218 protein-coding genes, 2 tRNA genes, 2 pseudogenes and 1 riboswitch (2 of these 223 cut by a window edge) are annotated in these 222,087 nt (G+C 68.1%); of the genes and pseudogenes, 84 read left to right on the plus strand and 138 right to left on the minus strand.

All coding sequences use genetic code 11. The annotated features are described in order from the left end of the window. Positions 1-81, minus strand: partial view of a GAF domain-containing protein gene (locus QTI51_RS10870; RefSeq protein WP_116907360.1) — the beginning only. The gene continues 651 nt to the left of window position 1, outside the view; only the first 81 of its 732 coding nucleotides appear in the window; the start codon lies at positions 79-81; its stop codon lies off the left edge, out of view. Between the two features lie 21 nt (positions 82-102). Between QTI51_RS10870 and QTI51_RS10875 the strand changes: the two genes are divergently transcribed. After that, a tRNA-Arg gene (locus tag QTI51_RS10875) sits at positions 103-179 on the plus strand. 343 nt (positions 180-522) lie between these two features. Then, positions 523-861 (plus strand): hypothetical protein, encoded by a 339-nt coding sequence (locus QTI51_RS10880; RefSeq protein WP_286515857.1) that lies wholly within the window; start codon positions 523-525, stop codon positions 859-861. 55 nt (positions 862-916) lie between these two features. Here QTI51_RS10880 and QTI51_RS10885 read toward each other — a convergent pair whose 3' ends face one another. The 18 genes from QTI51_RS10885 to QTI51_RS10970 all read right to left on the minus strand — a co-directional run bounded on the left by QTI51_RS10885 (position 917) and on the right by QTI51_RS10970 (position 14,879). Beyond that, positions 917-1,171, minus strand: coding sequence for a hypothetical protein (locus QTI51_RS10885; protein WP_132748718.1), 255 nt, complete (start codon positions 1,169-1,171; stop codon positions 917-919). A gap of 155 nt (positions 1,172-1,326) precedes the next feature. After that, positions 1,327-1,692: a hypothetical protein gene (locus QTI51_RS10890; protein ID WP_503011500.1), complete on the minus strand. Its 366-nt coding sequence runs from the start codon at positions 1,690-1,692 to the stop codon at positions 1,327-1,329. A gap of 371 nt (positions 1,693-2,063) precedes the next feature. Further along, positions 2,064-2,264, minus strand: coding sequence for a hypothetical protein (locus QTI51_RS10895; protein ID WP_132748715.1), 201 nt, complete (start codon positions 2,262-2,264; stop codon positions 2,064-2,066). Between the two features lie 69 nt (positions 2,265-2,333). Continuing rightward, on the minus strand, positions 2,334-2,687 hold the full coding sequence (locus QTI51_RS10900) for a hypothetical protein (RefSeq protein ID WP_116907357.1): 354 nt from the start codon (positions 2,685-2,687) through the stop codon (positions 2,334-2,336). Positions 2,688-2,751: 64 nt separating this feature from the next. Beyond that, positions 2,752-3,012: a hypothetical protein gene (locus tag QTI51_RS10905; RefSeq protein WP_116907356.1), complete on the minus strand. Its 261-nt coding sequence runs from the start codon at positions 3,010-3,012 to the stop codon at positions 2,752-2,754. 256 nt (positions 3,013-3,268) lie between these two features. Continuing rightward, complete coding sequence (locus tag QTI51_RS10910; protein ID WP_286515855.1) at positions 3,269-3,562, minus strand: hypothetical protein; 294 nt, start codon at positions 3,560-3,562, stop codon at positions 3,269-3,271. A gap of 88 nt (positions 3,563-3,650) precedes the next feature. Beyond that, positions 3,651-4,598, minus strand: coding sequence for a cupin domain-containing protein (locus QTI51_RS10915; RefSeq protein WP_116907355.1), 948 nt, complete (start codon positions 4,596-4,598; stop codon positions 3,651-3,653). Further along, positions 4,595-5,944: a Zn-dependent hydrolase gene (locus QTI51_RS10920; protein WP_286515854.1), complete on the minus strand. Its 1,350-nt coding sequence runs from the start codon at positions 5,942-5,944 to the stop codon at positions 4,595-4,597. Before QTI51_RS10920 ends, QTI51_RS10915 begins: the two co-directional genes overlap by 4 nt. Continuing rightward, positions 5,944-6,825, minus strand: coding sequence for an alpha/beta fold hydrolase (locus tag QTI51_RS10925; RefSeq protein WP_116907353.1), 882 nt, complete (start codon positions 6,823-6,825; stop codon positions 5,944-5,946). Before QTI51_RS10925 ends, QTI51_RS10920 begins: the two co-directional genes overlap by 1 nt. Before the next feature lie 13 nt (positions 6,826-6,838). Next, positions 6,839-8,023 (minus strand): pyridoxal phosphate-dependent aminotransferase, encoded by a 1,185-nt coding sequence (locus tag QTI51_RS10930; RefSeq protein WP_116907352.1) that lies wholly within the window; start codon positions 8,021-8,023, stop codon positions 6,839-6,841. Continuing rightward, entirely contained in the window at positions 8,020-8,853 is an 834-nt protein-coding gene (locus QTI51_RS10935) for an SDR family oxidoreductase (RefSeq protein WP_116907351.1), read from the minus strand. Before QTI51_RS10935 ends, QTI51_RS10930 begins: the two co-directional genes overlap by 4 nt. A gap of 78 nt (positions 8,854-8,931) precedes the next feature. Beyond that, complete coding sequence (locus tag QTI51_RS10940) at positions 8,932-9,669, minus strand: GntR family transcriptional regulator (protein WP_116907843.1); 738 nt, start codon at positions 9,667-9,669, stop codon at positions 8,932-8,934. Positions 9,670-9,764: 95 nt separating this feature from the next. Then, entirely contained in the window at positions 9,765-10,604 is an 840-nt protein-coding gene (locus QTI51_RS10945; protein WP_286515853.1) for a TauD/TfdA dioxygenase family protein, read from the minus strand. 70 nt (positions 10,605-10,674) lie between these two features. Further along, positions 10,675-11,445 (minus strand): class II aldolase/adducin family protein, encoded by a 771-nt coding sequence (locus QTI51_RS10950; protein WP_116907842.1) that lies wholly within the window; start codon positions 11,443-11,445, stop codon positions 10,675-10,677. Beyond that, complete coding sequence (locus QTI51_RS10955) at positions 11,445-12,206, minus strand: ABC transporter permease (protein ID WP_116907841.1); 762 nt, start codon at positions 12,204-12,206, stop codon at positions 11,445-11,447. The genes QTI51_RS10950 and QTI51_RS10955 overlap by 1 nt, the downstream gene beginning before the upstream one ends. A gap of 23 nt (positions 12,207-12,229) precedes the next feature. Then, positions 12,230-12,988 carry an ABC transporter permease gene (locus QTI51_RS10960; protein WP_116907349.1) on the minus strand — a complete coding sequence of 253 codons (759 nt, stop codon included), beginning with the start codon at positions 12,986-12,988 and terminating at the stop codon, positions 12,230-12,232. Continuing rightward, a complete protein-coding gene (locus QTI51_RS10965) occupies positions 12,985-13,836 on the minus strand; it encodes an ABC transporter ATP-binding protein (RefSeq protein WP_116907348.1) in 852 nt (283 codons plus the stop codon). Before QTI51_RS10965 ends, QTI51_RS10960 begins: the two co-directional genes overlap by 4 nt. A gap of 35 nt (positions 13,837-13,871) precedes the next feature. Continuing rightward, positions 13,872-14,879: an ABC transporter substrate-binding protein gene (locus tag QTI51_RS10970; protein WP_116907347.1), complete on the minus strand. Its 1,008-nt coding sequence runs from the start codon at positions 14,877-14,879 to the stop codon at positions 13,872-13,874. A gap of 150 nt (positions 14,880-15,029) precedes the next feature. Between QTI51_RS10970 and QTI51_RS10975 the strand changes: the two genes are divergently transcribed. Together QTI51_RS10975 and QTI51_RS10980 are read left to right on the plus strand one after the other, a co-directional pair. After that, complete coding sequence (locus tag QTI51_RS10975) at positions 15,030-16,508, plus strand: amidase family protein (protein ID WP_116907346.1); 1,479 nt, start codon at positions 15,030-15,032, stop codon at positions 16,506-16,508. 79 nt (positions 16,509-16,587) lie between these two features. Next, positions 16,588-16,902: a hypothetical protein gene (locus tag QTI51_RS10980; RefSeq protein WP_116907345.1), complete on the plus strand. Its 315-nt coding sequence runs from the start codon at positions 16,588-16,590 to the stop codon at positions 16,900-16,902. Here the strand turns inward: QTI51_RS10980 and QTI51_RS10985 are convergent. Genes QTI51_RS10985 through QTI51_RS11010 form a run of 6 tightly spaced genes read right to left on the minus strand, consistent with a single transcriptional unit; the run spans position 16,823 to position 23,480 of the window. Beyond that, on the minus strand, positions 16,823-17,665 hold the full coding sequence (locus tag QTI51_RS10985; RefSeq protein ID WP_116907344.1) for an ABC transporter ATP-binding protein: 843 nt from the start codon (positions 17,663-17,665) through the stop codon (positions 16,823-16,825). The two genes, QTI51_RS10980 and QTI51_RS10985, sit on opposite strands and share 80 nt — an antisense overlap. Further along, positions 17,658-19,472, minus strand: a complete 1,815-nt coding sequence (locus tag QTI51_RS10990) for a branched-chain amino acid ABC transporter ATP-binding protein/permease (protein WP_116907343.1) — start codon at positions 19,470-19,472, stop codon at positions 17,658-17,660. Before QTI51_RS10990 ends, QTI51_RS10985 begins: the two co-directional genes overlap by 8 nt. After that, complete coding sequence (locus tag QTI51_RS10995; protein WP_165840259.1) at positions 19,469-20,329, minus strand: branched-chain amino acid ABC transporter permease; 861 nt, start codon at positions 20,327-20,329, stop codon at positions 19,469-19,471. The genes QTI51_RS10990 and QTI51_RS10995 overlap by 4 nt, the downstream gene beginning before the upstream one ends. Further along, on the minus strand, positions 20,329-21,552 hold the full coding sequence (locus QTI51_RS11000) for an amino acid ABC transporter substrate-binding protein (protein WP_116907342.1): 1,224 nt from the start codon (positions 21,550-21,552) through the stop codon (positions 20,329-20,331). Before QTI51_RS11000 ends, QTI51_RS10995 begins: the two co-directional genes overlap by 1 nt. 51 nt (positions 21,553-21,603) lie before the next feature. Beyond that, positions 21,604-22,458 (minus strand): fumarylacetoacetate hydrolase family protein, encoded by an 855-nt coding sequence (locus tag QTI51_RS11005; RefSeq protein WP_116907341.1) that lies wholly within the window; start codon positions 22,456-22,458, stop codon positions 21,604-21,606. A gap of 47 nt (positions 22,459-22,505) precedes the next feature. Beyond that, the gene (locus tag QTI51_RS11010; RefSeq protein ID WP_286515852.1) at positions 22,506-23,480 is read right to left on the minus strand and encodes a VOC family protein; all 975 of its coding nucleotides are present in this window, start codon (positions 23,478-23,480) and stop codon (positions 22,506-22,508) included. 136 nt (positions 23,481-23,616) lie between these two features. Between QTI51_RS11010 and QTI51_RS11015 the strand changes: the two genes are divergently transcribed. The 3 genes from QTI51_RS11015 to QTI51_RS11025 all read left to right on the plus strand — a co-directional run bounded on the left by QTI51_RS11015 (position 23,617) and on the right by QTI51_RS11025 (position 25,195). After that, positions 23,617-24,306, plus strand: a complete 690-nt coding sequence (locus QTI51_RS11015; protein WP_116907339.1) for a GntR family transcriptional regulator — start codon at positions 23,617-23,619, stop codon at positions 24,304-24,306. A gap of 149 nt (positions 24,307-24,455) precedes the next feature. After that, complete coding sequence (locus tag QTI51_RS11020) at positions 24,456-25,073, plus strand: DUF4865 family protein (RefSeq protein WP_116907338.1); 618 nt, start codon at positions 24,456-24,458, stop codon at positions 25,071-25,073. After that, complete coding sequence (locus tag QTI51_RS11025) at positions 25,070-25,195, plus strand: hypothetical protein (RefSeq protein ID WP_286515851.1); 126 nt, start codon at positions 25,070-25,072, stop codon at positions 25,193-25,195. The genes QTI51_RS11020 and QTI51_RS11025 overlap by 4 nt, the downstream gene beginning before the upstream one ends. 16 nt (positions 25,196-25,211) lie before the next feature. Here the strand turns inward: QTI51_RS11025 and QTI51_RS11030 are convergent, their stop codons facing one another. After that, the gene (locus tag QTI51_RS11030; protein ID WP_286515850.1) at positions 25,212-26,066 is read right to left on the minus strand and encodes a LysR family transcriptional regulator; all 855 of its coding nucleotides are present in this window, start codon (positions 26,064-26,066) and stop codon (positions 25,212-25,214) included. Between the two features lie 159 nt (positions 26,067-26,225). Here QTI51_RS11030 and QTI51_RS11035 point away from each other — a divergent pair, with 159 nt between their 5' ends. The 3 genes from QTI51_RS11035 to QTI51_RS11045 all read left to right on the plus strand — a co-directional run bounded on the left by QTI51_RS11035 (position 26,226) and on the right by QTI51_RS11045 (position 29,235). Continuing rightward, on the plus strand, positions 26,226-27,380 hold the full coding sequence (locus QTI51_RS11035) for a DSD1 family PLP-dependent enzyme (protein WP_116907336.1): 1,155 nt from the start codon (positions 26,226-26,228) through the stop codon (positions 27,378-27,380). 190 nt (positions 27,381-27,570) lie between these two features. Beyond that, on the plus strand, positions 27,571-28,896 hold the full coding sequence (locus QTI51_RS11040) for an acyl-CoA dehydrogenase family protein (RefSeq protein WP_286515849.1): 1,326 nt from the start codon (positions 27,571-27,573) through the stop codon (positions 28,894-28,896). Positions 28,897-29,004: 108 nt separating this feature from the next. Next, a complete protein-coding gene (locus tag QTI51_RS11045) occupies positions 29,005-29,235 on the plus strand; it encodes a hypothetical protein (RefSeq protein ID WP_116907335.1) in 231 nt (76 codons plus the stop codon). A gap of 57 nt (positions 29,236-29,292) precedes the next feature. Here the strand turns inward: QTI51_RS11045 and QTI51_RS11050 are convergent, their stop codons facing one another. Both QTI51_RS11050 and QTI51_RS11055 read right to left on the minus strand, forming a co-directional pair. Next, a complete protein-coding gene (locus QTI51_RS11050) occupies positions 29,293-29,607 on the minus strand; it encodes a hypothetical protein (protein ID WP_116907334.1) in 315 nt (104 codons plus the stop codon). A 427-nt stretch (positions 29,608-30,034) separates the two neighbouring features. After that, positions 30,035-30,889 (minus strand): crotonase/enoyl-CoA hydratase family protein, encoded by an 855-nt coding sequence (locus QTI51_RS11055; protein ID WP_116907333.1) that lies wholly within the window; start codon positions 30,887-30,889, stop codon positions 30,035-30,037. Positions 30,890-30,994: 105 nt separating this feature from the next. Here QTI51_RS11055 and QTI51_RS11060 point away from each other — a divergent pair, with 105 nt between their 5' ends. Next, complete coding sequence (locus QTI51_RS11060) at positions 30,995-32,899, plus strand: PhoX family protein (protein ID WP_116907332.1); 1,905 nt, start codon at positions 30,995-30,997, stop codon at positions 32,897-32,899. A gap of 32 nt (positions 32,900-32,931) precedes the next feature. Further along, positions 32,932-33,330, plus strand: a complete 399-nt coding sequence (locus tag QTI51_RS11065; RefSeq protein WP_116907331.1) for a DUF488 domain-containing protein — start codon at positions 32,932-32,934, stop codon at positions 33,328-33,330. A 23-nt stretch (positions 33,331-33,353) separates the two neighbouring features. Here the strand turns inward: QTI51_RS11065 and QTI51_RS11070 are convergent, their stop codons facing one another. After that, entirely contained in the window at positions 33,354-33,962 is a 609-nt protein-coding gene (locus QTI51_RS11070) for a glutathione S-transferase (RefSeq protein ID WP_116907330.1), read from the minus strand. 125 nt (positions 33,963-34,087) lie between these two features. Between QTI51_RS11070 and QTI51_RS11075 the strand changes: the two genes are divergently transcribed. Continuing rightward, positions 34,088-34,546 (plus strand): Lrp/AsnC family transcriptional regulator, encoded by a 459-nt coding sequence (locus QTI51_RS11075; protein ID WP_116907329.1) that lies wholly within the window; start codon positions 34,088-34,090, stop codon positions 34,544-34,546. A gap of 27 nt (positions 34,547-34,573) precedes the next feature. Here the strand turns inward: QTI51_RS11075 and QTI51_RS11080 are convergent, their stop codons facing one another. Next, positions 34,574-35,476, minus strand: coding sequence for an SDR family oxidoreductase (locus QTI51_RS11080; RefSeq protein WP_286515848.1), 903 nt, complete (start codon positions 35,474-35,476; stop codon positions 34,574-34,576). 150 nt (positions 35,477-35,626) lie between these two features. On the opposite strand from QTI51_RS11080, the gene QTI51_RS11085 reads away from it, so the two are divergent. Continuing rightward, entirely contained in the window at positions 35,627-36,535 is a 909-nt protein-coding gene (locus tag QTI51_RS11085) for a CoA transferase (RefSeq protein WP_116907327.1), read from the plus strand. A 22-nt stretch (positions 36,536-36,557) separates the two neighbouring features. On the opposite strand, the gene QTI51_RS11090 is transcribed toward QTI51_RS11085, so the two are convergent. Beyond that, complete coding sequence (locus tag QTI51_RS11090) at positions 36,558-37,490, minus strand: hypothetical protein (RefSeq protein ID WP_116907326.1); 933 nt, start codon at positions 37,488-37,490, stop codon at positions 36,558-36,560. Between the two features lie 119 nt (positions 37,491-37,609). Between QTI51_RS11090 and QTI51_RS11095 the strand changes: the two genes are divergently transcribed. Continuing rightward, on the plus strand, positions 37,610-38,341 hold the full coding sequence (locus QTI51_RS11095; RefSeq protein ID WP_116907838.1) for a DUF1294 domain-containing protein: 732 nt from the start codon (positions 37,610-37,612) through the stop codon (positions 38,339-38,341). Positions 38,342-38,344: 3 nt separating this feature from the next. Here QTI51_RS11095 and QTI51_RS11100 read toward each other — a convergent pair whose 3' ends face one another. Next, positions 38,345-40,795, minus strand: a complete 2,451-nt coding sequence (locus QTI51_RS11100; protein WP_116907325.1) for a YgiQ family radical SAM protein — start codon at positions 40,793-40,795, stop codon at positions 38,345-38,347. 141 nt (positions 40,796-40,936) lie between these two features. Between QTI51_RS11100 and QTI51_RS11105 the strand changes: the two genes are divergently transcribed. Then, positions 40,937-41,893, plus strand: coding sequence for a helix-turn-helix domain-containing GNAT family N-acetyltransferase (locus QTI51_RS11105; protein WP_116907324.1), 957 nt, complete (start codon positions 40,937-40,939; stop codon positions 41,891-41,893). Between the two features lie 167 nt (positions 41,894-42,060). On the opposite strand, the gene QTI51_RS11110 is transcribed toward QTI51_RS11105, so the two are convergent. The 4 genes from QTI51_RS11110 to QTI51_RS11125 form a co-directional block, all read right to left on the minus strand. Next, complete coding sequence (locus QTI51_RS11110; RefSeq protein WP_116907322.1) at positions 42,061-42,843, minus strand: 3-hydroxybutyrate dehydrogenase; 783 nt, start codon at positions 42,841-42,843, stop codon at positions 42,061-42,063. Between the two features lie 71 nt (positions 42,844-42,914). Next, positions 42,915-43,664 carry an acetoacetate decarboxylase gene (locus QTI51_RS11115; protein WP_116907837.1) on the minus strand — a complete coding sequence of 250 codons (750 nt, stop codon included), beginning with the start codon at positions 43,662-43,664 and terminating at the stop codon, positions 42,915-42,917. An 80-nt stretch (positions 43,665-43,744) separates the two neighbouring features. Then, on the minus strand, positions 43,745-44,875 hold the full coding sequence (locus QTI51_RS11120; protein WP_503011501.1) for a patatin-like phospholipase family protein: 1,131 nt from the start codon (positions 44,873-44,875) through the stop codon (positions 43,745-43,747). 179 nt (positions 44,876-45,054) lie between these two features. Beyond that, on the minus strand, positions 45,055-45,504 hold the full coding sequence (locus QTI51_RS11125; RefSeq protein WP_286515846.1) for a CHRD domain-containing protein: 450 nt from the start codon (positions 45,502-45,504) through the stop codon (positions 45,055-45,057). A gap of 142 nt (positions 45,505-45,646) precedes the next feature. On the opposite strand from QTI51_RS11125, the gene QTI51_RS11130 reads away from it, so the two are divergent. Continuing rightward, positions 45,647-46,198: a DUF924 family protein gene (locus tag QTI51_RS11130; RefSeq protein ID WP_116907319.1), complete on the plus strand. Its 552-nt coding sequence runs from the start codon at positions 45,647-45,649 to the stop codon at positions 46,196-46,198. Between the two features lie 39 nt (positions 46,199-46,237). Here QTI51_RS11130 and QTI51_RS11135 read toward each other — a convergent pair whose 3' ends face one another. Beyond that, positions 46,238-47,164 carry a YihY/virulence factor BrkB family protein gene (locus tag QTI51_RS11135; RefSeq protein WP_116907318.1) on the minus strand — a complete coding sequence of 309 codons (927 nt, stop codon included), beginning with the start codon at positions 47,162-47,164 and terminating at the stop codon, positions 46,238-46,240. A gap of 85 nt (positions 47,165-47,249) precedes the next feature. Here QTI51_RS11135 and QTI51_RS11140 point away from each other — a divergent pair. The 4 genes and pseudogenes from QTI51_RS11140 (at position 47,250) to QTI51_RS11155 (ending at position 50,023) form a co-directional block, all read left to right on the plus strand. Further along, positions 47,250-47,846: pseudogene (locus QTI51_RS11140) on the plus strand (chromate transporter). A 58-nt stretch (positions 47,847-47,904) separates the two neighbouring features. After that, on the plus strand, positions 47,905-48,504 hold the full coding sequence (locus QTI51_RS11145; RefSeq protein WP_116907316.1) for a chromate transporter: 600 nt from the start codon (positions 47,905-47,907) through the stop codon (positions 48,502-48,504). A gap of 59 nt (positions 48,505-48,563) precedes the next feature. Continuing rightward, the gene (locus tag QTI51_RS11150) at positions 48,564-49,532 is read left to right on the plus strand and encodes an aldo/keto reductase (protein WP_116907315.1); all 969 of its coding nucleotides are present in this window, start codon (positions 48,564-48,566) and stop codon (positions 49,530-49,532) included. Positions 49,533-49,546: 14 nt separating this feature from the next. Then, positions 49,547-50,023: a DUF3237 domain-containing protein gene (locus QTI51_RS11155; protein ID WP_116907314.1), complete on the plus strand. Its 477-nt coding sequence runs from the start codon at positions 49,547-49,549 to the stop codon at positions 50,021-50,023. A gap of 19 nt (positions 50,024-50,042) precedes the next feature. Here QTI51_RS11155 and QTI51_RS11160 read toward each other — a convergent pair whose 3' ends face one another. After that, a complete protein-coding gene (locus QTI51_RS11160) occupies positions 50,043-50,564 on the minus strand; it encodes a GNAT family N-acetyltransferase (RefSeq protein ID WP_116907313.1) in 522 nt (173 codons plus the stop codon). Positions 50,565-50,612: 48 nt separating this feature from the next. Here QTI51_RS11160 and QTI51_RS11165 point away from each other — a divergent pair, with 48 nt between their 5' ends. The 3 genes from QTI51_RS11165 (at position 50,613) to QTI51_RS11175 (ending at position 52,858) form a co-directional block, all read left to right on the plus strand. Beyond that, a complete protein-coding gene (locus tag QTI51_RS11165; RefSeq protein WP_116907312.1) occupies positions 50,613-51,239 on the plus strand; it encodes a helix-turn-helix domain-containing protein in 627 nt (208 codons plus the stop codon). A gap of 135 nt (positions 51,240-51,374) precedes the next feature. Then, positions 51,375-51,545 (plus strand): hypothetical protein, encoded by a 171-nt coding sequence (locus QTI51_RS11170; RefSeq protein ID WP_165840258.1) that lies wholly within the window; start codon positions 51,375-51,377, stop codon positions 51,543-51,545. Between the two features lie 104 nt (positions 51,546-51,649). Beyond that, a complete protein-coding gene (locus QTI51_RS11175; protein ID WP_116907311.1) occupies positions 51,650-52,858 on the plus strand; it encodes an NAD(P)/FAD-dependent oxidoreductase in 1,209 nt (402 codons plus the stop codon). Positions 52,859-52,870: 12 nt separating this feature from the next. On the opposite strand, the gene rlmB is transcribed toward QTI51_RS11175, so the two are convergent. The 4 genes from rlmB to QTI51_RS11195 all read right to left on the minus strand — a co-directional run bounded on the left by rlmB (position 52,871) and on the right by QTI51_RS11195 (position 55,987). Then, the gene (rlmB, locus tag QTI51_RS11180; protein ID WP_116907310.1) at positions 52,871-53,617 is read right to left on the minus strand and encodes a 23S rRNA (guanosine(2251)-2'-O)-methyltransferase RlmB; all 747 of its coding nucleotides are present in this window, start codon (positions 53,615-53,617) and stop codon (positions 52,871-52,873) included. A 113-nt stretch (positions 53,618-53,730) separates the two neighbouring features. Then, entirely contained in the window at positions 53,731-54,711 is a 981-nt protein-coding gene (locus QTI51_RS11185; protein ID WP_116907309.1) for a hypothetical protein, read from the minus strand. 4 nt (positions 54,712-54,715) lie between these two features. Then, a complete protein-coding gene (locus QTI51_RS11190; protein WP_116907308.1) occupies positions 54,716-55,213 on the minus strand; it encodes a hypothetical protein in 498 nt (165 codons plus the stop codon). A gap of 63 nt (positions 55,214-55,276) precedes the next feature. Next, positions 55,277-55,987 carry an ABC transporter ATP-binding protein gene (locus QTI51_RS11195; RefSeq protein WP_116907307.1) on the minus strand — a complete coding sequence of 237 codons (711 nt, stop codon included), beginning with the start codon at positions 55,985-55,987 and terminating at the stop codon, positions 55,277-55,279. Between the two features lie 36 nt (positions 55,988-56,023). On the opposite strand from QTI51_RS11195, the gene QTI51_RS11200 reads away from it, so the two are divergent. Next, complete coding sequence (locus tag QTI51_RS11200) at positions 56,024-56,680, plus strand: arylesterase (protein ID WP_207786606.1); 657 nt, start codon at positions 56,024-56,026, stop codon at positions 56,678-56,680. A gap of 57 nt (positions 56,681-56,737) precedes the next feature. Here QTI51_RS11200 and QTI51_RS11205 read toward each other — a convergent pair whose 3' ends face one another. Both QTI51_RS11205 and QTI51_RS11210 read right to left on the minus strand, forming a co-directional pair. Then, positions 56,738-56,941 (minus strand): hypothetical protein, encoded by a 204-nt coding sequence (locus QTI51_RS11205; RefSeq protein WP_116907305.1) that lies wholly within the window; start codon positions 56,939-56,941, stop codon positions 56,738-56,740. 114 nt (positions 56,942-57,055) lie between these two features. Next, positions 57,056-58,249, minus strand: a complete 1,194-nt coding sequence (locus QTI51_RS11210) for a PLP-dependent transferase (RefSeq protein ID WP_116907304.1) — start codon at positions 58,247-58,249, stop codon at positions 57,056-57,058. A 153-nt stretch (positions 58,250-58,402) separates the two neighbouring features. Between QTI51_RS11210 and QTI51_RS11215 the strand changes: the two genes are divergently transcribed. Together QTI51_RS11215 and QTI51_RS11220 are read left to right on the plus strand one after the other, a co-directional pair. Next, positions 58,403-59,140: a M48 family metallopeptidase gene (locus QTI51_RS11215; RefSeq protein ID WP_503011495.1), complete on the plus strand. Its 738-nt coding sequence runs from the start codon at positions 58,403-58,405 to the stop codon at positions 59,138-59,140. A 117-nt stretch (positions 59,141-59,257) separates the two neighbouring features. Further along, a complete protein-coding gene (locus QTI51_RS11220) occupies positions 59,258-59,710 on the plus strand; it encodes a VOC family protein (protein ID WP_116907302.1) in 453 nt (150 codons plus the stop codon). Between the two features lie 18 nt (positions 59,711-59,728). On the opposite strand, the gene QTI51_RS11225 is transcribed toward QTI51_RS11220, so the two are convergent. The 20 genes from QTI51_RS11225 to QTI51_RS11320 all read right to left on the minus strand — a co-directional run bounded on the left by QTI51_RS11225 (position 59,729) and on the right by QTI51_RS11320 (position 80,363). Then, on the minus strand, positions 59,729-60,253 hold the full coding sequence (locus QTI51_RS11225; protein WP_081269111.1) for a phosphoribosyltransferase: 525 nt from the start codon (positions 60,251-60,253) through the stop codon (positions 59,729-59,731). A 17-nt stretch (positions 60,254-60,270) separates the two neighbouring features. Then, entirely contained in the window at positions 60,271-61,602 is a 1,332-nt protein-coding gene (locus QTI51_RS11230) for an adenylosuccinate synthase (protein WP_116907301.1), read from the minus strand. A gap of 23 nt (positions 61,603-61,625) precedes the next feature. Next, positions 61,626-62,795, minus strand: a complete 1,170-nt coding sequence (locus tag QTI51_RS11235) for an ATP phosphoribosyltransferase regulatory subunit (RefSeq protein ID WP_116907300.1) — start codon at positions 62,793-62,795, stop codon at positions 61,626-61,628. Between the two features lie 44 nt (positions 62,796-62,839). Further along, the gene (locus tag QTI51_RS11240; protein ID WP_093237567.1) at positions 62,840-63,028 is read right to left on the minus strand and encodes a DUF2065 domain-containing protein; all 189 of its coding nucleotides are present in this window, start codon (positions 63,026-63,028) and stop codon (positions 62,840-62,842) included. Positions 63,029-63,041: 13 nt separating this feature from the next. Further along, positions 63,042-63,941: a protease modulator HflC gene (hflC, locus tag QTI51_RS11245; RefSeq protein WP_116907299.1), complete on the minus strand. Its 900-nt coding sequence runs from the start codon at positions 63,939-63,941 to the stop codon at positions 63,042-63,044. Positions 63,942-63,961: 20 nt separating this feature from the next. Beyond that, positions 63,962-65,329 carry an FtsH protease activity modulator HflK gene (hflK, locus tag QTI51_RS11250; protein ID WP_116907298.1) on the minus strand — a complete coding sequence of 456 codons (1,368 nt, stop codon included), beginning with the start codon at positions 65,327-65,329 and terminating at the stop codon, positions 63,962-63,964. A 74-nt stretch (positions 65,330-65,403) separates the two neighbouring features. Beyond that, positions 65,404-66,573, minus strand: a complete 1,170-nt coding sequence (gene hflX / locus QTI51_RS11255; protein ID WP_116907297.1) for a GTPase HflX — start codon at positions 66,571-66,573, stop codon at positions 65,404-65,406. Between the two features lie 55 nt (positions 66,574-66,628). Further along, positions 66,629-66,874 carry an RNA chaperone Hfq gene (hfq, locus tag QTI51_RS11260; protein ID WP_056582504.1) on the minus strand — a complete coding sequence of 82 codons (246 nt, stop codon included), beginning with the start codon at positions 66,872-66,874 and terminating at the stop codon, positions 66,629-66,631. 172 nt (positions 66,875-67,046) lie between these two features. Beyond that, positions 67,047-68,390 (minus strand): ribosome biogenesis GTPase Der, encoded by a 1,344-nt coding sequence (gene der, locus QTI51_RS11265; RefSeq protein WP_116907296.1) that lies wholly within the window; start codon positions 68,388-68,390, stop codon positions 67,047-67,049. 54 nt (positions 68,391-68,444) lie between these two features. Then, complete coding sequence (bamB, locus tag QTI51_RS11270) at positions 68,445-69,587, minus strand: outer membrane protein assembly factor BamB (RefSeq protein WP_286515837.1); 1,143 nt, start codon at positions 69,585-69,587, stop codon at positions 68,445-68,447. A gap of 7 nt (positions 69,588-69,594) precedes the next feature. Continuing rightward, the gene (locus QTI51_RS11275; RefSeq protein WP_116907294.1) at positions 69,595-70,287 is read right to left on the minus strand and encodes a YfgM family protein; all 693 of its coding nucleotides are present in this window, start codon (positions 70,285-70,287) and stop codon (positions 69,595-69,597) included. Between the two features lie 6 nt (positions 70,288-70,293). Further along, on the minus strand, positions 70,294-71,604 hold the full coding sequence (gene hisS / locus QTI51_RS11280) for a histidine--tRNA ligase (protein ID WP_116907293.1): 1,311 nt from the start codon (positions 71,602-71,604) through the stop codon (positions 70,294-70,296). Positions 71,605-71,620: 16 nt separating this feature from the next. Next, on the minus strand, positions 71,621-72,901 hold the full coding sequence (ispG, locus tag QTI51_RS11285) for a flavodoxin-dependent (E)-4-hydroxy-3-methylbut-2-enyl-diphosphate synthase (RefSeq protein WP_116907292.1): 1,281 nt from the start codon (positions 72,899-72,901) through the stop codon (positions 71,621-71,623). Beyond that, positions 72,898-73,848: a RodZ domain-containing protein gene (locus tag QTI51_RS11290; protein WP_116907291.1), complete on the minus strand. Its 951-nt coding sequence runs from the start codon at positions 73,846-73,848 to the stop codon at positions 72,898-72,900. Before QTI51_RS11290 ends, ispG begins: the two co-directional genes overlap by 4 nt. Continuing rightward, positions 73,841-74,695, minus strand: a complete 855-nt coding sequence (gene pilW, locus QTI51_RS11295) for a type IV pilus biogenesis/stability protein PilW (RefSeq protein ID WP_116907290.1) — start codon at positions 74,693-74,695, stop codon at positions 73,841-73,843. The genes QTI51_RS11290 and pilW overlap by 8 nt, the downstream gene beginning before the upstream one ends. 4 nt (positions 74,696-74,699) lie before the next feature. Next, a complete protein-coding gene (gene rlmN, locus QTI51_RS11300; protein ID WP_116907289.1) occupies positions 74,700-75,848 on the minus strand; it encodes a dual-specificity RNA methyltransferase RlmN in 1,149 nt (382 codons plus the stop codon). Between the two features lie 22 nt (positions 75,849-75,870). Further along, positions 75,871-76,296, minus strand: a complete 426-nt coding sequence (gene ndk, locus QTI51_RS11305) for a nucleoside-diphosphate kinase (RefSeq protein WP_116907288.1) — start codon at positions 76,294-76,296, stop codon at positions 75,871-75,873. A gap of 153 nt (positions 76,297-76,449) precedes the next feature. Further along, positions 76,450-78,342 carry a pseudouridine synthase gene (locus QTI51_RS11310; protein ID WP_116907287.1) on the minus strand — a complete coding sequence of 631 codons (1,893 nt, stop codon included), beginning with the start codon at positions 78,340-78,342 and terminating at the stop codon, positions 76,450-76,452. Continuing rightward, positions 78,339-79,208, minus strand: coding sequence for an SMC-Scp complex subunit ScpB (gene scpB, locus QTI51_RS11315; RefSeq protein WP_116907286.1), 870 nt, complete (start codon positions 79,206-79,208; stop codon positions 78,339-78,341). The genes QTI51_RS11310 and scpB overlap by 4 nt, the downstream gene beginning before the upstream one ends. 129 nt (positions 79,209-79,337) lie before the next feature. After that, positions 79,338-80,363 (minus strand): RluA family pseudouridine synthase, encoded by a 1,026-nt coding sequence (locus tag QTI51_RS11320; protein WP_116907836.1) that lies wholly within the window; start codon positions 80,361-80,363, stop codon positions 79,338-79,340. A gap of 32 nt (positions 80,364-80,395) precedes the next feature. Between QTI51_RS11320 and QTI51_RS11325 the strand changes: the two genes are divergently transcribed. Continuing rightward, positions 80,396-81,202 (plus strand): outer membrane protein assembly factor BamD, encoded by an 807-nt coding sequence (locus QTI51_RS11325; protein ID WP_116907285.1) that lies wholly within the window; start codon positions 80,396-80,398, stop codon positions 81,200-81,202. Between the two features lie 30 nt (positions 81,203-81,232). On the opposite strand, the gene QTI51_RS11330 is transcribed toward QTI51_RS11325, so the two are convergent. Together QTI51_RS11330 and QTI51_RS11335 are read right to left on the minus strand one after the other, a co-directional pair. Next, the gene (locus QTI51_RS11330) at positions 81,233-83,353 is read right to left on the minus strand and encodes an ATP-dependent DNA helicase (RefSeq protein ID WP_116907284.1); all 2,121 of its coding nucleotides are present in this window, start codon (positions 83,351-83,353) and stop codon (positions 81,233-81,235) included. Next, positions 83,350-83,553, minus strand: coding sequence for a YdcH family protein (locus QTI51_RS11335; RefSeq protein ID WP_116907835.1), 204 nt, complete (start codon positions 83,551-83,553; stop codon positions 83,350-83,352). Before QTI51_RS11335 ends, QTI51_RS11330 begins: the two co-directional genes overlap by 4 nt. 108 nt (positions 83,554-83,661) lie before the next feature. Between QTI51_RS11335 and QTI51_RS11340 the strand changes: the two genes are divergently transcribed. Next, a complete protein-coding gene (locus tag QTI51_RS11340) occupies positions 83,662-84,432 on the plus strand; it encodes a PP2C family protein-serine/threonine phosphatase (RefSeq protein WP_116907283.1) in 771 nt (256 codons plus the stop codon). A gap of 31 nt (positions 84,433-84,463) precedes the next feature. Here the strand turns inward: QTI51_RS11340 and QTI51_RS11345 are convergent, their stop codons facing one another. The 7 genes from QTI51_RS11345 to QTI51_RS11375 form a co-directional block, all read right to left on the minus strand. Next, complete coding sequence (locus tag QTI51_RS11345) at positions 84,464-85,138, minus strand: hypothetical protein (protein ID WP_116907282.1); 675 nt, start codon at positions 85,136-85,138, stop codon at positions 84,464-84,466. Next, positions 85,135-86,235, minus strand: a complete 1,101-nt coding sequence (zapE, locus tag QTI51_RS11350) for a cell division protein ZapE (RefSeq protein WP_116907281.1) — start codon at positions 86,233-86,235, stop codon at positions 85,135-85,137. The genes QTI51_RS11345 and zapE overlap by 4 nt, the downstream gene beginning before the upstream one ends. A gap of 12 nt (positions 86,236-86,247) precedes the next feature. After that, positions 86,248-87,675, minus strand: a complete 1,428-nt coding sequence (lpdA, locus tag QTI51_RS11355; protein ID WP_116907280.1) for a dihydrolipoyl dehydrogenase — start codon at positions 87,673-87,675, stop codon at positions 86,248-86,250. 153 nt (positions 87,676-87,828) lie between these two features. Then, positions 87,829-89,091 (minus strand): 2-oxoglutarate dehydrogenase complex dihydrolipoyllysine-residue succinyltransferase, encoded by a 1,263-nt coding sequence (gene odhB, locus QTI51_RS11360; protein WP_116907279.1) that lies wholly within the window; start codon positions 89,089-89,091, stop codon positions 87,829-87,831. Positions 89,092-89,145: 54 nt separating this feature from the next. Then, entirely contained in the window at positions 89,146-92,022 is a 2,877-nt protein-coding gene (locus QTI51_RS11365; protein ID WP_116907278.1) for a 2-oxoglutarate dehydrogenase E1 component, read from the minus strand. A gap of 178 nt (positions 92,023-92,200) precedes the next feature. Beyond that, complete coding sequence (locus QTI51_RS11370; RefSeq protein ID WP_116907277.1) at positions 92,201-94,141, minus strand: propionate--CoA ligase; 1,941 nt, start codon at positions 94,139-94,141, stop codon at positions 92,201-92,203. A 157-nt stretch (positions 94,142-94,298) separates the two neighbouring features. Further along, on the minus strand, positions 94,299-94,904 hold the full coding sequence (locus QTI51_RS11375; RefSeq protein WP_116907276.1) for an isochorismatase family protein: 606 nt from the start codon (positions 94,902-94,904) through the stop codon (positions 94,299-94,301). A gap of 176 nt (positions 94,905-95,080) precedes the next feature. On the opposite strand from QTI51_RS11375, the gene QTI51_RS11380 reads away from it, so the two are divergent. Beyond that, positions 95,081-96,712 (plus strand): 4-hydroxyphenylacetate 3-hydroxylase family protein, encoded by a 1,632-nt coding sequence (locus QTI51_RS11380; protein WP_116907275.1) that lies wholly within the window; start codon positions 95,081-95,083, stop codon positions 96,710-96,712. 10 nt (positions 96,713-96,722) lie between these two features. Next, positions 96,723-97,517, plus strand: coding sequence for an alpha/beta fold hydrolase (locus tag QTI51_RS11385; RefSeq protein WP_116907274.1), 795 nt, complete (start codon positions 96,723-96,725; stop codon positions 97,515-97,517). Positions 97,518-97,531: 14 nt separating this feature from the next. Here the strand turns inward: QTI51_RS11385 and QTI51_RS11390 are convergent, their stop codons facing one another. Further along, entirely contained in the window at positions 97,532-98,617 is a 1,086-nt protein-coding gene (locus QTI51_RS11390; RefSeq protein WP_116907273.1) for a PQQ-dependent sugar dehydrogenase, read from the minus strand. Between the two features lie 286 nt (positions 98,618-98,903). Here QTI51_RS11390 and QTI51_RS11395 point away from each other — a divergent pair, with 286 nt between their 5' ends. Then, positions 98,904-99,482 carry a C40 family peptidase gene (locus tag QTI51_RS11395; RefSeq protein WP_116907272.1) on the plus strand — a complete coding sequence of 193 codons (579 nt, stop codon included), beginning with the start codon at positions 98,904-98,906 and terminating at the stop codon, positions 99,480-99,482. A 107-nt stretch (positions 99,483-99,589) separates the two neighbouring features. Here the strand turns inward: QTI51_RS11395 and lpdA (QTI51_RS11400) are convergent, their stop codons facing one another. The 4 genes from lpdA (QTI51_RS11400) to aceE are packed head-to-tail and all read right to left on the minus strand — an operon-like array spanning position 99,590 to position 106,491. Further along, entirely contained in the window at positions 99,590-101,452 is a 1,863-nt protein-coding gene (gene lpdA / locus QTI51_RS11400; protein ID WP_116907271.1) for a dihydrolipoyl dehydrogenase, read from the minus strand. Next, on the minus strand, positions 101,449-102,042 hold the full coding sequence (locus QTI51_RS11405; protein WP_116907270.1) for an MFS transporter: 594 nt from the start codon (positions 102,040-102,042) through the stop codon (positions 101,449-101,451). The genes lpdA (QTI51_RS11400) and QTI51_RS11405 overlap by 4 nt, the downstream gene beginning before the upstream one ends. Continuing rightward, a complete protein-coding gene (gene aceF, locus QTI51_RS11410; protein WP_116907269.1) occupies positions 102,039-103,712 on the minus strand; it encodes a dihydrolipoyllysine-residue acetyltransferase in 1,674 nt (557 codons plus the stop codon). Before aceF ends, QTI51_RS11405 begins: the two co-directional genes overlap by 4 nt. A 49-nt stretch (positions 103,713-103,761) precedes the next feature. Further along, positions 103,762-106,491 carry a pyruvate dehydrogenase (acetyl-transferring), homodimeric type gene (gene aceE / locus QTI51_RS11415; protein WP_116907268.1) on the minus strand — a complete coding sequence of 910 codons (2,730 nt, stop codon included), beginning with the start codon at positions 106,489-106,491 and terminating at the stop codon, positions 103,762-103,764. 217 nt (positions 106,492-106,708) lie between these two features. Here aceE and QTI51_RS11420 point away from each other — a divergent pair, with 217 nt between their 5' ends. The 5 genes from QTI51_RS11420 to QTI51_RS11440 all read left to right on the plus strand — a co-directional run bounded on the left by QTI51_RS11420 (position 106,709) and on the right by QTI51_RS11440 (position 113,562). Further along, the gene (locus QTI51_RS11420) at positions 106,709-109,249 is read left to right on the plus strand and encodes a PAS domain-containing sensor histidine kinase (RefSeq protein ID WP_116907267.1); all 2,541 of its coding nucleotides are present in this window, start codon (positions 106,709-106,711) and stop codon (positions 109,247-109,249) included. Continuing rightward, positions 109,246-109,878, plus strand: a complete 633-nt coding sequence (locus QTI51_RS11425; RefSeq protein ID WP_012747279.1) for a response regulator transcription factor — start codon at positions 109,246-109,248, stop codon at positions 109,876-109,878. Before QTI51_RS11420 ends, QTI51_RS11425 begins: the two co-directional genes overlap by 4 nt. A gap of 76 nt (positions 109,879-109,954) precedes the next feature. Next, positions 109,955-110,806: a bifunctional methylenetetrahydrofolate dehydrogenase/methenyltetrahydrofolate cyclohydrolase FolD gene (gene folD, locus QTI51_RS11430; RefSeq protein ID WP_116907266.1), complete on the plus strand. Its 852-nt coding sequence runs from the start codon at positions 109,955-109,957 to the stop codon at positions 110,804-110,806. Between the two features lie 5 nt (positions 110,807-110,811). Further along, the gene (locus tag QTI51_RS11435) at positions 110,812-112,881 is read left to right on the plus strand and encodes a M3 family metallopeptidase (protein ID WP_116907265.1); all 2,070 of its coding nucleotides are present in this window, start codon (positions 110,812-110,814) and stop codon (positions 112,879-112,881) included. Positions 112,882-112,971: 90 nt separating this feature from the next. Next, positions 112,972-113,562 (plus strand): glutaredoxin family protein, encoded by a 591-nt coding sequence (locus tag QTI51_RS11440; RefSeq protein ID WP_286515827.1) that lies wholly within the window; start codon positions 112,972-112,974, stop codon positions 113,560-113,562. Between the two features lie 40 nt (positions 113,563-113,602). On the opposite strand, the gene rpiA is transcribed toward QTI51_RS11440, so the two are convergent. Then, on the minus strand, positions 113,603-114,322 hold the full coding sequence (gene rpiA / locus QTI51_RS11445; protein WP_116907263.1) for a ribose-5-phosphate isomerase RpiA: 720 nt from the start codon (positions 114,320-114,322) through the stop codon (positions 113,603-113,605). A gap of 40 nt (positions 114,323-114,362) precedes the next feature. On the opposite strand from rpiA, the gene QTI51_RS11450 reads away from it, so the two are divergent. Then, complete coding sequence (locus QTI51_RS11450; RefSeq protein ID WP_116907262.1) at positions 114,363-115,442, plus strand: quinone-dependent dihydroorotate dehydrogenase; 1,080 nt, start codon at positions 114,363-114,365, stop codon at positions 115,440-115,442. A gap of 19 nt (positions 115,443-115,461) precedes the next feature. Here QTI51_RS11450 and QTI51_RS11455 read toward each other — a convergent pair whose 3' ends face one another. From QTI51_RS11455 to uvrB, 13 genes are all read right to left on the minus strand, one after another. Beyond that, positions 115,462-116,196 (minus strand): phage holin family protein, encoded by a 735-nt coding sequence (locus QTI51_RS11455; protein WP_116907261.1) that lies wholly within the window; start codon positions 116,194-116,196, stop codon positions 115,462-115,464. Between the two features lie 51 nt (positions 116,197-116,247). Next, positions 116,248-116,544: a glycine zipper domain-containing protein gene (locus QTI51_RS11460; protein ID WP_007828200.1), complete on the minus strand. Its 297-nt coding sequence runs from the start codon at positions 116,542-116,544 to the stop codon at positions 116,248-116,250. A 129-nt stretch (positions 116,545-116,673) separates the two neighbouring features. Further along, the gene (locus QTI51_RS11465; RefSeq protein WP_116907260.1) at positions 116,674-117,777 is read right to left on the minus strand and encodes an NAD(P)/FAD-dependent oxidoreductase; all 1,104 of its coding nucleotides are present in this window, start codon (positions 117,775-117,777) and stop codon (positions 116,674-116,676) included. 333 nt (positions 117,778-118,110) lie between these two features. Further along, a tRNA-Val gene (locus QTI51_RS11470) sits at positions 118,111-118,185 on the minus strand. Between the two features lie 60 nt (positions 118,186-118,245). Continuing rightward, positions 118,246-118,968: a DNA polymerase III subunit epsilon gene (gene dnaQ, locus QTI51_RS11475; RefSeq protein ID WP_116907258.1), complete on the minus strand. Its 723-nt coding sequence runs from the start codon at positions 118,966-118,968 to the stop codon at positions 118,246-118,248. Further along, positions 118,968-119,306 carry an ISC system 2Fe-2S type ferredoxin gene (gene fdx, locus QTI51_RS11480; protein ID WP_013542153.1) on the minus strand — a complete coding sequence of 113 codons (339 nt, stop codon included), beginning with the start codon at positions 119,304-119,306 and terminating at the stop codon, positions 118,968-118,970. Before fdx ends, dnaQ begins: the two co-directional genes overlap by 1 nt. 9 nt (positions 119,307-119,315) lie before the next feature. Further along, positions 119,316-121,181 (minus strand): Fe-S protein assembly chaperone HscA, encoded by a 1,866-nt coding sequence (gene hscA, locus QTI51_RS11485; RefSeq protein ID WP_116907257.1) that lies wholly within the window; start codon positions 121,179-121,181, stop codon positions 119,316-119,318. Between the two features lie 4 nt (positions 121,182-121,185). Beyond that, on the minus strand, positions 121,186-121,704 hold the full coding sequence (gene hscB / locus QTI51_RS11490) for a Fe-S protein assembly co-chaperone HscB (protein WP_116907256.1): 519 nt from the start codon (positions 121,702-121,704) through the stop codon (positions 121,186-121,188). A 63-nt stretch (positions 121,705-121,767) separates the two neighbouring features. After that, on the minus strand, positions 121,768-122,091 hold the full coding sequence (gene iscA / locus QTI51_RS11495) for an iron-sulfur cluster assembly protein IscA (protein ID WP_007828190.1): 324 nt from the start codon (positions 122,089-122,091) through the stop codon (positions 121,768-121,770). A 1-nt stretch (position 122,092) separates the two neighbouring features. After that, a complete protein-coding gene (gene iscU, locus QTI51_RS11500; protein WP_116907255.1) occupies positions 122,093-122,509 on the minus strand; it encodes a Fe-S cluster assembly scaffold IscU in 417 nt (138 codons plus the stop codon). Positions 122,510-122,559: 50 nt separating this feature from the next. Continuing rightward, the gene (locus QTI51_RS11505) at positions 122,560-123,780 is read right to left on the minus strand and encodes an IscS subfamily cysteine desulfurase (protein WP_116907254.1); all 1,221 of its coding nucleotides are present in this window, start codon (positions 123,778-123,780) and stop codon (positions 122,560-122,562) included. A gap of 85 nt (positions 123,781-123,865) precedes the next feature. Further along, positions 123,866-124,402 (minus strand): Fe-S cluster assembly transcriptional regulator IscR, encoded by a 537-nt coding sequence (iscR, locus tag QTI51_RS11510; protein WP_007828186.1) that lies wholly within the window; start codon positions 124,400-124,402, stop codon positions 123,866-123,868. A gap of 247 nt (positions 124,403-124,649) precedes the next feature. Continuing rightward, complete coding sequence (uvrB, locus tag QTI51_RS11515) at positions 124,650-126,764, minus strand: excinuclease ABC subunit UvrB (RefSeq protein ID WP_116907253.1); 2,115 nt, start codon at positions 126,762-126,764, stop codon at positions 124,650-124,652. Positions 126,765-126,869: 105 nt separating this feature from the next. Here uvrB and QTI51_RS11520 point away from each other — a divergent pair, with 105 nt between their 5' ends. The 4 genes from QTI51_RS11520 to QTI51_RS11535 all read left to right on the plus strand — a co-directional run bounded on the left by QTI51_RS11520 (position 126,870) and on the right by QTI51_RS11535 (position 131,010). After that, a complete protein-coding gene (locus QTI51_RS11520; RefSeq protein ID WP_116907252.1) occupies positions 126,870-128,066 on the plus strand; it encodes an amino acid aminotransferase in 1,197 nt (398 codons plus the stop codon). A gap of 157 nt (positions 128,067-128,223) precedes the next feature. Then, complete coding sequence (locus QTI51_RS11525; RefSeq protein ID WP_116907251.1) at positions 128,224-129,690, plus strand: polyhydroxyalkanoate depolymerase; 1,467 nt, start codon at positions 128,224-128,226, stop codon at positions 129,688-129,690. A 19-nt stretch (positions 129,691-129,709) separates the two neighbouring features. Further along, positions 129,710-130,339: an RnfABCDGE type electron transport complex subunit B gene (locus QTI51_RS11530; protein WP_116907250.1), complete on the plus strand. Its 630-nt coding sequence runs from the start codon at positions 129,710-129,712 to the stop codon at positions 130,337-130,339. A gap of 32 nt (positions 130,340-130,371) precedes the next feature. Then, complete coding sequence (locus QTI51_RS11535) at positions 130,372-131,010, plus strand: LysE family translocator (protein ID WP_116907249.1); 639 nt, start codon at positions 130,372-130,374, stop codon at positions 131,008-131,010. Between the two features lie 16 nt (positions 131,011-131,026). On the opposite strand, the gene yedA is transcribed toward QTI51_RS11535, so the two are convergent. Next, on the minus strand, positions 131,027-131,935 hold the full coding sequence (gene yedA, locus QTI51_RS11540) for a drug/metabolite exporter YedA (protein WP_116907248.1): 909 nt from the start codon (positions 131,933-131,935) through the stop codon (positions 131,027-131,029). A gap of 87 nt (positions 131,936-132,022) precedes the next feature. Here yedA and QTI51_RS11545 point away from each other — a divergent pair, with 87 nt between their 5' ends. Beyond that, positions 132,023-132,520 carry an Lrp/AsnC family transcriptional regulator gene (locus QTI51_RS11545; protein ID WP_116907247.1) on the plus strand — a complete coding sequence of 166 codons (498 nt, stop codon included), beginning with the start codon at positions 132,023-132,025 and terminating at the stop codon, positions 132,518-132,520. Here the strand turns inward: QTI51_RS11545 and QTI51_RS11550 are convergent. The 7 genes from QTI51_RS11550 to scpA form a co-directional block, all read right to left on the minus strand. Further along, positions 132,510-133,043 (minus strand): VOC family protein, encoded by a 534-nt coding sequence (locus QTI51_RS11550; protein WP_116907246.1) that lies wholly within the window; start codon positions 133,041-133,043, stop codon positions 132,510-132,512. The two genes, QTI51_RS11545 and QTI51_RS11550, sit on opposite strands and share 11 nt — an antisense overlap. After that, positions 133,040-134,086, minus strand: coding sequence for a biotin synthase BioB (gene bioB, locus QTI51_RS11555; protein WP_286515821.1), 1,047 nt, complete (start codon positions 134,084-134,086; stop codon positions 133,040-133,042). Before bioB ends, QTI51_RS11550 begins: the two co-directional genes overlap by 4 nt. Further along, positions 134,086-136,134 carry an acetyl-CoA carboxylase biotin carboxylase subunit gene (gene accC / locus QTI51_RS11560; protein ID WP_116907244.1) on the minus strand — a complete coding sequence of 683 codons (2,049 nt, stop codon included), beginning with the start codon at positions 136,132-136,134 and terminating at the stop codon, positions 134,086-134,088. The genes bioB and accC overlap by 1 nt, the downstream gene beginning before the upstream one ends. A gap of 20 nt (positions 136,135-136,154) precedes the next feature. Then, the gene (locus tag QTI51_RS11565; protein WP_116907243.1) at positions 136,155-137,699 is read right to left on the minus strand and encodes an acyl-CoA carboxylase subunit beta; all 1,545 of its coding nucleotides are present in this window, start codon (positions 137,697-137,699) and stop codon (positions 136,155-136,157) included. Positions 137,700-137,774: 75 nt separating this feature from the next. Next, entirely contained in the window at positions 137,775-138,773 is a 999-nt protein-coding gene (gene meaB / locus QTI51_RS11570) for a methylmalonyl Co-A mutase-associated GTPase MeaB (protein ID WP_116907834.1), read from the minus strand. Between the two features lie 44 nt (positions 138,774-138,817). After that, the gene (locus tag QTI51_RS11575) at positions 138,818-139,291 is read right to left on the minus strand and encodes a GNAT family N-acetyltransferase (RefSeq protein WP_116907242.1); all 474 of its coding nucleotides are present in this window, start codon (positions 139,289-139,291) and stop codon (positions 138,818-138,820) included. 14 nt (positions 139,292-139,305) lie between these two features. Continuing rightward, a complete protein-coding gene (gene scpA, locus QTI51_RS11580; RefSeq protein WP_116907241.1) occupies positions 139,306-141,468 on the minus strand; it encodes a methylmalonyl-CoA mutase in 2,163 nt (720 codons plus the stop codon). A gap of 129 nt (positions 141,469-141,597) precedes the next feature. Here scpA and QTI51_RS11585 point away from each other — a divergent pair, with 129 nt between their 5' ends. Continuing rightward, entirely contained in the window at positions 141,598-142,239 is a 642-nt protein-coding gene (locus QTI51_RS11585; RefSeq protein ID WP_116907240.1) for a GntR family transcriptional regulator, read from the plus strand. A gap of 117 nt (positions 142,240-142,356) precedes the next feature. On the opposite strand, the gene QTI51_RS11590 is transcribed toward QTI51_RS11585, so the two are convergent. From QTI51_RS11590 to QTI51_RS11610, 5 genes are all read right to left on the minus strand, one after another. Further along, entirely contained in the window at positions 142,357-143,142 is a 786-nt protein-coding gene (locus QTI51_RS11590) for an IclR family transcriptional regulator (protein WP_116907239.1), read from the minus strand. Between the two features lie 227 nt (positions 143,143-143,369). Further along, positions 143,370-144,371: a tRNA dihydrouridine(20/20a) synthase DusA gene (dusA, locus tag QTI51_RS11595; RefSeq protein WP_116907833.1), complete on the minus strand. Its 1,002-nt coding sequence runs from the start codon at positions 144,369-144,371 to the stop codon at positions 143,370-143,372. Positions 144,372-144,407: 36 nt separating this feature from the next. Continuing rightward, positions 144,408-145,220: a helix-turn-helix transcriptional regulator gene (locus tag QTI51_RS11600; protein ID WP_116907238.1), complete on the minus strand. Its 813-nt coding sequence runs from the start codon at positions 145,218-145,220 to the stop codon at positions 144,408-144,410. A 22-nt stretch (positions 145,221-145,242) separates the two neighbouring features. Beyond that, positions 145,243-146,040, minus strand: a complete 798-nt coding sequence (locus QTI51_RS11605) for an acetoacetate decarboxylase family protein (RefSeq protein ID WP_116907237.1) — start codon at positions 146,038-146,040, stop codon at positions 145,243-145,245. 122 nt (positions 146,041-146,162) lie between these two features. Beyond that, complete coding sequence (locus tag QTI51_RS11610) at positions 146,163-146,504, minus strand: response regulator (RefSeq protein WP_165840257.1); 342 nt, start codon at positions 146,502-146,504, stop codon at positions 146,163-146,165. 243 nt (positions 146,505-146,747) lie between these two features. On the opposite strand from QTI51_RS11610, the gene QTI51_RS11615 reads away from it, so the two are divergent. Continuing rightward, positions 146,748-147,131 carry a response regulator gene (locus QTI51_RS11615; RefSeq protein ID WP_116907235.1) on the plus strand — a complete coding sequence of 128 codons (384 nt, stop codon included), beginning with the start codon at positions 146,748-146,750 and terminating at the stop codon, positions 147,129-147,131. A 31-nt stretch (positions 147,132-147,162) separates the two neighbouring features. Then, positions 147,163-147,564 (plus strand): hypothetical protein, encoded by a 402-nt coding sequence (locus QTI51_RS11620; protein ID WP_116907234.1) that lies wholly within the window; start codon positions 147,163-147,165, stop codon positions 147,562-147,564. Here QTI51_RS11620 and QTI51_RS11625 read toward each other — a convergent pair whose 3' ends face one another. Together QTI51_RS11625 and QTI51_RS11630 are read right to left on the minus strand one after the other, a co-directional pair. Then, the gene (locus tag QTI51_RS11625; protein WP_116907233.1) at positions 147,565-148,833 is read right to left on the minus strand and encodes a serine hydrolase domain-containing protein; all 1,269 of its coding nucleotides are present in this window, start codon (positions 148,831-148,833) and stop codon (positions 147,565-147,567) included. A gap of 19 nt (positions 148,834-148,852) precedes the next feature. Continuing rightward, positions 148,853-149,779, minus strand: a complete 927-nt coding sequence (locus QTI51_RS11630) for a GntR family transcriptional regulator (protein ID WP_165840256.1) — start codon at positions 149,777-149,779, stop codon at positions 148,853-148,855. A gap of 183 nt (positions 149,780-149,962) precedes the next feature. Here QTI51_RS11630 and aptA point away from each other — a divergent pair, with 183 nt between their 5' ends. From aptA to QTI51_RS11680, 10 genes are all read left to right on the plus strand, one after another. Beyond that, entirely contained in the window at positions 149,963-151,336 is a 1,374-nt protein-coding gene (gene aptA, locus QTI51_RS11635; protein WP_503011502.1) for an omega-aminotransferase AptA, read from the plus strand. 20 nt (positions 151,337-151,356) lie between these two features. Beyond that, positions 151,357-152,460, plus strand: coding sequence for a C45 family autoproteolytic acyltransferase/hydrolase (locus QTI51_RS11640; RefSeq protein ID WP_116907230.1), 1,104 nt, complete (start codon positions 151,357-151,359; stop codon positions 152,458-152,460). 54 nt (positions 152,461-152,514) lie between these two features. Further along, entirely contained in the window at positions 152,515-154,146 is a 1,632-nt protein-coding gene (locus QTI51_RS11645; RefSeq protein WP_286515819.1) for an ABC transporter substrate-binding protein, read from the plus strand. Between the two features lie 18 nt (positions 154,147-154,164). Continuing rightward, a complete protein-coding gene (locus tag QTI51_RS11650) occupies positions 154,165-155,109 on the plus strand; it encodes an ABC transporter permease (protein WP_116907229.1) in 945 nt (314 codons plus the stop codon). Further along, complete coding sequence (locus QTI51_RS11655) at positions 155,106-155,921, plus strand: ABC transporter permease (protein ID WP_165840255.1); 816 nt, start codon at positions 155,106-155,108, stop codon at positions 155,919-155,921. Before QTI51_RS11650 ends, QTI51_RS11655 begins: the two co-directional genes overlap by 4 nt. Continuing rightward, positions 155,918-157,600, plus strand: a complete 1,683-nt coding sequence (locus tag QTI51_RS11660; protein WP_116907228.1) for an ABC transporter ATP-binding protein — start codon at positions 155,918-155,920, stop codon at positions 157,598-157,600. The genes QTI51_RS11655 and QTI51_RS11660 overlap by 4 nt, the downstream gene beginning before the upstream one ends. Continuing rightward, a complete protein-coding gene (locus QTI51_RS11665; protein WP_286515818.1) occupies positions 157,597-158,592 on the plus strand; it encodes an alpha/beta hydrolase fold domain-containing protein in 996 nt (331 codons plus the stop codon). Before QTI51_RS11660 ends, QTI51_RS11665 begins: the two co-directional genes overlap by 4 nt. Before the next feature lie 17 nt (positions 158,593-158,609). Further along, complete coding sequence (locus tag QTI51_RS11670) at positions 158,610-159,317, plus strand: FMN-binding negative transcriptional regulator (RefSeq protein ID WP_116907829.1); 708 nt, start codon at positions 158,610-158,612, stop codon at positions 159,315-159,317. Between the two features lie 23 nt (positions 159,318-159,340). Continuing rightward, positions 159,341-161,065, plus strand: a complete 1,725-nt coding sequence (locus QTI51_RS11675) for a hypothetical protein (protein ID WP_286515817.1) — start codon at positions 159,341-159,343, stop codon at positions 161,063-161,065. Between the two features lie 330 nt (positions 161,066-161,395). Next, positions 161,396-162,784, plus strand: coding sequence for an NHL repeat-containing protein (locus QTI51_RS11680; protein ID WP_286515816.1), 1,389 nt, complete (start codon positions 161,396-161,398; stop codon positions 162,782-162,784). A 184-nt stretch (positions 162,785-162,968) separates the two neighbouring features. Here the strand turns inward: QTI51_RS11680 and QTI51_RS11685 are convergent, their stop codons facing one another. Then, a complete protein-coding gene (locus QTI51_RS11685; protein ID WP_116907226.1) occupies positions 162,969-164,273 on the minus strand; it encodes an MFS transporter in 1,305 nt (434 codons plus the stop codon). Further along, positions 164,270-165,061, minus strand: a complete 792-nt coding sequence (locus QTI51_RS11690) for an aldolase (protein ID WP_286515815.1) — start codon at positions 165,059-165,061, stop codon at positions 164,270-164,272. Before QTI51_RS11690 ends, QTI51_RS11685 begins: the two co-directional genes overlap by 4 nt. Before the next feature lie 202 nt (positions 165,062-165,263). Between QTI51_RS11690 and QTI51_RS11695 the strand changes: the two genes are divergently transcribed. Continuing rightward, a complete protein-coding gene (locus tag QTI51_RS11695; protein WP_165840254.1) occupies positions 165,264-166,238 on the plus strand; it encodes an AraC family transcriptional regulator in 975 nt (324 codons plus the stop codon). Between the two features lie 366 nt (positions 166,239-166,604). On the opposite strand, the gene ilvB is transcribed toward QTI51_RS11695, so the two are convergent. Then, a complete protein-coding gene (gene ilvB / locus QTI51_RS11700) occupies positions 166,605-168,404 on the minus strand; it encodes a biosynthetic-type acetolactate synthase large subunit (RefSeq protein WP_116907224.1) in 1,800 nt (599 codons plus the stop codon). A 65-nt stretch (positions 168,405-168,469) separates the two neighbouring features. Here ilvB and QTI51_RS11705 point away from each other — a divergent pair, with 65 nt between their 5' ends. Together QTI51_RS11705 and QTI51_RS11710 are read left to right on the plus strand one after the other, a co-directional pair. Beyond that, positions 168,470-168,964 (plus strand): Lrp/AsnC family transcriptional regulator, encoded by a 495-nt coding sequence (locus tag QTI51_RS11705; RefSeq protein WP_207786605.1) that lies wholly within the window; start codon positions 168,470-168,472, stop codon positions 168,962-168,964. Between the two features lie 67 nt (positions 168,965-169,031). After that, the gene (locus tag QTI51_RS11710; protein WP_132748709.1) at positions 169,032-169,733 is read left to right on the plus strand and encodes a hypothetical protein; all 702 of its coding nucleotides are present in this window, start codon (positions 169,032-169,034) and stop codon (positions 169,731-169,733) included. A gap of 30 nt (positions 169,734-169,763) precedes the next feature. On the opposite strand, the gene QTI51_RS11715 is transcribed toward QTI51_RS11710, so the two are convergent. Continuing rightward, positions 169,764-170,744, minus strand: a complete 981-nt coding sequence (locus QTI51_RS11715) for an OmpA family protein (RefSeq protein ID WP_116907222.1) — start codon at positions 170,742-170,744, stop codon at positions 169,764-169,766. Positions 170,745-171,215: 471 nt separating this feature from the next. Here QTI51_RS11715 and QTI51_RS11720 point away from each other — a divergent pair, with 471 nt between their 5' ends. Next, positions 171,216-171,551 carry a hypothetical protein gene (locus QTI51_RS11720; protein ID WP_116907221.1) on the plus strand — a complete coding sequence of 112 codons (336 nt, stop codon included), beginning with the start codon at positions 171,216-171,218 and terminating at the stop codon, positions 171,549-171,551. A 106-nt stretch (positions 171,552-171,657) separates the two neighbouring features. On the opposite strand, the gene QTI51_RS11725 is transcribed toward QTI51_RS11720, so the two are convergent. The 3 genes from QTI51_RS11725 to QTI51_RS11735 form a co-directional block, all read right to left on the minus strand. Then, positions 171,658-171,906 (minus strand): hypothetical protein, encoded by a 249-nt coding sequence (locus QTI51_RS11725; protein WP_132748706.1) that lies wholly within the window; start codon positions 171,904-171,906, stop codon positions 171,658-171,660. A gap of 12 nt (positions 171,907-171,918) precedes the next feature. Beyond that, entirely contained in the window at positions 171,919-172,239 is a 321-nt protein-coding gene (locus QTI51_RS11730) for a hypothetical protein (RefSeq protein WP_132748702.1), read from the minus strand. 273 nt (positions 172,240-172,512) lie between these two features. Continuing rightward, the gene (locus QTI51_RS11735; RefSeq protein ID WP_116907218.1) at positions 172,513-173,406 is read right to left on the minus strand and encodes a LysR family transcriptional regulator; all 894 of its coding nucleotides are present in this window, start codon (positions 173,404-173,406) and stop codon (positions 172,513-172,515) included. 89 nt (positions 173,407-173,495) lie between these two features. Here QTI51_RS11735 and QTI51_RS11740 point away from each other — a divergent pair, with 89 nt between their 5' ends. Next, positions 173,496-174,302, plus strand: coding sequence for an NAD(P)H-dependent oxidoreductase (locus QTI51_RS11740; protein WP_116907217.1), 807 nt, complete (start codon positions 173,496-173,498; stop codon positions 174,300-174,302). A 6-nt stretch (positions 174,303-174,308) separates the two neighbouring features. Here the strand turns inward: QTI51_RS11740 and QTI51_RS11745 are convergent, their stop codons facing one another. The 4 genes from QTI51_RS11745 to QTI51_RS11760 all read right to left on the minus strand — a co-directional run bounded on the left by QTI51_RS11745 (position 174,309) and on the right by QTI51_RS11760 (position 179,262). Next, positions 174,309-176,405 (minus strand): alpha/beta hydrolase domain-containing protein, encoded by a 2,097-nt coding sequence (locus QTI51_RS11745; protein WP_116907216.1) that lies wholly within the window; start codon positions 176,403-176,405, stop codon positions 174,309-174,311. A 79-nt stretch (positions 176,406-176,484) separates the two neighbouring features. After that, positions 176,485-177,450 (minus strand): Bug family tripartite tricarboxylate transporter substrate binding protein, encoded by a 966-nt coding sequence (locus QTI51_RS11750; RefSeq protein WP_116907215.1) that lies wholly within the window; start codon positions 177,448-177,450, stop codon positions 176,485-176,487. A 52-nt stretch (positions 177,451-177,502) separates the two neighbouring features. Then, a complete protein-coding gene (locus QTI51_RS11755) occupies positions 177,503-177,874 on the minus strand; it encodes an AtuA-related protein (protein ID WP_116907214.1) in 372 nt (123 codons plus the stop codon). Continuing rightward, positions 177,871-179,262 (minus strand): acyclic terpene utilization AtuA family protein, encoded by a 1,392-nt coding sequence (locus QTI51_RS11760; protein WP_116907213.1) that lies wholly within the window; start codon positions 179,260-179,262, stop codon positions 177,871-177,873. The genes QTI51_RS11755 and QTI51_RS11760 overlap by 4 nt, the downstream gene beginning before the upstream one ends. Positions 179,263-179,376: 114 nt before the next feature. On the opposite strand from QTI51_RS11760, the gene QTI51_RS11765 reads away from it, so the two are divergent. Beyond that, the gene (locus tag QTI51_RS11765) at positions 179,377-180,294 is read left to right on the plus strand and encodes a LysR family transcriptional regulator (RefSeq protein ID WP_116907212.1); all 918 of its coding nucleotides are present in this window, start codon (positions 179,377-179,379) and stop codon (positions 180,292-180,294) included. A gap of 175 nt (positions 180,295-180,469) precedes the next feature. Here the strand turns inward: QTI51_RS11765 and QTI51_RS11770 are convergent. Both QTI51_RS11770 and QTI51_RS11775 read right to left on the minus strand, forming a co-directional pair. Continuing rightward, positions 180,470-181,102, minus strand: a pseudogene (locus tag QTI51_RS11770) (FABP family protein); the annotation flags it as partial. Positions 181,103-181,224: 122 nt separating this feature from the next. Further along, positions 181,225-182,193, minus strand: a complete 969-nt coding sequence (locus QTI51_RS11775; protein ID WP_116907210.1) for a Bug family tripartite tricarboxylate transporter substrate binding protein — start codon at positions 182,191-182,193, stop codon at positions 181,225-181,227. A gap of 148 nt (positions 182,194-182,341) precedes the next feature. Here QTI51_RS11775 and QTI51_RS11780 point away from each other — a divergent pair, with 148 nt between their 5' ends. Together QTI51_RS11780 and QTI51_RS11785 are read left to right on the plus strand one after the other, a co-directional pair. After that, positions 182,342-183,283 (plus strand): class I SAM-dependent methyltransferase, encoded by a 942-nt coding sequence (locus tag QTI51_RS11780; protein ID WP_116907209.1) that lies wholly within the window; start codon positions 182,342-182,344, stop codon positions 183,281-183,283. A 226-nt stretch (positions 183,284-183,509) separates the two neighbouring features. Further along, positions 183,510-183,899 (plus strand): DUF427 domain-containing protein, encoded by a 390-nt coding sequence (locus QTI51_RS11785; protein WP_116907208.1) that lies wholly within the window; start codon positions 183,510-183,512, stop codon positions 183,897-183,899. A 112-nt stretch (positions 183,900-184,011) separates the two neighbouring features. Here QTI51_RS11785 and QTI51_RS11790 read toward each other — a convergent pair whose 3' ends face one another. From QTI51_RS11790 to QTI51_RS11820, 7 genes are all read right to left on the minus strand, one after another. Beyond that, positions 184,012-184,389: a helicase SNF2 gene (locus tag QTI51_RS11790; protein WP_116907825.1), complete on the minus strand. Its 378-nt coding sequence runs from the start codon at positions 184,387-184,389 to the stop codon at positions 184,012-184,014. A gap of 159 nt (positions 184,390-184,548) precedes the next feature. Further along, the gene (locus QTI51_RS11795; protein ID WP_286515811.1) at positions 184,549-185,604 is read right to left on the minus strand and encodes an LLM class flavin-dependent oxidoreductase; all 1,056 of its coding nucleotides are present in this window, start codon (positions 185,602-185,604) and stop codon (positions 184,549-184,551) included. Then, a complete protein-coding gene (locus QTI51_RS11800; protein WP_286515810.1) occupies positions 185,601-186,344 on the minus strand; it encodes an ABC transporter ATP-binding protein in 744 nt (247 codons plus the stop codon). The genes QTI51_RS11795 and QTI51_RS11800 overlap by 4 nt, the downstream gene beginning before the upstream one ends. Next, positions 186,341-187,333 (minus strand): FecCD family ABC transporter permease, encoded by a 993-nt coding sequence (locus QTI51_RS11805; protein WP_286515809.1) that lies wholly within the window; start codon positions 187,331-187,333, stop codon positions 186,341-186,343. The genes QTI51_RS11800 and QTI51_RS11805 overlap by 4 nt, the downstream gene beginning before the upstream one ends. Beyond that, a complete protein-coding gene (locus QTI51_RS11810; protein WP_503011496.1) occupies positions 187,330-188,217 on the minus strand; it encodes an ABC transporter substrate-binding protein in 888 nt (295 codons plus the stop codon). The genes QTI51_RS11805 and QTI51_RS11810 overlap by 4 nt, the downstream gene beginning before the upstream one ends. 32 nt (positions 188,218-188,249) lie before the next feature. After that, a complete protein-coding gene (locus QTI51_RS11815; RefSeq protein ID WP_286515807.1) occupies positions 188,250-190,382 on the minus strand; it encodes a TonB-dependent receptor in 2,133 nt (710 codons plus the stop codon). Between the two features lie 151 nt (positions 190,383-190,533). Next, positions 190,534-190,834: riboswitch (cobalamin riboswitch) on the minus strand. Positions 190,835-190,903: 69 nt separating this feature from the next. Beyond that, positions 190,904-191,557 carry a TetR/AcrR family transcriptional regulator gene (locus QTI51_RS11820; RefSeq protein ID WP_116907205.1) on the minus strand — a complete coding sequence of 218 codons (654 nt, stop codon included), beginning with the start codon at positions 191,555-191,557 and terminating at the stop codon, positions 190,904-190,906. A 154-nt stretch (positions 191,558-191,711) separates the two neighbouring features. Here QTI51_RS11820 and QTI51_RS11825 point away from each other — a divergent pair, with 154 nt between their 5' ends. The 8 genes from QTI51_RS11825 (at position 191,712) to QTI51_RS11860 (ending at position 200,802) form a co-directional block, all read left to right on the plus strand. Beyond that, positions 191,712-192,563, plus strand: a complete 852-nt coding sequence (locus QTI51_RS11825; RefSeq protein WP_207786603.1) for a uracil-DNA glycosylase family protein — start codon at positions 191,712-191,714, stop codon at positions 192,561-192,563. Positions 192,564-192,584: 21 nt separating this feature from the next. Next, complete coding sequence (locus QTI51_RS11830; protein ID WP_116907204.1) at positions 192,585-194,228, plus strand: GMC family oxidoreductase; 1,644 nt, start codon at positions 192,585-192,587, stop codon at positions 194,226-194,228. 28 nt (positions 194,229-194,256) lie between these two features. Further along, on the plus strand, positions 194,257-194,589 hold the full coding sequence (locus QTI51_RS11835; RefSeq protein WP_116907203.1) for an NIPSNAP family protein: 333 nt from the start codon (positions 194,257-194,259) through the stop codon (positions 194,587-194,589). Positions 194,590-194,667: 78 nt separating this feature from the next. After that, positions 194,668-195,720, plus strand: a complete 1,053-nt coding sequence (locus tag QTI51_RS11840; protein WP_286515806.1) for a BMP family ABC transporter substrate-binding protein — start codon at positions 194,668-194,670, stop codon at positions 195,718-195,720. 38 nt (positions 195,721-195,758) lie between these two features. Continuing rightward, positions 195,759-197,339 (plus strand): ABC transporter ATP-binding protein, encoded by a 1,581-nt coding sequence (locus tag QTI51_RS11845; RefSeq protein ID WP_286515805.1) that lies wholly within the window; start codon positions 195,759-195,761, stop codon positions 197,337-197,339. Beyond that, positions 197,336-198,394 (plus strand): ABC transporter permease, encoded by a 1,059-nt coding sequence (locus QTI51_RS11850; RefSeq protein ID WP_207786602.1) that lies wholly within the window; start codon positions 197,336-197,338, stop codon positions 198,392-198,394. Before QTI51_RS11845 ends, QTI51_RS11850 begins: the two co-directional genes overlap by 4 nt. Beyond that, complete coding sequence (locus QTI51_RS11855; protein ID WP_116907200.1) at positions 198,391-199,293, plus strand: ABC transporter permease; 903 nt, start codon at positions 198,391-198,393, stop codon at positions 199,291-199,293. The genes QTI51_RS11850 and QTI51_RS11855 overlap by 4 nt, the downstream gene beginning before the upstream one ends. Before the next feature lie 3 nt (positions 199,294-199,296). Then, a complete protein-coding gene (locus QTI51_RS11860) occupies positions 199,297-200,802 on the plus strand; it encodes an amidohydrolase family protein (protein WP_207786601.1) in 1,506 nt (501 codons plus the stop codon). A 32-nt stretch (positions 200,803-200,834) separates the two neighbouring features. Here QTI51_RS11860 and QTI51_RS11865 read toward each other — a convergent pair whose 3' ends face one another. After that, the gene (locus QTI51_RS11865) at positions 200,835-201,665 is read right to left on the minus strand and encodes an APH(3'') family aminoglycoside O-phosphotransferase (protein WP_286515802.1); all 831 of its coding nucleotides are present in this window, start codon (positions 201,663-201,665) and stop codon (positions 200,835-200,837) included. 69 nt (positions 201,666-201,734) lie between these two features. On the opposite strand from QTI51_RS11865, the gene QTI51_RS11870 reads away from it, so the two are divergent. Further along, on the plus strand, positions 201,735-202,127 hold the full coding sequence (locus QTI51_RS11870) for a VOC family protein (protein ID WP_116907198.1): 393 nt from the start codon (positions 201,735-201,737) through the stop codon (positions 202,125-202,127). 135 nt (positions 202,128-202,262) lie between these two features. Further along, a complete protein-coding gene (locus tag QTI51_RS11875) occupies positions 202,263-202,895 on the plus strand; it encodes a hypothetical protein (protein ID WP_116907197.1) in 633 nt (210 codons plus the stop codon). A 29-nt stretch (positions 202,896-202,924) separates the two neighbouring features. Here QTI51_RS11875 and QTI51_RS11880 read toward each other — a convergent pair whose 3' ends face one another. Together QTI51_RS11880 and QTI51_RS11885 are read right to left on the minus strand one after the other, a co-directional pair. After that, the gene (locus QTI51_RS11880; protein ID WP_116907196.1) at positions 202,925-203,155 is read right to left on the minus strand and encodes a hypothetical protein; all 231 of its coding nucleotides are present in this window, start codon (positions 203,153-203,155) and stop codon (positions 202,925-202,927) included. Between the two features lie 48 nt (positions 203,156-203,203). Beyond that, positions 203,204-203,542: a hypothetical protein gene (locus QTI51_RS11885; protein WP_116907195.1), complete on the minus strand. Its 339-nt coding sequence runs from the start codon at positions 203,540-203,542 to the stop codon at positions 203,204-203,206. A gap of 658 nt (positions 203,543-204,200) precedes the next feature. On the opposite strand from QTI51_RS11885, the gene QTI51_RS11890 reads away from it, so the two are divergent. Beyond that, a complete protein-coding gene (locus QTI51_RS11890) occupies positions 204,201-204,479 on the plus strand; it encodes a hypothetical protein (RefSeq protein ID WP_116907194.1) in 279 nt (92 codons plus the stop codon). A gap of 290 nt (positions 204,480-204,769) precedes the next feature. On the opposite strand, the gene QTI51_RS11895 is transcribed toward QTI51_RS11890, so the two are convergent. Continuing rightward, positions 204,770-205,135, minus strand: a complete 366-nt coding sequence (locus QTI51_RS11895) for a hypothetical protein (protein WP_165840252.1) — start codon at positions 205,133-205,135, stop codon at positions 204,770-204,772. Positions 205,136-205,434: 299 nt separating this feature from the next. On the opposite strand from QTI51_RS11895, the gene QTI51_RS11900 reads away from it, so the two are divergent. Together QTI51_RS11900 and QTI51_RS11905 are read left to right on the plus strand one after the other, a co-directional pair. Continuing rightward, positions 205,435-206,487, plus strand: coding sequence for a sensor histidine kinase (locus QTI51_RS11900; protein WP_165840251.1), 1,053 nt, complete (start codon positions 205,435-205,437; stop codon positions 206,485-206,487). Between the two features lie 16 nt (positions 206,488-206,503). After that, complete coding sequence (locus QTI51_RS11905; RefSeq protein ID WP_116907192.1) at positions 206,504-207,136, plus strand: response regulator; 633 nt, start codon at positions 206,504-206,506, stop codon at positions 207,134-207,136. A 40-nt stretch (positions 207,137-207,176) separates the two neighbouring features. Here QTI51_RS11905 and QTI51_RS11910 read toward each other — a convergent pair whose 3' ends face one another. Next, positions 207,177-208,967 (minus strand): carboxylesterase/lipase family protein, encoded by a 1,791-nt coding sequence (locus QTI51_RS11910; RefSeq protein ID WP_116907191.1) that lies wholly within the window; start codon positions 208,965-208,967, stop codon positions 207,177-207,179. 291 nt (positions 208,968-209,258) lie between these two features. On the opposite strand from QTI51_RS11910, the gene QTI51_RS11915 reads away from it, so the two are divergent. Together QTI51_RS11915 and QTI51_RS11920 are read left to right on the plus strand one after the other, a co-directional pair. Beyond that, positions 209,259-209,564: a DUF2845 domain-containing protein gene (locus tag QTI51_RS11915; protein WP_286515978.1), complete on the plus strand. Its 306-nt coding sequence runs from the start codon at positions 209,259-209,261 to the stop codon at positions 209,562-209,564. 81 nt (positions 209,565-209,645) lie between these two features. After that, a complete protein-coding gene (locus tag QTI51_RS11920; protein ID WP_286515797.1) occupies positions 209,646-210,383 on the plus strand; it encodes a DUF6882 domain-containing protein in 738 nt (245 codons plus the stop codon). Between the two features lie 53 nt (positions 210,384-210,436). Here QTI51_RS11920 and QTI51_RS11925 read toward each other — a convergent pair whose 3' ends face one another. Both QTI51_RS11925 and QTI51_RS11930 read right to left on the minus strand, forming a co-directional pair. Next, the gene (locus QTI51_RS11925; RefSeq protein ID WP_116907188.1) at positions 210,437-211,174 is read right to left on the minus strand and encodes an NAD-dependent epimerase/dehydratase family protein; all 738 of its coding nucleotides are present in this window, start codon (positions 211,172-211,174) and stop codon (positions 210,437-210,439) included. A gap of 118 nt (positions 211,175-211,292) precedes the next feature. Continuing rightward, the gene (locus tag QTI51_RS11930) at positions 211,293-212,384 is read right to left on the minus strand and encodes a DNA ligase (RefSeq protein ID WP_132748696.1); all 1,092 of its coding nucleotides are present in this window, start codon (positions 212,382-212,384) and stop codon (positions 211,293-211,295) included. A gap of 399 nt (positions 212,385-212,783) precedes the next feature. Between QTI51_RS11930 and QTI51_RS11935 the strand changes: the two genes are divergently transcribed. From QTI51_RS11935 to QTI51_RS11955, 5 genes are all read left to right on the plus strand, one after another. Beyond that, on the plus strand, positions 212,784-213,899 hold the full coding sequence (locus QTI51_RS11935) for a GNAT family N-acetyltransferase (RefSeq protein WP_116907186.1): 1,116 nt from the start codon (positions 212,784-212,786) through the stop codon (positions 213,897-213,899). Continuing rightward, the gene (locus QTI51_RS11940) at positions 213,896-214,747 is read left to right on the plus strand and encodes a PA4780 family RIO1-like protein kinase (protein ID WP_116907185.1); all 852 of its coding nucleotides are present in this window, start codon (positions 213,896-213,898) and stop codon (positions 214,745-214,747) included. The genes QTI51_RS11935 and QTI51_RS11940 overlap by 4 nt, the downstream gene beginning before the upstream one ends. A 73-nt stretch (positions 214,748-214,820) precedes the next feature. Continuing rightward, positions 214,821-215,780: an ABC transporter substrate-binding protein gene (locus QTI51_RS11945; RefSeq protein ID WP_116907184.1), complete on the plus strand. Its 960-nt coding sequence runs from the start codon at positions 214,821-214,823 to the stop codon at positions 215,778-215,780. 143 nt (positions 215,781-215,923) lie between these two features. Beyond that, positions 215,924-217,153 (plus strand): GAF domain-containing sensor histidine kinase, encoded by a 1,230-nt coding sequence (locus QTI51_RS11950; RefSeq protein ID WP_286515794.1) that lies wholly within the window; start codon positions 215,924-215,926, stop codon positions 217,151-217,153. A 75-nt stretch (positions 217,154-217,228) separates the two neighbouring features. Continuing rightward, entirely contained in the window at positions 217,229-217,774 is a 546-nt protein-coding gene (locus QTI51_RS11955) for an SET domain-containing protein (RefSeq protein ID WP_116907182.1), read from the plus strand. A 16-nt stretch (positions 217,775-217,790) separates the two neighbouring features. Here the strand turns inward: QTI51_RS11955 and QTI51_RS11960 are convergent, their stop codons facing one another. From QTI51_RS11960 to cobN, 4 genes are all read right to left on the minus strand, one after another. Beyond that, positions 217,791-218,096, minus strand: coding sequence for a DUF1090 family protein (locus QTI51_RS11960; protein ID WP_286515793.1), 306 nt, complete (start codon positions 218,094-218,096; stop codon positions 217,791-217,793). Positions 218,097-218,201: 105 nt separating this feature from the next. Next, positions 218,202-218,699 (minus strand): vWA domain-containing protein, encoded by a 498-nt coding sequence (locus QTI51_RS11965; protein WP_286515792.1) that lies wholly within the window; start codon positions 218,697-218,699, stop codon positions 218,202-218,204. Between the two features lie 140 nt (positions 218,700-218,839). Further along, positions 218,840-219,934: a magnesium chelatase ATPase subunit I gene (locus QTI51_RS11970; protein WP_116907180.1), complete on the minus strand. Its 1,095-nt coding sequence runs from the start codon at positions 219,932-219,934 to the stop codon at positions 218,840-218,842. Continuing rightward, positions 219,931-222,087, minus strand: the 3' portion of a protein-coding gene (cobN, locus tag QTI51_RS11975) for a cobaltochelatase subunit CobN (protein ID WP_116907179.1). The gene runs 1,722 nt beyond the window's last position; only the last 2,157 of its 3,879 coding nucleotides appear in the window; its start codon lies off the right edge, out of view — the gene reads right to left on this strand; the stop codon is at positions 219,931-219,933. Before cobN ends, QTI51_RS11970 begins: the two co-directional genes overlap by 4 nt.

A 222,087-nucleotide genomic window follows, 5' to 3' on the forward strand; every position in this document is an offset into this window, starting at 1 on the left:
GCCCGGGAGAAAGTATGGAACTGGGTAGAATCCGCCGCTGCCGGCGCTGAACGAAAAGCGCGCCAAGCCATCGATCTGCATGGCTTCTTTCCGGCCTCATATCTGCCCGTAGCTCAGTTGGATAGAGCACCTGCCTTCTAAGCAGGTTGTCGGGGGTTCGATCCCCTCCGGGCAGGCCATTTCGGTCTCCAACCGATCTCGATTCCTCTAACCTTCAGCTGCTCGGCCCAACACCGAACGCCTCGACGGTCCAGACCACCTGCATCGTCCCCCGCATCCCCGCAGTACATTGCACCGATGCCCTCTTCCCCCGACCGCCGCATCACCGCCACGCTCTGCGCCGCAGCCCTGCTCGCAGCCTGCGCAACGCCCTCCCCCAACGATACGCCCCCGTCGCAAAGCGCCGCACCCGCCGCACTCGCCGCGAGCCGCGAAGCCAATCGACCTGGCCGCACACCGAAAGGCCCGGCCGCCAATATCTCCCCCGCCCAAGCCCTGACACCCCAAGCCCAAGGCCAGCGCGTGAAATGGACCGGCGGCATCAACGCCATCGACACCCGCGAGCCCGGCCGTCAGTGCTTCACGCTGCTGCATGCCACCTCCGACGCGCAAGGCGTGCTGCAGTGGCCGCGCGACGAGCAGCAGTTCGTCGCCTGCGGCGCGGGGTACTACGACAGCAAGCTCGTCGCCCAGTTCACCTTGGCGAGCTTCGAAGGCCGCGTGGCCGGGCAACAGACGGTGCTGAACAAGCCGGTTCCCGTCATCGAGATCGAGGCGCTGTACCTCTTCTCCGACTGCACGCAGGGCAGCGAGAACAGCCCCGAGTGCTACTCGGGCTACCTGCAACCTCAAAAGCCCTGACGCCTCGTCGCGCAATGCGATCGCGCGCGGCAAACCGGCATCCGGGCGCTCGCCCTCAGTGCACGCCCTCTTCGACCGCGAAGAACCTGCAAAGCCCGTTGCCCGTGTCGAAGTGCCCGGCGCGCGTGCGGTTCACCAGTTGACCGTCGAGCAGGCGGTACGAGACATCCGCGACCTTCGGGCTGTAGGACTTGTGAAGGCTGAGGCGCAGGAAGTAGGTCGTGTACTCGACGACCGTGCCCTCGCGGTCGTCGGCATCCACCACGTGGAACCGGCCGGTTTCGCGGATCACTTTCTCGTAGGTCGCCATGGCTTTCTCCAGCATCGGGGGAGTACAGAAACGGCCATGCGGTGACGCGGGCGTCTTGCAAGCAAACGCACCGCCTAGCAACCGGGCCTTCCAGACTGCTTTACGCAGCCCCGCCCGAAACGGATTCGTTGCCCGGTCGAACGCGCGGCTGCCGGTCAGACCGGCCGCACGTCGAAGAAGGCCTCGTCGGTGTCCCCCAGGTCGCGAAAGCCCGCGGTGCGCGCCGCGTCGTAGGCCTTGGCCCAGCGCTTGGCCATGGCGATCTCGGCCTTCGACAGGTCGCTCTCGCTCGACTCGCTGGCGTTCTGGAACGCGCGCAGCGCTGGCACCACGTCGTCGCCCAGTTGCCGGTCGATCTCGCGCCGGAAGCGCTGTTCGGCGACCTTCGAGGCGTCGGCTGCGGGGTGCGCGTAGTCGGCGAGCCGCACGGTGTACGTGACACGCGGCTCGACTTCGATGTCTTCGAAGCGGAACGGCGCTTCACGCGCTGCCCTCGAAGGCGGCGAAGGCGGCGACGACATGGATGCGGGTGGCTCGGCCACTGCGGCCATCGCTGTCACCGTTGCCACCGTTGCCATCGGACGAGCCGCCACAGGCACGTGACGCGTCACGGCAGGTGCATGACGCGGCATGGCCGCAGGCATCGCCGTCGCGGCGACAGCCCGTGGAAAGAAAAGCTCAAACTGGTTCATGGTTCATCGCCTCCAGCGCGTGGCGCACCCGTGAAAGGCCTGTTGCCAAAAAAGACTGTATGAATATACAGTTTTTGACCACAGTAAACCAGCCCGTGCAAATGCCGTGTCAATGGGATGTCCCGCGGAGGCTGCGAGCCAGACAGTGCAAGCCGCCCCCGCGGCCCGCGCGAGGCCGCTCAAGCCCGAAGCGCCCGCTCTCAGCGCCGACCGTCGTAGATCATTCGCCAGACATTGCAGCCGCTCGGGCATGCAGGGCCTGTCTGGGTCGAATTCAGCTCGGCGGAGGCGACGGGCGAGGCCGAAAGCGCAGCGCCGCCGCGGTCGCTGGCCGGTGCGGGCGTGCCGCCCATCACGAGGGCGGTCGCGCCGACCGCCACTACCTTTGCAACCATCAACATGTTTGTCTCCAACAGTGGGTCACAAATGCAACTTAGACCTCCGGGAGACAAAAATCGCGGGGATTTACCCTAGTCAGCCGAAGGTGCTCCGCCGGTTTTCCTCTCGACGGCTTCTGACTCTGTGCCTTTCGCCTCGACCTTCGCGCCAGGCCCGGCGGGCAAGTCGCCTTCCCGCAGCTTGCGGCCCACCCACATGGTTCCGGCCGCGTAGTCGGCCGCCCCGACCTGGATGCCGCCCACGGTGCGCAGCGCACCGGTGCCGTCGTCGGTGGCGGGGCCCTCGCCCGTGTACTCGCCGGGCACCAGCACCCTGCCGTCCTTGAGGAAATCGGCGATGACGAGTTCGCGCATGGCACGGCCCCAATGCCATTGCTTCTTGATGTCGTAGGGAGCCGGCTTGGCCGGGGCTTTGGATTTCTTCATGGAGGTTCGCGTCGCGCAAAAAAACTGGCACGAGCATAAGCCCGCATGCAGGCACGCCCTCCTGCTACTCGGCACACGGCCGCGCACCGTCCGCCGGCAACGCGGGCGGCGGCTCGGTGGCCTCGCCCGACTCCACGTAGTTCGGCTCCACCGGATGCACGATGACCGCGCTGGGCTCGCCATCGAACTTCACCAGCAGGTACTCGCCGCTGGCACCTGTGATCACGCCGAACTTGCCATGCAACTCGATGCGCCCGCCGCGTCGCGCGGGCACCTTGAAACGCACACGGATGTAGGGCAGGCCTACCCGGAAATACTCAACCATCTGGGCTCCCCGATTCTTGTCGGATCGGCCGACGTACGCATTCACCGGCCTGCAATGGATGCCGAAGGCGGCACCTGAATCTGCAAGCCATGAATTTCCCGCCCGGCCATGGCGAAGCATGTCGGCCAGAGCCTACGCTTGCTGAAAGCCTTTGGACATCCGCCGGGTGGCCGGGATGCGCTGCAAGGAGGTTCTGCCGATTGGCCTACGGGCGGCAAGCTCGTCGACCCGACCGCCCCCTGCATGACGGGCACCGCTACTCGAGCTCGCGAACCGCGCTGTCTTCGCGGTGCCCCGGCACATCGGCATCGTCCGCGCCTTCGCCCCCATCGGCGTCTTCACGCGGCCCCACGTTCAGGTCTTCAGACAACCCGCGCAGCACCGCATAGCCCGCCTGCAACGCCTCGGCGTAGGTGTGGAAGCCCTTGGCGGCCTCCATCAGCGGCTCGAACTCCATCGAATTGTCGAAGGACTCGAGCAGCACCCAGAAATAGTCGCCGCCGTCGTGCTGGTCGACGGTCAGTGCGATGGAGATGAGTTGGCCTGCCATGCGCGCATGGTGGCCTGCGCAAATTACAAATCGACGAAAGCCCCGTGACGCCTTCCTTCAACACGCTGTTTCGCGTGCTGTTCGACGCCTACGCCACGCCTTCCAGGAACTCGAACCCCATCGTGCGCGCGTGGTAGTGCAACCCGCCGTCCTGCACGATCAGAAAGCGCGCGCCCTGCGAACCCGCGTTGTGATGCGAGTGCGGCGCCCCCGGCGGCGTGACCAGCGTGGCCCATGGTGCCCACGGGCACTGCGCGTCGCCGACCACCGAATGGCAGTCTTCGCCCTGCACCACCAGCGTGACCGCGGCGGAGTTGTGGCGGTGGGTGCGCTGGTGCGTGCGCGGCTGCAGCGTGTTGAAGCTCAGGGTGAGCGTGGGCGTGAGGTTGCGTGCCGCGGCCTGCCGGTCCGACGAGAAGATCAGCGCGCGGCCCGAGGTGTCGTCGCGCGTGCCGCTGGCGAAGATGAGCGCGAACTGCCGCTCGATTTCCTCTGCCGTGTAGTGCACCGCATCGATGGTCGCCTGCGCCAGGGGCGCGGGCTGCGCGCGCTCGAAGGCCAGCTGCGGCTCGTTGCCCACGGTCCACAGCAGCAGGTCTTGCGCGCCGGCCTCGAGCCGGTAGCCGCGCGCGCCGGGCAGCAGAAACACGTCGCCCGTGTCGAAGGCAAAGCCGTCCGCGCCGCCCGACAGGCGCCCGCTGCCGGCAATCACGTACCAGACGGAGCCGGTGGCGCCCACGTCCAGCGGCAGCAGCGCGTCGCGTGCGGCAATGCGCACATAGCGCGCCAGCATCAGCGGCGTGGTGGCCGCAAAGCCGCACCCCAGGGCGCGCGACTGGTCGCAGTCGAACACGCCGAAGCGGTGTTCCGGCGGCGCGGAGAACAGGCGCGCGGGCACCTCGGGCAGCTTCACGTTGAAGGCGTTGCCCGAGTTGAAGAATCGCGCCCGCGCCTGCGCCGCGCTGGCCGGCGCGCGCGGATGCTGCATGGGCAGGTCGGCCATGTCGACAGGGGCATTCAAGACACTGGCATTCATGGCGCATCGCCCTCCTCTGTGGCTGTGGCTGTGCCCGTGCCTGCACCGGGCAAGGCATACGGCAGCAGCACCCGCAGCAGCACGTTCGCACCCGCGGTCACGTGCGCGGGCTCGGCCCACTCGTGCTCCGCATGGCTCACGCCGTCGCGGCAGGGAATGAAGATCATCGCGCTCGGGCACAGCGGCGCCATGTGGCGCGCGTCATGGCCGGCAGCCGAAAGAATGGGCATGTGCGGCTCGCCGATGCGCTCGGCCGCCTGCGCGATGGCGCGTTGCAGCGCGGGGTCGAAGTCGTTCGACGGCGCATCGACCAGCGGCGTGACCGTCACCCGGCACGGCATGGCGAACAGCTCGCACGACGCCGCCAGGCGTTCGCCCAGCAGCTCGAGCACCGCGTTGTCGGGGTGCCTCAGGTCGATGCGCAGCGACACGCGCTCCGGCACCACCGAAGGCGCATTGGGCTCGACCAGCACCCGCCCGATGGTGAACTTCACCGCCTCGTCGTAGCCGCCGATCTGCGCGTACAGCACCATCGCCATGCGCGAGAACGCCTCCAGCGCATCGCGCCGGTCGGCCATGGCCAGCGTGCCGGCATGGCCGCGCTCGCCCTCGATGACGATGTCGAAGGTCTTCTTGCCCTGGATGCCGGTGACCACGCCGATCACGCGCTGCTCGGCCTCCAGGATCGGGCCCTGCTCGATGTGCGCCTCGACATACGCCGCCAGCGCAAACCCGAGCGGCCGCCGGCGCAGCGCCGGAAACGCCGCGTGCAGCGCGTCGAGCGCATCGGCCACCGAGACGCCCTTGGCATCGCGCACCGCGCGCACGGCCTCCAGGCTGCGCACGCCGGCGAAGGCTTCGGAGCCCATCATGCCGGGCGCGAAGCGCGAGCCCTCTTCGTTCATCCACGCCACGCACACGATGTCCACGGGCGGGCGCACGCCGCGCTGCGACAGCGTGGTCAGCACCTCCAGCGCGGCGGCCACGCCATACACGCCGTCGAAGCGCCCGCCGCCGGGCTGGCTGTCGAGGTGGCTGCCGGCCAGCACGGGCGGTGCGTCACGGTCAGCCCCGGGCAGCGCGATGAAGAGGTTGCCGGCCGCGTCGGTCGAAGGCTCCAGCCCAGCCGACAGCGCCCAGTCGATCATCGTGTGCCAGGAGGCGATTTCTTCCGCGCTCAGCGCCTGCCGGTCCACGCCGCCGCCGGGCGTGGCGCCGATGCGGGCCAGCGTCATCAGGCGGTCCCAGAGGCGGTCGGCATCGATGCGCCAGATGCCAGTGTGCTCACCGGTGTGCTCACCGGCCTGGTCGGTCACCTGCGCCACCGTGGCTGCTTCGGCGTTCATCAGTCGGTCTTCATGATCTGGCTGGGCAGCGCGCGCGGGTCGCGCGGCTTCCACTGGCCGGCCTCGACCTGCGCGAAGAACTCCGCCAGCAAGGCGTTGAACGCGGCGGGCTCCTCCAGGTTCAGCGTGTGGCCGGTCTTGGGCATCACCGCCAGGCCGCAGGCCGGCACGGTCTTCTTCAGGAAGATGCCAGGCTGCAGGCAATGGTCGTCCTCGTCACCGACCACCACCAGCGAGGGCACGGCCATCGCGCGCAGCTCGCCTTCCAGGTCGTAGATGGACGGACGCCGCGCCTGCACGCCGCGCATGGTGTTGGCGGCGCCCACGGCGTCGTGCTCGCCCAGCCAGGTCGCGAACTCCTGCCAGCCGCGCGGGTCCTTGTTCTGGAACTGCACGCGGCTCGCGCCCAGCGAATAGGTGCGCGCGAATTTCTCGGAGCCCTGCGCCTCGAACTGCTTCGCGACCTCGAGCGAGACGCCCTTGAAGTAGTCCTCGTGTTCCTTCTCCGCGCCGTAGCCCGCGCCGGCAATCACCAGCGAGGCCGCGCGCTTCGCGTGGCGCAGGCCGAAGTGCAGCGTGGCGAAGCCGCCCATCGACAGGCCCACGATGTGCGCGCGCTCCAGCTTCAGCGCGTCCATCACGGCCACGATGTCGTCGGCCGCGGTGGCCTGCGAATAGCGCTCCACGTCGGCCGGCACGTCCGACGGCGGATAGCCGCGCGCGCCGAAGGTCACGCACTGGTGGCGCCGCGCGAAGTAGCGCATCTGCGGCTCCCAGCTGCGGTGGTCGCCGCCGAACTCGTGCACGAACACGATGGGCGTGCCGCTGCCGGCGGTCTCGTAGTACAGGCGGGTGCCGTCGGGGGTGGTGGCGAAGCTCATGCTGCGTGCCTCCTCAGAACAGCGCCGCCGTGGCCGGCAGGCCGCGCGCGCGCTCCACGGCTTGCGGCAGCACGTCGCACAGCGCCTGCGCCCATGCCCTGGGCACGGTGGTCGATATCTTGATGAAGCGGTGGCCGAAGCGCGGCGTGTGGTAAGTGCCCTGGCGCACCATGATGTCGTGCTCGCCCAGCGCGCTCACCAGCGCCTCGGGCGTCACGCCCGCCTTGCTGCACTCGACCACGATGAAGTTGGCCTGCGACGGAAACACCGGCACCTCGAAGCCGGGAATCTTGGCGAAGGCATCGACGATCATTTGCTGGTTCTCGCGCTGCTGCGTGATCACCTCGGCCATCCATTCGTCCTTGACGGCCAGGCCCGCGATGGCCGCGCGCTGCGCCAGCACGCTGGCGCCCAGCGGCGCCTGCGAGTGCGGCAGGATGCGCGCGAGCAACTCGGGCGAGGCCACCAGCGCGCCCAGCCGCAGGCCGGCCAGGCCCAGCCATTTCGAGAAGCTCACGATGGTCACCGTGCCTTCCGGGTAGAAGCGCGAGGCCAGCGTGTGGCTGTCGGCAAAGTCGCGGTAGGTGCAGTCGTGGATCAGCACGGCGCCGATCTCCCTCGCGCGGTCTGCAAAAGCGCGGATCTCGTCCTCGGTGTACGTGGTGCCCAGCGGGTTATTGGGGTCGACCAGGTAGATGACGGCGGTGTTCGCGTCGGTGGACGCGGCCAGCGCCTCGGCCGACAGCTTGAAGCCGTACTCGGGCCCGTAGATCGGAATCTCGGTGATCACCGAGCCGGCCTTGGCCGCGAACTGCAGCGGCCACTTCCAGCCCGGGTCGGTGGTGACAAAGCCCTTGCCCGCCACGCAGAAGGCACGGCAGGCCAGCGCCAGCGCCGACACGGCGCCGTCGGTCACCACCGCCGACTGGTTCGGCACGCCCAGGTCGCTCACGATGGCCGCGCGCAATGCTTCCATGCCCAGCGGCGGCGCATAGGCGTGAAAGCTCTCGTCGTCGATGGCGTCGTGCAGCGCCTTCTTCACGGCCGGGTGCAGCGGAAAGTGGTTGGTGTTCTGGCCCAGCCACATCAGCTCGGGGTTGGTGAACAGGCGGTCGAAATACTGATTGCGGGTTTCGGCGTCGCTGGTCACGGTGGGCACTGCGGGCGCCACGGCTGCGGGGTTCAGCGCCGCGTTCATGCCGCGAGCCTCCGGGCCTGTTCGGCCTCGACCACCTTCTTGCTGGTCTTGATGATGGAGCCGCGTGCCGCGATGCCGCCGTCGATGGTCACCACCGTGCCCGTGATGTAGCCCGCGCGCGGCGAGGCCAGGAACACCATCAGCTCGGCCACCTCTTCGGGCGTGGCCGGGCGACCGCCGGGGTAGTTGTCGAACAGCTCTTCCCAGCGGCCTTCGTCGCCGTGCGTGTCGAAGGCGCGGCGCTTCATGAGCTTGACCATGCGGTCGGTGGCCACCGGGCCGGGGTTCACGCCCACCACGCGGATGCCGTCGTCCAGGCTCACGCCGCCCAGCGCGCGCGTGAAGGCCATCACGGCCGCGTTGCCGGTGGAGCCGGCGATGTAGTTGGCGTCCCAGTTTTCGCCGGAGTTGCCGATGTCGTTCACGATCACGCCGCCGCCCGCGGCCTTCATGCGCGCGTAGTAGATCTGCGTGAGCTCCATGTAGCCCAGCACCTTCAGCTGGAAGCCGCGGCGCACCACGGCGAAGTCCAGCGACTCGATGGGGCCGGCCGGAATGTCGCCCGCGTTGTTCACCAGGATGTCGACATGCCCCGCCGCCTCGGCCAGCTGCTGCATGGCGCCGGGGGCGGCCAGGTCCATCGGGTGGATGCGCACGTTGATCGGGTAGATCTTCTCGATCTCTTCCTTGGCCGCGGCCAGCGCCACGCCGTCGCGCGCGGCCAGTTGCAGGTGGCAGCCTTCGGCCGCGAACGAATGGGCGGCCGCGAGGCCGATGCCTTTGGAGGCGCCGGTGATGAGTACGGTCTTGCCTTCGAGTTCGAGTTTCATGATGAAGTGATGTCCTGGAATGCGTTCAGGGATGCGTGCTGAAAAGGGGGCGTTGAAAAAGAGAAACCGGAGAAGGGCTCAGGGCGCGCCGCCGTCCTGCTCGGACAGCGCCGCGATCAGGTCGACGATGTCGTCCTCGAGCAGGCTCACGTGGTCGATGGCCGACGAAAACGCGGCGCCCGGGTCGTTGCGCCGGATGGCGTCCAGGATGGCGCCGTGCTCGCCGATGGTCGCGGTCATGCGCCCGGGCTGGAAGGTGACGTAGCGGCGGTACACGCGCACCCGCTTGCGCAGTGAGCGCGTCTGCTCGGCCAGGTAGTGGGTGTTGGAGGCCTCGTACAGCGCGTCGTGAAAGTCCTGGTTCACGTCGTAGAAGCGCGAGTGGTCGCCCGAGGCCAGGATGCTGGTCAGCTCGTCGTGCAGCGCGCCCATGCGGGCCTTCTGCGCCTCGGTGGCGCGGCGCGCGGCGAACTTGGCGCACAGCCCTTCCATCACCGCCATCATCTGGAACATCTCGATGAGCATGGGCAGCGAGATGCGCGCCACGCACACGCCACCCTGGCGGCTGCGCAGGTCGACCAGGCCGGTGGCGGCCAGCGCCTTCAGCGCCTCGCGCACCGGCGTGCGCGACACCTTGAAGCGCTCGGCCAGCTCGGCCTCGTCCAGCCGCGCGCCGGGCTTCATCACGCCGCTGACGATCAGGTCTTCCAGCGTGTCCTTCAGTTCGTCGGACAGCGTGGCGCCCTTGCCGCGCTGGCGCTCGCGTCCGCGCAGTGCCGCGGGTTCGGCCGTCGTTTCGGGTTCGTTCGGTTCCATGGTGTTGCCTTCCTTGTTGTGCTTGTCTTTGTCGGTCTTCAAACGCGGGGCCTGTGCGGCGCGGGTGCGCGGGTGTGTGCGGTGACGCGGAAAAATCAGAACGGCCGGTCGCCGGCCACCGTGGCGCGGTGCATCACGCGGCGGTACACGTTGTCGTCGTACGGCGTGGCGCGGTGCATGGTGCAGCGGTTGTCCCACACCAGCAGGTCGCCCGCGAGCCACTTGTGGCGGTAGCTGAACGCGGGCGAGATGGCGTGCGCGTTCAGCTCGGCCAGCAGCGCGGCGCTTTCTTCGGCGGGCAGGCCGTCGATCTGCTTGACCACGTCTTCGCCCACGTAGAGCGAGAGGCGGCCCGTTTCGGGGTGCGTGCGCACCAGCGGGTGCACCACGTCGGGCGTGGCGGCCAGCTGCTCGGGCGTGAGCGGGTTGCGGTCGGCGAAGGCCTTGCCGTAGTAGTTGGCGTAGCTGTGCGTGGCCGTCATGGGCCGAATGCGCGCCTTGGTGTCGTCGTCGAGCGCGTCGTAGGCGGCGTGCATCGAGGCGAAGAAGGTGTCGCCTTCAACCGGCGGCACTTCCAGCGCGTAGAGCAAAGCGCCCATCGAGGGCTCGGCCTTGTACGACAGGTCGGAGTGCCAGTTCCAGCCCTCCTTGTGGTTGCCGATGGGCTTGCCGTTTTCCGACACGTTCGACAGCACGTAGACCTCGGGGTGCTCCTTCTTCAGGAACTGCGTGAGCACGTGGCCCAGCAGCGGGCCGAAGCGGCGCGAGAAGGCCACGTGCTGCGACTCGTTGATGCCCTGGCCGCGAAACAGCAGCACCGAGCGCTGGTTGAGCGTGTCGCGCAGCACGGCGAAGTCGGCATCGCTCACGGGCTCGCGCAGGTCGATGCCTTTGACTTCGGTGCCGATGAAGGAGGTGAGGTTCTCGAGTTGCATGGTCGAAACGGGTCTCTTGAAAAGAATGAAGAGGAATGAGAGAGCAAGGGGGACGTGAAAAGAACGGCTCTCAGAGCCTGTAGTCGGGCTGCGTGCGCTCCAGCATGCGCAGGAACGCAGGCCACTCGCGCGTGCCGGGCGGAAGGATGTCGCCGGCGAATTCGGTGAACTGGCGCGCTGCCAGCGCGCTCACCTCGGGCTGCGGGTACACCAGCGATTGGCCAGGCGCCACGCCGCCCTGCGCGAGCAGCTGCACCTTGGCCGCCTTCTCGAAGTAGTACATGAGGATGAAGGCCTCGGGAATGGTGCGACCCACCGTCAGGATGCCGTGGTTGCGCAGCACCAGGGTGTTGTGCGGGCCCAGGTCGCGCACCAGCCGCTCGCGCTCGCCCGTTTCCAGCGCCACGCCTTCGTAGTCGTGGAAGGCGGTGTGGCCCTGGTAGCGCATCGCGAACTGGCTCAGCGGCGAGAGGCCGTCGGGCATCGCGGCAATGGCGGTGCCCGCGTCGGAATGCGTGTGCAGCACGCACAGCGCGTCGGGCCGGCCCGCATGAATGGCGCTGTGGATCACGAAGCCGGCCTGGTTCACCTCGGCATCGGTGTCGTCGACCTTGCGGCCGTCCAGGTCGATCTTCACCAGCGAAGACGCCGTCACTTCGGAAAACAGCAGCCCGTACGGGTTGATGAGAAAGTGATGTTCCGGCCCCGGCACGCGCGCCGAGATGTGGTTGTAGATGAGGTCGTCCATGCCGAAGTGCGCCACCAGCCGGTAGCACGCGGCGAGCTGCACGCGCAGCGCGGCTTCGGTTTGCGGGTACGCCGCGGGATTGGTTTTTTCCATCAGCGCCACCACACCAGTTTCTGATCGATCCACACCAGCAGGCCGTAGAAGACCATGCTCGCCACCGACGCGACCAGCACCGCCGACCACACACTCAGCAGGTCGACCTGCTGGGTCGATTCATAGATCATTCGCCCGAGCCCCGCGTAGGCGCCCAGCATCTCGCCGACGATCGCGACGATCATGCTGCGCGGCACGCCGATGCGCAGGGCCGTCACCACCGAGGGCATGGCCACCGGCAGGCGCAGGCGCCACACGATCTTCATCTGCCCCGCGCCGAAGCTGCGCATCAGGTTCACCGCGGCCTGGTCGGCCTGCTTGAGCCCGTGCAGCGCGTTCACCAGCATGGTGAAGCCCACCGCCAGCGCCACCAGCGCGATCTTCGAAGCCGCACCGAGCCCGAACCAGATGAGAAACAGCGGCGCATAGGCCACCGTGGGCACCGCGTTCACGGCCACGGCCAGCGGCATCACGATGCGCTCCAGCGGCGGCGCCAGCAGCAGCACCACGGCCAGCAGCAGCCCGAGCACGCTGCCCAGCGCATAGCCGCCGAGCGCCTCTCCCAGCGTGGCCAGCAGCGCGGCCATGAGACGGCCGGTGTCGGTGAAGGCGTGCTGCACGATGGAGCCCAGGCTGGGCAGCACGAACGGCGGAATCTTGAACAGCCAGATCGCGCCCTGCCACACCACCAGCAGCACGGCGACGCCGAGCACCACCGGAACGACCGGCGAGGCCATCAACTTCCCCTTCGCGGAAACCATCGACTTCCCCTCTGCGGAAGGCATCAACTTTCGCTGCGCCACCATACGAGCCTCCTTTCCACGAAGGTGAGCAGCCCGTACAGCAGCGCACCCATCAGCCCGCAGGCAAACATCACCACCCACAGGCGCACCACCAGGTCGGCGTTCATCGCCTCCATCAGCATCACGCCCAGGCCCACGGTTTCGCCGAACCACTCGCCCACCACCGAGCCGATGAGGCTCAGGCCGATGGCCACGCGCAGCCCCACCATCACCTGCGGCAGCGCCGAGGGCACGGCGAGCTTGAAGAACATCGTGAAGCGGTTGGCGCCGAAGCTCTTCATCAGCGCCATGCGCTGCGGGTCGCACGACTTCAGCCCGCGCAGCGTGTTCACCGTCACGGGAAAGAAGGTCAGGAAGAAGGCGGTCATCACCTTCGCCAGCAGCGAGTTGCCGAACCAGATGACGATGAGCGCCCCGAAGGCCACCACCGGCACCGTCTGCGACACCACGAACAGCGGGAACACCGAGCGCTCCATCCAGCGCGAATAGGTGAACACCGTGCCGCACAGGCAGCCGAACACCGCGCCCATGGCAAAGCCCAGCACCGTTTCGAGCAGCGTGCGGCCAAAGCCGCGCATCAGTTGCGGCCACACCGACCAGGCGTCCTGCGCAATGGCGCTCAGCGCCGGCAGGTAGCGCGGCGACGGCGCGAAGGCGTGCACGCACAGCTCCCACACCAGCGCCAGGCCCACGAAGGCCAATGCGGGCGAGCGCAAGGCGCGCTGCAGCTGTGCGTTCACGAGGCAGTGCCCTCCTGCGCGAAGGTCTTCTGGCTCTCTTCCTCGATCTCGGCGAGCAGGCGCTGCTTGAGCCCGATGAACTCGGGCGTGAGCACCACCGACGGGTCGCGCGGGCGCGGCAGGTCGATCACGGTCTCGCTCTTCACCGTGCCGGGGCGCGCCGTCATCACCAGCACCTTGTCGCCGAGCAGGATGGCCTCGTCGATGTCGTGCGTGATGAACAGCACCGTGCGCCGGTGCTTCGCCCACAGCTCCAGCAGCCAGTGCTGCATGCGCGTGCGGGTGAGCGCGTCGAGCGCGCCGAAGGGTTCGTCGAGCAGCATCAGGTCGCGCTCGAACAAGAAGGTGCGCATCAGCGCCACGCGCTGGCGCATGCCGCCGGAGAGCTGGTGCGGGTAGTGGTTGGCGAAGCCGGCCAGGCCGAACTCGGGCAGCATGGCGCGGGCGCGTTCGCGCGCCTCCTTGCGCGGCGTGCCTTCCACCTCGAGCGCGAGGATGGCGTTGTCCAGCACGGTGCGCCACGGAAACAGCAGGTCGCGCTGCGGCATGAACGACACCTTGCCCAGCAGTTGCCCGTCGCGCTGCGGCGCGCCGCCGAACAGCAGCGAGCCGTCGTCGTCGGGCGGCAGCAGCCCCGCGATCATGTTGAACAGCGTCGACTTGCCGCAACCCGAGGGGCCCACGAGCGTGACGAACTCGCTCTTCGCGATGCGCAGGTTGACGCCCGACACCGCCACGGTCTGGGCCTGCGCTTCACCGAAGCGCTTCCACACGTTGACCAGTTCGAGCATGGGCGGCGCCGTGTCGGGCACTGCCGGCGGCATCACTTCGTGAGGCATGAATTTCATGGCGTGTGAGGTGCGGATGCTGTTGCGGATGCGGCTCAGAACTTCTTGTCGGCCGCGGGCACCTGCGTCCAGAAGCTGGCGTCGTACGCCTTCGACAGGTCGGCCGGCGCCTTCAGCGCCTTGTAGCCCACGAGCTGGGTCTGCATCTTCTCGACGGTGGGCAGGTCGATGGCCAGGATGCCGTCGGTGCCGCCCTTGCCGGCCTTCACCAGCTTCTCGAACTCGTCGAGCATGGCTTCCTGGTGCGCGCGGTTCAGGCTGGGCGATGCGGCCATGACGATGTCGATGGCTTCCTTCTTGTTCTGCAGCGCGTACTTCCAGCCCTTGATGGTGGCGTTCATGAAGGCCTGCACCTGCTGCGGCTTCTCGTTGCGGTACTTCTCCGACACCAGCACCGTGTCTTGCTGCACCACCACGCCGTAGTCGTCGGGCTTGATGAGCGTGAGCTTGTCGCCCAGGCCCTGCTCTTTCAGCGTGTTGAGCTCGTTGTAGTAGGTGGCGGCGGCCACGTCGAACTGCTTCTCCACGAACGGAGCCATGGAGCCCGACTGCGGAACGATGGTGAGGTCGCTCTGCTTCACGCCGCCGGCGGCCAGCATGGAGTACAGCGTGTACTGCGTGCCGGTGAACCAGGTGGCGACCTTCTTGCCCGCGAAGTCCTGCACCTTGGTGATGCCCGAGTCCTTGTAGGTGACGTAGGTGAACGGTGTCTTCTGCACGGTCACGCCGATGCACACCAGCGGCAGGCCCTTCTCGCGGGCGAGCAGCACGGTTTCCGTGCCGCCGGCCAGGCCGAAGGTGTCGTTGCCCGAGGCCACCAGCGTCTCGACGTTGAGGTTGGGGCCGCCGGGGTTGATCGTCAGGTCGAGGCCGGACTGGTCATAGAAGCCCTTGGCCTTGGCCACGTAGAAGCCGGCGAACTGCGCTTGCGCCAGCCACTTCAGGCGCAATGACACCTTCTCGGCGGCGGATGCGGGCAATGCCGACAGGAGAGCCATCGACGCGGCGACGGCAGCCAGGAGACGCAAGGACTTGAAAGACATGTTGAAAGCCTCTTGAATACAAAAAACTCTTTAAGCAGTATCCATGCCAGGCAATTTCAATGTGTTTTGGGCGCTCCGGCCGGCGCAAACGCCGCTGATTGGCCCGAAACATGCACCCGAGTGCAGCTCCTGCCCCAATTTCGAACCCTCATGAACCGAATCCATGCGCTGACCGATCTTTCCGCGCGCCAGGCCGCCGAGCAGATGGCCAGCGGCGAGCTGCGCGCCGTCGACTACGCCCAGGCGCTGCTGGACCGCGCCGAGGCCACCGTGTCTTTCGGTGCCCTGCTTCACGTCGAGCCCGACGCGCTGCTGGCCTCGGCCGCCGCGCTCGACGCAGCGCCGCGCCCCTTGGCAGACACGCCGCTAGGCACACCGCTCGGCACGCCACTCGACACGCGGCCCCTGCACGGCGTGCCGCTGGCCTTCAAGGACAACATCGACGTCGCTGGCATGCCCACCACCGCCGGCAGCCCGTGGATGGCCGACCACCGCCCGCGCCTTCATGCGGGCGTGACGCAGCGCCTGCTGGACGCGGGCGCGCTCGTGCTCGGCAAGACCAACCTGCACGAATGGTCCCAGGGCGTGACCGGGCACAACCATGCCTTCGGCCCCTCGCGAAACCCTTTCGACCCGGCGCGCATCACGGGCGGCTCCAGCGGCGGCAATGCGGCGCTGCTCGGGCTGCGCGGCGTGGCGGCCGCCATCGGCACCGACACCGGCGGCTCGGTGCGCGTGCCGGCGGCGCACTGCGGGCTGGTCGGCTTTCGTCCGAGCGTGCACCGCTGGCCCGACGAAGGGCTGGTGCCCATATCGCCCACCTTCGACACCGCCGGCGTGATGGCGCGCAGCGTGGACGACTGCGTGCTCGTCGACCACGCGGTGGCCGGCGGACCGCTGCGCATCGCGCCCTTGTCTTTGGCTGGCGTGCGGCTCGGCGTGCCGGAGGCGTATTTTTGGGAAGACGTCGACCCGCCCGTGGCCGAGCTGGCGCGCGCAAGCCTGCAGCGGCTGCGCGAGGCGGGCGCGGTGCTGGCGCCTTGCGAACTGGGCGAGGTGGGTGCGTTGTTCCAGCAGGGCGCCATGTCGATCTCGCTGTTCGAGATACTCCCGGCGCTGGCCGCTTACTTCGCGCGCCACGGCCGGCCATTCGACGCGCGCGCGCTCACCGACGCGGTGGCGAGCCCCGACGTGCGCCCGCTCTTCGAGCGCCTGTTCGGCGCCACCGCCATCACGCCCGAGGCCTACGACCACGCGCTGCACACGCTGCGCCCGCGCATGCAGGCGCTCTACCGCGACTGCTTCGCCCGGCACGACCTGGCCGCGCTGGTGTTCCCGACCAGCCCGCTGACCGCCGCGCGCCTCGGCGAAGACGTGGAAGTGACGCTGTGCGGGCGCGCGGTGCCGGCCTTTTCGACCTACATCCGCAACACCGGCCCGGCCGGCATGGCGGGCCTGCCGGCACTGAGCCTGCCGATGGGCCTGGCGTCGAACGGCCTGCCCGCCGGGCTCGAACTGACCGGCGCGCCGGGCACCGACACGGCGCTGCTGGCGCTGGCGCTCGGGGTCGAACGCGCCCTGCCGCCAGCACCTGTTTCACATACCGTGCAGAAGTTGGCAAACGGCTGAGCCTGGCGTCGCCAAAACACTACGCATCTTCGCGTAACAAGCCTTCACGGCGGCATGCGTAATAGGCGATGCTCATGCCATGCCCACCGCCAATTCGCAGCCCAGCCCACGCAACGGATGGCGCACCGTCGCCCTGGCCTATACGGTCGCGGGCGTGGTGTGCATCTTGGCGATGGCGGTCGTGCCCGACAGCGACGTGGGCATGCTGGTGGCCATCGCGGGCGGGCTGCCCTGGTCGCTGAGCCTGCTCACACTGGGCCTGTCGCCGGGGGTGGCCAGCACCGCGCTGCTGATGCTGGCCGTGAGCTGGGCGGTCAATGCCGCGCTGCTGTGGTGGCTGGCGCTGCGCCGCCCGCGCCGGCCAGGGCACCCGGCGCCATCGCACCTGACTTAGCACCTGACGTAGCGCCTGGCGCAGCACCCGCGCCTTCAAGCAAGACGTCTTCAGCGTCATCTATCCCCAGGTAAGCACGCCGCAGCTCCGGCCGCGCCATCAGCTCCTCGGGCCGGCCCAGCGCCACGATGCGCCCTTCTTCCAGCACCGCCGCGCGTTCGGCAACGTCCAGCGCCATGCCCACGTTCTGCTCCACCAGCAGCACCGCGATGCCTTCGGCATGGATGCGGCGGATGGCGGTGAACATGTCCAGCACGATGCTCGGCGCCAACCCCAGCGAGGGCTCGTCGAGCAGCAGCAGCTTGGGCCGCGCCATGAGCGCGCGGCCGATGGCCACCATCTGCTGCTGGCCGCCAGAGAGCGAGCCGGCCGGCTGCGCCAGCTTTTCTTCCAGCGCGGGGAACAGCGCGCACACGTGTTCCAGCGAACGCGCCCGCTCGCGCCGCGCCGCGCGCAGGTAGCTGCCCAGCTCCAGGTTTTCGCGCACCGTCATCTCGGTGAACAGCCGCCGCCCCTCGGGCACCAGCGCGATGCCCTGGGCGCAGAAGCGGTGCGGCGCCAGGCGCGAAATGTCCTGGCCCTCGAAGCGCATGCGCCCGGCGCTGATGCGGTGCAGCCCCGCCACCGCGTTGATGAGCGTGCTCTTGCCCGCGCTGTTAGGGCCGACGATGCACAGCAGCTCGCCCTTGCCGATGGACAGCGACACGTCCCACAGCGCGGTGGCCTGCCCGTAGGCGACACGGATGGTTTCGAGTTCAAGCATGGGCCAGCTCCCTTTCGACGCCGGCCGCCGGCGGTGCGTGCTGCGGCGGCGCTTCGTGCGCCATCGCCTGCCCCAGGTAGGCCGAGACCACCTCGGGGCGCTGCATGACGTCGTGCGGCGCGCCTTCGGCCAGCACCTCGCCACGGTTGAACACCACGATGCGGTCGCACAGCGCCATCACCGCGCGCATCACGTGCTCGACGAAGACGATGGTCGCGCCCTGGTCGCGGATGCGGCGAATGAGCGCCACCGCCTCGTCGATTTCCGACGGCGTGAGGCCCGAGAGCACCTCGTCGAGCATCAGCACCTGCGGGCGCGACGCCAGCGCCCGCGCGAACTCCAGGAACTTGCGCTGGTGCAGGTTCAGCTCGGCCGGCAAGGCGTGCGCGCGCTCGGTCAGCCCGGTAAAGGCCAGCCACTGCCAGGCCTCCGCCTCGGCGGTCTGCCGGTCGAGCGCGGCGGCGCCGAACATGGCGGGCAGCGCCACGTTCTGCAGCACCGTCAGGTGCGCGAAGGGCCGAGGGATCTGGTACGTGCGCGCGATGCCGCCCTGCGCGATGCGGTGCGCCGGCACGCCCGAGATGCGCTGCCCGGCGAACTCGATGCGCCCCGCCGTCACCGCGTAGTGCCCGCTTGCGACGTTGATGAAGGTCGACTTGCCCGAGCCGTTGGGCCCGAGCAGCCCGAGGATCTCGCCGCGCCGCACCTCCAGGCTCACGCCGCGCAGCGCATGCACGCCCTTGAAGGACTTGCGCACGCCTTCGGCACGCAGCAGCACCTCGCCGGTGATCGGGGCGGCCTTCGCGCTCGCAGCGGTTTCTGCAGCCACGGCCACGGCGGCAGGAGCCGACGACGCCGCGGGCGCACCCCGCCGCGCCTTCCACCACTTCAGCGCCTGCCCCAGCACGCCCTCGGGCATGAACAGGATCACCACGATCAGCACCACGCCCGTCAGCCCCTTGCCGACGATGGCGCTGTCGCCGCCCGTGAAGGCGTACAGCAGCAGCGTGATCGCCGTCGCGCCCACGATGGGCCCGGCCCAGTGCCGCGTGCCGCCGAGCACCGCCATCAGCACCACGGTGAGCGGCATCGCGATGGTGAAGGTGTCGCCCGTGGTCACGTACGAGATGAACAACGCATGCACCCCGCCCACCACGCCCGCCAGCCCGCACGAGAGCGCGAAGGCGCCGAGCTTGTAGCGGTAGGTGGGCACGCCCATGACCTCGGCCACGTCCTCGTCGTCATGGATGGCGAACAGCCCCGTGCCGAAGCGCGAGTGGTACACCGCCAGCGAGGCCAGCACCGTGAGCACCGCCACGCCCAGCGCCAGCAGGTAGAAGGTGCCCGAGGCGCTCGGGCCGATCTGCGGCACCGCCACCGCGCTCATGTACACGCCTGGCCCGCCGTCGATGGGCGTGTTCAGGATGATGGTCGCCACCACGAAGGTGGCCGCCAGCGTGAGCAGCGAGAACAGCTCGGCGCGCACCGCCTGCACGCGGAACGCCACCGCGCCCAGCAGCGTGCCGACCGCCGCGGCCACCACGGCGGCGGCCGGCAGCGTCCACAGGAACGGAATGTCGAAGCGCGTCGCCAGCGTGGCCGTGGTGTACATGCCGATGCCGAAGAACGCGCCATGCCCGAACGAGAAATACCCCGAGTAGCCCGACAGCAGGTTCCACGACGTGGCCAGCGCCACCCAGTGCAGCACCAGGTAGAGAATGGATTCGTAGAACGCCGGCAGCCCGAGCCACGGCACCACGGCCAGGCCCGCGCCGGCCGCAAGAATCAGCAGGAACGAGCGCTTCATGCCACCCTCCCCGGGCGTACCAGCAGCACGAACATCAGCAGCGAGAAAGACACCAGCGGTGCCCACGAGGGAGCGGTCACGGTCATGGTCACGGCCTCGGTCACGCCGATGATGCAGCCGGCAATCAGCGGCCCGAGCGGGCGCCCCAGGCCACCCAGCATCACGGCCGCGAACACCACGCCGATCCACGCGTAGATCTGCGAGGGCGACAGCGTGTACGCCAGCGCAATGCACACGCCCGCCACGCCGGCCAGCGCCGCGTTCAGGCCCGAGAGCATCAGCGCCAGCGCGTTCTGGTTCACGCCGAAGGCGGCGGCAATGGGCGCGTCTTCGGCCGCGGCGCGCATGGCCTTGCCCAGGTCGGTGCGGCGCAGCGCGAGCCACACCGCCAGCGAAATGCCCACGCCCAGCCCCAGCGTGATGAGCTCGGGCAGCGGCAGGTACAGCGTGCCGATCTGCAGCTTGTGCTCGGCGTAGCTCGACTCCAGCTTGCGGTAGTCGGCCGTCCAGGTCCACTGCAGCAGCGCCTCGATGATCACCGTGATGCCGAAGGTGACCAGCAGCGAATTGAAGGGGCTCACCCTGAAGCGCGTGAGCACCCAGTGCAGCGCCACGCCCAGCACGAAGAACAGCGGCACGATGACCACCAGCGTCAGCAGCGGGTCGGCGCCATGGTGGCTCGACAGTTCGTACGTGAGGTAGGCGCCGAGGAAGGCGAGCGCGAAGTGCGCAAGGTTGATCTGCCGCAGCATGCCCCACGACAGGCTGAGGCCGAGCCCCAGCAAGCCGTAGAGCGCCCCGGTGAACAGGCCCGCCAGGACGGCCTGGGCCAGCAGCGTCGCACTGGGGAAGCTCATCAGCTGGCCACTCCGCGCGTCTGCAGCTTCGCGCCGGGGGCCGCCCATTGCCTGGGCCACACCACCACCCACTTGCCGTTCTGCACCTGCTTGACCTTGCCCAGGTCGTCGCCGAAGTTGCCGCGCTCGTTGAAGCGCAGCTTGCCCTGGATGGTGTCGACCTTGTTGGCGCGCAGCCAGGTGGCCATGGCCTTGTCGTCCAGCCCCTGCGTGGCGACCACGGCCGCCTCGATGATCTGCCAGGCCGAGAACGAGGCCGCGGCCTGCGTTTCCACCGCCGTGTCGGGCAGGCCGGCCTTGGCCGCGCGCTCGCGGTAGGTCTTCACGAAGGCGGCGGCGGTCGGGTTGTCGGTGAACGGCGGGTGGTCTTCGAAGATGGTGGTGGCCAGCGCGCCGTTGGCCTCGGGCGCCTTCAGCATCGGCGCCGGCGCGGGCACGTGATAGAAGTGGTGCAGCGGCGCGTAGTCGATCTTCTTCATCGCATCGAGCAGCTGGTTGCCTTCGAGGCCGATGGCCCCGTTCCAGATGAAGTCGGGGTTGGCCTCTTTCAGGCGGCCGGCAATGGGGCCGAAGTCGCGGTTGCCGAAGTCCCACTCCAGGAACAGCACCTCCTGCAGCCCACGCTGCCTGGCCACCTCGCGCACGCCCAGCGCCACGAAGTGCACCGACGGAAACTTGCTGGTGACGATGGCGATGGTCTTCGGCGGCTTGGGCGACGTGGCCAGTGCGTCGAGCACCATGGCCGGCATCGTCTTCTCGGGGTCGGGGCCGAGCGACCACGCCGGAAACTGCTGGTCGTACTTGGCCAGGCTGGGAATGCCGAAGGTGTGGTGCACCAGCGTCTTGTTGTAGCGCTGGGCCACGCCCATGGCCGAAAGAATGGCGCCCGTGGCGTACGGGCCGATGAGCAGGTCGACCTTGTCGGCCGTGACCAGCTGCTCGTACAGCGTGCGCGCGAGGTCGGGCTTGGACTGGTCGTCCTTCAGCACCCACTCCACCGGCCGGCCCAGCAGGCCGCCGCGCTGGTTGAGCGACTCCACGTAGATCTCGCCCGTGAGCTTGTGCACGAGCCCCGTGGCCGACAGCGGCCCGGTGAGCGCCAGCGTGCCGCCCACGCGAATGGGCTTGCCCGCCGGGGCCTGGGCGGCGGCGCTGCCGCTGAACAGCGCGCCGGTGCCGAGGGCACCGACAGCTGCGACGAAGGAACGACGATCGATGCTCATTGTTTGTCTCCGGAATAGTTATGGTCTGCGCGGCGTGGAAACTGCCGCGCGTCAGTCGCCGTCGACGACCGGGTTCGAGAGCAGGCCCACGCCTTCGATCTCGACCTCGCACACATCGCCCGCCTTCATGAACACCTGCGGCTTGCGCGCCAGGCCCACGCCCGAGGGGGTGCCGGCGATGATGATGTCGCCCGGCTGCAGCGCGAAGGGCTCGGAGCACACCGACACCAGCGTGGCCACGTCGAAGATCATGTCGCGCGTGTTGGCGTCCTGCAGCACCGTGCCGTTCAGGCGCGTCTGCAGCTTCAGGCCGGTGGCGCCCGCGGGCAGTTCGTCGGCGGTGACGAACTCGGGGCCGAAGGAGCCCGAGCGGTCGAAGTTCTTGCCCATCATCCATTGCGCGGACTTGAACTGGTAGTCGCGGATGGAGCCGTCGTTGAACACGGAGTAGCCCGCCACGTGGTTCAGCGCATCGGCCTTCTTGATGTACCGGCCGGCCTTGCCGATGACCACCAGCAGTTCGCCCTCGTAGTCGAACTGGGTGGACACGTGCGGGCGCACGATCGGCTGGTTGTGGCCGACCCACGACGACGGAAAGCGATGGAACAACACCGGGTAGGTCGGCGGGTCGAACTTGCTTTCGGCCGCGTGGTCGATGTAGTTGAGGCCCACCGCGATGGCCTTGGAGGGCGACTGCACCGGCGCCAACCAGTCGATGCCGGCAAGCGGCAGGCGCGTGCGCGCGGCGGCGCCGGCTTTCCTGGCCGCCGCCAGGGCGTCGGGGCCGCCGCGCAGCAGTTCGTCGAGCGTGGCGGGCAGGCCTTCGGCCGTGAGGTTGACCACTTCCTGTTCGAGGCGCAGGCCGAGGGCGGGCTGGCCGTTGTGGTTGAAGGCGAGGAGACGCATGGGAAAGATCCTTGTGATGCGGGTAAAAAAGAAGGGATGAAGCGGGCTCAGGCCGCGGCTTCGGTCTGGAAATTGGTGACGAAGTCCTCGGGCACCTTCGGGCCCCAGGCGTAGAACGAGTCTTCGGGCGGGTGGTCGGCCGTGGGCCAGTCGAAGTCGCCGGGCACGTAGTCCATGTCGCAGGAGTACTCCGAGTAGCTGCCCCACGGGTCGCGCACGTAGTGGAAGTAGTTCGAGCCCAGCACGTGCCGCCCCACGCCCCAGCCGCGTACGTGGCCGGCGGCGTACATCTGCTCCATGCCGCGGCCCACCTCGTCGATGTTGGCCACGTCCCAGCTCAGGTGGTGCAGGCCCGGGCCGTTCGAATGCGCCATGGCGATCAGGTGGTGGTCGCTGCCGTGCGCGCCGTGCATGAAGACGATGAGGTCGCCCGAGCGGTCGGTCACGCGCAGGCCCAGCGCCTCTTCGAAGAAACGCACGGCCTCGGGCACCTTGCCGCTGAACAGCAGGATGTGCGACAGCCGCCGCGGATGCACCTTCGGAATGCGCGCCCGGTTCAGCGAGGCGCCCGTGCCCGTGGCCGGGCGCGGCGCCACCACCGGCTTCCTGCCGGCGTCGGGCGAGCTCTTGGCGGCCACCACCACCTGCACCGGAAAGCCATCGGGGTGCAGCACCCACAGGCCGCGGTCGTCGCCCAGCGCATGCGGCGCGCAGCGCGGCACGCCCAGGCGCTCGACGCGCGCGGCAATGGCGTCGAAGTCTTCGGCGAAGCAGGCAAAGCGCAGGTACTGCAGCTTCTTCACGCCGCTGGCCTGGTGCAGCGAACCCCAGGCGTGCGGATGGCCGGCGGTGTACAGGTCGAGCCGGTTTGCCTCGCGCCGCGGCTCGATGCCGAAGTCGCTGTAGAAGCGCTGCGCCTCGTCGAGGTCGGGCACGGTGAAGACGAAGGCGTCTAGCGAATGAACGCCGTGCAGCGCGGCGCGGTGCGGGCTTTTCTGGGTACGAAGCTGGATCTCTGGCATGAGGCGTGTCTCCAATCGGCTGTCCATTTTGCGTTGAATAATATATTCTTTGCACGTTAGTCTATTGTTTGGCTGTTTATCCATCATTAGGGTTAACAAGTAACATCGACCGGTTTTCGCGATGAATGGGAGCGCAATGAACGAAAAAACCAAGGGCCCGAGCCAGACGCGACAGGTGTTCGCCGAGCTGCGCACGGCCATCGTGGGCGGGCGCCTGCTGCCGGGCTCCAAGCTCAACATCGCCGCGCTGGCCGAGGAACTGGACGTGAGCGCGGGCGCGGTGCGCGAAGGGCTGGCCATGCTGGAGGCCGAGTCGCTGGTGGTGTCGGAGCCCTCGCGCGGCTACCGGGTGAGCCCGATTTCGCCGGAAGACCTCGAGGAGCTGGTGAAGGCGCGCATCGAGATCGAGAAGCTCTGCCTGGCCGAGGCCATCCGCCACGGCGACCTGGCCTGGGAAGGCAGCGTGGTGTCGGCGCACCACCGGTTGTCGCGCCAGGCCGAGCGCGACGCGGCCATGCCCACGGTGCTGAGCGCCGAATGGACCAGCAGCCACGCCGACTTTCACAACGCGCTGGTCTCGGGCTGCCCGAACAGCTGGCTGCTGCGCATGCACCAGATGCTGTACCAGCAGAGCGAGCGCTACCGGCAGCTGTCGGCGCCGCTGGGCAAGGAGTCGCGCGACGTGGGCGCCGAGCACCAGGCGCTGCTGGACGCGGTGCTCAACCGCGACATCCAGGCCGCGCAGGTGCTGATGGCCGAGCACCTGCAGACGACCGGGCGCCTGCTGATGAGCGCGCTGAGGGCGAGCGTGCCCGCAGAGCGCTGACCGAGCGCTAGCCAAGCGACACGACAGGCCACGCCGGCCAGCCATTGCGCCGGCGCATCACAGCTATATCGGCCGCCCTCTTCTTGCGGCGCGCACGCACGCGCAAGCTCTTCGTGACCCGTCCAGCAGGACTCACAAGGAGCTTTTCGATGTTCGCGATGCAGTACTCGCACAGACTTCCGGCCGAGCACGACATGCAGGCCATTCGCCAACGCGCGGCACGGCGCGGGCCGGTGTGGGACGACACGCCGGGGCTGGTGTTCAAGGCCTTCGTCTCGCAGGAGCGCGGCCGGCACGGCGCCGTCGGCCACCTGTATGCGTCGGTCTATCTGTGGCACGACGCGGGCGAGGCGGCGCGCTTCCTGATGGGGGAGCGCTTCCAGGGTGTGGTCGATTCCTTCGGCCGGCCGCGCGTGGAAAGCTGGCTGCCGCTGGACGCGCGCGCCGGCGCCGGCCGGGCGCAGAAGGCCGCGTGGCTGCTGCGCGAGGAGCACACGGTGGACGCTGCCACCGACCGCGCGGCGCTGCTCGCAACACAGGTCGAGGCCAATCGCCAACGCGCGTCTCAGCCCGACACCGTGGCCGTGTGGACGGTGCTCGACCTCGACGCATGGCGGCTGGTGCGCTTCACGCTGTCGGCGCAGATTGCAAAGGCTGCGGCGCACGCCGAAGGCAGCAAGCTCTACGAAGGCAGCAAGCTCTACGAAGACAGCAAACTCTACGAGGTGCTGCACCTCGCCCGGCCGGGCATCGGCCTGCTGCCATGAAGCCGCCCCGCCCTTCGGACATGTGGCTCGCGCACCTGGCCAGCGTCGGCGTGGCGGCGGTGCTGCTCTGCGGCCTGGCGGCGCTGGCGGCAGCGGTGGTTCACCGGCTTGTCGCGCCGTAGAACGCGTTACGGGCCGCTACGCCGCGGTCGAACGTATCGCCGCGGCCAGCGTGCGCAACGCGCTGCGCGCCTGCGCATCCGACACGCTGCTGTGCATGACCACGTCGCGCGACGGCAGCGGCGGCAGGCCCCCCGGCAGCGCGCCCACGTCCACCGTGCCCACCGGTGCCACGCGGCGGCCCAGCGCCGCCACCGCCAGCCCGGCCGACACGGCGGCACCCACCGTCATCACGCCGCCGCCGACGAACACCTCGGTCCACGCGACGCCGCCTTCGGCCAGCGCCGCCACGGCCATGCTGCGCACGCTGCACGGCTCGGCCTGCGTGGCCAGGCGCAGCGGCTCGCCGGAGCGGTGCACGAAGTCGGGCGCGGCCATCCAGCCGAAGTGCTCCTGCAGCAGCAGTTCGCCGTCGAGGCGGCGGCTGTCGTGGCGCAGCACGATGGCCACGTCGAGCACGCCGCGGTCGAAGTCATCGAGCAGCTCGCGCGAGGTGGACACGCGCACCTCCATCACCACGCGCGGCTCGGCGTCCTTCATCTGGCGCAGCAGCAGCGGCAGCTCGGCGCCGACGATGTGGTGGCTGATGCCGACCACCAGCCGCCGCGTCGGCGCGCCGAAGGCTTCGAGCGCGCCGCTGTGCGCGGCCAGCAACTGCCGCGCCGATGGCAGGAAGGCCATGCCCTCGGCGGACAGCCGCACCAGCCGCGGCGTGCGCTCCAGCAGGCGGCGCGCCAGCGACTCTTCGAGCCGCTTCACCTTCAGGCTCACGGCCGACTGCGAACTGTCCATGGCTTCGGCCGCGCGCGTGAAGCTCTTCAGGTCGGCCACGTGCACGAAGGCCTGCACAGCCTCGATGTCGAGGGTCTTCATCGCGGCAGGGCCATTTGGGAAACTACGAAGAATCTGGCGAACATTTCGATGCGATCATTTCACAGCCGAAGTATTTCCGCAGGGCCCGCGACGCGCGCCCTGCCCGCTCGCAACAACTCCCCACACGCTTTTCAAAGCTCCGCACAAAGGCTCCCTTCGATGTTCCAAGACCTGCAAGTCAATGCGCCGCTCATCGGCGTTCCCGGCGGCCGCCACCTGCTCGACACCCCCGCGCTGCTGATCGACCTGCCCGCCATGACACGCAACATCGAACGCATGGCGGCCTTTGCCAAGTCGCGCGGCGTCAACCTGCGCCCGCACGTGAAGACGCACAAGTCGGTGGAGATCGCCCGGCGCCAGGTGGCCGCGGGCGCCATCGGCGTGAGCTGCGTCACGCTGGGCGAGGCCGAGGTGATGGTGGCGGGCGGCATTCCGGGCGTGCTCATCACCTCGCCGGCGGTCACGCCGAGCAAGATCGCACGGCTCGTCAAGCTGGCGCAGCGCGCGCGACCCGGCGACGTGATGGTGGTGGTCGACAACCCGCGCAACCTGGCCGACCTGGCCCAGGCCGCGAGCGAGCTCACCCACCCGCTGGACGTGCTGGTGGACTACGGCGCCGGCTACAACCGCACCGGCGCCGCCACCCAGGCCAAGGTGCTGGAGCTCGCGGCGGCGGTGGCGGCCGAGCCCCGGCTGCGGCTGCGCGGGCTGCAGTCGTACGCGGGCAACCTGCAGCACATCGTGGCGCGCGAGCAGCGCAGCGAGGCGGCGGCCGGCCTGCGCGAAACCGTGGCCGGCATCGTCGCGGCGGCCAAGCGCCAGGGCCTGCACTTCGAGATCGTCACCGGCGCGGGCACCGGCACGCACGACCTCGACTCGCAGGAAAACGCCTTCACCGAGCTGCAGGCCGGCTCGTACGTGTTCATGGACGCCGAGTACACGCAGGTGCTGGCCAGCGGCGGCGAGCCTTCGCCCTTCGAGGTGTCGCTGTTCGTGCAGACGGCGGTGGTGAGCACCAACGCGGCCGACTGGGTGACGGTCGACGGCGGCACCAAGTGCTTTTCGACCGACAGCGGCGTGCCGCTGGTGGCGCGCGGCGTGGACGCTGCCACGCGCTACGCCTTCTTCGGCGACGAGCACGGCAAGCTGCTGCTCGCGCAAGGCGCGGGCGGAGCCCGGCCGGTGCTGGGCGCGCGGGTGGAGTTCGTGACGCCGCACTGCGATCCGACGGTGAACCTGCACGACACGTACCACGTGGTCGAGGGCGGCACGCTGGTGGGCATCTGGCCGGTGGACGCGCGCGGCAAGCGCTGAGGCGAAGCGCCGAGCGCGGCCGGCGCGTGGTCACGCGCGGTTGCTCTCTAGTGGACGCTGGTGCGCGTGGGTACTCGAACCGGGCATAAGAAAACGCGAAAAGCGTATTTCACAACGGTGGCAGTGCAGGGGAAAGTCGTCGGCCTGTCCCTTCTCTTTCCGGGCGCGCCCAGGCGCCGCCCCGCCCCCCATGGAATCCACCCCCGCCACGTCGCGCACTGCGCAGCATGTCACCGCTGTGCAGCATGTCACCGCAGCGCAGCATGTCACCGCTGTGCAGCACGTCACCGCCGCGCACGCCCCCAGCTCGCAGCAGCTCTTCGATCGCTTTCGCCCCGTCTTCCAGCGCATCGCCGAACGCGCGACGCAACGCGAGATCGATCGCGAGCTGGCCTATGAGCCCGTGGCCTGGCTCAACGCCGAGCGCTTCGGCGCGCTGCGCGTGCCGGTGGAACACGGCGGCATCGGCGCGTCGGTCGAGCAGCTGTACGACCTGCTCATCGAGCTCGGCGAGGCCGACTCCAACCTGCCGCAAATCTTGCGCGCGCACTTCGGCTTCATCGAGCGGCTGCTCGCCGAAATCGACCCCGCGCTGCACGGCCCGTGGATGCGCCTGGCGGCCGAAGGCGTGGTGTTCGGCAACGCCACCACCGAGCTGGGGGACGGCGCCATCGCCACGATGCAGACCTCGCTGAAACGTGACACCCACGGCGACGGTGACGCATGGCGCCTGGACGGCGACAAGTACTACAGCACCGGCACGCTGTACGCCGACTGGATCGCGGTGTCGGCCCAGCGCCTGAACGACGACGGCAGCACCGACCGCGTGATTGCCCTGGTGCCCTCGGAGGCGCAAGGCGTGGAGCGCGTGGACGACTGGCGCGGCTTCGGCCAGCGGCTGACGGCCTCGGGCACCACGCGGTTTCGCGGCGTGCGCGTGAAGCCCGAGAACGTGCTGCTCTACGTGCGCGACCAGCCCACGCCGATGACGGCGCATTTCCAGCTCACGCACCTGGCGACGCTGGCGGGCATCTCGCGCGCCATCGTGCGCGACGCGGTGGCCTTCGTGCAGCCGCGCAAGCGCGTGTACAGCCACGGCAGCGGCAGCACGCCGCGCGAAGATCCGTTGGTGCAGCAAGTCATCGGGCAGTTGGCGAGCACGGCGTTCATCGCGGCGTCCACGGTGCAGGCGGTGGCGCGCGGGCTGGGCGACATCGACCGCTACCGCGAGCGCGGGGAGACGGTTCCGGAAAGCCTGTTGTTCGAAGTGGAACTGAACACGGCCAAGGCGCAGGCCGGCATCGTCGATGCGGTGCTGCAGGCGGGCACGCGGCTGTTCGACATCGGCGGTGCCTCGGCGCTGCAGGACGACCGCCGGCTCGACCGGCACTGGCGCAACGCGCGCACGCTGGCTTCGCACAACCCGACGATCTACAAGGGCCGCGTGGTGGGCGACCATCTGCTGAACGGGGCGCGGCCTACGTTCTACTGGGCGGTGGGGGCGATCGCTTCCTGATCTCGAGGGCGGGGCACGCGGAGCGCTGTGTGCTGTGCGTGCTGTGCATGCGCCGGGGGCTTAAAGTCGCGGGTCTTCAGACCGGACCCTTTCTTTCCCTTTCTTTTCATGCGCCCCCTGCTTGCCTTCGCTCCCCTCACCCTGGCCGCCATGGCCCTGCTTTCCGGCTGCGCCGCCCCCGTGACGGGCGTGGTCCGCCTGTACGACGGCATTCTTCGCGCGGCGAGCGCACCGGAGGCCGAGGCCTATTGCCGCAAGGATGGCAACCCGATCCGCTTTCTTGAGGCGGCGGACGCACCCAACACGCCGGGCAGCGGCGTGCTGTTCAGGTGCGATTGAGCGGGTGCACGCGACAAAGCGTGAACGTGTTGGACGCGTGAAAACGTCCGCGCGCCTTCACACGCGCGGCAGCGCCGCGAGGAAGGTGGACACGACGATGGCAGCGGCGCGATCGAGCTGGAGGATGTCCGCCACGTCGAACGCGTGCGGCGCCGTGCGCCCGCTGGCGCCGAGCGGCTTGCGGATCTCTACAAGGACTTCGGCCGCGAGCTCGCGGTCGCTGCGCGGTGCGCCGTCGGTGTCCATCACCCACTCGTCGACCTGGTCGAACGGAATGCTGCGAAAGACCCCGACGATGGGGACGTACTTGTAGCGATCCTCTCCCACCAGAATGGGGACGCTGAGGTTACAGAAAAACGTAGTGGTCGACATGCAGGATCGCCGTCGCGAAACGAAAGCATCCAATTGTTTATGAGTGCGGCCTCAGGGGCCACCCTCCCCGGGTGTTATCAGAGGGGAGACGTGACCTTCTGCACACTAACTGTGTGCAAATTCAGGAATATTCCCCGTAAAACAACTACTTTATTCTTACATAACGGCGCCAAAAAAGCACTTTTCGTTGCCCCGGGGTTAATAAATGTGAAAAGCGGCCGCGCACGGACAGCGCGGCGCAGCCCGGCGCCGATGACAGAAATGAGACAAAGGGGTCGCGAGCGTGCGCGACAACCGGCCCTCGCGGACCGGTGGATTACCCGGGAACGTCGGGTCGCCGCCACACCCGGCGGTTGGGAAAAGGTTGGAGCCCCGTCGCGCTGACGAGGGCCCGCTCAATCCGCCAGGTTCGCTCAGTCTGGCTCGTTCAGCCTGGGTCCGAGAAGCGCGGCGCCCGGCGCTCCATGTTGGCCATCACGGCCTCGGCCTGGTTGGTGCTGCCGATCAGCGCCTTCTGCTCCACCGACTCCGCCAGCAGCAGCTCGGCGGCGCTCATCGACGCTGAGCCGTTGAGCAGCCGCTTGCCCGCGCGAATGGCGTCGGGGCTTTTCTGCGCGATGTCGTGCGCCATCTGCAGCGCCTCGGCCAGCGGGTCGGCCGACACGCGCGTGGCGAAGCCGATGCGCAGGGCTTCCTCGCCCGAGAAGATGCGCCCGGTGTAGGTCAGCTCGCGCACCACGTCGTCGCGGGCCAGCGCACGCATGAGCACCATGCCGGCCATGTCGGGCACCAGGCCCCACTTGATCTCCATGACCGACAGCTTTGTGTCGGGCGCCACGATGCGAACGTCCGCGCCCAGCGCCACCTGCAGGCCGCCGCCGAAGGCCACGCCGTGCACCGCGGCAATCACCGGCACGGGCACGTCGCGCCAGACCATGGCGACCTGCTGCGCGGCGTTGGCGATGCCGTGCGTGCGCACCACGAGGTCGGCGCCCGCGGCGCCCTGGCCCAGCACGCCGGCGCCCAGGTCTTCAGCGCCCTGCCCTTGCCCCTGTTCCTTCATGCGCTGGAACGAAGCCATGTCCAGCCCCGCGCAAAAAGCCTTGCCGCGGCCCGAGATCACCACCGCACGCACCGTGCGGTCGTGGCGCAGCGCTTCGCCGGCCTCGATGAGCGCGTCGAACATCGCGGGGTCGAGCGCGTTCATCTTGTCGACGCGGGTGAGCTGGAGTTCCACCACGCCGTCGGCGTGGCGGGTCGATGCGATGCGGTCGGCGTTCATTTCGGTGTCTCCTTGGGGGCGGTGGTCGCGCGCAGTATCGCGCCGGCAGGCGCTGGGCGATGATCGCGGCTGTCGCCTACACAACACGTCCCGAGCACCTTCGCCATGCCATTGGATCGCCGCCAGTTTCTTCTTCAATCGGGTTCGGCCGCGGCCGTGGTCGCGCTGTTCGGCCAGGGGTGCGCCGCCACCGTTGCGCCGGCCGGCCCCGCCACCCGCGGCGGCGTGCTCGGCTTCACCGGCGTGCCCGCGTCGCTGCGCGACGGCGTCGTGATCCCGCCCGAATACGAATGGCAGCTGCTCTACCCCTGGGGCACGCCCACCGGCGTGGCGGGCCGCATGCCGGCCTTTGCGCCCGACGCCGCCAACAGCGCCGAAGACCAGGCCGTGCAGGCCGGCATGCACCACGACGGCATGCACTTCTTTGCGCTCGACGCCACCGGCGAGCGCGGCCTGCTCGTGATGAACCACGAGTACACCGACGAGCAGCTCCTGCACACCGACGGCGTGAAAGGTGCAGCGGGTGGAACGAGCGCAACGGGCTGGACTGCCGACAAGGTCCGCAAGTCGCTGCACGCGATGGGCGTCTCGGTCATCGAAATCCGGCGCACCGCGCAGGGCTGGCAGCAGGTGAGCCCGTCGCCCTTCGCGCGGCGCGTGCACGGCAACACGCCGATGCGCATCGCCGGCCCGGCCGCGGGCACGCCGCTGCTGCGCACCGCCGCCAACCCCGCCGGCGACGCGGTGCTGGGCACCTTCGCCAACTGCGCGATGGGCGTCACGCCCTGGGGCACCTACCTGACCTGCGAGGAGAACTTTCACGGCTACTTCGGCGGCCCGAAGGAAGCCGCGCAGGGCCTCACGCCCGCGCAGCGCCGCTACGGCACGGTGCCCGGCACGCAGTGGGTGGAGTACTGGCGCTTCGACGAGCGCTTCGACCTGAGCCGCCACCCGAACGAGCCGCATCGCTTCGGCTGGGTGGTGGAAATCGACCCCTTCGACCCCACCGCCACGCCCGTCAAGCGCACCGCGCTGGGCCGCAAGCGGCAGGAAAGCGCCACCTGCACCGTGGCCCGAGACGGTCGCCTGGTGGTCTACATGGGCGACGACTCGCGCTTCGAATACATCTACAAGTTCGTGAGCCGCGACAAGGTGCGCCCCGGCACCGACGCCGCCGCGCGCGTGGCCAACCGCCACCTGCTCGACGAGGGCACGCTGCACGTGGCGCGCTACGACGCCGACGGGCGCGGCCGGTGGCTGCCGCTGGTCCACGGCCGCGACGGGCTCGACGCGGCACGCGGCTTCGCCGACCAGGCCGAGGTGCTGGTGCACGCGCGGCTGGCCGGCGACGTGGTCGGCGGCACGAAGATGGACCGGCCCGAATGGATCGCCGTGCATCCGCAGTCGGGCGAGGTGTCCGTCACCCTCACCAACAACACCCAGCGCGGCGACGCCGGCAAGCCCGGCCCCGACGCCGCCAACCCGCGCGCGGACAACTTCTTCGGCGGCATCCTGCGCTGGCGCGAGGACGGCGGCGACGCCGCGGCCAACGGCTTCGCCTGGGACCACTTCGCGCTGGCCGGCGACCCCGCGCAGCCAGGCAGCGGCGCGCGCTACCCCAGCGCCGAGGCCGACATGTTCGGCGCGCCCGACGGCCTGCACTTCGACCAGGGCGGGCTGCTGTGGATCCAGACCGACATGAGCGGCCAGGCCATCGGCAAGCCGCCCTACACCTCGCTGGGCAACAACCAGATGCTGTGCGCCGACCCGGCCTCGGGTCGCATCAAGCGCTTCCTGACGGGGCCGAACGGCTGCGAGATCACGGGCTGCGTGGTCACGCCCGACCGGCGCACGCTGTTCGTGAACATCCAGCATCCGGGCGAGGCGCGCGACGACGGCGACGGCGGGCACAACAGCGCCTGGCCCGACGGCACCGCGCCGGGCAGCAAGCGGCCGCGCTCGGCCACGCTGGCGATCCGCCGGCGCGACGGCGGCATCGTCGGCACCTGAAGCCACGAACCGGAACAAGAAGGAGCAGCGCCATGAGCATCCGCATCGTTCGCCTCGGCACGCCGCGCGCACCCGGCGAAGGCCTTCGCGTGGGCACCGTGCGCCGCCCGCCGCGCGGCGTGCCCAAGACCGAGTTCGCCTCGCACGACTGGTACGACGTGTGGTACCCGAACCTGTCGCCGTCGGTCGAAACGATGAAGCAGGCGCAAGAGGCGCAGGCCAGCGGATCGACCGCGCAATGGAACGCCTTCGTGCGCAAGTTCAAGGCCGAGATGGCGGCGCCGGACGCGAGCCGCAGCCTCGACCTGCTGGCGGCGCTGTCGCACGGCACCGCGCTGTCCGTGGGCTGCTACTGCGAGCACGAGTCGCGCTGCCACCGCGGCGTGCTGCGCGGCCTGCTGGCCGAGCGCGGGGCAGACATCGTCGATTGAGCGCCTGCCGAGGCTGCGTTGCATCAGACCTGCGGTGCGTCGAGGAACACAGGCAGGCGCTCCGCCTGCGCGGCGTACGCGGCCAGCACCGGAAAGTCTTGCGCCGAAACCAGTTCGGGCAGCATCAGCTGCGTGAACGACCACGCCACCGCGCTCGACACGCCGGCCTGCGTCATCGTTTCTTGCTGCGCTGAAAGCGGCTGCGCCGCCAGCTCGGCTTCGAGCCCTGCGTAGGCGGCCACCAGCTGGCTGCGCACCCGGTCGACCCACGGCTGGTGCAGCTTCTCGGCCGGCCGCAGGTTGTGCTCGTAGACGATCTGCACCGTCTTCTCGCAGGCCGCGAGCGCGAGCCCGGTCAGGCGCAGGTCGCGCAGCCGCTGCGCCGGGTCGGCAGGCACCAGGCTGCGGCCGCTCAGCGCCTGCGCGTGGTCGATGATGAGCGTCGAGTCCATCAGCACCGTGGCGTCGTCGCACACCAGCGTGGGCGCCTTCACCACCGGGTTGATGTCGCGAAACTGCGCGAAGGTGCTGAACACCGAGAGCGACCGGTGCGCGAAGGGCACGCCGAGCAGGCGCAGCGAAATGGCGGCGCGCCGCACGTAGGGGGAGTCGAGCATGCCGACGAGTTGCATGGGGTGTCCAGGAAGAAAGGTCGGCACCACGATAGCGGTCACGCCGCGGGCGAAGAAGCGCAATCCATCGAAAATCGCGGCCCCGAACCGATCAACCATCGGCAAGTGAATTTGCCCGCCTCCGCATGAACATCGACAAGAAAGACCGGCTCATCCTCGAAGCGCTGCAGGCCGACGCGCGCCAGAGCCTGGCGGCCATCGGCAAGCGCATCGGCCTCTCGCAGCCGGCCATGAGCGAGCGCGTGCGCAAGCTGGAAGCGGCGGGCGTGATCCAGGGCTACGGCGCGCGCGTGAACCTGCGCGCGCTGGGCGTGGGGTTGCAGGCCATCATCCGCATCGAGACCACGCACGCGGGCATCGCCAAGTACCTGAAGCTGTTCGAGGCCATGCCCGAGGTGCTGTCGGCCGACCGCGTGACGGGCGAAGACTGCTTCATCGTGCGTTGCGCCATCGCCGAGCCGGCCGACCTGGAGCGCGTGGTGGACGCGCTGGCGGTCGACGGCGCGGTGACCACGTCGCTGGTGCTGTCGAGCCCGGTGAACAAGCACGTGACGGTGCACGCGGTGAAGCCGCCGAAGAAATAACCGCTCCGCCCCGCCCCGCCCTGCAGTTCAGCGCTGCGCCTTGTCCTTCTGGTTCTGCGCCTCGATGCGTTCGCGCGCGGCCAGCCAGTCGGCGTCGCTCCACTGGCGCAGCTCGTAGAAGTTGCCGCCCGTGGCCAGCGCGTTGCCGCCGTCCATCATGATGCTCTGGCCCGTGAGCCAGTCGCACTGGCCCGGCGCCATCAGGAAGGCGGCGAGGTTCTGCAGCTCGCTCATGCGGCCGGTGCGCGCCATCGGGTTGTGCAGCTTGCTGCGCGCGCCCGGCTCCTCGCCGGGGTTCAGGCGCTTGCTCATGCCTTCGGTGGGAATCTCGCCGGGGCCCACGGCGTTCAGGCGGATGCCGTGGCGCGCCCATTCGACCGCCAGCGACTTGGTCATCACGTCGATGCCGGCCTTGCTCATGGCCGAGGGCACGACGTAGGGGCTGCCGTTGTCGACCCAGGTGGTGATGATGCTCATGACGCTGCGGTAGGCGTCGCCCGCCTTCCACTCGCCCGCCTTGGCCTGCGCCACCCAGCGCTTGCCCACGGCCTGCGTCACGTAGAAGCTGCCGTGGAACACGATGTTGGCGACCGCGTCGAAGGCGCGCGGCGAGAGGTTCTCGGTGGGCGAGACGAAGTTGCCCGCCGCGTTGTTGACAAGGCCGGTGAGGCCGCCGCTGTCGAACAGGCTCTGCACCATGTCGTCGACCTGCTGCGCGATGCGGATGTCCACGCCGAAGGTGTCGACGCGCCGGCCCGGAAACTGCTGGCGCCATTCGGCCGCGGTTTCCTCGCAGACCGCCTGGCGGCGCCCGCAGATGGCCACGTCGGCACCCAGGGCCAGGAAGCGCTCGGCCATCGCGCGGCCGAGGCCGGTGCCCCCGCCGGTCACGAGGATGCGCTGGCCGCTCATGAGGGAAGTTTCAAACATGCGTTGTCTCCTGTTCGTTCGGGCAGCGGCAAGGGGTGGCTGCCACGGCGCGCATGCTACGCGCGCCGCGGCCGTGGCGCTTGCGGGAAGTGGCTCTGGCAGGGGCTCGGGTGAGAATGGGCGAAACGATTTTTTCTGGAGACGACACCAATGCCGCATTCCGCGAGCTCCGCCGGTTCAGCCAATTCCCCCCGTGACCATGCAGACCCGCTGTCGGGCGTTCGCGTCCTCAGCCTTGCACTCAATCTGCCCGGCCCCGCCGCATTGCTGCGCTGCCGCCAGATGGGCGCCACCTGCCTCAAGCTGGAGCCGCCGGGCGGCGACCCGATGCGGCTGTACAACCCGCCGGCCTATGCCGCGCTGCACGAGAGCGTCGAGGTGCGCACCGTCGATCTGAAGAGCGAAACCGGCCAGCAGCAGCTGCACGCCGAACTCGCGACCACCGACGTGCTGCTCACCTCCTTCCGCCCGTCGGCACTCGACAAGCTCAGGCTCGACTGGGCCACCTTGCACGCGCGGCACCCGTCGCTGTCGCAGGTGGCCATCGTCGGCGCGCCGGGCGAGCGGGCCGAGGAGCCGGGGCACGACCTCACCTACCTCGCGGAAAGCGGCCTGGTCACCGGCACCGAGTTGCCGCCCACGCTCTACGCCGACATGGGCGGCGCGCTGCTCGCGAGCGAGGCGGTGCTGAAGGCCATGTTGCTGCGTGCGCGCAAGGCTGGCGGCGCCGATGGTGTGTACCTGGAGGTGGCGCTGAACGCCTCGGCCGACTGGCTCGCCCTGCCCCGCACCTGGGGCCTGACGCAGCCCTCGGGCGCGGTCGGCGGCGCGCATGCGGGCTACCGCGTGTACCCCTGCGCCGATGGCCGCGTCGCGGTGGCGGCGCTGGAGCCGCACTTCGCGGCGCGGCTGTGCGAGGCGGCGCAGATCGCCTCGCGCGACATGATGGCGCCGGTCACGCACGAAGCACTGGCCGCCTGGCTGGCCGGCCGCACGCGGGCCGAACTAGAGACCATGGGCCGCGAGCGCGACGTGCCGCTGCTCACGCTGGCCGGCTGATCGGCCTGGTTGTTTGTTTGGGCTATTTGCCCGCGCCGTCGCGCTGCCGGTCTTCGCGCTTGAGCGCCAGGTAGGTGTCGAGGTCGACCTCGTGCAACTGCCGCGGGTACTGCTCGGCCCCGGCATACCACCGACGCTGCCGGCGTTCGGCCTGGTCCGCGCCCGGCGCCGCGAGGTAGGCGTCCAGCGTCAGGAAGTAGCGCATGGCATTGCGCTCCACCAGCCCGCGCAGGCCGCGGATGTAGTCGGGCTGGCCCTCGGGCGTCTTGCCCACCACGGTGAAGCCGACCTTGTCGCTGCCGAAGGTCGCCAGGTAGGCCATGGTGCCCAGCCGCACCATGGCGTTGTGGTCGTAGCTGTAGCTGAAGTGCAGGAAGCTCTTTCGCTCGTCGAGCGCGATGGCTTCCAGCGTGACGTTGTAGTTGCTGGTGCCCAGCGGCCCGCTCTCGGCCTTCAGCTCGACCGACAGGTGCTCGGGCGTGGCGCTGGCCACCCGGTAGGCGAAGGGCAGTTCGAAGGCGTCGTCCAGCGGCTTGTCGTAGCGCCGCACCACGTACAGCGTGAGCGTCTCGCGCCCCGGGGCGCCGGCCACCAGGCAGCGGCGGTTGTTGATGTGCAGGGTGAGCACGTCGCACCAATGGGCCGAGCCCTTGAGCGCGGCGCTGATCTCGGCCAGCGGATGCTCCACCACCGCGTAGACGTCGCCCTGCAGGCCGTCGGCCGTCTCCACCGAGTCGAGCTGCACGGGACGGCCGAAGCTGCTGTGGTCGAGCTTGTCGCTCAGCCGCTGGTGCGTGGCGCGCAGCGCCTGGGCGTTCGAGGGCTCGGGAGCGGCGGCCGCCTGCAGCGAGGCCGAAACGAGCAGCGCCCCCGCGAGCGTGTTCACAAGCGCCTTTTCGAGCGCGCTAGCAAGAATGTGCGTCCATGAAGCCGGCGGGTGGGGCGAACTGCTCATGGGGCCACACCATACATCGGCGCGGCCCGCCGTGCCGCCGGTCGGACGATGCGGTCGTGGTGCGCCGCACCATGAGCCCGGCAGCAACCCGGCCCCAACCCGCGGTGACAATGCCGCCCATGAAACGCCAAGGCACGCTCGTTCGATGGGAAAAGGACCGGGGCTTCGGCTTCGTTCGCAGCCCCGACATTTCCGCCGATGTGTTCGTGCACCTGCGCGACTTCACGGACCGCGGCGCTGCGCCGCAGGTCGGCATGAAGCTCAGCTTCGAAGAGATCCATGTGGGCGGCAAGGGGCCGCGGGCGGTGGCGGTGCAGGCCGAAGGGGCGGCGCAGCAGCGCGCGCAGGGGCGCTCGGAGCGCCCTGAACGCAATGAAGGCCAGGACCGGCGGCAACGGCAACCGCAGCGGTCGGCAAGCGGGGCTCGTCCGCCCAACTCCCGGGCCGCCGCCAGCCGCCGGCGCGAAGCCGCGCCCTTCTCTTCCTCGTCGCTGCCGATGGCACTGCTGTTCGCGGGGTACGCGGCGCTGCTGGCCTACGGCGTGCTCGCCGCGCGCGTCCCGCCGATCGCGCTGGGCGTGTTGCTGCTGCTGAGCCTGCTGACCTTCGCCGTCTACGGCTTCGACAAGAACGCCGCCCAGGCGGGCCGCTGGCGCACGGCCGAGAACACGCTGCACCTGCTGTCGCTGGCCGGTGGCTGGCCGGGCGCGTGGGTGGCGCAGCGGCTGTTCCACCACAAGGTGCGCAAGACCAGCTTCATGGCCGGCTACTGGGCCACGGTGCTCCTGCACATGGCGGCCGTGGGCGCCTGGGTGGCCAGGTGGCTGCCAGCGGGGCTGCTGGCGCTCTGAACCTCAGCGCGGCTTGCGGATGCTGCCGCGCACCGGGCCGGCGGCCTTGCGCGAGGCCGGCGCCGAGCCGTTGTCGCGCGGCGGCAGGCCGGTGTGCTGCGTGAGGATGCGGCCCTTCGAGGGCTTCACCGGCGCCAGCTTCACCGGCGCAGCGGCCTTGGCGGCGGGCGCGGCGGTCGAGTTCTTGCGCCGCGCGCTGGTGTAGCCGCCATCGGTCAGCGGCTGCCACGTCGGGATCAGGTGCTGCTTGCCGTTGCCGATGAGGTCGGCGCGGCCCATGCTCTTCAGCGCCTCGCGCAGCAGCGGCCAGTTGTTGGCGTCGTGGTAGCGCAGGAAGGCCTTGTGCAGGCGACGGCGCTTGTCGCCGCGCACGATGTCCACCGTCTCGCTCTCGCGCGTGATCTTGCGCAGCGGGTTCTTGTTGGTGTGGTACATCGTCGTCGCGGTGGCCATGGGCGACGGGTAGAAGGTCTGCACCTGGTCCGCGCGAAAGCCGTTCTTCTTGAGCCAGATCGCGAGGTTCATCATGTCCTCGTCGCTGGTGCCCGGGTGAGCGGCGATGAAGTACGGAATGAGGTACTGCTTCTTGCCCGCCTCGGCCGAGAACTTCTCGAACATCTGCTTGAACTTGTCGTAGCTGCCGATGCCGGGCTTCATCATCTTGGTGAGCGGGCCCTGCTCGGTGTGCTCGGGCGCGATCTTCAGGTAGCCGCCCACGTGGTGCTGCACCAGTTCCTTCACGTACTCGGGCGACTGCACGGCCAGGTCGTAGCGCAGGCCGGAGCTGATGAGGATCTTCTTGATGCCCTTGAGCGCCCGGGCGCGGCGGTAGATCTTGATGAGCGGGTCGTGGCTGGTGTTCAGGTTCGGACAGATGCCCGGGTACACGCAGCTGGGCTTGCGGCAGGCCGACTCGATGGCGGGCGACTTGCAGCCCACGCGGTACATGTTGGCCGTGGGGCCGCCCAGGTCGGAGATGGTGCCGGTGAAGCCCTTGACCGAATCGCGGATGGCCTCGACCTCCTTGATGATCGAGTCTTCGGAGCGGCTCTGGATGATGCGGCCCTCGTGCTCGGTGATCGAGCAGAAGGTGCAACCGCCGAAGCAGCCGCGCATGATGTTCACGCTGAAGCGGATCATTTCCCACGCGGGGATCTTGGTGGCGCCGTCGTGGCTGCCGTTCTCGTCGGCGTAGCGCGGGTGCGGGCTGCGCGCGTACGGCAGGTCGAACACGTGGTCCATCTCGGCCGTGGTCAGCGGAATGGGCGGCGGGTTGATCCACACGTCGCGCGCCGTGGCGCCCTCGCCGTGCGCCTGCACCAACGCGCGGGCGTTGCCGGGGTTGGTTTCGAGGTGCAGCACGCGGTTGGCGTGGGCGTAGAGCACCGGGTCGCTGCGCACCTGCTCGTACGACGGCAGGCGGATCACCGAGCGGTCGCGCGGCGGCACCTTGATCTTGGCGCGCGAGGCCAGGGCCGGGTTGGGCACGAAGGTCAGCGGCTTGATGTCGGGGTTGACCACAGATGCCGCCACCGAGGCGGACAACGACGCAGGCAACGCGATCGGCGCGCCCGAAGCCGCGGCTTCCGCGGCCTTGGCGACGGCTTCGGCCTCGTCTTCCTTCGCGCAGGTGGCGCCGTTGGCCTTGGCCTGGTCGGACACCATCAGGTACGGGTTGACGTGCGCCTCGACGCGACCGGGCTCGTCCACGCTGGTGGAGTTGATCTCGAACCAGCCTTCGGCCGATTCGTCGCCGCTGCGGCGCACGAAGGCGGTGCCGCGCACGTCGGTGATCTGCTGCACCGGCTCCTTGGCGGCCAGGCGGTGGGCAATCTCGACGATGGCGCGCTCGGCGTTGCCGTACAGCAGCAGGTCGCACTTGGCGTCGACGACCACCGATCGGCGCACCTTGTCAGACCAGTAGTCGTAATGCGCGATGCGGCGCAGCGAGCCCTCGATGCCGCCCAGGATGATGGGCACGTCGTTCCAGGCTTCCTTGCAGCGCTGCGAATAGACGATGGCCGCGCGGTCGGGGCGCGAGCCGCCGACGTCGCCGGGGGTGTAGGCGTCGTCGCTGCGGATCTTGCGGTCCGCGGTGTAGCGGTTGATCATCGAATCCATGTTACCGGCGGTCACGCCGAAGAACAGGTTCGGCTTGCCCAGCGCCTTGAAGGGCTCGGCGCTCTGCCAGTCGGGTTGCGCGATGATGCCCACGCGAAAGCCCTGCGCCTCGAGCATGCGCCCGATCACCGACATGCCGAAGCTGGGGTGGTCGACGTAGGCGTCGCCCGTGACCACGATGACGTCGCAGCTGTCCCAGCCGAGCGCGTCCATTTCCTTGCGCGTGGTCGGCAGGAACTTGGCCGTGCCGAAGCGGGCCGCCCAGTACTTGCGGTAGCTGGTCAGCGGCTTGGCGGCGCGCGCGAAAAAGGAGACGTCGACGGGGGCGTTCATCGGTGGGGGACTGCAGCGCTGTGGGAGCGCCGTTGTGGGCAACCCTCGATTTTAGGGTTTTCCACCATCCGTGTCGCCACAAACATCCTGTGACCGCGCTCGCGGGAGTCCTTCATTTGATTGCCAAAGTCAATCAACCGAATGACAATGGCAAGCATGTCCACCTCGCAAACTACCGTCGACGCCGCCGCCGTGAAGGCGATGCGGCAGTTCAACCGCTTCTACACGCGCCGCATCGGCGCCCTCGATCCCTACCTCGGCAGCCCCATGTCGCTCACCGATGTGCGCGTGCTGTACGAGCTGGCGCACCGCGAAACCGCGGTGGCCGGCGAAATTGCGCGCGACCTCGGGCTCGACGCGGGCTACATGAGCCGCATCCTGCGCCGCTTCGAAACCGAAGGCTGGCTCACGCGCGCGCCGGACCCGCGCGATGCCCGGCAAAGCGTGCTGCGGCTGACCGAGCCCGGCCACGCCGCATTTGCGCCGCTGCAACAGAAATCGCGCGACGAGGCCGCCGCCCTGCTCACGCCGCTGGCGCCGGCGCAGCGCCAGCAGCTGGTGCAGGCAATGGCCACGGTGCAGGCGCTGCTGGCGCCGCAGGCTTCGCCGGCCAAGCCCCAGGCGGCCGTGCTGCGCGACCTGGCGCCCGGCGACATGGGCTGGGTGGTGCAGCAGCACGGCGAGATCTACGCGCGCGAGTACGGCTGGAACAGCGAGTTCGAGGCGCTGGTGGCGGGCATCGCGAGCGAGTTTTTGCTCAAGTTCCAGCCCGAGTGGGAGCGCGGCTGGATCGCGGAACTCAACGGCGAGCGGGTGGGCGCGATCTTCCTGGTGCGCAAGTCGCCCACCGTGGCGCAGCTGCGCATGCTGATCCTGGCGCCGGGGGCGCGCGGGCTGGGGCTGGGCGGCACGCTGGTGGACGAGTGCATCGCCTTCGCGCGCCTGAAGGGCTACAAGAAGATGACGCTGTGGACCAACAGCTGCCTGCTGGCCGCACGCGGCATCTATGCGAAGCGCGGGTTCACGCTGACGCAGTCGGAGCCGCACAAGGGTTACGGCAAGGAGCTTGTGGGGGAGACGTGGGAGTTGAAGCTGTAGCGGCCACTGCTTGCGTCTCGCGGCTTGCATCCCGCGTTTGCTCCTTCCCCCCCTGGGGGAAGGCTGGGATGGGGGCAAGCGCCCAACGAGCGCTGCTACGGAGCGCAGGCCGTCGAGCCCCCACCCCTGCCCTCCCCCAGCGGGGGAGGGAGAAACTCAATGCATCGTCACTGCATGAACCACCCGTGGCTCACCACCAGCGATTGCCCCGTCAGCGCATTCGTCGGGAAGCCCGCGAACAGCAGCGCCACGCGCGCCACGTCTTCCGTGGTCGTGAACTCGCCGTCGACCGTTTCCTTGAGCATCACGTTCTTGATGACTTCTTCCTCGCTGATGCCCAGCGTCTTCGCCTGCTCGGGAATCTGCTTTTCCACCAGCGGCGTGCGCACGAAGCCGGGGCAGATCACGTTGGCGCGCACGCCGTGCTTGGCGCCCTCCTTGGCCACCGTCTTGGCCAGCCCGATGAGGCCGTGCTTGGCCGTCACGTAGGGCGCCTTCAGCAGCGAGGCTTCCTTCGAATGCACCGAGCCCATGTAGATCACGCTGCCGCCACGGCCTTGCGCGTACATGTGCTTCAGGCAGGCCTTGGTGGTGAGGAAGGCGCCGTCGAGGTGAATGGCGAGCATCTTCTTCCAGTCGGCAAAGCTGAACTCTTCCACCGGATGCACGATCTGGATGCCGGCGTTGCTGATGAGGATGTCGATGCCGCCGAAGGCCTTCGCGCCCTCTTCCACCGAGGCGTTGACCTGGTCTTCGTTGGTCACGTCGACCGCCACGCCGATGGCCTGCGCGCCCGTGGCCTTGAGCTCGGCGGCGGTGGCGTCGGCCGCTTCCTTGTTCAGGTCGGCAATGATGATCTTCGCGCCTTCCTGCGCGAAAAGAATGGCGATTTCCTTGCCGATGCCGCTGGCCGAGCCGGTGATGTAGGCGACCTTGTCCTTGAGTTGCATGGTGCGTGTCCTTGAAGGGTGAAAGGGGTTGAGGGGTTGGAAATCAGGCGAGATGAATCAGGCGAGAGAAATCACGCGAGGTAGTCGTGCTCGACGGTGCCCAGCGCGAGCGTCATGTCCGCGATGTAGTGCACGGCCGACTCGACCTTCAGCACCGGCAGGTCGGCCACCGGGGCCAGCGCATGCGGGTGCAGTTCGAGAGAGGCCGGACCGCCCCATGCGCCGTGCAGGTTCACGTCGACCATGTGATAGCGCACCAGCTCGCAGATGCGCGCGGTGCCATCGACGTGCGGAATGATCTTCAGCAGGAAGTTGGGCTGCGCGATGCCCGCGAGGATGGGCTCGGGGTCGAGCGCGCGGTGCTTGAAGCCCATGGTGGCCTTGGCGACGCGCACCTTGCCGTAGTCGAGCGTACCGACCACCACGTCGGTCTCGTAGTCGAGCACCGGGGATGCGAGCTTCTTCGGAAAGCCCCAGAGTTCGCGGCCACCGGCGATGGGCGGATGGTCGTTCAGGTACATGGCGTGCACGTACGCGCCCTTCTCCACGCCCTTGGCGGTGCGCAGCTGCACCGGAATGACCTGGCCCGACTCGGTGTAGTCGCCGAACCCGGTGGAGTCGGGCATGCGGATGAATTCGTACTTCACGAGCGGCTCGACCACCTCGAGCGGCTCTGGCACCACGGCGCGCAGCGCGTCCATGTCGGTGCGGTAGGTGACGATGAGAAATTCGCGCCGCACGAAGCGGTAGGGGCCGGGCGGAAACGCGGGGCTGGTCAGCGGCATCGCGAATGCCGTTCGTCGCACATCTTCAATGTTCATGAACATTTCCTCCTGTTGAAGTGACGAGCCCAGTCTGGCGCTGGTTTCTTAGTCGAAGCTGAATCGCATGCTGCCGCTTGCTAGCGCGAGAGGCCCGGTCGCTTGACGCGCCCCGACCCATGCTCGCCCAGGTCGAAGGTGGTCACGCCGTTGACGGTGGCGTCGGCGCGCAGCGTCTCGGGGTGCGCGAGCGTCACGCGCATGTCGCGCGCGCCCGAGTCCCAGTGCTCTTCCACGGCCGCGCGCGAGAACTCGTAGTCCTTCGATTCGAGTTCGTAGGGCTTGTCGCGGTAGATCAGGTGAAAGATGTCGATGGGCTCGTGCGTGAGCTGCGACTGCACCGCCAGCACGCTCGGGTCGTTGCGCAGGCTGGCCGGCAGCTTGGTGATGAGGTCGGCAATGGCCTGCTGCAGGTTCATGTTGGCGGCCAGCGCATCGGTGTTCATGCGGGTGCGGCTGGAGTAGGTGATGTCCTTCTGCCGCTCCAGCACGCCCGCCATGGTGCGCGGCATTTCGCCGCGCGCGTTGAACAGGTCGACCTGCAGCACCACCAGCGGCTCGTTGCGCGGGTGCGTGTCCAGCACGTACTGCAGCGGCGTGTTCGACACGATGCCGCCGTCCCAGTAGTCGTCGCCGTCGATGGTGATGGGCGCGAAGCCCGGCGGCAGCGCGCCGCTGGCCATGATGTGTTCGGGGCCGATGCGCTGTCGCGTGTTGTCGAAGTAGACCGAGTTGCCGGTGCGCACGTTGACCGCGCCCACGCTGAAGCGGGCCTCGCAGGCGTTGATGCGGTCGAAGTCGACCAGCCGCTCCAGCGTCGCCTTCAGCGGCGAGGTGTCGTAGTAGCTGAGCAAGGGCGCGGCGCCGCCCATGAGAAAGGCTGGCGAGTAGCGCGGCTCGAAGAAGCCCGGAATGCCCACCAGCGAGGCCATCGTGGCGCTGTACTGGTTCTGCGTGGCGCGGTCGCCCATCCACGAAGGAAGGCGCTGCGACGGGCCCGAGGACACCAGGTGCCAGAACTCGCGCAGGCGCTCCACGCGCTGCTCGGGTGCGTTGCCGGCGATCAGCGCCGCGTTGATGGCCCCGATGGATACACCCGCGATCCAGTGCGGCTCGAGCTCGGTCTCGCTGAGCGCGGCGTACACGCCGGCCTGGTAGGCACCCAGCGCGCCTCCACCCTGCAGCACCAGCGCCTTGCGGGCACTGCGCATGTCTTCGCGGCGCGAAGCAAAAGGGTTGAGGGGTTGGGTGGCGGCACGGGTTTTCTTCTTCGGGGGTGTCGTCATGCGTTCATTTGACACCAGCAGTGCGACACCAACCTGACGAGGGACTTAGGCCTTGGAAGCGCCTCGGCCTCGTGCCGCCAGCGGCCGGGCCGCTGGCGCAAGGGTCACATCTTCGGCAGCAGCTGGCCGCGAATCTCGCCGCCCGGGTTGGCCGCCGTGTGCACGTTGGCGTACCACTTGCCCGAGACCAGGTCGGCCGCCTGTGCCGGCGTGAGCGTGGCCTGGCCTTCGATGGGGCTGGCCGGGTTGGCAAAGGGCAGCACCACGCCGGCGTTGGCACCGGCGGCCGCGGGGCCGTGGAAGTGCGCCATGGTGGCGGGGCCGCTCAGGCTGGTGTAGGTGATCTTGTACTTGAGCACGTTGGTGTCGCGGTCGAGCCAGGCTTCGGCGGTGCCGCTGCCACGGGTCATGTTGGGCGGCACTTCGCTGGCGGCGTTCATGGCGCCGCTGAAGCTGGCCACGTTCGACTTCGACATCATTCCGCAGCCGACCAGCGCGGCACTGGCCACCCCGGTGATGAGGGCTGCGCGCAAAAGGGTGCCATATTTGGTCATGAGCTTGATCTCCTGGGTTGTGAAAGCGTCCACAGCATAGGCAGCACGGGCGGGCTTGTCTTGTCGGCCATCGTCCCGACTTGGGCGTGCGGCGTGCGGGGTTCCTGCAGCCGCGGGCATGGGCTGAAAGACAATCCGGCCCATGACGTCTTCTCCCCTTCCGACCGCCCGCGACGTGGTCGATTTCTGGCGCAGGGCCGGCCCCGGACACTGGTTCGCCAAGAGCGAGGCCTTCGACGCCGCCTTCATCGCGCGCTTCTCCGAAGCCCACCAGGCAGCGGCCCGCGGCGAACTCGGCCATTGGCTGGCCGATGCCGAAGGCGCGCTGGCCTTGCTGGTGCTGCTCGACCAGTTCCCGCGCAACGCATGGCGCAACAACCCGCACATGCTGGCCACCGACGGCCAGGCGCTGGCCATCGCGAAGAAGGCGGTGCAGGCCGGTTTCGACCAGCAGGTGGAAGCACCGCTGCGACCGTTCTTCTACCTGCCGTTCATGCACTCCGAAGTGCTGGCCGAGCAGGAACGCTCGGTCGAACTCAATGCCGCGCTCGACGCCAACACGCGGCGCTTCGCGGTGCTGCACCGCGACATCGTGGCGCGCTTCGGGCGCTTTCCCCATCGCAACAGGCTGCTGGGCCGGGAGAGCACCGCGGAGGAACAGAAGTACCTGGACGAGGGCGGGTTCTCGGGCTGAACGGTTCGAGGATCGGGTCAGGCGGCCACCAATCGTCCGTCAAGCATCCGTATGCGCCGCCAGCGGCACCTCGCGCGTGGGCGACGGGTTGAGGTCGCCGATGCCCTTCATGTCCTTCATCGACCCGTAGGTGCGCGCATAGACCCAGGTGAACTCGGCCCCCAGCAGGAAGATCTGCGCCGAGTAGTACACCCACACCAGCACCACCACCAGCGAGCCGGCCGCCCCATAGCCCGAGGCCACGCTGCTCTTGCCGATGTACAGGCCGATCAGGTGCTTGCCCACGGTGAACAGCAGCGCCGTCACCGCCGCGCCCACCCACACGTCGCGCCACTGCACCCGGGCGCGCGGCATGATCTTGTAGATCATCGCGAAGATCACCGTGACCATCGCGAAGCTGAAGACGAAGTTGACCACCTGCGCTGTGGTCTCCCAGGCGCCGAACATCGGCGACCACCACTTGCCCAGCGCGGCCAGCGCGGCGCTGGCCACCAGCGACACCATCAGCAAGAAGCCGATGCCCATGATCATGCTGAACGACAGCAGCCGCACGCGCAGCATGTTGAACAGGCCCTTGTTCTTCGCGCGGGCCGGCGCGCGCCAGATGCGGTCGAGCGCATCCTGCAGCTCGCCGAACACCGTGGTCGCGCCCACCACCAACAGCCCGATGCCGATGACCGTGGCCACGATGCCCTCGGCCGGCTTGTTCACCGCCTGCAGCATGCCCTGCACCGCCGCCGCGCCCTGCGCGCCCATGAGCCCCGAGAGCTGCGCGAAGATCTCGCCGCGCGCGGCCTCCTGGCCGAACACCAGGCCAGCCACCGCGATGACGATCAGCAGCAGCGGCGCGATGGAAAACACCGTGTAGTAAGCCAGCGCCGCCCCCATGCTCGGGGCGTAGTCGTTCGACCAGGAATTGAAGGCTCGCTTGCAGAGGTCGAAGAGTGCGCGCAGTTGCGTGATCATGCGTAAGTGTCCCCGTGGTGGCCTGCCGCGCGTTGTCAGCGCGGTGCCCGGCATGTTGAAAGCATGCCTACGATAATCGCTCCACATGCACCCGTCTCGCCCAGCCGCCGCGCCGCTTTCCACGCCAGCTGTCGCGCATCCGCAGTCGCCGCGCGACCTGTTCGTGTCGTTCACCTGGCTGGCGCTGCAGGGCTTCGGCGGGGTGCTGGCCATCGTGCAGCGCGAGATGGTCGAGAAGAAAAGGTGGCTCACGCCCGAGCAGTTCCTCGAGGACTGGGCCGTGGCCCAGGTCATGCCGGGCCCCAACGTGATCAACCTGGCCCTGATGATCGGCGACCGCTACTTCGGCCTGCGCGGCGCGCTGGCCGCGGTGGCGGGCATGCTGACGGTGCCGCTGTTCGTCATCCTCGCGCTGGCGGTGCTCTATGCGCACTAGGCGGGCAACCCGCAGGTGGCGGCCGCGTTGCGCGGCATGGGCGCGGTGTCGGGCGGGCTCATCGCGGCCACCGGCATCAAGCTGGTGCCGCAGCTGCGAAAGCACCCGCTGGGCTTTGCCACCTGCCTGGCCATCATGACGCTGGTGTTCCTGGCCATCGCGGTGTTCAAGGTGCCGCTGGGCTGGGTGCTGCTGGTGGTCGGCGGGGTGGCGTGCGTGTGGACCTGGAAGCGGATCGCTCCATGAGCGCGCGCCGGTCCACCCCCAACACGCTCGCGCCGCGGCCGAAGGCGGAGGCTGAGCAATGACCATCGCCATGCACTGGCACGACTGGCTGGCTCTCTTCGGCCAGTACATGCTGCTGTCGCTGCTGTCGATCAGCGGCGCCATCACCACGGTGCCCGACATGCACCGCTACCTCGTGGCGCAGCACGGCTGGCTCAGCGACGCGCAGTTCAGCTCCTCGGTCGCCATCGCCCAGGCCGCGCCCGGGCCCAACGTGCTGTTCGTGGCGCTGATGGGCTGGAACGTCGGGCTCAACGCGGGCGGCGGCATCGGCGCCGGACCGGGCGCCTGGCTGCTCGGCTTCTTCGGGCTGATGGTGACCATGGTCGGCATCATGCTGCCGAGCACCACCCTCACCTACTTCGCCACGCGCTGGGGCCACCGCAACCGCACCCGGCGCGAGGTGCGCGCCTTCAAGCAGGGCATGGCGCCCGTGGTGGTGGGCCTGCTGATCGCCACCGGCTGGGTGCTGGCCGGCGGTAACCATGCTGGCAATGCGCCCGCCTGGCACCTGTGGCTGCTCAGCGGCGTGGCCGCGCTTATCGTCTGGCGCACGCGCGTGCATCTGCTCTGGCTGCTGGGTGCCGGGGCGGTGCTGGGCGCCGTGGGCTTCGTCTGACCGTCCAACCTTTTTCCATTTTTTCCTTCTTCCTTCCTCTTCATCAGGACCACTTCCACATGTCGCAACTTCGCCCGCTCGGCCGCTCCGGCCTCCTGGTTTCCCCGCTCGCCTTCGGCGGCAACGTGTTCGGCTGGACCGTGGACGAGGCGGCCTCGTTCAAGCTGCTCGATGCCTGGCTGGACGCGGGCTTCAACTTCGTGGACACCGCCGACGTGTACTCGGCCTGGGTGCCGGGCCACACGGGCGGCGAGTCTGAAACCATCATCGGCAAGTGGCTCAAGCAAAGCGGCAAGCGCAACCGCGTGGTGCTGGCCACCAAGGTCGGCAAGCCGATGGGCGAAGGCAAGGTGGGCCTGTCGCCCGCCTACATCCGCGAGGCCGTCGAGGCGTCGCTGCGCCGCCTGCAGACCGACCACATCGACCTGTACCAGTCGCACGACGACGACGCCAACACCCCGCTCGAAGACTCGCTGGGCACCTTCGACGAGCTGATCAAGGAGGGCAAGGTGCGCGCCATTGGCGCGTCGAACTACACCGCGCCGCGGCTCGAAGAGGCACTGGACGTGTCCGAGCGCCTGGGCATCGCCCGCTACGAAAGCCTGCAGCCGCTGTACAACCTGTACGACCGCGCGGTGTTCGAAGACGCGCTGGAGCCGCTGTGCGTGAAGCGCGAGGTGGGCGTGATCAATTTCTACGCGCTGGCCGCCGGCTTCCTCACGGGCAAGTACCGCACCGAGGCCGACGCGGGCAAGAGCGCGCGCGGCGCCAACACCACCAAGAAGTACCTCAACGAGCGCGGCCTGCGCATCCTGGACGCGCTCGACAAGGTGGCCCAGCAGTACAACGCCAAGCCCGGCCAGGTCGCCATCGCTTGGCAGATCGCGCGGCCCGGCGTGACCGCCCCCATTGCCAGCGCCACCTCGATCGCCCAGCTCGAAGAGCTGGTGGTCGCCACGCAGCTGAAGCTGGACGCCGGCACCATCGAGATGCTCGACCGCGCCAGCGACGAAACCGCCGCCGCCTGACAGGGTTGCAGGCGATGAGCGTCTTCGATTCCATCGCCGCGCCGGCGCTCGAGCATTTCGCCGACCTGCGCGTCGAGGTGGGCGTGCCGCAGGTGCTGGGCAACAGCGCGCGCGGCCTGCGCCGCGCCGTGCCGATCACGGGCGGCGAAGCCATCGGGCACGGCTGGCGGGCGCGCGTGCTACCGGGTGGCAGCGACTTTCAGCTGATCGTGAGCGACACGCTCTCCGAGCTCGATGCGCGCTATGGGCTGGAAACGGATGCGGGCGACCTCGTCTACGTGCACAACCACGCGGTGCGCTCGGCCTCGCCCGAGGTCATGGGCAAGCTGCTGCGCGGCGAGCCGGTGGATGCCGCTCAGGTCTACTTTCGCTGCAGCCCGCGCTTCGAAACCGCGTCGCCCTCGCTGAAGTGGATCAACGAGCGCATGTTCGTGGGGGCGGGTGCGCGCCACCCGGCTGAGGTGGTGATGCGCTTCTACGCGCTGGCCTGAGCAAGCGCGTCAGCATCGCTCAACCGTCGACCGGGTTCAGCGGCGTCGCCAGGATGCGCTGGTAGAACGCGACGTCGAGCCAGCGCCCGAACTTGAAGCCGGCCTGGCGCACCGTGCCCGAATGCTCGAAGCCCAGGCGCTCGTGCAGCGCGATGCTGCCGGCATTGGCGGCATCGATGGCGCCCACCATCACATGCACGTCGCGCGCCATGGCTTCCGCCACGATGGCCTCCATCAGCGTGCGGCCCAGGCCCTCGCCACGGTGGGCGCTGTCGACGTACACCGAGTGCTCGACCGTGTACTTGTAGGCGGGAAAGGCGCGGAACGTGCCGTAGCTCGCGAAGCCCAGCAGCTTGCCGTCGTCGTCCACGGCGCCGATCACCGGGAAGCCGCCGGCGCGCTTGGTGGCAAACCACGTGACCATGTTCTCGGGCGTGCGCGGCTTGTAGTCGTACAGCGCGGTGGAGGTGACGATGGCGTCGTTCAGGATGGCAAGAATCGCCGCAGCGTGCGCTTCTTCGGTGCAGGGGATGAGACGCATGGGATCCTCGGTGGTTAGTCGTTCAATATAAGAGAATAATAATCTCATATGAGAAACGATTCATCCCCCTCCGCTCCACCCCGGACACCCGGGACACCTGGGCCACCTGACACGCCCGGCGACAACATCGATGCGCTCATCGCCTCGAGGCTGCTCGCGCTACGGCAGGCGCAGGACCTGAGCCTTGCCGAACTGGCGGAGCGCTCGGGCGTCAGCAAGGCGATGATCTCGAAGGTCGAGCGCGCGCAGAGCAGCCCCACCGCCGTGCTGCTCGGCCGGCTGGCCGCCGGGCTCGGCGTGCCGCTGGCGCAGTTGCTGACGCAAGACAAGGGACAGCCCCAGCGCCTGCGCCAGCGCGCCGCGCAAGAGGTGTGGCGCGACCCCGAGGCCGGCTACCTGCGACGGCAGGTGGCCGAGCGGCAGGCGGGCAGCGGCGTCGAGCTGGTCGAGGTCGAACTGCCGCGCTCGGCGCAGGTCGGGTATCCGCGATGGAGCGGCAAGCCCTACCGGCAGTGCCTGTGGATGCTGGAGGGCGCGCTGCGGGTGGACTACGGCGACGAGCGCTTCGAGCTCGCGCCGGGCGATTGCCTGGACTTCGGCGTGGACCGCCCGCTGGTCTTCAAGGCGCTGGGGCGCAGCGGCTGCCGCTACCTGCTGGTGGCCAGCCCGGAATAGGCAAGCAACAGGCGCGCCCTGACAAGGCAGCGTCGCAGCGTAGGCTGGCTCCCACGCACACTGGCGGCACCCACCGGTGCGGCGCCCGGGCTGGCTCGGGATACTGCAAGGCATCTCAGCTTTGGAGGAACGACGATGTCTTTCGCGCTCTACATGATCGGCTTTGTGATTTTTCTGGGTGGCGTCATCTGGGGTGCCTCGGTGGCGGGCGTGCCTACGCTGTACATCGGCATCGGCGCGATGATCCTGCTGGGCATCGGCATCTTCAGCGCGGTCGGCCGCACGCGCGGCAAGGACCCTTCCTGAGTTCACACAGGCTTCACGCCGCTCGCACAGGCGGCAGCTAACTTCGGCTTCGCATCGCCGCACCGCCAACAGGCCGTGCGCATCGAACCCAAGTCAGCTGCCTCATGCACTCCTCCCCTACTCTCTTCGCTCCCCTCGCCTCTTCACTGATCGCGCCGCAGCCTGCGGCGTTGCCATCTGTTGCTCATGGGCTGGGCAGCATCAAGGTCGACCTGCTCGTGGTCGGCGCCAGCTTCGCGGGCCTGGCCTGCGCCCGCGCCGCCGCCCTCGCGGGGCTGAGCGTGATGGTGCTCGAGAAGAAGACCAGCGCCGGCGCCAAGCTGCACACCACCGGCATCATCGTGAAGGACGCGGTCGACAGCGTCCCTTGGCTTTCCGAAGTACCGCCCGCGCTGGTGCGCCGCATCGACGGCGTTCGCCTCTATGCCCCCAACATGCGCTACGTGGACCTGCACGCGCCCGGCTACTGGTTCTGGGCCACCGATGCGCCCGCGCTGCTCGACTGGATGGTCGATTCGGTGCGCGATTGCGGCGTCGACGTGCGGCTGGGCACGCTGTTCGAGCAGGCGCTGTGGATCAATGGGCGCTGGGAGGTGCCGGTGACCCAGGGGCCCTGCATCACGGCCAGGTACCTGGTGGGCGCCGACGGGCCTCATTCGCGGGTCGCCAAGGCGCTGGGGCTGTCGCGCAACACCCACTTCCTGTACGGCATCGAGCATGAGTACCAGGGCGCGCGCATGGCACCCGACCTGCTGCACTGCTTCATCGACCGCAAGCTCGCGCCGGGCTATATCGGCTGGGCGCTCGACGGCGTGGGGGTGAGCCAGATCGGCCTGGCACGTCGCATGGGCCGCAAGGGGCCCAGCGACGTCGCCGCGTTGAAGCTGGACCCGCTGCTGCGCAAGATCGCCTCGGTGGTCTCGCCGGGCGACGCACCGCCCGTTGCGGTGCGCGCCGGCATGATTCCTTGCGGCGGCGTGCTGCCGGTGGTGGCAAGGGAGCGGGCTCTGCTGGTAGGCGACGCGGCGGGCATGGTGTCACCGGTGACGGCCGGCGGCATCCACATCGCGCTGCTGCACGGCGAAGGCGCCGGCAAGGCTGTCGCGCGCTTCGTGCGCGGCGAGGTCGGGGACCCGGCCACGTGGTTCGTGCGCGGCTACCCGGGCTTTCGGCTCAAGCGCACGCTGCGCTGGGCCTTCGACCATTTCCAGAGCGACTGGATGTTCAACCACCTGCTGGGCACGCCGCAGATGCGGCGCGTGGCGGAGCTCATCTACTTCCACCGCAAGGGCACGGCGTTGCCCGAGGGATGAGCGCCGTGTGGGTCAGGCGCCGCGCTGGCGCATCGCCTCGTAGAGGCACACGCCGCTGGCCACCGAGACGTTCAGGCTCTCGACCGCGCCGGCCATGGGAATGCTCACCAGCTCGTCGCAGGTCTTGCGCGTGAGCTGGCGCATGCCCTCGCCCTCGGCGCCCAGCACCAGCGCCAGGGGGCGCTTGAAGTCGCTCTGATAGATGGTGCCCGGCGCGTCGTCGCTGGTGCCCACGCACCAGATGTTGCGCTCCTTGAGCTCGTTCAGCGTGCGCGAGAGGTTGGTCACCATGAAGTACGGCACCGTCTCGGCCGCACCGCTCGCCACCTTGGCCACGGTGGCGTTGATGCCGGCCGCATGGTCCTTGGGGGCGATGACCGCGTGCGCGCCCGCGCCGTCGGCCACGCGAAGGCAGGCGCCGAGGTTGTGCGGGTCGGTCACGCCGTCGAGCACCAGCAGCAGCGGCACGGTGCCGGCCGCCTCGAGGCCTTCGAGCAGTTCGTCGAGCGAATGGATCTGCGCGACGGGTTCCACGCGCGCCACCACGCCCTGGTGGCCGTGGCTGCCGCTGAGCTTGGACAGCCGCAGGCCGTCGGCCTCGACCAGCCGCACACCGGCCTCCTGCGCACGCGCGATGAACTGTTTCATGCGCGCATCGCGCCGGCTGGTGTCGAACATCACTTCGAGCACCGATTTGGGCGCGGTCTTGATGCGCACGCCCACGGCATGGAAGCCGAAGATCACTTTGGGAGAAGACATAGTCCCCCGATTATCGAGTGCTGCGGCGACCGGCCCTTGAAACCGCCCTTGAAACCGGCCTTGAAACGGCCCATGAAGAGGCCCTTGACGCCCGCCGGAACCCGCTGGCGCCTTCAGGCGATGGGCAGACCGCTCAGCGCGCGGGTGCGCTCGTCGTGCAGTTCCTGCACCGCCTTCGCGCTCGGGTGCACGTTCTCGAGCTTGCCCACGCTTTCCAGGTACTGGCAGGCGGCGTGGCCGTCCGCCACCTGTTCGTAGCGCGCGATCCAGGCATCGCGCTCGGCCAGCCGGTCGAGGGCCACCGGCCACACGCCGCGGCGCGGCCGCACGTGCTCGTCGATGCCGATGCGCCAGGGCTTGGCGCTCAGGCGGGCGCGAAAGCAGTTCTGGTTGCGGCACATGCGCGCGTAGACCTTGTCGACGCCCAGCGCGTGGAAGCAATCGGCCACGCCGATGTCCGCGGGGTTGAACACGTCGTGCATGGCCAGCAGGCGAAAGCCCGCGGGCGTGCGGTACACGCGCAGATGCCACTCGGGGTGCTGGTGCATGAAGCGCCCGATGCGCTCGGCCGCCTGCTTCTCGGGAATCGGGTTGCCGCTGGGCTCGCCGCGCTTCTTGCGCTGGCCAATGACCCAGGCCACCGCAAACACCACGAAGAAGGCGATCAGCCCGCCCAGCCAGGTCTTGGCGGCCCAGCCACCGACCACGCCGGCGATCAGCGCGGGCATGAACGCGAAGAGAAACACGCTGGTGCGCAGCGGCTCCTCGAAGTCGATGTCGACGAACAGCACGTCGGGCGTGTTCAGGCAGCGCGCGCCGTAGGTGTTGCGCGTGACGACGGTGTCGCCCTGGCGCTCGACGATCTCCTCGCGGATCGGCACGCCGTCGGCGCCGTTGTAGGCGCGCTTGGGCTCGCGGCGTTCCAGCTTCTCACCCTGCGCGATGCGCTCGAAGGCCTCGCGCGTGCGCTGGTCGGCATGGGCCTGCGCGGCCAGCGGGCTCTCGTCGGACCAGCCATAGCGGCGAACGGTGAGCTGCTTGCCGGCCGTGCGCTCCTGGATGCGGCCTTCGGCCCAGAACTGCGGAACGATCATCGCGTCAGATCTCTCCGCCGAAATACAGCCACACCATCAACGCGGCCAGCACCACGATCACCACGGGCAGCCACTTGTAGCCGCTGCCCTGCACCCGGCCCGGCTCCTCGACATGCCGCCGCGGCATGGCCGAGGGGAGCGGCCCGAAGCCGCCGACCGAGGGGTCGTCGTGCTGCTCGACCAGCCGCTTGGCGGCGGCCAGGCCCAGCCCGGTGGCTTCCCGCGTGAGCCGCACAGCCTCGAGCTTGTTGCCTTGCGCCAGCGCCGCGAGCGCGGTCGACGGCATCGCGGCAAAGCCGCGGTCCTGCATGGCGGCGCTGGGCGCGCTGCGCCCCTCTGTGGCGCCTTCTTCGTCCCCCGCCTCCATGCGATCGGCATAGCGATCGACGGCTTCCTTGGCGGACTTGAGGTCCAGCCCGGTGCGGTCGCGCACGATCTTGATGGCCTCGATCAGCCTTCCGCTCTGCAGCGCGCGAACGGCGTCGGGGGGAAGTTCTTCCATGCGGTCTCCTCGGAAATGCTTTTTTGTCTGCTCTGCTATTTATTTAATAGCTTATCGCGCTTGTCAGGCGGGCGCTACGGCAGCTTTTTCATTAATGGCGACGCGCCCGGCTTCGATGGTGATGCGCCTTTCGCACTGGTCCGCGATGCCGCGGTCGTGCGTGACCAGCACCAGCGTGGTGCCGAGTTCGCGGTTCAGGTCGAACATGAGCCGCATGACCTGTTCGCCGGTGGCGAAGTCGAGGCTGCCCGTGGGCTCGTCGGCCAGCAGCAGCGCCGGCTGCACGACGAAGGCGCGGGCCAGCGCCACGCGCTGCTGCTCGCCGCCCGACAGCACTTTCGGGTAATGGCCCAGGCGCTGGCCCAGGCCGACGCGGCCCAGCATCTCGGTGGCGGCCTTGCGCGCGTCTTTCCGGTTGGCGAGTTCGAGCGGGAGCATCACGTTTTCCAGCGCGCTCAGGTTGCCCAGCAACTGGAAGCTCTGGAACACGAAGCCCACGCGCTGGGCACGCACCGCGGCGCGCTCGTCCTCGTCGATGGCGAAGATGTCCTCGCCGGCGATGCGCACCGTCCCACGCGTGGGCGTGTCCAGGCCGGCGATGATCGACAGCAAGGTGCTCTTGCCGGAGCCCGAGGCGCCGACGATGGCGGCGGTTTCCCTCGCCCCGAGGGTGAAATCGATGTCCTGCAGAATGTCCAGCGTACCGGTCGAGTCGGTGACGGACTTGAAGACATGCTCGACGGCAACAATGGCAACAGACGGGGGTTGGGACATGGAAAGGCTTTGGTTTTGAATCGACGTGACTTTATCTTGACCACCGCCGCGCTCGGCAGCGCGGGGCTATGGACGACCGCGGCGCAGGCCCAGGCTTCGACTCCGACTTCAACTTCGGCAGGCCCGGCAGGCAAGCCGGTGATCCTGGTGCTCGGCGATTCGCTGAGCGCAGAGTACGGCCTGAAGCGTGGCGAAGGCTGGGTACCCTTGCTCGAAAAAAGGCTTGCGCAGCAGAAGGTCGCGGCCACCGTGGTCAACGCAAGCATCAGCGGCGACACCAGCTCCGGCGGACGCTCGCGTTTTCCGTCGCTGCTCGCACAGCACAAGCCCGGCTACGTGGTGGTCGAGCTGGGCGCCAACGACGCGCTGCGCGGGCTGCCGCTGTCGGACACCGAGGCCAACCTGCTGCAGATCACCAAGGCCGCGCAGGCCGCGGGCGCGAAGGTGCTGATCGTCGGCATCCAGGTGCCGCCCAACTACGGCGGCGACTACACGCGGCGCTTCGAGGCGGTGTTCTCGAAGGTGGCGAGCGCGACGAAGTCCGCGCTGGTGCCCTTCCTGCTCAAGGGCGTGGCCGACGCGCCCGATGCGATGTCGCTGTTCCAGGCCGACCGCATCCATCCCACGGCCGCGGCGCAGCCTCAGCTGCTGGACAACGTCTGGCCCGAACTGCGCAAGCTGCTGCCCAAATAAAAAACCGCCGCAGGCGCGAACCTGCGGCGGCTTCTTGGTCGGTAGGCCAGAAACGGATCAACCGTTCTTGGTGGGCAACTCGGGCACGGTGGGGGCATCGTGTTCGAGCGAGGCCACGTCGGTCTCCGGGTCTCCGGGAGCCAGCCCGTCGCTGCTCGGGGAGAGTTTGCGATGCGCCTTCTCGCGGAGCTTCTCTTCCTTTTTCTTCTTTTTTGCCAGCTCTTTCTGGCGCTTCTCGTAGCCGTAATTGGGTGTTGCCACTGCTTCTCCTTGGGCGAGGCAGTCAGGGTGACTGCGCGTGGCCTACTGTAAGCGATAACGGTGCAGTCTCAAGACGGTACCCAAAGCACCGCCCCGGGAGCCGGAAGCGATTTTTTACATACGCGCCAGCGCCTGCTGCAGATCGGCGCGCAGGTCGCCCACGTCCTCCAGGCCGATCGAAAAACGAACGAGCGTGCCCTTGTAGGGCCAGCGCGCCACGGTGGCATCGCGCATCAGCCCGATGTCGTAGGGCACCACGAGGCTGATGGGGCCGCCCCACGAGTAGCCCAGGCGAAACAGCTTCAGGCTGTCGCAGAAACGGTCGACCTGCTCGGTGCTGTAGCGCGCGTCGAACACCACCGAGAACAGGCCCGCGGCCAGGTCGGTCTCGCCGCACAGCGCGCGCCAGTGCACATGGCCCGGCGAGTCTTCGAGCGCGGGGTGCAGCACCTGCGCAATTTCCTCGCAGCCATTGAGCCAGCCGGCCAGCTCGCGCGCCGCGCGGTCGTGCGCGGCGTAGCGCAGCGAGATGCTCGGCAGCGAGCGCAGCAGCGTCTCGACGTCGCCCACGCCGATGCCGTAGCCCATGCGCATGTGCGTGAGCTTGAGCGCGCGGTGCAGCCGCTCATCGCGCGTGACCACGCTGCCCATCAGCACGTCGCCGCCGCCGCTGGGGTACTTGGTGAGCGCGTGCACCGAGATGTCCACGCCCTGCCCCGTGCCGTTGAAGTCGAAGGGGGCGAAGGCCAGGCCCGCGCCCCAGGTGTTGTCCAGCGCCGTCATCACGCCGCGCGCGCGGCACACATCCACCAGCGCCGGCAGGTCGGGAAACTCCATCGTCACCGAGCCCGCCGCCTCGACCCACACCAGCCGCGTGCGCTCCGACAGCTTGGCCGCGAGGTCGGCCGGGTTCATGGAGTCGTACATGCGGTGCGTGATGCCGAAGTTGGCCAGCTCGCCCGTGGCCAGCGCCTTGTTGGGGCCGTAGGCATTGTCGGGAATGAGCACCTCGTCGCCGGTCTTCAGGAAGGCGAAGGCCACCAGCGCGATGGCCGCGAGGCCGCTGGGCACCAGCAGGCATTCGGTGCCGCCTTCGAGCGTGGCCAGGCGCTCCTCGAGCGTGAAGGTGGTGGGTGTGCCGTGCAGGCCGTAGGTGTAGCCGGCCTTGGTCTTCCAGTCGCGCGCGCGCATGGCGGCCACGTCGGCGAAGAACACGGTCGACGCCTTGAACACGCCGGGCTGCGGCGCGGAAAAGGTGGCGGGCGGGGTGTAGGGGTGGTGGATCAGTTGCGTCGAAGGCTTGCTCATGTGCCGATGCTAGCGCGGCACAAGGAACCGAGCCCGAACGTGACTTTCTTTGCGCCCCTGCGAAGTGATGGAAGCGCGGTGCTTTTCATGGCCGCTAGAGTCGCCCTTCCAACAAAAAAGGGAGGATTTCCAATGCGTCATTTCTTGATTTCCATGACAGCCGCCGCGGCCTTGTGCGCGTGCGGCGGCGTGAAGAACATCGACTCCGCCGGCCTCACCGGCGCGGGCGGCAACGCCTTCAAGGCCATGTCGCTCACCGACAGCGATGTGCAGGCCTTGGCGAACCAGTCGTGCGCGGCCATCGATGCCAAGTCGAAGATCGCAGCACCCACCGATGCCTACGGCAAGCGCCTCGAACGCGTGCGCCAGGGGCTGCCCAACACCATCAACGGCCAACCGGCGAGCTACAACGTCTACCTCACCAAGGACGTGAATGCATGGGCCATGGGCAACGGCTGCATCCGCGTATACAGCGGCCTGATGGACCTGATGAACGACGACGAGTTGCGTGGCGTCATCGGCCATGAAATCGGCCATGTGGCGCTCGGCCACAGCAAGAAGGCCATGCAGACCGCGTACGCCGCATCGGCGGTGCGCGGACTGGCCGGTGCCAGCGGCAATGCGGCGGCAACAGCGCTTTCGTCGTCGCAGCTCGGTGACTTTGCCGAGAAGCTCGTCAACGCCCAGTTCTCGCAGTCGCAGGAAAGCGATGCCGACAACTACGCCTTCGACCTGCTGACGCAGCAGAAGCTCAAGCGCGAAGGCCTGGTCACCGCGTTCCAGCAACTGGGCAAGCTCAGCGGCGGCAGCAGCAACTCGATGCTTAGCTCGCACCCCGCTTCCGCGGACCGCGCGGCCCGGATGCAGAAACGCATCGATTCGGGCAAGTAACGGACGCAGGCCTCGCGCCCGATGCGGGGCGGCAATCAGGTCGCTCCTGGTTGCCGCCCCGCATTGTTTGCGTCATCCTCGGGCCCCGTTCCTCTTCGACAGCGAAAGGCGACCCTCATGGCGATCCACGAGTTGTTTCCGTACCTCTGCGTCCACGACGCGGGCGCAGCCATCGACTTTTATTGCAAGGTGTTCGAGGTGAAGGAGATCTTTCGCCTGACCGAGCCCAGCGGGCGCATCGGCCACGCGGAGCTGGACTTTCACAACGGCGCGATCCTGATGCTGTCGGACGAGTTTGCGGAGTACGACATCCGCAGCGCGAGGACGCTGGGCGGCACGGCGGTCACGCTGCACCTGCATGTGGACGATGCCGATGCGGTGGTGGCGCGCGCAGTGGCCGCCGGCGCCACGCTCGACATGGCACCGCAAGACCAGTTCTATGGGGAGCGCTCCGGCGTCTTTCGCGACCCCTTCGGCCATCGCTGGAACGTGGGGCACAGCATCGAGACGCTGACGCCGGAGGAAATGCAGCGGCGCTATACCGCCATGCTGCTCAACCCCGCCGGATGACCCGGCGGGAGTGCGTCGTCAGACCGACCACTTCTCGATGAGCTTCTCGGCGCCCATCGAGTCATAGCCTTCGAAAGGCTGGTGGATCCACGGGTTGGTGGCCAGAAACTCGACCTGGTAGTCGGGCGTGAAGGTCGACAGCGCCTTGGTCCAGATCACGGCGCTGCGCAGCTCGGTGATGGGCGGGTAGTTGTTGCGCAGCATGTCCATCACGGCATGCAGCGTGTGGCCCGAATCGGCCAGGTCGTCCACCAGCAGCACGCGTCCGGCGATCTCGCCCTTGGGGGTGGTGATGAAGCGCGCGATGTCGAGGTGGCCCTGCACCGTGCCTGCGTCGGCGCGGTACGAGCTGGTCGACATGATGGCCAGCGGCTTGTCGAAGATGCGCGAGAGCACGTCGCCGGGGCGCATGCCGCCACGTGCCAGGCACAGGATGGTGTCGAACTGCCAGCCCGACTGGTGCACCTTGATCGCGAGCTTCTCGATCAGGTTGTGGTACTCGTCGTAGCTGACGTAGAGATGTTTGCCGTCTTCGGTCAACATGGGTGTGGGGTTCCTCTTCAGTCGGCCAGGTAGGGGTGGCGCATCATGATCGTGTGATCGCGGTCGGGGCTGGTCGACACCATGTGGATCGGCACGCCGGTGACTTGCTCGATGCGCTGCAGGTACAGGCGCGCGTTGACGGGCAGCTTGTCGTATTGCGTGACACCGACGGTGCTCTCGGTCCAGCCTTCGAGGGTTTCGTAGATCGGCGTGCAACGCTCGATCTCGTCCGCGCCCATCGGCAGGATGTCGGTGATTTCGCCGTCCAGCTCGTAGCCGGTGCACAGTTCGAGCTTCTCGAGGCCGTCGAGCACGTCGAGCTTGGTGATGCACAGGCCCGACAGGCCGTTGACCTGCGCCGAGCGCTTGAGCAGCGCCGCGTCGAACCAGCCGCAACGGCGGCTGCGGCCGGTGGTCACGCCCTTTTCGGCGCCCACGGTGCTCATGTGGTAACCCGCGGTGCCGGGCGTGGCCCAGTCGAGCTCGGTGGGGAACGGACCGCCGCCCACGCGGGTGCAGTAGGCCTTCGTGATGCCCAGGATGTAGTGCAGCATGCCCGGGCCCACACCCGAACCGGCGGCGGCATTGCCGGCCACGCAGTTGCTGGAGGTCACGTACGGGTAGGTGCCGTGGTCCACGTCGAGCAGCGTGCCCTGCGCGCCTTCAAACAGCAGGTTGGCGCCGTTCTTGTGGGCGTCGTTCAGCTCGCGCGACACGTCGGCCATCATGGGCTTGAGCAGTTCGGCGTGCTTCATGGCTTCGTCGAACACTTCGTCGAAGTCGATGGCCGGAGCGCTCAGCACCTGCGTCAGCACGTGGTTGTGCAGGTCGAGCAGCACGCGCAGCTTGGCCGCGAAACGCTCGGGGTGCTTCAGGTCCTGCACGCGCAGTGCGCGGCGCGCGATCTTGTCTTCGTAGGCCGGGCCGATGCCGCGGCCGGTGGTGCCGATCTTCTCGATGCCACCCTTTTCGCGATAAGCCTCGCGGGCGATGTCCAGCGCGGCGTGGAACGGCAGGATCAGCGGGCAGGCCTCGCTGATGCGCAGGCGCGAACGCACCTCGACGCCGGCCTTTTCCAGCCCTTCGATTTCCTCGAAGAGCTTGGCGGCGGACAGCACCACGCCGTTACCGATGTAGCACTTGACGCCGGGGCGCATGATGCCGCTCGGGATCAGGTGCAACGCGGTTTTCACACCGTTGATGACCAGCGTGTGGCCCGCGTTGTGGCCGCCCTGGAAACGGACCACGCCCTGGGCGCTCTCCGTCAGCCAGTCGACCAGCTTGCCTTTGCCTTCGTCGCCCCATTGGGTACCGACGACGACCACGTTTCTTCCGGTGGTTACGCTCATGCTCGTTCCATTACTTCAAAAATTCAGATCGCTCGGACATTCCACTGGCCCGCTTGCTCGACGAGCTCGCGGTCGCAGTGGAATTCATCGATTTCGCTGCCGTGGCCCGGCAGCACGCAGACTACCGTTTCGCCGGCCTTGCGCAATTGGGCAATCGCCTGACGCAGGCCTGCCGCGTCGCTCCATGGCGCGCGAATGGCCGCGCGCAGCGGCCGCGCCGGCAGCACGCCGACCAGCTCGCGCACGTCGAGGCTGAAGCCGACGGCCGGGCGGTTGCGACCGAACACGGCGCCCACCTCGTCGTAGCGGCCGCCGCGCACCAGCGAGTCGGCCGCGCCGGGCACATAGATGCCGAAGCGCATGCCGCTGTAGTACGCGTAGCCGCGCAAGTCGGCCAGGTCGAAACTGATCTCGCGGCCCTTCACGCCTTCGACGCCTTGCAGGCCGGCGGCGAGTTGCTTCAGGTCGGCCAGTGCGGCGGCCACGGCCGGCGTGCCCTTCAAGGCCTTGGCGGCCTCGTCGAGCACCGACGCGTCGCCGTACAGCTGGACCAGCGCGCGCAGGCCGTCACGGGCCGCGGCGGGGAAATTCTTGGTAAGCGAATCGAGTTCGCTCGCGTCCTTGGCGGCCAGTGCGGCGTGCACGCGGGCCAGGCCGGCGGGGTCGATGGGCACGCCTTCGAACAGCGCACGCACGATGCGGGCATCGGCCAGGTCGACGATCACGCCCTCTTCCAGGCCAGCGGCCTGCAGGCAGTCGAGCGCAAGCAGCAGGGTCTCGGTGTCGGCCTCGAGGCCGGCATGGCCATAGATTTCGGCGCCGAACTGCAGCGGCTCGCGGGTCGCATGCGGCCGGTCGGGCCGGGTGTGGAGCACCGGACCGCAGTAGCACAGGCGGGCCACGCCGTCGCGGTTCAGCAGGTGGGCGTCGATGCGCGCCACCTGGGGGGTGGTGTCGGCGCGAAGGCCCATGCTGCGGCCGGAGAGCTGGTCGACAAGCTTGAAGGTTTGAAGGTCGAGCGCCTCGCCGGTGCCCGAAAGCAGCGACTCGAGATGCTCGAGCAGCGGCGGCATCACCAGCTCGTAGCCATAGCCACGGGCGGTATCGAGCAGCTGGCGTCGAAGTTCTTCGATGTGGCGCGCCTCGGAAGGCAGCACATCGGCAATGTGATCCGGGAGGACCCAGGCGGACATGGGGATCGGGGGCGTGGTTAAACCGGGATTCTACCGGGACCGCGCTACCCCAAGACCCAGAGCAGTGCCAAACCCAGCAGGATGCTGCAAAGTCCAAAGAAACGAAGCTGGCCGTCGCGCAGCTGCATGAGCTGCCCGAAGCCGCGCCGCCACCCTCCTGGCGAGACGAAAGGCAGGATGCCTTCGATCACCAGGACGAGCGCCAGCGCGCTCCAGAAAGTGTCGGCGCTCACGGCTCCTGGCGAATCAGCGGCGAGGTGCGCTGGCGCCCGATCCCGAGCCTTGCATGGCGCGGAAGAAGTCCGACGACGGGTCGAGCACCATCACGTCGCTCTTCTTGTTGAAGCTCTGCTTGTAGGCGTCGAGGCTGCGGTAGAACTGCGCGAACTGCGGGTCGCGGCCGAACGCGTCGGCATAGGCCGCTGCGGCCTGCGCATCGCCCTCGCCCTTGATCTTCTGCGCATCGCGGTAGGCATTCGCCACGATCACTTCGCGCTGGCGATCAGCGTCGGCTCGGATCTTTTCGCCTTCGGCCGTACCGGTGGAGCGCAGCTCGTTGGCCACGCGCTTGCGCTCGGCTTCCATGCGGCGATAGACCGATTCGGTGATGGCTTCCACATAGTCCACACGCGTGATGCGCACGTCGACCACGTCCACGCCCCAGGGCTTGGCGCCCTTTACCACGGCGAGCACTTCACGCTGCACGTCGGCCATCAGGGCCTCGCGGCGCACCGAGATCAGGTCGCGCACGGTGCGCTTGTTGATGTTTTCCTGGAACGCATTGCGCACCACGCGGTTCAACTGCATGGCGCCCGCGTTCTCGTCGAGGCCGACGTTGCGGATGTAGGCCTGCGGATCGCTGATGCGCCAGCGCACGTACCAGTCGATCACCACGCGCTGCTTTTCGGCGGTCAGCATGGGTTCGGTGTCGAGGCTGGACAGCGTCAGCAGACGCTTGTCGATGTACGACACGTTCTGGAACGGCGGCGGCAGCTTGAAGTTCAGGCCTGGCTCGGTGATGACCTGCTTGATCTGGCCGAGGGCGTACACCACGCCGAACTGGCGCTGGTCGACCACGAAGAGGGTCGAGCTCAGCAGCACGAGCAAGACGAGGATCGACGAGGCGATGAGTCCGATTCTGTTCATGTTCTTCTAGTCCTTGTTCTTCAGCGCACGTCGCGGTCGCGCGAGCGGCCGTCGCGGGCACGCACGTCACCGGTCACGGGGGCCACGGGAATCACCGAGGACTGGGCCGGCGCGGTGCCGGCGACGTTCGGGCTGGCCGCATCGACCGGCGTGGCCGCTGCGCTGTTGCCGCCCATCTGCATGAGCTTGTCGAGCGGCAGGTACAGCAGGTTGGATCCCTGCTTGCTGTCGACCAGCACCTTCGTGGTGCTGGCGTAGATCTGCTGCATGGCGTCGGTGTACATGCGGTCGCGCGTCACCTGCGGGGCCTTCTGGTACTCGGCGAGCACGGCGCTGAAGCGGCCTGCATCACCTTGTGCCTGCGCCACGATCCGCGCCTTGTACGCCTCGGACTCTTCCTTCAGGCGCGAAGAGGTACCGGTGGCCAGGGGCACCACGTTGTTGGCGTAGGCCTGGGCTTCGTTCTTGGCGCGCTCGCGCTCCTGGCCGGCCTTGAGCACGTCGTCGAACGCGGCCTGCACCTGCTCGGGCGGACGCACACCGCCCTGCTGCAGGTTGATGCCGACCACTTCGACACCGACCTTGTAGCGGTCCAGGATGGTCTGCATCAGCGTGCGCACGCGCGGTGCGATCTGGTCGCGCTCTTCGGCGAGCGCGGCGTCCATCTTCATCTTGCCGACCACTTCGCGCACGGCGGTTTCAGCCACCTGCACGACGGTTTCGGCAGGTGCCTTGCTCTCGTAGAGCCAGGCGCGCGCATCGCTCAGGCGGTACTGCACGGCGAACTTGATCTCGACGATGTTCTCGTCTTCGGTCAGCATGGCCGATTCGCGCAGGCCGGTGGAGCGCACGATAGCGTCGCGGCCGACGTCGGTGGAGCGGATCTGCGTGGTCACCACCACTTCGTGGCGCTGGATCGGGTAAGGCAGGCGCCAGTTGAAGCCCGCGTTCACGGTCGACTTGTAGCGGCCGAACTGCGTGACCACGGCCTGCTGGCCTTCGTTCACGATGAAGAAGCCGGTGCCGAGCCAGATCAGGATCGCCACGGCAGCCACCAGGCCGAGGCCGAATCCTGCGTTTTTCATGTCGGGTTTGTAGCCATTGCCGCCACCGCCGCTGCTCCCACCGTTGGGGCGGTTGCCGCCGCCCTTGCCGCCGAAGAATCCACCGAGCTTGCGATTGAGGTCGCGCCAGAGTTCGTCGAGGTCGGGGGGGCCTTGGTTGGGGCCTTGTCCGCGGGGACGGTTGTCGTTGTTGTTGTTGCCCGAAGGCGGCGGGGTCGGGGCGCCTGGAGGATTGGCATCGGGGGGCCGATTGCCGGCCGGGCGATCACCGTTGGAGGACGGCTCGTCGCCGCGACCCCATCGGCCATCGTTCAGATTGAACATGCCCAGAAACCCTCTCCACGCTGGCTTTGAATTCATTCGCTTCGTTCTCTTGTCAGTGGCGGGATTGTGCCCAATCAATCGGCGGAATCGTGCAATTCAGCGTCCGCCTCAGGGGTCATCGTATCGGCTACGGAGCCCGACTGCCGGGCGAGTTCGGCGCGCAGCAGCGGCACGCCCTCCCCGCTCTTGGCGCTGAGGAAGATGCGAGGAACCTGCACGCCGTCGATTTCCATCTCGTCCTGCAGATGCAGCGGATGCTGCGCGCTTTCAAGGGCGTCGAGCTTGTTGAATACAAGAAGCTGCGGAACCGCGTCCGCCCCGATGTCCCGCAGCACCGACTGCACCTCGGCCATCTGCTCGGGGTAGTGGGGGTTGGAAGCATCGATCACATGCAGCAGCAGGTCGGCATCGACCGCCTCCTGCAGCGTCGCCTTGAAGGCGTCGACCAGCCCGTGAGGCAGGTCGCGGATGAAGCCCACCGTGTCGGAAATGGACACCTGGCGCCGCGCGTCGCCCAGGTAGAGGTTGCGCGTGGTGGTGTCGAGCGTGGCGAACAGCTGGTCGGCCGCATAGGCGCGGGCCTTCACCAACGCATTGAACAACGACGACTTGCCCGCGTTGGTGTAGCCCACCAGCGAGATGTTGAAGGTCTCGCGGCGCTCGCGCTGGCGGCGCTGCGTGCCGCGCTGCTTCTGCACCTTGGCGAGGCGCTCGCGCGTGCGCTTGATCGACTCGTTGATCATGCGGCGGTCGAGCTCGATCTGCTTTTCGCCCGGGCCGCCGCGCACACCCGCACCACCGGTCTGGCGCTCCAGGTGGGACCACCGGCGAACGAGGCGTGTGCTGAGGTACTGCAGGCGGGCAAGCTCTACCTGCAACTTGCCTTCGTGCGAACGCGCGCGTTGGGCGAAGATTTCGAGGATGAGGAAAGTGCGGTCGTAGACGGCAACATCGAGCTGTCGCTCGAGGTTGCGCTGCTGCGCGGGGCTCAGGGACTGGTCGAAGATGACTTCGCTGGCCCTGTGCAGGGCGGCCAGCTCTTTGATTTCTTCGGCCTTGCCGCTGCCAACGAACAATGCAGCGTCGGGGGCCTTGCGCTTGCACGCGAGACGGGCGACAGGCGTGAGGCCCGCGGTCTGCGCGAGCAGGCCGAGTTCCTCGAGTTCGCTGTCGAAATGGGGCAGCCCGAAATCGACGCCGACGAGAACGGCGGCGCCTTCCTGGCGGGGGATCAGTTCAGACAAGCGGGATCAGAATTGGGAAAAAGCGCGGCAGCCGGGGCCACCGCGCTCCGCGCGATCAGGCAGCGGCGTCGTCGTTCTCGTTGGCCGAGAAGTTGACGGCACGACCCGGCACGATGGTGGAAATGGCGTGCTTGTAGACCATTTGTGTCACCGTGTTGCGAAGCAACACGACGTACTGGTCAAAAGACTCGATCTGGCCTTGCAGCTTGATACCGTTCACCAAATAAATGGAAACCGGCACATGCTCGCGACGCAAAGTGTTCAGAAACGGGTCTTGCAGAAGTTGCCCTTTATTGCTCACGATATTCTCCGTGTTCAAGAGTAGTTGTTGGAGAGATGACCTTAACACAGGGTTTCCGCGCTGCAGCAACCGAGGCGTAAAGCCTTGAGAAAATAACGTCTCTCAAAAGGCGGAACTTCCATGACAGCAGCAAGTCATTGGCCGCCATCAGCAGCCAAGACCCGCAGCGCGGTCAATCGTCCTTGTCGGCGAACGGATTCGCGGAGCTCTTGAACTGGATGCGCAGCGGCGTGCCCACCAGGTCGAACTCCTTGCGGAAGCGCCCTTCGAGGAAGCGCTTGTACGCCTCGGTCACATGTTCGAGCGAATTGCCGTGGATCACGATCACCGGCGGGTTCATGCCCCCCTGGTGCGCGTAGCGCAGCTTGGGACGGTACATGCCGCCGCGCTTGGGCGCCTGGAACTGCACCGCCTCCAGCAGCAGCCGGGTCAGCACCGGTGTCGACATCTTGCGGGTGGCCGACTTGTGGGCCTGCGCAATCGCCTGCCACACCGGACCCAGGCCCTGGCGCTTGATGGCCGAGATGAAATGCAGCGCCGCGAACTTCAGGAACGGCAACCGTGTCTCGATCTGCCGCTGGATCTGCTCGCGCTGGTAGCTGTCGACCGCGTCCCACTTGTTGATGGCGATCACCACGGCGCGTCCGCTTTCGAGGATATAGCCCGCGATGTGCGCGTCCTGGTCGGTCACGCCTTGCGTGGCATCCAGCAGCAGCAGCACGACGTTGGCCGATTCGATGGCCTGCAGCGTCTTGACCACCGAGAACTTCTCGATGGCTTCGAACACCTTGCCCTTGCGGCGCAGGCCGGCCGTGTCGATCAGCTCGAAGCGTTGACCGTTGCGCTCGAACGGCACCGAAATGGCGTCGCGCGTGGTCCCTGGCATGTCGAAGGCCACCAGGCGCTCTTCGCCCAGCCAGGTGTTGATCAGCGTCGACTTGCCCACGTTGGGCCGGCCGGCGACGGCCAGCTTGATGGGCTTGTTGACGTCGTCTTCGTCGGCGTCGTCTTCCGGGTCGACCAGGTTCAGCGGCGCGAGCGCCAGTTCGACCAGGTCACGCATGCCCTGCCCGTGCGCCGCCGACACGCCGTAGACGTCGCCGAAACCGAGTTCGTAAAAGTCCACGAGCTTGGTGCCGTCGTGCATGCCCTCGGCCTTGTTGGCCGCCAGCACGCAGGGCTTGCCCAGGCGGCGAAGTTCGTTGGCGATGTCGTGGTCCTGCGCGGAGAGGCCTTCGCGGGCATCGACCACGAAGATCACCACATCGGCCTCGGCCACGGCCTGCCGCGTCTGCTTGGCCATTTCCTTGTAGATGCCGCTGCCGGCGTCGGGCTCGAAGCCACCGGTGTCGATGACGATGAACTCGTGCTTGCCAAGGCGACCATTGCCGTAGTGGCGGTCGCGCGTAAGGCCGGCGAAGTCGGCGACGATGGCGTCGCGCGTCTGCGTCAGGCGGTTGAAGAGGGTCGACTTGCCAACATTGGGCCGCCCGACCAGGGCCACGACCGGCTTCATGGCCGGCCTTTCGATGGCGCGGTTTTCATGATCGGGCCTTGCAAAAAGTAAAAGTTATTCAGGGCGATAGCCAAACACGCCACCCTTGGCAGTCACGACCACGACCGTATTGCCGGTCAGCACCGGCGTGACGGTGATGGCGGAGCCATCGGGCGTGACGCGGTTGAGCAGCGCACCGTCTTCGCGCGACACGAAATGCAGCGTGCCGGTGCCTTCGCCGATGATCAGCGAGCGCCCCACGGCCAGCGGCGCAGTCAGCACGCGGTTCTTCAGGCGCGACATCTGCCACGCGCGTTCGCCGTCCGCACGGCGCCATGCCACGACGCTGCCGTCGGATTCGGTGCCGTACACGAAGCGCTCGTCGCCGCTCACGCCGTCGGCGCCAGAAGCCGGCTTGCTCCACACCAGCGAACCGCGCACGGTCTCGACGCAGCCCACGCTGGCGTAATACGCCCGTGCGCAGACCGTGTCACCATAGCGGCTCACGCTGCCGGTCAGGTCGACCAGGCGCTCGACGTCGTTGGTGCCGCGGGGCGCCGCGATGGGCGACTCCCAGCGTGAGGTGCCGTTGGCCGGATTGATGCCGACCAGGCGCCCACCGATGCCGGCGACCAGCGTGTCGCCCACGGCGATCAGCACGCCCGACTTGCGCAGCACGAGGTTTTCACCCGTGCGTTGCTGGATCCAGAGGCGGCGGCCGCTCTGCCCGTCCCAGGCGCTCAGGCTGCGGTCGGCGGTTTGCACGAACACGCGGCGGCCTGCCACCAGCGGTGCCGTGAAGGCCTGGGCCGTGAGCTTCTGTTTCCACAGCACCTTACCGTTCTCGAGCGCGACCAGTTCGTTGTTGGCGGTGACGACCGCGGCCAGCGTGCCGTCGCTGCCGACACCAGCGGCCAGCGGCGCGCCGACGCTGGCACGCCAGGTCTCGCGGCCCGCACGGGCGTCGATGGCGACCACCGTTCCGTCGCTGCCAGCCACGGTGACGATGTCGCCGCTGACGTCGGTCGTCAGCGGAAACTTCACCTCAGGAATGCGCACGGTCCAGGCCTGGCGAACGCCCACCAGGGCCGGGTTCGCCGGGAGCTCTTCGGGCTTGGGCTTGGCGCTGCCCGAACAGGCGGCGAGGAAGGCAACCAAAACAAGGGCTGATCCCGCACGCATGGCGGTCGATTCAGGCATGAAAAGCTTGAAATTCATGATGCGGTCAGGGAGTTTTGGGGGCTGCGGGGGTAACGGTGACGACGGGCGCCAGGCTCTTCGGGTCGACGCCGACCGCGTTGAGCTTGATCTCGACCAGGCGGCGATAGTCGGAGGTGGCGCCCAGACCGGTCCAGGCCTTGCGGTATTCGGTTTGCGCCTCGGCGCGCTTGCCCTGCGCCAGGTAGATATCGCCCTTGCGGTCGGCCACCAGCGGCTCGAATTCCTTGGGCACGCTGCCGTCGAGCTGCTTGAGCGCATCGTCGTACGACTTGCTGTCGAGCAGTTCGGCTGCAAGGCGCAGCTTGGCGATGGCCTGGTAGCCCGGGTCGACGGCGCTTTGCGCCACCCACGTGAGCGCGGCGCGCGAGCCTTCGGTGTTGCCCTTCTCGTACAGCGTCTTGGCGACCAGCAGGCCGGCCTGTTGCGCGTAGGCGGTGGAGGCGAAGCGTTCCTTCATGTCGCCCAGCACGCGCTGGATGCGCTCGACGTCGCCGGACTGCGTGCTGCGCTCGACCTCGTCGTAAAGGGCTGCGGCCTGCGTTGCCTTGCTGCGCTGGTAGTACTGCCAGCCGTTCCAGGCCACGAAGGCGCCGGCGACGAGCAGCACGGCCCAGGTGATCAGGGTGCCGTAGGTGTTCCAGAAATGCTTGAGCTGGTCGAGCTGTTCCTGTTCTTCGAGGTCGAGATGGGTTGCCATGCGCTGTCAGGTGTTGGGAGCCGGCGATTGTAGGGTGACGGCCCAGGCGGCCACTTCTGCGAGAGGCCGTGCGGTCTGCGGGACGCTTGCGTCGCGCAACGCCTTCAGAGTCACTTCGCCGCGCGCAAGTTCATCGGCGCCGAAGATCAGCGCGTGGGTGGCACCGCTGGCGTCGGCCTTCTTCATCTGCGACTTGAAGCTGGCGAGGCCTTCGGCGGTGGCGCCGTGCATCTGCACGCGCACACCGGCTTCGCGCAACTGCTGCAGCGTGCGCAGCACGACGGGCATCGAGGCGGCGTCGGGCACGATGGCGTAGGCATCGGGCACCGGCGTCGGCACGTTGGCGCCTTGCTCCTTGAGCAGGTCGAGCACGCGCTCCACGCCCATCGCCCATCCCACGGCAGGCGCGGGCTTGCCGCCGATCTGCACGATCAGGTCGTCGTAGCGGCCGCCGGCGCACACAGTGCCTTGCGCGCCGAGGCGGTCGGTGACGAACTCGAACACCGAGAGGTTGTAGTAATCGAGCCCGCGCACCAGGCGCGGGTTGATGGTGAACGCGATGTCGTTCTCCTTCAGGATGGCCTGCAGCCCCTCGAAGTGCGCGAGCGACTCGGCACCGAGAAAGTCGATCAGCTTCGGGGCCGACTCGACCACGTCCTTCATGGCCGGGTTCTTCGTGTCGAGGATGCGCAGCGGGTTGCTGTGCAGGCGGCGCTTGCCGTCCTCGTCGAGCTTGTCGGCGTGCTGCTCGAAGTGGGCGATCAGCTGCGCGCGATGCTGCGCACGCTCGGCAGGCTGGCCCAAGCTGTTGAGCTCGAGGCGCACATCGGTCAGGCCGATCGCCTTCCAGAGCGCGCTGGCCAGCAGGATCAGCTCGGCATCCACATCCGGGCCAGCGAAGCCCAGGGCCTCGGCGCCGATCTGGTGGAACTGCCGATAGCGCCCGCGCTGCGGCTTCTCGCGGCGGAACATCGGGCCCGTGTACCAGAGGCGCTTGGGGCCGTCGTAGAGCATGTTGTGCTCGATCACCGCGCGCACCAGGCCGGCGGTGTTCTCGGGCCGCATCGCCAGGTGCTCGGACTGGCCGTGCTTGTCGGAGCGGTCTTCGAAGGCGTACATCTCCTTCTCGACGATGTCCGTCACCTCGCCGATGCCGCGCACGAACAGCGCGGTGTGCTCCAGGATGGGCGTGCGCACGTTGCGGTATGCAAAGCGCCCCATCAGGTCGCGCACGGTGGCCTCGAGCCACTCCCAGCGCGCCGATTCGGGCGGCAATATGTCGTTCATGCCTTTGACGGCATTCAATTTGTCAGCCATGGATCCTGCGGAGGTGTCAGGCCGCGACAGCGTGTTCGCCGCCGAAGCGCTTTTCGATGTAGGTTTCGACGAGTTGATGGAACTCGTTGGCGATATTGTCGCCGCGCAGCGTGAGGGCCTTTTCGCCGTCGATGAAGACCGGCGCGGCAGGCGCCTCGCCGGTGCCGGGCAGGCTGATGCCGATGTCCGCGTGCTTGCTCTCGCCGGGGCCGTTGACGATGCAGCCCATGACGGCGACCTTCAGCGTCTCCACGCCCGGGTACTTCTTGCGCCAGACCGGCATCTGCAGGCGCAGGTAGTCGTCGATCTGCTTGGCCAGCTCCTGGAACGTGGTGCTGGTGGTGCGGCCACAGCCCGGGCAGGCCGTGACGCTGGGCACGAACACGCGCAGGCCGAGGGCCTGCAGGATTTCGTTGGCAATGAGCACTTCCTGCGTGCGCGACTCGCCCGGCTGCGGCGTGAGCGACACGCGAATGGTGTCGCCGATGCCTTCCTGCAGCAGGATCGACAGCGCCGTGGCCGAAGCCACCGTGCCCTTGGTGCCCATGCCGGCCTCGGTCAGGCCCAGGTGCAGCGGGTTGTCGCAGCGGCGGGCCAGTTCGCGGTAGACCGAAATCAGGTCCTGCACGCCGCTGACCTTGCACGACAGGATCACCTGGTTGCCGGCCATGCCCATCGACTCGGCCAGCTTGGCGGACTCGATGGCCGAGGTGATCAGCGCCTCGTACATCACCTGCTTGGCGTCCCACGGCTGGGCGCGCTGGCTGTTGGTGTCCATCAGGCTGGCGAGCAGTTCCTGGTCGAGGCTGCCCCAGTTCACGCCGATGCGCACCGGCTTGTTCCAGCGCATGGCGGCGTCGATCATCTGGCCGAACTGCTTGTCCTTCTTGTCGCCCTTGCCCACGTTGCCGGGGTTGATGCGGTACTTGCTCAGCGCCTCGGCGCAGGCCGGATAGTCGGTGAGCAGGCGGTGGCCGTTGTAGTGAAAGTCGCCGATCAGCGGCACGTCGATGCCCATGCGGTCGAGCTGCTCGCGGATGTACGGCACCTGCGCCGCGGCTTCGGGCGTGTTGACGGTGATGCGGACCATCTCGGAGCCGGCGATGGCCAGCTCCTTCACCTGGATCGCCGTGCCGATGGCGTCGACGGTGTCGGTGTTGGTCATGGACTGCACGCGCACAGGAGCGTCGCCGCCCACCGTGACCACGCGCGGGCCCCAGGCCACGCTGGCCTGGCGCGAGCGGCGCGCCTTGGGGGCAGCCGCTTCAATGGGAACAGGCAGGCACTCGTCGGTCATGACTTCACCTCGAAACGCGCCACGCCACCGTTCTTGGTGACGGGCTTCAAATCGTAAGGCTGGCCGCGCACCTGAACATCGACGCTCGATGCGCGACCGACCACCACCGACAACGGCAGCGTGCCCGACAGGCCGAGCGTCTCGCCTGCCTTCAAGCTGCGGCGCAGCAGCTGCTTGCCGCCGGCCTCGGTCACCGTGACCCAGCATTCTTCACGTGCCACGAAAACAAGTTGCTGGCCGCTGCTTTCGGCAGCCGCCATGGGCGCGGACGCTGCGGCGGCCGGCGTCATGGCCACAGGGGCCGCGGCCGATGGCGACTGCACCGCCGGCCCGCTGGGCGCCACGGCCTGCACGGGAGCGGTTTCGGCGGTCACGCCGCCAGCAGGCGCCGTGCCGGTCGCAGATGCGTCGGTGCCAGAGCCCGCGTCGGAACCGCTGTGCGCGGTGAGCCTGGAGACGGAAGCGCCGATCTGGTCGAACACCGACTGGGGCAGCCAGAACAGCGCGCCCGCGCCGATGAGCAGCAACACCACCACCGTGAGCAAGGCACGCGACGGCAGTCCGCTCGAACGGTTGCTGCTGCCGCTCCAGCGCGGCGTGCCCGATGAGATGCGCGAGTTGAGCGTGCGGTCGGACTCGGCCAGCGACACCTTCTGCGTGGTGGGCAGCTTGGCCAGCACCGGCGCCGGGTCGATGCGCAATGCGCGGCAGACACTGCTGGCCAGCGCGCGTGCGAACACCGGATCGGGCAGCGACGCGATGTCGTCCGCCTCGAGCGCCAGCAGTTTCTGCGGCGGCACCTTGAGCGCGGCGGCCACCATTTCGATGTGCAGGCCATGGGCCTCGCGCGCCTCGCGAAGCAGGTCGCCGGCCGTCTTGTGCGTGATGTCGCCTTCTTCGAGTGCCTGTGCCACAGAAGTGCCGAACTCCGAAACCCGATCAGTCATTGAGATTCCCGCGCTCGTACGCCGTTGCCTCCCGCGACTGGGGGAAGCGTCGTTGCAATTGACCACCCAACTGCGCGGCGGCTTCGCGGTTGTTGAGCTTTCGTTCGATCTTGATGCCGAGCGCGAGCGTCTCGGCGCTGGCCGACGCGCTGTTGTTCACGCGGCGAATGTAGAACTGCGCGCGCGACCACTCTTCGCGCTGCGCCAGCAGCGAGGCCAGGTTGAAGCCGACCACCGGGTTGCTGGCATCGATTTCGTAGGCCTGCATCAGGCTGCGCTCGGCCTGCACGCGCTGGCCGGCCTTGAGCTCGCACACGCCCTGCGTCATCAGCGTCTTGGCGCGGTCGGGGTAGCTGGGCACGGCAAGCGCCTCGTTGAACTGCGCCGCGGCGTCGCCGTAGCGGTTCTGCTGGCACAGGAGCCAGCCGTAGTTGTGGCGCGCATTGGCGTCGCGCGGGTTGATGGCGATGGCGCGACGGAAGCTGTCTTCCGCCAGCGCGGCGTCGTCCAGCCGCATGTAGACCAGGCCGCGCAGGTTGTAGGCGTCGGCGTTGTTGGGGTCGGCGGCGAGCGCCTGCTTGATCTCGTCGAGCGCCACGGTGGTCTGGCCCTGCTCGAAATAGCCCGAGGCCAACTCCATGCGCAGGCGCGCACGGCGCTGGCGCGAGCTTTCGTCGGACTCGGTCACGATCTCCACGCCCTTGCCCGAGCTGCTGTCGGCCAGGCTGGTCGTGGTGGTGCGCGTGTTCACGCAGCCTGAGAGCAGAAACGCCACGGCGACGCCGGCAAAGCTCGCGGCAAGCAGCCGCGGCGCGCTCACGGTCGTCATCGAAAAGGCCATGCTCATGGGGTCAGTGCTCCTGGGGAACGGTCTTGCGAGTCGGATGCAAAACGATGGGGCGCTCGGCCGCACGGCGCTGGGCCATGCGCTCGGCGGCGCGGGTGCGGTCCTTGACGTCGCCGGCCAACTGTCCGCAGGCGGCGTCGATGTCGTCGCCGCGCGTCTTGCGCACCGTGGTCACCAGCCCGGCTTCGCTCAGCATCTTCGCGAACGCCAGCACGCGCGGTTGCGGCGAGCGCAGCAGGCCGGAGGCCGGGAACGGGTTGAACGGAATCAGGTTGAACTTGCACGACACGTCGTGCTTGCGCACGAGCTCGATCAGCTGGCGCGCGTGCTCGGGCTGGTCGTTCACGCCGTCGAGCATGCAGTACTCGAAGGTGATGAAGTCGCGCGGCGCGTGCACCAGGTAGCGCTTGCAGGCTTCGAGCAGCTCGACAATGGGGTACTTGCGGTTGAGCGGCACCAGGTCGTCGCGCAGCGCGTCGTTGGGTGCGTGCAGCGACACGGCCATGGCCACGGCGCAATCGGTGCCCAGGCGGTCGATCATCGGCACCACGCCGGAGGTCGACACCGTCACGCGGCGGCGCGACAGCCCGTAGGCGTTGTCGTCGAGCATGGTGCGCAGTGCGGGCACCAGCGCCGAGTAGTTCTGCAGCGGCTCGCCCATGCCCATCATCACCACGTTGGAGATGACGCGCTCGCTGCGCTTGAGGTGCTTGCGAAGGAAGTGCTCGGCAAACCACAGCTGGGCGATGATTTCGCCCGTGCTGAGGTTGCGGCTGAAGCCCTGATGCCCGGTCGAGCAAAAGCGGCAACCGACCGCACAGCCGGCTTGGGACGACACGCACAGGGTGCCGCGGTCGTCCTCGGGAATGAATACGGCTTCGACGGCATTGCCGTCGCCGACGTCGAACAGCCACTTGATCGTGCCGTCCTTGGATTCGTGCTGCGTGACGACCGGCAGGGCCTCCACGCGCGCGGTGGTCGCGAGCTTTTCTCGCAGCGACTTCGCCAGATCGGTCATCTGGGTGAAATCGCTCGCGCCACGCTGGTGGATCCAGCGATACAACTGCGTGGCGCGGAATTTTTTCTCGCCGAGTTTTTCGCAGAACGCAGCCAACCCCTCGAGATCGAAGTCGAGCAGATTGACTGTGGTCATGGAATCGGTCGAGATACGGGCTTCAGCGTGCGTAGACGTTGAGGCCGGCGAAGAAGAAGGCGATTTCGTTCGCTGCGGTTTCCGGAGCGTCCGAACCGTGCACGGCGTTGGCGTCGATGCTGTCGGCGAAGTCGGCGCGGATGGTGCCGGCGGCTGCCTTCTTGGGGTCGGTGGCGCCCATCAGGTCGCGGTTCTTGGCGATGGCGTTGTCGCCTTCGAGCACTTGCACGAACACGGGGCCCGAGATCATGAACTCGACCAGGTCCTTGAAGAAGGGACGTTCCTTGTGCACGCCGTAGAACTGTTCGGCTTCGTTGCGCGACAGGTGCACCAGCTTGGCGGCGATGACCTTGAGGCCGGCAGCTTCAAAACGGGAAACGATCTTGCCGATGACGTTCTTTGCGACTGCGTCGGGCTTGATGATGGAGAGGGTACGTTCGATAGCCATTGAAATGCTTCCTGGAGCTTTGATTTTGAAGTGTTTTGTCACAACTGCAACGCATTGCTTGCGTCACCTGTCGACAAAGCCTCTGATTTTAACCGGCGCAGCCTTGCGGAATGGTGAAAACCTCGCGAAAGGCCGCGCTGCGGCGGCAGGCTTTCAGCGCCCGCGACGCCGTCCGCCGCCCTGCCCGGCCGGCCCGCCGAAACCACCGCCGCCGCTGCGGCGGCCCTGGCCTCCGCGCTGCTCCTTGCGCTGGCGCGAGAAGCTGTCGGCGCCGATGTAGCCCAGCGAGGTCTTCATCGGATCGGGCTGGTTGGCACCGCTGGGTTGGCGGTCATCACCCTGGCGATTGCCGCCGCCCTGGCGGTTGCCGGCGTTGCCGCCACCACCGCCGCCATTTCCACCATTCCCACCGTTCCCACGACGGGCCTGGCCTTGCGGAGGCCCGCCGTTGCCGGGGCCGCGGTTGTTCCGGGGACCACGGTCACCTCGATCACCACGCGGAGGGCGGCCATCGCCCAGCGGGCTCGGAATCGGGGCATCGCGACCGCCATCGTCGCGCATGTCGCGCGGCTGGCCGCCACCCGCACCACCCGCGTTGCGATTGCCGCGGCGTTTCTTGTTGCGGCCGTTGCGGCCGTTGCCGCCGCCGTCCTGGCCGGGGCCTCGCGCCTGTTGCGGCGCCGGGCGCGCAGCCGCGCCGCCGGACGCCTGGAACAACGCACGGATGTCGCGCTCGTCGAGCTCCATCCACGCGCCGCGCTTCAGCCCGCGCGGCAGCACCATCGCGCCGTAGCGGATGCGAATGAGCCGGCTGACCGCATGGCCCACCGACTCGAACAGCCGGCGCACTTCGCGGTTGCGGCCTTCGGAAATGGTCACGCGGTACCAGCAATTGGAGCCTTCGCCGCCGCCCTCTTCGATGGTGCCGAACTGCGCCATGCCGTCGTCCAGGCGCACGCCGTCGAGCAGCTTGTGCTTCTCTTCGGTGGTGAGCGCGCCCAGCACGCGCACCGCGTACTCGCGCTCCAGGCCGAAGCGCGGGTGCATGAGCTGGTTGGCCAGGTCGCCGGAACTGCTGAAGAGCAGCAGGCCTTCGGTGTTCAGGTCGAGGCGGCCGACCGACTGCCACTTGCCCTGCTGCAGGCGCGGCAGCTTGCGGAACACGGTCGGGCGGTTCTGCGGATCGTCGTGCGTCACCACTTCGCCCACGGGCTTGTGGTACGCGATGACGCGCGGCGGCGGCGGCGCGATGCGGAAGCGAATCGGCTTGCCGTTGATCTTGACCTGGTCGCCGAACTGGATGCGCTGGCCGATGTGGGCCGGCTCGTTGTTGACGGAAATGCGGCCCTGGAGAATCAATGCTTCCATTTCGAGCCGCGAACCCAGGCCCGCCTGCGCCAGCACCTTGTGCAGCTTGGGCGAATCGGCCTCGGGCAGCAGCACGCGCTTGAGCGGCGGCACTTCCGGGCTTTCCTCGTCGGCATCGAACTGGCCGGAGATGACGTCGGCAAAACGGATCGGCTCGGGCGGCAGGGCATTGCGCTGCTCGCGCTCGGCGACGCGGCGGGCGCGGTCGAGGTCGTCTTCTTCCTCGTCGGGCTCTTCCTCGTCGTCGTAGTCCTCGTCATCCCCGTTGTCCCCGCCATCGCGGTCCGACTGCTCGGGCTGCGGTTGCTGGCGGGCTTCAGGCGCAGGTGCCGGCTGGGCTTCTTGCTCGGCCACGGGAGCGACAGCGACCGGCGCCGCCACTTCGACAGGCGCAGCCGCGGCCACCACGGGCTCGACGGCTTCGGGTGCATCGACCACCGCCGGCGCCTCGGAGGCGACCGCAGCTTCTTCAGCCACCGGCTTTTTCTTGCGAGGCGCGCGCGGCTTCTTGGGCGGCTCGGCTTCCACGGGTGCGGCGGACTCCGACGCAACAGCTTCCGGCGCTACCGATTCGATAGCATCACCTGCAGCCTTCTTGGGCGTGGTCGCACGTTTCTTCTTTTTGACTTCGGGTTCGGCAGGCAGCATGGCCGCGTCTTCGGTGTCGTTTGTGCTCATGAGGTTTTTCCGGAGGAAGGAGCGTGGGGGTCGGCCTCGTCCGCGGACGGGGCATCGGGTTCGGGGGCCGGTAGCGAGGCTTGAGCGGACGCAGGCTCCGGCGCTTCGGGTTGGAGGGTTTCGGGTTCAGGCTCGGCTGTTGCCGGCGCTTCAGGCTCGACGGCCAAAGCCTCCGTAAGCTCGACGGACGCAACTTCTTCGGCAGCCTCGACGACTTGCGCCTGGGCCGCTTCGATCGCCACCGCAGCTTCTGCCACCGCGGCGGCATCGACCGCTTCAGGCGCGGCGTCCATCGGCAAGCCCTGCTGCTCACCCGAGGCGCGCTCCAGCGCATCGACCAGCGCGGCCTGCTGCGCGGGCGTCTCGATCAGCGGCAGCTGGTCGAGCGAGGCCAGGCCCAGGTCGTCCAGGAACTGGCGCGTGGTCGCGTACAGCCCCGGGCGGCCCACGGTCTCGCGGTGGCCGATGACCTCGACCCAGCCACGGTCCTCGAGCTGCTTCAGGATCAGCGAGTTGATCGTCACGCCGCGAATGTCTTCCATGTCGCCGCGCGTGGCCGGCTGGCGGTACGCGATGATGGCCAGCGTCTCGAGGGCGGCGCGCGTGTAGCGCGGCGGCTTCTCGGGGTGCAGGCGGTCGAGGTGGTCGCGCATCTCCGGCCGGCTCTGAAAGCGCCAGCCGCTGCCCACGCTCACAAGCTCCAGGCCGCGTTGCGCCCAGTCTTCCTGCAATTCAAGCAACAGCACCTTGATGGTGTCCACACCCAACTCGTCGTCGAACAGCACGCGCATATCGCGCACCGGCAACGGTTGGCTCGAACAGATCAAGGCGGTTTCGAGAATGCGCTTGGCATCCGCCGTATTCATGGTTCGCGTTATCCGGGAAAAGGCGCCTCGGGGACGCTTGTTCAGAAGGATGAAAGGAGTAGGCGCTGCAGGCACGCGGCAGTTGCAACGCAAGGCCGGCCTCGGGTGGCCGGCGCGGCCCTCGGGCCGTCAGGCGCGATTGTAATCCAGCCCCCACGACTGCAAAGCCAGCACCAGGTCCGCCGGCGGCGGCGAACGAAACTCCAGCGGCGCCTGCGTGACCGGGTGCACGAACGCCAGCCTGAACGCATGCAGCGCCTGGCGCGACAGCCCCGCAGCCGGCGCGCCGCCATACAGCGCATCGCCGACCAGCGGATGGCCGATCGACGCCATGTGCACGCGGATCTGGTGCGTGCGGCCGGTTTCGAGCGTGCACCGCACGGCGCAGCCCAGCGTGTTGCTGTCGAGCCGCTCGATCAGCGTGCGCGCCGTCTTGCCCGCGTTGCGCTCGAGGTCGACCACCGCCATGCGCAGCCGGTTGCGCGGGTCGCGGCCGATGGGGGCGTCGACCTGCCGGGCGGCCGCGCCCTCCCAGGGCTTGTGGCCCACGGCGAGGTACTGCCGCTTGACATCGCGCGCCGCAATCAGCGCCACCATCGCGTCCATGGTGGCCCGGGTGCGCGCCACCACCATCAGCCCGCTGGTGTCGCGGTCCAGCCGGTGCACGATGCCGGCACGCGGCAGCAGCACGGCCTTGGGGTCCAGCGCGAGCAGGCCGTTGAGCAGCGTGCCGCTCCAGTGGCCGGGCGCGGGGTGCACGACCAGCCCGGCAGGCTTGTCGACGATGCGCAGGTGCTCGTCCTCGTACACGGTGACGATGTCCATCGCCTCGGGTCGGAAGGCCTGGCTCTGGGGCGTCGGCCGCAGTTCGATATGCCCGGCCTGCCCGGCCTTGACGGCAGCCGAGACTTTCTTGAGCGTTCGCCCCTGCAGCTCGACGGCGCCGGCCTCGATCAGCTGCTGCAGGTAGCTCCGGGAAAACTCGGGCACGAGCGCGGCCAGCGCACGGTCCAGCCGCTGGCCGTGCTGCGCCGCGTCGATGACGAAGGGCCGCAACTCGCTGGGCTCGATGGGGTCGGCGCCCTCCTCGAGTTCGGCCGCCTCCGCGGACTCGGGGACTTCAAGGATGGAGCCCAGGGGGTCGGTCGATATAATTGAGGGTAACTGTTTCACGAAAGCCGTATGTGATGTTTCGCGCCAAATTATCGGTCCCCACCTGGATCGCGCTCAGCGCGGCGGCTCTGCTAGCAGCTGGCTGCTCGTCGACCTCCGTCGACAAGACCGCGAACTGGAGTCCCAACAAGATCTACGCGGAAGCCAAGGACGAAGCCGGCTCGGGCGCCTACGACAAGGCCGTGCCCCTGTACGAGAAGCTCGAAGGCCGCGCCGCCGGTACCCCGCTCGCGCAGCAGGCCCAGCTCGAAAAGGCCTACGCCCAGTACAAGTCGGGCGAAAAGGCGGCGGCCATCGCCACCATCGACCGCTTCATGAAGTTGCATCCGGCCAGCCCCGCGATGGACTATGCGCTCTACCTGAAGGGCGTGATCAACTTCAACGACGACCTCGGTATGTTCGCCTTCATGACGCGCCAGGACCTGTCCGAGCGCGACCAGAAGGCGGCCAAGGAGTCGTTCGAGTCCTTCAAGGACCTCGTCACGCGATTCCCCGATTCGCGCTATGCGCCCGATTCGCGCCAGCGCATGAACTACATTGTGAACTCGCTCGCACAGTATGAAGTTCACGTGGCCCGCTACTACTACTCGCGCGGCGCCTACCTGGCGGCCATCAACCGCGCGCAGATCGCGCTGTCCGACTACCGCGAAGTGCCGGCCCTCGAAGAGGCCCTGTTCATCATGGTCAAGTCGTACGACGCGCTCGGCATGAAGGACCTGCGCGACGACGCGCAACGCGTGCTGACCACCAACTATCCGAAGAGCGCCTACCTGGCGAACGGCTTCAAGGGCAAGGACGACCCTTGGTGGAAGCTCTGGTAAAGCTGGCCCGCGCGCGGTGGCGCGCCACGCTCAGTTCTTGAGCGCGTCCACCGCGGCGTCGAAGTCCGCTTCGCTTTCCAGCCGCCGCATCGGCGGCAACGCCGCCAGCAACCGGCGGCCGTAGCCCATAGCGACCAGGCGCGTGTCGCAGATCGCGAGCACGCCGCTGTCGGTTTCCCGCCGAATCAAACGCCCCGCCCCCTGCTTGAGCGCCACCGCGGCCTCGGGCAACGAATAGTCCGCGAACGAGCTGCGGCCCTGCGCCTCCAGCCGCTGCGAGCGCGCCTCGACCAGCGGATCGTTCGGCGGGGGGAACGGCAGCTTGTCGATCACCACCAGCTGCAGCACATCGCCCGGGGCATCGAAACCCTCCCAGAACGACGCCGACGCCACCAGCACGCAGCCGGTGCGCCCGTCGCTCGCGCCTTCACGAAAGCGCTCCATCAGCACCCGCTTGGGCAGCTCGCCCTGCACCAGCACCTCGGGGCGCAGCGCGGCGTCGAGCAGCTCGAACTGCTGCTTCATGGTGTCGCCGATGGTGCGCAAGGCGCGCAGCGTGGTGGTCAGCACCAGCGTGCGCCCGCCGAGCTCGGTCGCGCCGCGCGCGGCCAGTTGCGCCACCCGCTGGCTGTGCGACGGATCGTTGGGTTTGGGAAAGGCGCGCGGCACGTACAGCGCCGCCTGCGACGCGTAGTCGAACGGGCTCTTCACGCGCAGCACTTCCGCGTCGTGCAGGCCACAGGGTTCGGTGAACCAGCGCAGCGTGGGCTCGTCGCCCAGCGTGGCCGAGGTGAAGACCCAGGCGCGGCCGCCGTTTTCCCTGATTTCCTTCGTCGGCCGCTCCGCCGCAGAGCGCTCGCCGTATGCATCCAGGCCGTCGTCTTCGAGGTCGCCGGCACGGCCTTCGAAACCGTCTTCGGCGTCGTCGTCTTCAGACTGCTCGTCCACGATCTTCAACACCCGCTTGCGCATCGCATCGGCGATGTCCAGCGGCGATTCGACCAGCCGCAGCTGCGAGCCCACGTCGACCCAGCGCACCGAATCGACCGCACACGGCAAGGCGAAGCGCGCCGTGCGCTTCGCGATCTGCCTCGCGCGCTCGTGCAGCCGCACGAAGTCGGGTGAAATCTCGCTCACGGTCGCCAGGCCTTCGGCCGCCAGCTCGAAGGAATGCTGCAGGTCGTCGAGCGCGCGCTGCCATGCCTCGGGGTCCACGCCTTCGGGCGACGCGCCCAGCCAGCGCAGCTTGGCGCCGGGCCATTGCTTGCCGACCACCAGCCGCAACTCGCGCGCGGCACGCTCGACGCCGGCCACCAGCTGCTGCCAGTCGACCAAACCGCGTGCGTGCTGCAGGCCCGCGCCGAGCATGTCGCGCGCGAAGTCCAGCGCCTGCCCGCTGCCGAGCTGCGCGCCCAGGAACTGCACGCCCGTTTCGTTGAGCTGGTGGGCCTCGTCGAACACCACCACGCTCACGGTCGGCAGCAGTTCGGCCATACCGGTCTCGCGCACCGCGAGGTCGGCAAAGAACAGGTGGTGGTTGATGACCACGATGTCGGCCGCCAGCGCCTCGCGCCGCGCCAGGTTGACGTGGCACGGCTTGAACTGCGGGCACTGCGCGCCCAGGCAGTTCTCGCGCGTGGAGGTGATCAAGGGAATGAGCGGCGAGCGCTCGTCGAGCCCGGGCAGCTCGGCCAGGTCGCCGGTGCGCGTGGCCTTCGACCATTGCTCGATCTTGGCCAGCGTGCGCAGGCTGCCGCGCTCGGGCAGCGAGGCGTCGTGGCGCGCCATGTCGAGCCGGTGCAGGCACAGGTAGCTGCCGCGCCCCTTGAGCAGCGCGGTGCGCACCGGCAGCCCGAAGGCCTCGACCAGTCGCGGCAGGTCGCGGCCGAACAGCTGGTCCTGCAGGGTCTTGGTGGCGGTCGAGAGCAGCACGCGCTCGCCGCTCAGCAGGGCCGGCACGAGGTAGGAGAAGGTCTTGCCGACCCCCGTGCCCGCCTCGACCACCAGCACGCCGCCCTGGTCGATGGTGCGTGCCACGGCCATGGCCATTTCGGTCTGGCCCGAGCGCTCGCGGAATTGCTCGGCGGCACGCGACAGCGCGCCGTCCTGCGCGAAGGCGTCGCGCACCTGGTCTTCGAGCGTGCCGCTCACGCCGGCTCTTTCGGGTCGAGCACGTTCTCGAGGCGCGTGACCTGGTCGCGCAGCGCGAGCCGGCGTTTTTTCAGCCGGCGCAGCAGCAGCTCGTCTTGCGGCGAGCCTTCGGACAACCGGTCGATGGTGGCGTCGAGATCGGCATGCTCGATGCGCAGTTCGATCAGCTGGCGGGAAAGGGAGTGAAGATTGGAGTCCAACGGTGGGGCGCGCTCGCCTGGGTTTTCGCGGCGCTTGTTCATTCGATAATACGTCCTGACACGACCCCCAGCGACGACAGACTCACGCGCTTCAGGCGCATATGCCTCATGACTCAAGGCTTTCGACTTGCCGCGGCCACCGGACTCCACAAGGGAGACCGCCCGTACCAACAAGACCAGGTGATGGTCATGAGTCACCCCCGCGTCGCGGGCTGCGTGCTCGGCGTGGTGGCCGATGGCATGGGCGGGCGCAGCGGCGGCCGCAAGGCCTCCGACCAGGTGCTGATGACCGCGCGCCAGCTCTTCGCGCGCTACCAGCCCGGCCGCGACGACCCGCAAGCGGTGCTGCGGCAGATACTGGAAGACTCGCACATGGTCATCAAGCTGACCGCCGTGTCCAGCGAGCAGGAACCGCACAGCACGCTGGCCGCCTTCCTCATGAACCCCAAGGGCGACTGCGCCTGGATCCACGCCGGCGACTCGCGCATCTACCACTTCCGCGACGGGCTGCTGGTGAAGCGCACGCGCGACCATTCGTACGTGCAGGTGCTCATCGACCGCGGCCAGATCACCGAGGCCGAGGCCAACATCCATCCGCAGGGCAACATCCTGCTCGGCTGCCTGGGCATGGCGACGACGCCACCGCCGGTCGACCCGCACTACATCGAGAAGCTGGAGCCCGGCGACCTGCTGATGGCATGCAGCGACGGCCTGTGGCACTACTTCAGCGTCGAGGAAATGGCGAGCGTGCTTTATTCGCATCCGCCGCGCGACGCGGCCGAGATTTTGGTGGGTGAAGCGCGACGCCGCGCCCGCGGCACGGGCGACAACATCTCGATCGCCGTGCTGAAGCTCGACGCGCTGCCGCCGAGCGCCTGAGCGTTTTCAACCGAAGGTTGTCCCGGCGCGCTCAGCGTGCTGGCGACGAGGCCGCAGCCTCCGGGGCCGGCGCCGGCAACGGCGCGCCACGCGGCTTGCCCGGGTTGGCGTTGCGCCGTTCCCGGTCGGCCCTGTGCACCTCGGCGCGCTTGAGCTTGTCTTCGTACCGCTGGACCGCCACCGGCGCCTCGGCCTTGCGCTGGGCGGCCTTGGCCTGCTCGTCGGCATGCGCCTTCTGCTTGGACTGAAACTCGCGCTCGCGCTGCGCCGCATCGGCGGCCGTCGCGGCACGGCTGGTGGCATGGTCGGCGGCGCGCTGCTCGCGGTCCTTCTGGTTCTGCACCGATTCCTGCTGTTTCTCGGGTGTGTCCTGCGCGCGCTGCTGGCCAGCTTTCTGGTCGAGCTTCTGCAGCTCGGCCGCGCCGCTGCGCTGGCGCTGGATGTCGTTGATCGCGGTTTCCTGGCGCTTGATGTTGTCGGCTTCCTTGCGGCGCCGCTCGCGGCTCTCGCGCAGGCAGTCTTCCACGGCGAACTTCTTGTAGCAGACGGCCCGCTCTTCGAGAAAGCGCTTCTCGATGGCCTCGCGCTCGGTCGACAGCCGGCGCTTCTCGGCTTCCAGGTCGGCATTGCCCGCCGCGGCATTGGACTGCGCCCACATCGGCAGGCTGGCCAAGGTCATGAGCAGGGCAAGGACGATTTTTTTCATGTGAGTCGGGTGTCGACGATGCGGCGTTCCAGGGCAAGAAACTCGCTCGACTGCATTTCAGTGAGCCGCGAGACCGTGCGCGGAAACTCGTGCGACAGCGGCCCCTCGGTGTACAACGCCTCGGGCGGAACCTCTGCCGACATGATGAGCTTGCAGCGCCGGTCGTACAAGACGTCCACCAGCCAGGTGAAACGGCGTGCTTCCGAGGCCATGCGCACCGGCATGTGCGGCACGTCGGACAGCAGCACCGTGTGGTACTGGCTGGCGATCTCGAGGTAGTCGTTCTGCGAGCGCGGGCCGCCGCACAGCGTCTTGAAATCGAACCAGACCACGCCGCCGGCCTTGCGCAGCGCGCGGATCTCGCGCTGCTCGATGTGCAGGATGGGGCTTTCGTCGGCCGTCTCGGCCAGCTTGTCGAAGGCCTTGCGCATTTCCTTCTCGGCGGCCGCGTCGTTCGGCGTGAGGTACATGCGCAGTTGCTCGAGCGTGCGGCGCCGGTAGTCAGTGCCGTTGTCCACGCTCAGCACCTCGAGCTTCTGGTTCAGCAGCGCGATGGCCGGCAGGATGCGGTCGCGGTGCAAGCCACCGGGATACAGGTCGTCGGGCTTGAAGTTCGAGGTGGTCACGAAGCCCACGCCGTTCTCGAACAGCGACACCAGCAGCCGATGAAGAATCATCGCGTCGGTGATGTCCGCCACATGGAACTCGTCGAAGCAGATGAGCTTGTAGCGCTTGGAAATGCGCAGGCCCAGTTCGTCCAGCGGATTGACCGTGCCCTGCAGCTCGCGCAGTTCGCGGTGCACTTCGCGCATGAACTCGTGAAAGTGCAGCCGCGTCTTGCGCCGCAGCGGCACGGCGTTGAAGAACAGGTCCATCAGGAAGCTCTTGCCCCGCCCGACGCCACCGTACATGTAGACGCCGCGCGGAAGCTCCGGCCGGTTGATGAACTTCTTCAGCGCGTTCGAACGCTGGGCCTTGTACTCGGCCCATTCGTTGGCGCAACGGTCCAGCGCCTCCACGGCACGCAGCTGCGCGGGATCGCTGTGGAACCCGCGCGTGGCGAGCTCCGCCTCATAGGCCTGTTTGACGCTGGTCAAGAGATCTGGCGATCAGAAGTTCAGCGTGCGCTTGTCCACGGCCAGTGCCGCTTCCTTCGTGGCTTCCGACAGCGACGGGTGCGCGTGGCAGATGCGGGCGATGTCCTCGGCGCTGGCCTTGAACTCCATGGCCACCACGGCTTCGGAGATCAGCTCGCTCACCTGCGGGCCCACCATGTGCACGCCCAGGATCTCGTCGGTCGTGGCGTCGGCCAGGAACTTGACCATGCCGGTCGTGTCGCCCAGCGCGCGCGCGCGGCCGTTCGCCAGGAACGGGAAGGTGCCGGCCTTGTAGGCGCGGCCTTCGGCCTTGAGCTGCTGCTCTGTCTGGCCGACCCACGCGATTTCGGGGTGCGTGTAGATCACCCACGGAATCGTGTTGAAGTTGACATGGCCGTGCTGGCCGGCAATGCGCTCGGCCACGGCAACGCCCTCTTCCTCGGCCTTGTGCGCCAGCATCGGGCCGCGCACCACGTCGCCGATGGCCCACACGTTGGGCAGGTTGGTCTTGCACTCGCCATCGACGTTGATCGCACCGCGCTCGTCGAGCGCGAGGCCCACGGCTTCGGGGTTCAGGCCGATGGTGTTGGGCACGCGGCCGATCGACACGATGAGCTTGTCGACGTCCAGCACCTGGGCTTCGCCCTTGGCATTGGTCCAGGCGATGGACACGCCCTTCTTGCCGGACTTGATCTCGCCGACCTTCACGCCGAGCTCGATCTTCAGGCCCTGCTTGTCGAAGGCCTTCTTGGCTTCCTTGGCGATCTGCTCGTCCACCGCGCCCAGGAAGGTCGGCAGTGCTTCGAGCACCGTGACTTCCGCGCCGAGGCGACGCCACACCGAGCCCATTTCCAGGCCGATGACGCCGGAGCCGATCAGGGCCAGCTTCTTGGGCACGGCGCCGACGCGCAGCGCGCCGTCGTTCGACAGGATGTTTTCTTCGTCGAACGGCGCACCCGGCAGCGCGCGGGCGTTGGAGCCCGTGGCCAGGATGATGTGCTTGCCGACGATGGTTTCTTCGGCGGCACCGGCCACCTTGATTTCATAGCCGCCTTCGGCGGCCTTCACGAACGAGCCGCGGCCGTGGAACGACGCGATCTTGTTCTTCTTGAACAGGTAGGTGATGCCGTCGTTGTTCTGCTTCACGACCTGGTCCTTGCGGGCCAGCATCTTGCCGATGTCCAGCGACAGGCCCGACACGTTGATGCCGTGGTCGGCAAAGCCGTGGCCGGCGTGCTCGAAGTGCTCCGACGATTGCAGCAGCGCCTTCGAGGGGATGCAGCCGACGTTGGTGCAGGTGCCGCCGAGCGCGGGGCCGCCCTTGGCGTTCTTCCACTCGTCGATGCAGGCCACGTTGAAGCCGAGTTGAGCGGCGCGAATGGCGGCGATGTAGCCGCCGGGGCCGCCGCCGATGACGATGACGTCGAATTGTTTGCTCATTGGGTTTCCGTTTCAGTTGGCGCGCGTCACTGGAGGAGTGACCTTCGCGGGACACCGCGGAACCGGCTTGGCCGGACCGCGGGTGTCGCCCCCTTTCAGGGGGCCGGGCGAAGCGACACGGGTGCGCGCAGCCTGGGAGGGATCAGATACCGATCAGATGTCGAACAGCAGGCGCGACGGGTCTTCCAGCGCTTCCTTCATGGCGACCAGGCCCAGCACGGCTTCGCGGCCGTCGATGATGCGGTGGTCGTAGCTCATGGCCAGGTAGTTCATCGGACGGATCACGATCTGGCCGTTTTCCACCACGGCGCGGTCCTTGGTGGCGTGCACGCCCAGGATGGCCGACTGGGGCGGGTTGATGATCGGGGTCGAGAGCATCGAACCGAAGGTGCCGCCGTTGGAGATGGAGAACGTGCCGCCGGTCATGTCTTCGATGCCCAGCTTGCCGTCTTGCGCCTTCTTGCCGAACTCGGCGATCTTCTTCTCGATGTCGGCGAAGCTCATCTGGTCGGCGTTGCGCAGGATCGGAACGACCAGGCCGCGCGGCGAACCGACGGCGATGCCGATGTCGAAGTAGCCGTGGTACAGGATGTCGTTGCCGTCGACCGAGGCGTTGATCACCGGGTACTTCTTCAGCGCGTGCACAGCTGCCTTCACGAAGAAGGACATGAAGCCCAGCTTCACGCCGTGTTCCTTGGTGAAGCTGTCCTGGAAGCGCTTGCGCAGTTCCATGACGGGCGCCATGTTCACTTCGTTGAACGTGGTCAGGATGGCGTTGGTCGACTGCGATTGCAGCAGGCGCTCGGCGATGCGGGCGCGCAGGCGGCTCATCGGCACGCGCTGTTCCGGACGCTCGCCCAGGTCGGGCGCGCCGGTGGGTGCGCTCACCTGTTGCAGCGCGGGCTTGGCAGCCGGCGCGGCAATGGCGGCGGCAGGCTTGGCGCCCGAGGCAACCGCGCCGAGCACGTCACCCTTGGTGACGCGGCCGTCCTTGCCGGTACCGGCCACGTCGCCGGTCTTCAGGTTGTTGTCGGCCAGCAGCTTGGCGGCGGCGGGCATGGCCACGTCCGACTTCGAGCCACCGGTGGCGGCGGCAGCGGCTGCCGGGGCAGGTGCCGCGGCGGCCGGCGCGGCCGCGGGGGCTGCTGCCGCCGGTGCGGCGGCCGAAGCCTTGCCTTCGGTGTCGATGCGGGCGATCAGCTGCTCGGCCACCACGGTGGCGCCGTCGGGCTGCACGATCTCGGCCAGCACGCCGGCCGAAGGTGCGGGCACTTCCAGCACGACCTTGTCGGTCTCGATCTCGATCAGGATTTCATCGACGGCGACGGCATCGCCGGCCTTCTTCTTCCAGGTGAGCATGGTGGCCTCGGCCACGGATTCGGAAAGCTGGGGAACTTTGACTTCTACGATAGACATTTGGAGAGAGCTCCGTTTTGTTCTTGAGGGTGTTCGCGTGAAAGGGAACGGGTTTTACTTGGTCAGCACGAAGCCCTTGAGCTTGCCAAATGCGCCATCCACGAGCGCCTTCTGCTGTTCCTGGTGCAGGTGCGAGTAGCCCACCGCCGGCGATGCCGAAGCGGCACGGCCGGAGTAGCCGAGCTTCTGGCCGTCCTGCATGTTTTCGTGGATGTAGTGCTGCACGAAGAACCAGGCGCCCTGGTTCTGCGGCTCGTCCTGGCACCACACCACGTCCACGAGGTTGGGGTACTTCTTGATTTCCGCGGCAAAGGCCTTGTGCGGGAACGGGTAGAGCTGCTCGACGCGGATGATCGCCACGTCGTCGTTGCCCTGCTCTTCGCGCTTCTTGGCCAGGTCGTAGTAGACCTTGCCCGAACAGGCGATCAGGCGCTTGACCTTCTCTGCCTTCAGGCCCTTGCTGTCGGGAATGACGGTCTGGAAGCTGCCCTTGGTGAACTCGCCCAGCGGCGAGGTCGCGTCCTTGTTGCGCAGCAGCGACTTCGGCGTGAGGATGACCAGCGGCTTGCGCAGGTTGCGCACCATCTGGCGGCGCAGCACGTGGAAGATCTGGCTGGCCGTAGTGGGTTGCACCACCTGCATGTTGGTGTCCGCGCTCAGCTGCATGAAGCGCTCCAGGCGTGCCGAGCTGTGCTCGGGGCCCTGGCCTTCGTAGCCGTGCGGCAGCATCATGGTCAGGCCGTTGACGCGGCCCCACTTCACTTCGCCGGAGGCGATGAACTGGTCGATCACCACCTGCGCGCCGTTCACGAAGTCGCCGAACTGGGCTTCCCAGATCACGAGCGTGTTCGGGTCGTTCGACGCATAGCCGTATTCGAACGCGAGCACGGCCTCTTCCGACAGGATGGAGTCGATGACGACGAACGGGGCCTGGTTGTCGGCCACGTTCTGCAGCGGCGTGTAGGTGCCGGTGTCGAACTTCTCGCGGTTCTGGTCGTGCAGCACGGCGTGGCGGTGCGTGAACGTGCCGCGGCCCGAGTCTTCGCCCGACAGGCGAACCGGGTAGCCGCTGGCCACCAGCGAGGCGAAGGCCATGTGCTCGCCCATGCCCCAGTCGACGTTCACGTCGCCGCGGCCCATGGCGGCGCGGTCGTCCAGCACCTTCTTCACCAGCGGGTGCACCGTGAAGCCTTGCGGCACGGTGGTGATCTTCTCGGCCAGGCGCTTCCATTCGGTGGACGGAATGGCGGTGTCGCCGGCGTCGGTCCACTTCTTGTTGAGGTACGGGCTCCAGTCGACGGCGTACTTGCTCTTGAAGTTGGTGAGCACCGGGTCGACGGTGTTCTTGCCTTCGTCGAAAGCCGCGCGCTGCGCCTTGACCATGTCGTCGCCGAGCGTGTCGCCCAGGCCTTGCGTGGCCAGCTTGTCGGCGTACAGCTTGCGCGTGCCGGGGTGCTGGGCGATCTTCTTGTACATCAGCGGCTGGGTGAGCGAGGGGGTGTCCTGCTCGTTGTGGCCCAGCTTGCGGAAGCAGATGATGTCCACGACCACGTCCTTCTGGAACTCCATGCGGAAGTCCAGCGCGAGTTGGGTGGCGAGCACCACGGCCTCGGGGTCGTCGCCGTTCACGTGCAGCACCGGTGCGTCGACCATCTTCACGATGTCCGTGCAGTACAGCGTCGAGCGGCTGTCGCGCGGGTCGCTGGTGGTGAAACCGATCTGGTTGTTGATGACGATGTGCACCGTGCCGCCGGTGGAATAGCCACGCGTCTCGGCCAGCGCCAGCGTTTCCATCACGACGCCCTGGCCTGCGAAGGCGGCGTCGCCGTGAACGATCACGGGCAGCACCTGCTTGCCCAATGGGTCGCCGCGGCGGTCCATACGGGCACGCACCGAGCCTTCGACCACGGGGTTCACGATTTCAAGGTGCGAGGGGTTGAACGCGAGGCTCAGGTGCACCGGGCCGCCGGGGGTCGTCACGTCGGAGCTGAAGCCCTGGTGGTACTTGACGTCGCCGCTGGGCAGCTCTTCGGGGGCGGTGTGGTCGAACTCGGCGAACAGGTCGGCCGGCATCTTGCCGAGCGAATTGACCAGCACGTTCAGGCGGCCGCGGTGGGCCATGCCGATCACGATTTCCTGCACGCCCTTGACGCCGGCCTGGTTGATCAGCTCGTCCATCGAGACGATGAAGCTTTCGCCGCCTTCGAGCGAGAAGCGCTTCTGGCCGACGTACTTGGTGTGCAGGAAGCGCTCGAGGCCTTCAGCGGCCGTGAGGCGGTTCAGCACGTGCTTCTTCTGCTCGCCGCTCAGCTTGGGGTTGGTGCGGGCGCTTTCGAGCCGCTGCTGCCACCAGCGCTTGTGCGTGTGGTCGGTGGTGTACATGTACTCGGCGCCGATGGTGCCGCAGTACGTTTCACGCAGCGCGTTCAGCAGGTCGCGCAGGGACATGGTGTCCTTGCCGAAGAAGGTGTTGCTGGTGTTGAACACCGTCTCGAGGTCGGCGTCGGTGAAGCCGTAGAACGAGGGCTCGAGTTCCGGAATGACGGGACGCTCGGCGCGCTTGAGCGGGTCGAGGTCGGCCCAGCGGGCGCCGACGTTGCGGTAGGCGGCGATCAGCTGCTGGACGGCGGTGCGCTTGCGGCCGAGTTCGGAGTCGGCGCCGCTGGCCACCACGACCTTGGTCGTGCCCTGCTTCGCGCGTTCGGCGAAGGCGTTGATGACGGGCAGGTGGGGAACGTCGCGGGTGTTCGTGCCGTCGCCGGCGGGAACGTTCTGCAGGGCGTCGAAGTACGAGCGCCAGTTGTCTGGAACGCTGCCGGGATTGGCGAGGTAGTTTTCGTACATCTCTTCGACATAGGGCGCGTTGCCGCCGAAGAGGTAGGTGTTGCCTTGATAGGCGGTGTACGCCGATGGCGTCGATGAATCGCTCATGATCCGCTGACCTTCGCTTCCCTGAGGGAAGCACTAGCTGGTTAAGAAACCTTCCGCGACACGGCTGAACCGATTGGCGGATGCGACTGTGGCTGGGAAGGGCCTGAGTACCTTGGCATTGTGCCACGTCAACCATATGACGGTTCCAAGGGGGACTGCAACCCCCTTCAGGGCTAACTCAGGGCGAAGAGAGTAACTGTTTGATCTGCTGCAGCGTCGCCGGGTCGTCGATGGTGGTCAGGTCGCCAGGGTCGCGCTGCTCGCACACGGCCTGGATGGCGCGGCGCAGCAATTTGCCGCTGCGGGTCTTGGGCAGCCCGCTCACGAAGCGCACGCGCGCCGGCCGCGCGAGCGCGCCGAGCTGGTCGGCCACTACTTTCATGATCTCGCCTTCGAGCCTGAGCGCCGCGTCGGCATCGGCCACGGCCTTGCCGTCCTTGGGCACGACGAAGGCCATGGCCACCTGCCCTTTCAGCGCGTCGGCCACGCCCACCACCGCCACCTCGGCCACGTTGGCATGGCCCGAAATGCTCTCCTCGATCTCGCGCGTGCCCAGCCGGTGGCCCGCCACGTTGATCACGTCGTCGGTGCGCCCGAGGATGTAGAAATAGCCGTCCGCGTCCCGAATGCCCCAGTCGAAGGTCGAATAGACCATCTTGCCGGGCACGCTTTGCCAGTAGGTCTTGACGAAGCGCGCGTCGTCCTTCCACACGGTCTGCATGAAGCCGGGCGGCGTCGGCCCCTCGACCACGACCACGCCCTTCTCGTTCGCGCCGGTCAGCTCCTCGCCGGTCGACTCGTGCAGGATCTTGATGCGGTAGCCGTACATGGGCACGCCCGGGCTGCCGAACTTGCTGGCCTTGGCCTCCACGCCGTTGGCGATGGTGATCATCGGCCAGCCCGATTCGGTCTGCCAGTAGTTGTCGATGATCGGCACGCCCAGCCCCTCGCTGATCCAGCGCGCCGTCGGCTCGTCCAGCGGCTCGCCAGCCAGGAACAGCGCACGCAGGCTCGACAGGTCGTACTTCTTCAGCAAGGCCGGGTCCTGCTTCTTCAGCACGCGCACCGCGGTGGGCGCGCTGAACATCACCGTCACCTTGTACTTCTCGACCAGGCGCCACCAGATGCCGCCGTCGGGCTGCCGGTCGATGCCCTGCGTGGGCAGGCCTTCGTACATCAGCGTGGCCATGCCGGCGATGAGCGGGCCGTAAACGATGTAGCTGTGGCCCACCACCCAGCCGATGTCGCTGGTCGAGAAATAGGTTTCGCCGGGCCGGCCGTCGAAGATGTGCTTCATGCTCGCGGCCAGCGCCACGGCGTAGCCGCCCACGTCGCGCTGCACGCCCTTGGGCTTGCCGGTGGTGCCGCTGGTGTAGATGGTGTAGCTGATGTCGGTCGAGGCCAGCCAGGCGCAGGGCACCGCGGCGTCCACGTGCTTGAGCCGCAGCGCACTCGCCAGGTGGTCGCGCCCGGCCGTCAGGTCCATGGGCGCGAGGCCGCGGTCGGTCAGCAGCACGGCCGCGGGCTTGTGCGTCGACAGGCGGATCGCCTCGTCGAGCAGCGGCTTGTACGCAATGACCTTGCCGCCGCGCGAACCCGCGTCGGCGCTCACGATCACCTTGGGCTCGGCGTCTTCGATGCGCGTGGCCAGCGAGCCGCTGGCAAAGCCGCCGAACACCACGCAGTGCACTGCCCCGATGCGGGCGCAGGCGAGCATCGCAAAGGCTGCCTCGGGAATCATCGGCATGTAGATGAGCACGCGGTCGCCCTTGCCCACGCCCAGTTCCAGCAGGCTGGCCGCGGTGCGCTGCACCTCGGCGTGCAGCTCGGTGAAGCTGTAGCTCTTCTCGACGCCGGTTTCGGTCGACACGAAGATCAACGCGTCCTGCTCGCCCCGCGCGGCCAGGTGCCGGTCGACCGCGTTGTGGCACAGGTTGGTGGTGCCGCCGACGAACCAGCGCGCGAACGGCGGGTTGCTGGCGTCGAGGATCTGCCGGGCGGGCGTTTGCCAGTCGATCAGCCTGGCCTGTTCGGCCCAGAAGGCCTCGGGCGCGTCGATGGACTGGCGATAGAACTCTTCGTAGCGGCTCATCTGGCGTTGTCTCCTTGTTATGTGCATCCGGTTCGGGCGGGTAAGGCCAGAAACTGAATTCATAATTATGGAGACCGATCTTGCAGCAAGCTGACGACCGGGACAACCCGGTCAAGCCCCATCAGCAGCCCATCAACAGCCCGTTCGCAGCCCTACAGCGACCTGCTCGGGGCCACGCCTCAGTTCAGCGAATCAGCGCCTGCAGCTCACGGAACGCAGGGTGTTCGGCGGTGCGCAACCACTCGAAGCCGACCATCTCGGTCGTCACCAGCTCGGCGCCCGCGCCCGCCAGCCGGTCGAAGGCGGCGTCGCGGTTGCGCTCGGTGCGCGAGCTGCAGGCGTCGGTGACCACCCAGACCTCGAACTCGTCTTCCAGCAGGTCGAGCGCCGTCTGCAGCAGGCAGACATGGGCTTCGCAGCCGGCGATGACGATGGTGTTGCGCTCTTCGGCCGCGGCCTGCGGCTTCTGCAGGTGCTTGGGCAGGCTGCGGGCATTGCCCTGCGGCGCGGCCTTGGCCGGTGCGCGCAGCCATTCGCCGAGCCCCTCTTCCACGCCGCTGAAATGCATCTTGGCCAGCGTCTTGCGGCACAGCGCGCGAATGTCGGGCAGGTTCTCGCCCAGCTTGGACGGGTTCTGCTCGGTGCCCCACACGGGCACCTCGACCATCTGCGCCATCTTTGCGAGCCGCACCGCGTTCTGCGCCACGGCCTCGCTCTCGAAGACGGCAGGCATCAGCCGCGCCTGGTAGTCGACCAGCACGAGTTGGGAGAGCGAGGCGTCGAGCAGCATGAATTCTTCTTTCCGGGAAACAGAGAGGGGGCGGGTGAGAGACAGGGGTTGGCGGGTTAAACCGTACCACCGAACAAATCGAACGGTGCTCCAATTATCGAACCGATGGTCGGCCCCGGCTGCCCCCGCTCCCTCTGGCGCCATCAGAGCCATCGCAGACATTGGAGACAAGCACGATGAACGCCCCGCTCCCCGGCCCTTCGCTGATGTCCGCGCTCGATTACCGCGAATCGCTGCGCCGCTACAAGCCCACCGTGTTCGTCGACGGCCGCCGTGTCGACAGCGTGGCCGACGAGCCGGCATTCCAGCCCGGCATCAACGCCATCGCGCTGACCTACGACTACGCGCGCAAGCAGGAATACGAGCCGCTCATGACCGCCGTGCAGCACACCAGCGGCAAGCGGGTGAACCGGCTCTCGCACATCAACACCAGCTCGGGCGACCTGCTCAACAAGCTCGAGGCCGTGCGGCTGGTGTGCCAGGAAACCGGTTGCGCGCAGCGCTACCTGACGCACGACGCGCTCAACGCCATCGCGCAGGTGTCCGCGCGCATCGACGACGCGCGCGGCAGCACCGAGCACACCGCGCGCTTCCACGACTACCTGCACCGCGTGCAGGACCAGGACCTGACGCTGGGCGTGGCCATGACCGACGCCAAGGGCGACCGCAGCCGCCGCCCGCACGAGCAGGCCAACGTCGACAGCTACCTGCACGTGGTCGAGCGCAACGCGCGCGGCATCGTCATCTCGGGCACCAAGGCCATCGTGACGGGCGCGCCCTACGTGCACGAACTGCTGGTCATGCCCTGCCGCAACATGGGGCGCGAAGACGCCGACTTCGCCGTCTGCTGCGCCGTGCCGCTGGACGCGCCCGGCCTCACCATCGTCGCGCGCCCCGCGGGCCGGCCCGGCGAGAAGCTGGAGCACGGCGACGCCCTGTTCAGCCGCAAGTACGGCCAGAGCACCGGCGTGTGCATGTTCGACAAGGTGTTCGTGCCTTGGGAGCGCGTGTTCTACGCGGGCGACAACGGCACCTGGGAGCACTCGGGCCACCTCACCTACAGCTACGCCACGCACCACCGCCACAGCTGCATCGGCGCGCGCGCCGGCTTCGGCGACCTGCTGATCGGCGCGGGCGCGCTCATGTGCGAGGCCAACGGCTTCGACCCCGGCAAGGAAAGCCACCTGCGCGAGCAGATGGTCGAGCTCATCACCATCACCGAGAGCTTCTTCGCCTGCGGCGTGGCGGCCAGCGTGTACGGCAAGGCCGACGCGCACTGCGAGGTGTTCATGCCCGACCCCGTGTTCAGCAACATCGGCAAGCTGCTGCTGGCCACGAAGATCTACGACATGCACCGCATCGCGCACTACGTGAGCGGCGGCCTCATCGTCACCCTGCCCGGCCCCGACGAAGACCACAACCCCGAGACCGCCGCGCGCCTGTCGGAGGTGCTGCGCGCCAACCCGGCCATTCCGTACGAGCAGCGCATCGAGACGGCGCGCTTCATCGAAGACCTCACGGCCGGCTACCAGGGCGGCTGGTACAGCGTGATCAGCCTGCACGGCGGCGGCTCGCCTGCGGCCATGAAACAGGAAATCTGGCGCAACTACCCGGTCGGCTCGAAGGTGGAGCTGGTCGAACGCATCCTCGAGCGCGGCATTGCGGCCGATGGCTCGCCCGCCGCCGCGCCGCACGACCCGGCCCGCGCCATCACGAAGAACCGCCAGCCCGGCAAATGCTGCGACACCGGCTGCACCACGCCCGGCCAGCCGGTGATGGTCGACCTGCCTGCCTCCTTGCGCCCCTAGACTGGCGCGCATGAAGTTCTTCTCGAAGCGATGGGGCCTGGTGGCGCTGGGCCTGGGCGCCGCGCTGTTCTTCTCGGCGTGCGGCGGCATGCGCAAGACGACGGTGCCGCTGGCGACCTCGCTCGACAAGACCACCTGCGTGCGCAACGCCGACACCCTGCTCGTGATGTTGCCGGGCCTGTACTCGACCCCGGACGAATTCGAGCGCGAAGGCTTCGTGCGCGCGGTGCGCGACAACCGGCTGGCCGCCGACGTCATGTTGGTCGACGCGCACATCGGCTACTACAACGACAAGACGATCCTCGAGCGCCTAGCCGCGGATGTGATCGCGCCCGCGCGCCGCCAGGGCTACGCGCACATCTGGCTGGTCGGCATTTCGCTCGGCGGCTTCGGCAGCCTGCTCTATGCGCAGACGCATCCCGGCGAGCTGGCCGGGCTCGTGACGATCGCGCCGTACCTGGGCGAGCGCACGCTGGGCACCGACATCGCCAACGCGGGCGGGCTGGCGAAGTGGAACGGGCCGCTGGGCGATGCGTCCGCCGGCACGCCGCGCACGCCGAACGAAACGCAGCTGTGGCAATGGCTGCGCGGCTACGTGGGCTTCACGCAGACCGGCGGCGCGCGGCCGCCGCTCTACCTGGGCTACGGCCTGGACGACCGCTTCGTCTTCAGCCACCGGCTGCTGGCCGGGGCCCTGCCGCCGGCGCGCGTCTTCACGACCGAAGGCGGGCATGACTGGCCCGAATGGCGGCGCCTGTGGCAGCGCATGCTGCCCACGCTGCCGTTGCCGGGCTGCCCCGGCTAGCGTCGCGGGCCGGCTCAGTTCGGCTTCAGGCGCAACAGCTTGCCGTCGCCTTCGTCGGTCAACACATACAGCAGCCCGTCCGGCCCCTGCTTCACATCGCGGATGCGCGCGCGCCCTTCTTCCAGCAGCTTGTGCTCGGCCGCCACCTTGCCGTTGTTCAGTTCAATGCGGTCGAGGTAGCCGAACTTGAGCGAGCCCACGAACAGGTTCCCCTTCCAGCCCGCGCCGTAGCGGTCGCTGGTCAGGAACGCCATGCCCGACGGCGCGATCGACGGCACCCAGTAGTGCAGCGGCTGCTCCATGCCGTCCTTGGCGGTGATGCCGTCGCCGATCTTGCCGCCGCCGTAGTTCTCGCCGTAGGTGATCACGGGCCAGCCGTAATTGCGGCCGGCCTGCGGAATGTTGATTTCGTCGCCGCCCTGCGGACCGTGCTCGGTCATCCAGAAGCGGCCGTCGGGCGCGAGCGTGGCGCCCTGCCCGTTGCGGTGGCCGTAGCTCCAGATTTCGGGCAGCGCGCCCGCCTTGCCGACGAAGGGGTTGTCCTTGGGCACCGAGCCGTCCTTGGCGATGCGCACGACCTTGCCCAGGTGGTTGTCGAGCTTCTGCGCGTCTTCCTTGCGGCTGAAGCGATCGCCCAGCGTGAGAAACAGCGTGCCGTCACGCGCCTCGACGATGCGGCAACCGAAGTGCGCGCTGCTCGCGACCTTCGGCTGCTGGCTGAAGATGACTTTCAGCGCCTCGAGCCTGGTGCCGTCGGCCGACAGGTTGGCGCGCGCCAGCGCGGTGCTGTTGGCCCCGCCGCTGGTGGCCGGCTCCGAGAAGCAGAAATACAGCGTGCGGTTCTTATCGAAGCCCGAGTCGGCCAGCACGTCGAGCAAGCCGCCCTGGCCGCTGGCCGCGATGCGCGGCAACCCGGTGATCGGCGCTCCGACCTTGCCATTCGCCTCGACGAGCCTAAGGCGCCCCGGCTTCTCCGTGACCACGAAGCGGCCGCCCGGCAAGAAGGTGACGCCCCAGGGGTTTTCCAGGCCCGACGCGACGACTTCCGGCGTTGCTTGCGCCATGGCGAAGTCCGCGAAACCGGTTCCCGCGAGCGCCATAACTGCGCCCAAAACGCTGAAAAACGGCTTGTGTTGAAAGTTCATGGCTTTTGCTGAGAGTTGAGGCGATCTTGGCGAAAGATAGCCGCCAGATCTATCCAGGCCATCAATCCACCTGCGCTCCGAAGGCCCACTGCAGGTCAACCACTTATGGTCAATAAACGTTCGCCGTTACATTTTTTCTTCGGCCGATTCGAAAAACTCAATGTAAATCAATGACTTACATTAGTTTTCGCTAATTCTTTTTAAATTGACATAACCGCGCGTCATCAATATCCTACGCGCCATGCGTTTTTTCGTCCTACCCGCGTCCCTCCTATTTGCCGTCGCTGTCCATGCAGCCCCTCAACAGGATAAAACCGATGACGAGTTGGCACGAATGCTGGCCGACAAGGGCCTGATCGGGCAGCTCAAGCAGGTCCGCCAGACCGTCACCGAGCGCACGTCCGACCTGGTCGTGACCGCCATCGGTTTCCTCGGCGTCCCGTACCGCCGCGGCGGCAACACCGCCGAATCGGGCTTCGACTGCAGCGGCTTCGTCCGCGCCATGTACAACCAGACGGTCGGCCACATGCTCCCCCGCCGCGCCGAAGAGCAGGCAGCCGCCACCGAGAAGATCGACGCCAGCCAGCTCAAGCCCGGCGACCTCGTGTTCTTCAACACCATGCGCCGCGCCTTCAGCCATGTCGGCATCTACGTTGGCGAAGGCAAGTTCATCCATTCCCCCCGCTCCGGCGCACAGGTTCGTGTGGAAGACATGAACGGCAGCTACTGGCAGCGCCGCTTCGACGGCGCCCGCCGCGTGCTCGGCGGCCCGACCGACGAAGTGAAGGCCGCGGCGGCCATGGCCCGCACCGGCGACTGAGCTTTCAGCGCTCCAGACGAAAAAAATCCCGCCGCGGCGGGATTTTTTTATGGGCGCCCGGTGGGCTTGGTGGGCGCCTTGTTCTTTCGAGCAGGCACCCAGGCCGTTCAGCCCTTCTTCTGCGGCGGCAGGTCCGTGCAGGTGCCGTGCGCCACTTCCGCCGCCATGCCGATGCTCTCGCCGAGCGTCGGGTGCGGGTGGATGGTCTTGCCGATGTCGATCTCGTCCGCACCCATCTCAATAGCCAGGGCAATCTCGCCGATCATGTCGCCCGCGTGCGTGCCCACGATGCCGCCGCCCAGGATGCGGTGCGTTTCCGCGTCGAACAGCAGCTTGGTGAAGCCTTCGTCCCGGCCGTTGGCAATGGCGCGGCCCGAGGCCGTCCAGGGGAAGTGCCCCTTCTTGACCTTGATGCCTTCGGCCTTCGCCTGGTCTTCCGTCAGGCCGACCCATGCCACCTCGGGGTCGGTGTAGGCCACGCTGGGGATCACGCGGGCGTTGAAGGCGGCGCTGGAAAGCTCCTTGTCGCCCTTCTGCTCGCCGGCGATCACTTCGGCGGCCACGTGCGCCTCGTGCACCGCCTTGTGCGCCAGCATGGGCTGGCCCACGATGTCGCCGATGGCGAAGATGTGCGACACGTTGGTGCGCATCTGGATGTCCACCGGAATGAAGCCGCGGTCGCTCACGGCAACGCCGGCCTTCTCGGCGCCGATCTTCTTGCCGTTGGGGCTGCGGCCCACGGCCTGCAGCACCAGGTCGTACACCTGCGGCTCCTTGGGCGCGTTCTCGCCCTCGAAGGTCACCTTGATGCCTTCCTTCGTGGCTTCGGCGCCCACCGTCTTGGTCTTCAACATGATGTTGTCGAAGCGCGGCGCGTTCATCTTCTGCCAGACCTTCACCAGGTCGCGGTCGGCGCCCTGCATCAGGCCGTCGAGCATCTCGACCACATCGAGGCGCGCGCCCAGCGTGGAATACACGGTGCCCATTTCCAGCCCGATGATGCCGCCGCCCAGGACCAGCATGCGCTTCGGGTCGGTGCCCATCTCGAGCGCGCCGGTGGAATCGACCACGCGCGGGTCCTTCGGCATGAACGGCAGGCTCACCGACTGGGACCCCGCCGCGATGATCGCGTTGCGGAACTTCACGGTCTGCTTGCTGCCGGTGGTGTCCCAGCTGGTGCCGGAGGTTTCTTCCACTTCGAGGTGGTACGGGTCGATGAAGTTGCCCACGCCGCGCAGCACCGTCACCTTGCGCATCTTGGCCATGGCGGTGAGGCCGCCGGTGAGCTTGCCCACCACCTTGTTCTTGTGGCCGAGCAGCTTGGCGCGGTCGACCGTGGGAGCGGCAAAGCTCACGCCCAGGTCGGCGAAGTGCTTCACCTCGTCCATGACGGACGCCACGTGCAGCAGCGCCTTCGAGGGGATGCAGCCGACGTTCAGGCACACGCCGCCCAGGGTGGCGTAGCGCTCGATCAGCACGACCTTCAGGCCCAGGTCGGCCGCGCGGAAGGCGGCCGAGTAGCCGCCGGGGCCCGCGCCGAGCACGACCACGTCGCATTCGACGTCGACCTTGCCGCCGTAGCTGGAGACCGCGGGTGCGGCGACCGGTGCGGGCACAGGAGCGGCGGCCTTCGGTGCGGGCGAGGTTGCGGCAGGGGCAGGCGAGGTTGCGGCAGGGGCAGGCGCCGATGCGGCGGGCGCAGGCGCAGGCGCAGGTGCGGCCGCGGCGGCGCCGTCGGCGTCCAGCGTCAGCACGACCGAGCCTTGCTTGACCTTGTCGCCCACCTTCACGGCAATGGCTTTCACCACGCCGGCGGCGGACGACGGGATTTCCATCGAGGCCTTGTCCGATTCGACCGTGATCAGCGACTGCTCGGCCTTGACCGTGTCTCCGACATTGACCAGCACCTCGATCACCGCGACTTCGTCGAAGTCGCCGATGTCGGGCACCTTGATTTGTTGTTCGCTCATTTGGACACTTTCAGTTTGAGTGTGAGAACGTCGACCGGTGGGGCCGAATTGCGATCGAATTCGCAGGCGGCGGCAATGCCGGCTTCCGCCACGTCGCGCGCGGTGCGCGACTTGATGTCATAGGCCGCGTGCATGGCGCCGAGCGCAAAGCTGCGTCCCGAGCCGATGGCCCAGAACTCCTTGAACTCGAACACCTCGCGGTAGCTGTAGATGCCGTAGATGCCGCTGCGGTTGGCCATCAGCATCGTGAACTGGCTGGACTCGTAGGGCTCGTGCTCGTCTTCCTTGGTCTGCATGAAGAACGACTCTTTCAGCACCGGGTGCAGCAGCGTGAAGGTGCGAAAGATCTCGTGCTTGCTGCCGAACAGCAGCTGCTCGCGCGGTTGCGCGGCCAGCGCATGCTGCAGCACCAGGAAGTGCGCGGCGGCGCCGGCCACGGCGAACAGGCTCTGGCCCGCCGCGTCCTCGACGCTGAAGATCTTCTGGTTCGCCTCGGCGCGGTGCGAAAGCCGCGTGTCGCCGAAGGTCACCAGAGAATCCGCCGCCATCGTGACCTGGCCGCCCTTGCGGACGGCCACTACCGTGGTCATAGCAGGATTCGACGGTAGTCCGCGAGCACCTGGCCCAGGTAGGCGTTGAAGCGCGCAGCCAGGGCGCCGTCGATCACGCGGTGGTCGTACGACAGCGACATCGGCAGCGTCAGGCGCGGCACGAATTGCTTGCCGTCCCACACCGGCTTCATCTGGCCCTTGGAGAGGCCGAGGATGGCCACTTCGGGGGCGTTGATGATGGGCGTGAAGTGCGTGCCGCCGATGCCGCCGAGCGAGCTTATCGAGAAGCAGCCGCCCTGCATGTCGCCCGAGCCGAGCTTGCCGTCGCGCGCCTTCTTGGCGAGCTCGCCCATCTCCTGGCTGATCTGCAGGATGCCCTTCTTGTCGGCATCCTTCAGCACCGGCACCACCAGGCCATTGGGCGTGTCCGCCGCGAAGCCGATGTTGTAGTACTGCTTGTAGACGAGCTGGTCGCCGTCCAGGCTGGTGTTGAACTCGGGGAATTTCTTCAGCGCCGAGACCACCGCCTTGATCACGAAGGCCAGCATGGTGACCTTCACGCCCGACTTCTCGTTCTCCTTGTTGGTGGAGACGCGGAAGGCCTCGAGCTCGGTGATGTCGGCTTCGTCGTTGTTGGTGACGTGCGGAATCATCACCCAGTTGCGGTGCAGGTTGGCACCACTGAGCTTCTTGATGCGCGACAGGTCCTTGCGCTCGACCGTGCCGAACTTGGCGAAGTCGACCTTGGGCCATGGAATGAGGCCCAGCGCCGCGCCGTCGCCGCCACCGGCCGGCGCCTTGGCCGCGGAGGCCTTGGTGCTCGCCTGGCCGCTCATCACGGCCTTGGTGAAGTTCTGGATGTCGTCCTGCGTGATGCGGCCCTTGGGGCCCGAGCCCTTGACCTCGTCGAGCGGCACGCCGAGTTCGCGGGCGAACTTGCGCACCGAGGGCGAGGCGTGCGGCAGGCTGCCGCTGGGGGCGCTCGTGGGGTTGTGCGGCGCGGCCGGTGTTGATGCCGGTGCCGGCGACGCGGCAGCAGGTGCCGGAGCGCTGGCGGTTGCCGTGGCCGGTGCAGCAGCGGCCTGCGCCGCCGGAGCAGGCGCAGGTGCCGCGCTGGCGGCCGAGCCTTCGAGCACCGCGATCAGGTCGCCGATGTTGACCGTATCGCCGACCTTGACCTTGAGCTCCTTGAGCACGCCGGCGGCCGACGACGGGATTTCCATCGACGCCTTGTCCGACTCCACCGTGATGAGCGACTGCTCGGCCTTGACCGTGTCGCCCACCTTCACCAGCAGCTCGACGACCGCGACGTCCTTGAAGTCGCCGATGTCGGGCACCTTGACCTCGACCGGGCCCGACGCCGCGGGTGCTGCAGCCGCAGGGGCAGGCGCCGCCGCGGGCGCACTTGGCGCCGGGGCGGGTGCCGCGGCTGCGGGAGCTGCAGCTGCCGGCGCGGCAGCCGCGCCGGCCTCCTCGGCCTCGAGCAGGAGGACCACCGAGCCCTCCTTCACCTTGCCGCCGACCTCGACCTTGATTTCCTTCACGACACCGGCGGTCGACGACGGGATCTCCATCGACGCCTTGTCCGATTCGACCGTGATGAGCGACTGTTCGGCCTTGACCGTGTCGCCCACCTTCACGAGCACCTCGATCACCGCGACTTCATCGAAATCGCCGATGTCCGGCACCTTTACTTCCACTGCTGCCATATCGTTGTCTCCCGCCGTAAGGCGCCGTTCGTTCGTTGGTTGTTGATGTTCAAGCGTAGAGCGGGTTGACCTTGTCGACATTGATGCCGTACTTCTTGATCGCTTCCACCACCTTGGCCACCGGCACGGTGCCGTCTTCGCTCAGCGCCTTCAGCGCGGCCACCACGATGTAGTGGCGGTTGATTTCGAAGTGCTCGCGCAGCTTGTTGCGGAAATCGCTGCGCCCGAAGCCGTCGGTGCCCAGCACCTTGTAGGTGCGGCCCTTGGGAATGAAGGGGCGGATCTGCTCGGCATAGGCCTTCATGTAGTCGGTCGATGCCACCACCGGGCCGCTCGAGGGTGCGAGCTGCTCGGCCACGAAGGGCACGCGCGGCGTCTGGTCGGGGTGCAGCAGGTTCCAGCGGTCGGCGTCCTGGCCGTCGCGGGTGAGCTCGTTGAAGCTCGGGCAGCTCCACACGGAAGCCGACACGCCCCAGTCCTTTTCCAGCAGTTCCTGCGCGGCGAAGCTCTCGCGAAGGATGGTGCCGCTGCCCAGCAGCTGCACGGTCGGTGCTTCCTTGGCGCCCTTGGCCGCCTTGACCACCGGGCCCTGCTTGGCCAGGTACATGCCCTTGATGATCTGCTCTTCGGTGCCGGGCTGCAGGCCGGGCATCGCGTAGTTCTCGTTGAGCAGCGTGAGGTAGTAGTACACGTTGTCCTGCTTCTCGACCATGCGCTTCAGGCCGTGGTGCAGGATGACGCCCACTTCGTGCGCGAAGGTCGGGTCGTAGCTCACGCAGTTCGGGATGGTGTTGGCCAGGATGTGGCTGTGGCCGTCTTCGTGCTGCAGGCCTTCGCCGTTGAGCGTGGTGCGCCCCGAGGTGCCGCCCAGCAGGAAGCCGCGGGCCTGCATGTCGCCGGCCGCCCAGGCCAGGTCGCCGATGCGCTGGAAGCCGAACATCGAGTAGTACACGTAGAACGGCACCATGATGCGGTTGTTCGTGCTGTACGAGGTGGCCGCCGCGATCCAGCTGGACATGCCGCCGGCCTCGTTGATGCCCTCTTGCAGGATCTGGCCGGCCTTGTCTTCCTTGTAGTACATGACCTGGTCTTTATCGACCGGGGTGTACTGCTGACCGTGCGGGTTGTAGATGCCGATCTGGCGGAACAGGCCTTCCATGCCGAAGGTGCGGGCCTCGTCCACCAGGATGGGCACCACGCGCGGGCCCAGGGCCTTGTCGCGCAGCAGCTGCGTGAGGAAGCGCACGTAGGCTTGCGTGGTCGAGATTTCGCGGCCTTCGGCCGTGGGCTCCATCACCGACTTGAAGGTTTCCAGCGAAGGAACCGTGAAGCTCTCCTCGGCCTTGGTGCGGCGGTGCGGCAGGTAGCCGCCGAGGGCCTTGCGGCGCTCGTGCAGGTACTTCATTTCCGGGGTGTCGTCGGCCGGCTTGTAGAACGGCAGCTCGGCGATCTGGCTGTCCGGAATCGGGATGTTGAAGCGGTCGCGGAAGGTCATGATGTCCTCGTCGCTGAGCTTCTTCGTCTGGTGGACGTTGTTCTTGCCCTCGCCGATCTTGCCCATGCCGAAGCCCTTGACGGTCTTCACGAGCAGCACCGTGGGCTGGCCCTGGTGGTTCTGCGCGGCGTGGAAGGCGGCGTACACCTTCTGCGAGTCGTGGCCGCCGCGCTGCAGCGCCCAGACCTCGTCGTCGCTCAGGTGCTCGACCATCTTCAGCGTGCGCGGGTCGCGGCCGAAGAAGTTCTTGCGCACGTAGGCGCCGTCGTTGGCCTTGAACGACTGGTAGTCGCCGTCGTTGCACTCCATCATGATCTTGCGCAGCGCGCCGTCATGGTCCTTCTCGAGCAGGGCGTCCCAGCCCTTGCCCCAGATGAGCTTGATGACGTTCCAGTTGGCGCCGCGGAACTCGCCTTCGAGCTCCTGGATGATCTTGCCGTTGCCGCGCACCGGGCCGTCCAGGCGCTGCAGGTTGCAGTTGATGACGAAGATCAGGTTGTCGAGGTTCTCGCGCGCCGCCAGGCCGATGGCGCCCAGCGATTCGACCTCGTCCATCTCGCCGTCGCCGCAGAACACCCAGACCTTGCGGTTCTCGGTGTTGGCGATGCCGCGGGCATGCAGGTACTTGAGAAAGCGGGCCTGGTAGATGGCCATCAGCGGGCCCAGACCCATCGACACCGTCGGGAACTGCCAGAACTCGGGCATCAGCTTGGGATGCGGGTAGCTCGACAGGCCCTTGCCGTCGACTTCCTGGCGGAAGTTCAGCAGTTGCTCTTCGGAAAGACGGCCTTCGAGATAGGCGCGGGCATAGATGCCGGGCGACACGTGGCCCTGGATGTACAGCAGGTCGCCGCCGTGGTTCTCGCTTTCGGCGCGCCAGAAGTGGTTGAAGCCGGCGCCGAACATGCTGGCCAGCGAGGCGAAGGAGCCGATGTGGCCGCCCAGGTCGCCGCCTTCGGCGGGGTGGTGGCGGTTGGCCTTGACCACCATGGCCATGGCGTTCCAGCGCATGTAGGCGCGCAGGCGCTGTTCGATCTCGAGGTTGCCGGGGCTGCGGGCTTCAACACCGGGTTCGATGGTGTTGACATAGCCCGTGTTGGCCGAGAACGGCATGTCGACGCTGTTCTGCCGGGCATGCTCGAGCAGCTGCTCGAGAAGGAAGTGAGCCCGCTCGGGGCCCTCGCTCTGGATGACGGAGGACAGTGCATCCATCCATTCACGGGTCTCCTGGGCGTCCGCGTCATTCGCGGCCGAGCCGAACAGGTTCTCGGGATTTGCCGACATGCTTGTCTCTCCTTTTAGGGCTGTGGCGGTAATTTAGTGCGCTAAGCGCTCAGCGCGGCGGAGTTTCTCATAGAAACATCGAGATTTCAAATAGTGCGCGCTCGTTTCTTAATGTGATATTTTGATGACTTTCGGCGTCTCAGGGGCAACCCTGCCAAGGGCGCTGCCGCTGCTGCTTTCCCGTCGTTTGCAGGGGACGTTCACCTAAACTCGGGCCATGCCTTTCTCCTCCCCGCTGGCGGTTGCCCGCAGTGCCGTGAACGCGTCACCCCTGTCCTGGTGGCGCAAATGGTGGCGCCGGCAAACGCCGGTGCTGCAGGACGCCGTCGCCATGCTCGCGCCGATGGCGGCCGTGCTTCTTTTTCTCGCCGCCATCGTCTCCGCCTTCTGGTACCTGCGCACCGAAGAAGTCGAGCGCGAGCAGGAATCGGTGCGCCGCGACGTCGAGTACGCGCAGCAGCGCATGCGTCTGCGGCTGCTGGAACGCCAGGAGCAGCTGATGCGCATTGCGCGCGACGCCTCCAACCGCGAGATCGACCCGGTCGAGTTCACCAGCCGCGCCGAGTCGCTGGTCAGCCAGTTCCCGGAGCTCCAGACCATCACCTGGATCGACGACCGCCGGCGCTTCAAGGCCGGCTACGCGGCGCCCAGCGTGCACCCGGCGCAGCAGCATCTCATCGGCGACGTGCTGCGCCCAGGAGACATCGAAAGCAACTACGCGCTGGCGCGTGAACTGCGCCAGCCGGTGTATTCGCAGCCCGTGGCCGGCGGCGACCCGGCGGCCATGCTGCAGCTGCACATTCCGCTCTTCGACCAGGGCCTGTTCGCGGGCGTGGTGCTGGGCGAGTTCTCAGTCGATGGACTGCTGCGCTACGGCATGCCCTCGGAGGTGCAGGCGCGCTACGCGGTATCGCTGCTCGACGCCAAGGGCCACGTCATCGCCGGCAACACCACCAACCTGAAGGACAGCGGCACCCGCCTGCTGCCCTGGACCGAGCGCACCAACGAATACGAAGTGCCGGTGTCTCCCGTCGGCAATGCGCTGGTGCTGCGCGCCCAGGCCTACCGCACCTCGCAGGGCGTGGTCGGCAACGGCCTGTTCTGGCTGGTGTGCGCGCTAAGCGTGCTCACCAGCTGGATGCTGATCGGCACCTGGCGCCACACGCGCCGCCGCCTGCAGGCCCAGCAGCGGCTGGTGGCCGAGACCAACTTCCGTCGCGCGATGGAAAACTCCATGCTCACCGGCATGCGCGTGCTCGACCTGCAAGGCCGCATCACCTATGTGAACGCCGCGTTCTGCGCGATGACGGGCTGGAGCGAGGAAGAACTGGTCGGCCAGTCGCCGCCCTTTCCCTACTGGCTCGAGTCCGACCGCGAAGTGATGAACGAGCGGCTCGAAGAAGAGCTGCACGGCCGCGCCCTGCCCGGCGGTTTCCAGGTGCGCGTGAAGCGCAAGAACGGCAGCGTGTTCAACGCGCGGCTGTACGTGTCGCCGCTGATCGACGCGCGCGGCCACCAGACCGGCTGGATGACGTCGATGACCGACATCACCGAACCCACGCGCATTCGCGAGCAGCTCTCCGCGTCGTACGAGCGCTTCACCACCGTGCTGGAGGCGCTGGACGCCGCCGTGTCGGTGGCGCCCATCGGCAGCGAGGAGCTGCTGTTCGCCAACAAGCTGTACCGCCTGTGGTTTGGCTCGGACACGGTGGGCCACCTGGGCATGGTGGCGCAGGCCGGCGTGCCGGCATCGAACGCGCACGACGAAGGGCTGGACGACGTCGACCCGTACGCGGGCCTGCCCATCGACACGCTCACCGCCGCGCAGGCCGCCAACAACGAGATCTTCGTGCCGCACCTGGGCAAGTGGCTCGAAGTGCGCTCCCGCTACCTGACGTGGGTCGACGGCCGACTGGCGCAGCTGGTGATCGCCACCGACATCACGCCGCGCCGCGACGCCGAGGAGCAGGCGGCCGCCCAAGCCGACAAGGCGCAGTCGGCCAGCCGCCTCATCACCATGGGCGAAATGGCCTCCAGCGTGGCGCACGAGCTCAACCAGCCGCTGACCGCCATCACCAACTACTGCAACGGGATGATGTCGCGCATCAAGGGCCAGACGATCGACACCGAGGCGTTGCTGGCCGCGCTGGAGAAAACCTCGAAGCAGGCGCAGCGCGCGGGGCAGATCATCCAGCGCATCCGCTCCTTCGTGAAGCGCAGCGAGCCCAACCGCACCCCGGCCGACGTGTCCACCATGGTGAGCGAGGCGGTCGAGCTGGCCGGCATCGAGCTGCGCCGGCGCAACGTGCGGCTGAACCACTACGTGGCCGCGCGGCTGCCGGTGGTGCGCGTCGACCCGATCCTGATCGAGCAGGTGATGGTCAATTTGCTGAAGAACGCGGCCGAGTCCATCGACATTGCCGACCGGCCGCTGGCGCGCCGCAGCGTCGAGCTGCGGGTGCTGCCCAAGGTCATCGAAGGGCACAACGCCATCGAGTTCTCGGTGCAGGACACCGGCAAGGGCCTGGCCCCCGAAGTGATGGACCGGCTCTACGAAGCCTTCTTCTCCACCAAGCCCGAGGGCATGGGCATCGGGCTGAACCTGTGCCGCACCATCGTCGAGTCGCACCGCGGCCGGATGCAGGCGGAGAACATCTACAATGGTCCGGATGTGATCGGATGCCGTTTTTCCTTCTGGATTCCGGTGTTGGACGCTATCAGTTCCGTAGCTAGCGACGAGACAAAGGTACCTGCATGAGTTTGATTCCGAAGAAGGGCACGGTCTATGTCGTCGATGACGACGAAGCCGTACGCGATTCGCTGCAATGGCTGCTCGAAGGCAAGGACTACAGAGTCCGCTGTTTCGATTCCGCCGAATCCTTTCTCTCCCGATACGACCCGCGCGAAGTCGCGTGTCTCATCGTCGACATCCGCATGGCCGGCATGACCGGCCTCGAATTGCAGGATCGTCTGATCGAGCGGCGCTCCCCGCTGCCCATCGTGGTCATCACCGGCCACGGCGATGTGCCCATGGCAGTCGACAGCATGAAGAAGGGCGCGATGGATTTCATCCAGAAGCCCTTCAACGACGAAGAACTCGTCACGCTGGTCGAGCGCATGCTCGAACACGCGCGCGGCGCCTTCACGCAGCACCAGCAGTCGGCCAGCCGCGACGCGCTGCTGTCCAAGCTCACGGGCCGCGAGGCGCAAGTGCTCGAACGCATCGTCGCCGGCCGGCTGAACAAGCAGATTGCCGACGACCTCGGCATCAGCATCAAAACAGTCGAGGCGCACCGCGCCAACATCATGGAAAAGCTCAACGCCAACACCGTGGCCGATCTGCTGAAGATCGCACTGGGGCAGGCGGCACCCGCAGCCAAGGCCTAGAAGCTATCCACGCGATAGCAATGGATGTCCACCACGCCTGCGCAAGCGGGCGTTTTTACTTGGAAAATCGAAACCGATGACCGCCCAACTGATCGACGGCAATGCCCTCGCCAAAACCATTCGCGCCGAAGTCGCCGGCCGCACCGCCGCGCTCAAGGCCAAGGGCGTGAACCCGGCCCTTTCCATCATCCTCGTGGGCGAAGACCCGGCCAGCCAGGTCTACACGAAGCACAAGGTCAACGACAGCGCCCAGACCGGCCTGCAGGCCACGCTGGAAACCTACCCCGCCGACATGAGCGAGGCCGACCTGCTGGCCCGCATCCGCGCGCTCAACGAGGACCCGAAGGTGCACGGCATCCTGGTGCAGCTGCCGCTGCCCAAGCACATGGACAGCCAGAAGGTCATCGAGACCATCTCGCCCGCAAAAGACGTCGACGGCTTCCATGTGGCCAGCGCCGGCGCGCTGATGACCGGCGCCCCCGGCTTCTGGCCCTGCACGCCGCACGGCTGCATGAAGATGCTCGAGTCGATCGGCTACGACCTGCGCGGCAAGCACGCGGTGGTCATCGGCCGCAGCAACATCGTCGGCAAGCCGATGGCCATGATGCTGCTGGCCAAGAGCGCCACCGTCACCATCTGCCACAGCGCCACGCAAGACCTGGGCGCCATCACGCGCCAGGCCGACGTGATCGTCGCCGCCGTCGGCAAGCGCAACCTGCTCACCGCCGACATGGTGAAGCCGGGCGCGGTCGTGATCGACGTGGGCATGAACCGCAAGGACGACGGCAAGCTGGCCGGCGACGTCGATTTCGACGGCGTGAAGGAAGTGGCCGGCTGGATCACGCCGGTGCCCGGCGGCGTCGGCCCCATGACGCGCGCCATGCTGCTCGCCAACACCCTTGAAGCGGCCGAACGCGCCGCCAAGTAACTTTCATGGCCATGACGAACAACCCCCTCCTCGACTTCACCGACCTCCCGCTGTTCGACCGCATCAAGCCCGAGCACGTCGCGCCCGCCGTCGACGCGCTGCTGGCCGATGCGGAAACCGCGCTGCAGACCGTGACGGCCCCTGAATTCCCGGCGGACTGGAATGCCATCTCGAAGGTGCTCGACGTGGCCTCCGAACGCTTCAGCCGCGCCTGGGGCGCCGTCGGCCACCTGAACGCCGTGGCGGATACGCCCGAGCTGCGCGCCGCCTACAACGAAGCGATGCCGCGTGTCACCGCCTTCTGGACCCGCCTGGGCTCCGACGAGCGCCTCTACGCCAAGTACAAGGCCATCGACGTGGCCACGCTCAATGCCGAGCAGCGCCAGGCGCATCGCAATGCGGTGCGCAACTTCGTGCTGGGCGGGGCCGAACTGCAAGGCGACGCCAAGAAGCGCTTCGCCGACATCCAGGAGCGCCAGGCCGAGCTGAGCCAGAAGTTCAGCGAAAACGCACTCGACGCGACCGACGCATTCGCCTACTACGCCGCCTTCGGCGAGCTCGACGGCGTGCCCGAGGACGTGGTGAGCGCGGCGCGCTCGGCCGCGGAAACCGAGGGCAAGGACGGCTACAAGCTCACGCTGAAGATGCCCTGCTACCTGCCCGTGATGCAGTTCGCCAAGAGCAGCGCGCTGCGCGAAAAGCTCTACCGCGCCTACGTCACGCGCGCCAGCGAATTCGGCGACACGGCCTTCGACAACACCGCGCTGATCACCGAGATCCTCGCGCTGCGCGAAGAAGAAGCCAAGCTGCTGGGCTACAACAATTTCGGCGAGCTGTCGGTCGTGCCGAAAATGGCGGAATCGCCCGAACAGGTCGTCAAGTTCCTGCGCGACCTGGCCACCAAGGCCAGGCCCTACGGCGAGCGCGACCTGGCCGACCTGCGCGTCTTCGCTTCCGAGCAGCTGAGCATCACCGACCCGCAGCCCTGGGACTGGAGCTACATCGGCGAAAAGCTCAAGGAAGCGCGCTACGCCTTCAGCGAGCAGGAGGTAAAGCAGTACTTCCCCGCGCCCAAGGTCATGGCCGGCCTGTTCAAGATCGTCGAGACGCTGTTCGAAGTGGCGATCCGCCGCGACAGCGCGCCCACCTGGCACCCGAGCGTCGAGTTCTATCGCATCGAGCGCCAGACACCTCAAGGTGTCCAGAAGGTCGGCCAGTTCTACCTCGACCCCTCCGCCCGCGCCGCCAAGCGCGGCGGCGCCTGGATGGACGACGTGCGCGCCCGCTGGCTGCGCCCCGACAACGGCGTGCTGCAGACGCCCATCGCGCAACTGGTGTGCAACTTTGCCAGCGGCGTCGACGGCAAGCCGCCGCTGCTCACGCACGACGACGTGACCACCCTCTTCCACGAGTTCGGCCACGGCCTGCACCACATGCTCACGCAGGTGAACGAGCGCGACGTCTCGGGCATCAGCGGTGTCGAGTGGGACGCGGTCGAGCTGCCGAGCCAGTTCATGGAAAACTTCTGCTGGGAGTGGGACGTGCTCAAGCACATGACCGCCCATGTCGACACCGGCGAGCCGCTGCCGCGCGCGCTGTTCGACAAGATGACGGCCGCCAAGAACTTCCAGAGCGGGCTGCAAACGCTGCGCCAGATCGAGTTCTCGCTGTTCGACATGCTGCTGCACACCGAGTACCACGCGGCCGACGCGAAGCCGGGCGACGTGATGGCGCTGCTGGGCAAGGTGCGCGCCGAAGTGGCGGTGATGCCTTCGCCCCCGTTCAGCCGCACGCCGAACACCTTCAGCCACATCTTCTCGGGCGGCTACGCGGCAGGCTACTACAGCTACAAGTGGGCCGAGGTGCTGAGCGCCGACGCCTACGCGGCCTTCGAGGAAACCGTGGGCGCCGACGGCGAGCCGAACATCGAGACCGGCCGCAAGTACCGCCAGGCCATCCTCGAAGCCGGCGGCAGCCGCAGCGCGATGGACTCGTTCAAGGCCTTCCGCGGCCGCGAGCCGCAGCTTGATGCGCTGCTGCGACACCAGGGCATGGCGCAGGCCCAGCCCGCTTGATGCGGCGCTGAAGCTTGCGATACTCGGGCGATGCATTCGATTTACAAATTCTCACTGCATCGCCTGAGCGGCTTCGCCCCTGTCCTGGTCATGGCACTGGCGGCCGCGGGCGCCATGGCGCAGCCGGTCTACCGCCAGGTGGACAAGAACGGCAAGGTCACCTTCTCCGACCGCGCCCCCACCGCCAGCACCGAGCCCGCCTCGGGCGCGCAAGGCGGCCCGGGCTCTCCAGCGAACGCCGGTCTCCCGTACGAGATCCGGCAGGTGGTCCAGCGCTACCCCGTGCTGCTCTATACCGGTGAAGACTGCTCGCCCTGCGGCACCGCCCGCACGCTGCTCGTGACGCGCGGCGTTCCCTTCGACGAACGCACCGTCAAGAGCAACGAAGACATCGAGGCGCTGCAGCGCCTTAGCGGCCAGGGTTCAGTACCCTTGCTGACCATCGGTTCGCAACAGCTCAAGGGCTTCTCGGACGCCGAGTGGTCGCAGTACCTCGACGCGGCCGGTTATCCGAAGAGCAACAACCTGCCCGCTGGCTACCGCAACGGGCTTGCGCGTCCGCTGGTCGCGCAACAGGCGGCGCCCGCGCCACGCGCCCCCGCAACGCCGGCCACACAGTCCGCGCCGCCCGCCCCATCGAGCGAGCCCAGCCCGAGCAACCCGGCGGGCATCAAGTTCTGAAAGCGGCCGCGCTCGCGGCCGTATGAACTCAGGCGACCACTCAATCGAACTTCAGCGTCTTCACGCCCGCCGAGGTGCCCAGCAGGCAGACGTCGGCCTTCTGGTGCGCGAAGACGCCGACAGTCACCACGCCAGGCCACTGGCTCACCTCGGACTCGAAAGCCAGCGGCTCGGCAATGCGCAGGCCCGTCACGTCGACGATGTGCTGGCCGTTGTCGGTCACCAGCGGCAGACCGTCTTTCTCGCGCACCTGGGCAATGCCGCCCAGCGCGGCAAACTGCCGCATCACGCGGCGCGCGGCCATCGGAATCACCTCGACCGGCAGCGGAAACGCGCCCAGCGTCTCGACCAGCTTGGACGCATCGGCGATGCAGATGAACTTGCGCGACTGCGCCGCCACGATCTTCTCGCGCGTGAGCGCGGCGCCGCCGCCCTTCACCATGAAGCCGCGGTGATCGATCTCGTCGGCGCCGTCGATGTACACGGCCAGTTCTTCGACCTCGTTGCTGTCGAACACCGGAATGCCCAGCGCGCGCAGGCGCTCGGTGGAGGCCACCGAACTGGAGACGGCGCCCCTGATCTCGTCCTTGATGGTGGCCAGCGCGTCGATGAACTTGTTCACGGTCGAGCCGGTGCCCACGCCGACGATCTCGCCCTTGACCACATAGGCCAGCGCGGCATGGCCGACCTGGGCCTTGAGTTCGTCCTGGGACAGCGGAGACAGTGGGTTGGAGGGGGTTGGGGAGGCGGATGCGGTCATCGCGGAGAATCCTTGGCTCATAGAAGTCCAGAATTATCCGATGCCCCTGCTGATGCCCTCCTCGCTCTACAGCCTCGCCCGCCCGTTCCTGTTCGGTTTCGACCCCGAGCACGCCCATGAAATCACGCTGGACGGGCTGGCGCGCACACAGAACACGCCGCTGGCCTGCGCCTATTCGTCACCGCGCGTGAGCGATCCGGTCCAGCTCGCCGGGCTGACCTTTCCCAACCGCGTGGGCTTGGCCGCAGGGCTCGACAAGAACGCCCGCTGCATCGACGCCTTTTCCGCCATGGGCTTCGGCTTTGTCGAAGTCGGCACGGTCACGCCGAAGGCTCAGCCCGGCAACGCGAAGCCGCGCATGTTCCGGCTGCCGCAGCGCGACGCGCTCATCAACCGGCTCGGCTTCAACAACGACGGGCTCGACGCCTTTCTGGCCAATGTGCAGAAGGCACGTTTTCGCAAGACCGGCGGCACCGCGAAGCCACCGATGCTGCTGGGCCTGAACATCGGCAAGAACGCCGCTACCCCAATCGAACGAGCGACGGACGACTACCTCGCCTGCCTCGACGGCGTGTACCCGCATGCCGACTACGTGACGATCAACATCTCCAGCCCCAACACCGCCAACCTGCGCTCGCTGCAGAGCGACGAAGCGCTCGACGCGCTGCTCGGCGCGGTGGCCGAACGGCGCGAAGCGCTGGCCGCGCGCCACAACAAGCGCTCGCCGCTGTTCGTGAAGATCGCACCCGACCTGGACGAAGCGCAGGTCGCGGTCATCGCGGCCACGCTGAAACGCCACGGCATGGACGGCGTGATCGCCACCAACACCACGCTGGCGCGCGACGCGGTGAAGGGCCTGCCCCATGCGGAGGAAGCCGGCGGCCTCTCGGGCGCGCCGGTGCGCGAGTCGAGCAACCGCGTGATTTCGCAGCTGCGCGCGGCGCTGGGTGCGGGATTTCCGATCATCGGAGTGGGCGGCATCCTGAGCGCGGCCGATGCCAAGGCCAAGATCGCCGCGGGCGCCGACGTGGTGCAGATCTACACCGGGCTGATCTACCGCGGACCGGGGTTGGTCCGCGAAGCCGCCCAGGCGCTGCTGCGCGATCGCAGCAAGGCCTGAGCCTTTTCCGGCTTTTTCTTCAGCGCATGCGCCAGAGAATGGGCGCAAGGAACGCGGCCAGGCGCAGCAGGCGCTTCGGCCGGATCACCACGACGGCGGCCGCAGCCACGACACCTGCGGCCACCGGGTGGGCGCGGGCCATGCGCAGCGCAGCAGCCCCAGCCGATTCGTTGGGCGGAGGCGCTTCGGCCTCGCCCGAACCACTCGTGCCGTCGGCGCTCGCCGGCTGCGTCTCGCGCCCGCCTTGCAAGGTCGCGATGCGCTGGCGCTGACGCTCCATACGCGCGAGCAGTTCTTCGCGCGTGGCGGGCCGCGGCGGACGAGGCGCCTCGTCGTCCTGGTCCGGATCCTTGCCGAGGCCGAACTGGTCCTGCACCCAGGTCCAGTCACGACCGAACTCGTCGCGCGCCGGCACGAAGCTGTTGGAAGCGTTGCGCAGCGTGAGCAGCAAGCCAACGGCAGCCGCCAGCCACAGCACCACCCACACTCCAGCCACAGACCATGCGGCCGTGATGCGGTAAGGCGTTTCCCAGAAATGAACCACCACCGCCACGGACAGCAAGGCCACCGTGACCGTGGTCAGCCCCAGCACGGCCACCACGAGCAGGAGCATCAGCTTCAGGCGCTGCTTCTCGTCCTCCCAGGCCATGCGCAGCAACTGCACCCGGTCTTCGGCCGCCAGGGCGCCTTCGGCCGCGGCGATGCGCAACCGGCGGATGCGGGCATCCAGTCCGAACAGGGACAGCAGCCTCATCGGCCGGCTCCCGCGGTGTTCGGGTGAACGATGCTGCGATGCGTGTTCAGGTCAGCGGCGGCCAAGCAGCAGACCCACCAGCACGCCGACGGCCAGGGCGGCACCGGCGATCTGCCACGGTTCGTCGTGGGCGTAGGCGTTGGCGGAGTTGGCCGCTTCGCGGGCCTTCTTGGCGGCCAGCTTGCTTTTCTCGGCCGCGAGTTCGCGTGCGATGGCCAGCTTGGTGTCGATGCGCTGGCGCAGCGCCTTGATGTGGGGAACCGAATCCAGGTCCTTGCTGGCCAGCACGCCGCGCACGTCGCTTGCGATGTCTTCGGCTGCTGCTTCAAGATTTTGGGATGCACTCATTGGAATCTTTCCTCCGTGATGACACCGGCACCGCGCCGGCGGCTTCACGCCAGCATATGGCGTGCTGTCATGTTACAGGCTCAAAAGACCCTCATGCACGACGAAGTGCAGAGTTTGAGAGGACACGCGTCACGCGTGCGCCAGCAGGTCCGAGACGTGGCGCGCAATGGCCAGGCTGCTCGTGAGCCCCGGCGATTCGATGCCGAACAGATTGACCAGGCCCGGCACGCCATGTGAGGCGGGTCCATCGATCATGAAGTCAGCGGCCGGCTCGCCCGGGCCGGAAATCTTGGGTCGCATGCCTGCGTAGCCAGGAATCAGCGCGCCGTCCGGCAGCGCGGGCCAGTACTTGCGCACCTCGGCGTAGAAGCCGTCGCCACGCGCCGGGTCCACGATGAGGTCGTCGGCGGATTCGACCCATTGCACGTCGGGGCCGAACTTGGCCTGGTCGCCAAGGTCGATCGTCAAGTGCACGCCCAGGCCGCCGGGCTCGGGCACCGGGTAGACGAGGCGGCTGAAGGGCGCTCGGCCCGACAGGGTGAAGTAGTTGCCTTTGGCGAAGTGCTCAGTGGGCACCGCCGCAGAGGGCAAGCCCTCGAAGCCCCGCGCCAATGCGGGCGCTCCCAAGCCCGCCGCGTTCACCACGCTGCGGCAGCGCAGCGCCGTGCCGTCCTCGGCGATCAAGACGATTCCGTTGCCTCCGCATTCAGCGCGCGTGATGGGCGATTTCAGCGCGAGCATGCCGCCCGCATTCTCGAGATCGCCGAGCAGGCTCAGCATGAGCGCGTGGCTGTCGACGATGCCCGTGCTGGGCGAATGAAGCGCCGCCATGCACTGCAATTGCGGCTCCATGGCGACGGCCTGCTCCGCAGTCAACAACTCCAGGTCATCGACACCATTAGCGGCAGCCTTTGTTCGAATCACTTCGAGTTGGGCCGCCTGTTCTGGCGACGTGGCGACGATGAGCTTGCCGCACCGCCGATGCGGCACGCCGCGCTCCGCCGCGTAGGCGTAGAGCAGTTGCTTGCCCTCGACGCAGAGCTTCGCCTTGAGCGAACCTTGCGGGTAGTAGATGCCCGCGTGAATCACTTCGCTGTTGCGCGAACTTGTCCCAGTGCCGATGGCACCTTCCGATTCGAGCAACAGCACCTCCCGGCCCGCGAGCGCCAAAGCACGCGCGACAGCCAAGCCCACCACTCCGGCGCCGATGACGGCGCAATCAATTTCATCCATCGCGCGAGCTTAGCGCGGCTCGCTGCGCTCAGTCACTCAGGACACGCTGGGTGGCGGCTCAGGATCGGTGGGCTCGTCGGGTGCTGTGTTCGGACCCTCGTCGGGTTCGACAGGCAGGTCCGGTGTGACGGGGGTCGGAAGATCGGGATGGGTGGCCATGGTCTTGCTCCTTTTGCAGCTTCGGTTCTAGACCTCAGCGGCGACCGGTGCGCCATCTCTTGGCGCCATTTGCCGTCGGCGAGAGCCGACAGCTCCGTCAAGGCGAAATGGGCAAACTCAAAACCAGACGGGCAAGAAAAAAGCGACTTGGAAGTCCAAGTCGCTTTTTCTATTTGGTGGGCGGTGGAGGTTTCGAACCTCCGACCCCAGCAGTGTGAATGCTGTGCTCTACCCCTGAGCTAACCGCCCTGAGACACTGCTTTTGAGTTCAGTGTCTTGAACACGTATCGCGTTGTGCGAAGCCTCAGATTATGCCACAGCTTTTTCGCTGTTTTGACGAAACAGCGTGCGACCACCACTAGATTTATCAAGTTGCGTCAAAACAGCTTCGTGCGCGGACAGCTCCTGCTCACCCGCAACGATCACCGGCAACTCGAACTGGCTCAGGTCGACAGCCACGATGGTCGTCCCCTGCGCCGGCTCGTTGGAAGCCACGTCGATCAGCAGCGCGTCCTGTCCGCGCGTGAGGTTGATGTAGACATCGGCCAGCAACTGCGCATCGAGCTTGGCGCCGTGGAAGGTGCGGTTCGAACGGTCGACACCGAAGCGATCGCACAGTGCATCCAGCGAATTGCGCTTGCCCGGGTACACAAGCTTCGCCATGGCCAGCGTGTCGGTCACTTCGCTGACGAAGGTGCGCAGCGGCGGCAGGCCGGCTCGCTCGAATTCCTTGTTGAGAAAGCCGACGTCGAAGGCCGCGTTGTGAATGATCAACTCGGCGCCGCGCAGGTACTCGATGATGTCGTTGCCCAGCGTCGCGAACTTCGGCTTGTCGCGCAGGAAGTCGGTGGTCAGCCCGTGGACCTTCAGCGCGTCTTCATGGCTCTCGCGCTCGGGGTTGAAATAGATGTGCAGGTCGTTGCCGGTGAGCTTGCGGTTGAACAGCTCCACGCAGCCGAGCTCGATGACGCGATCGCCGTTCTCCGCGGAGAGGCCGGTGGTTTCGGTATCGAGAACGATGAGTCTGGACATCAGTGGTTTTCCTTGGCGTGGTTGATCGAGTACTTCGGAATCTCGATGGTCACATTCTCCTGCGCCAGGATCGATTGGCAACTCAGGCGCGACTGCGGCTCCAGGCCCCAGGCGCGGTCGAGCAGGTCTTCCTCGCCCTCTTCCGCTTCGTTGAGCGAATTGAAGCCCTCGCGCACGATGACGTGGCACGTGGTGCAGGCGCAGCTCATCTCGCACGCATGCTCGATGTTGATGTGGTTGTCGAGCAGCGCCTCGCAGATCGAGGTGCCGGCGGGCGCGGTAATTTCGGCGCCCTGCGGGCAGTACTCGGGATGCGGGTAGATCTTGATCGTGGGCATGTTGTTGTTCTAGAGAGATTCGACCTTGCGACCGGCAAGCGCGCGCGCAATGCCCGCGTTCATGCGCTGGGCGGCAAAGGCCTCGGTGTCGTCGGCGAGCTTCTTGGTGGCGGCCTCGATGGCGGCGGCTTCGTCGCTGGCCTTGGCGGCTTCGCGCAGTTGTGCCATCGATGCATCGATCACGCTGCGCTCCTCGTCGTTCAGCAGGTCACCATCGGCGTCAAGCGCGCTTTGCGTGGCGAGCAGCATGCGGTCGGCGTCCACGCGCGCCTCGACCGACGCGCGGGTCTTCATGTCTTGCTGCGCGGTGGAGAAGCTCTCCTGCAGCATGGTCGCGATCTGGTCGTCCGACAGGCCATACGACGGCTTGACTGCCACGCTTGCCTCGACGCCGCTGCCCTGCTCCTTCGCACTCACGCTCAGCAGGCCATCGGCGTCGACGGTGAAGGTGACGCGAATGCGCGCAGCGCCGGCCGCCATCGGCGGAATGCCGCGCAGCGTGAAGCGTGCGAGGCTGCGGCAGTCGGACACGAGGTCGCGCTCACCTTGCACCACATGCAGCGCCAGCGCGGTCTGGCCGTCCTTGTAGGTCGTGAAGTCTTGCGCCATCGCGGTGGGAATGGTCTGGTTGCGCGGCACGATGCGCTCGACCAGCCCGCCCATGGTCTCGATGCCGAGCGACAACGGAATCACGTCGAGCAGCAGCAGCTCGCCCGCGCCGTTGTTGCCGGCCAGCTGGTTCGCCTGGATGGCCGCGCCGAGCGCCACGACTTCATCGGGGTTCAGGTTGACCAGCGGTTCGCGGCCGAAGAACTCGGCCACCGCACGGCGCACCTGCGGCATGCGCGTGGAACCGCCGACAAGCACGATGCCCTGCAGGTCGTCGGGCTTGAGCTTGGCATCGCGCAGTGCCTTGCGCACGGCGGCGATGGTGCGGTCGGTGAGAGGCTTGGTGGCAGTGTAGAACTGCTCGCGGGCCAGATCGAAGCTGACGGGTTCACCCGCGACGTTCGCGCTGAACACCGTCGATGCCGATTCGGTCAGCGCTTCCTTGGCCGCCCGCGCGGCGACCAGCAACGCGGCCTTGTCGGCGTCGCTGCCGGCCTGCAGGCCCTTTTGCTCGCGCACGAAGTCGGCCAGCGCGTGGTCGTAGTCGTCACCACCCAGTGCCGAGTCACCGCCCGTCGCGATCACCTCGAACACGCCCTGCGTGAGCCGCAGGATCGAGATGTCGAAGGTGCCGCCGCCGAGGTCATAGACCGCGTAGACGCCTTCGCTGGCGTTGTCCAGGCCGTAGGCGATGGCCGCGGCCGTGGGTTCGCTGATCAGGCGCAGCACGTTGAGGCCGGCAAGCTGCGCGGCGTCCTTGGTCGCCTGGCGCTGGCCCTCGTCGAAGTACGCGGGCACGGTGATGACGGCACCATAGAGCTCGTCGTCGTCGAAGGTGTCTTGCGCGCGGTAGCGCAGCGTGGCCAGGATCTCTGCGCTGATCTCGACCGGCGACTTCTCGCCTGCCAGCGTATGCACCTGCACCATGCCACCGTCGCTGCTGCCGATGCGGTACGACATGGCGTCGCGGTTCGCAATGTCGGCCAGGCCGCGGCCCATGAGCCGCTTCACCGAAGTGATGGTGTTCGCCGGGTCCTGCGCGCGCGCGGCCAGGGCGTCGAAGCCGATCTGGCGGCGGTCGCTCTCGAGGTAGCGCACGGCCGAAGGCAGCAGCACGCGGCCCTGGTCGTCGGGCAGGCACTCGGCCACGCCGTTGCGCACGGAGGCCACCAGCGAATGCGTGGTGCCAAGGTCGATGCCCACGGCAATGCGGCGCTGATGCGGGTCGGGCGCCTGGCCGGGTTCGGAAATCTGAAGAAGAGCCATGCCGCTATTGTCCCAACTGATCGAATTTGGCTTCGACGTCCTGTCCGAAGCGCTCAATGAACATGAGGGCTCTCACCTGCTGCGCGGCGGCCGGGTAGTCGCCCTTCTCGTCGATCAGCCAGTCGAGCGACGACAGCGCGCGTGCCCGGCCAGCCTCGACTTCCTGCTGGAGCTTCTCGAGCGCGTGCAGGTCACCGACCTCGTCGAGCGACTCGCGCCATTCCATCTGCTGCATGAGGAACTCCGGCGGCATCGCCGTGTTGTTCTCGGCGTTGACCGGCGCGTCGTGCAGTTCGCAGATGTAGCTGGCGCGGCGAACCGGGTCCTTCAACCGCTGGTAGGCCTCGTTGATGCGCACCGACCACTGCATGGCCACGCGCTGCGCCGCGGCGCCTTGCGCGGCGAAGCGGTCGGGGTGGGCTTCGCGCTGCAGCTCTTTCCAGCGTGCGTCGAGCGCGGCGCGGTCCTGCGCAAAAGTCGCCGGGACGGCGAACAGTTGAAAGTCGGTGTCGTTCAGGTTCATGGCAAGAAAAAACCGCCAGCACATGACATGGTGGCGGCTGTTGTCGCGGTCAGCGACGGTGCATCAGATGCGAAAACTCTCGCCGCATCCGCAACGGTCGCGTTCGTTCGGGTTGATGAACTTGAAGCCTTCGTTCAGGCCTTCGCGCACGAAGTCGAGCTGCGTGCCGTCGATGTAGGCCAGGCTCTTCGGGTCTACCAGCACCTTCACGCCGTGGTCTTCGAACACCACGTCTTCCGGCGTGAACTCGTCCACGTACTCGAGCTTGTAGGCCAGGCCCGAGCAACCGGTGGTCTTCACGCCCAGCCGCACGCCCACGCCCTTGCCTCGTTTGCCGAGGTAGCGGGTCACGTGTCTCGCAGCGGCTTCGGTCAGCGTGACGGCCATGTCAGTGGACGGCTTCGGCAGCAGCTTCGGTCTTGACGCCGTGCTTGGCCTTGTAGTCGCTCACGGCGGCCTTGATCGCGTCTTCGGCCAGGATGGAGCAGTGGATCTTCACGGGCGGCAGCGCCAGTTCTTCGGCGATTTGCGCGTTCTTCAGCGCAGCCGCTTCGTCGAGCGTCTTGCCCTTGACCCATTCGGTCACGAGCGACGACGAAGCGATGGCCGAGCCGCAACCGTAGGTCTTGAAGCGCGCGTCTTCGATCACGCCGGTTTCCGGGTTGACCTTGATCTGCAGCTTCATCACGTCGCCGCAGGCCGGCGCGCCGACCATGCCGGTGCCTACCGAGTCGTCGCCCTTTTCGAAGGAGCCGACGTTGCGGGGATTTTCGTAGTGGTCGATGACCTTGGAAGAATATGCCATGGTGTACCTCTCAAACTTTGTTCAATCGTGGAGCCGTGGGCTGGCCGGGGTCAGTGGGCCGACCACTGGATCGTGCTGATGTCGACGCCGTCCTGGAACATCTCCCACAAGGGGCTCAGCTCGCGCAGCTTGGCAACGTTGTGCTTGATGGTCGAAATGGCGTAGTCGATTTCTTCTTCGGTCGTGAAACGGCCGATGGTCATGCGAAGGCTGCTGTGCGCCAACTCGTCGCTGCGGCCGAGGGCGCGCAGCACGTAGCTGGGTTCCAGGCTGGCCGAGGTGCAGGCCGAGCCCGACGACACCGCCAGGCCCTTGATGCCCATGATCAGCGACTCGCCTTCGACGTAGTTGAAGCTCATGTTCAGGTTGTGCGGCACGCGGTGTTCGAGGTCGCCGTTGATGAACACTTGCTCGACATCTTTCAGGCCGTCCAGCAGGCGTTGCTGCAGGCGACGCGCGTGGGCGATGTCGTCCTTCATCTCGAGCTTGGCGATGCGGTAGGCCTCGCCCATGCCGACGATCTGGTGCGTGGGCAAGGTGCCCGAACGCATGCCGCGTTCGTGGCCACCGCCGTGCATCTGCGCTTCGAGGCGAATGCGCGGCTTGCGGCGCACGTACAGCGCGCCGATGCCCTTGGGGCCGTAGGTCTTGTGCGAAGCCAGGCTCATCAGGTCGATGGGCAGCTTCGTGATGTCGATGTCGACCTTGCCGGTGGCCTGTGCCGAATCGACGTGGAAGATCACGCCCTTTTCGCGACAGGCATTGCCCAGCGCGACCACGTCTTGGATCACGCCAATTTCGTTGTTCACGAACAGCACGCTGGCCAGGATGGTGTCGGGGCGGATGGCCGCCTTGAACTTTTCCAGGTCGACGAGACCGTTTTCCTCGACGTCGAGGTAGGTCACTTCGAAGCCTTGGCGCTCGAGCTCGCGCATGGTGTCGAGCACGGCCTTGTGCTCGGTCTTCAGCGTGATCAGGTGCTTGCCCTTGCCCTTGTAGAACTGGGCCGCGCCCTTCAAGGCGAGGTTGATCGACTCGGTGGCGCCCGACGTCCAGACGATTTCGCGCGGGTCGGCATTGATCAGCTCGGCAACCTGGCCGCGCGCCTTCTCGACTGCCTCTTCAGCCTCCCAGCCCCAGGCGTGGCTGCGCGATGCCGGGTTGCCGAAGTGCTCGCGCAACCAGGGAATCATGGCGTCGACCACACGGGGGTCCACCGGCGTGGTCGCGCCGTAGTCGAGATAGATCGGGAAATGAGGAGTTACGTCCATGGCTGGCTCGTGCTGGCGTGGGGGTTGTTCTTGATCTGGGCTGCTCGTGGCCGCGCCCGAAGGCGCTGCCGGGAAATCACAGGGCTCAGGACTTGGCGAAGGCGTTTCCGAGCGCGAACACCGAATTCGGGGCATTCACGCGAATCGGCTTGACGACCGGCTGGGCCGAGATCGCACGCTTGACGACCGGCTTGTTCTCGATCTGCACGCCCTTGGCGATCTGGTCGTCGACCAGCTTCTGCAGCGTGACGGAGTCGAGAAACTCGACCATGCGCTGGTTCAGCGAAGCCCACAGCTCGTGCGTCATGCAACGTCCGGCTTCGCCGAGGCAGTTTTCCTTGCCGCCGCACTGGGTGGCATCGATGGGTTCATCGACGGACACGATGATGTCAGCCACGGTGATGTCCGCAGCCTTGCGACCGAGGCTGTAGCCGCCGCCGGGGCCGCGGGTCGACTCGACCAGCTCGTGACGGCGCAACTTGCCGAACAGCTGTTCGAGGTACGACAGAGAAATCTGCTGCCGTTGGCTGATTGCCGCCAGCGTGACCGGACCGGTGTTCTGACGCAGCGCCAGGTCGATCATTGCTGTGACCGCAAAACGGCCTTTGGTAGTGAGACGCATCGCAAGCTCCTTCAAGTGCTTACCGTTGAAATGACACCTTGGTCCTGGACCGCGGTGACTTCGTCTCCGCCCTGCCCGACCCCGAACGCTGGTGAACCAGCTGGTAGGAGTCGGTCCTTCATCGCGAAGTTCTTTTTTTGTTGTTGACTGTTTCGCTCAAGTATAACAGAAGCCCCCGAGGTCTGCTGGGGTAAACCCCAGCGCGACTCGCTTGAAGAAAGCGAACGTTTGACCTACGGCAGACCTGCTAAGGCGAAACAACGATGTTGTCACCGCCGGACGCCCCGAAAGCCTGCTCCCGCAGCAGCGCCAGCTGGTCCCGCACACGGGCTGCCTTCTCGAATTCGAGGTTGCGCGCGTGCTCGAGCATCTGCTTCTCGAGCCGCTTGATTTCGCGGGCGATGTCCTTCTCGCTCATGTCCTCGACCTTGGCGCGCTCCAGGTCGAGCTTGGCCATTTCCTTGCCGGTCTTCTCGCTGTACACGCCGTCGATCAGGTCGCGCACCTGCTTCACGATGCTGCGCGGCGTGATGCCGTTGGCCTCGTTGTGGGCAATCTGCCGGGTGCGGCGGCGCTCGGTTTCGCCGATGGCCTTCTTCATCGACTCGGTCATCCGGTCGGCGTAAAGAATGGCCTTGCCGTTAAGGTTGCGCGCCGCCCGGCCGATGGTCTGGATCAGCGAGCGCTCGGCGCGCAGGAAGCCTTCCTTGTCCGCATCGAGGATGGCCACCAGTGACACCTCGGGAATGTCCAGCCCCTCGCGCAGCAGGTTGATGCCCACCAGCACGTCGAAGGTGCCCAGTCGCAGGTCGCGCAAGATTTCCACCCGCTCCACGGTGTCGACGTCGCTGTGCAGGTAGCGCACCTTCACGCCGTTGTCGCCCAGGTAGTCGGTCAACTGCTCGGCCATGCGCTTGGTCAGCGTGGTGATGAGCACGCGCTCGTTCTTGTCGACGCGAATCCGGATTTCGCCCAGCACGTCGTCCACCTGGTGCGTGGCCGGGCGCACCTCGACCTCGGGGTCGATCAGCCCGGTAGGCCGCACCAGCTGCTCGACCACGTTGCCGGAGTGGTCCTTCTCGTACTGCGCCGGCGTGGCCGACACGAAGATGCACTGGCGCATGCGCGTCTCGAACTCTTCCAGCTTCAGCGGCCGGTTGTCCAGCGCGCTCGGCAGGCGAAAGCCGTACTCCACCAGCGTGGTCTTGCGCGCCCGGTCGCCGTTGTACATGCCGCCGAGCTGGCCGATCATCTGGTGACTCTCGTCGAGGAACATCAGCGCGTCCTTCGGCATGTAGTCGGTCAGCGTGGCCGGCGGCTGGCCGGGCGCGGCGCCCGACAGGTGGCGCGTGTAGTTCTCGATGCCCTTGCAATGGCCGATTTCGGCGAGCATTTCAAGGTCGAAACGCGTGCGCTGCTCCAGCCGCTGCGCCTCGACCAGCTTGCCCGCCCCCACCAGTTCCTTGAGCCGGTCGCTCAGCTCCAGCTTGATGGTTTCCACCGCCGCCAGCACCTTGTCGCGTGGCGTCACGTAGTGGCTCGACGGGTACACCGTGAAGCGCGGCACCTTCTGGCGGATGCGCCCGGTCAGCGGATCGAACAGCTGCAGCGACTCGATCTCGTCGTCGAACAGCTCGAAGCGGATCGCCAGCTCGCTGTGCTCGGCCGGAAACACGTCGATGGTGTCGCCCCGCACGCGGAAGGTGCCGCGCGCAAAGTCCTGCTCGTTGCGCGTGTACTGCATGCGGATGAGCCGGGAGATCAGGTCGCGCTGGCCCACCTTGTCGCCCACGCGGGCAATCAGCCGCATCTCCATGTAGTCCTCGGGCGTACCGATGCCGTAGATGGCGCTCACCGTGGCGACGATGACCGTGTCGCGCCGCTCCAGCACGCTCTTGGTGGCCGACAGGCGCATCTGCTCGATGTGCTCGTTGATCGACGAGTCCTTCTCGATGAACAGGTCGCGCTGCGGCACGTAGGCCTCGGGCTGGTAGTAGTCGTAGTAGCTGACGAAGTACTCGACGGCGTTCTTCGGAAAGAACTCGCGGAACTCGCTGTAGAGCTGCGCCGCCAGCGTCTTGTTGGGCGCGAACACGATGGCCGGGCGGCCCAGCCGGGCGATCACGTTGGCCATGGTGAAGGTCTTGCCCGAGCCCGTGACGCCTAGCAGCGTCTGGAACACCTCGCCGTCGATCACCCCTTCCACCAGCCCCTCGATCGCCTTGGGCTGGTCGCCGGCCGGCGGATACGGCTGGAAAAGCTCGAACGGCGAGCCCGGGTAGGTGATGAATTCGCCCTGTTTCGCCGGACCGATCGGGTCCAGTTTCTTCAGGTCTGCTATGGCTTCGTTGTTCTCTGGCATGGCTGTTCCCGACAGGTGGCGATCACGCCGGTAAAATTCAAGGCAACCGGAAAGCGTAGCGCAAGTCCGGTTGCCAGCGAAGCTTTCATCCCAAAGGACCTTTCCATGTCTATGTTCACCGCGGTCGAAATGGCACCGCGCGACCCGATCCTCGGCCTCAACGAGCAATTTGCCGCCGACACCAACCCCCAGAAGGTCAACCTCGGCGTCGGCGTCTATTACGACGACAACGGCAAGCTGCCCCTGCTCGAATGCGTGCAGGCGGCCGAGCAGAACATGATGAAAGCGCCCACGGCGCGTGGTTATCTGCCCATCGACGGCATCGCCGCGTACGACAACGCCGTGAAGGCGCTGGTCTTCGGCGCCGACAGCGAACCCGTCACCTCCGGCCGCGTGGCCACCATCCAGGCCATCGGCGGCACCGGCGGCCTGAAGGTCGGCGCCGACTTCCTGAAGAAGCTCAACCCCAGCGCCAAGGTGCTGATCAGCGACCCGAGCTGGGAAAACCACCGCGCGCTGTTCACCAACGCCGGCTTCGAAGTCGAAAGCTACCCCTACTACGACGCCGCCAAGCGCGGCATCAACTTCGACGGCATGCTCGCCGCCCTGAACGCGGCGCCCGCGGGCACCGTGGTCGTGCTGCACGCCTGCTGCCACAACCCGACCGGCTACGACATCACGTCCGAGCAATGGGACCAGGTGGTTGCCGCCGTCAAGGCGAAGAACCTCGTGCCCTTCCTCGACATGGCCTATCAAGGCTTCGGCTACGGCCTGAAGGAAGACGGCGCCGCGGTGGCCAAGTTCGTCGAAGCGGGCCTGACCTTCTTCGTGTCGACCTCGTTCTCCAAGAGCTTCAGCCTGTACGGCGAGCGCGTGGGTGCCCTGTCGGTGCTGTGCGAGAGCAAGGAAGAAGCCGGCCGCGTGCTGTCGCAGCTGAAGATCGCCATTCGCACCAACTACAGCAACCCGCCCACGCACGGCGGCGCCGTGGTGGCCGCGGTGCTCGGCAACCCCGAGCTGCGCGCCCTGTGGGAAAAGGAACTCGGCGAGATGCGCGTGCGCATCAAGGCCATGCGCCAGAAGCTGGTCGACGGCCTGAAGGCCGCCGGCGTGAAGGAAGACATGAGCTTCATCACCACGCAAATCGGCATGTTCAGCTACTCGGGCCTCACCAAGGACCAGATGGTGCGCCTGCGCAATGAGTTCGGCGTGTACGGCACCGACACCGGCCGCATGTGCGTGGCCGCGCTGAACAGCAAGAACATCGAGCACGTGTGTGCCTCGATCGCCAAAGTCATCTAGGTGACAGCAAAGTGTGAGGGAATCGCCTGCGTGGCAATTCCTTCACGCTCCGTGGAAGAAGTAGCCGCGCAACAGCGTCGGCATAGGGGTTAGGCCCCCTGCACCGCTGCGAATGCGCTGATATATTGCACTGCAACATTCCACTCCAAGACCAGCGATGCTCTATCAACTCTACGAAGCCCAGCGTTCCTTGATGGAGCCCTTCTCGGACTTCGCCCAGGCAGCCTCCAAACTCTATGGTCAGGGCGCCGTCTGGGGCCAGCTGCCCATGGCGCAACGCATGGCGGCAGGCTACGACCTGCTGTATCGCCTGGGCAAGGACTACGAAAAGCCCGAATTCAACATCAAGTCGGTGAAGGTCGACGGCGAAGACGTCGTCATCCAGGAAGCCATCGAGCTCGACAAGCCCTTCTGCGAGCTGCGCCGCTTCAAGCGCTTCACCGACGAGCCGCACATCCTCAAGACGCTGAAGAGCCAGCCCGTGGTGCTGATCGTGGCGCCCCTGTCGGGCCACTACGCCACGCTGCTGCGCGACACCGTGCGCACCATGCTGCAGGACCACAAGGTCTACATCACCGACTGGAAGAACGCGCGCCTCGTGCCGCTGGCCGAAGGCGAGTTCCACCTCGACGACTACATCAACTACGTGCAGGAGTTCATCCGCCTGCTGCAGGCCGAGTACGGCAACTGCCACGTGGTGAGCGTGTGCCAGCCGACCGTGCCGGTGCTGGCGGCCGTGTCGCTCATGGCCAGCCGCGGCGAAGCGCTGCCGCTGACCATGACCATGATGGGCGGCCCCATCGACGCGCGCAAGTCGCCCACCGCGGTGAACAACCTCGCGATGAACAAGAGCTTCGAGTGGTTCGAGAACAACGTGATCTACCGCGTGCCGCAAGGCTTCCCGGGTGAAGGCCGCCGCGTGTACCCCGGCTTCCTGCAGCACACCGGCTTCGTGGCCATGAACCCCGACCGCCACGCCACCAGCCACTACGACTACTTCAAGGACCTCATCAAGGGCGACGACGCCAGCGCCGAGGCCCACCGCAAGTTCTACGACGAGTACAACGCCGTGCTCGACATGGACGCCGACTACTACCTGGAAACCATCCGCACCGTGTTCCAGGAGTTCGACCTGGTCAACGGCACGTGGGACGTGAAGAACCCCGACGGCCAGGTGGAACGCGTGCGTCCGCAGGACATTCGCGGCGCCGCCCTGCTCACCGTCGAAGGCGAGCTCGACGACATCTCCGGCTCGGGCCAGACCGAGGCCGCGCACAGCCTGTGCACCGGCATTTCCGACAGCAAGCGCGAGCACTACGAAGTCAAGGGCGCGGGCCACTACGGCATCTTCAGCGGCCGCCGCTGGCGCGAGCTGGTGTACCCGAAGGTGGTGAAGTTCATCGCCGCCAACGACGAGCCGCAGAGCCGCGCCGGCGACCGTGGCGAGCTTGCCGCCGAAGACACGGTGAAGCCGACCCGCCGCACGGCGGCTGTCGCCGCCAAGAAGGCGCCGGCCAGAAAGGCCGCCTCCGTGGCCGCGTCTGCGGCTCCCGTCACAGCGACTGCACCGGCCGCCAAAAAAGCCGCCGCCCGCAAGAAGCCCGGCACCCGCGCCGCGCGCTGAAGCGCGCCCGCCTCCTCCAGTGAACGGACTCGCCGCACGCATCAACAACGCACTGCCCCAGACGCAGTGCACCCGGTGCGGCTACCCGGACTGCGCAGGCTACGCGCAGGCCGTGGCCAATGAAGAAGCCGGCATCAACCAGTGCCCACCGGGCGGCGCGCAAGGCATCGAACGGCTGGCGCTCATCACCGGGCGCCCCGTGGTCCCGCTAGGGACCGAGTTCGGTACCGAAGGCCCGCGCGCCATGGCCGTCATCGACGAGGCCTGGTGCATCGGTTGCACCCTGTGCCTGGACGCCTGCCCGACCGACGCCATCGTCGGCATCAACAAGCGCATGCACACGGTGATCGAGGTGCACTGCACCGGCTGCGAGCTGTGCATTCCGGTGTGCCCCGTCGACTGCATCTCGCTCGAGATCGAGACGCCCGGCCTCAGCGGCTGGCAGGCGTGGTCCGCCGAGCAGGCCGACCATGCGCGGCATCGCTACGAGGTGCACGGCAAGCACCGCAACACCGACGCCCGGCTGGCAGAACAGCCCGCCGCGGCGCAAGCACCGCAAGACGCCAGTGAGCGCAAGCGCTCCATCGTCGAAGCGGCCCTGGCGCGGGCCCGCGCCGCCTCGCAGCGCCCGCCGACGCCCAAGCCATAGCGCAAGCCACAACGCAAGCCACAACGCAAGCCATGACGCTCGACACCCTGCTGATCTACGTCGCCGCCTCGCTCGCGCTGGCGCTGATCCCGGGGCCGACGATGCTGCTGGCGCTGTCCAACGGCATCCAGGGCGGCATGCGCCGCGCGAGCTGGGGCATCGCAGGCGCTTCGCTGGGCAGCATCACGCTGATCGCCGTGGTCGCGCTCGGCCTGGGCTCGCTGCTCGCGGCGTCCGAATGGCTGTTCAACGCGATCCGCGTCGCCGGCGTGGCCTACCTGGTGTGGCTGGGCGTGAAGCTGTGGCGCAGCGAAGCGGCCGACCTGCGCACCGCGCTGGCCAGGTCGTCGTCTCAGGAGCGCCCGCAGGGCCGCATCGCGCTCATGCGCAGCCTGGCCGTGGCGCTGTCGAACCCGAAGACGGTGCTGTTCTTCGCGGCCTTCCTGCCGCAGTTCGTCGACATCTCGAAGCCGCAGGGCTCGCAATATCTGCTGCTCGGCGCGATGTTCGTGGCGCTCGACACCTGCGTGATGCTGGCCTACGCAGGCGCCGGCACGCAGGCCGTGCGCTTCCTGTCGCAGCGCGGGCTGAAGGCGATGAACCGCGGCTGCGCGGTGGGCATGTGGCTGCTCGCGGCAACGCTGGCCGTGTGGCGCCGCCCCGGCGCCTGATGCAGGCAGCGCGCCTTCAGCCCCTGCGCTTGAAGAGCAACAGCAGCACCCCCGACAGCACCACGCCCACGGCGTACCACTCGAAGCGCGTCACCGTCTCGTGGGCGATCCACACGCCCAGCAGCATCGCGATCACCGGGTTCACGAAGGTGTAGCTCGCCGCCAGCGCGGCCGGCGCCTTCGCCAGCAACACCATGTAGGCGTTGAAGGCGATGAGCGAGCCGAACACCACCAGGTAGACCCATGCGACCACGGCCTCGGGCTGCAACGGCCAGCCCATGGTTTCGCCGGACACCGCGGCCAACGCCATCAGCACCACGCCGCCGCACAGCATCTCGCTCGCGAAGCCCATCGCGCCAGGCGCCAGCGGCAGGCTGCGCTGGCTCAGCACGCTGCCGAGCGACCAGCACACGCAGGCGATGCAGATGGCCACCAGCCCCGCGGGCGACGATTTGAAGCCGCTGCCCTGCGTGAGCATCAGCACGCCGACCAGCCCCAGCGCGATGCCCGCGGCCTCCAGCTTCGACGGCTTCACGCCCCAGATCAGGTTCAGCAAGGCGATCACCAGCGGAATCACCGCGATGAACGCCACCACCAGCCCCGAGCCGATCGACACCTCGGCGTTCGCCGTGCCGCCCATGCCGCCGCCCAGCATCAGCGCGCCGACGACGAAGGCATTGCGCCACTGCGCGCGCGTGGGCCACGGCGCGCCGCGCCAGCGCATCCACACCGCCAGCAGCACGCCGGCGACCAGAAAGCGCGAGCCCATCTGCAGGAACGGCGGAAAGCTGATCAGCGCGTACTTGATCGCGAGGTAGGTCGAGCCCCAGACCACCCACGTGGCGGCAAGGCAGAGCCACAGCAGCGGCGGCAAGCCGGGGCGGGCTGCGGAAACTTCATTGGTGGAAGAAACGAGTGTCGACATGGCAAGCATGGTATGAAAGCCATCCCCCGCGAGCCATGCAGATTTCATGGTTCTTGCACCGCCCTACCGTCGATTTGAAGGACTTGCATGGACTTCGCCTTGAACCCCGCGCTGGACGCGCACGACACCCGCATCCTCGCCGAGTTGCAGGCCGACGCGCGCCTCTCGATGGCCGAGCTCGGCCGCCGCGTGCACCTGAGCCAGCCGGCCGTGACCGAGCGCGTGAAGAAGCTGGAGGCGGCCGGCGTCATCAGCGGCTACCGCGCCACCGTCAACCTGGGCAAGCTGGGCTACGGCATCCGCGCCATCATCCGCGTCGGCCGCGCCGACTACGACCTGGTCGTGAAGCTGGTGCAGGACACGCCCGAGTGCGTCAATGCCTACAACGTGACCGGCGAAGACAGCTGGGTGCTGGAAATCGCGGTCATCGACGTGAGCCACCTCGACGCGGTGGTCACCAAGTTCTGCATCCTCACCGAGACGGCCACCTCGATCATCCTGAACCCGGCGCGCGAGCACCAGGCCATGCTGCCGCCGCAGCGCTCCGACGTGAGGCCGCCGATCCGCAAGGTGCTCAACGCGTAGTTGCGGACGTGGCGGACGCGGCGGACGCGCCGAACGCGCTGAACGCCGCAACGACTTCCGGCGGCGCCTGCACCATCTCGATCAGCACGCCCTCGCCCGCAATCGGGAACTCGTCGTTCGCCTTCGGGTGCAGGAAGCAGATGTCGAAGCCCGCCGCGCCCTTGCGGATGCCGCCCGGCGCAAAGCGCACGCCTTGCGCCGTGAGCCATTCCACGGCCTTGGGCAGGTCGTCGATCCACAGGCCCACGTGGTTCAGCGGCGTGGTGTGCACGGCCGGCTTCTTCTCGGGGTCCAGCGGCTGCATCAGGTCGACCTCGACCTTGAACGGGCCCACGCCCATCGCGCAGATGTCCTCGTCGACGTTCTCGCGCTCGCTCTTGAAGGTGCCCGTGACCTCGAGCCCCAGCATGTCGACCCACAGCGTCTGCAAGCGCAGCTTGTCGGGGCCGCCGATGGCGATCTGCTGGATGCCCAGCACCTTGAAAGGACGGATGGTGTTGGTCGTGGTCGTCGTGGTGGTCATGCGGCGCAACCTTCCTCGCTTGTTTCCTGCACCTGGCGCGCGCCGAGGCCGAGCTTGCGCAGCAGCACCGTGTCGGCCTCGACATCGGGGTTGCCCGTCACCAGCAGCTTGTCGCCGTAGAAGATCGAATTCGCGCCGGCCATGAAGCACAGCGCCTGCAGCGCATCGCCCAGCTGCTGGCGCCCGGCCGACAGCCGCACGCGCGCGGTCGGCATGGTGATGCGCGCGACCGCGATCATGCGCACGAAGTCGAAGGGGTCGACCGGCTCCGAGTCGGCCAGCGGCGTGCCGGGCACGCGCACCAGGCTGTTGATGGGCACCGACTCCGGGTACGGGTTCAGGTTGGCCAGCTGAGCGATCAGCCCCGCGCGGTGCACCGGCGCCTCGCCCATGCCCACGATGCCGCCGCAGCACACGCTGATGCCGGCGCTGCGCACGTGGGCCAGCGTGTCGAGCCGGTCCTGGTAGGTGCGCGTGTCGACCACGTCGGTGTAGTACTCGGGCGCGGTGTCGAGGTTGTGGTTGTAGTAGTCCAGGCCCGCGGCCTTCAGCTGCTGCGCATGGTGCGGCTGCAGCATGCCCAGCGTGGCGCAGGTCTGCATGCCGAGGCCCTTCACGGCCTCGACCAGCACGGCCACCTTTTCCACGTCGCGGTCTTTCGGCGCGCGCCAGGCGGCGCCCATGCAGAAGCGCGTGGCGCCCGCGTCTTTCGCGGCCTGCGCGGCGCGCACCACCTCGTCGACCTCCATGAGCTTCTGCGCCTTCACGCCGGTGTCGAATTCGGCCGACTGCGGGCAGTAGCCGCAGTTCTCGGGGCAGCCGCCGGTCTTCACCGACAGCAGCGTGGCCAGCTCGATGTCGCCCGCCGGAAAGTGCTCGCGGTGCACGGTCTGCGCCTCGAACAGCAGTTCCATGAAGGGCTTGTCGAGCAGCGCCTGGATGGCCTCGACGGACCAGCGCACGTCGGCCTGGGGAGTCGCGGGCTCTAACGGCTTTGCGGGCCGGTGCAGCGTGATTGCCTGTTGCAGGTCGTTGGCCCCCATCAGTTGAACTCCATGATGATCTGGTCCACCGCCAGCGATTCGCCCTTGTTGGCCGAAATCTTGCCGACCACCCCGTCCTGCGTGGCGAACAGCACGTTCTCCATCTTCATCGCCTCGATCACCGCGAGCTTCTCGCCGGCCTGCACCTGCTGCCCCGGTTGCACCGACACCTCGACCAGCAGGCCCGGCATCGGCGACATCAGGAACTTGCTCAGGTCGGGCGGTGCCTTGTAGGGCATCAGCTCCAGCAGCCGCGCGCCCAGCGGCGACAGCACCGTCGCCTCGATCTGCGTGCCGTCGTGCGACACGCGCAGCGCCAGCGGGTTCTTGCCCGCGCCGCGCTCCACCTGCGCGGTGAAGGGCTTGTCGTTGACCATGCCCGTCACGCGAATGGCGCCCAGCGCGAAGCCGCTGTCGATCTTGTAGCTCTTGCCGCCCACGGCCACCGCGCTCGCGCCGGTCTTTCCGTGGAAGTCGGTGACCGACACCGGGTGGTGCACATGCTTGCCTTCAGGCCCCAGCTCGACCACGACGAACTGCTCGCCCACCTTCACGCCGTGGCCTTCCAGCTGCCCGCTGATGCCCGAGGCGCGCGCGCGGTAGCGCCGGTGCACGTACGCGGCCAGCGCGACGAGGAACGACGGGTCGGCATGCGGCACGTCTTCCGCGTGGAAGCCCTTGCCGTAGTGCTCGGCGATGAAGCCGGTGTTGAAGTCGCCCGCCACGAACTTCGGGTGCGCCAGCAGCGCCGCCTGGAACGGAATGTTGCTGCTGATGCCGCGAATCACGAAGCCGTTCAGCGCCTCGCGCATGCGGGCGATGGCGTGGTTGCGGTCCTTGCCGTGCACGATGAGCTTGGCGATCATCGAGTCGTAGTACATCGGGATCTCGCCGCCGTCGTACACGCCCGTGTCCACGCGCACGCCGTTCAGGTGCTCGGTGTCGCTGGCGAACATGGTCTGCGCGGGCGGCTGGAACTTCACCAGCCGGCCGGTCGAAGGCAGGAAGTTGCGGAACGGGTCTTCGGCGTTGATGCGGCACTCGATGGCCCAGCCGTCGCGCTTCACCTGCTCCTGCGTGAGGGGCAGCGGCTCGCCGGCGGCCACGCGGATCATCAGCTCCACCAGGTCCAGCCCGGTGATGCATTCCGTCACCGGGTGCTCCACCTGCAGGCGCGTGTTCATCTCCAGGAAGTAGAAGCTCTGGTCCTTGCCGACCACGAACTCCACCGTGCCTGCGCTCTGGTAGTTCACGGCCTTGGCCAGCTGCACCGCCTGCGCGCCCATCGCCTTGCGCGTGGCGTCGGTGATGAAGGGCGAAGGCGCCTCCTCGATCACCTTCTGGTGGCGCCGCTGGATGGAGCACTCGCGCTCGTTCAGGTAGATGACGTTGCCGTGCGAGTCGCCCAGCACCTGGATCTCGATGTGGCGCGGCTCCTCGACGAACTTCTCGATGAACACGCGGTCGTCGCCGAAGCTGTTGCGCGCCTCGTTGCGGCACGAGGTGAAGCCCTCGAAGGCTTCCTTGTCGTTGAAGGCCACGCGCAGGCCCTTGCCGCCGCCGCCGGCGGAGGCCTTGATCATCACGGGGTAGCCGATGTCGTTGGCAATCTCCACGGCGCGCTCGGCCGTCTCGATGGCGTCGTTCCAGCCCGGAATGGTGTTGACCTTGGCTTCGTTCGCGAGCTTCTTCGAGGCGATCTTGTCGCCCATCGCCGCGATCGAATAGTGCTTCGGGCCGATAAAGGCGATGCCCTCTTCCTCGACCTTGCGCGCGAAGGCTTCGTTCTCCGACAGGAAGCCGTAGCCGGGGTGCACGGCCTCGGCGCCGGTCTTCTTGCAGGCCGCGATGATGCGGTCGGCCTGCAGGTAGCTGTCGCGGCTGGGCGCGGCGCCGATGTGCACGGCCTCGTCGGCCAGCTCGACGTGGCGGGCTTCCTTGTCGGCGTCGGAGTAGACGGCGACGGTCAGGATGCCCATCTTCTTGGCCGTCTGGATCACGCGGCAGGCGATCTCGCCGCGGTTGGCAATCAGGATCTTCTTGAACATGTTCTTCTTCTCCGTGCCGCTCAGAGCGGGATGTTGCCGTGCTTGCGCCACGGGTTCTCGAGCTTCTTCTCGCGCAGCATCACCAGCGAGCGGCAGATGCGCTTGCGTGTCTCGTGCGGCAGGATCACGTCGTCGATGTAGCCGCGGGCGCTGGCCACGTACGGGTTGGCGAAGCGCGCCTTGTATTCGGCTTCGCGGGCGGCCAGCTTCTCGGGGTCGTTCTTGTCTTCGCGGAAGATGATTTCCACCGCGCCCTTGGCGCCCATCACCGCGATCTCGGCGCGCGGCCAGGCCAGGTTGACGTCGCCGCGCAGGTGCTTGGAGGCCATCACGTCGTACGCGCCGCCGTAGGCCTTGCGCGTGATGACGGTGATCTTCGGCACCGTGCACTCCGCGTAGGCGTAGAGCAGCTTGGCGCCGTGCTTGATGATGCCGCCGTACTCCTGCCCCGTGCCGGGCATGAAGCCGGGCACGTCGACAAAGGTGACCACCGGAATGTTGAAGGCATCGCAAAAGCGCACGAAGCGCGCCGCCTTGATGCTGCTCTTGATGTCCAGGCAACCGGCCAGCACCAGAGGCTGGTTGGCCACGATGCCGATGGTCTGGCCTTCCATGCGCGCGAAGCCGATCACGATGTTCTTCGCGTAGTCGGGCTGCAGCTCGAAGAAGTCGCCGTCGTCCACCACCTTCAGGATCAGTTCCTTGATGTCGTAGGGCTTGTTCGGGTTGTCGGGCACCAGCGTGTCCAGCGAGTAGTCGGGCCGGTCGGCCGGGTCGCCCTGGCCGTTGTTGCCCAGGCGCACGGGCGGCTTCTCGCGGTTGTTCAGCGGCAGGTAGTTGTACAGGCGGCGCAGCATCATGAGCGCCTCGACGTCGTTCTCGAACGCCATGTCGGCCACGCCGCTGCGCGTGGTGTGGGTGATGGCGCCGCCCAGCTCCTCGGCCGTCACGCTCTCGTGCGTCACGGTCTTCACCACGTCGGGGCCGGTGACGAACATGTAGCTGCTGTCCTTCACCATGAAGATGAAGTCGGTCATGGCCGGCGAGTACACCGCGCCGCCCGCGCACGGGCCCATCACCATGCTGATCTGCGGGACCACGCCCGAGGCCATCACGTTGCGCTGGAACACGTCGGCATAGCCGCCCAGCGAGGCCACGCCTTCCTGGATGCGGGCGCCGCCCGAATCGTTCAGCCCGATGACCGGCGCGCCGACCTTCATGGCCTGGTCCATCACCTTGCAGATCTTTTCGGCGTGCGCCTCGCTGAGCGCGCCGCCGAAGACGGTGAAGTCCTGGCTGAACACGAACACCAGGCGGCCGTTGATCATGCCGTAGCCCGTGACCACGCCGTCGCCCGGAATCTTCTGCTCGGCCATGCCGAAGTCGACCGAGCGGTGCTCGACGAACATATCCCATTCTTCGAAGGTGTTGTCGTCCAGCAGCAGCTCGATGCGCTCGCGCGCGGTGAGCTTGCCCTTGGCATGCTGCGCGTCGATGCGCTTCTGCCCGCCGCCGAGGCGCGCCTTGGCGCGGCGCTGTTCGAGTTGTTCAATCAGTTCTTGCATGGTGTGTTCCGAAGCTGTGGTCCTGAATTGCTGTGCGATGTGCTGTGTTGTGCTGAGCTGTGCGGCCCGGGGCGTTCAGGGGCGCGCGGTGATGGCCGCCGCCGCCAGCAGGCTGCGCGCCGCCGTCGAGGCCGGCAGGCTGCCCTGCGCCACCTGCTGCGTGAGCTGCGGCAGCAGCTCGCGCACCTGCGGGTGATGTTTGAAGGCCTGCTTGAGCCCGGCGTCGATGCGCTCCCACATCCAGGCGGTGGCCTGCCTTTCGCGGCGCGTGGCGAGCTTGCCGTTGGCGGTCTGCAGTTGCCTGAACTGGCTCACGGCGTCCCAGAAGGCGTCCACCCCGGTGCCCGCGAGCGCGCTGAGCTGCAGCACCCTGGGCAGCCAGAAGCGCACCTGCGCGCCGCTGTGCGCGTCGTGCACCGCGTGCGCGTGCTCGGGGTTGCCCTGGTGGCCGAACAGGCGCAGGGCCGAGGTGATCTGCGCCTGCGCGCGCGTCGCCGCGTCCTTGTCGATGTCGGCCTTGTTGATGACCACGAGGTCGGCGATTTCCATCACGCCCTTCTTGATGGCTTGCAGGTCGTCGCCGGCGTTGGGCAGCTGCATCAGCACGAACATGTCCGTCATGCCCGACACGGCCGTCTCGCTCTGGCCCACGCCCACGGTCTCGACGATGACCACGTCGTAGCCCGCGGCCTCGCACACCAGCATGGCCTCGCGCGTCTTCTCGGCCACGCCGCCCAGCGTGCCGCTCGAAGGGCTCGGCCGGATGTAGGCGCGCTCGTGCACCGACAGCCGCTCCATGCGCGTCTTGTCCCCGAGGATGGAGCCGCCCGATACGGTCGAAGAAGGGTCGATGGTCAGCACCGCCACGCGGTGCCCCTTGTCGATCAGCAGCAGCCCGAGGGTTTCGATGAAGGTCGACTTGCCCACACCCGGCACGCCCGAGATGCCCAGGCGAAACGAATTACCGGTGCGCGGCAGCAGCGCGGTGAGCAGCTCGTCCGCCTGCGTGCGGTGGTCGGCGCGTGTGGATTCGAGCAGCGTGATCGCCTTGGCGATGGCGCGGCGCTGCGGCATTCCCTCGGTGCCTGCGAGCGCCTGTTCGAGCCCCTGCACCGTGTTCAGCACGCCGCCTCCGACGCCACGCGCCAGCGGTAATGCAGGTCGACGCCCTCCTCGCCCTCGAGCACGAAGCCGTGCCGCAGGTAGAAGCGGTTGGCGTCGCTTTTCACGAGCGCGGTGAGCGCGATGTCGCGCTGCTGCTCGCGCGCCTGCGCCTTGGCCCAGCGCAGCACCCATTCGCCGATGCCCAGCCCCTGGAAGCCGGTGCGCAGGTAGAGGTGGTCCAGCCGCAGCGCATCGGCGCCTTCCGGCTTGAGCGTGACGAAGCCCACGCGCTGGTCGCCGTCGAGCACGATGTGGTGCATGAACGGCACCACGAAGCCCGCGCTCAGCCGTTCGCGCGAACGCTCGGGGTCGAAGCGGCCCACGCGCTCCAGGCTCGGGCGCATCGCGTCGACGCGCAGGGCCAGCATGGCCTCGAAATCGCTGGAATCCACCGGCTGCAGCGACAGCCGCGACAAGAGATCGCTCACGTCGGTGCTTCGGTTCAGGCCGCGACGGCCGCGCGAATCTGCTCCAGCACGTCCTTGGCGCTGGCCGGAATGGGCGTGCCCGGCCCGTAGATGCCCTTGACGCCGGCCTCGTACAGGAAGTCGTAGTCCTGCCGCGGAATCACGCCGCCGACGAACACGATGATGTCGTCCGCGCCCTGCTTCTTCAGCTCCTCGATGATGGCCGGCACCAGCGTCTTGTGGCCGGCGGCGAGCGTGCTCACGCCCACGGCATGCACGTCGTTCTCGATGGCCTGGCGCGCGCATTCTTCGGGCGTCTGAAAGAGCGGGCCCATGTCCACGTCGAAGCCCAGGTCGGCGAAGGCCGTGGCCACCACCTTGGCGCCGCGGTCGTGGCCGTCCTGCCCGAGCTTGGAAATCATCACGCGCGGGCGGCGGCCCTGCGCTTCGGCGAAGGCGTTGATTTCGGTCTTCAGCGCTTCCCAGCCTTCCGCCGAGTCGTACGCCGCGGCGTACACGCCGGTCACCTTCTGCGTGTCGGCGCGGTGGCGGCCGAAAGACTTTTCGAGCGCGTCAGAAATTTCCCCGACCGTGGCGCGCAAGCGTACCGCGTCGATGCTCAGCGCCAGCAGGTTGCCGGTGTTGTTCTCGGCGGCGTCGGTCAGCGCGTCGAGCGCGGCCTGCACCTTGGTGCTGTCGCGCGAGGCGCGAATGGCCTGCAGCCGCGCCACCTGCTGGTCGCGCACCTTCACGTTGTCGATGGAGAGGCTGTCGATCGCGTCCTCGGTCTTCAGCTTGTACTTGTTGACGCCCACGATCACGTCCTTGCCGGAGTCGATGCGCGCCTGCTTCTCCGCGGCGGCGGCCTCGATCTTCAGTTTGGCCCAGCCGCTGTCCACCGCCTTGGTCATGCCGCCCATGGCCTCGACCTCTTCGATGATGGTCCAGGCCGCGTCGGCCATGTCCTGCGTGAGCTTCTCCATCATGTAGCTGCCGGCCCAGGGGTCGATCACGTTGGTGATGTGGGTTTCTTCCTGGATGATGAGCTGCGTGTTGCGTGCGATGCGCGAGCTGAACTCGGTGGGCAGCGCAATGGCTTCGTCGAGCGCGTTGGTGTGCAGGCTCTGCGTGCCGCCGAACACCGCGGCCATGGCCTCGATGGTGGTGCGCACCACGTTGTTGTACGGGTCCTGCTCGGTGAGGCTCCAGCCCGAGGTCTGGCAGTGCGTGCGCAGCATCAGGCTCTTGGGGTTCCTGGGCTCGAACTCCTTCATGATGCGGCACCACAGCAAGCGCGCCGCGCGCATCTTGGCCACCTCGAGGTAGAAGTTCATGCCGATGGCCCAGAAGAAGCTCAGCCGCCCGGCGAAGCCGTCGACGTCGAGCCCCTTGGCCAGCGCGGTTTTCACGTATTCCTTGCCGTCGGCCAGCGTGAAGGCCAGCTCCAGCGCCTGGTTGGCGCCGGCCTCCTGCATGTGATAGCCGCTGATGGAAATCGAGTTGAACTTGGGCATCTTCTGCGCCGTGTACTCGATGATGTCGCCGATGATCCGCATGCTCGGCGCCGGCGGAAAGATGTACGTGTTGCGGACCATGAACTCCTTGAGGATGTCGTTCTGGATGGTTCCGCTCAGCAGCTCCTGCGACACGCCCTGCTCTTCCGCCGCGACCACGTAGCCCGCGAGCACCGGCAGCACGGCGCCGTTCATCGTCATCGACACGGAGACCTTGTCCAGCGGGATCTGGTCGAACAGGATCTTCATGTCTTCCACCGAGTCGATGGCCACGCCGGCCTTGCCGACGTCGCCGGTCACGCGCGGGTGGTCGCTGTCGTAGCCGCGGTGGGTGGCCAGGTCGAAGGCCACGCTCACGCCCTGCCCGCCGGCGGCCAGCGCCTTGCGATAGAAGGCGTTCGACTCTTCCGCCGTGGAAAAGCCCGCGTACTGGCGGATGGTCCAGGGGCGCACCGCGTACATGGTGGCCTGCGGGCCGCGCAGGTAGGGCTCGAAGCCGGGCAGCGTGTCGGTGTACTTCAGGCCCTGCAGGTCGGCCGCGGTGTACAGCGGCTTCACGCTGATGCCGTCGGGCGTGATCCAGTTCAGCGCGTTCACGTCGCCACCGGGCGCGGACTTGGCCGCGGACTTGGCCCAGGCCTCGAGGTCGGCGGGCTTGAAGGTGGGTGCTGGTGTGCTGCTCATGAAGGGGGCCGTTCGCAGGGTCTGCAAGGTATTTCGCAAATTCGCTCGCACGGATTTGCAAGCCGGGCGCGAGTCTACTCCATCCGTAATTATTAATTCAAACAGCTTTTTTGCAGTACAGTCCGGCCCATGTCCGCCGTCACCCTCACTCCCCGCGCCCTCTATGAAGAGGTGGCCGAGCTGCTGCGCCAGCGGATCTTCCGCCGCGAGCTGGAGCCCGGCAGCTGGATCGACGAACTCAAGCTGGCCGAGGAATACGGCATCAGCCGCACCCCCCTGCGCGAAGCGCTGAAGGTGCTGGCGGCCGAAGGGCTGGTGACGATGAAGGTGCGCCGCGGCGCCTACGTGACCGAGGTGTCGGAGCAGGACCTGGCCGACGTGTACCACCTGCTCTCGCTGCTGGAGAGCGATGCCGCCGGCGTGGTCGCCGAGCGCGCCACCGACGCGCAGCGCACCGAGCTGAAGGCGTTGCACGCCGAGCTCGAGGCCGCGGCCACGCCGGAAGACCGCGAGCACTTCTTCGCGGTGAACGAGCGCTTTCACATGTGCCTGCTGGCCATTGCCAACAACAAGTGGCGCGACCAGATGGTGGCCGACCTGCGCAAGGTGATGAAGCTCAACCGGCACAACTCGCTGCTGAAGGCCGGGCGCATCGGCGAGTCGCTGGCCGAGCACCGCGCGGTGATGGCGGCCATCGAGGCGCGCGACGCCGAGGCGGCGATGGCGCGCATGCAGGAGCACTTCCGCAACGGCCTGGAAGCCGCTGTATAAAGCTCGCCCCCAGGCTGCGCGCACTTCGTGTCGCTCCTCCAACCCCCTACCGGGGGCGGCACCTGCGGCCCGGCAAAGCCGGTTCCGCGGTGCCCCGCGCACTGCAGCGCTCTTTTTTCAGTCCAGGTTCAGCGTGCCGGCCTCGCCGGCGATGCGCTGCGCCGTCTCCAGCAGGATCGGCACGATGCGCGAGACCATCGCGTCCTTCGGCAGCAGGTAGGCCGGCCCGCCGCAACTCACGGCGTAGCGCTCGCCCCGGGGGCCTTCCAGCGCGAAGCCGAGGGCGTGGATGTGCGGGTTCCAGTCGCCGAAGGAGCCGCAGTAGCCGTGCTGCGCGTACTCGTCGAGCCCGGCCATCAGGCGCGGCTCGATGGCGCCCCAGTTCTCCCCGCTTTCCAGGCGGATCTGCTCCAGCAGCACCGCCTGCTCGGGCTCGGGCAGCGCGGCCAGGAAGGCCCGGCCGGCCGCGGAGGTGGCGATGGTCATGCGCGTGCCCACGTCGATGCGCGAGCTGATCACCACCGAGCGCGGCCGCAGCGAGTCGATGACCAGCATGTCGAGCTCGTCGCGCACCGTCAGGTGCACGCTCACGCCGGCCGACTCCGACAACTCCCCCAGATAGGGCCGCGCCATGGTCCGCAGGTCGAAATTGCGCAGGTAGCGGCTGCTCATGTCGAGCAGTGCGGGGCCGAGGCTGAAGCGCTCGCTGTCTTCCGACTGGCGCAGGTAGCCCGCGCCCACCAGCGTGGCGGTGAGGCGCGACACCGTCGCCTTGGGGATGCCCGTGGCATCCGCCAGTTCCCTGTTGCCGATGGCCGCTGGCGCCATCCCTATCACCTTGAGGAGCGCCAGACCGCGTGCGAGCGCGCTTACTTCTTCTTTGCCGCCGATCGCGTCATTCATGTATCCATGCCTTTTTATTTCCCTGACCCCCCATTTTTCAGCAAAAACCCATTGACGCGCCACTTATCAAGAAGTAGGAATTTCGGAACAGCGTTTCACTGAAATGGTGCATGGGGCGCATGGCGGCGCGTCCGCATACGTTTGCGGAGAGAAAAAGCGGGGAAATTCGCTGGGCGCGACGAGCGAGCGACGAACGCACCCGCGGCGAATCGGCAAGAAAACCCGGTTCAGGCCGCCTGCGCGGCAGGCCCGTGGGCGAGTGCCATCACCTCATGCGGCGGCAGGGTTTTCAGCTTGTGGTCGCTCCACACCTGGCGCCAGCGGCGCGCGCCGGGCAGGCCGTTGCGCAGGCCCAGCATGTGGCGCGCAATCGACCACCAGTGGGTGCCGTGCTCGGCGGCTTCGCGGGCCATGTAATCGCACATCAGCGACTCGACCTCTTCGCGCGTGAGCGCCTGCGGCGCGGCGCCGTAGAACTCGGCGTCCCATTCGGCCAGCCACCAGGGGTTGTGGTACGCCTCGCGCCCCACCATCACGCCGTCGAGCAGCCGCAGGTGCTCGTGCACCTGCGCGTTCACCGAAATGCCGCCGTTGATGGAAAACTTGAGCGCCGGAAACTCGTGCTTGAGCCGGTGCACCAGCTCGTAGCGCAGCGGCGGAATCTCGCGGTTCTGCTTCGGGCTCAGGCCCTGCAGCCAGGCGTTGCGCGCATGCACGATGAAGGTCTGGCAGCCCGCCTCGCTCACCGTGCCTACAAAGTCGCGCACGAACTCGTAGCTCTCGATCTTGTCGATGCCGATGCGGTGCTTGACCGTGACCGGAATGCCGACCACGTCGACCATCGCCTTCACGCAGTCGGCCACCAACGTCGGCTCGTTCATGAGGCAGGCACCGAACGCGCCGCGCTGCACGCGCTCGCTGGGGCAGCCGCAGTTCAGGTTGACCTCGTCGTAGCCCCACTCTTCGCCCAGCCTGGCGCAGTGCGCCAGGTCGGTCGGCTCGCTGCCGCCGAGCTGCAGCGCCACGGGGTGTTCCTCGGCGTTGAAGCGAAGGTGCCGGGGCACGTCGCCGTGAATCAGCGCGCCGGTGGTCACCATCTCGGTATAGAGCAGCGCGTGGCGCGACAGCAGGCGATGGAGGTACCGGCAATGGCGGTCGGACCAGTCCATCATGGGGGCAACGGAGATGACCTTCTCTTCCAAAACGCGCGATCCTGTGGTTGTCTGCATGGGCCCGGACATCGGGCGGGCGAGTCCCCGAGTTTCTCACGCAGCCTTTTCCACCCGGCCCCGCACGGCCATGTAGTTCCCCGGCGTCACACCGAAGCACCGGCGAAACCAGCGCGAGAAATGCGCCTGGTCGGTGAAGCCGCATTGCGCCGCCACCTCCGCCGCCGCCTGCCCTTCGCGCAGCAGCACCTTGGCCCGGCAGATGCGCGCCAGCCGCGCGTAGTGCGCGGGCGTCATGCCCACGGCCACGCGGAACAGCCGGTGAAAGTGCTCGCGCGACATGCCCAGCCGCAGCGCGAGCGCGCCGGGGTCGATGCGGCAGGCGTCCTCGGTGGCCAGGGCCCGGCACACCGCCTCGACGCGTGCATCGCTCAGCTGCCGCTCGACCGCGACCAGCTCTCTGCCCGTCTGCGCGCGCAGAACCCGCGCCAGCAGCCGGCCCAGCGTGGCCCCATCTTCCGCACGCGCGGCGGAGGCCAGCGCCTGAGCCGCGGCGGCGTCCCGCCGCACCGCGCAGTGCAGCACGCCCCTGCGCGCCTCGGGCCAACCGAGTTGCGCGGCCACCCAGGCCTGCGGCACATACAGCATGACCATGCGAAAGCCCTGCGCGCTGACGCCGGCGGTGTGCAGCATGCCGGGGGCCATCACCACCAGGTCGCCAGCTTCGGCCAGCTGGCGCTCGCCCGCGCAGGTGAATTCGCAGCGCCCTTCCAGGATGGCGCCCACGCTCCACTCGGCATGCCAGTGCAGGTCGAAGTGGGCCTTTGGGTCGGCGGCGAACATGGCCTCGACCTGCGCGCCGTCTTCCATCGGCAGGCTGATGACGCGGGAGGCGGCGCCGTGGGTCATTCCGGTGAACTCGGCGCGAGCATCAGGCTGCGAGCGCACCGCGCACGGTGATGCCCATCCAGCCCGCGCTCGCCGTGCTCGCCCGCACCTCGCCGAGCAGGGCCAGTTCCTCGACCGGGTGTTCGTGGAACTGCAGGGTCGCGGTACCGCCGGTCCAGCCCGACTCGACGCAGTCGATGATGTCCGCGCGCAGGTAGCGCGGCGTCGCCACGCTGCCGGGCTGCGTCAGGTCGGGCCAGCCCACGGCGCCGATGGTGGGCGCGCCCAGTAAACCCAGCCGCTCGGCCTTCTCGCCCGTGAGCGTGACCGAGGCATCGACCAGCCGCCGCTCCTTCACGCTCAGGCTCGCGCCCAGCCGGCTTCCTTGGGAGAGCGGCGAGGCCGCGGGGTGGATCAGCGGCAGGCTGCGCGTGAGCCAGGTATTGCCGATCTTCTTGGGCCAGCCCTGCAGCCAGCCGCGCAGCAGCGAGATGTCCTGGTCCACGTAGATCAGCGGGCAGTAGAAGCGCGCGGCCTCGCCGGGCCGGCCCGCGAGCTCGAGCACGACGATGGTCTCGCGGTACTGCGCGTACACCGGGTCCAGCAGCGCCTGTCCGTCGTCGCCGCGGGCCTGCCAGTCGGCGAAGTGCACGCAGCCCCTGCCGGTGGGCGCGCCGAGTTCCGCGGGCACCAGCGCGGCGCCGCGCACGGCGTCGAACTCGAAGGCCACGTTGACGAGCCAGCCGGCGTAGTGCCAGGGCGGCGCCTGCACGAGCGCGCTGCGGCCGGAAGAAGTGAAGGGAGCGGTGAAAGGGGAAGGGGTGGCGAAAGACTGCGGCATCTGGGAAAGCATTGCGAGTTCAAGACCGCCGCACGATAGGTCGCGCCCGCCGCGCGGTCTTGTACGCCAGTGATGCGCCGGCCTGGTCGTACCTCAGGCGCCGGTTCTACAACTCAAGCAACTCAGGGCTCGACCGCCGCCTGCGACTGCTCCAGCACTGCCGTCAGTTGCTCGACCGTGTACGGCTTGCGCAGCCACACCGTACCCTTCATGGCCGTGGCCGGTTCCGATTGCCCGGTGACGAACACCACCGGCACGCGGTGGTCGCTCAGCAGGCGCTCCGCAAAGTCATGCCCCGACAACGCGGGCAGGCCGATGTCGACCAGCACCACGTCGAACGCACCGTCGAAGAAGCGCGCGATGGCCGCCTCCGCGCTGCGCACGCCGGTGGCCCAGTGGCCCATGGCTTCGAGCAGTTTCAAGGTGGTGGCAAGGGTGTCGGCGTCGTCCTCGACGAGGAGCACGCGGAGTTTTTTTTGTTCTGCCGACGATGGAAACGGTTCGGTTGTCATTGATTTGCATTTTTCCAGACAAACCGCCGCCATGCGCTGCGCAGGGTGGTCCGCGCGCAGGGATCTACGACAGATGGCGGTGTTGTCCGACTCGCCGGCCCGCCTCGCGGGAGACAATTGCGGCCTCGGCGCGAGACAAGCCGAGCCACGACAACGAGACACGAGAGCACAAGAGAGCTTCAGAGCGCCACAAAGATGACCCGCATCTACCTGATAGAAGACAACCCGCTGATCGCCGACACACTGACCGACGGGCTGCAACACTTTTGCGAATGCGATGTCATCGGCAACGCCACCACCTCCGACGACGCCATCCACTGGCTGAAGGAAAACCCCGAGGGCTGGGACGCGGCGGTGATCGACATCTTCCTGGCCGAGGGCAACGGCCTGACGGTGGCGCAGTACCTGAAGGAGCACAAGTCGCCTTCGCAGCGCACGGTGGTGCTCATGAACTATGCGAGCTCCGAAGTGCGCGAAGGCGCCTTGTCCGCGGGCGTGGATGCGGTGTTCGACAAGTCGCTGCAACTCGAGGCCTTCTACGAGTTCTGCAAGCAGCTGAACATCTCCCCTCGCCGGTAGACGAAGGCGCGCTCAAGCAAACTCGGGGGGAATGAACACCACGTCCCCACCCCTGCTGGACGCTGCAGGGCTCAAGCAACTGGCCACCACGCGCGATGAAGCGTCCGCGGCAACGCCCTGCCCCTGTCGCCTGCAAGCCGCCACCGCCTGGGAAAGCATCACCGAAGAACGCTGGCCCGAGGCCTTGATGCAGCGCGTCGGCACGCTGCGCGACCCCGAGCTGCATGAGCCGACCTTCGAAGAATGGCACCCCGCCGGCACGCGCTACGACTCGCCCGACGCACCCATTTCGGTGGCGCACTTTCCGTACAACCGTTGCGACGTGTACCGCTGCGCGTCGTGCACGCGGCTGGTGTTGCGCTACACCGAGTTCGGCGGCTACTACGTCGACCACCGCGTGCGCGTGGTCGACCCGGCACTCATCACCGGCTAGTCAACCCGCCTCGCCCATCAGGTGCGCGGCCATCGCGCGAAACGTCGGCATCGAGGTCGGCAAATGCGCGTTGGCGGCCAGCGGGTGCGAGGCGAAGCGCGCCACCACCATCTCGGCCACGGGGTCGATGTGCAGCGCCTGCCCGTGGATGCCCTGCGCGATGAAGCTGCCGTGCGCGTCGTGCGCCACCCACCACATGTTTCGATAGCTCCAGCCGGCCAGCCGCGTGTAGCCCGCGAGTGCGAATCGCGCCGGGTCCGCGCCGCGCCGGATGTCCGCCACCACCGCCTCCGGAACGATCTGCGCGCCGTTGAAGAAGCCGCCGAGCCGCATCATTTCGCCCAGCCGCGCCAGGTCGCGCAGGCCGGTGCACAGGCCGCCGCCGGCAAAGTCGGCGCCCTGCCCGTCGACCGCAAAGGCCGCGTCCTGCTCGGCGCCCAGGCGCGACCAGATCAACTCGCCCAGCACCTTCGCCAACGGTTCGCCGGTAACGCGGCCGATGAGCCAGCCCAGCACGTCGGTGTTGACGGTGCGGTAGGCAAAGGCCTCGCCGTGCACGCCCTGCCCCTGCACCGTCTGCAGGAACTGCCGATAGCCCTCGGCGCCCGCGTAGCCCGGCGGGCGCGGCAGCAGCTCGCCGGCGCGTGCGTGCTTCCACACACCGGCCTCGGCGTCGGCATAGTCTTCCGAGTAGTCGATGCCGGTCGTCATGTCCATCACCTGGCGCACGGTCGCGCTGCCGAAGGCGCTCGCGGCCAGCTCGGGGATGTAGTGCGCGACCCGCGCGTGTTCGTCCAGCGTGCCGTCGGCCGCGAGCATGGCGCCCAGCGTGCCGACCACCGACTTGGTGACCGACATCGCCATGTGCTGCCCGTGTTCGTCGAGCGCGCCGAAATAGCGCTCGTACACGATGCGCCCGCGGTGCAGCACGACGGCGCCGTCGGCGCAGATGGCCTCCAGCGCGCCCAGCCAGTCGGTCGGCGCGCCATCGCCGAAGCGCGCGAAGCGCAAGGCATCGAGCTCCGGTCGCATCGCGCGCGGCAGCACCGACACCGGCGGCTGAACCTGCCCCTGTCCCTGCCCCTGCCCCTGGGCAGGTCCGCGTGCGACATTGCGCGTCGGCTGCAACTCGCGCAGGTGCGAGAACGCCCAGCGGTTCTGCGGCGCCTGGAAGATCGGCCGCGCGCGCGGGCGTTCGACCGGTGCACCGGCCGTGGGAAATCCATGGCGCCAGCCATCGGCCAGCGCGGTGTCGTCGTCGTGTGTCATGAAAGGGAAGAAAGGGTGTTCAGTCGCCCAGCACGCCTTGCACGCGGCGCTCGAGCAGGTCGCTGGCGCGGCTCAGGTGCAGCCGCATGTGTTCGGCCGCGGTGGCCAGGTCGTTGCGCTCCACCGCGTCCAATATTTCCAGGTGCTCGTGACACGACTTGTGCAGCAGGTCGATGTTCACCAGCGGGTAGTCCGACAGGTCCGACATGCGGCGCAGCCGGTTTTGCTGCTGCACCGCGTCCAGGAAGAAGCGGTTGCCCGAGGCGCTGGCCAGCAGCTCGTGGAACTGCGCGTTGGCCTCGAAGAAGTCCATCCACGAATAGCGCGAGGCATGCACCAGCAGGCCCTGCTGCCGCTCCCTGCAAGCCAGCAGCCGCTGCAGGTCGACCTGGAAGCCGGGCTCGCGCAGGCCCGCGCATTCGACCGTGAGCCGAAAGCGGTAGCTCTCGCGTTCGCTTTCGACCGAGTCCAGCGTTTCGGTGAACTCCCAGCGCTGGTAGTGGCGCCCGCGCAGCACGCCGTCCTGCAGCAGCGTGGTGAGCACGGTGCGCAGCAGCGGGCGCGGCACGGCGTAGGTCTGCGCCAGCTCCAGCTCGTTCACGCGCGTGGGCAGCTTGCCCGCGAGGCGGTCGCGCAGCAGGCGGTAGTACAGGGTTTTTTCCTCGTCCTCGGGCATCTCGCGCCGGGCCCGGCCCAGCGCCTCGCGGTCGGCCACCAGCGTGTAGCCGCGGTTGGGCACGTGGGCCAGCAGCGCGCGCTCGTGCAGAAAGCGCAGCGCCGCGCGCACCGGCGTGCGCGAAATGCCGAGCCGCCCGGCCAGGTCGGCCTCGGTCATGTGGCGGCCGTTTTCGTAGCCGCCGGCCAGCGCCTGGTCGAGGATGTAGCGGCTCACGCGCTGGGTGAGCGGCGGAATCGCCTTCTCGAATTGTTCCAACTGTTCGGCCATCCAGGGGTTCTCCGTACGTCGCGGTCCGGGGCCGATCATCGCCGGGGTTTTGTATTTTTGGTGCTAAAAAACCATGTACATCTCGCACCAAAAATACAATTTAAATTTCAAGATCAGCGCCACGACGGCCCGGGCACCGGGTCGATTCCCAACGGAGAAAACCTCGTGGCCCCAGCCGACACCCTGTCTTCGCGTTCCCAAGCACCTGCCTCGACCAGTTCGGGTACCTCGCCCGCCTCGCTCGAGGCCTTCTGGATGCCATTCACCCCCAACCGCAAGTTCAAGCAAGCGCCACGCCTGATCGTCGGCAGCGAAGGCCTGTACTACGACCTGGCCGACGGCCGCCGCGTGCTCGATGCCATCGCCGGCCTGTGGTGCGTCAACGCCGGGCACCGCAACCCGCGCATCAGCGCGGCCATGAAGGCGCAGATCGACGTGCTCGACTACGCCTCCAACTTCCAGATCGGCCACCCCGGCGCCTTCGAGCTTGCCGAGCGCCTGGCGCAGATGGCGCCCGCGGGCATGGACCACGTGTTCTTCACCAACTCGGGCTCCGAGTCGGTGGACACCGCGCTCAAGATTGCCGTGGCCTACCACCGCGCACGCGGCGACGCGGGCCGATACCGCCTCATCGGGCGCGAGCGGGCGTACCACGGCGTGGGCTTCGGCGGCATCTCGGTGGGTGGCATCGGCCGCCAGCGCAGCACCTTCGGGCCGCTGCTCAACGGCGTGGACCACCTGCCCCACACGCTCGACCTGGCGCGCAACGCCTTCTCGCGCGGCGAGCCGGCGCACGGCATCGAGAAGGCCGACGCGCTCGAAGCGCTGCTCACCCTGCACGACGCATCGACCGTCGCCGCCGTCATCGTCGAGCCCGTGGCCGGCTCCACCGGCGTGCTGCCGCCGCCGCGCGGCTACCTGAAGCGGCTGCGCGAAATTTGCGACAAACACGGCGTGCTGCTGATCTTCGACGAGGTCATCACCGGCTTCGGCCGCCTGGGCGCGAACTTTGCGGCCGACCTGTTCGGCGTGGTGCCCGACATCATCACCACCGCCAAGGGCCTGACCAACGGCGCCGTGCCCATGGGCGCGGTGCTGATGCGCGGCGCGGTGCACGACGCCTTCATGCAGGGCAGCGTGAGCGCGGTGGAGCTGTCGCACGGCTACACCTACTCGGGCCACCCGCTGGCCTGCGCCGCCGCCATGGCCACGCTCGACGCGTACCTGCAAGACGGGCTCATCGCCCAGGCCGGCGCGCTGTCGCCCTACTTCGAGGAATGCCTGCACGCGCTGCGCGGCCTGCCCGGCGTGGCCGACGTGCGCAACGTGGGCCTGCTCGCCGGCATCGAGCTGCAACCGTGGGCCGCCGGCCCCGGCACGCACGCGCAGGCCGTGGCGCAGCACTGCCTGGACGCCGGCGTGCTCGTGCGCTCGGTGGGCGACACCATCGCGCTGTCGCCGCCCTTCACGCTGGAGCGCAAGCACATCGACCAGATCGTCGACAGCCTGCGCGCCGCCATCGCGCAGACCGCGCAGGCCACCGACGTGGCCGCCTGAATTCCGCAAGAAAGCACAAGATGGACATCGACTCGTTTCCCCTCTACGACATCGAAGGCGACGCCGCGCAATGCGGCCGGCAGTACGGCCGCGCCGCCGGCGACCGCATCGACCTGAGCCTGCGCACCTACCGCGCCGCCTTCGAGCGCGTGGGCCTCGGCTGGGACCGCACCCGCGCGCTGGCGCGCCGCTTCATGCCGATGATCGAGGCCTTCGACGCCGGCATGCTGCGCGAGATCGAGGGCGTGGCCGAAGGCGCGGGCGTGCCGCCCGAAGACATCGTGGCGCTGAACGCGCGCAGCGAAATGCTCTACGCCTTCAAGCAGCTCGAAGCCACGGAGCCGCCCGACGGCTGCACCGGCGTGGTGGTGATGCCGTCGGCCTCGGCCAGCGGCAAGCTCATTCACGCGCAGAACTGGGACTGGCGCGTCGAAAGCCTCGAACTCGGCGTGGTGCTGCGCATCAAGCCGGCCAAGGGCCCCGCCATCCTGACCTTCGCGGAGGCGGGCACGCTCGCACGCGCCGGCCTCAACAGCGCGGGCATCGCCGTCACGGGCAACTTCATCAAGGCCGACAGCGACGGCAAGCAGCAGGGCGTGCCGCTGGCGCTCATTCGCCGCGGCATCCTGCAGTCGGACCTGTATGCGAACGCGCTGGGCGTGGTGTGCCGCACGGCGCGCTCCATTTCCAACAACATGATCCTCACGCACGCCGAAGGCGAGGCCGTGAGCCTGGAGACCTGCCCCGACCAGGTGTTCTGGCAGCAGCCCGAAGGCGGCATCCTGGTGCACGCCAACCACTTCAAGACGCCGGCCGCGCTGGCCCGCGTGGTCGACCGCAGCCTGGAGACCACGCCCGACTCGCTGTACCGCGACCGCCGCGTGACCGAGGCACTGCACCTGCAGCGCGAACGCGCCGGCGGCCTCACCGAAGAAGACGTGCTCGTCGCGCTGCAAGACCGCTTCGGCGCGCCGCGCGCCGTGTGCCGCAGCCCGAGCGCGGGCCCCGGCGGCGCGTCGTCGGCCACGGTCGCGACCATCGTGATGGACCCGGCGGCACGAAAGATGCGCATCGCCCCCGCGCCCTTCAAGCCCACGCACCGCTTCACCGAGTATTCCCTCTGAGTTGTTCGCGCTTCCCTTGATCTGATCGGCCCAGCCCACGCCAGGAGTGTTGTCATGAAAGTTCCAGTGCCTCCCTTGCCCCTTGTCTCTTGCCCGCCCCGTGCATTGCGCACCGCCACGCTGACCGTGGCGCTGGGCCTTGCAACCGCCGTCGCGGCCATGGCCCAGCCAGCCCCCGGCACCAGTGCAGGTGCCGGGCAGACGCTGCGCGTGCAGATCAACTCCGACATCCGCAGCACCGACCCCGGCGGCAACCGCGACGACAACACCGACAACGTGCTGCTGCACGTGGGCGAAGGGCTGGTGGCGCTGCGCGAAGACACCTCGGTGGGCCCGATGCTGGCGAGCAAGGTCGACACCTCCGCCGACGGCCTCACCTACACCTTCACCCTGCGCGACGGCGTGAAGTTCCAGAACGGCGCCACGCTGGTGGCCGACGACGTGGTGTGGAACTGGCAGCGCTACCTCAAGCCTGCCACCAACTGGCGCTGCCTGCCGGAGTTCGACGGCAAGGGCATGACCAAGGTGCTGTCGGTCGAGGCACCCAACCCCAAGACCGTGGTCTTCAAGCTGGAGCGCCCCAGCGCCCTCTTTCTCACGATGATGGCACGGCCCGACTGCGGCAGCGCCGCCATCCTGCACCGCAGCTCGCTCAACGCCGACGGCAGCTGGAAGGAGCCCGTGGGCACCGGCCCCTACAAGCTCAAGGAATGGAAGCGCGGCCAGTACATCGAGCTCACCCGCTTCGACGGCTACACCTCGCGCGCCGAGCCGCGCGACGGCCTCACCGGCGGCAAGAAGGCCGAGGTCGAAAACCTGCGCTTCGTCGTCATTCCCGACTCGGCCGCGGCCAAGGCGGCGCTGTACAGCGGCGGCATCGACGCCTTCATCAGCCCCAGCCCCTCCGACGTGATCGAGATGCGCAAGCGCAGCGACGTGCTGGTCGACACCACGCCCGTGATGACCATGGTCGCGCTGCTGCTGCAGACCAACGACCCCGTGCTGAAGGACGTGCGCATTCGCCGCGCGCTGGCGCTGGCGCTCGACACCCCTGAAATCGCCCGCACCGTGACCGAGGGGCTCTCCGCCGTCAACAACTCGGTGGTGCCATCGTCGAGCCCCTACTACGACGCCACGCAGGCCGGCGGCTTCAAGCGCGACCTCACCGCCGCGAAGAAGCTGCTGGCCGAAGCGGGCTACCGCGGCCAGCCGATCCGCGTGATCGCCAACAAGCGCTACGAGGCGCTGTACTCGGCCGCCGTGCTGGTGCAGGCGATGGCGTCGGAGGCCGGCATCAACGTGGAGCTGGAGGTGCTCGACTGGGCCACCCAGCTCGACCGCTACACGAAGGGCCAGTACCAGAGCATGGCCTTCGTGTACTCCGCGCGCATCGATCCCTCGCTGAACTACGAAATGGTTTCCGGCGACAAGGCCGCCCAGCCGCGCAAGGTGTGGGACAGCCCCTATGCGCAAGCGCGCCTCACCGAATCGATGGTGTCGCGCGACAAGGCCCGCCGCCAGGTGCTGTTCGACGAAATGCACAAGCAGATGCTGCAGGACGTGCCGATGGTCGTGCTGTTCAACGCCAGCGACGCCACCGCCATGCGCAAGAGCGTGGTCGGCTTCAAGGGCTGGGCGCCGGCCAAGCCGCGCTTCTGGAACGTGCGGCTCGCCGCGGCCGGCTAGTCGAAGGGCCACGGCTTCATGCTCGCCTACCTCCTGCGCCGGATCGCGATGACGATCCCGACGCTGCTGCTGGTCTCCATCGCGGTGTTCGCCCTGATGCGGCTCATTCCGGGCGACCCGGTGCTGCTGATGCTCGGCGAAGGCGCCGACCCCGCGCAGCTCGCGGCCATGCGCCACCAGATGGGGCTGGACCAGCCCCTTCCCGTGCAGTACCTCGTGTGGCTGCGCCATGCGCTCGCGGGCGACCTGGGCGTGTCGACCACCAACGGCCTGCCGGTGCTGCCGCTGATCTGGGACCGCTTTCACGTCAGCGCCGTCATCGTGCTGGTCGCGGTGGCGCTGGCCTCGCTCATCGCGGTGCCGGCCGGCCTGGTCGCCGCCTGGCGCAAGGACAAGCCGACCGACCTGGCCATCATCGGCGCGGCCACGCTCATGCTGTCGGTGCCCAGCTTCTGGCTGGGCCTGCTGCTGTTGATGTTCTTCGGCCAGTACCTGGGCTGGCTGCCGGTGGTGGGCTACGTGCCGCTGTCGGAGAGCTTCTCGCAGGGCGTGCTGTACGTGATCTTGCCGATCGTCACGCTGCTGCTGGTGGAAACCGGCGTGCTCACGCGCATGTCGCGCGCCAGCACCATCGAGATATTGCGGCTCGAATACGTGACGCATGCGCGCGCCAAGGGCGTGCCCGAGTCGCAGGTGCTGCGCCGCCACGTGCTGCCCAACGCCTTCAACCCCACGCTCACCATGATCGGCCTCATCCTGGGCCACCTGCTCAGCGGCATCGCGGTGCTGGAGACCGTGTTCACCCTGCCCGGCCTGGGCCGCCTGATGATCGATTCGATCTTCGCGCGCGACTACCCCGTGCTGCAGGGCTGCCTGCTGTTCACCGCATGCATCTACGTGGTCATCAACCTGCTCGTGGACATGTGCTACCCCCTCTTCGACCCGCGGGTCTCGGTGCAGTGAAGAAGATCAAGACCCATACCCTCGTCGGCGGCGTGCTCATCGCGGTGCTGCTGGTCCTGGCCGTGGTGGCGGCCGTGTGGACGCCCTACAACCCGCTGGGCATCGACCTGCGCGCCAAGCTGCAGCCCCCTTCCATGGCCCATTGGCTGGGCACCGACGAGTTCGGCCGCGACGTGGCCAGCCGCGCCATGCAGGGCGCGGCCACCAGCTGCCTGGTCGCGCTGCTCACGGTCACGCTGGCCACGGGCATCGGCCTGGTGGTGGGCGTGGTCGCGGGCTTCGTGCGCGGCTGGACCGACCGCGTGCTCATGGCCTTCAACGACACGCTGCTGGCCTTTCCGGGCCTGCTGCTGGCGCTGGGCGTGATGGTGATCGTGGGCGCCAACAAGTGGGGCATCGTGCTGGCGCTGAGCCTGGCGTATGCGCCCTCGGTGGTGCGCGTGGTGCGCGGCACCGTGCTGTCGCTGCGCGAGCGCGAGTACGTGGAGGCCTCCCGCATGATCGGCAACGGCGAGCTCTACACCATGTGGCGCCACATCCTGCCCAACTGCGTGGCGCCCGTGGCCGTGCTGGCCACCAGCATGTTCGGCTGGGTGCTGCTGTCGGAAAGCGCGCTGAGCTTTCTCGGCCTGGGCGTGCCGCCGCCCGCGCCCACCTGGGGCAACATGCTCGCCAGCGCGCGGCCCTACATGGCCTCGGCCGTATGGCTGTGCGTGGTGCCGGGCCTGTGCATCGCGCTCACGCTGCTGGGCATCAACCTGTTGGGCGAATCGCTGCGCGACCGGCTCGACCCGCGCACGGAGAAGGCATGAACCATCCATCCAACCCCGCGGTGCTGTCGGTCGAGCACCTGAAGATCGAGCTGCGCCACGGCACCCAGCCGCTGGTGCACGACCTGAGCTTCGACGTGAAGCCCGGCGAGTTCCTTGCCGTGGTGGGCGAATCGGGCAGCGGCAAGACCATGGCCGCGCGCGCCATCCTTCAGCTGCTGCCGCCGGGCATCTCGCAGACCGGCGGGCGCATCGTGTTCGACGGCGAAGACCTGAGCACCAGGGACGTGAAAGCCATGCGCCCCCTTCGCGGGCCCGGCATCGGCATGGTGTTCCAGGAGCCGATGGTGTCGCTCAACCCGGTGCACCGCATCGGCGAGCAGATGGCCGAGGGACTGCGCATGCACACCAGCCTCGGCGCACCGGAGATTCGCGCGCGCATTCTCGACATGCTGCGCCGCGTGCAGATTGCCGACCCCGAGCGCTGCATGCACGCCTACCCGCACGAGTTCTCGGGCGGCATGCGCCAGCGCATCATGCTGGCCAGCGTGATGCTGCTGAAGCCGCGCCTGCTGATCGCCGACGAGCCGACCACCGCGCTCGACACGCTGAGCCAGCGCGAAGTGCTCGACCTGATGGTCGAGCTGGCGCGCGACAACGGCACCGCCGTGCTGCTCATCACCCACAACCTCGGGCTGGTGGGCCGCTATGCGCAGCGCGCCATCGTGCTGGAAAAGGGCCACCTGGTGGAGACCGGCGATGTGCCCGCCATCCTGGTCGAGCCGAAGCAGGCCTACACCCGCAAGCTGGTCGATGCACTGCCGCGCCGCCAGGCCGCCCGGCCCGAAGCCACGGCGCAGCAGCGACAGCAGCCGCTGGTGCAGGTGCGCGGCCTGTGCGTGAGCTACCCCGGCGCGCGCGCCGGCCTGTTCAAGCGCCAGCCGCCGCAGCGCGTGATCGACACGCTGGACCTCGACATCCACCCCGGCGAAATGGTCGCGCTGGTGGGCGGCAGCGGCTCGGGCAAGACCACGCTGGGCCGCGCCATCCTGCGGCTGGCGCCGTCGCAGAGCGGGCAGATCCTGTTTCGCGGCGAAGACGTGCGCACCGCCGGGCGCGCCGCGCTGCACCGCTTCAGGCTGGCCTGCCAGCTGGTGTTCCAGGACCCGTTCTCCTCACTGGACCCGCGCATGCGCGTGCACGACATCGTGGCCGAGCCGCTGCGCCACCTGCCCGCGCTGGACGCCGCCGCGCGCCTGAAGCGCGTGCACGAGACGCTGGACGAAGTGGGCCTGGACGGCCTGGGCGCGCGCTACCCGCACGAGCTGTCGGGCGGTCAGCGCCAGCGCGTGGCCATTGCGCGCGCGCTGGTGCGCCGGCCCGCCTTCGTGGTGGCCGACGAGCCCGTGTCCGCGCTGGACATGACCATCCAGGCGCAGGTGCTGCGCCTGTTCCAGAGCCTGCAGGCGCACCACGGCTTCGCGTGCCTGTTCATCAGCCACGACCTCGCGGCCGTCGAGCAGATTGCCGACCGCGTCATCGTGATGGAGCGCGGCCGCATCGTGGAGCAAGGCGCGCGAGACGCCGTGTTCGACGACCCGCGGCATGCGTACACGCAGGCGCTGCTGGCGGCCACGCCGCGGCCCCTGGCAACGCTGGCCGCCGCGGGCGTCGCGCCCCTGCCTGTTCCCCTGAACGTTCCCGAGAAAGCTTTCGCGTGACCCCGACGCCATCCTCTTCCACCTACAGCTGGCAGAACCCTTCGGCACCGCCGCCGCTCGACCCGCAGATCGTCGAGTTCATGCGGCTCATGGGCGCCGAGGGCGCGCGCTACCCGAAGCGCCACACCATCCCCATCGCCGAAGGCCGCGCCAACGCGGAGAAGGTGCGCGCGCCGTGGACGCAAGGCGGCCCGCAGATGGCGCGCACCGTCGAGCACCAGGTGCCCACGCGCCACGGCAGCGTGCGCATTCGCGTGCACTACCCGCAAGACCGGGTGCTGCCGGGCGCGCTGGTGTACATCCACGGCGGCGGCTTCGTGCTGTTCAGCCTCGACACGCACGACCGCGTGATGCGCGAATACGCGGGCCGCGCCGGCATGGTGGTCGTCGGCATCGACTACACGCGCGCACCGGAGGCGCAGTTTCCGCAGCCGCACGACGAATGCGTGGACGTGATGCGCTGGCTACAAAGCCACGCGGGCACGCTCGACATCGACCCCGCGCAGCTCTTCATCGGCGGTGACTCGGCCGGCGCCAACCTGTCGGTCGGCGCCTGCCTGGTGCTGCGCGACGCAGGCGACGCACTGCCGCGCGGCATGCTGCTGAACTACGGCGCGTACAGCACCGAGCTGTACCGCGAATCGGTGGTGCGCTACGGCGCGGGCGAGTACGGCCTGTCGCTGCACATGATGGTGTGGTTCTACGGCCTGTACCTGCGCAGGCCCGGCGACGCCGCGGACCCGCGCGTGCACAGCCTGAAGGCGCGGCTCGACGGCCTGCCGCCCGCGTGCATGGTGGTTACCGAGTGCGACCCGCTGTACGACGACAACGTGCTGATGGCGCAAGCGCTGCGCGACGCCGGCGTGGCCGTGACCGACACGCTGTACCCCGGCACCATCCACGGCTTTCTGGAAGCCGTGTCGGTCGCCGACGTGGCCGGCCGCGCCTTCGACGATTCGGTGCGCTGGCTGCGCGCGCTGTGCAACCGCTGAGCCGAGGCCGAACGCGCATGTACACGCCCAAGCCCTACATCGAGGCCGACCTGGCGACGCTGCATGCCGGCATGCGCGCATGGAGCTTCGCCACGCTGGTCACCGTCGGCCCCTCGGGGGTCAACGCCACGCACCTGCCCTTCCTGCTCGATACAGGAGGTGGTGCGCACGACGACTCGCCAGATGGCCCCGGCCTGCTGACCACCCACCTGTCGAAGAAGAACCCGCAGTACGTCGACCTGTGCGCGGGCGGCGAGGCGCTGGCCATCTTCCAGGGGCCGCACGCCTTCGTCACGCCCAGCTGGTACGTGAAGCAGAGCACCTTTCCCACGTGGAACTACACCGCCATCCACGCGCGAGGCACGCCGCGCGTGGTGGAAGACCGCATGGCCGTGCACGCCGTGCTGCAGCGCACGGTGGCCGTGTACGACACGCCGCTGCGCGAGCGCTTCGGCGGCAACTGGGACTACGACGCGATGCCCTTCGACTTCGTCGCGCCGCGGCTCGACATGATCGCGGCGGTGGAGATTCCGGTGCGCGTGCTCGAGGGCAAGTTCAAGCTCAACCAGGACCGCTCCGAAGAAGACCGCCGCGGTGTCATCGCCGCGCTGGAGCGGCTGGGCGATGCGCAGAGCGTGGCGGTCGCCGGGCTCATGCGGCGGCAGATGGAACAGGCGCAGACCCAGGCACAGACCCAAGCACAGGCGCAGGCGCAGGCCGCCTGAGGCAGCGCGGCACAATCGTCCGCGTGCCATTTTTCAAACTGCTGCCTGCCGGTCTCGCACTGGCTCTCCTGCTCGCCGCGCCCCCGATTCATGCCGCGGAGCCGGTGCTGCTCGTCACTTCGCCCGCCGCGCTGCAAGCCGCCGAAAAATCCGGCGCCGGCTTCGCGCGCTGGGTCGGCGATGTGCCCGCATCTTCAGAAGGCATCGCGACCAACCAGGCGCTGACGCGCTCGCCCGCGTGGCGCTCCATCACCGAGCCGATCGCCGCGAGCCTGGCCGGCATCCAGCGTCGCGACAAGCAGGCCGGCGTCGGCATCTCGAAGTACCCGCACCGCCTGTTCGACGCGCGCTGGCTCGCGAGCCCCGATGCGTATTTCGAGCTGGTGGGCGTGGCCAACCGCATGGACCGCCGCCCGTTCCAGCAAGGCGCCTGCGGCGAGATGCGGCTGGTGTATCGGTTGGCGTACCGCACGGCCGCGATGCAGTCGCGCCTGCCGATGACCGTCAACGTCGAACTGCGCGGCGATGCGCCCGATGCGAACGGCAGTTGCGCCGCCGCCGCGAAACGCTGGCAGCCGCCAGGCACTTCGATGCCCGACGAAGCGCTGGGCCGCTGGCTGGTGTCGGCCGAGGGACCGCTCGCGCCGCAGCGGCTCGCAGCCACGCGCATCTCGCAGATCACCACCAACCTGCAGAGCGTGCGCTGGCCTTCGGCGGTGCGGCCCGACCTGGGCGGGCACGCCGAGTACATGCTGCGCGCCTTCCGCTGGAACGCCGATGCAAGGCGCTTCGACGTGGCGCCACTGGAGAACACGCCCGACGTCGCCAGGCTGAAAGCCGACGCGCCGCTGCGCAAGGAACTGCAGCAATGGCTGCGCCAGCCGGCCCAGCTTCGCGCGCTCGACGAAGCCACGCTGCAGATCCCCGAGAAGTTCCTGGCGACCGAGGCCACCTCGGTGGCGCCGCGTGGCCTGGAGCGGCTGGCCAACCAGCCCTTCGCGCAGGTTTTCGCGGCGAACGAATGGCAGGCGGTCGAAGGCAGCCGCACGCTGGCGTCGCCCCAGGCCGTGCTGCGCCGGCTGGACGATTTGAGCTGCGCGGGCTGCCACCAGAGCCGCGCCGTCGCGGGCTTTCACCTGCTGGGCGTGGACCGGCGCGGTGCGTCGCGCACCTTCACCACGGGCAACGCGCTGGCCGTGCCGCACTCGCCGCACGTGCAGGACGAGTTGGCGCGGCGCGGCACCTACGTGCGGGCGTCGCTGCTGACCGCCAGGCCCGATCCGTTCCGCCCGCTGGCCGCGCCCGATGCACCGATCGCCGCGCCCGAGCGGGCCACGGTCGGCGCACGCTGCGAGCCCACGCGCATCACGCCATCGGCCAACCCGTGGCTGGACCGCGCGCAGAAGCTGCCGCGCATCGCTTGCGAAGGCGCGGCCTCGGTGTGCGAGACCACATCGGTCGGCTTCCCCGGCGGCATGTGCTCGGGCCCCTGCAACCCGAACGACAAGAACGGCACCTGCGGCGGCATCGCCGTGCTCAGCGATTTCAACAGCTGCCTGGCCGCGAAGAAGCCCTTCGGCGAATGCCTGGCGCGACACACGCGCCCCGGCAACCTGCGCAGCTGCTCCGCCGAGCAGGCGTGCCGCGACGACTACATCTGCGCGCAGGCCGATGGGCAGCCCGAGGGGCACGGCGCGTGCATTCCGCCGTACTTCCTGTTCCAGATGCGGGTGGACGGGCACTCGTGAGAACTACGCCCTCTCCCTCACCCTAGCCCTCTCCCGCAAGCGGGAGAGGGGACAACACAAAGCGGTCGATTCCGCCCCGATGCGTTACTCCCTCTCCCGCTTGCGGGAGAGGGTTGGGGTGAGGGCGAGCGGCGATGAAGGCTGCGCGATGCTGCCGAGCCCCCCGCCCTTGCTGGCGCCCGACATCAGGGCCGACCACGAGAAATACCAAATTCTGGGGATACCCGCTGACACGCTTGCTAACAATAATTGACAATTAGAAACCCCCTGCACGCTCGTCGGCAGGGGGCTTCTTTTTGCCGAGTCTTACAACCATAAAGAGGGGTCAAGATGCTGTTCAGTCAAGCAAGTTCGGTCGCGCGCATCGGTGCCGTGGCCGGTGCGGTCATGTTGGTGGCGTCATGCGGCGGGGGTGGAGGTGGCGGTGGCGGAGGCTTTCTGCCGGTGGTCGCACCGAACCCTCCGGCCACCGTGCCGCCCGTCGTGAACCATTCCATCGGCGGCACGGTCACCGGCCTTACCGGTCGCCTGGTGCTGCAGAACAATGCGGGCGACGACCTCACGCTGTCGGCCGATGGCAAGTTCACCTTTGCAACGACCCTGGTCGAAGGCTCTGACTACAAGGTCAGCATCCGTACCCAGCCCCTCTGGCAGTTCTGCACCGTCACCAAGGACACCGGCAAGGCCTCGGCCGACGTGAGCGACGTCGCCGTGGCCTGCTCGGCCGCGGCTGCCAAGGTCGAAAGGTTCGCCGGCGACGGCACCCCGGGCGCCGCAGACGGCAAGGGTGCGACCGCATCGTTCTTTTGGCCTTGGGGCATCGCCGTCACCAAGGATGGTGGTCTGCTCGTCAGTGACTGGGGCAACATCATCGTGCGCAAGATTTCGCCCGAGGGCGACGTCATCACGTTTGCCGGCGATGGAGGCAGTTCGACGGTGAACGGCAACGGCATCCACGCGTCGTTCGAAGACCTCGCCAGCCTCACCGTGGACGCGAACGACACCGCCTTCGTCGCGGACGCCGGCGGCCAGCGAATCCGCAAGATCACGCCGGCGGCCGATGTGGGCACGGTGGCGGGCAATGGCACGAAAGCCTCGACCGATGGCAACGGCATCGGCGCCACCTTCAACAAGCCCGTGTCGGTGGCCGTGGATGCCGCCGGCAATCTGTACGTTCTGGAGTACGGCGGCGGCGTCGTTCGCAAGATCAACCCGGCTGGCGATGTCACCACGCTGGCCGGCAGCAGCCCGCCGGGCTTTGCCGACGGCACCGGAGCTGCCGCGAAATTCGGGAGCGGCTACAACATTGCCATCGATGCGTCAGGCAACCTCTACGTCGCCGACAGCAGCAACCATCGAATTCGCAAGATCACCCCCACCGGGGTGGTCACGACCCTTGCAGGGACCGGCACGCCCGGCGCCACCGATGGACCCGGTAACTCCGCGACTTTCTCCGATCCCCGCGGCGTCGCTGTCGATGCGGACGGCAATGTCTACGTGGCCGATTTCGGTACCAGCCTGCTGCGCAAGATCACACCGGCAGGGGTGGTCTCCACGATCGCCGGCCAAAAGGGTGTTCGGGGTGGGCAAGACGGCATCGGCGCGGCTGCCACGTTCAATCAGCCTCAAGGGCTCACGGTCAACGCAGCGGGCACGCTGTATGTCGCCGACACCTACGGCAATCTGATCCGCAAGGTCACGCCGGTTCCGGCGCCCTGAGCTCGACGCACGCGCCCCGGCGACCGCGCCGGGGCTCCGCCGGGCAGGCCTGCCGCGACGACTACATCCCCGCGCAGGCCGGTGGCAGCCTGAGGGGCACGGCGCGTGCATACCGCCGTACTTCCCTGTTCCAGATGCGAGTGGATGGTCATTCCTGACGGGCATCCGTGACCGGCAATGCCGCTCACTCGTTGGACGTCGGCCGCATCCCCCACGCGCAGCCCGCCGCCAGCAGCCCCAGCACCGCGACATACACGCCCACCGGCACGATGCTCGAGTACGTCGCCACCAGCGTGGCCGCGATGATCGGCGCCAGCCCGCCGCCCAGCGCCGCCGCGAACTGGATGCCGATGGAAATGCCCGAGTAGCGCAGCTCCGGCGGAAACTGCGCCGCGTACAGGTTCGACTGCGGCGCGAACATCAGCGGGTAGTTGACCGACAGCGCCACCACCATCGCCACCGTGTACGCCGTGAGCGACCCGCTGCCGATGGCCTGGAACAGCGGCACCGCCATGAGCGCCAGCAGCAGCCCGCCGAACACATAGAGCCGCCGCGCGCCCACCTTGTCGGCGAGCCAGCCGCTGGCCGGTATGGTGAACACCATGGCCGCGGAGCCCGCGATCAGCGCCTGCAGCGCATCGGCGCGCGAGAAGCCCAGGCGGCTGGTGGCGTACGAGATGGAGAACACCAGGATCGTGTAGATCAACGTCACCTCGGCCAGCTTGCCGCCGATGCTCAGCAGCAAGGGCTTCAGGTGCGCGACCACCACCTCGCGCGCCGGCAGCGCCGCGGTCTTGTGGTGCACCTTCACCTGCATGAACTCGGGCGACTCCTGCACCTTCATGCGAATGAAAACGCCCAGCACGATGAGCACCGCGCTCGCCAGAAACGGCAGCCGCCAGCCCCAGCTCAGGAAGCTCGCCTCGGGCAGCCGCGTCACCAGCGCGAAGGCCCCCGACGACAGCAGCACGCCGATGGGCGCGCCCATCTGCGGCATGCTGCCGACCAGCGACTTCCACTTGGGCGGCGCATGTTCCACGGCCATCAGCATCGCGCCGCCGAGCTCGCCGCCGAACGACAGGCCCTGGCCGATGCGCAGCAGCACCAGCAGCAGCGCGGCCCACATGCCGATCGACTCGTAGGTGGGCAACAGGCCGATCAGCACCGTGCAGATGCCCATCAGCAGCAGGCTCAGCGTGAGCATCGACTTGCGGCCCAGCCGGTCGCCGTAGTGGCCGAAGACGATGCCGCCCAGCGGGCGCGCCAGCATGCCGCTGGCAAAGGTGCCGAAGGCCGCCAGCGTGCCCACGGTCGGGTCGAAGTGCGGAAAGAAGAGCTTGTTGAACACCAGCGCGGCGGCGGTGCCGTAGGCCAGGAAGTCGAAGGCCTCGATGGCCGTGCCCACCATGGTGGCGGCACCGATCTTCCACATGCTCTGGCGCGGGTGCTGAGCGGCGGCCGGCTGCAGCGGCGGGGCGATGGTGTTCATGGCTGCTCCTGCGTGATCTGCCGCGCGAACATCGCGAAGCTGGCGTTGACGATGCTGCGCTGCAGGAGGAAGTCGTGCGACTCCTTCGCCAGCACCGGGTCCACCAGCTTGAGCCGCCCGTAGGCCGACTGCGCGATGAGCTGGTTGCGCGCCGCGCGCTCGATGAGCACCGACAGGTACAGCGACTCCTCGATGCTCGGCGTGGCCGCCAGGAAGCCGTGGTTGGCCAGCAGCACGCAGCGCTTCTGGCCAAGCGCGGCCGAGATGATCTCGCCCTCCACGTCGGCGATCGGCAGGCCGGGCCACTCGGCCAGAAAGGCGCAGTCGTCGAAGAAGGGCGTGGCGTCCATGTGCGCGACCTGCAGCGGCTCGCCCGTCATCGACAGCGCCGACACGTAGGGTGGGTGCGTGTGGATCACGCAGTTGACGTCGGGCCGGCGCCGGTACACCCACAGGTGAAAGCGCACCGCGGGGTTGGGCACGCCGCGGCCTTCCAGCACGCGCAGCGAGTCGTCGATGCGCATGACCGAGTGCGCGCGGATCTCGCCGAAGGCATGCGCCAGCGGCGTCGTCAGGAAGGTGCCGTCGGGCTGGCGCACCGTCACCTGGCCGGCCAGGGTTTCGGAGTGGCCCTCCTTGGCGAGGATGCGGCAGCTGAGGGCGAGCTTCTCGGCCTCGCTCCAGTGGCCGTAGCTGAGGCCATCTAGGGAAGAAGACGGGGATGGGGATGGACTGCCGTGCGGGCTGTCTTGCAGGCTGCCTGGCGGGGTCTTTGCGGTATCGGTCAAGCGATGGCTCCTCTTTCATTGGCGGGGTGGGGCCAATGTAGGAAGCGATGCGCGGTTTGCTCTTGCGCGTGGGCGCACGCGCATTGATCGGGCGTGCCAACTAGTGGAAAGTCTCGACGCCGCCGCGATGGCGGCGCGCCTAGACTGCAGCCGCCGAGCCCGCCTGGCACGAAGCGTGCGCACCCACGGCAGGAGCCCCACCATGCACCACGACACCGCACCCGAACTGAGCTTCGCGCCCTGCTTCCGTCCCTTCTATCCGGGCGACGTGCAGGGCTACTCGAACGCGCTCGACACGCTGGTCTACCCCGGCGAGATGAGCGTGCGGGACAGCAACCCGCGCATGAGCCTGGAGGCCTGCCGACTCGTGGGCGGCGGCCTGGCCATCAGCTTCACTTCGACCCCGCTCGCGGTGCGCCACGACACCGCGCTGGCCAGCGCCGGCGGCATGGGCGACGTGCTGGCGATGATCGCGGTGGAGGGCGAAGGCACCATCGACCAGGGCGGAATAAGCATGCCGTTTCGCCCCGGCGACATCACCTTTCGCACCACGCGGCTGCCGTCCACCTGCACGCTGACCGCGCCCGGCAAGATGGTGATGCTGCGCGTGCCCGCCGGCCGGTTCTTCGGCATCTACGCGGATTTGCACGACCGCTTCGTGCCGTCGATCGCGCGTGCCGATTCGCACTTTGCGCAGGCCGCCCTCGCGCACATGGGCCATGTGTTTGCGGGCACGCCGCAGGCCGCGCCGGCACTGGCGTATTTTTCAGAGCAGTCGTTCGTGTCGCTGCTGGCGGCGACCTACTGCGAAACGGTGAACGACGAAGCCGCCGACGGCAAGCGCCGCGAGCGCGACCGCTGGCAGCGGCTGGTGGCCTTCATCGAGGCCCACCTGGGCGACCCGGAGTTGTCGGTGGACGCGGTGTGCAAGGAGCTGGGCATTTCGCGACGGCTCGCGCACCGCCTGTTCGAGGCGCAGCGCACGCAGTACGGCGCGTACCTGAAGGCGCGGCGGCTGGAGCGCGCGAAGAGCGAGCTGCAGAACCGCAGGCTCGACCACCTGAGCGTTTCGGAGATCGCGTATCGCAACGGCTTTGGCGACGCGAGCCATTTCAGCCGGTGCTTCAGGAGCGAGTTCGGCATGCCGCCAGGGGCGTATCGCAGGTCGCCGGACTGAAGAATTGCTCTTTAAGAATTACTCCCTCTCCCGCTTGCGGGAGAGGGTTGGGGTGAGGGTGAGCGGCGATGGAGGCCGCGCGACGTTGCCAGGCCCCCTGCCCTCACCCTAGCCCTCTCCCGCAAGCGGGAGAGGGAACAACGCGCAATTGCCACTGATTGCGCCCTGATGCATGACCCCCTCTCCCGCGAGCGGGAGAGGGAACAACGCGCAAATGCTACTGATTGCGCCCTGATGCATTACCCCCTCTCCCGCTTGCGGGAGAGGGTTGGGGTGAGGGTGAGCGGCGATGAAGGCCGCGCGACGTTGCCAAGCCCCCTGCCCTCACCCTAGCCCTCTCCCGCAAGCGGGAGAGGGGACAACACGTCACTCCCCTTCGTACCACCTGTCCTTCGCCAGCATCACCCGATGGTGCCCATGCCCCGACGGCATCATCGGAAAGCAGTTCTCCTGCGCCGCCACCTGCACGTCCAGAAAGAACGGCCCTTCGCTCGCCAGGCATTCCGCCAGCGCCTCTTCCAGCTCCGCCGGGTCCGACACCCGCCTTGCGCCCCAGCCGAAGGCCTTCGCCAGCGCCACGAAATCCGGCAGCGCCTCGTTCCAGCTGTGGCTCAGCCGGTTGCCATGGTTCAGCTCCTGCCACTGGCGCACCATGCCCATGTAGCCGTTGTTGCACAGCACCAGCTTCACGCCCGCGCGGTGCTGCACGGCGGTGGAAAGCTCCTGGATGTTCATCAGCACCGAGGCGTCGCCGCTCACGCACACGGCCAGCGACTCGGGGTGGCCGATCTGCGCGCCGATGGCCGCCGGCAGGCCGTAGCCCATGGTTCCCGCCCCGCCCGAGGTCAGCCAGTGGCGCGGGCTGTTGAAGCGCAGGTATTGCGCGGCCCACATCTGGTGCTGGCCCACGTCGGTCGAGACGATGGTGTCGCGCCCGCCCGCGTCGATGGCGCGCTGCAGCGTCGACATCAGCTGCTGCGGCAGGATCGCGTCTTCGCGCGGCGCGAAGGCCAGGCAGTCTTCGGCGCGCCAGCGCTCGATGCGCGCCCACCACGGCGCCAGCCGCTCGGGCGCGAAGCCCTCGGCGGGCAGCAGGTCGAGCAGGCCGCTCAAGATGGCGCCGCAGTCGCCCACCATCGGCACGTCGACCTGCACCACCTTGTTGATGCTGCCGGGGTCGATGTCGATGTGGATCTTGCGTGCGTGCGGGCAGAACTCGTCGAGCTTGCCGGTCACGCGGTCGTCGAAGCGCGCGCCCACGCACACCACCAGGTCTGCCTCGTGCATGGCCAGGTTGGCCTCCAGCATGCCGTGCATGCCCAGCATGCCGATGAACTTCGGGTCCGACGCGGGGAACGCGCCCAGCCCCATCAGCGTGAGCGTGCACGGTGCGTGCAGCAGCTCGACCAGCTTCACGAAAGCCTCGCACGCCTGCGGGCCCGAGTTGACCAGCCCGCCCCCGCCGTAGATGACGGGGCGGCGCGCGGTCGAGAGCAGGTCGGCGGCGCGCTGCATCATGGCCCGGGGGGGCAGCGGCGCGCGGCTGGTGCGCAGCGGACGAAGGGGCCGCTGCAGCGCCGCCGGTTCAGAGGCGTGGCCCAGGCGGTTGAGCTGGATGTCCTTCGGCACGTCGAGCAGCACCGGGCCGGGGCGGCCGGTGCTGGCGATTTCAAGCGCGCGGCGCACCAGCGAAGGCACGTCGTCGGCCGAGCGTACCTGCTTGTTCCACTTGGTGACCGAGCGCGACATGCCCAGCGCATCGCTCTCCTGAAAAGCCTGCGTGCCGATGACCGCCGTGGCCACCTGCCCGCTGATGCACAGCACCGGCACCGAGTCGCTCATTGCATCGAGCAGCCCGGTGATGGTGTTGCCCACCCCGGGGCCCGAGGTGACCAGCACCACGCCCACCCGGCCGGTGCTGCGCGCATAGCCCTCGGCCGCGTGCACGGCGGCCTGCTCGTGGCGCACCAGCACGTGGCGCAGCCGCGGCTCGCCGTGCAGCGCGTCGTACAGCGGCAGCGCGGCGCCGCCGGGGTAGCCGAAGATGGTGTCCACGCCGCACTCGACCAGCGTGTCGAGCAGGGCTTCGGCACCGTTGCGGATGCGGGCTGGCGCCTCGGGGTGGAGGGACAGGGTGTTCGTGAGGGGTAGGTCGAGCAGTCGCATGCCGTCAATTCTTCCGGTTTGCGCGCAAAATATGCTTCTTTCTTTTGGCTCATTGAGCGCGATTCATGAAAATCAATCGGCAAATCCCTGGTGACGGCGAAGGATCTTTTGACAAGACCGATCTGGCGATCCTGCGCGTGCTGCTGCTCGACTCGCGCAAGACGCTGCAAGACATCGGCAACGAGGTGGGCCTGTCGCCCACCAGCTGCTGGACGCGCATCAAGAAGCTGGAGGCCACGGGCGTCATCAAGCGCTACACGGTCGATGTCGATCCGGCCAAGCTGGGCTACCACGACTCGGTGATCGTGCAGGTCACGCTGGAGAGCCACACCGACGAGACCCTGTACGACTTCGGCCGCACGCTGGCGACCATTCCGGAGATCCAGGAGGCCTACCTGGTGTCGGGCGACTACGACTACTACATTCGCATCGCGGTGCGCGACACGCGCGACTACGAGCGGCTGCTGCGAGAAAAGCTCTACAAGATCCCGGGCATCCGGCACAGCAAGTCGCACTTCGTGCTGCGGGTGCTGAAAGAGGCGAGCGTGCCGGTGATCTAGAAAACGCCGCACTCGCGTACGGAGGTGCGAACATGGCGGCGCACTGGAACTCCCAAAGGATCTTCGGATGTTCGACTTCTTCAGGAAAAAATCCCCGGCCCCCGGCTCGGCTCCTGCTGCATCACCCGCCGCATCACGGGCTGCCGAAACCGACACCGCGCCCAGTCCGCTGCACGAGCCCGCCGGCCACGCCGTGCCCCCTCCCCTGGCCGGGCGCGACGGCCACGTGGGCGCCATCGAGGCCATCACGCTCGACGGCACGATGTACTTCTTCGGCTTCGACTTTCGCAGCGACCTGGTGCTGTCGCCGCTCATCGCCGATGCCGCGCTGATGGCGCGCTTTGCCAGCCGCCACATGGCGCAGCGCGACGGCAAGCACGACGAGGCCTACTGGCGCGAGCTGGTCGGCCATGCGGTCGAAGACTCGCAGCTGTGCAGCGACGAGGGCGGCCGCAGCTTCGACAGCCAGATGCTCGCCGCCACCATCGCGCGGCTGGACCGCGTGCGCCGCGAAGGCGCGCTGGACCCGGGCTTTGCCATCGAATACCACCTGCGCTACCTGCTGGGCGCGGCCGGTGGATGGGAGGTGCCCGAAGAAGCCGGCACCGACGACCCCGACCTGTGGATCGCGCAGATCGCGGGCGACAAGCCGCTGGACGACGGCGCCTCGCCGCAGCACATCGCCTCGCGGCTGCAGAAGCACCTGAACGCGCTGGTCGACGCGGCGCCGGGCAACTGGCGCTATCGCTTCGCCGCGCTGCAGCGCTGACCTGCTCAGCAGTTCAGTTGCTGCAGCGGTTCAGAGCCGCACCAGCTCCACGCGCCGGTTCTTCGCGCGCCCTGCCTCGTTGTCGTTCGGCGCCACCGGCTCCGACGCGCCCGCCCCGCGCGTGGTGAAGCGGCGCGGGTCCACCCCCGCCTTCACCAGCACCGCAATCACCGCCAGCGCGCGGCGCTTCGACAGGTCGTCGTTGTGCTTCGCATCGCCCTGCGCGTCGGTGTGGCCCACCACCGACAGCTTCAGCGGCGGGTTGCCGCGCATGAGCTTGGTCATCTCGTCGAGCGTGGGCTGCGACTCAGGTTTGATCACGTCCTTGTCCAGATCGAACAGGATGCCGTAGAGGTTGATGCGCCCCGTGTCGGCCAGGCTCTTCTGCATGGCCGAGGCGTCGACGAAGACGATCTTGTTGTCTTCCATCGCCTTGGTTTCCACCACGCGCACGAAGGCGTGGTTGCCCACGTCGGCGTTGTGCTCGGCCAGCGCAATGCTGGCGTACACCGTGCCCGTGGGCCCGGTCTTTTTGGCGAGCAGGTAGCGCCCGCTCACCGCGAAGTAGTTGCGCGCGTAGTCGCCACGGCTGCCCAGCCGCGGCCACTCGGGGTTGTCGAAGGCCAGCGCAAAGTCGTAGGGCGTATTGGTGTCCACGCTGTTGGGGCGTGGCTTGTAGCAAGAGGCGTTGGCCGTGCCGCAGGTGAAGAGCACGTCGAAGCCCTTGGCCTTCAGGCTCGACTCGTAGTTGCGCTGCACCTCGAGCAGCGAGCGCTCCTTGGGCAGCTTGTAGAGGTAGAGCGTGACCTTGCCTTCGACCTGCAGCAGCTCGGGCTTGCCGCCGCCCCAGTTCTGGAACGGCTCCTTGATGAGGCCGACCTCGTCGTACGCCGCGGCCTTGTAGCCGTCGAGCACCGCGCCTTCGTAGCGACCGACCAGCGGGTGGTCCTTGCCGGGTTCGGCGGCGAGCGCGGCCACGCAGAGCAAGGCGGCGACGGCAAACGTTGCCATGTGGGAGGCGAGCTTTTTCATCGGAGGCGTCGAAAGGAGCGGCAACGTGTCGGATGCTAGGTCGGGCATCGGCTGTTGGGCATTCGACGGATGGCCTATGCCGTCGCGCACGCCGGGTCGCTTGCCCGATCGACGTGTTCACCGAGCGCGTGCAACGTTGGGCAACCATTGATTCGCGCCGTCTGAGACTTACTAGCGCTTTCAGTTTCCCCGACCGCGCATTGCCTCTCTAAAGTGGACGCCCCAACCACTCAAAACTTCGCCCAGTGGGCAACGAAAGGCATCGCACACACAGAACGTCGAACCAATGAATGAATGAATGAATGAGAGAGCCGCTGGCTTCGCGGCGGGCCTTCGGTGCGGCATGCATCGGATGCGAACGCGAGGCAAAGAAGGCGACGGCCGGGGCGTAACAGCACCCCGACCGTCTGACCACCTGAAGTGCAAAACCTTTGAAAGAACGCACGACAAATGGCTAAACGAATTATGGCCCGGCCCTCCACGCCGGAATCTCCCGCAGCAGTTCACACAGCAGCTGCTTCTGCACCGCCCGCTGAGGCCCCGGCTGCGGCCACCGATGCAGGCCACGCCGGCCCCGGCGCGGCCGATCTCCTCGAGAACAAGCTGGAGCAGTTGAGATCGCTGCTGTGGTGCTGCCGCGGCGAAGGCATCGAATGGACAGGCGCCAACGGGCCCACGCACCTGGAGAACATGCTCTGGATCGCGTCCGACCTCGTGAGGGAAGCGTCGGAACTCTTCGAGCGTTGCGCTGGCGATTGGAAGGCCAAGGCCAACGCGAAGGCCTGAAGCGCACGCTGCGAGCGGCGATGCAGGCACTGTCTTGCATCGCCGCATTTGCTTCGGCTGTGCACTGCCGCTGCCTGCATGCGGCGCAGGCTGCAATTGAAAGCAGCTACGCCGCCGCGATCCGATAACGGCGCATGCCGTCGACAGAAGCGAAGGTCTCCGCGTCGATGCCGAGGATGGATTCGCCGTTCGCCAGTTGATGCTCGACCTTCACGGGCAGGTCATACACGAGCTCGCCGGTCCTGAGCCGCAGGCGCTCGAAGATCGTGAGCTGGACCACCGCATGCAGCTTGCCGTCGCCCTCCGACACACGGAACGTGAGCGCCTCGCGGCGTGCGTATTCATGAAGGGGCATGGGGCTGGCGACTTACTGAAGCGGGGCCAGCGGCTCGGTTTCGCGAACCACGAAATAGCGGCGTATGCCCAGTTCTGCATCGAAGTCGCCGTTGCCGTTCAGGCGCACGCGTGAGCCGTCGGCCAGCTCGTATTCCACGCCGCGCGGGGTTTCCTGGTCGTAGTCCTTGCTGATGCTCAGGCGGCGCTCGAAGGTCGTGAACTGGATGACGGCGGACTCCACGCCGTGGGCATCGACAACCGCAAATCGGGCCGTCTCGCGGCGGGTGAACTCATAGGTAGCCATCGTCATTCGTCCGTGGTGTGCGCAGCCGCTGCCGGGGGTGTCGAGCATTCGTGTCGACGACCTTGTACCGGGCAGCATCACGATGGGGTTGGCTTAAGGGTTAGCCACGATTGTGCGAGCCGATGCAGCGGTTCGAGGCGGTTGTAGCCTCGATGTAACACGATTTAATTCCTATCTTGGGATAGATTTTTTGGGCTTTCAAAGGGGGGTGAAACTTGCCGCGCACAGGCCCCGCAGGGTCCAAGACTCTCAACGATGTTGAGAGTCTTTGGCCTCGTCGTCGCCGCTGCGGCTCCTGGACCACTTCGAGCGCAAGAGAAGCTACAAGCTCCCCGCAATCCACTCCCGCAACCACCGATGCCCCGCATCCCGATGCCTGCGCTCGTGCCACAGCATCGCCATCTCGTACCCCGGCACTTCCAGCGGCGCCTCCACCACCTTCAGCCCCGGCGCGCCGCGCGCCAGCCGCTCGGGCAGCATCGCGACCATGTCGGTCTGCGCCAGCACGGTCATCATGAAAAGAAAGTGCGGCACCGACAGCGCCACGCGGCGCGTCAACCCCTTCTCGGCCAGCGCGTCGTCGGTCGGCCCGGCGAAGCCACCGCCGCCCAGCGACACCACCACATGCTCCAGCGCGCAGAACTGCGCGAGCGTGGGGCGCCGCTTCAGGCGCGGGTGGCCTGCCCGCCCGGCCAGCACGTAGCGCTCATGGAACAGCACGCGGCGGTGCAGGCCAGGCGGCGCGCCCACGCTGGTGTGGAAGAACAGGTCGATCTCGCCCTGCTCCAGCTGCCGCGCCATGCGCGTCGGCACGGCGTCGACCACGGCCAGGCGCGTGTGCGGCGCGGCGGCGCGCAGGCCGGGGAGCGCGGGCAGCAGGATGGCCGACTCCGCATAGTCGGCCGCGGCCACGCGCCAGGTGGTGGTGGCCTCGGCCGGGTCGAACGGCTTGGTCGGCGCCACCGCGCGGCCCAGCGACTCGAGCGCTTCCCTCAGCGGCTCGCGCAGCTCGTCGGCGCGCGCGGTGGGGCGCATGCCGCGTTGCGCGGGCACCAGCAGCGGGTCGCCGAAGGCCTCGCGCAGCTTGGCGAGCTGCACGCTCACCGAAGGCTGCGACAGGTTCAGGCGCTCGGCGGCGCGGGTCACGTTGCGCTCGGCCAGCAGGGTGTCGAGCGTGACGAGCAGGTTGAGGTCGAGGCGGCTGAAATTGTTCATGGCAATGGCTGGAATTCAGACTATTCATTTCCAATATATCGCGTGATTCCCTAACCTGCGGGCTTCTTCATTCGTCCTCTCGTGAAACCATGAACATCCTGCTGGTTCTTGCCCACCCCGAAACCGCCTCGCTCAACGGCTCGCTGCACCGCTTCATGCACGATCGGCTCCAGGCCGCGGGCCATTCGGTGCAGGTGTCAGACCTGTACGCCATGCGCTGGAAGCCCGCGCTGGACGCCGACGACTTTCCCGCGCGCGACACCGCCGCGCGCTTCGACCCCTCCCTCGATTCGCTGCGCGCGTTCGAGGCCGGCACGCAAACGCCCGACGTGGCCGCGGAGCAGCAGAAATTGCTGTGGGCCGACGCGGTGGTGCTGCAGTTTCCGCTGTGGTGGTACTCGATGCCCGCCATCTTGAAGGGCTGGGTGGAACGCATCTACGCCTACGGCTTCGCGTACGGCGTGGGCGAGCATTCGGACACGCACTGGGGCGACCGCTTCGGCGAAGGCACGCTGGCCGGCAAGCGCGCGATGCTGGTGGTGACGACCGGCGGCTGGGCCTCGCACTACGCGCCGCGCGGCATCAACGGGCCGATGGACGACCTGCTGTTTCCCATTCAGCACGGCGTCCTCTACTACCCCGGCTTCGACGTGCTGCCGCCCTTCGTGGTGCATCGCACGCACAAGGTGGACGAGGCGGCCTATGCGCGCATCACCGAAGAACTGGGCGCGCGGCTCGACGCGCTGTTCACCGCCGAGCCGATTGCGTTTCGCCCGCAGAACGCGGGCGACTACGACATTCCCGCGCTCACGCTGCGGCCCGACATTGCGCCGGGGCAGACAGGGTTCGCGGTACACACGTCACACACATCGGACATGGCCCCGCGTGCGGGCTAGCAGCGGCTACGGCAGCACCGGGTTGGCGACCGCGTTCGCAATTGCCGCGTCGGCATCCACGCGCAGCATGAAGCGCCTGGCCACCAGGTCGTTGGCCGCCGAGGTGAGCGCGGCGACATAGCCGGCCTGGTCCACGTAGCGCTCCTGCACCGACGGGCGCGGGTCGCCCGCGCGCAGCGCTGGCGTCTTGGCGAACGGAAAGTACGCGCCGAACAGCCCCGCCTGGTCGATGCGGCCGGGCACGTTGCTGGTGTTCCAGCCGGTGTTGGTGCCCAGCGGCACGGCCACGTCCAGGCTGCGGATGCCGGCGACGTCGTTGCCGTCGGCGTCCACCTGCGGCACCAATATCGCGTAGTCGCGGCCCAGCCTGGCCGGCGGCACCTGCGTGGCGATGCCGCTCTCGTCCTGCGGGCGGTAGCCGGGGCCCCAGTCGAGCAGCGAGTAGGTGTTGACCAGCCCGGTGTAGCTCGCGCCCGGAATCGCCGGAAACCTCACCTGCTGCGGGCGCACCAGCGTGCCATCGGCCAGCCGGGGCACCTGGTTGTCGGGCGGCGTGGTGCCGCGCACGACCCAGTCTTCGAGGTTCTGGTACAGCGCGCGCACCACCGGAATGACGCTGGTGTTGGCGTTGGTGGCATACAGCGCGCCGGCGCCCGCGCCCGGCACCGACGCCAGGCCCAGCAGGTGGTGCGAGCTGGCGTAGTAGTAGATGCGCGCGTTGCCGGGCTGCACCAGGTCGACGCTGCCCCACGCATCGGTGAGCAGCGGCGAGCCCTGCAGGGTCCAGAACTCGGTGCCGCTGAAGCCGATGAAGAGCTTGGGGCAGGTGCCGCTGGCTTCGCAGCGCGACAGGATGCCGCCGCGGCGCTGGGCCACGTCGTCCACGTAGTCCTTCGACAGGCCCCGCGCACCGGCCTGGCCGAAGGCCGTGTGGTCGGCGCGCACGCCGCCGCCGCCGCCGGGCACCGAGAAGCGCATGTTGATGTTGGTCTGGCGCGCGGCAATCTGCGCGAACACGCCGTCGAACACCTTGGCGCCCGCGGTGTCCTCGTTGAAGCCGAGGTGCACGAAGGTCTTCATGAAGTTGCCGCACTGCGACACACCCGATGCAATCGTGTTGCGGATGGCCGCGGCCACCGGGTTGGCGGTGCCGCCCGCATCGCTGGCGCTGCGGTGGAAGAAGCCGATCATGTCGCGCAACGCGGCCAGCCCCAGACCCATGACCTTCGGGTCTTTGGCGATGTAGACCAGCTCGTACAGGTACGCCGGGTCCCACTTGTCTTTCAGGCACACGCTGGTTTCGTCGGGCGTGCCGGGGAACGGCGTGGCCGTATTGCACTTCGCAAACTTCCATTCGCTCGCGGGAATGAGCTGGCGCGCGTCGCCCTCGTTCACGCGGCGCGTGAGCACGTAGCCGGGCTGCGTGTTGTCCAGGCTGGCCGTGGCGTAGGCCTGCATGGCCGCGTTGAAGGGGCCGCCGGGCAGCGGCAGCGAATCGTTGGTGGCGGCGGTGGGCAGCAGCTCGGCGCGGTAGGTGCCGGTGATGCTGCTGCCGTCGGGGTTCTTCGCGACCGGCACTTTCAACGTGAGCTTGCCCGGCCCGGCCGGCACGTCGCCCTGCCATGCGGCCGTGAGGAACACGTAGCCGCGCGAGGCGAAGTACGGGTCGAGGGCGACGATGTTGCCGCGGTTGGGCGCGTCGTAGCGCAGCACGCCGCTGACCTTGGCCATGTCCTTCGGCTTGAACAGCACGAAGTCGGACGTGTACTCGACCTTGCCGTTGGCATTGAGCGGCGCGAGCTGCAGGTCTTGAATGATCGCGTTGCGCGGGTCCTTGGGGTCGACCTCGCCGGTGAAGGTGCCGCTGAGCTTCTCGTAGGCACCGGCGCTGCCGAAGGTGCCGGGCACGTCTTCGGTGGCGGTGATGGCGAGCTTGTATCGGGGCGCGGCAGTGGTCACGGGTGGCGTGGTCACGGGCGGGGGCGTGGTGGTGGGCGGTGGCAGCAGCAAGCCGCCCCCTCCTCCACCGCCGCTGCCGCCGCAGGCGCTCAGAAAAAGGGCGGCCGAAGCCACCGTGGCAGCCGCAAGGCTCCAGCGTTTCATGGTTTGTCTCCTGTTGTGTGTCTTGTGTCTTGTCAGGGGGCGGCGCCGGTCTCCGCTACGGCGTGCGGGGCTTCGGCGGCTATTCGGCCTCGATGCCGGCGGCCTTCACGATGCGGCCCCACTTCTGCGACTCGGCCGTCTGGAACTTGCCCAGCTCTTCGGGCGACGTGGTGAACACCTCGGTGCCGGTGGGCTCGTAGAAGGCGGTCCTGGCGGCCTCGCTCTTCGCGGCCTTCACCAGCAGTTCGTTCAGGCGCTTGACCACGGCGGGCGGTGTCCTGGCCGGCGCGTAGGCGGCAAACCAGTAGCCCATTTCGTAGCCCTTCACGCCGGCCTCGGCAATGGTGGGCACGTCGGGCGCCAGCGGCGAGCGCGCGGCGCTGGAGATGCCCAGCGCGCGCAGCTTGCCCGCCTTCACCTGCGGCAGGCCGGTGGCGGTGTCGGTGATCATCATGTTGATCTGGCTGCCCAGCAGGTCGGTCACGGCCAGCGTATTGCTCTTGTAGGGCACGTGCAGCAGCTTGATGTCGGCCATCTGCTGCAGCAGCTCGCCCGCCATGCGGCTCGACGAGCTGCCGCTGCCGAAGCTGTACTTGCCCGGGTCTTTCTTCGCGAGCGCGATGAACTCGCCCACGCTCTTCGCGGGGAACGACGGGTTCACCACCATGATCTGCCCGCCCTTGCCCAGCGCGGCGACGGGTGCGAAGTCTTTCACCGGGTCGTAGGGCAGCTTCTTGAACAGATGCTCGTTGGCCGCGTGCGTGGTGTTGGTGGTGATGAGCACCGTGTAGCCGTCTGCCGGTGCCTTGGCCACGGCCTGCGAGGCGATGAAGCCGCTGGCGCCGGCCTTGTTGTCGATGATGACGGCCTGCTTGGTCTCGGTGGCAATCTGGTTGCCGAGCGCACGCGCGATCTGGTCGGTGGCGGTGCCGGCCGCGAAGGGCACGACGAAGGTGATGGCCTTCTCGGGAAAGGCCTGCGCGTGGCCGAGCAAGGGCGCCAGGGCCAGCGCGGCGGTCAGCACGGTGAGGGGAAATCGTTTCATTGTTTTGTCTCCGGATGGCATGGGTGAAAAGAAAGAAAGGAAAGGCGTGCCGCTACGGCCCCGCCAGCAAGGGCACCAGCGCGCGCGGCACGCGAACGGGCATGTCGAGCAGCAGGAAGGACAGCGCCTTGCCGTGCGCGTCCAGGTTCAGCGCGTCGTTCACGCCGCCGTCGAGCACGGCGTCGAGCACGAAATTCATCGCGTGCAGCTTGGGCAGCACGAAGCGCTGCACCTGCGACGGCGCACGGTGGCGAAACTGCGCGGACACGCGCTCGGGCGTGAGCTGCTCGACCAGCACGTCGAACAGCTCGGCGTGCCAGGCGATGACGCTGATGTTCGAGCGGTCGCCCTTGTCGCCCGTGCGGCCATGGGCGGCGCGGTACAGGGGCACCTCGACAGTGGTGGCGGTGTCGGTCGTGTTCATGCCAAGGCCTCCGCAGCCAGCAGCTCGAAGTGAACCGGAATGGCATCGCGCGGCAACAGGCACGACAGCGTGTTCAGCCGCGGCGTGAGCGCGGTACGCACGCCGCCGCCGCCCGCCGGGCCGCAGGTGTAGAGCGCCATCACCTCGCGCGCCAGCCGCTCGGCCTGCGCGCGCTCGGTGTGCGTGGCCGCGACGCGCAGGCGCACGTCGCGCAGGCCGGTGTCGGGCGTGTCGGCCAGCGCGCGGCCGGCGTCGTCGCCGAAGATGCTCAGCGCGCCGATCAGGTCGACACGCAACGTAAGGCCCGTCAAACGCTGCCTGAGCACATCCGCAGCCAGGCGCGCGCGTGCTTCCGCACGTGGCCCTGCGTAAGAGATCTCGCCCTCGGCCAGCCAGCCGCCTTCATGGCACACGTTGACCTTGTAGCGGCCCGGCCGCGCGTGGCCGCGCACGCCAAACAGCTCGACGCGGTCTTCACCCGGCAGCGCGCGAACCTCCGCTTCGGAGATGTCGGCCACCACATCGGGCGTCAGGTAGGCGGCCGGGTCGTGCACTTCGTACAGCAGCTGCTCCTTCACCGTCGCCTCGCTCACGAGGCCGCCGGTGGCGTCGGCCTTGCCGATGGTGCAGCGGCCGTCGGCGTCGATCTCCGCGATGGGGAAGCCCACCGCCGCCAGCCCCGGCACGTTCTTGTAGCCCGGGTCCGCGAAGTAGCCGCCGCACACCTGCGCGCCGCACTCCAGCAGGTGGCCCGCCATGGTCGCGCGGCCCAGCCGGTTCCAGTCGTCGGCGCGCCAGCCGAAGTGCGACATGGCCGGCCCCACGGTGAGCGAGGGGTCGGCCACGCGGCCGCACACCACGATCTGCGCGCCCGCGTCCAGCGCGGCGGCGATGGGCTCCGCGCCGATGTAGGCGTTGGCGCTGACCACGCGCAGCCCGTTCATCTGCTCGCCCAGCGCTTCGGTCAGCAGCGCGCGGTGCGCGGGGCCCGACAGGTCGTCGCCCTCCACCACCGCGATGCGCGGCGCGTCGGCGCCCAGCTCGCGCGCCATGCGGGCGATGTGGCGCGCCGCGGCGCGCGGGTTGGCAGCGCCGAAGTTGCTCACGATGCGAATGCCGTGCGCCAGGCAGCGCGCCAGCACGGGCCGCAGCATGTCGTCGAGCAGCGGCTCGTAGCCCGCGCCGGGGTCGGCGCGGCGGCGCAGCTGGGCCAGCGCCAGCGTGCGCTCGGCCAGCGTCTCGAAGATCAAAAAGGCGCGCTGGCCCTTTGGCCCGGCGGCGAGCCGCGCGATCAGCGTGTCGACCACGGGCCCCGCGGCGTCGGTGCGGTCGCCGGAGAAGCCGGCGGCGCAACCGATCAACAGCCTGGGCGGTTCTGTAGGGTTCATTGGCGTGCACTGTAGGCAGCGCCTGATCATCCGTAAAATCGAAAGTTCGGATCAATTGATCTGCTTTTCAAATAGCAAAGCCGGCCACCTTCGCCATCCTTCCCTCCTCTAGACATGCGAAAGACGCCCGACCTCTCCACCCGGCAGTTGCGCGCCTTCATGGCGCTGGCCGAGCACCGCAACTTCACGCGCGCGGCGCATGCCTGCCACCTGTCGCAGCCGGCGTTCAGCGCGCTGATTCGCACGCTGGAAGACGCGGTGGGCACGCGCCTGTTCGACCGCGACACGCGCAGCGTGCAGCTCACGCCCGAGGGCCTGCTGTTCGAGGGCTCGGCGCGCCGCCTGCTCGACGACATGGGCAGCGCCATGGACGACCTGGCCGACCACGTCGAGCGGCGCAAGGGCCGCGTGCGCGTGGCCGCGCTGCCGTCGCTCGCGGCGGGCTGGCTGCCGGCGGTGTTCGCGGAGTTCATGCAGGCCTGGCCCGGCATTCGCGTCGACCTGGACGACGCGCTGTCCGACGCCTGCATCGCGCTGGTGCGCAACGGGCAGGCCGACTTCGCGCTGGCAGCCTCGGGCGCGGGCGGCACGGCCGACAGCGACCTGCGCGCGCGCAAGCTGTGCAGCGACCGCTTTCACCTGGTGTGCCGCGCCGACCATCCGCTGGCGCGCGAGCCGCGCCTGACGGTGAAGAAGATCGCGCCCTACCCCTTCGTGCAGATGGCGCGCAACAGCAGCGTGCGCCAGGCCCTCGACGTGGCGCTGCACCCGCAGCGCATGAACGCGGTGTTCGAGGTGGAACACCTGGCCACCGTCATGGGGCTGGTCGAGGCGGGGTTGGGCATCAGCGTGGTGCCGGCGCTGACGCTGTTCCACTTCCAGCGCGAAACGCTGGTGACAAGGCCGCTGCCGGTGGCGGCGCTGACGCGCACGCTGTACCTGGTGCAGCGGCGCGAGGGCAGCCTTTCAGTGGCGGCGCAAACGCTGCACGACCTCATCGTGCAGCGGCTCGGGTCGTTGAAGCTGGACTGAGGCGGGCGGCGGTGGTTCAGGCCACCGCGTCGGGGACGCCGGCCGTGCCCGCAGTACCCGCATTACCCGCAACACCGGCAGCCCCCGCAGCGCCCTCCGAGTTCGCCGCCTCCGCGGCAATGGCCGACACCGCCTGCGCCGCCTCCGCTGCCGCCGCCTTCGCGGCTTCTTCGGCCAGCGCCGCGCGGGCGGTCGGGTTCGGCGTGGGCTCGCCGATCTTGCGCAGCGTGTTGCGGTCGGTGTGCTTGAAGGGCTCGGCCTGGCCGCGCACGCTCAGCACCGTTTCGAGCACGTAAGACCATCCGCCGTCGTCGTGCACCGTCACCTCGATGCTGTAGCTCAGCGTCTTGAACGCATGCTCGAGAAAGGGGTTGGCCAGGATGCCGTTGGTTTCGCCGCCGCGCACCGCCTCCAGCCGGAAGCTGCGCGCGTCGGCCTGCGCGTGGCCGGTGGCCATGCAGGTGAGGCCGCGCGGAATCGACAGCGTCTGGATGAGCGCGCCCGTGGCCGGCTCCCACAGCCAGTAGCCGACCTGGTCGTGAAAGCTCTCGACCTCGTTCGGCTTCACGATGCGCAGGTGGTAGCGCAGCCCGTAGAAAATCTGCGGCCCGTTGGTCTGCGCGTCGATGGGCTGGAAGTCCGCATGCTCGATGTACGCCTCGGCCTCGGGCCCGTCGGCCTTGGGGCTCACGTCGTGGCCGTGCCCGCCCACCCACAGGCCGGCCAGCGCCGCGAGCGGGCCCAGGTTGGCGAGCGTGTGCGGGTCGGGCTCGGGTTCGGTGTAGATGTCGTCGGGGTAGGTGGCCATGTTCTTCTTCCTCGTGGTTTTCTTGATTCGACTGTTTTTGCGGGAACGTTTTTGCGCGAACGTTTTTTTGCGGGAATGTTTTGCAGGTTCGCGGGTTCATCGACCCGCGCGGGCCGCGCGCCTCACTGGTCGAGCCGTATGCCCACCCTTGCAATGATCGCGCCCCACTTGCGCCCTTCGCTGTCGATGAAGGCCGCGAACGCCTCGCTCGACCCGCCGCCCGCCACCAGCCCCTGGTTGGCCAGCAGCTCGCGCACGGCGGGCTCGTGCAGCACGGTGTTCACGTCGGTGTTGATGCGGCGCACCACCTCGCCCGGCGTGCCAGTGGCGGTGAACAGGCCGTTCCATGCGAGCGACTCGAAGCCGGGGTAGCCCGACTCGGCCACCGTGGGCAGGTCTTTCATGAGCTCGGAGCGGTGCGCGCTGGTCACGGCAATGAGCTTCACGCGCTGCCCCTGGATGAGCGGCAGCAGCGCGGGCTGCACCGCGAACAGCGCCTGCGTGTCGCCCGCGGCCAGCGACAGGCCCGCGGGCGGCGAGCCGGTGTAGGGCACGTGCACCGCCTCGATGTGCGCCACGCTGCGAAACAGCTCCATCGTGAGGTGCGACGAACTGCCCGCGCCCACCGACGCGTAGCTGAACCGGTCGCCGCGCCGCTTCGCCCATTCGACGAACTCGGCCAGCGTGTTCGCCGGGTTGCTCGCCTGCACCGCCAGCACGTTGGGCTGCGAGGTGGTGAGCACGATGGGCATCAGGTCGCGCGCCGGCGCATACGGCATGCGCGCGTACATGTAGGGCCCGAAGGCGATGGGCCCGTTGAAGCCGATGCCCAGCGTGTAGCCGTCGTGCGGCGCCTTGGCCACGGTGTCCATGCCGATGAGGCCGCCCGCGCCCGCCTTGGTCTCCACGACCACGGGCTGCTTCCACATCACGCGCAGGCGGTCGGCCAGCGTGCGCGCGATCAGGTCGAGCGAGCTGCCCGCGGGCGCGGGCACGACGATGCGCACGGGTTTCGACGGCCACTCCTGTGCGCAGGCGCCGACGGCCAGCAGGCTGGCGAGGAGGAAGGTGGCGAGCTTGTTCATCTTCACTTCGGTGGTCTTGGGGCGCGGTGGAACTCTGGTGGAACGGCGCGAAGTTTTATCACCGAAACATCCCCAAAAAATCCCCGAAATGTCCGCGAAAGCGCCCGCATCGCCCGTGCCAGCAGCCGAATGCCGATTCCCGCATGATCCGGCGATGACCTCTTTCGCACCGTTTTCCGCACCCTTTTCCGCACCCTTTTCCGCCCGTCGCCGCGGCCTGGTGGCCATGGCCGCGCTGCTGCCGTTCGCAGGCGTCACCGGCCACGCGCATGCCCTGGCGGCCAACGCCGGCGACCTGCCGCCTGACGCCATCAAGAGATTGCAGGCAGCGGTCGACGGCCCGCAACGCAGCGCCGCCAACCGGGCGCGCGACGGCGCGCGGCATCCGCTGGAAACGCTGGCCTTCTTCGGCATTCGCCCCGATGCATCGGTCATCGAGATCGCGCCCGGCGGCGGCTGGTACACCGAGATCCTCGCGCCCTATCTGCACGACCACGGCCGCCTCTATGCCGCGCACGAGCCGGCCCACGGCTCGCCCGGCCAGCAGCGCGCACGCGCCGCCTTTGCCGAGAAGCTCGCGCGCGACCCCAAGGTGTACGGCCGCGTCGTGCTCGGCACCATGCCGACCGCGGCCTTCACCGACATCCGCCCGCCCGGCGGCGCCGATGCCGTGCTGACCTTTCGCAACATCCACAACTGGATCGAGGACGGGCACTTCGACGAGAGCCTGCGCGCCTTCTTCGACGTGCTCAAGCCCGGCGGCGTGCTGGGCGTGGAGGAGCACCGCGCGGCGCCGGGCACGCCGCTGGCGCGCGTGATCTCGCAGGGCTACGTGCCGCAGGCGCTGGTGGTCGAGCGCGCGAAGGCGGCCGGATTCGAGTTCTCGGGCAGCAGCGAGGTCAACGCCAACCCGCGCGACACCCGGGACCACGCGAACGGCGTGTGGTCGCTGCCGCCCACGCTGCGCGGCGGCGAGCTCGACCGGTCGAAGTACGTGGCCATCGGCGAGTCGGACCGCATGACGCTGAAATTCGTCAAGCCACGTGGACCGCATGGATCGCAGGGATCGCGTGCATCGCGCGGGGCCACGGCCTGAGCGTTCGAGCAAGGGCGAGCGTGCGATCGCACGTGCCTTCACGGCCACGTTTTCGTGACCGCTCGTCAACGGCTGAATGCGAAAGAACTCAGTCTGCAGCCCTTCCGCGGGCCTTTAACCACGCTGGGAACAGGCCGATTCCGCGGGGGCTTCAAACCGGCCGCGCATCGCGGCAAGATGCGCATCCGCCGATTCTTGCGTCACCCCGACCCGAAGGAGCTGCCCCATGTTCGCCACGCCAGAACGCACCATCAAGATTCCCGGCCCCGAACATCCCATCACCATCGCGAAGAACCCGCTTCGCGTGGTGGTGTCGGTCGACGGCCATGTCATCGCCGACACGCGCGACGCGCTCACCCTGCGCGAAGCGCACTTCGGCACCGTGCACTACATACCGCGCAAGGACGTGAAGATGACGCTGCTGCAGCGCACCTCGCACGCCACCTACTGCCCGTACAAGGGCGAGGCCAACTACTACAGCATTCCCGCGGGCGGCGAGCGGTCCGAGAACGCGGTGTGGACCTATGAGACGCCCTACGACTCGGTCGCGCAGATCAAGGACCATGTGGCGTTCTATCCGGACCGGGTGGGGCCCATCGAGGAGCGGGTCGTCTAAGCGCGGCCCACCCTTTTTTCATTCCTGGCAACGAAAAAGCCGGGCCCCGCTTTCGCAGGGCCCGGCTTTCGTACCTTTGCCTTTGCCCTAGACAAGGGCTGGTCCAGGCGATTTACAGCGGCAGTGCGTCGCCGCGAGCAGCAGCACGGGCTGCGGCGCGAACCGTCGAGCGGTCGATGCCGCTGGCCAGCACCGGGGCCACGCGGGAGGTCACGCCTTCTGCGTAGGGGTTGTCGCTGTGCGCGGCAGCCACGGCTTCGGCGCGGACGGCTGCGCGGCTGGTGCTGGAGACCAGTTGCACCGGGCCCTGGTTGGCGCCTTCGGCATAGGGGTCGGCGCTGTGCGCTGCAACCACGGCCTGGCTGGACACTTCGGCGCGGCTGGTGGCCGAGGTCAGTTGATGCACGCCGTCATAGCTTTCGGCATGGGCGGCACCGGCAGCGGCCAGCAGGGCAAGGGAAATGGCGGAGAGGAGCTTCGAGGCGGTCATTTGGATTTCCTTCAATTGGTTTCGGTTTGCTTTACCTGGATCAGCTGAAGGGCTGGTCCATGGGAAGAATTGTGCGCCGATACCCTCGGTAGAAACCCTATGCAAAAGGAACCGCGGTGTTCATGTGCCGGAAACAATCAGGAGACATTCGCCGACGCCTCAAACCCCTTGGCGCAGCCCCGGCATCACCTCTTGCGCGAACAGCCGCATGCCCGCTAGCGCCTCGTCGCGCTCGAGCACGCCGTTGCCGTTGAACACGCACCGCAGCTGCCGCACGCCGGTGCGCGCGACCAGCTGCCCGATCTGCGCCGCGCACGCCTGCGGATCGCCCAGCACCACCTGCTCGCGCAGCACGCGTTCCACGTCCAGCGGCGGCACCTGCTCGGGCGTGACGCCACGCAGCCGCGCGAAATGCAGCCGGCGTGCGTACAGCAGCGGCAGCAGCCGGTCGGCCTGCGCCCTGGCCTGCGCATGCGTCCCACCGATGCACACGTAGCGCGACAGCGACGAGCGCGCCAGCATCGCGTCGCGCCCTTCGCTTGCGCTGGGCGTAAAAGCAGCGAAGGCCGCATCCACATGCGCAAGCTGCGCGGTCTCCGGCGGCTCCAGGCTCAGCAGCAACGGAAAGCCATGCGCCACCGCGAACCCCATGGTCTCGGCCGTGGAGCCCGCGATGTACAGCGGCGGATGCGGCCGCTGCACGCACGCGGGGCCGACGGTCTGCGCGTCGAAGCGCCACGGGCCTTCCGACGAAGACACCGCCTTGCCACCGAGCGCATCGCGCAGCAGCAGGCATGCACGCTCGAAGCGCTCGCGCGTGGTCGAAGGGTCGACCTGCAGCGCGCGCAGCGTCGACGGATCGGTGCCCCGGCCGACGCCCACGTCGAAGCGGCCGTCGCTCTGCACGTCGAGCTGCGCGATCTCCTCGGCCAGCAGCAGCGGGTGGTGCAGCGGCAGCACCAGCGCGGAGATGCCCACGCGCAACCGCTCGGTGCGCGCCAGCAAGGCCGCGGCCAGCAGCATCGGCGACGGGTACGGCCCGCCGGCGGGCAGCAGCCTGAATTCATGGAACCACACGCCGTCGAAGCCCAGCCGCTCGGCCTCTTCGAAGAAGGCCAGGAACGCGCGATGGTCGCCCAGCGTGGCTTCGCGCGAGTAGCCGGCCAGGTCGATGCGCAACGGCGCGTTCACGCTGGCGTTCACGGCGGCGTTCATTGCCCCGGCACGCCGGTGAAGAAGCGCAGCGCGCCGACCTCGTGCGACGCGATGGGCGCGCCGTAGGCCGCGGAAAGCAACCCCGGCGTCAGCACTTCCGCGGGCGCGCCGTGCGCCAGCAAACGCCCGCCCGAGAACAGCGCCAGCCGCTCGCACCACGCACTGGCCACATGCAGGTCGTGCAGCACCACGACGACCGCGCGCTGCGCCGCCGTCTCGCGCAGCATGGCCATCAGGCGGTGGTGGTGCGGAATGTCGAGGTGCGCGGCGGGCTCGTCGGCCAGCAGCAGCGCGGGGTCGTGGGCCAGCGCGCGCGCGACGCTCACGCGCGCCTTCTCGCCCCCAGAGAGCGTGGCGAAGCGGCGCGACAGCAGCGGCGCCAGCTCGCACCGCTCGACCAGTTCCGCCGAGAGCGTGGGCGCGTTGAGCCGCAGCATCTCGTTCACGCTCAGGTCCCAGTGGCTCGCGCCCTGCTGCGCCACATAGCCGATGTGCCGCGCGAACTCGCGCGCCGGCCAGTCTTTCAACGCACGCCCGCGCAGCAGCACGCGGCCCGAAGCCAAGGGCGTGAGCCCGAGCGCCGTGCGCAGCAGCGTGGTCTTGCCCGAGCCGTTCGGCCCGACGATGCCGAGCAGCCCGCGCTCGGGAATGGCCAGGCTCACGCCGTCGAGCAACAGGCGGCGGACCCCAGCGGCGGAAACGCCGACCGACACACCCTCGAAAGCAAGCGCCGCGCTCATGCCCGCCTCCACAGCAGCAGCGCGATGAAGAACGGTCCACCGATCAGCGCCGTCAACAGCCCCGCGGGAATCTCGCTCGGCGCCAGCGCCGCGCGCGCCACGCCGTCGACCTGCACCATCAAGATGCCGCCCGCCACCGCGCAGGCCGGCACCAGCCGCGCGTGCAGCGGCCCGATCCACCAGCGCAGCACGTGCGGCACGATGAGCCCGACAAAGCCGATGAGCCCGCCCCAGCTCACCGCCAGCGCGGTCGCCAGCGAGGCCACCAGCACCGCCCAGGCGGAGAAGCGCGGCACGCGCACGCCCATGCTGTGCGCCGTGTCTTCGCCCATGCCGAGCGCGTCGAGCCCGTGGGCCAGCGAGCGCACCAGCAGCACCAGCACGGCGAGCACCGCGAACAGCACCGCCACCTCGCCCGGCGTCGGCGTCTGCACGCCGCCCAGCTGCCACGAAATGACGGCGCGCAGGTTGGTCGACTCGTCCCCGTACACCATGAGGATCAGGCTGCGCAGCGCCGCGAGAATCGCGGCCAGCGCCACGCCCGCCAGCAGCAGCCGGCCGGCCTGCCATTCACCGCCGAGCCGCCCGACCAGCAGCACCAGCCAGCTCGCGCCCCAGGCGCCCGCGAAGGCCAGCAGCGGCAGGCTCAGCGCCGGCGGCACGATGGCCGGCAGCAGCAACGCGATGGCCGCGCCCACCGCCGCGCCGCTCGCGCTGCCCAACAGGTAGGGCTCGGCCAGCGGGTTGCGAAACACCCCCTGGAACACCAGCCCCGCCAGCGACAGGCACGCCCCCACGAAGAAGGCCGCGGCCACGCGCGGCGCACGCCACACGCGCACCAGCTCCGCGTCGAGCGAGCCGCTGGCGAACCAGCGCGTGGGCCACACCGTGCCCGCGCCGATGCTCAAGGCCAGCGCAACGGCCGCGACCGCGGCCACGCCCAGCACCAGCCACAGCGTGACGTTCGACACGCGCTTGTCTTCGTTCATGCGAACAACTCCGGATGCAAGGCCCGCGCATAGTCTTCGACCGCCTCGATCTGCCGCGGCCCGGGTATCAGCTTGTGGCTGCGCTCCAGCACGACCACGCGGCCCTCTTTCACCGCGCGCAGGCTGTGCCAGCCGGGGCGCTCGGCGATCAGCGACGCGCTCTTGGGCACCTGCTGCAGCGAGATGATCACATCGGGGTCGCGCACGAAGATGGCCTCGGCGCTCACCTGTTGCGAGCCCTGCAGGTCGGCGAACACGTTGCGTCCGCCGGCCCACTGCAGCGCGTCGTTGGCGTAGTGGCCGGTGCCCATGGTCTGGTAGGCGCCACGCGCGGCGGCGGCTGTTTCCAGGTACACGCTGCGGCGTGGCGCCACGGAAACCTTCTGCGCTACGGCCTGCAGGCGCGCTTCCATGCCGGCGCGCAAAACGCGCGCTGCTTCATCGACGCCGGTCGCGCGGCCCAGCAGATCGATGTTGCGGAACACCGAGGGCAAATCAGGGTGCGCCAGCACGATGGCCGGCACCTGCACGCGCTCGAAGGCTTCCACCAGGCTCAACGCCGAGTGGTGCGACGGCGTCACCACCACCAGGTCGGGCCGGTAGGCTGCCACCGCCTCGGCCGAATAGCCCAGCGAGCCGCCGATGCTCGGCTTGGCCTTGGCCGACTCGGGCCAGCGCACGCGCCCGCCGATGGCGGCCACGCGGTCTTCCAGCCCCAGCGCCCAGGCCAGCTCCACGTTGCTCGGGAACACGACCACGATGCGCTGCGGCGGCGCCGGTATGCGCACGCGCCGGCCGACGGCATCGGTGACCTCGCGCGGAAAGCCGTCGCCCGAAAAGCGGTCCTCGCCGGCCGCAGGCAAAGCAAGGTTCAAGAGCGCCATTCCTGCCAGCACCGTTCGCCGCTTCATGCCGCTCAGAACGTGTAGCGGGCGCGCGCGAAGAAGGTGCGCGGCGCGCCGGCGTTGCCCGCGTCCTGCGCCGACAGGTCGTCGCCGATGTAGTACTTGTTCGTCAGGTTGTTCACCCCGGCTTGCAGCGTGAGCTGCGGCGTGGCCTTGTAGCTCACCGCCACGTTGGCCAGCAGGTAGCCCGGCAGCTTCTGCGGGTTGACGGTGTTGTCGCGCAGGTAGCGGCTGCCCACGTAGTTGGCCGTGCCCGTGACCGACCACGGCCCCTGCGCCCAGGTGACGCCCGCGCCGGCGATGTTGTGCGCCGACATGCGCACGCGGTAGCCGCCGAAGTTGGTGCTGCGCGCGCCGCTGTCGGTGTAGGTCTGAAAGTCTTTCAGGCGCGCGTCCTGCCAGGTGTAGTGCACGTAGCCGTTCCAGTTCTGCGAGAGCTGGAACTGCATCGACGACTCGATGCCCTTGGTGCGCGAGGTCGCGTTGCTGAACACGAACGAGTCGGGCCCGCTGCGGTAGGCGCGCTGGCCGTCGACCTTCTCGGCCTCGAACAGGCTCACCTGGTAGGCCCAGGCATCGCTGGCCGCGCGGCCCTTCACGCCCACCTCCTTGCTGCGCGTGAGCTCGGGGCGAAGAATGTCGGGCACCACCACGTTGTTGCGCGTGTTCAGCGCCACGGCCTGCGGGCGGAAGCCCTCGCTCCAGTTCGCGAACACCGCGTGCGTGGCCGCCGCGCTGCGCGCGAAGGCCCAGTCGGCGCCCAGGCGCGGGCTGGTGCGGCTGCCCTCTTGCGCGGAGATCACGCTGGTGCCCGAGCGGCCCAGCGTCTGCTCGAACTTGTCGTGCCGCAGGCCGGCGGTAACGCCGAAGGCGCCCCACTCGAAGCGGTCTTGCACGTAGAAGCTGCGCACCTCCTGGTCGAAGCGCGAGTACGTGGTGGCGCCGCGAATGCCGCGCGGGTCGTTGCGTATGCTGCTCACCGGCACGTTGTAGAACGGGCCGCGGTACGTGGGTGCGTTGGTGAAGGTGGGCGAGTCGAGGTTCTGCCAGCCGCGCTCGATGTTCACGCCGAACTGCAGCTCGTTGCTCCAGCGCTTGCCGCCGGTGAGCCATGTCAGCGCCACGTCGTGGAACACGCCGCGGTCCGACGTGTCGCTTTCCGAGTAGCCCTTGTTCACCGCAGCGGGCGGCGGCACGATGGTGATGCCGCCGGCAAAGAAGCGGTCGTAGCGCGAGAAGCTGCTCAGGTGGTTCAGCGACCAGCCGCCGCCGAAGTCGATCTTGTTCTTCCACGCGAACGACTGGTAGTCGCCCACCACGTACGAATCGGGAATGCCGTAGTTGTCGCGCGAGCTGATGCCGAACATCGGCTTGCCGTTCTGCAGCGGCACGATGGAGCCGCGGTCGCCGCGCACGTGCGAGTCGTAGATCTGGAAGCCCGTGCTCCAGTTGTTGGTGACCGCGAAGTCGCCGCCCAGGACGGCCGCGGCCTGCGCGCGGCCCGCGTCGCGCTGGAAGCCCTTGTAGTCGTTGTTGGCCGCGCCGATGTACAGGTTGCCGCGCTCGAAGTCCCAGCGGTAGCGCACGCTGGCGTCGGTGCGCCCGAAGCTGCCCAGCGTGGTGGTCACGGTGCCGCCCGCGCGCTCGGGCTTCATGAAGAACTGCGCCACCCCGCCGATCGCGTTCTTGCCGTACAGCGCCGAGGCCGGGCCCTTGATGAATTCCACGCGGTCGACCAGGTCGGGCGCGATGAGCGTGATGTCGGCATTGCCCTGCAGCTGGCGCAGCGGCACGCCGTCGATCAGCACCAGCACGTCTTGCGTGTCGCGCAGGCCGCGCGTTTCGAAGCGCGTGTAGTAGTTGCCTTGCGTGCCGAACTGCAGGCCCGGCACGGTGCGCAGCGTGTCTTCCAGCGTCACCGCGCCCACCGCGTCGATCTGCGCGCGGTCCACCGAGTAGGTGGTGAACGGAATGCGCAGCGGATCGGCTTCGAGCCGGGTGGCGGTGGTGATCGTCTTCTTCTCGTTGACGGTCAGGGTGGGCAATGCATCGGCGGTTTTCGCTTCCTGCGCGCTGGCGCCGGAAAGCGCCAGCAGCAGGCTGGCACCGATGAGGGAGGTGGGAGGGCTCAGTTTGTCGCGCACGCGTTGTTCCTTGTGGCCCGCACGCCCGCGAGCCAGATCACACAGGGGAACGCCGCAAGAAGAAAAACGTCGGCACGACATCGGCCCCGGGCCTGCGCGCACGAAGGCACGCGGCACGGGGCCGACCCGGACAAACGCACTCCCGCAGCGTCCGAAGGCGATTGCGAAGGCCGGTATCCGGGCTTGCGAACTGCCCCGGTGATGCACGCTGTAAAGCCGTAGAGCCGTAGAGCCGTGCACTCACCGAGGCGAAAACGCCCTGCCTTCCCACGCCTCTAAAGGCGCAGTGGCTGCCCATGCCGAGAAGGCATGGGCCCAGGGGTTTCCAGAATCCGCTTACCGTTGCGGGGGCAGCGCAGGCATGGCCGTGTCGTGCGGACACGGGGCACCTGCTTCCCGTTTAACCCCCGGGGCCATGTGGCTGGCGGGGGCACCTTCGAACCGTTGGTTTGCGCAGTAAAACTTCAATAAGAAGAAATACCGCACAAAGCGGCGGAATTATAGGGAGGGTCAGGCGCAGGTCAGTCGAGCAGCACGCCGCCGAGCACCGTGCTCACGATGCTTTCCAGCGCCTGGTCGTAGTGCGCGGCGGTGAGCTTCTTCACCTGCAGCACCGCGTTCACGATGGGCTCGTAGTCGGCATAGAACTGCGTGGCCGCCCACAGCATGAACAGGAAGTGGCGCGGGTCGATCTTGCGGATCTTCTTGGCCGCCATCCATGCCTCGAACACCTCGATGCTGGCGGCCGTGCTCTTGGCAATGTGCTCCCGGTCGGCCGCCGACAGGAAGGCACCGCCGCGCACCACCTCGTTGGCGAAGAGCCGCGCCTCCAGCGGGTTCTTGCGCCCCAGCTTGAGCTTGGCCTGCACGTAGGCGCGCAGGGCCACGGCGGGCTCGGTGTCGGCCTGGAGGATCTGCAGCGCGCTGTCCCATTCCTCGAGCAGCGGCGCGAAGGTGGCGCTGTAGAGCTCTTCCTTGGTGGCGTAGTAGTAATAGACGTTGGCCTTGGGCAGCTCGGCCACGGTGGCTATCTCGGCAATGCGCGCGCCGTCGAAGCCCTTGGCCGCGAACACCTCGCTGGCCGCCTTGAGGATCTTGCGTTTGTTGGCCGCCCTGATCTCCCTGTCCGCGGGGGTTTCCGGCACGGGGGAGCGGGGAGTTTTGGTGTCGCGCATGGGCAATGGTGTCGGTGTGACCGGGCTCAAATTCTAGAGTGCGCCCCGAAATGGAGCACGGGTAAGCACCAAAAAAATTCTGACCAACTCGTCAATTTATTGCTTAGAATTTTCTGACGAACTGGTCAGCTTTTTTGAAGTTTGAATGTAACCCATGCCCCAAGCCCTGCGCACCGCACTGCAAGAAACACTGGCGAACTGGCCCGACGACCTGCCCGATGCTTGGTGGGCCGCGCTCGGTGACGTGAAGCTCGATTTCGACGGCGTCGATGCCGCGCTGGAGCTGCAGGCGTGGGAGCCCATTTTTCCGGCGCGCAAGGGGCGCTCGCTCGCGGGCAGCCCGAAGGGCGCCCACATGCTCAAGGCCTTCGACAGCGTCATGCCCGCGCAGGTGCGCTGCGTGGTGCTCGGGCAAGACCCGTATCCGTCCATCGACATCGCCACCGGCCGCGCCTTCGAGGTGGGCAACGTGGCCGAGTGGCGCGAGCTCGACAAGATGTTCACCAAGAGCATCCGCGCCTGGGTGCAGATGCTGGCCGAGGCGCGCACCGGCGACGCGGCCTACGGCGGCAGCTTCGACAACTGGCCGCGCACGCTGCGGGCCATCGAGACCGGCGCATTGCCCTTCGAGACACCCGCCACGCTGTGCGACCGCTGGACCGACAGCGGCGTGCTGCTGCTGAACACCTCGTTCACGCTCAGCCGCTTCCAGGTGGCGATCGATCCGCACCAGTCGCACGGCCATCTGGTGCTGTGGAAGCCGCTCATCCAGGCGGTGCTGGCGTATCTGCTCCAACGCGGCGAGCCCGTGGTGTTGATGGGCTTCGGCGCCTCCGCGGCCGAGGCGTTCGAGGCGGCCGGCATTGCCGAAGGCCTGCACGGCAAGGTCGCCTGCATCCTGCGCGAGCACCCCGCCTACGCGGACGCCGTGCTCGGCCTGCCCAACCCCTTCGCCCTGTGCAACGCCCATCTCGCGCAGATGGCGTGCGAGCCCATTGACTGGTGACCCCCGAGCGCCGGTGACTCCATGAACGACAACAAACACACCAACCCCGCCGACGACTTCGACTACATCATCGTGGGCGCCGGCTCCGCGGGCTGCGCCCTCGCGGCCCGGCTCAGCGCCCGCCCCGCCACGCGCGTGCTGCTGCTGGAGGCCGGCGGCAAGGACGCCAACCCCCTCTTCCGCCTGCCCATGCTGATGGGCAAGCTGTTTCAGTCGGGCATCTACAACTGGCACTTTCACTCCGAGCCCGAGCCCAACCTCAACGGCCGCAAGATCTACTGGCCGCGCGGCAAGGTGCTCGGCGGCACGTCGACCATCAACGGCATGATCTACGTGCGCGGCGGCAAGCAGGACTACGACGGCTGGGCCGCCATGGGCAACCTGGGCTGGTCCTACAAGGACGTGCTGCCCGCCTTCAAGCGCTCCGAAGGCCACATCCAGCGCGACGGCGTGTTCCATAACGCCAAGGGCGAGCTCACCGTGTGCCGCGCGCGCGGCTGGAACGCGCTGCTCGACGTGTTCTGCCTGGCGGGCCAGCAGGCCGGCTACCCGCTGAACGACGACTTCAACGGCGCCAGCCAGCTGGGCTTCGGCCGCTACGACTTCACCATCAGGAAGGGCAAGCGCTGGTCCGCCTCGTTCGCCTTCCTGCGGCCCGCGTTGAAGCGCGCCAACCTCAAGGTGGTCACGCGCGCGCTCACGCACAAGGTGCTGGTGGAAAAGGGCCGCGCCCTGGGCGTGGCCTACGAGGTGCTCGGGCAGCTGCACACCGCGCGCGCCCGCAAGGAGGTGATTCTTTGCGCCGGCGTGGTCGGCTCGCCGCACCTGCTGATGCTCTCGGGCATCGGCCCGCAGGAAGAACTCGCGAAGCACGACATTCCGGTGCTCAAGGCCCTGCCCGGCGTGGGCGGCAACCTACAGGACCATGTGGACTGCGTGATGTCGTACGAGTGCAGGCAACCCGTCACGCTCTACAAGGACCTGCGCGCCGACAAGATCGCGTTCTCGGTGGTGCGCGGCATGCTGTTCGGCGAGGGCATTACCACCACCTTTCCGTACGAGGCCGGCGCCTTCATCAAGACCCGGCCCGCGCTGGAAAACCCCGACGTGCAGCTGCACTTCATGCCCGCGCTGGAGAAGACGGCGAACCTGTACTTTCCCAACCCGTTCAAGAAATCGACCGTCGAGGCCAAGCACGGTTTCACGCTGCGCGTGGGCCCGGTCAACCCGAGCAGCAAGGGCCGCATTCGCCTGCGCTCGGGCCGCGCGGGAGACGCGCCGCTCATCGAGCCCAACTACCTGGACACCGAGTTCGACCGCCGCACCATGGTCGATGCCATTCGCGCCACGCGCCAGGTCATCGACCAGCCCGCCTTCGACGCCTACCGCGGCAAGGAGCTTGCGCCCGGCGCCGACAAGCAGAGCGACGAAGACCTCGTCGCCTGGCTGCGCGCCACCGCCATGACCACCTTCCACCCGGTGGGCACCTGCAAGATGGGCAACGACCCGATGGCCGTGGTCGACCAGCGGCTGAAGGTGCACGGCATTGCAAACCTGCGCGTGGCCGACGCTTCCATCATGCCGGTCATCTCGAGCGGCAACACCAACGCCCCGGCCATCATGATCGGCGAGAAATGCGCCGAATTCATCCTGGCCGGGCAGTGACCCCCAGCACCAGACCACGGAGCATTTCATGATCGTCGAACACCGTCTCTACACCTTTCGCCCCGGCACCATCGACCAGTGGCGCGAGAAGTACGAAAGCGAAGGCCTGCCCGTGCAGAAGCGCCACCTGAACAAGTTCGTGGGCCTGTACATCTCCGAGATCGGGCGGCTGCATACCTCGGTGCTGATGTGGGCCTACGACAGCCTGGCCGACCGCGAGGCGCGCCGCGCCGCCATGTACGCGGACCCCGAGTGGCAGTCGTTCATCAAGAGCGTGTGGGCGCTGGACGCCATCCAGAGCCAGGACGTGATGATCATGAACCCCGCGCCCAGCTCGCCCACGCCCTCAGCCTTGCCCTGAGCCCTGTCCAGCGTCGCGCCCCTTCCCTTCGCCCCCTTGGCCTTCTTCGCCCGTTCCTTCAACCCCAGAGATAACCGCATGACACACCCCGCATCCTCCCGCGCCCGACCCGCACGCCGGCAGATCCTCAAGGCCGTCGCCGGCATGGGCGGCGTCGCCATGGCCAGCGCCCTGTACCCGTTGATCGCCAACGCCAAGGGCGGCCTCATCGCGCTGGTGCACACGCAGGCCGCGGGCGATGCCAGCGCGGTCGACGCGATGATCGCGCGGCTCAAGCTGCTGGGCAAGGAAACGGGCATGCAGACCCGCGCCATCTACGCGAAGGACCCGTCCACCTACGAGACCATCTTCCGCACGCTGGCCGACGCGGGCGCGGGCATCATCGTGTCGACCTTCAACGAGGTGAGCGAGCCCTTCAAGGCGCTGGCGCCCAAGTACCCGAAGACGCAGTGGCTGCAGCTGTTCGGCGACGAGATGAAGCCCGCCATCGCCAACGTGACCACCGTGTCCTACGACTACTACCTGGGCACCTACCTGGCCGGCATCTTCGCGGGCCGCATGTCGACCACGGGCAAGATCGGCTTCATCGGCGGCATGTCGATTCCGCCGCTCAATGCCGACTACAACGCCTTCAAGGCCGGCGTGCTGTCGGTGCGCAAGGACGCGGCCGTAACTGTCGCCTTTGCCGGCTCGTTCCAGGACCCGGTGAAGGGCCGCGAGATTGCCACGCAGATGTTCAACGGCGGCATCGACTTCATCCAGACCGACGCGGCCGCCACCGACGCCGGCATCATCGCCGCGGCCAACGACAAGCCCGGCCGGCTCGTGAGCTGCCTCGACCCGGCGCAGTACCCGCAGGGCCCCAAGTCGCTCATTTCCATCGTCAGCCTGCACTTCGGCAAGTCGCTGTACGACGAGGCCTCCAAGATTCTGAAGAGCGGCAAGGGTGGCGCGCACCTGAACACCGGGCTGGGCACCGGCGTGGTGGGGCTGGAGCTGTCGCCCGTGTTCCAGAAGGAAGGCGACAAGGCCGTGGCCGCCAAGGCCGAACACGTGATGGCCGAAATCAAGACCACGCAGGCGGCCATCCTGAACGGCACCGTGAAGGTTGCGTTCAACACCGTGCTCTGACCCTCCAGACCTGTTCTTTCATCGTTCCCGACGCCCCCATGAACCCCAGCCCCCCGAACAGCGAGACCTCACCCGCGCCCCCCGCGCTGGTGCTGGACGGTGTCACCGTGCAGTACGACACCGTGAAGGCGCTGTCGAACGTGTCCATCGCCTTCGCGCAGGGGCAGATTCATGCGGTCGTCGGCCAGAACGGCGCGGGCAAGACCACCTTTGCCCGCGTGTGCTCCGGCCTGGTGAAACCCACGCAAGGCCGCGTGCGCATCGGCGCGCACGACATTCGCACCGGCCACGTGAACGCCGCGCGCGCGGCGGGCGTGGAGCTGGTGCACCAGAGCTTTGCGCTGCCGGCCTCGTTCACCGTGGCGCAGGCCATGGAGTTCGGCTCCAGCCGGCACCGCGGCATCTTCACCTCGCGCCAGCTCGACAGGCGCTGGCAGGCGCACCTCGACGGCCTGGGCCTGTCGGTGAGCCCGCGCGAGCTCATTCGCAACCTGCCCATCGAAACGCAGCAGGGCATCGAGATTGCGCGCGCGCTGGTCACCGACGCGCGCGTGCTCATCCTGGACGAACCCACCGCCGTGCTCGCGCCGGCCGGGGTGGAAACGCTGTTCGAGCGCATCCGCATCCTGAAGAAGCGCGGCGTGACGGTCGTGCTCATCCTGCACAAGATCCGCGAGATGATGGCCATCGCCGACACCGTGAGCGTGCTGCGCCGCGGCGAGCACGTGAACGGCCCCGTGCCGTGCGCCGACACCAGCGCCGCCGAGCTGAGCCAATGGATCATGGGCGACGCCAAGGTGCAAACGCAGGTGCAAACGCAGGTTCAGGCCGAGGCATCCACGGCAAGCACGGCAACGCCGCCACGCAAGCTCGCCGCCCCCACCGTGCTGCGCCTGCACAAGCTCTCCACCCAGCCCGACGCCGAAGGCGCCGCGCTGGACGACGTGAGCCTGGACATTCGCGCCGGAGAAATCATCGGCATCGCCGGTGTCGAAGGCAACGGACAGCGCACGCTGGTGCGCGCCATTGCCGCGCTGGCGCAAACCGCCAGCGGCAGCATCGAGCTGGCGGGCCGCGACCTGACGCACAGCGACCTGGCCACGCGCCGCGCGGCGGGCCTTCGCATCATTCCCTTCGAACGCAACGTGGAAGGCCTGTCGTTGAACAGCAGCCTGTGGGAGAACTGGTCGATGGGCCGGCTGCTGCAGGGCGGCCTGCTCTCCTTCGTGCGGCCTGCCAGGCTGCAGGCCGACTGCGACACCGCGCTCGTGCAATGGGACGTGCGCTACGCCCACTGCGGCCAGCCGGCCGGCTCACTCTCGGGCGGCAATGCGCAAAAGGTGATCTTCGCGCGCGAGGTGGACGCCAGCGCGCGGCTCATCATTGCCGCGCAACCCACGCGCGGCCTCGACATCGGCGCCACCGCCGCAGTGTGGAAGGCGTTGCGCGACGCGCGCGACCGGGGCGCCGCGATCATCCTGATTTCTTCGGACCTCGACGAACTCTTCGACATCAACGACCGCGTGCTGGTCATGCTGCGCGGCAAGGTGGTGGGCGACTACGGCGCGCCCTTCGACCTGCGCGAGGTCGGCCAGGCGATGGTGGGAGCGCACGCATGATGGCCAACACCTTCTCCGCCGCCCGCATGCTTCCGGTGCTTCGCGTCGTCGTGTTCGTGTGCTTCGCGCTGCTGCTGTGCGCGCTGGCGTTCTACAGCGCCGGGCTCGACGTGGGCGAGCTCTTTACCGGCATCGTCGACGGAGCCTTCCTGCGCGAAGGCGCCCTCCACCAGGGCCTGCGCTGGGCGATGCCGCTGTTCATCACGGCGACGGGCGTGGCCATCGCGTTTCGCGCGGGCTTCTTCAACATCGGCGCGCAGGGGCAGTTCTACGTGGGCTCCATCCTGGCCGCGTTCACCGCCGAATGGCTGGGCGGCGCCCCGGCCTGGGTGGTGGTGTCGGGCTGCCTGCTCGCGGGTATGGTCGGTGGCGCGCTGTGGGCCCTGTGGCCGGGGCTGCTGCGGCTGCGCTCGGGCACCGACGAGGTCATCACCACGCTCATGGGCAACTTCCTGGCGGGGCTGCTGCTGGTGTACGTGACCTCGGGGCCGCTGAAAGACCCGTCGGGCTCGGGCCAGCAGGCCTCGAGCCGGCCCATTGCGGACGCCTACCGCATCTCTGATTCGCTGGGCGTGTCGCCGCTCATCTGCGCGCTCACGCTGGCGGTGCTGGTGCTGTCGTGGCTGCTGGCCAACCGCACGGCGCTGGGCATCGTGGCCAACCTGGCCGGGCGCAACCCGACCATGGTGGCATGGCAAGGCGCGCGGGTGAGCCGCATCGGGCTCTTCAGCTTCCTGGTGAGCGGCGCGCTCGCGGGGCTGGCCGGCAGCATCGAGCTGCTGGGCCCCAACGGGCGGCTGGCCAGCGGTTTTCTGCCGGCGCACGGGTTCACGGCCATCCTGATTGCACTGGTGGCGCAACTGTCTATCGTGGGCACGGCCGTGTCCGCCCTTTTCTTCGGCGCGCTGGCCTCGGCCGCGCTGTACCTGCCGGTGATGGTGGGCATGCCGGCGGCGGCCATCGAGGTCATCAACGCGACCATTGCGCTGTTCATCACGTCGCGCGCCCGGTGGCTCGACAAGCTCTTCGCAAGAAACACCAGAAAGCCCGCATGACCGACACGCTGGTATCCATCCTCATTTCGGGCACGCCGCTCGTCTACGTCACGCTGGCGGGGGTGCTGGCGCAGCGCGCGGGCATCTGGAACCTCGGGCTGGAGGGGCTGATGATCGTCGGCAGCTGCGCGCTCATCGTCGGCATCGTGCAGACCGGCTCCTTCGTGCAGGCCATGCTCATCGCCGCCGCGCTGTGCGTGCTGGCTTCGGTGCTGCTGTGGTACGTGGTGGAGAAGCTCAAGGCCAACCCCATCATCGCGGGCCTGGGCCTCACCGGGCTGGGGCTGGGCGGCACGTCGCTCGCCATCCAGGCGCTGTACGACAGCGAAGCCACCGTGACCGCGCCCTTCGGCATTCCCAAGCTCAACAGCCTGTTCGATGCCGACCTGGGGCACCTGGGCGGCCTTTCGGTGTTCGTGCTGTTCATGCCCGTGGCCGTGTGGCTGGTGTGGCTGCTGCTGGAGCGCACGCGGCTGGGCCTGCAGATGTCGGCCTCGGGCGAGCACCCCTTCGCCGCGCGCAGCGTGGGCGTGAACCCCGCGCGCATGCGCCTGCTGGCGCTGGCGCTCGGTGGTGTGCTGTGCGCCATCGGCGGCGCGGAGCTGGCCGGCGGCAGCCTGCAGATCTTTTCGCAGAACATGACCGCGGGCCGCGGCTTCATGGCCTTCGCGGCCGTGATCTTCGGTGCCGGCAGCGCGCTGGGCGCCACCGCCGCCGCGTTGTTCTTCGCCATCGTCTCGGCCCTGGGCATCCGCGCGCAGCTGATGTACGGCGGCGCCATCTCCAACGACCTGCTGCAGGCCCTGCCCTACCTGGCCACCGTCTTCGGCGTGTGGCTCAGCACCAAGCTGCGCGGCGGGCTGGGTTCCATTCGCGGCACAGCCGAAATGCGGGACTGACCGATGCCACTGAGCGCGACCCTCATCCGCGGCGCCGAAGTGCTCGCCGTGGGCGGCCCGCAGGGCCGAAGTCCCGTGCGCGCCGACGTGCTGGTGCAGCACGGCAAGATCACCGCCATCGGCGACAACCTTGCGTTGCCCGACGCGTACGACCTCATCGAAGGCCGCGGCAAGCTGCTGATGCCCGGCCTGGTCAACGCCCACACCCACTCGAGCGAAACCTTCTTCAAGGGCCGCTACGAGCGCATGCCGCTGGAGCTGTGGCTGCTGTACGCGTACACCTACCTTTCGGGCAGCGCCATTGGCGACCGTCTGCTGTACCTGCGCACCCAGCTGCTGGCCATGCAGTCGCTGAAAAACGGCGTGACCACGCTGTGCGACGACTTCTTCGACCCCATGGCCCACAGCATCGACCGGCTGGGCATCGTCTTCAAGGCCTATGCCGACGCGGGCATTCGCGCCAACGTGTCCAGCGCCGTGCTGAACACGCCCGTGCTCGACGCCACGCCCTTCGGCCACGAGGTGTTTCCCGAGCACCTGTGCGCGCAGCTGAAGTTCGGCGCGCCCACCACCGCGGCCGAGTACACCGCCTACTGCCGGGAGGCGTTCCGCCGGTTCCACGGGCAGGCCGAAGGGCGCATGCGCTTCGCCATCACGCCGTCGGCGCCGCAGCGCTGCACCACCGACATGTTGCAGGCCTGCCACGCGCTGGCCGTGCAGCACGGCGTGCCGCTGCACACCCATCTGCTCGAAACCCAGGTGCAGGCCGTGGCCGGGCAGATGTTCTACGGCAAGACCCTGCTCGCGCACATGCACGACATCGGCGTGCTCGACCAGCACGCCACCTTCGCGCACGCCATCTGGATCACCGACGCCGACATCGCGCGCATGGGCGATGCCGCCTGCTCGGTGGTGCACAACCCGCTGAGCAACCTGAAGCTGGGCTCGGGCCTGGCGCCCGTGCGCAAGCTGCTGGACGCGGGCGTCGCCATCGGCCTGGGCACCGACGGCCTTTCTTCGAACGACAGCGCGCGCGTGTTCGACCTGATGCGCTTCGCCGCGCTGATGCACAACGTGAACGGCACCGACCCCGCGCAATGGCTGGGCGCCTTCGAGGTGCTGAAGATGGCCACGCTCGGCGGCGCGCGCACCGCCATGCTCGACGACGCCACCGGCTCCATCGAGGTCGGCAAGGCCGCCGACCTGGTGCTGCTCGACCTGGCCAACGACAACCTCCGCCCGCGCAACGACCTGGTGAAACAGCTCGCCTACTGCGAGAACGGCAACGCCATCGAGCTGGTGATGGTCGGCGGCCACATCGTGTTCTGCGACGGCCAGCTCACCACCGTGCGCGAGCACGAGGTGTGGGCCGAGCTCGACGAGCTGCTGCCCGCGTACCTGGAAGAGCACGGCCGCTGGGAGGTGGCCAACCAGGTGTTCGAGCCTTACTTTGCGGAGGTCATTCGACGGTGCAAGGACATTGACGTGGGGGTACGGCGCTACGCCTGAAGGGCCGCTTCAGTCCCGGCCAGCCCATCCCGCTAGCCCCACGTCAGCGGATCCAGCCCCAGGTAGAACGCGAGCCGCCCGTCATCAGGCTCGCCGATGCCAAGCACCTCGAACAGTCGGACACGCGCCGCTTGCGCCTGCGCCGCATCGGCCCAGCTCTCGCGCGCGTTCGCCACGAACAGGGCCAGATCGACATACGGGTCGGCCACGCCGAGCCGGCCCAGGTCGATGAGGCCCGTGCAGCGCAGCGTGCCGGGGTCGACCATGAAGTTGGGCATGCACGCGTCGCCATGGCACACGACGCGCTCGCGCGCCTCCTGCGCGAGCCGCTCGGGCAACTGCGCGCGCAGCGCGTCGAGCAACTGTTGCGGCGGCGTGTGCCGGTCTTCGGGCGCGAGAAAGTCGGGGTTCACCGCGCCACGCGCGACCACGTCCGCGGCGCGCGCGAACATGCCGGAAAGGCTGCGCACAAAAGGGCAACCCGTGACCGGCACCGCATGCAGCGCCTGCAGCCTTTGCGCCATCGACGGCCATGCCGTCAGCAGGTCGGCGCCCGACAACGCGCTCGCGGGCACGCCCGGCACCGCGCTGGTGACCAGGCAGGCACCCTCGGGCGCGGTGCGCCAGTCGAGCACCTGCGCGCAGCTCAGCCCGAAAGGCGCGAGCCACTCGTTGCGGCGGCGCTCTTCGTTCAGCGATTCGGCACCATGCGCCGCGGCCACCTTGGCGAAGGCAAGGCCGTCGCTGCGCTTGTAGATGAAGTCGCCAGACTCGCCCTGCTGCGTGGCGACCCACGTGATGCCCAGGGGCAACGAAGGCAGCAAGGGCTTGTGGTTCACGGGTGCATCGGGTTGATGAGGCATGGGGCTGGATAGAGTGACGCCGGCCCCTGCAATCTATCCACTCTCTCTTCAACGCCCCCCAATACACCCATGAAGTTCGGCTACACCATCGCCTACGTTCCCGACGTCGCCCAGTCCGTGCAATTCTTCGAGCGGGCCTTCGGTTTCGCGACGCGCTTTCTTCACGAGTCAGGCACCTACGGCGAGCTGGAAACGGGCGAGACCGCGCTCGCCTTTGCGTCGCACGAACTCGCCGAATCGAACTTTGCGCAGGGCCATGTGGCCGCGTCCGATTCGGCCCAGCCGCTGGGCATGGAGCTTGGCTTCGTCACGCCCGACGTGGCCGCGGCGCATGCGCGTGCCGTGGCCGCCGGCGCGGTGGAACTGTCAGCGCCCGTGACCAAGCCGTGGGGCCAGGTCGTGTCGTATGTGCGTTGCCCCGATGGCTTGCTGGTGGAGCTGTGCTCGCCCATCGGCGGCTGAATGGCTTGACGCTCGGCGGAGCCGGCCGGGGCGTTGCTGAAGCACCGCCCTCCTACACCGGCCTGACGCACGCCGCTTCTAAGATGCCCGCTGGCCACACCGGCCGCACCGACCACCCACACCGGAGCGCAGCGCATGTCACACCCCGTCTACCTGTCGAGCTCGCCCCTGCCGCGCATGCCCGAGGGCAGCCGCAACGAATGGCAGGGCTTTTTCGGCGACGGTGCCGAGCTGGAAGCCAACGCCTTCTTGCCGCTGTTCTGGCGGGCCATGTTCACTGAAGAAGACATTCGGCACGCGCGCTTTGTCGACGCCTACGACATCGACGACGAAGACGCCGCCATCGAGCGTGAGGAGTGCCTGGACGACTTCGGCCCCGACGCCAGCTACCCCTACCTGGTCACCGACAGCGCCACCGCCGTGCAGCGGCTGGCCGCGCGCCGCGAGGGCATGGTCAGCGCCATCGGCGAGCGCTACCGGCCGATGTATGAAGCCTTCGAGCTGTTCGTCGCGCAGCGCTACCCGCAGCACATCTTGCTGCGCACCCAGGGCCTGCCCGACGTGGCCGATGCCGAGCCCGGCCTGCGCAGCGAACTGGCCGAAACCGACCGCCTGAAAGACAGCCCGGCGCTCGCCGACCTGATGCGCGACCTGCAGCGCCACGACACCGATGCGATATGGACATTGGCCGGCCTGGGCTCCTCGCCCGGCGAGGCGTGGCCCACGCCGGCGCTGAGGGAGCGCTTCGCGGACCCGAGGCGGCGCTGACCGGCGGGTCAGCAGACACACCCCGCCAGCTAACGGGCCGAGAAGCTCGCGAGCATTCCCGATTCCTCGTGCGCGAACCATCGGAACACGTGCGAGCGGTAGTCTTGCGTGGTTCGCATGTGGAGGAAGCCGGCTTGCGCGCAACCCTGTTCATCGACCGGGATGCCGGCGGCGCGCAGCGCGACGATGGCCTCGTCGGGCGCCGTGTCGCGCGGGAGCTTCAGGGTAATGGTCGCGTTGTGCCATGTAGACCTGTCCATCGCCTTCCCCCTGGGGTTTGGATGCGCAAGTAAATCGCGCCGCCCCGTTCAGCGCAATACATCTTTTGTGGGATTCCACAGGGGCGCTGATGGCCTGTTGGATGGTCTTTTGGACGGCTTGTTGGACGGCCGTGCGAACGGGCCCGGCCCACCGCGCGGCGCCTCGACAAGGCGCTTGCCGCCCTTGCCACCGTGCTCGCCCTTCTCCATCTCGGGCTCGCGCCGCTCGATCCACCAGCGCACCAGCGCATCCATCGCCTGCGCGTTCGCGGCCATCTCGTCGAGCAGGCTTCGCGTGCGCGGGGAGTCGGGCAACCATGCCGAACGAACTAGGTGTTTTCCGCCATGCGCGAGCACGTAGTCGACGCAAAGCCGCAACTCGGTCATGCCGGCCGCCAGCGGAAAAGAAATGGGTTCACGGCTGACTCCTTGACTTGCCCCTGTGGCGCCACGAAGCACTGGCCCTGCAGTGCTTCCCTTCTAGGGCGAAGCCGCGACGCGGCGTGCAGGACAACGCCGCCTGTGGTGGGCTTTGTTCGGGCGTTTGATCGGCTCCTGCTGGGCTTCTTTTGGCGCTTGCCAGGTCTTGGGTGGCAAACCGCAGGTGCGTGGCAAGTCGATTTCCGCGCCCGGCGCGCTGCCCGGTGACTGTGTTTGTGGATGGTGAATTTCGGGTTTGGAAGATGGCCGATTGCAACCTGGCAAGCGCTTGCCTTTCCGTGGCCAAAACGACCTTCACGCCGCAGCGCCGAAGCTGCATTTGTTGGCGTGAATCGAGACTTCGTGATGCGTGCGACGGTCACACGACGCTCGCTCTTGCCTACAGTGAATGCCCCTGCCACTCAAAACCCCGTCAAGGGAAACAAGGAAGGTGCCACTCACGACACAGACAAATCACTGAATGAAGAACTGCTTGCCTCGCGGCAGGTTGTCGGTGCGAAAGCAGCGATGCAGATGCGAGGTATCAAAGGCGACGGCCGGGGTGTACCACCACCCCGACCGTCTAACCAAAGACGTGCACTTACCTCTAAAGGACCGCACAAAAATGGCTACCAAGACTATAGCCCGGCCACCCACGCCCGGAGCTTCCGAAGACAGCGCCAAAGCCACCCCTGACGCGGCGGATCTTCTTGAAAACACCCTCTCCCAGCTCGAAGCACTCCTGTGGGTCTGCTATGGGCAAGACATCGACTGGTGCAACGGGACAGGGCCTCGACAACTGGACAACCTGCTTTGGCTCGCGGCTGATCTGGCGCGCAAGGCCGGGGAGTTGTTTCAGGTGAACGAGACGGCGCGCAAGGGTGCGTCGGGGACTGGCGGGTAAGGCTGGTCTGGCGGGCTGTGGATTCGCAGTCCGCCATTTGAGCGGTCATTGAACCGCGGTCGAGTCGACTACTCCAGCTTCAAGCAAATTGAAGGCGGCTTCCCAAATTTTTTCGGACTGGTGATTTCCAGCGCTTTGACCTCCGCAGCAACTTTAGCAGCGGCCTTTTCCGCGGCAAGTCGGCGACATATCAAATAAATGGCGCGCCAATAAATAACTCTTTCGAAAACAAATTAAGAGTTTTCAGATTTTTTAATTCCATCGAGCGATGGCTTACCGCAACGGTTGCATCAGCCGACATCTTTTCGAGTCCGTTCATAGAACTTCTCTTGGGATTTGGCGCTTATCGGGATATCCCGCGCTAGCCTGCGAGCGAGAACACTATAGAAATGGGACAGGGCTTGCCAAGTCACATCCCATTGACTCTCCCCGTCTTTTGCTTGGTATATCAGCTCTCCTTCGTAGAACAGGCAAAGCCCGTCCTGCAAATACTCCGCAGCACCCAGTGGCGCTGCGATGGTCCAAGGGCCACGACCAGCTTGCGGCCAGTACCGCCATGTTTCATGACTGGCAGTCTTGCCGCCGTATCCAAGATTTTTCCAAAGTCGCTGATCCGGCTGCGCGTCGCGGCTTTGGTATCCAGTTCGCAGTTCCATCGGCTTCACCTATCGCAACACATGAAAGGAAGATGCTCGCTCGGTTGCTCGGCAGCGGCACTTGTCGAGTCCGCATTAAAGCGAAGCAACTCGTTTTGACCAAGGTGTTGCGGTGTGACGGCAAACTTTTTAAAGCCGCAGGTCCTTGGCAATTTCCACTCCACCATCGGATTTTTCCCTCGCATCCTCAGCACATTCCCCGTGCTCGCAAACCCGTCCCTTCGCGCAGGAAGCCCACCCCCGCCCCTATCATCCCCACGCCCCTTACACCCGCCCGCAAGCCCAGCCCCCAAGCCACCTTGCCCACCCCCGCCCCCGCCCCCATCACCGAAGTCCCCGACATCCCCTTCCCCACCATCGTGGAGCAGATGGTCGCGGGCATCTACGTCATTCAAGACGACCGCTTCGTCTACTGCAATGCCACCTGGGCCGGCATCGCGGGCTACACGGCCGAAGAAGCCACCGGCATGTCGCTTGCGCAGATCGTGCCGCCGGACTTTCTGGAAGTGGTGCGCTCGCGCATTCGCGACCGGCTCGCGGGCACGCCGCCCAGCATGCACTTCATCACGCGCGGGCTGCATCGCGACGGCAGCGTGCGGCTGGTCGAAGTGCACGGCTCGCGCATCACCTACCGCGGCCGGCCGGCGGTGATGGGCGTGGGGGTCGACGTGACCGACCGGGTGCGCAACGAAGAAGAGCTGCGTCGCTCGCGCGAGCAACTGCAGGCGCTGGCCGCCTACACCGCCGACAAGCTGGAAGCCCAGCGCCTGGCCATGGCGCGCGATGTGCACGACGTGCTCGGCGGCATGCTCACCTCCATCAAGATGGACGCGACGCGCATCCAGCGCCGCGCCGAAAGCGCGGAAATGCAGGCGCTCACGCAAGGGCTGATCGCGCTCACGCAGCAAACCATCGACACGGTCAAGCAGATTTCCGAGGCGCTGCGCCCCAGCGCGCTCGACCACCTCGACCTGTCGGTGGCGCTGGCCAACGAGCTGCGCGCGTTCACGCACCGCTCGGGCGTGGCGCACACGCTGGACGCCGACGCGCACATGCTGCGCCTGCCGCCGCGGCGCACCACGGCGGTCTATCGCATCTTCCAGGAGGCGCTGACCAACGTGGCGCGCCATGCGCTGGCGCAGCAGGTGGCGGTCACGCTGCGCGTGGAAGGCGAGCAGCTGCAGCTCACGCTGCAGGACGACGGCTGCGGCTTCGACCCGGCCGCGCCCGGCGGCAGCGCGCTGGGCCTGCTGAGCATGTGCGAGCGGGCACGCGAAATTGGCGGGGCCCTGCACATCGACGCGGCACCGGGCCGGGGCACGCGGCTGAGCCTGCGCGCGCCGCTGCTGTAGGCATCCGGGCACCCCCATGATCGACATCCTCATGGTCGACGACCACACGATCTTTCGCTCGGGCCTGCAGCGCCTGCTGCTGGACGAGACCGACATCCGCACCACGGCCGAGGCCGCCAACGGCGCGGAGGCGCTCGACCACGTGCGCCAGCGCCGCTTCGACATCGTGCTGCTCGACATCAGCATGGAAGGCCGCAACGGGCTGGAGGTGCTGGCGTCCATTCGCGCGGTGCAGCCGGCGCTGCCGGTGCTGATGCTGTCGATGTATGCGGAAGAGCAGTACGCGCTGGTGGCCATCCAGGGCGGCGCGCGCGGCTACATCGCCAAGGACGCGGAGCCGGCCGAGCTGGTGCGCGCCATTCGCCGCGTGGCCGGCGGCGGCCAGTACCTGAGCGCGCGCGCCGCACCGCTGGTGAGCGGCCAGCTCGAAGGCCGCGACGAGCGCCCCGCGCACCAGCGGCTCACGGTGCGCGAGCACCAGATCATGCTGATGATGCTCAAGGGCATGTCGCTCACGGTCATCGGCGAAGAGATGCTCATCAGCGTGAAGACGGTGAGCACGCACCGCACGCACATTCTCGACAAGCTGGGCGTGGCGAGCACCGCGGAGCTGGTGCTCTACGCGGTGCGGCACGGGCTGATCCAGTAGCGGCGAAAGCCCGGCTGCACGCCGGTCGGCTGCGTGCCGCTCAGCGCGGCCCGCTGCGCAAGGGGTCGACGGACGCGGGCAGCGCGTTGAAGTCGACCTGCTGCAGCACGAAGTCGCGCTGCTGCGGCGACAGCAGCGTGTAGCGCGGCCAGAAGAACAGGTAGTCGTCGGGCGACATGGAAGACTGGTTGTCGAACACCATGCGCTTGCCGCACAGCAGGCACACGAAGTTGGTCCAGTTGTTCCACGGGGTCTTGCCGTCGAAGAGCCGGCTGGGTGCGCCGTAGCGCGCAAAGCTGGCGGTGTAGTCGATGAACTTGTCCGACAGCGCCTTGCGGCTGCTGGCGTTGGCCGGGCTCCAGGCAAAGCGCATGAAGTTGGGCTCCTCGGTCACGAAGTTGCCGAACAGCGCGGCCACGTCGATGGCGTGGAAGGCGCCGAAGGTGTCCTTCCACGGCTGGGGGGTGTCGTCCCAGTTGTAGTTGTAGCGGTAGATGTCGCCGTTCTGCAGCCGCAGCACGCGAATGACGTTGTCGATGATGTTGTCGATGGCGTACGTGAGCACCTCGTGCGTTTGCGTGTACACGGGGCGCCACTCGGGCTTGATGAGCTGGTTGAAGCTCACGCTGCCGGGCGGCGCGAAGTTGCTGAGGTTCCAGAACTCCTGCTGCGTGGGCTGGCCCATGCCGAACAGGAACGCGAAGTAGGAGCCCTCGTCGTGCGTGGAGCCGATCATGAGCGGCATCTTGTTGTAGTTGCCCAGCAGCAGCCCGGGCAGGCCAGCCGCGCGAATGACGGTGCCGTCGGTGAAGTGGCCGGGCACCACGGGGCTGGGCGTGAACTTCATGACCTGCGCGGCGCTGGCGTTGCGCAGCAGCGCGGCAATGTCGGCCTGGGCCATGCCGGCGCGCTGCGCGGCGGCCTGCGCGGTGGTGGAGGCGCGGCCGGTGTCGACGAGCAGGCTGTCGATGAGCGACTCGGCCGCCAGCGTGCCAACCACCGGCGGGTACGCGTTGGGAATGCCCGACATGCACACGGCCCGGTGGAACTTGCCTTCGGCCAGCGGCGACTGCAGCAGGCCCCAGGTGTTGATGCAGCCGGCCGACTGGCCCGCCACGGTCACCTGCTGCGGGTTGCCGCCGAAGGCGCGGCCGTTGACCTGCACCCAGTCGAGGGCGCGCACCAGGTCGAGCGTGGTGAAGTTGCCGGAGTCGTCCAGCGCGTTGCCGGTCTTCAGCGCCGGGTGGTTAAGCCAGCCGAGCATGCCCATGCGGTACTGCACGGTGACGACGACCATGTTGGCCTTCTGCGCGAGGTAGGCGCCGTCGTAGGTCGGGTCCTTGGCGGAGCCCTTGGTGTTGCTGCCGCCGTGGATCCACACGAACACGGGCAGGTTGTCGGCGCTGGAGTTGGGGCGCCACACGTTCAGGTAGAGGCAGTCTTCGCTGCCCACGGGCTGGCCGAAGGTGGCGGGGTCGGGCTCGCCGAACGGGTTGCCGACCTGCGCGCACATGCCGGCCAGCGTGGTGGCGGCGCGCGAGCCGCTCCACGGCACGGGCGGCTGCGGCGCGCGCCAGCGCAGGTTGCCCACCGGCGGTTGCGCGAACGGAATGCCGAGGAAGGCGTGCGTGTTGTTGGCCGCGGCCTTGCCGTAGATCTGGCCCGCGTCGAGCGTGCGCGTGAGGCTCTGGTTGTAGGCGGCCAGTGCGGGCATCGTGGAAAAAGCGATGACCGCGAGCACGCCGAGAGCGGCTTGTCGCAGAACGCGCGAGCAGCTGTGCAGGCAGTCGTGCAGGCGGCCGTGCAGGCCGCGGCGCAAAGAGGTGTTCATGTGTCTTGTCTCCAGTTGAATGCCGCGGGCTCTGGCGGCCCGGGTCTCACCGGATTCTGCGGACGGCCCGGGCCGCGCGGGCTCGGTGTCATCGCAGGGGACAGCAAAGAATTGTCCGATTGACACGCGCGCCCGCACATGCCAAACGCGAGGAATCGGGCGCGCGCCGCGCACCTGTTTGTCTTCGCGCGGCTACAGTCGCAAGCTCTTCAGGGAGAAAAACTTTTCATGCACATCCATGCCACCGGCGCCCTCTTGAGCGCCTTCTTCTTACTTGCCACATGGGGGTGTGTGGGCACAGCATCGGCGCAGTCGTTGAGCTGCGGAGGCAGGCTTTCAGGCGTGGGAGATTCCAGGTTTTCAGTGGTGCAGAAATGCGGCGAGCCGGTGGCGAAAGAGTTCGTCTGCGTGCCGCGCCCGCAGGTCATCTGGATTCCGCCGCAGGTGCCCGGCGCGCCGCCACAGCAGGTGGTCACGCAGCAATGCGTGCCGATGGAAGACTGGACCTTCTACCGCGGCGAAGGCAACTTCCTGGCCATCGTGCGCTTCTTCAACGGCGCGGTGGAATCGGTGCGCGACGGAGAGAAGGCGCGGTAGGCCGCGGCCTGCCGCACCCGGAAAAAAGCAGACAAGAGCGGGCAACAAGCAACCATCAACAACCATCCAGAAGAAAAAGACATGAGCACTTTCGAGGATCACTTCGCAGACCACGCAGCCTCCTCCCTCGCCAGGCAAATGGCGTTGGGCGACGTCATCGGCGACCGGCCCTGGGGCCTGGACATCCAGCGCGGCACGCTGCGCTTTGGCGACGACCTGGAATACCCCGTGCAGCTGCTGGGCACGCACGCCTTCGAGCCCGACACCTGGCTGTGGACCTGGGCCAACACGCAGAGCAACCTGCCGCCGCAGCTGACCGAGGCGGCGCTGCGCATCCGGCACCTGGGCGAGGCGCAAGACATCGAGGCGTTCACCGAGCCTTCGCTGCAGCTGGGCGACATCACCGACCACATGCTCGCCATGACCTGCAGCGGCCTGGAAGGCGGGCGCTGCTACTACCGCGCGCCCTACGACGGCGGCGCGCTCTTCGCGCTGCTCGACGGCGTGCCGCCCGAGGTGCTGGCGCCGGTGCCGCTGGCGCGCGTGAACACGGTGCTGATGGAAGTGATCTCGCAGTTCGACGTGGACCACCGCCGCATGGTCACGGGCTTCCTGCGGCAGCAGGGGCTGCACGTGGCCTCGAGCGGCGCGACCGGCATTCGCGCGGAGCGGGCGGGTGAAGGAAGCATGGAGATCAGCTTCGACGAACTCGGCCGCATCTCGAACATCAAGGGAACGCTGGGAGCCGCCACGCAGGCAGCGGCCGAGCCGGCTGCACCGGCGAAGCCGAAGAAGTCGAAGTGGCAGTTCTGGAAGTGAGCCGAGCGCTGGCGGCGGGCCGGTGAGGCGCCCCGCCTCGGGCTGCCGGTGGGTCAGGCGCGCGGTGCGTCCGCTGTCCAGCCCCACGCGCGCTTCGCCTTCTCGCTGCTGACTTCCGCGCTGTCTTCGGCGATGTTGAAGACACCGCCCGTCGAACGCTGCAGCGCCAGCAACGCGGCCCGCGCGGCCGCGGCCACGTGCAACGGCATCGCGCCCTTGGGCTCGGCCGTCGAAGTGCCCGGGCCGTAGAGCTGGCCGTAGCGCAGCACGGTGGCCGTGATGCCATGCGCGCCCTGCGCGCCCAGCACCGCCTGCTCCAGCGCCACCACGCCATCGACGCTCACGCGGCGCGTGCCTTGTGCGTCCACATCCAGCGGCTGGTCTTCGGTGAAAGGCTTGGGGCCGCTCGCGTAAGCCCAGGCAATGCTCTGCGCCACCAGCCGCTGCGCGCCCGCGGCCTGCGCGGCGGCCACGAGGTTGCGCGTGCCTTCGGTGCGCACGCGCGCGTTCAGCGCGGCGGCCTCGGTCATGCGGGCCGGGTCCAGGTCCTTCGGCAGGTCGGTCAGTTGATGGACCACGGCCCACGGCGCAATGCGCAGCAGCGCGGCCTTCAGCGCGTCGGCATCGAACACATCGACCACCACCGGGTGCACGCCCTGCGCCTGCAACGCGGCGGCGCGGTCGGCGCGACGGGTGCTGCCGTACACGGTGTAGCCCGCGTCGATCAACAACGCAACCAGCGCGGTCCCGACCGCGCCCGTGGCGCCGGCCACAAATACTTTCTCGCTCATCGCTTTCCTTCGAGGCTGTTCAATGCCTCGAAGCTTAGGTTTGCGAGGTGCGCGCGCAAAGCACCAAGAATCTTTCGCGCGAATGGACCATGGGCTGCGCGGCCTCCTCGCGCGGCGCTCAGCCTGCGTCGTCTTCCAGCACCGCGCTGCGGTCCTTGATGCGCGTGACCTGCGACAGCACCGCGTCCGCCGCCGTCATGTCCGGCCGCTGGCCCTTGTACACGGGCTGCTCGAACTTGCCGCCCGCATAGCGGTACAGGTAGCGCACCTCCACCAGCGTGCCCACCGCGGGCAGCGCCTCGTTCGGCGGCACGGTGACGTTGCCCAGGTCGACCAGCGTGCCCGCCTCGTCGCGTAGCCCCACGGCCACCGAGCGCTGCGCGTTGACGCGCATCACCTCGCAGGTCGCGCTCTGGTTGAACTTGAACTTCAGGCTGGTGGTGCTGCGGCCGGCCGCGAACGGCGCGGCCAGCGCCTTCAGCACATAGCCTTCGCCATGCGCGGCCAGCAACTGCGCGGCGCGCTCGCGCTTGCTTTCGGCGGTGAGCGCCAGCGCGAGCACGCTCATCCACGGCACGGCGCCGGCCACGGTTTGCAGATGGCCGAAGCGTTCGATGAAGGGCGCGCCGCGCAGGTCTTGCCCGCCGAGCTCCAGCAGGTCGAAGGCCATGAACACATCGCCCACGTGCTCGCCCGCGATCACGGTGCGGCCCGCTTCGGCAGCCGTGCCGCCGACCCAGGCCTGCGGTATGTCGACGAACAGGCCGCGGCGGTTGGTGCCGCGCACGGTGTCGCCTTCGATGAGCAGGATGCGGTTCTCGCCATCGGCCTTTTCCTGCAAGCCCCAGGCGGGGTCGTCGAAGTAGCGGGCCGCCTGGTCTTCGGCGATGAGCGTGGGCAGCTGCGGCAGCTCGCCGCTGACGCGACCTGCAAGGTCGGTGGCGGTGTAGAGCGCGCCAGATTGATCGGGCGTGTAGCCCTTGGTCGTCTTTTCCTTGACGACCTTGTCGTAGATCTTCAGCGCGGCTTCGTAAGCAACGGGGCTGCTGGTCTTGGTGCCGGTGGCCAGCGTGCCGCCGCGCCGGCCGTTGCCGTAGTCGACCACCCAGCCGTCGTCCTTGGGGCGCAGGTGCACCTGGTAGACCTTGTCGGAGCCCTGGCCCGTGAAGTAGAGAAAGCTCGACTGGGAAAGCGGTTCGGTGTTCGCCATGGGGTGCATGCGTGCGTGGCTTCGAGGCTGCGATGCTACACACGCATGCGGGCATGCACGCCAATCACACGCTGCTGCACACGCCGCTTCACAGGGCGGCGCAACGCCGCTACATTCACCGCTTCGACAACCCACTGAAAGCGGAGGTGCACGATGGACGACATTGCAATTCAAGCCCCTACCAACGCTACCCACGTGCGGCTTGTCGGGCCTCATCTGAACTGAAGCTTCTCGCGTCGACGCCTTCAATGCCGTCGGCCTGATTTCTCAGTCTGCCCTTCCCGTCCCGGCCTGTCCCGGTTTCAAGGCCGGAGACGCAAGCCGCTCCGATCCACGACGCCACCGCCCGCACGCACGTGCCGGCGGTGCCCCCGTTCATTCATCGAGCCAAGGCCAACCATGCTTGAAACCCGAGCCGCGACCGCTGTGTCGCGGCGCACCGTGACCACTGTTTTCGATCCCCATCGCGCGTCGGAAGACGACTGGGGCCGCTTTCTCACTTACTGGCGCCTGCGCCATGCGGAGGACACGCCCGACGAGCCGGCGCTGGCCGACGCCGACCGGCGCCACGACGTGCTGCAGCCCAACGCGCTGTACGCGTTCCATCGCGTGCTGGCCGTCGGCGCGCGCGGCGAGTTCATCGGCAGCCTGACCGCGAGCTTTCGCCGCGAAGGCACGCCCGAGCACGAGGCCTTCGCGCCCTTCGTCGATGCCTGGGGCGGCGTGCTGCGGCCGCACCGGCGGCGCGGCGTGGCCAGCGCGTTGCTGCGCTCGCTGCTGGCGTTGATGGACGCGCAGGGCAAGTCCGTCGCCACCGTCAAGGCGCACCTGCCCGAAGGCCATGCCTTCCTGACAGCCATCGGCGCCGCCGAGAAGCATCGCGCCGTGGAAAACCGCATGCCCTTCGCCGGGCTCGACTGGCAGGCCCTGGCACGCTGGCGCAGCGAAGGCTTCGCGCCCGCGCACGGCCTGCGCGCCGAGTTGCATGCGGGCCGCGTGCCCTTCGAGCGGCTGGCGAGCCTGATGGCGCCGCTGTCGGCATTGCTCGGCGACGCGCCCACCACCGGGCTGGCGCGGCCGCCGATGCGCTACGACCTGGAGGGCTACCGCACCTGGTACGCCGACATGGACCGCCGCGGCGGTGACCACCTGATGGTGCTGCTGCTCGACGGCAACGACGTGGCGGCGGTGTGCGACGCCGCCTGGAGCCCGCGCTTTCCCGACCGCATGTTCCAGAACCTCACGGCGGTGGCGCGGCCCTGGCGCGGCAAGGGCCTGGCGAAGGGCGTGAAGGCGGCCATGCTGCAGCTGGTGCGCGAGCGCCACCACGAGGTGGCACTGGCCGTGACCAGCAACGCCGAGGTCAACGCGCCCATGCTCGCCATCAACCGGCAATTGGGCTTTGCGCCGCACAGGCATGATGGGCTCTACCAGATCGGCACCGAAGGCCTGAGGAACTTCCTCGCGGCCCGGCCCCTGGCTCTACAACAGGATTCCCAGGAGGCACGGCCATGAAAGCACCCCCCAGACTGCAGGCATTGATCGACGAGGGCCTGATCGACACCGTGGTGCGCCAGCTCATGAGCGGCAAGGAGGCCATGGTGTACGTGGTGCGCTGCGGCGACGAAACGCGCTGCGCCAAGGTCTACAAGGAGGCCGACAAGCGCAGCTTTCGCCAGGCGGTGGACTACACCGAGAACCGCCGCGTGAAGAACACCCGCGAGGCGCGCGCCATGGCCAAGGGCACCAAGTTCGGCCGCCAGGTGACCGAGGCCATCTGGCAGAGCGCCGAGGTCGATGCGCTCTACCGCCTGGCCGCCGCCGGCGTGCGCGTGCCCACGCCGCACAACTTCCTGGAAGGCGTGCTGCTGATGGACCTGGTGACCGACGCCAACGGCGACGCCGCCCCACGCCTGAACGACGTGGCCTTCTCGAGCGAAGACGCGCTCCGACACCATGCCAGCCTTCTCCGCGAGGTGATGCGCATGCTGTGCGCGGGCGTGGTGCACGGCGACCTGTCGGAGTTCAACGTGCTGCTGGCCGAAGACGGCCCCGTCATCATCGACCTGCCGCAGGCGGTGGACGCCGCGGGCAACAACCACGCCAAGCGCATGCTGCTGCGCGACGTGGAAAACCTGCGCAACTTCTTCGGCCAGTACGAGCCGGGCCTGCTGCGCACGCACTACGGCGACGAGATCTGGCAGCTGTACGAGCGCGGCCTGCTGCGCCCCGAGACCGAGCTGACGGGCACCTTCGTGCGCGAGAGCGGCCCGGTCGACCTGGGCAACGTGCTGCGCGAGGTGGAAGACGCGCGCATGGAAGAGGCGGCGCGGCTGCTGCGCATGCAGACGCCGCGACAATAGGCGGGCTCCCGCCTTTCCGTTGTTGGCGGGCTCCCGCCTTCCCTTTCGTCCCGTACCGCGTCGTCCTGCCTCGATGAACTCCCCCGCCCTGCCGAACCCCGCGCCGCACTGGCCACAGCCGCTTTCCAGCACCGTGCGCCAGGTGCGGCAGATTGCCAAGGCGGCGGCCTTCGTGGCGCTGGGCTTCGGGGCGGCGGCGCACGCAGCGCATGCGGCCGGGAGCATCCGGCTCGAAGACGACCGCGGCACCACGGTCGAGCTGCAGGCGCCGGCGCGGCGCATCGTGTCGTTGATGCCTTCGCTCACAGAAACGGTGTGCGCGCTCGACGCCTGCGACCGGCTGGTGGGCATCGACCGCCACGCCAACTGGCCGGCCTCGGTCAAGGGCCTGCCGCAGGTGGGCGGCATCGACGACGCGAACATCGAGCGCATCGTGTCGCTCAAGCCCGACCTGGTGCTGCTGCGCCCGCGCAGCCGCGCCGCCGAGCCGCTGGAGCGCCTGGGCATCAAGGTGCTGGCGCTCGACGCCAAGACCCATGCCGACATGCGCCGTGTGATGGAAACCGTGGCCCGCGCCACCGGCCGCCCCGGCGCGGGCGAGGCCTTCTGGCGCAAGCTGGACGCCGGGCTGGACGCCGCGCGGGCCCGCGTGCCGGCCGGCTGGCAGGGCCGGCGGGTGTATTTCGAGGTGCACGGGGGCATGGCCGCGGCCAGCGAAAGCTCGTTCATCGGCGAAACGCTGGCCCGGCTGGGCCTGGGCAACGCGGTGCCGGGCACGCTGGGGCCCTTTCCCAAGATGAGCCCCGAATTCGTGGTGCGCGCCAACCCCGACGTGCTGATGGTGTCGGCGCTGGGCGAAATCTCGGCCATGGCCGGGCGGCCGGGCTGGTCGGCCATGTCGGCCATCCAGCGCGGGCGGGTGTGCAGCTTCGCCTCGGCGCGCTTCGACCTCATGATGCGCCCCGGCCCCCGGCTGGACGAGGCGGCCGACGCCATCGTGGCCTGCCTGGCCTCGCTGGACCCGAAGCCCTGACCGCGTGATCCCGTGACCCTGCGACCCTGCGCCGCCACGGCCATGTACCAAGACATGGTCCGCTGCAGTACCATTTCCGCATCTTGACCCCTGCGCCCGCCCCTTCTTCGCCTGCCGTGCCCGCTGTGCCTGGCACGGCCTTGGTGACTTCTTCGGCCTCCACTGTGCTCACCGTCGATCCGGCCGACGTCGATTCCGAAATCGCCATCGCACGCGACGTGGCCGCCATCGGGCGCATCAGCGCGGTGCCCTCCCTGCTCAAGGTCATCTGCCAGAACACCGGCATGGGCTTCGCCGCCGTGGCCCGCGTCACGGACGGCACCTGGACGGCCTGCGCGGTGGAAGACACCATCCAGTTTGGCCTGAAGCCCGGCGGCCAGCTCAAGGTTGAAACCACGCTGTGCAGCGAATCGCGCATGGCTCGCCAGCCCGTGGTGATCGACCGTGCCAGCACCGACCCCGTGTACTTCAACCACCACACGCCGCGCATGTACAACATCGAGAGCTACATCTCGGTGCCCATCATCCACAGCAACGGCGAGTACTTCGGCAACCTGTGCGCCATCGACCCGCGCCCGGCCGTGGTGTCCGACGCGCGGGTGGTGGCCATGTTCACCGCCTTTGCCGACCTCATCGCGCGCCAGCTGGAAACCGAAGACCGCCAGGAGCGCACCGAAACCGCCCTGCAGTCCGAGCGCGCCACGGCCGAGCTGCGCGAACAGTTCATCGCCGTGCTGGGGCACGACCTGCGCAACCCGCTGTCCTCGGTGGGCGCGGCGGCCGAACTGCTGGTGCGCCGGCAGACCGAGCCCGAGCTGGTCAAGCTGGGCAACCGGCTGAAAGCCAGCACGCGGCGCATGTCGGGGCTGATCGACGACGTGCTCGACCTGGCGCGCGTGCGCCTGGGCTCGGGCATGCACCTGAGCATTCGCGAGGCCGACTTTCTGGCCTCGGCGCTGACGGACGTGATCGACGAGGTGCGCGCGGCCAACCCGCGGCTGGACATTCGCGACGACATCGCCATCAACGGCGCGGTGCGCTGCGACCAGGGGCGCATCCAGCAGGTGCTGTCCAACCTGCTGGGCAACGCGGTGACGCACGGCGCGCCGGACAGCCCCATCACCGTGCGCGCGGCCATCGAGGGCGACCAACTGGTGCTGTCGGTGACCAACGACGGCGCGCCCATTCCCGAGGACGACCTCGCGAAGATCTTCCAGCCCTATTGGCGCCCGGCGCACAGCAAGCCCGGCGGCGGGCTGGGGCTGGGCCTGTACATCGCCTCCGAAATCGTCGCCGGCCACGGCGGCACGCTGCAGGTGAGTTCCTGCGCGAGCGAGGGGACCTGCTTCATGGCGACGCTGCCTGTCGCGTGACGGACATTTCGGGGCGCTTTGATTCCCGCCCCGGCTCCCGCTACCGTTTCGTTTTTCCGTTTTTTTCCTGACCCCATGAAGCACCGCAAGCAGACCTCGTCCACCCCATTCATCCGGGTGGGCCCCAGCGGCGTGCACGGCCTGGGCGCCTTCGCCACGCGCGACCTGCCCGCCGAGGCTTTCCTGGGCCTGTACGAAGGCCGCCGCTACACCAAGGCCGAGATCGCCACCAAGGCCTGGGACGACCAGCTGACCTACCTGTTCACGCTGACCAACCAGGAAACCATCGACGGCGCCAAGGGCGGCAACGCCACGCGCCACCTGAACCATTCGTGCGAACCCAACTGCGAGGCGGTGGAGGAATACGACGAAGGCGGCGAGCTGGTGCTGAAGTTCCAGACGCTGGTGGCGGTGGACGCGGGCGACGAGCTGTTCATCGACTATTCGCTCACCGCGGACGACGGCTCGCCGCCGTCGAAGTACCCGTGCCATTGCGGCTCGCAGGCTTGCCGGGGAACGATGCTGGCGGCGCCTGACGAAGCCGAAGCCAAAGCCGACGCCGAAGCCGAAGCCGTCCAGGCGACGAACCCGAGCGAAGCGGTCGCGCCCACCGCGCTCTGAGGCGGCCGGTCGCCCGTCAGGGCGACTCGTTCTTCAGTTGCCGCAGCTGGTCTTCGGCGCGCTCGAGCTGCGTGCGCAGCGAGCGGATGTCCTGCTCCAGCTTGTCGATGCGCGCCGCCCGGCTGCCGGCCGGCGCCGGCGCCTTGCACCGGGCCTGCACCGCGTTCAACGCTTCGGCCAGTTGCTGGCGGCGCAGCATCTGGCCGCGCGAACGGGCAAGGTCGATGTCGCGCTCCAGCGATGCTTCTTCCGCCTGGCAGGCCGCGGCATCAGGCACCGCGGCGGGCTGGGCGAAAGCGGGCGTCGTCGGGGTCAGAACCATCAGCAGGGCAAAGGCAAGGGAAAGCGTTGCAGCCAGGGTCGGAAAGCAGGTGTTGAAGCGCATGCTGCACGGTAACGCAACGGCGATGCAAAAAGCCGCTCAGCCCTACACCGCGAGGTAGCGCGCATCCCATTGCGCGGCAAGCCGCCGCGCCCGGTGCAGCGGCAGGCGCGCGGCCTCGAAGTCGACCACGCACGCCACGTCCGCCGCCTGCGGGCGCGCGGGGCTTTCGCTGCTGCGGCCGTCGGTGAGCAGCCACAGCCAGCGTTGGCGCGATTCGTTCCTGGCCAGCAGCTGCTCGGCGCGCTGCACGCCCAGCGCCAGCGGCGTGCCGCCGCCCGCGGCAATGGGCGCGACCCAGTCGTCGTTCCAGGCGCTGGCGCGGCGCGGGGGCAGGCGGAGCTCGACCACCTCGCCGGCGAAGCACAGCAGCGCGACGTGGTCGCGGCGCTGGTAGGCCTCCTGCATCAGCGCGAGCAGCAGGCCCTTGGCGCGCGCGAGGTTGCCGTCGTTGCGCATCGAGGCCGAGCAGTCGAGCAGGAAGCAATGCAGCGCGCCGCTGCGCGACTGCTGCGGGCGATGGCGCAGGTGCGCGGCGCACAAGGCGTCGGCGCCGCGGGCCGCGAAGGTGCGCGGCCAGTCGAAGGCCGTGCCCTGCGTGGCGGGGCCATGCCATGCGTCCCTTTGCGTGCCCTGCCTCCGGTCACCCTGGCGTGCGCCAGCGGGTGCGGTGTTCCGGAGGCTCAGGCTTTTTTTGCGGCGGCCTGCTGCGAAGCGATGAGCGGGCGCAGCGGCTTCACGCGCTCGATGCCGACGGGCTCGGGGGGCATGGCGCCCCAGTCTTCCGCGTCGTTGCTGTCGTTGTTGCTGTCGCCGGCGTTGTTCGCAGATGCGGGGGCGTTTGTGGTATTTCTGGCGGAGGAGTTGGCGGGCGCAGGTGCTGCAGTGGGCGGCGCGCTTTCGGTGCCGGGCTTGCGCCGGTGCAGCAGCACCGCCTCGGCCACGCGCTGCACATGCGCTTCGTCGATCGTCGCCGCCCCTTCCCACGCCGCGAGCGCACGGGCCGATCGCAGCATGACGAGGTCGGCGCGCAAGCCGTCCGCACCGGCCGCGATGCACAGCGCGCTCACCGCTTCATGCACCGCGTCGCCATACGGCAGCGCGCGCGCATCGGCCACGAGCGCGCGCGCGCGCACCAGCGCCGCGGCCAGCTCGGCCTCTTCCTGCGCGTGCTTCGCGCGAAAGCCTTGCGGGTCGGCATCGAAGGCCAGCCGCGCGCGCACGATCGCCTGCCGCTCGGCCGCGTCCTCGATGTTGCGCAGCTGCACGCACAGCCCGAAGCGGTCGAGCAGCTGCGGGCGCAGCGTGCCCTCTTCCGGGTTCATGGTGCCCACGAGCACGAAGCGCGCGGCATGCCGGTGCGAGATGCCGTCGCGCTCCACCACGTTCACGCCGCTGGCGGCGGCGTCGAGCAGCGAGTCGATCAGCGCGTCGGGCAGCAGGTTGATCTCGTCCACGTACAGCACGCCGCCGTGCGCGCGCGCCAGCAGGCCGGGCGCGAACCTGAGCTCATGGCCGGCCAGCGCCTGGCCCAGGTCGAGCGTGCCGACCAGGCTTTCCAGGCTGGCGCCCAGCGGCAGCGTGACGAAGGGCGCCCCCGGCAGCAGCTCGGCCAGCGCGCGCGCGGCGGTGGTCTTGGCGGTGCCGCGCGGGCCTTCGATGAGCACGCCGCCCAGGCCCGGGTCGACCGCGGCCAGCAGCAGCGCCTGCCGCAGCAAGGGTTGGCCTGCGATGGCGGCGAAGGGGAACGGCACCGGCATCGGGGCGGCTGTGGTCATCGGGGGAGTCCTTCCATCTGCTGCTCGTGGTCGAGCAGCAGGTTTTCCAATTGGTCTTTGTAGCCGCCAGGCTGCTGCCACAAGCCGCGCTGCATGGCCTCGAGCAGGCGGCTGAGCATGTCGTGCAGCGCGCGTGGGTTGTGCTGGTTCACGAAGTCGCGCGTGTCGGCGTCGAGCACGTAGGCGTCGGCCACCATCGCGTACTGGTGGTCGCCGACCACGCGCGCGGTGGCGTCGAAGCCGAACAGGTAGTCCACCGTGGCGGCCATCTCGAAGGCGCCCTTGTAGCCGTGGCGCTTCACGCCGTCTATCCACTTCGGGTTGACCACGCGCGAGCGAATGACGCGGCTGATTTCTTCTTTCAGCGTGCGCACGCGCGGTGCCTGCGGGTTGCCGTGGTCGCCGTGGTACATGGCCGGCTGCCGGCCGCTCAGGTGGCGCACGGCGGCGGCCATGCCGCCCTGGAACTGGTAGTAGTCGTTGGAGTCGAGCAGGTCGTGCTCGCGGCTGTCCTGGTTCTGCATGACGACGTTCATGGCGCGCAGGCGGCGCGTGAGCGCGGCGGCTGCCGGCACGCCGTCGCTGCCCTGCCCGTAGGCATGGGCGCTGCCGCCCACGTAGGCCTTCGACAGGTCGTCGTCGGTCTGCCAGTCGCCGTGGTCGAACAGCGGCTGCAGGCCCGAGCCGTAGCTGCCGGGCGCCGAGCCGAACACGCGCCAGCCGGCCTGCAGGCGCGCGTCGTCGGGCGAAGCGCCCTGCGCCTGCAGCGCCGCGGCCTCGCGCAGGATGCGCGCGCGGATCGGGTTGCGCTCGGCGTCTTCGTCTTCCTGCGCCGCCACGGCCTGCACGGCGGCATCGAACATCTGCACCGCATTGGGAAAGGCGTCGCGGAAGAAGCCCGAGATGCGCAGCGTGACGTCGATGCGCGGGCGGCCGATGCCCACCGTGGGCAGCACCTCGAAATCGACCACGCGCTGGCTGCCCGGCGCCCACTTGGGCCGCACGCCGATGAGCGCGAAGGCCTGCGCCAGGTCGTCGCCACCGGTGCGCATGGTGGCCGTGCCCCACACCGACAGCCCCATCGCCACCGGGTAGTCGCCGTGCTCCTGCAGATGGCGCTCCACCAGCTGCGCGGCCGACTTCAGGCCCAGCATCCACGCGGTGGGCGTGGGAATGGCGCGGGTGTCGACCGCGTAGAAGTTGCGCCCGGTGGGCAGCACGTCGGGCCGGCCGCGCGACGGCGAGCCGCTGGGGCCCGGCGGCACGAAGCGGCCTTGCAGGGCGCGCGAGAACTGCAGCAGCTCCTGCGGGCCGCAGGCATCGAGCGCGGGCGCAAGGCTGCGTTCGACGCGGCGCATGACGGCCGCGGCCTGTGTCAGTTCGTGCGGGCACGCGCCCGCTTCCAGCAAACGTTGCGCAAGCAGCTCCAGCCGCTCGCGCGTGTCGCCCTGGTGCCGCCACGCGTCGGTGCTCACCGATTGCAGCAGCGCGGGGCGCGCGCCCTGCCAGGGCACGGCGGCATCGATGTCGAGCGGGTCGAAGGCGTCGCCGGGCAGCAGGTCTCTGGCCAACGCGCCGAGCAGCCCCGCGTTGTCGCCCGCGCCGTCCAGCGCCGGGTAGCGTGCCAGCGCGAGCAAGGTGTCGCGCCGCAGGCGGCCTTGCGGCGACGCGCCGAACACATGCAGCCCGTCGCGGATCTGCGTTTCCTTCAGCTCGCACAGGTAGGCATCGACGCGCGCGAGCACGGCGTCGTCTTCCGCGCCCGGCATGCCCAGCTCTTCGACCAGGTGCTGCGCGCGCACGGCCGACAGGATCTGCGCGCGCAGCACCTTGGCGCGGCGCGCGTCGACCAGCAGCGCGTCGTAGTACTCGTCGACCTGGCGCTCCAGGTCTTGCAGCGGCCCATGATTTTCGGCGCGCGTCAGCGGCGGCATCAGGTGGTCGACGATGACGGCCTGCGTGCGCCGCTTGGCCTGCGCGCCCTCGCCCGGGTCGTTGACGATGAAGGGGTACACGTTGGGCAGCGGCCCCAGGATGGCGTCGGGCCAGCAGGCCTGCGACAGCGCCAGGCTCTTGCCCGGCAGCCATTCGAGGTTGCCGTGCTTGCCCACGTGCACCACCGCGTCGATGGCGAACACGTCGCGCAGCCAGAA

The organism is Variovorax sp. J22G73, from assembly GCF_030317035.1.
In the GTDB taxonomy this organism is placed as follows: Bacteria; Pseudomonadota; Gammaproteobacteria; order Burkholderiales; family Burkholderiaceae_C; genus Variovorax.

Coding starts and splice junctions, on each gene's coding strand:
- QTI51_RS10885 (WP_132748718.1), bottom strand. CDS start 1,171: ATGGCGACCTACGAGAAAGTGATCCGCGAAACCGGCCGGTTCCACGTG.
- QTI51_RS10890 (WP_503011500.1), bottom strand. CDS start 1,692: ATGTCGTCGCCGCCTTCGCCGCCTTCGAGGGCAGCGCGTGAAGCGCCG.
- QTI51_RS10895 (WP_132748715.1), bottom strand. CDS start 2,264: ATGTTGATGGTTGCAAAGGTAGTGGCGGTCGGCGCGACCGCCCTCGTG.
- QTI51_RS10900 (WP_116907357.1), bottom strand. CDS start 2,687: ATGAAGAAATCCAAAGCCCCGGCCAAGCCGGCTCCCTACGACATCAAG.
- QTI51_RS10905 (WP_116907356.1), bottom strand. CDS start 3,012: ATGGTTGAGTATTTCCGGGTAGGCCTGCCCTACATCCGTGTGCGTTTC.
- QTI51_RS10910 (WP_286515855.1), bottom strand. CDS start 3,562: ATGGCAGGCCAACTCATCTCCATCGCACTGACCGTCGACCAGCACGAC.
- QTI51_RS10915 (WP_116907355.1), bottom strand. CDS start 4,598: ATGAATGCCAGTGTCTTGAATGCCCCTGTCGACATGGCCGACCTGCCC.
- QTI51_RS10920 (WP_286515854.1), bottom strand. CDS start 5,944: ATGAACGCCGAAGCAGCCACGGTGGCGCAGGTGACCGACCAGGCCGGT.
- QTI51_RS10925 (WP_116907353.1), bottom strand. CDS start 6,825: ATGAGCTTCGCCACCACCCCCGACGGCACCCGCCTGTACTACGAGACC.
- QTI51_RS10930 (WP_116907352.1), bottom strand. CDS start 8,023: ATGAACGCGGCGCTGAACCCCGCAGCCGTGGCGCCCGCAGTGCCCACC.
- QTI51_RS10935 (WP_116907351.1), bottom strand. CDS start 8,853: ATGAAACTCGAACTCGAAGGCAAGACCGTACTCATCACCGGCGCCTCC.
- QTI51_RS10940 (WP_116907843.1), bottom strand. CDS start 9,669: ATGGAACCGAACGAACCCGAAACGACGGCCGAACCCGCGGCACTGCGC.
- QTI51_RS10945 (WP_286515853.1), bottom strand. CDS start 10,604: ATGCAACTCGAGAACCTCACCTCCTTCATCGGCACCGAAGTCAAAGGC.
- QTI51_RS10950 (WP_116907842.1), bottom strand. CDS start 11,445: ATGGAAAAAACCAATCCCGCGGCGTACCCGCAAACCGAAGCCGCGCTG.
- QTI51_RS10955 (WP_116907841.1), bottom strand. CDS start 12,206: ATGGTTTCCGCGAAGGGGAAGTTGATGGCCTCGCCGGTCGTTCCGGTG.
- QTI51_RS10965 (WP_116907348.1), bottom strand. CDS start 13,836: ATGAAATTCATGCCTCACGAAGTGATGCCGCCGGCAGTGCCCGACACG.
- QTI51_RS10970 (WP_116907347.1), bottom strand. CDS start 14,879: ATGTCTTTCAAGTCCTTGCGTCTCCTGGCTGCCGTCGCCGCGTCGATG.
- QTI51_RS10975 (WP_116907346.1), top strand. CDS start 15,030: ATGAACCGAATCCATGCGCTGACCGATCTTTCCGCGCGCCAGGCCGCC.
- QTI51_RS10980 (WP_116907345.1), top strand. CDS start 16,588: ATGCCCACCGCCAATTCGCAGCCCAGCCCACGCAACGGATGGCGCACC.
- QTI51_RS10985 (WP_116907344.1), bottom strand. CDS start 17,665: ATGCTTGAACTCGAAACCATCCGTGTCGCCTACGGGCAGGCCACCGCG.
- QTI51_RS10990 (WP_116907343.1), bottom strand. CDS start 19,472: ATGAAGCGCTCGTTCCTGCTGATTCTTGCGGCCGGCGCGGGCCTGGCC.
- QTI51_RS10995 (WP_165840259.1), bottom strand. CDS start 20,329: ATGAGCTTCCCCAGTGCGACGCTGCTGGCCCAGGCCGTCCTGGCGGGC.
- QTI51_RS11000 (WP_116907342.1), bottom strand. CDS start 21,552: ATGAGCATCGATCGTCGTTCCTTCGTCGCAGCTGTCGGTGCCCTCGGC.
- QTI51_RS11005 (WP_116907341.1), bottom strand. CDS start 22,458: ATGCGTCTCCTCGCCTTCAACCACAACGGCCAGCCCGCCCTCGGCCTG.
- QTI51_RS11010 (WP_286515852.1), bottom strand. CDS start 23,480: ATGCCAGAGATCCAGCTTCGTACCCAGAAAAGCCCGCACCGCGCCGCG.
- QTI51_RS11015 (WP_116907339.1), top strand. CDS start 23,617: ATGAACGAAAAAACCAAGGGCCCGAGCCAGACGCGACAGGTGTTCGCC.
- QTI51_RS11020 (WP_116907338.1), top strand. CDS start 24,456: ATGTTCGCGATGCAGTACTCGCACAGACTTCCGGCCGAGCACGACATG.
- QTI51_RS11025 (WP_286515851.1), top strand. CDS start 25,070: ATGAAGCCGCCCCGCCCTTCGGACATGTGGCTCGCGCACCTGGCCAGC.
- QTI51_RS11030 (WP_286515850.1), bottom strand. CDS start 26,066: ATGAAGACCCTCGACATCGAGGCTGTGCAGGCCTTCGTGCACGTGGCC.
- QTI51_RS11035 (WP_116907336.1), top strand. CDS start 26,226: ATGTTCCAAGACCTGCAAGTCAATGCGCCGCTCATCGGCGTTCCCGGC.
- QTI51_RS11040 (WP_286515849.1), top strand. CDS start 27,571: ATGGAATCCACCCCCGCCACGTCGCGCACTGCGCAGCATGTCACCGCT.
- QTI51_RS11045 (WP_116907335.1), top strand. CDS start 29,005: ATGCGCCCCCTGCTTGCCTTCGCTCCCCTCACCCTGGCCGCCATGGCC.
- QTI51_RS11050 (WP_116907334.1), bottom strand. CDS start 29,607: ATGTCGACCACTACGTTTTTCTGTAACCTCAGCGTCCCCATTCTGGTG.
- QTI51_RS11055 (WP_116907333.1), bottom strand. CDS start 30,889: ATGAACGCCGACCGCATCGCATCGACCCGCCACGCCGACGGCGTGGTG.
- QTI51_RS11060 (WP_116907332.1), top strand. CDS start 30,995: ATGCCATTGGATCGCCGCCAGTTTCTTCTTCAATCGGGTTCGGCCGCG.
- QTI51_RS11065 (WP_116907331.1), top strand. CDS start 32,932: ATGAGCATCCGCATCGTTCGCCTCGGCACGCCGCGCGCACCCGGCGAA.
- QTI51_RS11070 (WP_116907330.1), bottom strand. CDS start 33,962: ATGCAACTCGTCGGCATGCTCGACTCCCCCTACGTGCGGCGCGCCGCC.
- QTI51_RS11075 (WP_116907329.1), top strand. CDS start 34,088: ATGAACATCGACAAGAAAGACCGGCTCATCCTCGAAGCGCTGCAGGCC.
- QTI51_RS11080 (WP_286515848.1), bottom strand. CDS start 35,476: ATGTTTGAAACTTCCCTCATGAGCGGCCAGCGCATCCTCGTGACCGGC.
- QTI51_RS11085 (WP_116907327.1), top strand. CDS start 35,627: ATGCCGCATTCCGCGAGCTCCGCCGGTTCAGCCAATTCCCCCCGTGAC.
- QTI51_RS11090 (WP_116907326.1), bottom strand. CDS start 37,490: ATGAGCAGTTCGCCCCACCCGCCGGCTTCATGGACGCACATTCTTGCT.
- QTI51_RS11095 (WP_116907838.1), top strand. CDS start 37,610: ATGAAACGCCAAGGCACGCTCGTTCGATGGGAAAAGGACCGGGGCTTC.
- QTI51_RS11100 (WP_116907325.1), bottom strand. CDS start 40,795: ATGAACGCCCCCGTCGACGTCTCCTTTTTCGCGCGCGCCGCCAAGCCG.
- QTI51_RS11105 (WP_116907324.1), top strand. CDS start 40,937: ATGACAATGGCAAGCATGTCCACCTCGCAAACTACCGTCGACGCCGCC.
- QTI51_RS11110 (WP_116907322.1), bottom strand. CDS start 42,843: ATGCAACTCAAGGACAAGGTCGCCTACATCACCGGCTCGGCCAGCGGC.
- QTI51_RS11115 (WP_116907837.1), bottom strand. CDS start 43,664: ATGAACATTGAAGATGTGCGACGAACGGCATTCGCGATGCCGCTGACC.
- QTI51_RS11120 (WP_503011501.1), bottom strand. CDS start 44,875: ATGCGCAGTGCCCGCAAGGCGCTGGTGCTGCAGGGTGGAGGCGCGCTG.
- QTI51_RS11125 (WP_286515846.1), bottom strand. CDS start 45,504: ATGACCAAATATGGCACCCTTTTGCGCGCAGCCCTCATCACCGGGGTG.
- QTI51_RS11130 (WP_116907319.1), top strand. CDS start 45,647: ATGACGTCTTCTCCCCTTCCGACCGCCCGCGACGTGGTCGATTTCTGG.
- QTI51_RS11135 (WP_116907318.1), bottom strand. CDS start 47,164: ATGATCACGCAACTGCGCGCACTCTTCGACCTCTGCAAGCGAGCCTTC.
- QTI51_RS11145 (WP_116907316.1), top strand. CDS start 47,905: ATGACCATCGCCATGCACTGGCACGACTGGCTGGCTCTCTTCGGCCAG.
- QTI51_RS11150 (WP_116907315.1), top strand. CDS start 48,564: ATGTCGCAACTTCGCCCGCTCGGCCGCTCCGGCCTCCTGGTTTCCCCG.
- QTI51_RS11155 (WP_116907314.1), top strand. CDS start 49,547: ATGAGCGTCTTCGATTCCATCGCCGCGCCGGCGCTCGAGCATTTCGCC.
- QTI51_RS11160 (WP_116907313.1), bottom strand. CDS start 50,564: ATGCGTCTCATCCCCTGCACCGAAGAAGCGCACGCTGCGGCGATTCTT.
- QTI51_RS11165 (WP_116907312.1), top strand. CDS start 50,613: ATGAGAAACGATTCATCCCCCTCCGCTCCACCCCGGACACCCGGGACA.
- QTI51_RS11170 (WP_165840258.1), top strand. CDS start 51,375: ATGTCTTTCGCGCTCTACATGATCGGCTTTGTGATTTTTCTGGGTGGC.
- QTI51_RS11175 (WP_116907311.1), top strand. CDS start 51,650: ATGCACTCCTCCCCTACTCTCTTCGCTCCCCTCGCCTCTTCACTGATC.
- rlmB (WP_116907310.1), bottom strand. CDS start 53,617: ATGTCTTCTCCCAAAGTGATCTTCGGCTTCCATGCCGTGGGCGTGCGC.
- QTI51_RS11185 (WP_116907309.1), bottom strand. CDS start 54,711: ATGATCGTTCCGCAGTTCTGGGCCGAAGGCCGCATCCAGGAGCGCACG.
- QTI51_RS11190 (WP_116907308.1), bottom strand. CDS start 55,213: ATGGAAGAACTTCCCCCCGACGCCGTTCGCGCGCTGCAGAGCGGAAGG.
- QTI51_RS11195 (WP_116907307.1), bottom strand. CDS start 55,987: ATGTCCCAACCCCCGTCTGTTGCCATTGTTGCCGTCGAGCATGTCTTC.
- QTI51_RS11210 (WP_116907304.1), bottom strand. CDS start 58,249: ATGAGCAAGCCTTCGACGCAACTGATCCACCACCCCTACACCCCGCCC.
- QTI51_RS11215 (WP_503011495.1), top strand. CDS start 58,403: ATGACAGCCGCCGCGGCCTTGTGCGCGTGCGGCGGCGTGAAGAACATC.
- QTI51_RS11220 (WP_116907302.1), top strand. CDS start 59,258: ATGGCGATCCACGAGTTGTTTCCGTACCTCTGCGTCCACGACGCGGGC.
- QTI51_RS11225 (WP_081269111.1), bottom strand. CDS start 60,253: ATGTTGACCGAAGACGGCAAACATCTCTACGTCAGCTACGACGAGTAC.
- QTI51_RS11230 (WP_116907301.1), bottom strand. CDS start 61,602: ATGAGCGTAACCACCGGAAGAAACGTGGTCGTCGTCGGTACCCAATGG.
- QTI51_RS11235 (WP_116907300.1), bottom strand. CDS start 62,795: ATGTCCGCCTGGGTCCTCCCGGATCACATTGCCGATGTGCTGCCTTCC.
- hflC (WP_116907299.1), bottom strand. CDS start 63,941: ATGAACAGAATCGGACTCATCGCCTCGTCGATCCTCGTCTTGCTCGTG.
- hflK (WP_116907298.1), bottom strand. CDS start 65,329: ATGTTCAATCTGAACGATGGCCGATGGGGTCGCGGCGACGAGCCGTCC.
- der (WP_116907296.1), bottom strand. CDS start 68,390: ATGAAGCCGGTCGTGGCCCTGGTCGGGCGGCCCAATGTTGGCAAGTCG.
- bamB (WP_286515837.1), bottom strand. CDS start 69,587: ATGAATTTCAAGCTTTTCATGCCTGAATCGACCGCCATGCGTGCGGGA.
- QTI51_RS11275 (WP_116907294.1), bottom strand. CDS start 70,287: ATGGCAACCCATCTCGACCTCGAAGAACAGGAACAGCTCGACCAGCTC.
- hisS (WP_116907293.1), bottom strand. CDS start 71,604: ATGGCTGACAAATTGAATGCCGTCAAAGGCATGAACGACATATTGCCG.
- ispG (WP_116907292.1), bottom strand. CDS start 72,901: ATGACCGACGAGTGCCTGCCTGTTCCCATTGAAGCGGCTGCCCCCAAG.
- QTI51_RS11290 (WP_116907291.1), bottom strand. CDS start 73,848: ATGACTGATCGGGTTTCGGAGTTCGGCACTTCTGTGGCACAGGCACTC.
- pilW (WP_116907290.1), bottom strand. CDS start 74,695: ATGAGCATGGCCTTTTCGATGACGACCGTGAGCGCGCCGCGGCTGCTT.
- rlmN (WP_116907289.1), bottom strand. CDS start 75,848: ATGACCACAGTCAATCTGCTCGACTTCGATCTCGAGGGGTTGGCTGCG.
- ndk (WP_116907288.1), bottom strand. CDS start 76,296: ATGGCTATCGAACGTACCCTCTCCATCATCAAGCCCGACGCAGTCGCA.
- QTI51_RS11310 (WP_116907287.1), bottom strand. CDS start 78,342: ATGAGCACAAACGACACCGAAGACGCGGCCATGCTGCCTGCCGAACCC.
- scpB (WP_116907286.1), bottom strand. CDS start 79,208: ATGAATACGGCGGATGCCAAGCGCATTCTCGAAACCGCCTTGATCTGT.
- QTI51_RS11325 (WP_116907285.1), top strand. CDS start 80,396: ATGTTTCGCGCCAAATTATCGGTCCCCACCTGGATCGCGCTCAGCGCG.
- QTI51_RS11340 (WP_116907283.1), top strand. CDS start 83,662: ATGACTCAAGGCTTTCGACTTGCCGCGGCCACCGGACTCCACAAGGGA.
- QTI51_RS11345 (WP_116907282.1), bottom strand. CDS start 85,138: ATGAAAAAAATCGTCCTTGCCCTGCTCATGACCTTGGCCAGCCTGCCG.
- lpdA (WP_116907280.1), bottom strand. CDS start 87,675: ATGAGCAAACAATTCGACGTCATCGTCATCGGCGGCGGCCCCGGCGGC.
- odhB (WP_116907279.1), bottom strand. CDS start 89,091: ATGTCTATCGTAGAAGTCAAAGTTCCCCAGCTTTCCGAATCCGTGGCC.
- QTI51_RS11365 (WP_116907278.1), bottom strand. CDS start 92,022: ATGAGCGATTCATCGACGCCATCGGCGTACACCGCCTATCAAGGCAAC.
- QTI51_RS11370 (WP_116907277.1), bottom strand. CDS start 94,141: ATGCACATAACAAGGAGACAACGCCAGATGAGCCGCTACGAAGAGTTC.
- QTI51_RS11375 (WP_116907276.1), bottom strand. CDS start 94,904: ATGCTGCTCGACGCCTCGCTCTCCCAACTCGTGCTGGTCGACTACCAG.
- QTI51_RS11380 (WP_116907275.1), top strand. CDS start 95,081: ATGAACGCCCCGCTCCCCGGCCCTTCGCTGATGTCCGCGCTCGATTAC.
- QTI51_RS11385 (WP_116907274.1), top strand. CDS start 96,723: ATGAAGTTCTTCTCGAAGCGATGGGGCCTGGTGGCGCTGGGCCTGGGC.
- QTI51_RS11390 (WP_116907273.1), bottom strand. CDS start 98,617: ATGGCGCTCGCGGGAACCGGTTTCGCGGACTTCGCCATGGCGCAAGCA.
- QTI51_RS11395 (WP_116907272.1), top strand. CDS start 98,904: ATGCGTTTTTTCGTCCTACCCGCGTCCCTCCTATTTGCCGTCGCTGTC.
- lpdA (WP_116907271.1), bottom strand. CDS start 101,452: ATGAGCGAACAACAAATCAAGGTGCCCGACATCGGCGACTTCGACGAA.
- QTI51_RS11405 (WP_116907270.1), bottom strand. CDS start 102,042: ATGACCACGGTAGTGGCCGTCCGCAAGGGCGGCCAGGTCACGATGGCG.
- aceF (WP_116907269.1), bottom strand. CDS start 103,712: ATGGCAGCAGTGGAAGTAAAGGTGCCGGACATCGGCGATTTCGATGAA.
- aceE (WP_116907268.1), bottom strand. CDS start 106,491: ATGTCGGCAAATCCCGAGAACCTGTTCGGCTCGGCCGCGAATGACGCG.
- QTI51_RS11420 (WP_116907267.1), top strand. CDS start 106,709: ATGCCTTTCTCCTCCCCGCTGGCGGTTGCCCGCAGTGCCGTGAACGCG.
- QTI51_RS11425 (WP_012747279.1), top strand. CDS start 109,246: ATGAGTTTGATTCCGAAGAAGGGCACGGTCTATGTCGTCGATGACGAC.
- folD (WP_116907266.1), top strand. CDS start 109,955: ATGACCGCCCAACTGATCGACGGCAATGCCCTCGCCAAAACCATTCGC.
- QTI51_RS11435 (WP_116907265.1), top strand. CDS start 110,812: ATGGCCATGACGAACAACCCCCTCCTCGACTTCACCGACCTCCCGCTG.
- QTI51_RS11440 (WP_286515827.1), top strand. CDS start 112,972: ATGGCACTGGCGGCCGCGGGCGCCATGGCGCAGCCGGTCTACCGCCAG.
- rpiA (WP_116907263.1), bottom strand. CDS start 114,322: ATGACCGCATCCGCCTCCCCAACCCCCTCCAACCCACTGTCTCCGCTG.
- QTI51_RS11450 (WP_116907262.1), top strand. CDS start 114,363: ATGCCCCTGCTGATGCCCTCCTCGCTCTACAGCCTCGCCCGCCCGTTC.
- QTI51_RS11455 (WP_116907261.1), bottom strand. CDS start 116,196: ATGAGGCTGCTGTCCCTGTTCGGACTGGATGCCCGCATCCGCCGGTTG.
- QTI51_RS11460 (WP_007828200.1), bottom strand. CDS start 116,544: ATGAGTGCATCCCAAAATCTTGAAGCAGCAGCCGAAGACATCGCAAGC.
- QTI51_RS11465 (WP_116907260.1), bottom strand. CDS start 117,777: ATGGATGAAATTGATTGCGCCGTCATCGGCGCCGGAGTGGTGGGCTTG.
- dnaQ (WP_116907258.1), bottom strand. CDS start 118,968: ATGTCCAGACTCATCGTTCTCGATACCGAAACCACCGGCCTCTCCGCG.
- fdx (WP_013542153.1), bottom strand. CDS start 119,306: ATGCCCACGATCAAGATCTACCCGCATCCCGAGTACTGCCCGCAGGGC.
- hscA (WP_116907257.1), bottom strand. CDS start 121,181: ATGGCTCTTCTTCAGATTTCCGAACCCGGCCAGGCGCCCGACCCGCAT.
- hscB (WP_116907256.1), bottom strand. CDS start 121,704: ATGAACCTGAACGACACCGACTTTCAACTGTTCGCCGTCCCGGCGACT.
- iscA (WP_007828190.1), bottom strand. CDS start 122,091: ATGGCCGTCACGCTGACCGAAGCCGCTGCGAGACACGTGACCCGCTAC.
- iscU (WP_116907255.1), bottom strand. CDS start 122,509: ATGGCATATTCTTCCAAGGTCATCGACCACTACGAAAATCCCCGCAAC.
- QTI51_RS11505 (WP_116907254.1), bottom strand. CDS start 123,780: ATGGACGTAACTCCTCATTTCCCGATCTATCTCGACTACGGCGCGACC.
- iscR (WP_007828186.1), bottom strand. CDS start 124,402: ATGCGTCTCACTACCAAAGGCCGTTTTGCGGTCACAGCAATGATCGAC.
- uvrB (WP_116907253.1), bottom strand. CDS start 126,764: ATGCCAGAGAACAACGAAGCCATAGCAGACCTGAAGAAACTGGACCCG.
- QTI51_RS11520 (WP_116907252.1), top strand. CDS start 126,870: ATGTCTATGTTCACCGCGGTCGAAATGGCACCGCGCGACCCGATCCTC.
- QTI51_RS11525 (WP_116907251.1), top strand. CDS start 128,224: ATGCTCTATCAACTCTACGAAGCCCAGCGTTCCTTGATGGAGCCCTTC.
- QTI51_RS11535 (WP_116907249.1), top strand. CDS start 130,372: ATGACGCTCGACACCCTGCTGATCTACGTCGCCGCCTCGCTCGCGCTG.
- yedA (WP_116907248.1), bottom strand. CDS start 131,935: ATGTCGACACTCGTTTCTTCCACCAATGAAGTTTCCGCAGCCCGCCCC.
- QTI51_RS11545 (WP_116907247.1), top strand. CDS start 132,023: ATGGACTTCGCCTTGAACCCCGCGCTGGACGCGCACGACACCCGCATC.
- QTI51_RS11550 (WP_116907246.1), bottom strand. CDS start 133,043: ATGACCACCACGACGACCACGACCAACACCATCCGTCCTTTCAAGGTG.
- bioB (WP_286515821.1), bottom strand. CDS start 134,086: ATGGGGGCCAACGACCTGCAACAGGCAATCACGCTGCACCGGCCCGCA.
- accC (WP_116907244.1), bottom strand. CDS start 136,134: ATGTTCAAGAAGATCCTGATTGCCAACCGCGGCGAGATCGCCTGCCGC.
- QTI51_RS11565 (WP_116907243.1), bottom strand. CDS start 137,699: ATGCAAGAACTGATTGAACAACTCGAACAGCGCCGCGCCAAGGCGCGC.
- meaB (WP_116907834.1), bottom strand. CDS start 138,773: ATGCCGCAGCGCCGCGCCATCGCCAAGGCGATCACGCTGCTCGAATCC.
- scpA (WP_116907241.1), bottom strand. CDS start 141,468: ATGAGCAGCACACCAGCACCCACCTTCAAGCCCGCCGACCTCGAGGCC.
- QTI51_RS11585 (WP_116907240.1), top strand. CDS start 141,598: ATGTCCGCCGTCACCCTCACTCCCCGCGCCCTCTATGAAGAGGTGGCC.
- QTI51_RS11590 (WP_116907239.1), bottom strand. CDS start 143,142: ATGAATGACGCGATCGGCGGCAAAGAAGAAGTAAGCGCGCTCGCACGC.
- dusA (WP_116907833.1), bottom strand. CDS start 144,371: ATGCAGACAACCACAGGATCGCGCGTTTTGGAAGAGAAGGTCATCTCC.
- QTI51_RS11600 (WP_116907238.1), bottom strand. CDS start 145,220: ATGACCCACGGCGCCGCCTCCCGCGTCATCAGCCTGCCGATGGAAGAC.
- QTI51_RS11605 (WP_116907237.1), bottom strand. CDS start 146,040: ATGCCGCAGTCTTTCGCCACCCCTTCCCCTTTCACCGCTCCCTTCACT.
- QTI51_RS11615 (WP_116907235.1), top strand. CDS start 146,748: ATGACCCGCATCTACCTGATAGAAGACAACCCGCTGATCGCCGACACA.
- QTI51_RS11620 (WP_116907234.1), top strand. CDS start 147,163: ATGAACACCACGTCCCCACCCCTGCTGGACGCTGCAGGGCTCAAGCAA.
- QTI51_RS11625 (WP_116907233.1), bottom strand. CDS start 148,833: ATGACACACGACGACGACACCGCGCTGGCCGATGGCTGGCGCCATGGA.
- QTI51_RS11630 (WP_165840256.1), bottom strand. CDS start 149,779: ATGGCCGAACAGTTGGAACAATTCGAGAAGGCGATTCCGCCGCTCACC.
- QTI51_RS11640 (WP_116907230.1), top strand. CDS start 151,357: ATGGACATCGACTCGTTTCCCCTCTACGACATCGAAGGCGACGCCGCG.
- QTI51_RS11645 (WP_286515819.1), top strand. CDS start 152,515: ATGAAAGTTCCAGTGCCTCCCTTGCCCCTTGTCTCTTGCCCGCCCCGT.
- QTI51_RS11650 (WP_116907229.1), top strand. CDS start 154,165: ATGCTCGCCTACCTCCTGCGCCGGATCGCGATGACGATCCCGACGCTG.
- QTI51_RS11660 (WP_116907228.1), top strand. CDS start 155,918: ATGAACCATCCATCCAACCCCGCGGTGCTGTCGGTCGAGCACCTGAAG.
- QTI51_RS11670 (WP_116907829.1), top strand. CDS start 158,610: ATGTACACGCCCAAGCCCTACATCGAGGCCGACCTGGCGACGCTGCAT.
- QTI51_RS11680 (WP_286515816.1), top strand. CDS start 161,396: ATGCTGTTCAGTCAAGCAAGTTCGGTCGCGCGCATCGGTGCCGTGGCC.
- QTI51_RS11685 (WP_116907226.1), bottom strand. CDS start 164,273: ATGAACACCATCGCCCCGCCGCTGCAGCCGGCCGCCGCTCAGCACCCG.
- QTI51_RS11695 (WP_165840254.1), top strand. CDS start 165,264: ATGCACCACGACACCGCACCCGAACTGAGCTTCGCGCCCTGCTTCCGT.
- ilvB (WP_116907224.1), bottom strand. CDS start 168,404: ATGCGACTGCTCGACCTACCCCTCACGAACACCCTGTCCCTCCACCCC.
- QTI51_RS11705 (WP_207786605.1), top strand. CDS start 168,470: ATGAAAATCAATCGGCAAATCCCTGGTGACGGCGAAGGATCTTTTGAC.
- QTI51_RS11710 (WP_132748709.1), top strand. CDS start 169,032: ATGTTCGACTTCTTCAGGAAAAAATCCCCGGCCCCCGGCTCGGCTCCT.
- QTI51_RS11715 (WP_116907222.1), bottom strand. CDS start 170,744: ATGGCAACGTTTGCCGTCGCCGCCTTGCTCTGCGTGGCCGCGCTCGCC.
- QTI51_RS11720 (WP_116907221.1), top strand. CDS start 171,216: ATGGCTAAACGAATTATGGCCCGGCCCTCCACGCCGGAATCTCCCGCA.
- QTI51_RS11725 (WP_132748706.1), bottom strand. CDS start 171,906: ATGCCCCTTCATGAATACGCACGCCGCGAGGCGCTCACGTTCCGTGTG.
- QTI51_RS11730 (WP_132748702.1), bottom strand. CDS start 172,239: ATGCTCGACACCCCCGGCAGCGGCTGCGCACACCACGGACGAATGACG.
- QTI51_RS11735 (WP_116907218.1), bottom strand. CDS start 173,406: ATGAACAATTTCAGCCGCCTCGACCTCAACCTGCTCGTCACGCTCGAC.
- QTI51_RS11740 (WP_116907217.1), top strand. CDS start 173,496: ATGAACATCCTGCTGGTTCTTGCCCACCCCGAAACCGCCTCGCTCAAC.
- QTI51_RS11745 (WP_116907216.1), bottom strand. CDS start 176,405: ATGAAACGCTGGAGCCTTGCGGCTGCCACGGTGGCTTCGGCCGCCCTT.
- QTI51_RS11750 (WP_116907215.1), bottom strand. CDS start 177,450: ATGAAACGATTTCCCCTCACCGTGCTGACCGCCGCGCTGGCCCTGGCG.
- QTI51_RS11755 (WP_116907214.1), bottom strand. CDS start 177,874: ATGAACACGACCGACACCGCCACCACTGTCGAGGTGCCCCTGTACCGC.
- QTI51_RS11760 (WP_116907213.1), bottom strand. CDS start 179,262: ATGAACCCTACAGAACCGCCCAGGCTGTTGATCGGTTGCGCCGCCGGC.
- QTI51_RS11765 (WP_116907212.1), top strand. CDS start 179,377: ATGCGAAAGACGCCCGACCTCTCCACCCGGCAGTTGCGCGCCTTCATG.
- QTI51_RS11780 (WP_116907209.1), top strand. CDS start 182,342: ATGACCTCTTTCGCACCGTTTTCCGCACCCTTTTCCGCACCCTTTTCC.
- QTI51_RS11785 (WP_116907208.1), top strand. CDS start 183,510: ATGTTCGCCACGCCAGAACGCACCATCAAGATTCCCGGCCCCGAACAT.
- QTI51_RS11790 (WP_116907825.1), bottom strand. CDS start 184,389: ATGACCGCCTCGAAGCTCCTCTCCGCCATTTCCCTTGCCCTGCTGGCC.
- QTI51_RS11795 (WP_286515811.1), bottom strand. CDS start 185,604: ATGAACGCCGCCGTGAACGCCAGCGTGAACGCGCCGTTGCGCATCGAC.
- QTI51_RS11800 (WP_286515810.1), bottom strand. CDS start 186,344: ATGAGCGCGGCGCTTGCTTTCGAGGGTGTGTCGGTCGGCGTTTCCGCC.
- QTI51_RS11805 (WP_286515809.1), bottom strand. CDS start 187,333: ATGAACGAAGACAAGCGCGTGTCGAACGTCACGCTGTGGCTGGTGCTG.
- QTI51_RS11810 (WP_503011496.1), bottom strand. CDS start 188,217: ATGGCGCTCTTGAACCTTGCTTTGCCTGCGGCCGGCGAGGACCGCTTT.
- QTI51_RS11820 (WP_116907205.1), bottom strand. CDS start 191,557: ATGCGCGACACCAAAACTCCCCGCTCCCCCGTGCCGGAAACCCCCGCG.
- QTI51_RS11825 (WP_207786603.1), top strand. CDS start 191,712: ATGCCCCAAGCCCTGCGCACCGCACTGCAAGAAACACTGGCGAACTGG.
- QTI51_RS11830 (WP_116907204.1), top strand. CDS start 192,585: ATGAACGACAACAAACACACCAACCCCGCCGACGACTTCGACTACATC.
- QTI51_RS11835 (WP_116907203.1), top strand. CDS start 194,257: ATGATCGTCGAACACCGTCTCTACACCTTTCGCCCCGGCACCATCGAC.
- QTI51_RS11840 (WP_286515806.1), top strand. CDS start 194,668: ATGACACACCCCGCATCCTCCCGCGCCCGACCCGCACGCCGGCAGATC.
- QTI51_RS11845 (WP_286515805.1), top strand. CDS start 195,759: ATGAACCCCAGCCCCCCGAACAGCGAGACCTCACCCGCGCCCCCCGCG.
- QTI51_RS11850 (WP_207786602.1), top strand. CDS start 197,336: ATGATGGCCAACACCTTCTCCGCCGCCCGCATGCTTCCGGTGCTTCGC.
- QTI51_RS11855 (WP_116907200.1), top strand. CDS start 198,391: ATGACCGACACGCTGGTATCCATCCTCATTTCGGGCACGCCGCTCGTC.
- QTI51_RS11860 (WP_207786601.1), top strand. CDS start 199,297: ATGCCACTGAGCGCGACCCTCATCCGCGGCGCCGAAGTGCTCGCCGTG.
- QTI51_RS11865 (WP_286515802.1), bottom strand. CDS start 201,665: ATGCCTCATCAACCCGATGCACCCGTGAACCACAAGCCCTTGCTGCCT.
- QTI51_RS11870 (WP_116907198.1), top strand. CDS start 201,735: ATGAAGTTCGGCTACACCATCGCCTACGTTCCCGACGTCGCCCAGTCC.
- QTI51_RS11875 (WP_116907197.1), top strand. CDS start 202,263: ATGTCACACCCCGTCTACCTGTCGAGCTCGCCCCTGCCGCGCATGCCC.
- QTI51_RS11880 (WP_116907196.1), bottom strand. CDS start 203,155: ATGGACAGGTCTACATGGCACAACGCGACCATTACCCTGAAGCTCCCG.
- QTI51_RS11885 (WP_116907195.1), bottom strand. CDS start 203,542: ATGACCGAGTTGCGGCTTTGCGTCGACTACGTGCTCGCGCATGGCGGA.
- QTI51_RS11890 (WP_116907194.1), top strand. CDS start 204,201: ATGGCTACCAAGACTATAGCCCGGCCACCCACGCCCGGAGCTTCCGAA.
- QTI51_RS11895 (WP_165840252.1), bottom strand. CDS start 205,135: ATGGAACTGCGAACTGGATACCAAAGCCGCGACGCGCAGCCGGATCAG.
- QTI51_RS11905 (WP_116907192.1), top strand. CDS start 206,504: ATGATCGACATCCTCATGGTCGACGACCACACGATCTTTCGCTCGGGC.
- QTI51_RS11910 (WP_116907191.1), bottom strand. CDS start 208,967: ATGAACACCTCTTTGCGCCGCGGCCTGCACGGCCGCCTGCACGACTGC.
- QTI51_RS11920 (WP_286515797.1), top strand. CDS start 209,646: ATGAGCACTTTCGAGGATCACTTCGCAGACCACGCAGCCTCCTCCCTC.
- QTI51_RS11925 (WP_116907188.1), bottom strand. CDS start 211,174: ATGAGCGAGAAAGTATTTGTGGCCGGCGCCACGGGCGCGGTCGGGACC.
- QTI51_RS11930 (WP_132748696.1), bottom strand. CDS start 212,384: ATGGCGAACACCGAACCGCTTTCCCAGTCGAGCTTTCTCTACTTCACG.
- QTI51_RS11935 (WP_116907186.1), top strand. CDS start 212,784: ATGCTTGAAACCCGAGCCGCGACCGCTGTGTCGCGGCGCACCGTGACC.
- QTI51_RS11940 (WP_116907185.1), top strand. CDS start 213,896: ATGAAAGCACCCCCCAGACTGCAGGCATTGATCGACGAGGGCCTGATC.
- QTI51_RS11945 (WP_116907184.1), top strand. CDS start 214,821: ATGAACTCCCCCGCCCTGCCGAACCCCGCGCCGCACTGGCCACAGCCG.
- QTI51_RS11955 (WP_116907182.1), top strand. CDS start 217,229: ATGAAGCACCGCAAGCAGACCTCGTCCACCCCATTCATCCGGGTGGGC.
- QTI51_RS11960 (WP_286515793.1), bottom strand. CDS start 218,096: ATGGTTCTGACCCCGACGACGCCCGCTTTCGCCCAGCCCGCCGCGGTG.
- QTI51_RS11970 (WP_116907180.1), bottom strand. CDS start 219,934: ATGACCACAGCCGCCCCGATGCCGGTGCCGTTCCCCTTCGCCGCCATC.